At 64.6% G+C, this 228,995-nt stretch carries 206 protein-coding genes, 1 tRNA gene and 6 pseudogenes (2 of these 213 running past the window's edge); 95 read left to right on the forward strand and 118 right to left on the reverse strand.

All coding sequences use genetic code 11. The annotated features are described in order from the left end of the window. On the forward strand, nt 1-1,369 hold the 3' portion of the coding sequence (locus ACVMDN_RS27730) for a YcjX family GTP-binding protein (protein ID WP_076830732.1). 95 nt of this gene lie to the left of the window's left edge; 1,369 of the gene's 1,464 nt are visible here — the last part of the coding sequence; its start codon lies beyond the left edge, outside the window; it ends in the stop codon at nt 1,367-1,369. Next, a complete protein-coding gene (locus ACVMDN_RS27735; RefSeq protein WP_057019271.1) occupies nt 1,366-2,397 on the forward strand; it encodes a YcjF family protein in 1,032 nt (343 codons plus the stop codon). Before ACVMDN_RS27730 ends, ACVMDN_RS27735 begins: the two co-directional genes overlap by 4 nt. Nucleotides 2,398-2,512: 115 nt before the next feature. Here ACVMDN_RS27735 and ACVMDN_RS27740 read toward each other — a convergent pair whose 3' ends face one another. Continuing rightward, entirely contained in the window at nt 2,513-4,054 is a 1,542-nt protein-coding gene (locus ACVMDN_RS27740; RefSeq protein WP_076830730.1) for a glycosyltransferase family 39 protein, read from the reverse strand. Between the two features lie 220 nt (nt 4,055-4,274). Here ACVMDN_RS27740 and ACVMDN_RS27745 point away from each other — a divergent pair, with 220 nt between their 5' ends. The 5 genes from ACVMDN_RS27745 to ACVMDN_RS27765 all read left to right on the forward strand — a co-directional run bounded on the left by ACVMDN_RS27745 (nt 4,275) and on the right by ACVMDN_RS27765 (nt 8,625). After that, nucleotides 4,275-6,020, forward strand: coding sequence for an adenylate/guanylate cyclase domain-containing protein (locus tag ACVMDN_RS27745; RefSeq protein WP_371852162.1), 1,746 nt, complete (start codon nt 4,275-4,277; stop codon nt 6,018-6,020). A 162-nt stretch (nt 6,021-6,182) separates the two neighbouring features. Beyond that, nucleotides 6,183-6,410: a hypothetical protein gene (locus ACVMDN_RS27750; RefSeq protein WP_028342505.1), complete on the forward strand. Its 228-nt coding sequence runs from the start codon at nt 6,183-6,185 to the stop codon at nt 6,408-6,410. Nucleotides 6,411-6,618: 208 nt separating this feature from the next. After that, entirely contained in the window at nt 6,619-7,818 is a 1,200-nt protein-coding gene (gene sorA, locus ACVMDN_RS27755; protein ID WP_076830794.1) for a SorA family sulfite dehydrogenase catalytic subunit, read from the forward strand. Nucleotides 7,819-7,829: 11 nt separating this feature from the next. Further along, nucleotides 7,830-8,141 carry a SorB family sulfite dehydrogenase c-type cytochrome subunit gene (gene sorB, locus ACVMDN_RS27760; RefSeq protein WP_076830727.1) on the forward strand — a complete coding sequence of 104 codons (312 nt, stop codon included), beginning with the start codon at nt 7,830-7,832 and terminating at the stop codon, nt 8,139-8,141. A gap of 283 nt (nt 8,142-8,424) precedes the next feature. Beyond that, nucleotides 8,425-8,625 (forward strand): cold-shock protein, encoded by a 201-nt coding sequence (locus ACVMDN_RS27765; protein WP_057019268.1) that lies wholly within the window; start codon nt 8,425-8,427, stop codon nt 8,623-8,625. A 213-nt stretch (nt 8,626-8,838) separates the two neighbouring features. On the opposite strand, the gene ACVMDN_RS27770 is transcribed toward ACVMDN_RS27765, so the two are convergent. From ACVMDN_RS27770 to ACVMDN_RS27780, 3 genes are all read right to left on the reverse strand, one after another. Next, nucleotides 8,839-10,911, reverse strand: a complete 2,073-nt coding sequence (locus tag ACVMDN_RS27770; protein ID WP_456834828.1) for a tetratricopeptide repeat protein — start codon at nt 10,909-10,911, stop codon at nt 8,839-8,841. 209 nt (nt 10,912-11,120) lie between these two features. After that, a complete protein-coding gene (locus tag ACVMDN_RS27775) occupies nt 11,121-11,744 on the reverse strand; it encodes a hypothetical protein (protein WP_057019267.1) in 624 nt (207 codons plus the stop codon). A 104-nt stretch (nt 11,745-11,848) separates the two neighbouring features. Beyond that, the gene (locus ACVMDN_RS27780) at nt 11,849-12,310 is read right to left on the reverse strand and encodes an Lrp/AsnC ligand binding domain-containing protein (protein ID WP_038386239.1); all 462 of its coding nucleotides are present in this window, start codon (nt 12,308-12,310) and stop codon (nt 11,849-11,851) included. 114 nt (nt 12,311-12,424) lie between these two features. Between ACVMDN_RS27780 and putA the strand changes: the two genes are divergently transcribed. Both putA and ACVMDN_RS27790 read left to right on the forward strand, forming a co-directional pair. Then, complete coding sequence (gene putA / locus ACVMDN_RS27785) at nt 12,425-15,433, forward strand: bifunctional proline dehydrogenase/L-glutamate gamma-semialdehyde dehydrogenase PutA (protein ID WP_076830721.1); 3,009 nt, start codon at nt 12,425-12,427, stop codon at nt 15,431-15,433. Between the two features lie 171 nt (nt 15,434-15,604). Then, nucleotides 15,605-16,810: a CaiB/BaiF CoA transferase family protein gene (locus tag ACVMDN_RS27790; RefSeq protein ID WP_057019265.1), complete on the forward strand. Its 1,206-nt coding sequence runs from the start codon at nt 15,605-15,607 to the stop codon at nt 16,808-16,810. A gap of 360 nt (nt 16,811-17,170) precedes the next feature. Here ACVMDN_RS27790 and ACVMDN_RS27795 read toward each other — a convergent pair whose 3' ends face one another. From ACVMDN_RS27795 to ACVMDN_RS27810, 4 genes are all read right to left on the reverse strand, one after another. Continuing rightward, nucleotides 17,171-18,199: an IS110 family RNA-guided transposase gene (locus ACVMDN_RS27795; protein ID WP_057016162.1), complete on the reverse strand. Its 1,029-nt coding sequence runs from the start codon at nt 18,197-18,199 to the stop codon at nt 17,171-17,173. Nucleotides 18,200-18,397: 198 nt separating this feature from the next. After that, complete coding sequence (locus ACVMDN_RS27800; protein ID WP_168855758.1) at nt 18,398-18,562, reverse strand: hypothetical protein; 165 nt, start codon at nt 18,560-18,562, stop codon at nt 18,398-18,400. Nucleotides 18,563-18,661: 99 nt separating this feature from the next. Further along, nucleotides 18,662-20,209: a hypothetical protein gene (locus ACVMDN_RS27805; RefSeq protein WP_076830718.1), complete on the reverse strand. Its 1,548-nt coding sequence runs from the start codon at nt 20,207-20,209 to the stop codon at nt 18,662-18,664. A 92-nt stretch (nt 20,210-20,301) separates the two neighbouring features. Next, on the reverse strand, nt 20,302-21,378 hold the full coding sequence (locus ACVMDN_RS27810) for a hypothetical protein (protein ID WP_076830716.1): 1,077 nt from the start codon (nt 21,376-21,378) through the stop codon (nt 20,302-20,304). A 204-nt stretch (nt 21,379-21,582) separates the two neighbouring features. Here ACVMDN_RS27810 and ACVMDN_RS27815 point away from each other — a divergent pair, with 204 nt between their 5' ends. The 3 genes from ACVMDN_RS27815 (at nt 21,583) to ACVMDN_RS27825 (ending at nt 23,517) form a co-directional block, all read left to right on the forward strand. Further along, the gene (locus ACVMDN_RS27815; protein ID WP_018273297.1) at nt 21,583-21,957 is read left to right on the forward strand and encodes a Crp/Fnr family transcriptional regulator; all 375 of its coding nucleotides are present in this window, start codon (nt 21,583-21,585) and stop codon (nt 21,955-21,957) included. Next, complete coding sequence (locus ACVMDN_RS27820; RefSeq protein WP_057019263.1) at nt 21,954-22,763, forward strand: MBL fold metallo-hydrolase; 810 nt, start codon at nt 21,954-21,956, stop codon at nt 22,761-22,763. Before ACVMDN_RS27815 ends, ACVMDN_RS27820 begins: the two co-directional genes overlap by 4 nt. Nucleotides 22,764-22,902: 139 nt before the next feature. Further along, on the forward strand, nt 22,903-23,517 hold the full coding sequence (locus tag ACVMDN_RS27825; protein ID WP_076830713.1) for a glutathione S-transferase family protein: 615 nt from the start codon (nt 22,903-22,905) through the stop codon (nt 23,515-23,517). A 198-nt stretch (nt 23,518-23,715) separates the two neighbouring features. Here ACVMDN_RS27825 and ACVMDN_RS27830 read toward each other — a convergent pair whose 3' ends face one another. The 3 genes from ACVMDN_RS27830 to ACVMDN_RS27840 are packed head-to-tail and all read right to left on the reverse strand — an operon-like array spanning nt 23,716 to nt 25,736. Further along, nucleotides 23,716-24,210 (reverse strand): TPM domain-containing protein, encoded by a 495-nt coding sequence (locus ACVMDN_RS27830; RefSeq protein ID WP_057019261.1) that lies wholly within the window; start codon nt 24,208-24,210, stop codon nt 23,716-23,718. Between the two features lie 2 nt (nt 24,211-24,212). Next, nucleotides 24,213-25,097 (reverse strand): TPM domain-containing protein, encoded by an 885-nt coding sequence (locus tag ACVMDN_RS27835; protein WP_076830712.1) that lies wholly within the window; start codon nt 25,095-25,097, stop codon nt 24,213-24,215. 21 nt (nt 25,098-25,118) lie between these two features. Then, complete coding sequence (locus ACVMDN_RS27840; RefSeq protein ID WP_028334935.1) at nt 25,119-25,736, reverse strand: LemA family protein; 618 nt, start codon at nt 25,734-25,736, stop codon at nt 25,119-25,121. Between the two features lie 160 nt (nt 25,737-25,896). Here ACVMDN_RS27840 and ACVMDN_RS27845 point away from each other — a divergent pair, with 160 nt between their 5' ends. The 3 genes from ACVMDN_RS27845 to ACVMDN_RS27855 are packed head-to-tail and all read left to right on the forward strand — an operon-like array spanning nt 25,897 to nt 29,115. Then, complete coding sequence (locus ACVMDN_RS27845) at nt 25,897-26,751, forward strand: enoyl-CoA hydratase (protein WP_038386235.1); 855 nt, start codon at nt 25,897-25,899, stop codon at nt 26,749-26,751. An 8-nt stretch (nt 26,752-26,759) separates the two neighbouring features. Further along, nucleotides 26,760-27,905: an acyl-CoA dehydrogenase family protein gene (locus ACVMDN_RS27850; RefSeq protein WP_076830709.1), complete on the forward strand. Its 1,146-nt coding sequence runs from the start codon at nt 26,760-26,762 to the stop codon at nt 27,903-27,905. Between the two features lie 13 nt (nt 27,906-27,918). Next, nucleotides 27,919-29,115: an acyl-CoA dehydrogenase family protein gene (locus ACVMDN_RS27855; protein WP_141342655.1), complete on the forward strand. Its 1,197-nt coding sequence runs from the start codon at nt 27,919-27,921 to the stop codon at nt 29,113-29,115. 140 nt (nt 29,116-29,255) lie between these two features. Here ACVMDN_RS27855 and ACVMDN_RS27860 read toward each other — a convergent pair whose 3' ends face one another. The 7 genes from ACVMDN_RS27860 to ACVMDN_RS27890 form a co-directional block, all read right to left on the reverse strand. After that, complete coding sequence (locus ACVMDN_RS27860) at nt 29,256-31,583, reverse strand: xanthine dehydrogenase family protein molybdopterin-binding subunit (RefSeq protein WP_076830703.1); 2,328 nt, start codon at nt 31,581-31,583, stop codon at nt 29,256-29,258. Nucleotides 31,584-31,743: 160 nt separating this feature from the next. Next, a complete protein-coding gene (locus tag ACVMDN_RS27865) occupies nt 31,744-32,832 on the reverse strand; it encodes a S1C family serine protease (protein ID WP_076830790.1) in 1,089 nt (362 codons plus the stop codon). Nucleotides 32,833-32,929: 97 nt separating this feature from the next. Beyond that, nucleotides 32,930-33,805, reverse strand: coding sequence for a dihydrodipicolinate synthase family protein (locus tag ACVMDN_RS27870; RefSeq protein WP_057019254.1), 876 nt, complete (start codon nt 33,803-33,805; stop codon nt 32,930-32,932). After that, nucleotides 33,798-34,754, reverse strand: a complete 957-nt coding sequence (locus ACVMDN_RS27875) for an NAD-dependent epimerase/dehydratase family protein (RefSeq protein ID WP_076830700.1) — start codon at nt 34,752-34,754, stop codon at nt 33,798-33,800. The genes ACVMDN_RS27870 and ACVMDN_RS27875 overlap by 8 nt, the downstream gene beginning before the upstream one ends. A 23-nt stretch (nt 34,755-34,777) precedes the next feature. After that, a complete protein-coding gene (gene pgm, locus ACVMDN_RS27880) occupies nt 34,778-36,418 on the reverse strand; it encodes a phosphoglucomutase (alpha-D-glucose-1,6-bisphosphate-dependent) (protein ID WP_076830698.1) in 1,641 nt (546 codons plus the stop codon). A 230-nt stretch (nt 36,419-36,648) separates the two neighbouring features. Further along, nucleotides 36,649-38,301 (reverse strand): acetolactate synthase large subunit, encoded by a 1,653-nt coding sequence (locus ACVMDN_RS27885; RefSeq protein WP_076830695.1) that lies wholly within the window; start codon nt 38,299-38,301, stop codon nt 36,649-36,651. 78 nt (nt 38,302-38,379) lie between these two features. Next, nucleotides 38,380-41,046: a M1 family metallopeptidase gene (locus tag ACVMDN_RS27890; RefSeq protein WP_076830691.1), complete on the reverse strand. Its 2,667-nt coding sequence runs from the start codon at nt 41,044-41,046 to the stop codon at nt 38,380-38,382. 250 nt (nt 41,047-41,296) lie between these two features. Here ACVMDN_RS27890 and ACVMDN_RS27895 point away from each other — a divergent pair, with 250 nt between their 5' ends. Next, nucleotides 41,297-42,751: a GH1 family beta-glucosidase gene (locus ACVMDN_RS27895; RefSeq protein ID WP_456834827.1), complete on the forward strand. Its 1,455-nt coding sequence runs from the start codon at nt 41,297-41,299 to the stop codon at nt 42,749-42,751. A gap of 1 nt (nt 42,752) precedes the next feature. Here the strand turns inward: ACVMDN_RS27895 and ACVMDN_RS27900 are convergent, their stop codons facing one another. Further along, nucleotides 42,753-43,820 (reverse strand): maleylacetate reductase, encoded by a 1,068-nt coding sequence (locus ACVMDN_RS27900; protein ID WP_076830686.1) that lies wholly within the window; start codon nt 43,818-43,820, stop codon nt 42,753-42,755. 20 nt (nt 43,821-43,840) lie between these two features. Next, nucleotides 43,841-44,821, reverse strand: a complete 981-nt coding sequence (locus ACVMDN_RS27905; RefSeq protein WP_076830683.1) for a helix-turn-helix domain-containing protein — start codon at nt 44,819-44,821, stop codon at nt 43,841-43,843. A 152-nt stretch (nt 44,822-44,973) separates the two neighbouring features. On the opposite strand from ACVMDN_RS27905, the gene ACVMDN_RS27910 reads away from it, so the two are divergent. Continuing rightward, nucleotides 44,974-45,699 carry an alpha/beta hydrolase gene (locus ACVMDN_RS27910; protein ID WP_076830681.1) on the forward strand — a complete coding sequence of 242 codons (726 nt, stop codon included), beginning with the start codon at nt 44,974-44,976 and terminating at the stop codon, nt 45,697-45,699. A gap of 197 nt (nt 45,700-45,896) precedes the next feature. Here ACVMDN_RS27910 and ACVMDN_RS27915 read toward each other — a convergent pair whose 3' ends face one another. Then, on the reverse strand, nt 45,897-47,390 hold the full coding sequence (locus ACVMDN_RS27915; protein WP_076830680.1) for a flavin-containing monooxygenase: 1,494 nt from the start codon (nt 47,388-47,390) through the stop codon (nt 45,897-45,899). Nucleotides 47,391-47,614: 224 nt separating this feature from the next. On the opposite strand from ACVMDN_RS27915, the gene ACVMDN_RS27920 reads away from it, so the two are divergent. Further along, nucleotides 47,615-48,557, forward strand: a protein-coding gene (locus ACVMDN_RS27920; protein WP_141343507.1) for an IS630 family transposase whose coding sequence is annotated in 2 segments (ribosomal slippage) — nt 47,615-47,953 and nt 47,955-48,557 — 942 coding nt in all. Because the reading frame shifts where the segments join, the coding sequence is not laid out codon by codon here. A 22-nt stretch (nt 48,558-48,579) separates the two neighbouring features. On the opposite strand, the gene ACVMDN_RS27925 is transcribed toward ACVMDN_RS27920, so the two are convergent. Then, entirely contained in the window at nt 48,580-49,029 is a 450-nt protein-coding gene (locus ACVMDN_RS27925) for a cupin domain-containing protein (protein ID WP_057019245.1), read from the reverse strand. Between the two features lie 263 nt (nt 49,030-49,292). Between ACVMDN_RS27925 and ACVMDN_RS27930 the strand changes: the two genes are divergently transcribed. The 4 genes from ACVMDN_RS27930 to ACVMDN_RS27945 all read left to right on the forward strand — a co-directional run bounded on the left by ACVMDN_RS27930 (nt 49,293) and on the right by ACVMDN_RS27945 (nt 52,263). Then, a complete protein-coding gene (locus ACVMDN_RS27930; RefSeq protein ID WP_076830671.1) occupies nt 49,293-50,321 on the forward strand; it encodes an AraC family transcriptional regulator in 1,029 nt (342 codons plus the stop codon). Between the two features lie 97 nt (nt 50,322-50,418). Beyond that, complete coding sequence (locus ACVMDN_RS27935) at nt 50,419-51,285, forward strand: S1C family serine protease (protein WP_076830668.1); 867 nt, start codon at nt 50,419-50,421, stop codon at nt 51,283-51,285. Continuing rightward, nucleotides 51,282-51,653: a response regulator transcription factor gene (locus ACVMDN_RS27940; protein WP_057019243.1), complete on the forward strand. Its 372-nt coding sequence runs from the start codon at nt 51,282-51,284 to the stop codon at nt 51,651-51,653. Before ACVMDN_RS27935 ends, ACVMDN_RS27940 begins: the two co-directional genes overlap by 4 nt. Before the next feature lie 397 nt (nt 51,654-52,050). After that, nucleotides 52,051-52,263: a hypothetical protein gene (locus ACVMDN_RS27945; protein ID WP_057019242.1), complete on the forward strand. Its 213-nt coding sequence runs from the start codon at nt 52,051-52,053 to the stop codon at nt 52,261-52,263. Nucleotides 52,264-52,402: 139 nt separating this feature from the next. Here ACVMDN_RS27945 and ACVMDN_RS27950 read toward each other — a convergent pair whose 3' ends face one another. Then, nucleotides 52,403-52,753 carry a hypothetical protein gene (locus ACVMDN_RS27950; protein ID WP_057019241.1) on the reverse strand — a complete coding sequence of 117 codons (351 nt, stop codon included), beginning with the start codon at nt 52,751-52,753 and terminating at the stop codon, nt 52,403-52,405. Between the two features lie 331 nt (nt 52,754-53,084). Between ACVMDN_RS27950 and ACVMDN_RS27955 the strand changes: the two genes are divergently transcribed. The 7 genes from ACVMDN_RS27955 (at nt 53,085) to ACVMDN_RS27985 (ending at nt 62,093) form a co-directional block, all read left to right on the forward strand. Beyond that, on the forward strand, nt 53,085-54,194 hold the full coding sequence (locus ACVMDN_RS27955; protein WP_141340048.1) for a mandelate racemase/muconate lactonizing enzyme family protein: 1,110 nt from the start codon (nt 53,085-53,087) through the stop codon (nt 54,192-54,194). Between the two features lie 219 nt (nt 54,195-54,413). Continuing rightward, entirely contained in the window at nt 54,414-55,832 is a 1,419-nt protein-coding gene (locus ACVMDN_RS27960) for a M20 family metallopeptidase (RefSeq protein WP_141340047.1), read from the forward strand. Between the two features lie 407 nt (nt 55,833-56,239). Next, complete coding sequence (locus tag ACVMDN_RS27965) at nt 56,240-58,030, forward strand: peptide ABC transporter substrate-binding protein (protein ID WP_057019238.1); 1,791 nt, start codon at nt 56,240-56,242, stop codon at nt 58,028-58,030. A 281-nt stretch (nt 58,031-58,311) separates the two neighbouring features. Further along, complete coding sequence (locus ACVMDN_RS27970; protein WP_076830660.1) at nt 58,312-59,268, forward strand: ABC transporter permease; 957 nt, start codon at nt 58,312-58,314, stop codon at nt 59,266-59,268. Beyond that, nucleotides 59,234-60,151 carry an ABC transporter permease gene (locus ACVMDN_RS27975; protein ID WP_028334911.1) on the forward strand — a complete coding sequence of 306 codons (918 nt, stop codon included), beginning with the start codon at nt 59,234-59,236 and terminating at the stop codon, nt 60,149-60,151. Before ACVMDN_RS27970 ends, ACVMDN_RS27975 begins: the two co-directional genes overlap by 35 nt. Further along, nucleotides 60,148-61,128 (forward strand): ABC transporter ATP-binding protein, encoded by a 981-nt coding sequence (locus ACVMDN_RS27980; RefSeq protein WP_141340051.1) that lies wholly within the window; start codon nt 60,148-60,150, stop codon nt 61,126-61,128. The genes ACVMDN_RS27975 and ACVMDN_RS27980 overlap by 4 nt, the downstream gene beginning before the upstream one ends. Then, nucleotides 61,125-62,093 carry an ABC transporter ATP-binding protein gene (locus ACVMDN_RS27985; RefSeq protein ID WP_076830657.1) on the forward strand — a complete coding sequence of 323 codons (969 nt, stop codon included), beginning with the start codon at nt 61,125-61,127 and terminating at the stop codon, nt 62,091-62,093. Before ACVMDN_RS27980 ends, ACVMDN_RS27985 begins: the two co-directional genes overlap by 4 nt. Before the next feature lie 187 nt (nt 62,094-62,280). Here ACVMDN_RS27985 and ACVMDN_RS27990 read toward each other — a convergent pair whose 3' ends face one another. Then, nucleotides 62,281-63,243, reverse strand: coding sequence for a LysR family transcriptional regulator (locus ACVMDN_RS27990; protein ID WP_076830654.1), 963 nt, complete (start codon nt 63,241-63,243; stop codon nt 62,281-62,283). Between the two features lie 100 nt (nt 63,244-63,343). Here ACVMDN_RS27990 and bla point away from each other — a divergent pair, with 100 nt between their 5' ends. Next, nucleotides 63,344-64,243, forward strand: coding sequence for a class A beta-lactamase (gene bla, locus ACVMDN_RS27995; RefSeq protein WP_076830651.1), 900 nt, complete (start codon nt 63,344-63,346; stop codon nt 64,241-64,243). 34 nt (nt 64,244-64,277) lie between these two features. On the opposite strand, the gene ACVMDN_RS28000 is transcribed toward bla, so the two are convergent. After that, on the reverse strand, nt 64,278-65,699 hold the full coding sequence (locus ACVMDN_RS28000; RefSeq protein ID WP_456834826.1) for an amidase: 1,422 nt from the start codon (nt 65,697-65,699) through the stop codon (nt 64,278-64,280). A gap of 268 nt (nt 65,700-65,967) precedes the next feature. Between ACVMDN_RS28000 and ACVMDN_RS28005 the strand changes: the two genes are divergently transcribed. Further along, entirely contained in the window at nt 65,968-66,837 is an 870-nt protein-coding gene (locus ACVMDN_RS28005) for an ankyrin repeat domain-containing protein (RefSeq protein WP_456843661.1), read from the forward strand. 115 nt (nt 66,838-66,952) lie between these two features. On the opposite strand, the gene ACVMDN_RS28010 is transcribed toward ACVMDN_RS28005, so the two are convergent. From ACVMDN_RS28010 to ACVMDN_RS28060, 11 genes are all read right to left on the reverse strand, one after another. Beyond that, nucleotides 66,953-67,519: a c-type cytochrome gene (locus ACVMDN_RS28010; protein ID WP_244558909.1), complete on the reverse strand. Its 567-nt coding sequence runs from the start codon at nt 67,517-67,519 to the stop codon at nt 66,953-66,955. A gap of 247 nt (nt 67,520-67,766) precedes the next feature. After that, nucleotides 67,767-69,476 (reverse strand): pyrroloquinoline quinone-dependent dehydrogenase, encoded by a 1,710-nt coding sequence (locus ACVMDN_RS28015; protein ID WP_076830639.1) that lies wholly within the window; start codon nt 69,474-69,476, stop codon nt 67,767-67,769. 406 nt (nt 69,477-69,882) lie between these two features. Then, nucleotides 69,883-70,821, reverse strand: coding sequence for a carbohydrate kinase family protein (locus ACVMDN_RS28020; protein ID WP_076830636.1), 939 nt, complete (start codon nt 70,819-70,821; stop codon nt 69,883-69,885). Nucleotides 70,822-70,831: 10 nt separating this feature from the next. After that, nucleotides 70,832-72,484: an FGGY-family carbohydrate kinase gene (locus ACVMDN_RS28025; RefSeq protein WP_076830633.1), complete on the reverse strand. Its 1,653-nt coding sequence runs from the start codon at nt 72,482-72,484 to the stop codon at nt 70,832-70,834. Between the two features lie 42 nt (nt 72,485-72,526). Continuing rightward, entirely contained in the window at nt 72,527-73,300 is a 774-nt protein-coding gene (locus ACVMDN_RS28030; RefSeq protein WP_057019317.1) for an SDR family NAD(P)-dependent oxidoreductase, read from the reverse strand. Between the two features lie 94 nt (nt 73,301-73,394). Further along, the gene (locus ACVMDN_RS28035; RefSeq protein WP_076830629.1) at nt 73,395-74,402 is read right to left on the reverse strand and encodes an ABC transporter ATP-binding protein; all 1,008 of its coding nucleotides are present in this window, start codon (nt 74,400-74,402) and stop codon (nt 73,395-73,397) included. Between the two features lie 16 nt (nt 74,403-74,418). Beyond that, the gene (locus ACVMDN_RS28040) at nt 74,419-75,249 is read right to left on the reverse strand and encodes a carbohydrate ABC transporter permease (protein ID WP_028334898.1); all 831 of its coding nucleotides are present in this window, start codon (nt 75,247-75,249) and stop codon (nt 74,419-74,421) included. A gap of 4 nt (nt 75,250-75,253) precedes the next feature. Then, nucleotides 75,254-76,126: a carbohydrate ABC transporter permease gene (locus ACVMDN_RS28045; protein ID WP_024583852.1), complete on the reverse strand. Its 873-nt coding sequence runs from the start codon at nt 76,124-76,126 to the stop codon at nt 75,254-75,256. Nucleotides 76,127-76,263: 137 nt separating this feature from the next. After that, nucleotides 76,264-77,577: an ABC transporter substrate-binding protein gene (locus ACVMDN_RS28050; RefSeq protein WP_076830626.1), complete on the reverse strand. Its 1,314-nt coding sequence runs from the start codon at nt 77,575-77,577 to the stop codon at nt 76,264-76,266. A gap of 366 nt (nt 77,578-77,943) precedes the next feature. Further along, entirely contained in the window at nt 77,944-78,897 is a 954-nt protein-coding gene (locus ACVMDN_RS28055) for a sugar-binding transcriptional regulator (protein WP_076830623.1), read from the reverse strand. A gap of 9 nt (nt 78,898-78,906) precedes the next feature. Further along, a complete protein-coding gene (locus tag ACVMDN_RS28060) occupies nt 78,907-79,572 on the reverse strand; it encodes an HAD family hydrolase (RefSeq protein WP_076830620.1) in 666 nt (221 codons plus the stop codon). A gap of 114 nt (nt 79,573-79,686) precedes the next feature. On the opposite strand from ACVMDN_RS28060, the gene ybaL reads away from it, so the two are divergent. Together ybaL and ACVMDN_RS28070 are read left to right on the forward strand one after the other, a co-directional pair. After that, nucleotides 79,687-81,408, forward strand: coding sequence for a YbaL family putative K(+) efflux transporter (gene ybaL, locus ACVMDN_RS28065; RefSeq protein ID WP_076830617.1), 1,722 nt, complete (start codon nt 79,687-79,689; stop codon nt 81,406-81,408). A gap of 61 nt (nt 81,409-81,469) precedes the next feature. Next, nucleotides 81,470-81,703, forward strand: coding sequence for a hypothetical protein (locus tag ACVMDN_RS28070; protein ID WP_028343292.1), 234 nt, complete (start codon nt 81,470-81,472; stop codon nt 81,701-81,703). Between the two features lie 260 nt (nt 81,704-81,963). On the opposite strand, the gene ACVMDN_RS28075 is transcribed toward ACVMDN_RS28070, so the two are convergent. The 6 genes from ACVMDN_RS28075 to ACVMDN_RS28100 form a co-directional block, all read right to left on the reverse strand. After that, on the reverse strand, nt 81,964-82,188 hold the full coding sequence (locus ACVMDN_RS28075) for a hypothetical protein (protein ID WP_076830615.1): 225 nt from the start codon (nt 82,186-82,188) through the stop codon (nt 81,964-81,966). 64 nt (nt 82,189-82,252) lie between these two features. Next, on the reverse strand, nt 82,253-82,528 hold the full coding sequence (locus tag ACVMDN_RS28080; protein ID WP_057019224.1) for a chaperone modulator CbpM: 276 nt from the start codon (nt 82,526-82,528) through the stop codon (nt 82,253-82,255). Further along, the gene (locus ACVMDN_RS28085; protein ID WP_456834825.1) at nt 82,525-83,427 is read right to left on the reverse strand and encodes a DnaJ C-terminal domain-containing protein; all 903 of its coding nucleotides are present in this window, start codon (nt 83,425-83,427) and stop codon (nt 82,525-82,527) included. Before ACVMDN_RS28085 ends, ACVMDN_RS28080 begins: the two co-directional genes overlap by 4 nt. A gap of 125 nt (nt 83,428-83,552) precedes the next feature. Beyond that, on the reverse strand, nt 83,553-83,735 hold the full coding sequence (locus ACVMDN_RS28090; RefSeq protein WP_057019222.1) for a hypothetical protein: 183 nt from the start codon (nt 83,733-83,735) through the stop codon (nt 83,553-83,555). A gap of 83 nt (nt 83,736-83,818) precedes the next feature. Beyond that, entirely contained in the window at nt 83,819-85,231 is a 1,413-nt protein-coding gene (locus tag ACVMDN_RS28095) for a YXWGXW repeat-containing protein (protein WP_076830612.1), read from the reverse strand. A 96-nt stretch (nt 85,232-85,327) separates the two neighbouring features. After that, nucleotides 85,328-85,552, reverse strand: a complete 225-nt coding sequence (locus ACVMDN_RS28100) for a hypothetical protein (RefSeq protein ID WP_141340045.1) — start codon at nt 85,550-85,552, stop codon at nt 85,328-85,330. A gap of 350 nt (nt 85,553-85,902) precedes the next feature. On the opposite strand from ACVMDN_RS28100, the gene clpB reads away from it, so the two are divergent. The 5 genes and pseudogenes from clpB to ACVMDN_RS28125 all read left to right on the forward strand — a co-directional run bounded on the left by clpB (nt 85,903) and on the right by ACVMDN_RS28125 (nt 91,162). Continuing rightward, nucleotides 85,903-88,515 carry an ATP-dependent chaperone ClpB gene (gene clpB / locus ACVMDN_RS28105; RefSeq protein WP_057019220.1) on the forward strand — a complete coding sequence of 871 codons (2,613 nt, stop codon included), beginning with the start codon at nt 85,903-85,905 and terminating at the stop codon, nt 88,513-88,515. A 100-nt stretch (nt 88,516-88,615) separates the two neighbouring features. After that, nucleotides 88,616-88,870, forward strand: coding sequence for a DUF2171 domain-containing protein (locus ACVMDN_RS28110; RefSeq protein ID WP_057019219.1), 255 nt, complete (start codon nt 88,616-88,618; stop codon nt 88,868-88,870). A 147-nt stretch (nt 88,871-89,017) separates the two neighbouring features. Further along, complete coding sequence (locus ACVMDN_RS28115; protein WP_076830609.1) at nt 89,018-90,079, forward strand: Dyp-type peroxidase; 1,062 nt, start codon at nt 89,018-89,020, stop codon at nt 90,077-90,079. Then, nucleotides 90,072-90,888: pseudogene (locus tag ACVMDN_RS28120) on the forward strand (family 1 encapsulin nanocompartment shell protein). Before ACVMDN_RS28115 ends, ACVMDN_RS28120 begins: the two are co-directional and overlap by 8 nt. Before the next feature lie 82 nt (nt 90,889-90,970). Further along, the gene (locus tag ACVMDN_RS28125) at nt 90,971-91,162 is read left to right on the forward strand and encodes a hypothetical protein (RefSeq protein WP_057019217.1); all 192 of its coding nucleotides are present in this window, start codon (nt 90,971-90,973) and stop codon (nt 91,160-91,162) included. A gap of 9 nt (nt 91,163-91,171) precedes the next feature. Here the strand turns inward: ACVMDN_RS28125 and ACVMDN_RS28130 are convergent, their stop codons facing one another. Beyond that, the gene (locus tag ACVMDN_RS28130) at nt 91,172-92,461 is read right to left on the reverse strand and encodes an MFS transporter (RefSeq protein WP_076830603.1); all 1,290 of its coding nucleotides are present in this window, start codon (nt 92,459-92,461) and stop codon (nt 91,172-91,174) included. Between the two features lie 118 nt (nt 92,462-92,579). Between ACVMDN_RS28130 and ACVMDN_RS28135 the strand changes: the two genes are divergently transcribed. Further along, on the forward strand, nt 92,580-93,791 hold the full coding sequence (locus tag ACVMDN_RS28135; protein WP_076830600.1) for an amidohydrolase family protein: 1,212 nt from the start codon (nt 92,580-92,582) through the stop codon (nt 93,789-93,791). A 27-nt stretch (nt 93,792-93,818) separates the two neighbouring features. Here the strand turns inward: ACVMDN_RS28135 and ACVMDN_RS28140 are convergent, their stop codons facing one another. From ACVMDN_RS28140 to ACVMDN_RS28150, 3 genes are all read right to left on the reverse strand, one after another. Further along, complete coding sequence (locus tag ACVMDN_RS28140; RefSeq protein ID WP_456834824.1) at nt 93,819-94,844, reverse strand: glycoside hydrolase family 5 protein; 1,026 nt, start codon at nt 94,842-94,844, stop codon at nt 93,819-93,821. Next, nucleotides 94,841-96,130, reverse strand: coding sequence for an O-antigen ligase family protein (locus ACVMDN_RS28145; RefSeq protein ID WP_057019214.1), 1,290 nt, complete (start codon nt 96,128-96,130; stop codon nt 94,841-94,843). The genes ACVMDN_RS28140 and ACVMDN_RS28145 overlap by 4 nt, the downstream gene beginning before the upstream one ends. Before the next feature lie 75 nt (nt 96,131-96,205). Beyond that, nucleotides 96,206-97,060: a WecB/TagA/CpsF family glycosyltransferase gene (locus ACVMDN_RS28150; protein WP_057019213.1), complete on the reverse strand. Its 855-nt coding sequence runs from the start codon at nt 97,058-97,060 to the stop codon at nt 96,206-96,208. A gap of 461 nt (nt 97,061-97,521) precedes the next feature. Between ACVMDN_RS28150 and ACVMDN_RS28155 the strand changes: the two genes are divergently transcribed. After that, nucleotides 97,522-98,652 carry a GNAT family N-acetyltransferase gene (locus tag ACVMDN_RS28155; protein WP_076830595.1) on the forward strand — a complete coding sequence of 377 codons (1,131 nt, stop codon included), beginning with the start codon at nt 97,522-97,524 and terminating at the stop codon, nt 98,650-98,652. Between the two features lie 24 nt (nt 98,653-98,676). On the opposite strand, the pseudogene ACVMDN_RS28160 reads toward ACVMDN_RS28155, so the two are convergent. After that, nucleotides 98,677-99,898 (reverse strand): annotated as a pseudogene (locus ACVMDN_RS28160) (FAD-dependent oxidoreductase). Between the two features lie 617 nt (nt 99,899-100,515). Here ACVMDN_RS28160 and ACVMDN_RS28165 point away from each other — a divergent pair. Further along, the gene (locus ACVMDN_RS28165) at nt 100,516-101,841 is read left to right on the forward strand and encodes a lipopolysaccharide biosynthesis protein (RefSeq protein WP_301322461.1); all 1,326 of its coding nucleotides are present in this window, start codon (nt 100,516-100,518) and stop codon (nt 101,839-101,841) included. Nucleotides 101,842-101,962: 121 nt separating this feature from the next. Here ACVMDN_RS28165 and ACVMDN_RS28170 read toward each other — a convergent pair whose 3' ends face one another. Continuing rightward, a complete protein-coding gene (locus ACVMDN_RS28170; protein ID WP_076830585.1) occupies nt 101,963-104,071 on the reverse strand; it encodes a GumC family protein in 2,109 nt (702 codons plus the stop codon). Nucleotides 104,072-104,350: 279 nt separating this feature from the next. On the opposite strand from ACVMDN_RS28170, the gene ACVMDN_RS28175 reads away from it, so the two are divergent. Beyond that, complete coding sequence (locus ACVMDN_RS28175; RefSeq protein ID WP_076830674.1) at nt 104,351-105,541, forward strand: glycosyltransferase family 4 protein; 1,191 nt, start codon at nt 104,351-104,353, stop codon at nt 105,539-105,541. A gap of 15 nt (nt 105,542-105,556) precedes the next feature. Then, nucleotides 105,557-107,113 carry a glucosamine inositolphosphorylceramide transferase family protein gene (locus ACVMDN_RS28180; protein ID WP_076830582.1) on the forward strand — a complete coding sequence of 519 codons (1,557 nt, stop codon included), beginning with the start codon at nt 105,557-105,559 and terminating at the stop codon, nt 107,111-107,113. A gap of 16 nt (nt 107,114-107,129) precedes the next feature. Here ACVMDN_RS28180 and ACVMDN_RS28185 read toward each other — a convergent pair whose 3' ends face one another. The 12 genes from ACVMDN_RS28185 to ACVMDN_RS28240 are packed head-to-tail and all read right to left on the reverse strand — an operon-like array spanning nt 107,130 to nt 119,557. After that, a complete protein-coding gene (locus tag ACVMDN_RS28185; RefSeq protein ID WP_076830579.1) occupies nt 107,130-108,332 on the reverse strand; it encodes an ABC transporter substrate-binding protein in 1,203 nt (400 codons plus the stop codon). A gap of 55 nt (nt 108,333-108,387) precedes the next feature. Continuing rightward, nucleotides 108,388-109,089: an SDR family NAD(P)-dependent oxidoreductase gene (locus ACVMDN_RS28190; RefSeq protein WP_456834823.1), complete on the reverse strand. Its 702-nt coding sequence runs from the start codon at nt 109,087-109,089 to the stop codon at nt 108,388-108,390. A 39-nt stretch (nt 109,090-109,128) separates the two neighbouring features. Continuing rightward, the gene (locus ACVMDN_RS28195) at nt 109,129-109,935 is read right to left on the reverse strand and encodes a glutathione S-transferase family protein (RefSeq protein ID WP_076830576.1); all 807 of its coding nucleotides are present in this window, start codon (nt 109,933-109,935) and stop codon (nt 109,129-109,131) included. Between the two features lie 24 nt (nt 109,936-109,959). Next, nucleotides 109,960-111,120 carry an iron-containing alcohol dehydrogenase gene (locus tag ACVMDN_RS28200; RefSeq protein ID WP_076830574.1) on the reverse strand — a complete coding sequence of 387 codons (1,161 nt, stop codon included), beginning with the start codon at nt 111,118-111,120 and terminating at the stop codon, nt 109,960-109,962. A 40-nt stretch (nt 111,121-111,160) separates the two neighbouring features. Beyond that, nucleotides 111,161-111,934, reverse strand: coding sequence for an enoyl-CoA hydratase-related protein (locus tag ACVMDN_RS28205; RefSeq protein ID WP_076830571.1), 774 nt, complete (start codon nt 111,932-111,934; stop codon nt 111,161-111,163). 12 nt (nt 111,935-111,946) lie between these two features. After that, nucleotides 111,947-112,957, reverse strand: coding sequence for an NAD(P)H-dependent flavin oxidoreductase (locus tag ACVMDN_RS28210; RefSeq protein ID WP_057019203.1), 1,011 nt, complete (start codon nt 112,955-112,957; stop codon nt 111,947-111,949). Between the two features lie 21 nt (nt 112,958-112,978). After that, nucleotides 112,979-114,166, reverse strand: coding sequence for an acetyl-CoA C-acyltransferase (locus ACVMDN_RS28215; protein WP_076830568.1), 1,188 nt, complete (start codon nt 114,164-114,166; stop codon nt 112,979-112,981). A 14-nt stretch (nt 114,167-114,180) separates the two neighbouring features. Further along, the gene (locus ACVMDN_RS28220) at nt 114,181-115,311 is read right to left on the reverse strand and encodes an acyl-CoA dehydrogenase family protein (RefSeq protein WP_076830565.1); all 1,131 of its coding nucleotides are present in this window, start codon (nt 115,309-115,311) and stop codon (nt 114,181-114,183) included. 20 nt (nt 115,312-115,331) lie between these two features. Further along, complete coding sequence (locus ACVMDN_RS28225; RefSeq protein ID WP_076830562.1) at nt 115,332-116,513, reverse strand: acyl-CoA dehydrogenase family protein; 1,182 nt, start codon at nt 116,511-116,513, stop codon at nt 115,332-115,334. 12 nt (nt 116,514-116,525) lie between these two features. Continuing rightward, on the reverse strand, nt 116,526-117,263 hold the full coding sequence (locus ACVMDN_RS28230; protein ID WP_076830559.1) for an SDR family oxidoreductase: 738 nt from the start codon (nt 117,261-117,263) through the stop codon (nt 116,526-116,528). A 51-nt stretch (nt 117,264-117,314) separates the two neighbouring features. Then, nucleotides 117,315-118,859, reverse strand: a complete 1,545-nt coding sequence (locus tag ACVMDN_RS28235) for a class I adenylate-forming enzyme family protein (RefSeq protein WP_229189138.1) — start codon at nt 118,857-118,859, stop codon at nt 117,315-117,317. A gap of 59 nt (nt 118,860-118,918) precedes the next feature. Further along, nucleotides 118,919-119,557, reverse strand: coding sequence for a 2-hydroxychromene-2-carboxylate isomerase (locus ACVMDN_RS28240; protein ID WP_076830551.1), 639 nt, complete (start codon nt 119,555-119,557; stop codon nt 118,919-118,921). 205 nt (nt 119,558-119,762) lie between these two features. Here ACVMDN_RS28240 and ACVMDN_RS28245 point away from each other — a divergent pair, with 205 nt between their 5' ends. After that, entirely contained in the window at nt 119,763-120,269 is a 507-nt protein-coding gene (locus ACVMDN_RS28245) for a winged helix-turn-helix transcriptional regulator (RefSeq protein WP_026193238.1), read from the forward strand. A gap of 49 nt (nt 120,270-120,318) precedes the next feature. Here the strand turns inward: ACVMDN_RS28245 and ACVMDN_RS28250 are convergent, their stop codons facing one another. From ACVMDN_RS28250 to ACVMDN_RS28260, 3 genes are all read right to left on the reverse strand, one after another. Next, entirely contained in the window at nt 120,319-121,194 is an 876-nt protein-coding gene (locus ACVMDN_RS28250; RefSeq protein WP_076830548.1) for a PhzF family phenazine biosynthesis protein, read from the reverse strand. Nucleotides 121,195-121,220: 26 nt separating this feature from the next. After that, a complete protein-coding gene (locus ACVMDN_RS28255; protein WP_076830545.1) occupies nt 121,221-122,264 on the reverse strand; it encodes an alpha/beta fold hydrolase in 1,044 nt (347 codons plus the stop codon). A gap of 103 nt (nt 122,265-122,367) precedes the next feature. Continuing rightward, nucleotides 122,368-124,689, reverse strand: a complete 2,322-nt coding sequence (locus tag ACVMDN_RS28260) for a molybdopterin guanine dinucleotide-containing S/N-oxide reductase (RefSeq protein WP_076830542.1) — start codon at nt 124,687-124,689, stop codon at nt 122,368-122,370. 433 nt (nt 124,690-125,122) lie between these two features. Here ACVMDN_RS28260 and ACVMDN_RS28265 point away from each other — a divergent pair, with 433 nt between their 5' ends. Together ACVMDN_RS28265 and ACVMDN_RS28270 are read left to right on the forward strand one after the other, a co-directional pair. Then, on the forward strand, nt 125,123-125,782 hold the full coding sequence (locus ACVMDN_RS28265; protein WP_076830540.1) for a hypothetical protein: 660 nt from the start codon (nt 125,123-125,125) through the stop codon (nt 125,780-125,782). After that, nucleotides 125,779-126,045 carry an HGGxSTG domain-containing protein gene (locus ACVMDN_RS28270; RefSeq protein WP_076830537.1) on the forward strand — a complete coding sequence of 89 codons (267 nt, stop codon included), beginning with the start codon at nt 125,779-125,781 and terminating at the stop codon, nt 126,043-126,045. The genes ACVMDN_RS28265 and ACVMDN_RS28270 overlap by 4 nt, the downstream gene beginning before the upstream one ends. A 949-nt stretch (nt 126,046-126,994) precedes the next feature. Here the strand turns inward: ACVMDN_RS28270 and ligD are convergent. Next, a complete protein-coding gene (ligD, locus tag ACVMDN_RS28275; protein WP_076830458.1) occupies nt 126,995-127,918 on the reverse strand; it encodes a non-homologous end-joining DNA ligase in 924 nt (307 codons plus the stop codon). Nucleotides 127,919-128,040: 122 nt separating this feature from the next. Between ligD and ACVMDN_RS28280 the strand changes: the two genes are divergently transcribed. Further along, entirely contained in the window at nt 128,041-128,271 is a 231-nt protein-coding gene (locus ACVMDN_RS28280) for a DUF3606 domain-containing protein (RefSeq protein ID WP_076830497.1), read from the forward strand. Nucleotides 128,272-128,585: 314 nt separating this feature from the next. Here ACVMDN_RS28280 and ACVMDN_RS28285 read toward each other — a convergent pair whose 3' ends face one another. From ACVMDN_RS28285 to ACVMDN_RS28295, 3 genes are all read right to left on the reverse strand, one after another. Next, nucleotides 128,586-128,765 carry a hypothetical protein gene (locus ACVMDN_RS28285; RefSeq protein WP_141340039.1) on the reverse strand — a complete coding sequence of 60 codons (180 nt, stop codon included), beginning with the start codon at nt 128,763-128,765 and terminating at the stop codon, nt 128,586-128,588. Nucleotides 128,766-128,868: 103 nt separating this feature from the next. Further along, nucleotides 128,869-129,060, reverse strand: a complete 192-nt coding sequence (locus ACVMDN_RS28290; RefSeq protein ID WP_057019190.1) for a hypothetical protein — start codon at nt 129,058-129,060, stop codon at nt 128,869-128,871. A gap of 25 nt (nt 129,061-129,085) precedes the next feature. Further along, a complete protein-coding gene (locus tag ACVMDN_RS28295) occupies nt 129,086-129,328 on the reverse strand; it encodes a hypothetical protein (RefSeq protein ID WP_141340038.1) in 243 nt (80 codons plus the stop codon). A 1,812-nt stretch (nt 129,329-131,140) separates the two neighbouring features. On the opposite strand from ACVMDN_RS28295, the gene ACVMDN_RS28300 reads away from it, so the two are divergent. Continuing rightward, a complete protein-coding gene (locus ACVMDN_RS28300) occupies nt 131,141-131,299 on the forward strand; it encodes a sigma factor-like helix-turn-helix DNA-binding protein (RefSeq protein WP_200844582.1) in 159 nt (52 codons plus the stop codon). Nucleotides 131,300-131,639: 340 nt separating this feature from the next. On the opposite strand, the gene ACVMDN_RS28305 is transcribed toward ACVMDN_RS28300, so the two are convergent. The 3 genes from ACVMDN_RS28305 to ACVMDN_RS28315 all read right to left on the reverse strand — a co-directional run bounded on the left by ACVMDN_RS28305 (nt 131,640) and on the right by ACVMDN_RS28315 (nt 132,742). Next, complete coding sequence (locus tag ACVMDN_RS28305; RefSeq protein ID WP_057019187.1) at nt 131,640-131,846, reverse strand: hypothetical protein; 207 nt, start codon at nt 131,844-131,846, stop codon at nt 131,640-131,642. Nucleotides 131,847-132,020: 174 nt separating this feature from the next. Beyond that, nucleotides 132,021-132,230: a hypothetical protein gene (locus ACVMDN_RS28310; protein WP_141340037.1), complete on the reverse strand. Its 210-nt coding sequence runs from the start codon at nt 132,228-132,230 to the stop codon at nt 132,021-132,023. Between the two features lie 98 nt (nt 132,231-132,328). After that, nucleotides 132,329-132,742 carry a hypothetical protein gene (locus ACVMDN_RS28315; protein WP_076830452.1) on the reverse strand — a complete coding sequence of 138 codons (414 nt, stop codon included), beginning with the start codon at nt 132,740-132,742 and terminating at the stop codon, nt 132,329-132,331. Between the two features lie 364 nt (nt 132,743-133,106). Here ACVMDN_RS28315 and ACVMDN_RS28320 point away from each other — a divergent pair, with 364 nt between their 5' ends. The 3 genes from ACVMDN_RS28320 to fabF all read left to right on the forward strand — a co-directional run bounded on the left by ACVMDN_RS28320 (nt 133,107) and on the right by fabF (nt 138,290). Then, a complete protein-coding gene (locus ACVMDN_RS28320; RefSeq protein ID WP_076830449.1) occupies nt 133,107-134,225 on the forward strand; it encodes a glycoside hydrolase family protein in 1,119 nt (372 codons plus the stop codon). Between the two features lie 321 nt (nt 134,226-134,546). Next, entirely contained in the window at nt 134,547-136,856 is a 2,310-nt protein-coding gene (locus ACVMDN_RS28325; RefSeq protein WP_076830443.1) for a tetratricopeptide repeat protein, read from the forward strand. A 171-nt stretch (nt 136,857-137,027) separates the two neighbouring features. Continuing rightward, nucleotides 137,028-138,290, forward strand: coding sequence for a beta-ketoacyl-ACP synthase II (fabF, locus tag ACVMDN_RS28330; RefSeq protein ID WP_076830440.1), 1,263 nt, complete (start codon nt 137,028-137,030; stop codon nt 138,288-138,290). An 18-nt stretch (nt 138,291-138,308) separates the two neighbouring features. On the opposite strand, the gene ACVMDN_RS28335 is transcribed toward fabF, so the two are convergent. From ACVMDN_RS28335 to ACVMDN_RS28360, 6 genes are all read right to left on the reverse strand, one after another. After that, on the reverse strand, nt 138,309-139,472 hold the full coding sequence (locus ACVMDN_RS28335; protein ID WP_076830437.1) for a radical SAM protein: 1,164 nt from the start codon (nt 139,470-139,472) through the stop codon (nt 138,309-138,311). Between the two features lie 128 nt (nt 139,473-139,600). Further along, the gene (locus ACVMDN_RS28340; protein ID WP_076830494.1) at nt 139,601-139,996 is read right to left on the reverse strand and encodes a hypothetical protein; all 396 of its coding nucleotides are present in this window, start codon (nt 139,994-139,996) and stop codon (nt 139,601-139,603) included. A 533-nt stretch (nt 139,997-140,529) separates the two neighbouring features. Further along, nucleotides 140,530-143,313, reverse strand: a complete 2,784-nt coding sequence (locus ACVMDN_RS28345) for a UPF0182 family membrane protein (RefSeq protein WP_076830434.1) — start codon at nt 143,311-143,313, stop codon at nt 140,530-140,532. A 960-nt stretch (nt 143,314-144,273) separates the two neighbouring features. Next, entirely contained in the window at nt 144,274-145,053 is a 780-nt protein-coding gene (locus ACVMDN_RS28350) for an HD domain-containing protein (RefSeq protein WP_456834822.1), read from the reverse strand. Nucleotides 145,054-145,262: 209 nt separating this feature from the next. Continuing rightward, nucleotides 145,263-147,107, reverse strand: coding sequence for a 5'-methylthioadenosine/S-adenosylhomocysteine nucleosidase family protein (locus ACVMDN_RS28355; RefSeq protein ID WP_456834821.1), 1,845 nt, complete (start codon nt 147,105-147,107; stop codon nt 145,263-145,265). After that, nucleotides 147,100-147,624, reverse strand: a complete 525-nt coding sequence (locus ACVMDN_RS28360) for a hypothetical protein (protein ID WP_456834820.1) — start codon at nt 147,622-147,624, stop codon at nt 147,100-147,102. Before ACVMDN_RS28360 ends, ACVMDN_RS28355 begins: the two co-directional genes overlap by 8 nt. Here ACVMDN_RS28360 and ACVMDN_RS28365 point away from each other — a divergent pair. From ACVMDN_RS28365 to ACVMDN_RS28380, 4 genes are all read left to right on the forward strand, one after another. After that, nucleotides 147,623-148,036: a hypothetical protein gene (locus ACVMDN_RS28365; protein ID WP_456834819.1), complete on the forward strand. Its 414-nt coding sequence runs from the start codon at nt 147,623-147,625 to the stop codon at nt 148,034-148,036. The genes ACVMDN_RS28360 and ACVMDN_RS28365 overlap by 2 nt on opposite strands. A 308-nt stretch (nt 148,037-148,344) precedes the next feature. Then, the gene (locus ACVMDN_RS28370) at nt 148,345-148,569 is read left to right on the forward strand and encodes a hypothetical protein (RefSeq protein ID WP_456834818.1); all 225 of its coding nucleotides are present in this window, start codon (nt 148,345-148,347) and stop codon (nt 148,567-148,569) included. 128 nt (nt 148,570-148,697) lie between these two features. After that, the gene (locus ACVMDN_RS28375) at nt 148,698-149,333 is read left to right on the forward strand and encodes a hypothetical protein (protein WP_456834817.1); all 636 of its coding nucleotides are present in this window, start codon (nt 148,698-148,700) and stop codon (nt 149,331-149,333) included. 316 nt (nt 149,334-149,649) lie between these two features. Continuing rightward, a complete protein-coding gene (locus ACVMDN_RS28380) occupies nt 149,650-150,942 on the forward strand; it encodes a toll/interleukin-1 receptor domain-containing protein (RefSeq protein ID WP_456834816.1) in 1,293 nt (430 codons plus the stop codon). Nucleotides 150,943-150,952: 10 nt separating this feature from the next. On the opposite strand, the gene ACVMDN_RS28385 is transcribed toward ACVMDN_RS28380, so the two are convergent. Continuing rightward, nucleotides 150,953-151,741: an HNH endonuclease signature motif containing protein gene (locus ACVMDN_RS28385; RefSeq protein WP_456843662.1), complete on the reverse strand. Its 789-nt coding sequence runs from the start codon at nt 151,739-151,741 to the stop codon at nt 150,953-150,955. Between the two features lie 361 nt (nt 151,742-152,102). On the opposite strand from ACVMDN_RS28385, the gene ACVMDN_RS28390 reads away from it, so the two are divergent. Next, complete coding sequence (locus tag ACVMDN_RS28390; RefSeq protein ID WP_456834814.1) at nt 152,103-152,342, forward strand: hypothetical protein; 240 nt, start codon at nt 152,103-152,105, stop codon at nt 152,340-152,342. A gap of 329 nt (nt 152,343-152,671) precedes the next feature. On the opposite strand, the gene ACVMDN_RS28395 is transcribed toward ACVMDN_RS28390, so the two are convergent. From ACVMDN_RS28395 to ACVMDN_RS28405, 3 genes are all read right to left on the reverse strand, one after another. Beyond that, nucleotides 152,672-156,736 (reverse strand): nSTAND3 domain-containing NTPase, encoded by a 4,065-nt coding sequence (locus tag ACVMDN_RS28395; RefSeq protein WP_456834813.1) that lies wholly within the window; start codon nt 156,734-156,736, stop codon nt 152,672-152,674. A 161-nt stretch (nt 156,737-156,897) separates the two neighbouring features. Next, nucleotides 156,898-157,146, reverse strand: a complete 249-nt coding sequence (locus ACVMDN_RS28400) for a hypothetical protein (RefSeq protein ID WP_456834812.1) — start codon at nt 157,144-157,146, stop codon at nt 156,898-156,900. Between the two features lie 1,413 nt (nt 157,147-158,559). Then, nucleotides 158,560-158,859 (reverse strand): hypothetical protein, encoded by a 300-nt coding sequence (locus tag ACVMDN_RS28405; protein ID WP_456834811.1) that lies wholly within the window; start codon nt 158,857-158,859, stop codon nt 158,560-158,562. A gap of 177 nt (nt 158,860-159,036) precedes the next feature. On the opposite strand from ACVMDN_RS28405, the pseudogene ACVMDN_RS28410 reads away from it, so the two are divergent. Beyond that, nucleotides 159,037-159,435, forward strand: a pseudogene (locus ACVMDN_RS28410) (tyrosine-type recombinase/integrase); the annotation flags it as partial. 168 nt (nt 159,436-159,603) lie between these two features. On the opposite strand, the gene ACVMDN_RS28415 reads toward ACVMDN_RS28410, so the two are convergent. Then, nucleotides 159,604-159,680: transfer RNA gene (locus ACVMDN_RS28415), tRNA-Pro, on the reverse strand. 78 nt (nt 159,681-159,758) lie between these two features. Between ACVMDN_RS28415 and ACVMDN_RS28420 the strand changes: the two genes are divergently transcribed. From ACVMDN_RS28420 to ACVMDN_RS28440, 5 genes are all read left to right on the forward strand, one after another. Continuing rightward, a complete protein-coding gene (locus ACVMDN_RS28420) occupies nt 159,759-160,745 on the forward strand; it encodes an L-threonylcarbamoyladenylate synthase (protein WP_158074217.1) in 987 nt (328 codons plus the stop codon). Nucleotides 160,746-160,841: 96 nt separating this feature from the next. Beyond that, nucleotides 160,842-162,269, forward strand: a complete 1,428-nt coding sequence (locus ACVMDN_RS28425) for an FAD-binding oxidoreductase (protein WP_076830390.1) — start codon at nt 160,842-160,844, stop codon at nt 162,267-162,269. A gap of 14 nt (nt 162,270-162,283) precedes the next feature. Beyond that, on the forward strand, nt 162,284-162,733 hold the full coding sequence (locus ACVMDN_RS28430) for a GNAT family acetyltransferase (protein WP_035632483.1): 450 nt from the start codon (nt 162,284-162,286) through the stop codon (nt 162,731-162,733). 19 nt (nt 162,734-162,752) lie between these two features. Further along, nucleotides 162,753-163,334 carry an NUDIX hydrolase gene (locus ACVMDN_RS28435; protein WP_057019145.1) on the forward strand — a complete coding sequence of 194 codons (582 nt, stop codon included), beginning with the start codon at nt 162,753-162,755 and terminating at the stop codon, nt 163,332-163,334. A gap of 280 nt (nt 163,335-163,614) precedes the next feature. Beyond that, on the forward strand, nt 163,615-164,451 hold the full coding sequence (locus ACVMDN_RS28440; RefSeq protein WP_456834810.1) for an IS5 family transposase: 837 nt from the start codon (nt 163,615-163,617) through the stop codon (nt 164,449-164,451). Nucleotides 164,452-164,500: 49 nt separating this feature from the next. On the opposite strand, the gene ACVMDN_RS28445 is transcribed toward ACVMDN_RS28440, so the two are convergent. Next, entirely contained in the window at nt 164,501-164,941 is a 441-nt protein-coding gene (locus tag ACVMDN_RS28445; protein ID WP_076830386.1) for a hypothetical protein, read from the reverse strand. A 274-nt stretch (nt 164,942-165,215) separates the two neighbouring features. Between ACVMDN_RS28445 and ACVMDN_RS28450 the strand changes: the two genes are divergently transcribed. Then, nucleotides 165,216-165,470 (forward strand): hypothetical protein, encoded by a 255-nt coding sequence (locus tag ACVMDN_RS28450; RefSeq protein WP_057019143.1) that lies wholly within the window; start codon nt 165,216-165,218, stop codon nt 165,468-165,470. 88 nt (nt 165,471-165,558) lie between these two features. On the opposite strand, the gene ACVMDN_RS28455 is transcribed toward ACVMDN_RS28450, so the two are convergent. Next, a complete protein-coding gene (locus ACVMDN_RS28455; RefSeq protein WP_057019142.1) occupies nt 165,559-166,032 on the reverse strand; it encodes a hypothetical protein in 474 nt (157 codons plus the stop codon). Between the two features lie 127 nt (nt 166,033-166,159). Between ACVMDN_RS28455 and ACVMDN_RS28460 the strand changes: the two genes are divergently transcribed. Both ACVMDN_RS28460 and ACVMDN_RS28465 read left to right on the forward strand, forming a co-directional pair. Further along, complete coding sequence (locus ACVMDN_RS28460; protein WP_057019141.1) at nt 166,160-166,927, forward strand: SDR family NAD(P)-dependent oxidoreductase; 768 nt, start codon at nt 166,160-166,162, stop codon at nt 166,925-166,927. 169 nt (nt 166,928-167,096) lie between these two features. After that, nucleotides 167,097-167,357, forward strand: a complete 261-nt coding sequence (locus tag ACVMDN_RS28465) for a helix-turn-helix domain-containing protein (RefSeq protein ID WP_016840962.1) — start codon at nt 167,097-167,099, stop codon at nt 167,355-167,357. 112 nt (nt 167,358-167,469) lie between these two features. Here the strand turns inward: ACVMDN_RS28465 and ACVMDN_RS28470 are convergent, their stop codons facing one another. After that, nucleotides 167,470-168,465, reverse strand: a complete 996-nt coding sequence (locus tag ACVMDN_RS28470; RefSeq protein ID WP_076830380.1) for a hypothetical protein — start codon at nt 168,463-168,465, stop codon at nt 167,470-167,472. Nucleotides 168,466-168,595: 130 nt separating this feature from the next. Between ACVMDN_RS28470 and ACVMDN_RS28475 the strand changes: the two genes are divergently transcribed. Further along, the gene (locus tag ACVMDN_RS28475; RefSeq protein ID WP_057019139.1) at nt 168,596-169,123 is read left to right on the forward strand and encodes a collagen-like domain-containing protein; all 528 of its coding nucleotides are present in this window, start codon (nt 168,596-168,598) and stop codon (nt 169,121-169,123) included. Between the two features lie 56 nt (nt 169,124-169,179). Here ACVMDN_RS28475 and ACVMDN_RS28480 read toward each other — a convergent pair whose 3' ends face one another. After that, complete coding sequence (locus ACVMDN_RS28480; protein WP_076830377.1) at nt 169,180-169,404, reverse strand: hypothetical protein; 225 nt, start codon at nt 169,402-169,404, stop codon at nt 169,180-169,182. 85 nt (nt 169,405-169,489) lie between these two features. Continuing rightward, nucleotides 169,490-169,756: a DUF2277 domain-containing protein gene (locus ACVMDN_RS28485; RefSeq protein ID WP_057019313.1), complete on the reverse strand. Its 267-nt coding sequence runs from the start codon at nt 169,754-169,756 to the stop codon at nt 169,490-169,492. 119 nt (nt 169,757-169,875) lie between these two features. Here ACVMDN_RS28485 and ACVMDN_RS28490 point away from each other — a divergent pair, with 119 nt between their 5' ends. Beyond that, complete coding sequence (locus ACVMDN_RS28490) at nt 169,876-170,121, forward strand: DUF2188 domain-containing protein (RefSeq protein WP_016840968.1); 246 nt, start codon at nt 169,876-169,878, stop codon at nt 170,119-170,121. A gap of 15 nt (nt 170,122-170,136) precedes the next feature. Here ACVMDN_RS28490 and ACVMDN_RS28495 read toward each other — a convergent pair whose 3' ends face one another. Then, entirely contained in the window at nt 170,137-170,637 is a 501-nt protein-coding gene (locus ACVMDN_RS28495; protein WP_083715117.1) for a hypothetical protein, read from the reverse strand. A 21-nt stretch (nt 170,638-170,658) separates the two neighbouring features. Continuing rightward, nucleotides 170,659-170,826: an ArsR/SmtB family transcription factor gene (locus tag ACVMDN_RS28500; RefSeq protein ID WP_143271061.1), complete on the reverse strand. Its 168-nt coding sequence runs from the start codon at nt 170,824-170,826 to the stop codon at nt 170,659-170,661. 139 nt (nt 170,827-170,965) lie between these two features. Between ACVMDN_RS28500 and ACVMDN_RS28505 the strand changes: the two genes are divergently transcribed. From ACVMDN_RS28505 to ACVMDN_RS28525, 5 genes are all read left to right on the forward strand, one after another. Continuing rightward, nucleotides 170,966-171,367: a nuclear transport factor 2 family protein gene (locus ACVMDN_RS28505; protein WP_233475355.1), complete on the forward strand. Its 402-nt coding sequence runs from the start codon at nt 170,966-170,968 to the stop codon at nt 171,365-171,367. Between the two features lie 111 nt (nt 171,368-171,478). Next, nucleotides 171,479-172,543, forward strand: coding sequence for an alpha/beta fold hydrolase (locus tag ACVMDN_RS28510; protein WP_456834809.1), 1,065 nt, complete (start codon nt 171,479-171,481; stop codon nt 172,541-172,543). A gap of 17 nt (nt 172,544-172,560) precedes the next feature. Then, on the forward strand, nt 172,561-172,908 hold the full coding sequence (locus tag ACVMDN_RS28515) for an MmcQ/YjbR family DNA-binding protein (protein ID WP_076830368.1): 348 nt from the start codon (nt 172,561-172,563) through the stop codon (nt 172,906-172,908). A 154-nt stretch (nt 172,909-173,062) separates the two neighbouring features. Next, nucleotides 173,063-173,416 carry a hypothetical protein gene (locus tag ACVMDN_RS28520; RefSeq protein WP_076830365.1) on the forward strand — a complete coding sequence of 118 codons (354 nt, stop codon included), beginning with the start codon at nt 173,063-173,065 and terminating at the stop codon, nt 173,414-173,416. Nucleotides 173,417-173,603: 187 nt separating this feature from the next. After that, the gene (locus tag ACVMDN_RS28525; protein WP_076830363.1) at nt 173,604-174,014 is read left to right on the forward strand and encodes a hypothetical protein; all 411 of its coding nucleotides are present in this window, start codon (nt 173,604-173,606) and stop codon (nt 174,012-174,014) included. A gap of 90 nt (nt 174,015-174,104) precedes the next feature. On the opposite strand, the gene bfr is transcribed toward ACVMDN_RS28525, so the two are convergent. Both bfr and ACVMDN_RS28535 read right to left on the reverse strand, forming a co-directional pair. Then, on the reverse strand, nt 174,105-174,593 hold the full coding sequence (gene bfr, locus ACVMDN_RS28530) for a bacterioferritin (RefSeq protein ID WP_076830360.1): 489 nt from the start codon (nt 174,591-174,593) through the stop codon (nt 174,105-174,107). A 189-nt stretch (nt 174,594-174,782) separates the two neighbouring features. Then, entirely contained in the window at nt 174,783-175,055 is a 273-nt protein-coding gene (locus ACVMDN_RS28535) for a (2Fe-2S)-binding protein (protein ID WP_016843730.1), read from the reverse strand. 391 nt (nt 175,056-175,446) lie between these two features. Between ACVMDN_RS28535 and ACVMDN_RS28540 the strand changes: the two genes are divergently transcribed. Together ACVMDN_RS28540 and ACVMDN_RS28545 are read left to right on the forward strand one after the other, a co-directional pair. Then, nucleotides 175,447-175,752: a hypothetical protein gene (locus tag ACVMDN_RS28540; RefSeq protein ID WP_016843729.1), complete on the forward strand. Its 306-nt coding sequence runs from the start codon at nt 175,447-175,449 to the stop codon at nt 175,750-175,752. Nucleotides 175,753-175,989: 237 nt separating this feature from the next. Beyond that, nucleotides 175,990-176,274 (forward strand): hypothetical protein, encoded by a 285-nt coding sequence (locus ACVMDN_RS28545; protein WP_016843728.1) that lies wholly within the window; start codon nt 175,990-175,992, stop codon nt 176,272-176,274. A 92-nt stretch (nt 176,275-176,366) separates the two neighbouring features. On the opposite strand, the gene ACVMDN_RS28550 is transcribed toward ACVMDN_RS28545, so the two are convergent. From ACVMDN_RS28550 to ettA, 3 genes are all read right to left on the reverse strand, one after another. Further along, entirely contained in the window at nt 176,367-177,611 is a 1,245-nt protein-coding gene (locus ACVMDN_RS28550; RefSeq protein WP_371852160.1) for a lytic murein transglycosylase, read from the reverse strand. A 99-nt stretch (nt 177,612-177,710) separates the two neighbouring features. Continuing rightward, nucleotides 177,711-178,292, reverse strand: coding sequence for a TIGR00645 family protein (locus tag ACVMDN_RS28555; protein WP_057019130.1), 582 nt, complete (start codon nt 178,290-178,292; stop codon nt 177,711-177,713). 165 nt (nt 178,293-178,457) lie between these two features. Continuing rightward, a complete protein-coding gene (gene ettA, locus ACVMDN_RS28560; protein ID WP_057019129.1) occupies nt 178,458-180,107 on the reverse strand; it encodes an energy-dependent translational throttle protein EttA in 1,650 nt (549 codons plus the stop codon). A 273-nt stretch (nt 180,108-180,380) separates the two neighbouring features. On the opposite strand from ettA, the gene ACVMDN_RS28565 reads away from it, so the two are divergent. Together ACVMDN_RS28565 and ACVMDN_RS28570 are read left to right on the forward strand one after the other, a co-directional pair. Next, nucleotides 180,381-180,626: a hypothetical protein gene (locus ACVMDN_RS28565; RefSeq protein WP_057019128.1), complete on the forward strand. Its 246-nt coding sequence runs from the start codon at nt 180,381-180,383 to the stop codon at nt 180,624-180,626. Between the two features lie 117 nt (nt 180,627-180,743). Continuing rightward, complete coding sequence (locus tag ACVMDN_RS28570; protein ID WP_141342585.1) at nt 180,744-181,706, forward strand: D-2-hydroxyacid dehydrogenase family protein; 963 nt, start codon at nt 180,744-180,746, stop codon at nt 181,704-181,706. Between the two features lie 18 nt (nt 181,707-181,724). Here the strand turns inward: ACVMDN_RS28570 and ACVMDN_RS28575 are convergent, their stop codons facing one another. The 3 genes from ACVMDN_RS28575 to ACVMDN_RS28585 form a co-directional block, all read right to left on the reverse strand. Beyond that, nucleotides 181,725-181,847: a hypothetical protein gene (locus ACVMDN_RS28575; RefSeq protein WP_349629136.1), complete on the reverse strand. Its 123-nt coding sequence runs from the start codon at nt 181,845-181,847 to the stop codon at nt 181,725-181,727. Continuing rightward, nucleotides 181,844-182,467, reverse strand: a complete 624-nt coding sequence (locus tag ACVMDN_RS28580; RefSeq protein ID WP_349629137.1) for a DUF4336 domain-containing protein — start codon at nt 182,465-182,467, stop codon at nt 181,844-181,846. The genes ACVMDN_RS28575 and ACVMDN_RS28580 overlap by 4 nt, the downstream gene beginning before the upstream one ends. Nucleotides 182,468-182,569: 102 nt before the next feature. After that, on the reverse strand, nt 182,570-183,814 hold the full coding sequence (locus tag ACVMDN_RS28585) for a L,D-transpeptidase family protein (protein ID WP_076830343.1): 1,245 nt from the start codon (nt 183,812-183,814) through the stop codon (nt 182,570-182,572). 329 nt (nt 183,815-184,143) lie between these two features. On the opposite strand from ACVMDN_RS28585, the gene ACVMDN_RS28590 reads away from it, so the two are divergent. After that, entirely contained in the window at nt 184,144-184,989 is an 846-nt protein-coding gene (locus tag ACVMDN_RS28590; RefSeq protein WP_141342586.1) for a hypothetical protein, read from the forward strand. 17 nt (nt 184,990-185,006) lie between these two features. Here the strand turns inward: ACVMDN_RS28590 and sseA are convergent, their stop codons facing one another. The 3 genes from sseA to ACVMDN_RS28605 form a co-directional block, all read right to left on the reverse strand. After that, nucleotides 185,007-185,864 (reverse strand): 3-mercaptopyruvate sulfurtransferase, encoded by an 858-nt coding sequence (gene sseA, locus ACVMDN_RS28595; protein WP_141342587.1) that lies wholly within the window; start codon nt 185,862-185,864, stop codon nt 185,007-185,009. Nucleotides 185,865-185,963: 99 nt separating this feature from the next. After that, entirely contained in the window at nt 185,964-186,377 is a 414-nt protein-coding gene (locus ACVMDN_RS28600; RefSeq protein ID WP_016847778.1) for a rhodanese-like domain-containing protein, read from the reverse strand. 132 nt (nt 186,378-186,509) lie between these two features. After that, a complete protein-coding gene (locus ACVMDN_RS28605; protein ID WP_016847779.1) occupies nt 186,510-187,685 on the reverse strand; it encodes a vWA domain-containing protein in 1,176 nt (391 codons plus the stop codon). A 365-nt stretch (nt 187,686-188,050) separates the two neighbouring features. Between ACVMDN_RS28605 and ACVMDN_RS28610 the strand changes: the two genes are divergently transcribed. Together ACVMDN_RS28610 and ACVMDN_RS28615 are read left to right on the forward strand one after the other, a co-directional pair. Further along, the gene (locus ACVMDN_RS28610) at nt 188,051-188,893 is read left to right on the forward strand and encodes an AAA family ATPase (RefSeq protein ID WP_016847781.1); all 843 of its coding nucleotides are present in this window, start codon (nt 188,051-188,053) and stop codon (nt 188,891-188,893) included. A gap of 90 nt (nt 188,894-188,983) precedes the next feature. Continuing rightward, complete coding sequence (locus tag ACVMDN_RS28615; RefSeq protein ID WP_057019124.1) at nt 188,984-190,486, forward strand: flavin-containing monooxygenase; 1,503 nt, start codon at nt 188,984-188,986, stop codon at nt 190,484-190,486. A gap of 171 nt (nt 190,487-190,657) precedes the next feature. Here ACVMDN_RS28615 and ACVMDN_RS28620 read toward each other — a convergent pair. The 6 genes and pseudogenes from ACVMDN_RS28620 to ACVMDN_RS28645 form a co-directional block, all read right to left on the reverse strand. After that, nucleotides 190,658-192,302 (reverse strand): annotated as a pseudogene (locus tag ACVMDN_RS28620) (GMC family oxidoreductase). Between the two features lie 28 nt (nt 192,303-192,330). After that, nucleotides 192,331-192,924 (reverse strand): GNAT family N-acetyltransferase, encoded by a 594-nt coding sequence (locus tag ACVMDN_RS28625; protein ID WP_456834808.1) that lies wholly within the window; start codon nt 192,922-192,924, stop codon nt 192,331-192,333. A gap of 146 nt (nt 192,925-193,070) precedes the next feature. Next, complete coding sequence (locus ACVMDN_RS28630; RefSeq protein ID WP_057019121.1) at nt 193,071-193,997, reverse strand: SMP-30/gluconolactonase/LRE family protein; 927 nt, start codon at nt 193,995-193,997, stop codon at nt 193,071-193,073. Nucleotides 193,998-194,443: 446 nt separating this feature from the next. Further along, entirely contained in the window at nt 194,444-195,331 is an 888-nt protein-coding gene (locus tag ACVMDN_RS28635; protein ID WP_057019120.1) for a 4-(cytidine 5'-diphospho)-2-C-methyl-D-erythritol kinase, read from the reverse strand. 317 nt (nt 195,332-195,648) lie between these two features. Next, nucleotides 195,649-197,433 (reverse strand): tetratricopeptide repeat protein, encoded by a 1,785-nt coding sequence (locus ACVMDN_RS28640; RefSeq protein WP_076830325.1) that lies wholly within the window; start codon nt 197,431-197,433, stop codon nt 195,649-195,651. A gap of 434 nt (nt 197,434-197,867) precedes the next feature. Beyond that, nucleotides 197,868-199,526, reverse strand: a complete 1,659-nt coding sequence (locus ACVMDN_RS28645) for an electron transfer flavoprotein-ubiquinone oxidoreductase (RefSeq protein ID WP_141342589.1) — start codon at nt 199,524-199,526, stop codon at nt 197,868-197,870. A 185-nt stretch (nt 199,527-199,711) separates the two neighbouring features. Here ACVMDN_RS28645 and ACVMDN_RS28650 point away from each other — a divergent pair, with 185 nt between their 5' ends. Then, nucleotides 199,712-200,542, forward strand: coding sequence for a uracil-DNA glycosylase family protein (locus ACVMDN_RS28650; RefSeq protein WP_375162581.1), 831 nt, complete (start codon nt 199,712-199,714; stop codon nt 200,540-200,542). Between the two features lie 378 nt (nt 200,543-200,920). On the opposite strand, the gene ACVMDN_RS28655 is transcribed toward ACVMDN_RS28650, so the two are convergent. The 5 genes from ACVMDN_RS28655 to ACVMDN_RS28675 all read right to left on the reverse strand — a co-directional run bounded on the left by ACVMDN_RS28655 (nt 200,921) and on the right by ACVMDN_RS28675 (nt 206,554). Further along, complete coding sequence (locus ACVMDN_RS28655; RefSeq protein ID WP_057016162.1) at nt 200,921-201,949, reverse strand: IS110 family RNA-guided transposase; 1,029 nt, start codon at nt 201,947-201,949, stop codon at nt 200,921-200,923. Nucleotides 201,950-202,122: 173 nt separating this feature from the next. After that, nucleotides 202,123-203,631 carry a glycosyltransferase family 39 protein gene (locus ACVMDN_RS28660; RefSeq protein WP_141343451.1) on the reverse strand — a complete coding sequence of 503 codons (1,509 nt, stop codon included), beginning with the start codon at nt 203,629-203,631 and terminating at the stop codon, nt 202,123-202,125. A gap of 321 nt (nt 203,632-203,952) precedes the next feature. Next, nucleotides 203,953-204,729, reverse strand: a complete 777-nt coding sequence (locus ACVMDN_RS28665) for a ribonuclease HII (protein WP_076830319.1) — start codon at nt 204,727-204,729, stop codon at nt 203,953-203,955. Between the two features lie 94 nt (nt 204,730-204,823). After that, nucleotides 204,824-205,270, reverse strand: a complete 447-nt coding sequence (locus ACVMDN_RS28670) for a VOC family protein (protein ID WP_057017003.1) — start codon at nt 205,268-205,270, stop codon at nt 204,824-204,826. 117 nt (nt 205,271-205,387) lie between these two features. After that, nucleotides 205,388-206,554, reverse strand: a complete 1,167-nt coding sequence (locus ACVMDN_RS28675) for a PA0069 family radical SAM protein (protein WP_141342983.1) — start codon at nt 206,552-206,554, stop codon at nt 205,388-205,390. 164 nt (nt 206,555-206,718) lie between these two features. Between ACVMDN_RS28675 and ACVMDN_RS28680 the strand changes: the two genes are divergently transcribed. Next, on the forward strand, nt 206,719-207,288 hold the full coding sequence (locus ACVMDN_RS28680; RefSeq protein ID WP_141342982.1) for a glycosyltransferase family protein: 570 nt from the start codon (nt 206,719-206,721) through the stop codon (nt 207,286-207,288). Nucleotides 207,289-207,333: 45 nt separating this feature from the next. Further along, nucleotides 207,334-208,275: a bifunctional helix-turn-helix transcriptional regulator/GNAT family N-acetyltransferase gene (locus tag ACVMDN_RS28685; protein ID WP_076830312.1), complete on the forward strand. Its 942-nt coding sequence runs from the start codon at nt 207,334-207,336 to the stop codon at nt 208,273-208,275. A gap of 114 nt (nt 208,276-208,389) precedes the next feature. Here ACVMDN_RS28685 and moaB read toward each other — a convergent pair whose 3' ends face one another. The 3 genes from moaB to ACVMDN_RS28700 form a co-directional block, all read right to left on the reverse strand. Further along, nucleotides 208,390-208,953 carry a molybdenum cofactor biosynthesis protein B gene (gene moaB / locus ACVMDN_RS28690; RefSeq protein ID WP_076830310.1) on the reverse strand — a complete coding sequence of 188 codons (564 nt, stop codon included), beginning with the start codon at nt 208,951-208,953 and terminating at the stop codon, nt 208,390-208,392. Between the two features lie 184 nt (nt 208,954-209,137). After that, complete coding sequence (gene ypfJ, locus ACVMDN_RS28695; RefSeq protein ID WP_057016999.1) at nt 209,138-210,076, reverse strand: KPN_02809 family neutral zinc metallopeptidase; 939 nt, start codon at nt 210,074-210,076, stop codon at nt 209,138-209,140. A gap of 70 nt (nt 210,077-210,146) precedes the next feature. Continuing rightward, nucleotides 210,147-210,350, reverse strand: coding sequence for a hypothetical protein (locus ACVMDN_RS28700; RefSeq protein ID WP_156436184.1), 204 nt, complete (start codon nt 210,348-210,350; stop codon nt 210,147-210,149). Nucleotides 210,351-210,458: 108 nt separating this feature from the next. Here ACVMDN_RS28700 and ACVMDN_RS28705 point away from each other — a divergent pair, with 108 nt between their 5' ends. The 3 genes from ACVMDN_RS28705 to ACVMDN_RS28715 all read left to right on the forward strand — a co-directional run bounded on the left by ACVMDN_RS28705 (nt 210,459) and on the right by ACVMDN_RS28715 (nt 212,928). Next, nucleotides 210,459-211,592, forward strand: a complete 1,134-nt coding sequence (locus ACVMDN_RS28705) for a site-specific DNA-methyltransferase (RefSeq protein WP_057016998.1) — start codon at nt 210,459-210,461, stop codon at nt 211,590-211,592. A gap of 187 nt (nt 211,593-211,779) precedes the next feature. After that, on the forward strand, nt 211,780-212,106 hold the full coding sequence (locus ACVMDN_RS28710; RefSeq protein WP_141342981.1) for a hypothetical protein: 327 nt from the start codon (nt 211,780-211,782) through the stop codon (nt 212,104-212,106). A gap of 135 nt (nt 212,107-212,241) precedes the next feature. Next, the gene (locus ACVMDN_RS28715; protein WP_141342980.1) at nt 212,242-212,928 is read left to right on the forward strand and encodes a glutathione S-transferase family protein; all 687 of its coding nucleotides are present in this window, start codon (nt 212,242-212,244) and stop codon (nt 212,926-212,928) included. 78 nt (nt 212,929-213,006) lie between these two features. Here ACVMDN_RS28715 and ACVMDN_RS28720 read toward each other — a convergent pair whose 3' ends face one another. After that, complete coding sequence (locus ACVMDN_RS28720; RefSeq protein WP_057016996.1) at nt 213,007-213,429, reverse strand: nuclear transport factor 2 family protein; 423 nt, start codon at nt 213,427-213,429, stop codon at nt 213,007-213,009. 151 nt (nt 213,430-213,580) lie between these two features. On the opposite strand from ACVMDN_RS28720, the gene ACVMDN_RS28725 reads away from it, so the two are divergent. Beyond that, a complete protein-coding gene (locus ACVMDN_RS28725; RefSeq protein ID WP_141342979.1) occupies nt 213,581-214,495 on the forward strand; it encodes a LysR family transcriptional regulator in 915 nt (304 codons plus the stop codon). Nucleotides 214,496-214,660: 165 nt separating this feature from the next. Here ACVMDN_RS28725 and ACVMDN_RS28730 read toward each other — a convergent pair whose 3' ends face one another. After that, nucleotides 214,661-215,278 carry a glutathione S-transferase family protein gene (locus ACVMDN_RS28730; protein ID WP_141342978.1) on the reverse strand — a complete coding sequence of 206 codons (618 nt, stop codon included), beginning with the start codon at nt 215,276-215,278 and terminating at the stop codon, nt 214,661-214,663. A gap of 170 nt (nt 215,279-215,448) precedes the next feature. Between ACVMDN_RS28730 and ACVMDN_RS28735 the strand changes: the two genes are divergently transcribed. After that, nucleotides 215,449-216,714: a flavin-dependent oxidoreductase gene (locus ACVMDN_RS28735; RefSeq protein ID WP_141342977.1), complete on the forward strand. Its 1,266-nt coding sequence runs from the start codon at nt 215,449-215,451 to the stop codon at nt 216,712-216,714. 54 nt (nt 216,715-216,768) lie between these two features. Here the strand turns inward: ACVMDN_RS28735 and ACVMDN_RS28740 are convergent. The 3 genes and pseudogenes from ACVMDN_RS28740 to mutY form a co-directional block, all read right to left on the reverse strand. Then, nucleotides 216,769-217,585 (reverse strand): annotated as a pseudogene (locus ACVMDN_RS28740) (IS5 family transposase). A 196-nt stretch (nt 217,586-217,781) separates the two neighbouring features. Next, nucleotides 217,782-218,201 carry a PaaI family thioesterase gene (locus ACVMDN_RS28745; RefSeq protein WP_141342976.1) on the reverse strand — a complete coding sequence of 140 codons (420 nt, stop codon included), beginning with the start codon at nt 218,199-218,201 and terminating at the stop codon, nt 217,782-217,784. A 147-nt stretch (nt 218,202-218,348) separates the two neighbouring features. Further along, nucleotides 218,349-219,440 (reverse strand): A/G-specific adenine glycosylase, encoded by a 1,092-nt coding sequence (gene mutY, locus ACVMDN_RS28750; protein WP_076830294.1) that lies wholly within the window; start codon nt 219,438-219,440, stop codon nt 218,349-218,351. Nucleotides 219,441-219,582: 142 nt separating this feature from the next. Between mutY and ACVMDN_RS28755 the strand changes: the two genes are divergently transcribed. From ACVMDN_RS28755 to ACVMDN_RS28790, 8 genes and pseudogenes are all read left to right on the forward strand, one after another. Next, complete coding sequence (locus tag ACVMDN_RS28755) at nt 219,583-220,062, forward strand: DUF721 domain-containing protein (protein WP_028334785.1); 480 nt, start codon at nt 219,583-219,585, stop codon at nt 220,060-220,062. 121 nt (nt 220,063-220,183) lie between these two features. Continuing rightward, the gene (locus tag ACVMDN_RS28760; protein ID WP_076830481.1) at nt 220,184-220,840 is read left to right on the forward strand and encodes a DsbA family protein; all 657 of its coding nucleotides are present in this window, start codon (nt 220,184-220,186) and stop codon (nt 220,838-220,840) included. A gap of 334 nt (nt 220,841-221,174) precedes the next feature. Then, complete coding sequence (smc, locus tag ACVMDN_RS28765; protein WP_253638817.1) at nt 221,175-224,639, forward strand: chromosome segregation protein SMC; 3,465 nt, start codon at nt 221,175-221,177, stop codon at nt 224,637-224,639. A gap of 152 nt (nt 224,640-224,791) precedes the next feature. Then, the gene (locus ACVMDN_RS28770; RefSeq protein ID WP_141343457.1) at nt 224,792-225,787 is read left to right on the forward strand and encodes a small ribosomal subunit Rsm22 family protein; all 996 of its coding nucleotides are present in this window, start codon (nt 224,792-224,794) and stop codon (nt 225,785-225,787) included. 215 nt (nt 225,788-226,002) lie between these two features. After that, complete coding sequence (locus ACVMDN_RS28775; RefSeq protein WP_016839704.1) at nt 226,003-226,563, forward strand: LemA family protein; 561 nt, start codon at nt 226,003-226,005, stop codon at nt 226,561-226,563. Between the two features lie 167 nt (nt 226,564-226,730). Next, nucleotides 226,731-227,947: pseudogene (locus tag ACVMDN_RS28780) on the forward strand (M48 family metallopeptidase). Between the two features lie 163 nt (nt 227,948-228,110). Continuing rightward, nucleotides 228,111-228,854: a P-loop NTPase family protein gene (locus ACVMDN_RS28785; RefSeq protein ID WP_016839706.1), complete on the forward strand. Its 744-nt coding sequence runs from the start codon at nt 228,111-228,113 to the stop codon at nt 228,852-228,854. 60 nt (nt 228,855-228,914) lie between these two features. After that, nucleotides 228,915-228,995 carry the beginning of a P-loop NTPase family protein gene (locus tag ACVMDN_RS28790; protein ID WP_057016987.1) on the forward strand. Its footprint extends 588 nt past the window's final position, so only the first 81 of its 669 coding nucleotides appear in the window; it begins with the start codon at nt 228,915-228,917; its stop codon lies off the right edge, out of view.

Below are 228,995 nucleotides of genomic sequence, written 5' to 3' on the forward strand. Positions count from 1 at the left end.
GCTCGGCGTCACCGGCCTGTCGCGCGCCGGCAAGACCGTGTTCATCACCGCGCTGGTGCACGGCCTGACCCGCGGCGGCCGCTTCCCGGTGTTCGAGGCCTATGCCTCGGGGCGGATCGCGCGCGCCTATCTCGCCCCGCAGCCCGACGATGCGGTGCCGCGCTTCGCCTATGAGAACCATGTCCGGACATTGGTCGAGGAGCGACGCTGGCCGAGCTCGACCACCGACATCTCCGAGCTCCGTCTCGTGATCGAGTATCAGCGGCAAAATGGCGCGGACCGCACGCTGACCCTCGATATCGTCGACTATCCCGGCGAGTGGCTGCTCGACCTGCCGCTGCTCAACAAGAGCTACGAGCAATGGTCGGCGGAGAGCCTTGCGCTGTCGCGCGAGCCGCTGCGCGCAAAACTCGCGGCGTCCTGGCACGCGCATCTCGCGACGCTGAAGCCCGAAGCCAAAGAGGACGAGCAGGCCGCGCTCACCGAAGCACGCCTGTTCACCGACTATCTGCGCGCCTGCCGCGACGAGCGCTTCGCGATGAGCCTGTTGCCGCCCGGCCGCTTCCTGATGCCCGGCAATCTCGCCGACACGCCGGCACTCACCTTTGCGCCGCTCGACGTGCCCGCAGGCGGCCGCGCGGGTGACGGCTCGCTATGGGCGATGATGCGGCGGCGCTTTGAAGCCTACAAGGACGTCGTGGTGCGGCCGTTCTTCCGCGACCATTTCGCGCGGCTCGACCGCCAGATCGTGCTGGCCGATGCGCTCGCCGCATTCAATGCCGGCCCCGAGGCGCTGCACGATCTCGAGGCCGCACTCGCCGGCATTCTCGACTGCTTCCGGATCGGCCGCAGCACGATCCTGAGCGCGCTGTTCCGGCCGCGCATCGACCGCATCCTGTTCGCGGCCACCAAGGCCGACCATCTGCACCACCAGAGCCACGACCGGCTGGAGGCCGTGCTGCGGCGGATCGTGGCCAAGGCCGCCGAGCGCGCCGAATATGCCGGCGCCGATATCGACGTCGTCGCGCTCGCCGCGGTGCGCGCCACGCGCGAGGCGCAGGTCCAGCGCGGGCGCGACCGGCTGCCGTCGATCCTCGGCACGCCGGCGCCGGGCGAGGTCGCCAATGGCGAGCGGCTCGACGGCGAGACGGAAGTTGCGACCTTTCCGGGCGACCTGCCCGATAATCCGGAGGAGCTGTTCAACGGCGGTTTCCGCGGCCTCTCAAGCTCGGACACCGAGGCCGTAGACTACCGCTTCCTGCGCTTCCGTCCGCCAAAGCTGGAACGAAACGGCGATGCAGAGCCGGTGCTGCCTCACATCCGCCTTGACCGCGCCCTCCAGTTCCTGATCGGAGACAAACTGCAATGAACGAGAAGACGCCCCCGCGGCGGCCGGCGACGTTCAAGCTCGACGATCCCGGCGTGGTCGTGATGGATCCGGATGACGGCAGCCGCCTCACCCGCGGCACGATCCAGATCGTGCCCGAGGCCGAGCCCGCGCAGCTCCCGGTCCCGGTCGATACGCCGCTGGTGCCGGCGCGCCGCGGCTTCCGCTGGGGCACGCTGTTCTGGAGCGCGGTCGCGGGCCTCGTGGTGCTCGGCACCGGGCTTGGCGTCCTCAACCTGGTCGAGGACCTGTTCGCACGCAATGAAGGCCTCGGCGTCCTCGGGCTGGGACTCGCCGTCATCGCCGCGGTTGCGCTCGCCGTCGTGACCACGCGCGAGCTCGTCGGCCTGGCAAGGCTTGCGACGATCGAGAAGCTGCATCTGCGCGCCGCCGAGGTGCTGATCAGCGACGACCGGGCAGCGAGCCGCGCGATCGTTGCCGATTTGCTCAAGCTCGCGCACCAGACCCCGCAGCTCGCTCGCGCCCGCAGCGCGCTGCAGAGCCACACCGACGACATCATCGACGGCGCCGACATGATCCGCCTCGCCGAGCGCGAGCTGATGACACCGCTCGATGAGGAAGCGCGACGGCTCGTATCGACCGCCGCGCAGCGCGTCTCGGTCGTCACCGCGGTCAGCCCGCGCGCGCTGTTCGACGTGCTGTTCGTGTTCGTGGCGAGCTTGCGGATGATCCGGCAGCTGGCGCGGCTCTATGGCGGCCGGCCCGGCGCGCTCGGCATGATCCGCCTGCTGCGCCACGTCATCGCGCATCTCGCGATCACCGGCGGCATGGCGGCCAGCGACAGCCTGATCCAGCAGATGCTCGGTCACGGCATCGCTGCAAAACTGTCACAACGCCTCGGCGAAGGCATGCTCAACGGCCTGTTGACCGCCCGGCTCGGCCTCGCCGCGATCGATGTCACCCGCCCGCTTCCCTTCAACGCCCTGCCGCGCCCGGCGCTGACCGATCTCGCGAAAGACCTGATCCGCAAGCGCGAGGAAGAGGAATGAGGTGCTTGCCTCGCCCCGCTTGCGGGGAGAGGCCGGAATTTTCGCGAAGCGCAAATTTCGGGTGAGGGGGAGTCTCCGCGAGACCAACTCTCGCCGTCCCCGTGGAGACTCCCCCTCATCCCGACCTTCGCAGAGCGAGCTCTGATCGTCTCGTCCCCGCAAGCGGGGAGAAGGAGGAGGCCAGCACGCGCCAGCGGAAGAAGGTGGTGTCCGGCGGCGGCGACAGATCGGGGGTCCAGCCGCTGATCTTCTCCAGCGCATAGGTGTCCATCACCATGCCGCGCCAGCTGCGCGTCACGCGCTCCAGCGGCTGGCGCACCGCTGATGTCTCGCTCCACAGCGGCAGATTGTTCTCGGGCTCGCGCCCGACATAAATGCCGGCGTGATCGCGGATCTTGCTCATGCCGGGATCGGCAAAGCCCTGGAAGCGGCCGCGTTCGTTGATTTCGATGACCGTCACCTTCCCGCGCAGCAACCAGCGCAGCATCGCATAGGTGCGATAATCCGTGGTCGCGACCCAGGTCGCGCCGGTCGCCTCAACCTGCGCCAGCGTGCGCGCAGCCACCACATCGTAGCCCGCCTCGGTGCCGATCGGATCGGTGCGGCCGATCAGATTCCACGGCGCGAACATGTAGTAGAGGAAGACGCAGACGACGAACACGATGCCTGATGTGATCGCGGTCCGCGCCCAATACACCGTCGATTTGACGAGCCCGACCGACCAGCCCTCGAACGGCATCCGCGTGACGTTGATCGCGACCGCCGCAAATCCGGCTGGCCACAAAAACATCGGCCAGGTGTCGCCGACCCGCAGCGTCAAGGACTTCCAGAGGAAGTAGATGGACGGCGCCAAGACCGCGGTCGCCAGCAGGATCGCAACCGGCTCGCGCTTGCGATAGCCGCGCCATGCCGTCAGCGCGGTGCCGAACAGCGTCACCGGCAGCAGCACGAAGCCGACCAGGCCGAACTGCATGCCGACGAATTCGCCGACGGTGCGCAGCGTGAAGGCGCGCTCGGCGGTGGCGCGCACCGCCTGGAAGCGGAACGAGGCCCAGTCGTGCTCGGCATTCCAGATCAGCACCGGCGAGAACACAACGATCGCGATCAGCGCGGCAAGATACGGATACGGGCTGCGCAGCCAGCGCCAGCGCCAATCCGGCACCAGCGCAAAGGCGAGCACCGCCGGCGCGAACATGATCGCGGTGAATTTCGACAGCAGCGCCAGCCCGGCAAACAGCCCCGCGGCGAGCCACCAGCGCCCGTCACCGCTTTGCGCAAGCCGCACCAGCGACCACAGCATCGCCACCGAAAACGGGATCAGCGCCGTATCCGGCGCGACCTTTGCCATCAAGAGGCCGTAATACAGCGCCGCCTCCGGCAGCAGCAGCGCCAGCATCACGGCGCGGACGTTGTTGGCCGTCACGCGGCGGACGATGTCGGCGAGCAGGAGCTGGGTGGCCGGCATCGCGACGATGCCGCCGAGGCGGACGCCGAGATTGGTGTCGCCGAGGATCGCGGTGCCGAAGCGGATGAACCAGGCGACCATCGGGGGATGGTCGAGGAACGACAGCACGTTTTCCTTCGACCAGGTCCAGTAATAGGCCTCGTCGGTGCGCAGATCGAGCGCATGGGCGTAGACCAACCGCATCGCGGTCATGGCAACGATCACGGCGATGACGCCCCGCCAGTCCGGCGCGCGCGAACGGGCCGGCTTAACGCTGTTGTTATCGGCTCCAGGTTCGGCTTGGGCTATCGTCACGGCGCGCTTTTTGTTCGACTCTTAACGGAGTGTCAACGTGCCGCGCGGCCCGCTCTCACGGCTGGTCCGGACCCGCGGTGGTGTTCAGCGCGGGAATTAACCACTAGACTTGCCGATCATGAATCACATGGCCTCCCCCTCGCGCGAGCACTTGCAGGACATGGCCCGCGGTATCGGCCTGCGGCAGGTCCGCATCGTCACGGGGGCGATCATGTTCGCCTACCTGACCAGCCATTTCCTCAACCACGCGCTCGGCAATATCTCGACGCAGGCGCTGGCGATCGGGGTCTACTACCACACCGAGTTCTGGCAGTTCCTGCCGGTCGCGATCGTGTTCTACAGCGCCTGCCTGGTGCATACCGGGCTCGGCATCTGGGCACTCTATCAGCGCCGCGAGTTCCACTGGAAGGCGATCGAGCCGCTGCAGCTGACGCTCGGCCTCAGCATCCCGATGCTGATCGTCGCCCACGTCGTCGGCGTACGGCTCGGCCAGACCCTGTACGGGCACGAGAAGCTCTACCCCCAGGAGCTGTACACCTTCTTCATCGCCTCGCCGAACCGGCTGTGGCAGATGCTGGCGGTGCTGGTGATCGCCTGGGTGCATGGCTGCATCGGCCTGTATTTCTGGCTGCGGCTGCGTCCGTTCTTCAAGCGCGCCGCGCCGTTCCTGCTCGCCGGAGCCGTGCTGATCCCGACCCTGGCGATGCTCGGCATCTACCAGGGCGGCCGCGCCACGGTCGCGGATTATCAAGACCCCGACTGGCGGCGCGAGGAGCTCTCGGTGCAGAAGCTCGGCACGGCGGCGCAGGGGAGCACGCTCGAGAAGATCACCGACGGCCTGACCATCGGCTATCTCGGCCTGCTCGGCCTCGTGCTGCTGGCGCGCGGCGCGCGGGCCCTGCTGGAGCGCCGCGGCGGCATGATCGCGCTGTCCTACGGCAACGGCCGCACGCTGCGGGTACCGAAGGGATTGAGCGTGCTGGAAGCAAGCCTGCGCTACAACGTGCCGCATGCGAGCGTCTGCGGCGGCCGCGCACGCTGCTCGACCTGCCGCATCCGTATCATCGGCGACCACGCCGGATTGCCCGAGCCCTCGCCGCGCGAAGCCTTCGTGCTGCACCGGGTCGGCAATGACGATCCGTCGATCCGGCTGGCCTGCCAGTTGCGGCCGACCGCCGACCTGAATTTCTTCCAGCTGTTCCTGCCGAGCACGACATCGGCCAACGCGCACGCCGCCAATCCGGCACGGGTCGGCCAGGAGCGCTATCTGGTCAGCATGTTCGTCGACATGCGCGGCTCGACGCAGCTTGCCGAGAAGCGGCTGCCGTTCGACACCGTGTTCATCGTCAACCGCTTCCTCGGCGCGGTGTCGCAGGCGGTGCTGGAGGCCGGCGGGCGGCCCAACCAGTTCATCGGCGACGGCATGCTGGCGCTGTTCGGGCTTGCCACCGACCGGCAGGTGGCCTGCCGCCAGGCGTTGCGCGCGGCGGCGCTGATCGCAACCCATATCGACGAGCTGAATCAATTCCTGAGCCACGATCTGCGCGAGCCGATCCGCTTCGGCATCGGCATCCATGGCGGCGAGGTGATCGTCGGCGATATCGGCTATCGCGACCACATGGTGTTCACGGCGCTCGGCGATGCCGTCAACGTCGCGGCACGGCTGCAGGACATGACCAAGGCGCTGGCCTGCGAGGCGATCATCTCGGACGAGGTGCGCATCACCGCCGGGCTGGCCGACGATGCCCTGCCGGCGCAGGAGGTCGCGATCCGCGGCCGCAACGAGCCGATGACCGTGCGCACGGTCGAAAAGACGCAGCTCCTGTCGACGCTGGTCGACGACCGGCGTGCCGTCGCGGCCTGACCGGTTCATCTCCGCTTCAGCCCAATGTGACCTGCCGCACACCCGCCGGTGCGTTCAGCAGAGATGCTCGAACGTGCCCGGTGCCGGATGCGACTGACTGGCGATGGGTAACACTGCAACCGCGCCGCGACAGAGCTCAACGCGCACCTGAAGGAGAAGACCATGTTTCGCAAAGTCACGCTCGCTCTCGCCACTGCCGCAACCCTCGGCGCCGCCGCGCTGGCGCCGACCGCAGCTTCCGCCAAGCCGTTCTTCTGGCATCCGCATCACCATCACTTCTGGGGTGGCCCGGGCATTGCCGTCGGCTTCGTCGACTCCGGCTGCTACGCCACCCGCCTGGTGCTGACGCCCTATGGCTATCGCTATCGCACCGTGAACGTCTGCTACTGATCGAACGTTCTACTTGGATGGAAACGCCCCGTTCGTCCACGCGACCGGGGCTTTTCGTTGTTGCGACGCAACGCTGCGAAAGCTCAATTGACTTGCCGTTCCCCGGTGCGACATTTGGACAGCGCGCATTCCGCGATGCGAAGGCGCGCAAGGCAATCTGGGCCTGGTGATGACCGGCTCACGACAGAACGGCTTCGGAGGAAGCGGAATGCTCGATCGACGAGACTTGATGAAGCGCGCCGGATTGGCCGCTTTGGTGACGGGGCTGGGATCAAGGGGTGCATTCGCCCTCGACACCGTGACGCTGCCCTTTGGCAATGGCGAGCGCCCGCTGGTGCGCTACCCGCAAAAGCGCCCGATGATCGGCCTGACCGCCCGCCCGCCGCAGCTGGAAACGCCGTTTGCGGTCTTCAACGACGGCCCGATCACGCCGAACAATGCGTTCTTCGTGCGCTATCATCTGGCAGACCTCCCCTACAATCTCGATCCGGACAAGTTCACGCTGGAGGTCAAGGGCAAGGTCGACAAGCCGCTGAAGCTGTCGCTGAAGGACATCAGGAAGCTGAAGGCGACCGATATCGTTGCCGTCAACCAGTGCTCCGGCAACAGCCGCGGCTTCTTCAGTCCGCGCGTCGCCGGCGGCCAGCTCGGCAACGGCGCGATGGGCTGCGCGCGCTGGCACGGCGTGCCGCTGAAGACCGTGCTCGACATGGCCGGCGCGCAGGCCGGAGCCAAGCAGGTCACCTTCAACGGCATGGATGGTCCGGTCAGCGACAAGACGCCGGATTTCGTCAAGGCACTCGACATCGACCACGCACGCGACGGCGAGGTGATGCTGGCCTGGGGCATGAACGGCGAGGACCTGCCCTTCCTCAACGGCTTCCCGCTCCGCCTCGTGGTGCCCGGCTATTACGGCACCTATTGGGTGAAGCACCTCAACGAGATCACCGTGATCGACAACGTGTTCGAGGGCTTCTGGATGAAGTCCGCCTACCGGATACCGGATACGCCGAACAATGCGGTCGAGCCCGGCACCGCACCGAAGGCGACGATCCCGATCAATCGCTTCACGGTGCGCTCGTTCATCACCAGCGTTGCCGACGGCGCCAAGCTGAAGGCCGGCCGCACCATGCTGCGCGGCATTGCCTTCGACGGCGGTAAAGGCATCAAGGAGGTGATGGTCTCGACCGACGGCGGCAAGAGCTGGACGCCGGCCAAGCTCGGCAAGGACCTCGGCAAATACGCCTTCCGCGAATGGAAGTTGCCGGTGAAGCTCGCGGCCGGTCCCGCAGAGCTGAAGGTGCGCGCCACCAACAATGCCGGCGACACCCAGCCGATGGATCCGTTGTGGAATCCGGCCGGCTATCTGCGCAACGTCGTCGAAACCGTGCGCGTCACCGCAGCGTGAGGAGAAGCATCATGACCAGCAAGCTGCTTCCATCCCTCGCCGCGATCGCCGCGCTGTCGATCGGCGCCGCCATCGCCGCGCCCGTGAACTACACGGTCCCCGAGGAAACCGCGGCCTTCAAGCCAGGTCCCAACCTCGAGGTGGTGCAAAACAACTGCACCGCCTGCCACTCGGCCGACTACATCAAGAACCAACCGCAGGGCGAGAAGTTCAAGAAGGATTTTTGGCAAGCCGAGGTGACCAAGATGATCAAGGTCTACGGTGCGCCGATCGACGAAGCCGACGTCGGCAAGATCGTCGAATACCTCTCCGCGACCTATTGAGACGCCGCCGGTCGATCCCCGCGCGCCGGCCGAAAAGGCAGCGCGCGGGACGATCGATCCAGTTCGGTACACCGGAACCGATCCGTTTTTGCAGCGCATCAATTGACCACGAAACGGGCAATCCGGCGTAAAACCCCCGCAAAGCGGGTTGTTTCCGGTCAAAAACACACCGTCGTTTGATCTACCCAGCTTTTTTCAAACTGCTATCCTGTCGTTGCGGACAAGCCGGTTTTTGCGGGGACCGACTGGTCTGTTTTCGATTGATTCCGCGGAGACGACTGGAATGCCCAAAGGTACAGTGAAGTGGTTCAACCCGACCAAGGGTTATGGATTCATCCAGCCCGCATCGGGCGGCAAGGACATTTTCGTTCATATTTCAGCAGTTCAGAAGGCTGGCCTTCAGACCCTCAACGAAGGTCAGTCGGTTGAATACGAAGAGATTGCAAATCGCGGCAAGACGTCAGCCGAAAATCTCAAGGTCTAGCGTCACAGCGCCAGATCCGGCGGCGCACTCTCGGACGCCATCCGGGAGTGGGGGCCGATCCACACACCAGACAACGTGACGTTCGGCGGGGCGGGCACGATGCCCGCGCGCCATGGCGTTGAACTATATGGCGTTGAACTATTTCGGCGGCCACCGCTCGCGCGCCGACGACTGCCTTTTGCGCCGGGAAGCGCGCGGCTGCGCATTGCAGCATCACAGGCACGTGCCGCTCTGGCCGTTGCCGCACGGCACCCGCTTCGACAGCTGCTGAACCTTGCGCTTCGACTCGGCCTGCGCCAGCACGTCGAACACGCTTGACGGGGTGAGCTGCGTGGCCTTGCGGAAGTCCTCGGTCGCCTTGTCGACATGGTTGAGCGCCTCATGCGCCTTGGCGCGGGCGAACAGGCCCTCAACCGTCTCCTTCTGCGCGATCGCCCGGTCGAGATCCTCGACCGCCTTGTCGTAGTTGCGCAACGCCGACCAGGTGATGCCGCGCAATGTCAGCGCCGGCTGATAATCGGGCCGCGCAGAGAGGATGAAGTTGAGATCCTTCATCGCGTTGTCCGGCTTCTTCAGCCCGAGATAGGCCCGGGCGCGCAGCACATGCGGGAAGGCATCGTTGGGCGCCCGCGTGATGATCTGGTCGAAGGCGGCGATGGCGCGGTCGTACTGGGAGGAAGTCAGCATCGCGAGCCCGCGGCCGAGCTGTGCCGTCGGATTGTTCGGGCTTCGCTCCAGCACAGCGTCGATATCGACCAGTCCCTCATCTGCGCGGCCCTTGAGCATCAACGCGAGGCCGCGCCACGATTTGGCGATCAGATTGGTCGGCACCAGCGCCAGGGCCTGATCGAAATCCAGCAGCGCCTTGTCGAGCTGATTGAGGCCGATATGGGCGAGCCCACGTTCGGTGAAAGCGAGCGTCTCCTTGGGATTGAGCGAGATCGAATGATCGTAGTCGGCGAGCGCGTCCTGCACCTTGCCGGTGCCGGCCTTGACGAGGCCACGCGCCAGATAAGCCAACGAATTGTTCTGATCGAGCGTGATGTCACGGCCGGCGTCGGCCATCGCTTGATCGAACTGCCGCGTGCCGGCGGCATTGAGCGCGCGGGCCGCCAGCAGCTGCGGATCGTCCGGCTTGACCTTGAGCAGGGCATTTAGATCGTTGCGCGCGTCCGCCGACCGGCCGAGCTTTGAATAGGCCAGTGCACGCAGGCGCAGCGCAGCCTCGTTGCGGGGATCGCCGCCCAGCACCTGGGTGAGATTGGCAACGGCGCCCGCGTAGTTGCCCTGTGCGACGAGCTGCTTGGCCTGCTCGACCTGCTGGTTACCCGCCGCCGGCCCGGCTGGCCGCGCCGGCGGCGCGCCTGGAGCCGGTGCGGCCTGCGGCGGCGCGGCGCCGCCTGCTGCCTTGGCGAGTTCGGCCTGCATCGTGACCGCCTGCTGGCGCTGCTGCTGTATCTCCTTGTTGTCGGGAAGCACCGCCAACAACCGGTCGAAGTCGGCAATCGCGCGGGCATAGTCACCCTTGGCGCTGTAGAGCTGGGCACGGGCGAAATAGGCGTTGCGCTCGGCCTGCGGCGCCTGCGCGATCGCACGCGAGAAATCCTCGATCGCTTTATCCATGTCGCCCTTGCGGCGATGGGCCTGACCCCGCCAGTAGAATGCATTCGGCGTGCCGGCGTTGACGGCAATCGCGGTGTTGGCGTCGGCCACCGCCGCATCGGGCTGTCCGGTTTCGACATAGGCCCGCGCGCGCCCGACACGGGCAGCGGGAAGATCCTGCCGCAACGTGATCGCCTGGTCGTAATCCGAGATCGCATCGCTCCAGGCGTGCTGGTCGGCGCGCAGATTGCCGCGCGCCAGGAAGCCGAACGGGTTCTTCGGCTCGAGCTCGATCGCGCGATCGAAATCGGCGCGGGCCTGATCCAAGCTGCCCTTGCGTTGCTGGACATAGCCGCGCGCGATCAGCGCCGGCACGAATTGTCCATTCAGCTGCACCGCTGCATCGGCATCGCTGAGGGCCTGATCGATCTTGCCGCGCGCGATGCCAAATCGCGAGCGGCCGGTGAAGGCCTTGGTGCGGTCCTCCGTGGAGCGTGCGGTATCGTTGATGATGCCCGAGCACGCCGCCTCGGCCTTGTCCGTCGGCGGCCCGCTGCAATCCTCGACATCGCCCGCGCGGGCCGGACCGGCGAGCACGGGCCAAAGTAGCAGCGCAAGCGCCAGCAGCTGTGGGAAACGAACGCCGCGGGTGGCGGCATCAATGCAGATCGAACGTGAACGCATATGGTAGCCTCGGGTTGACCGAATGCTGCCGGTGTTAACGCGTCACTTGGTTCTTATGGTGATCGGCCCTGAACGTATTTTTTGGAACCATATCGTGCGAAGCTATTGTTCGAATCCTGGCATTCGGTTCCCAGCGTCGCGCGGAACGCTATCCCTGCGATCAATGAGGATGGAACAGCGCGGAACGCGCAGCTGCGACGCTCAGCCGTTCAATCTTCCGTCACCCATTTGGCGACGGTCATGACATCAGGCGGTTGCAGATAGCCGCGGGGCCAGAGATCGACCGCCCATTCCACCTTGGTCGCGCGCTCGACGAGAACGGCGGTGTTGTGCGGCGTTTGCACCAACGAAAATCCGCGGTAGTGGGGATCCCCAACGTCATGAAACCTGAACAGGTTCCACGCCTGCATCACCAGCATCAGGCTGGTCGTGTTCCGCGTCGTGTCCCAGCAATCATAATTGTGTTTGTCGTCGTTGGCGCGGAAATCCGCTTTCGCCACGCGCTTGTCGGTGCCGAGGATCGGCCCCATGCGCCGGTCGAACCAGATCACGGCCTTTTGCACGGCCGCGCGTTCGGCGGCGGCATTGGCGCGGCCCGTGGCCATGATCTTGGCCAGAGCCGCCCGGTCGGCTGCGCTGAAGTCGAGCATCTCGCGACGCCGGCAGACGAAGCCGTAACAGACGGTCATCCCCGTCGCCGACGGCGGATAGATCGAGACCGAGGTGTAGAGCTGCAGGATGCCGGAGCTGAGCTCGGCCGCGCGGGCCGGCATGGCCGACGGCAACGACAGCATGAGCACAGCAAGCGCGCCGGCAAATCCGGCCCGCTTCATTCGTATCGGCTGATCAGCGTCTTTCATGAACCACCGCCCCAACTCGACCAAAGGATTATCGCGGGCGTGTCGCGATGCCAAGACATCCGGCGCATGGCTGTGGATCAGACCGGCAGCGGCGCGTCGCGCTTGACTTCCTCCATCACCGCGTAGGTTCGCGTTTCCCGCACGCCCGGCAGCGCCAGCAGGGTCTCGCCGAGAAACCTGCGATAGGCGGTCATGTTGGCGACCCGCGCCTTGACCAGATAGTCGAAGCCGCCGGCCACCATGTGACACTCGAGCACTTCCGGCGCGGTCTGGACCGCCCTGGCGAACTTCTCGAATACATCGGGCGTGGTCTTGTCGAGCAGCACCTCGACAAACACCAGCAGGCCAAGCCCGAGCCGGTGCGGATTGAGCCGGGCGCCATAGCCCTCGACGAAGCCGTCGCGCTGCAGCCGCTTCAACCGTTCGCCGACCGAGGTCGGCGACAGGCCGATCCTTTCCGCCAACTCCACATTGGCAATCCGGCCATCCCCTTGCAGGATCGAGAGGATTTTGCGGTCAGTCTTGTCGATTTCTGTCATATCTATGGTAATTCTCGAATTGATCCTGATTTTCTAAGGCAAATCTGCTAATTTGTCTATCGAACTACGGTTCGCTAGCGCGTACGTGTTCCCACACAATCTCAAGGAACCGCCATGCCAGACCCGTTGCCGCTCCCGCCCCCGTTCAGCGCGCCGTATGCGCCAGACGACAGCGCCATCGCCGCCCGCCTGCGCCAGGACGCGACGCTCGGCGCGGAGGCGGAGGCACGGATCGACCGCACCGCGACGCGCCTGATCGAGGCGATCCGGGCCAATGACGATCCGCTCGGCGGGGTCGAGGACATGTTGCGGGAGTTCGCGCTGTCGACCAAGGAAGGGCTGGCGCTGATGGTGCTGGCGGAGGCGCTGCTGCGGGTGCCGGACGCGCGTACCGCCGACCAGTTCATCGAGGACAAGCTCGGTCAGGGCGACTTCGTCAACCACGAGACCAGATCGAGCGCGTTCCTGGTCAACGCCTCGGCCTGGGCGCTCGGCATGTCGGCGCGCGTGATCCAGCCCGGCGAGACGCCGCAGGGCACGATCGGGCGGCTGACGAAGCGACTCGGTGCGCCGGCGGTGCGCGCCGCGACACGGCAGGCGATGCGGCTGATGGGCAGCCATTTCGTGCTCGGCGAGACCATCGAGGCGGCGCTGTCGCGCGCGCAATCGCACACGGCGCGCGGCTCGCGCTATTCGTTCGACATGCTCGGCGAGGGTGCGCGCACCGCCGACGATGCCCATCGCTATTTCGAATCCTACGCCCGCGCGATCGAGGCGATCGGCAAGGCGGCCGGCGATCAGCCCCTGCCCGACCGGCCCGGCATCTCGGTGAAACTCTCCGCGCTGCATCCACGCTTCGAGGCGGTGAGCCACGCGCGGGTGATGACCGAGCTGGTGCCGCAACTGGTCGATCTCGCGCGCCGCGCCAAGGCGTTCGACCTCAACTTCACCGTCGATGCCGAGGAGGCCGACCGGCTGGAGCTGTCGCTCGACGTCATCGCCGCCGCATTCGCCGACCCTTCGCTCGCCGGCTGGAGCGGCTTTGGCCTCGCGATCCAGGCCTATCAGAAGCGCGCCGCCGACGTCATCGACTATGTCGATGCGCTGACGCGCGCGCTGGATCGCAGGATGATGGTGCGCCTGGTCAAGGGCGCCTATTGGGACACCGAGATCAAGCGCGCGCAGGAGCGCGGGCTCGATGGCTATCCGGTGTTCACCCGCAAGGCGATGACCGACCTGAACTACGTCGCCTGCGCGCGCAAGCTGCTGGCGCTGCGGCCTCGGCTGTTTCCGCAATTCGCCACCCACAACGCGCTGACGGTCGCAACCATCCTCGAACTCGCCGACGATCCCTCAAGCTTCGAATTCCAGCGGCTGCACGGCATGGGCGAAGCGCTCTACGCCCAGCTCGGCGAGGACAGGCCCGAGATCGCCCACCGCACCTATGCGCCGGTCGGCAGCCACCGCGACCTGCTCGCCTATCTGGTGCGGCGGCTGCTCGAGAACGGCGCCAACTCGTCCTTCGTGGCGCTGGCCGCCGACAATCGCGTGTCCATCGTGGACCTGCTGCGCCGCCCGGCCGAGATCGTCGGCACCGACGACAAGGCGTCGCACTCCGCGATTCCGTTGCCGGCCGAGCTTTATTGGCCGCAGCGCGAGAACTCGCACGGCATCGAATTCGGCGAACGCAAGGCGCTCGGCGCGCTGACGTCGGCGATCGCGGCCGAACGGAAGGCTTCGCCTTCCGTCACGCCATCAACCACCGAGCAGGCGAATGCCGCCGTTGCCGCGGCGCGCCGCGGCTTCAAGGCCTGGAACGCCACGCCGGCCATAAAGCGTGCGGCGATCCTGGACAAGGCCGCGGAGCTGCTCGAGCAGCGCCGCGCCCACTTCCTCGCTCTGCTGCAAAGCGAGGGCGGCAAGACGCTCGATGATGCGGTATCGGAAGTGCGCGAGGCGATCGACTTCTGCCGCTACTATGCCGCGCTGGGGCAAAAGCTGTTCGGCGAAGGCGAGACGATGCCGGGCCCGACCGGCGAAAGCAATGTGCTGGAGCTGTACGGCCGCGGCGCGTTCGTCGCGATCTCGCCGTGGAATTTCCCGCTCGCGATCTTCCTCGGCCAGGTGACGGCGGCATTGATGGCGGGCAATGCGGTGATCGCAAAGCCGGCCGAGCAGACGCCGCGCATCGCAGCCGAAGCCGTTGCCATGCTGCATCAGGCCGGCGTGCCGCCATCGGCGCTGCATCTGATCCAGGGCGACGGCGCGGTCGGCGCCGCGCTGGTGGCGCATCCCACCATCGCCGGGGTCGTCTTCACCGGCTCGACGGAGGTCGCGCGGTCGATCAACCGCACGCTCGCCGCCAAGGACGGCCCGATCGTGCCGCTGATCGCCGAAACCGGCGGCATCAATGCCATGATCGTCGACGCCACCGCGCTGCCCGAGCAGGTCGCGGATGACGTCGTGACCTCGGCGTTCCGCTCCGCCGGCCAGCGCTGCTCGGCGCTGCGGCTGCTGTTCGTGCAGGACGACGTCGCCGACCGCATGATCGAGATGATCGCGGGCGCCGCGCGCGAATTGAAGATCGGCGATCCCTCCGAACCGTCGACGCATATCGGACCGGTGATCGATGCCGACGCCAAGCAGCGGCTCGATGCGCATATCGCGCAAATGAAGCAGGAGGCGCGCGTGCATCTCGCCGGCGAGGCGCCATCAGGCAATTTCGTCGCGCCGCACATCTTCGAACTGTCGGCGGCCGGGCAATTGAAGGAAGAGGTGTTCGGCCCGATCCTGCATGTGGTGCGCTACCGCGCCGACAAGCTCGGCGAGGTGCTGAGTGCGATCGAGGCGACCGGGTTCGGGCTGACGCTCGGCATCCATTCCCGCATCGACGACACGATCGAGCACGTGATCGACCGCCTCCAGGTCGGCAATATCTATGTCAACCGCAACATGATCGGCGCGGTGGTCGGCGTGCAGCCGTTCGGCGGCAGCGGCCTGTCCGGCACCGGCCCCAAGGCCGGCGGCCCGCATTACCTCGCGCGCTTCGCCACCGAGCAGACGATCACCATCAACACCGCCGCCGCGGGCGGCAATGCGGCGCTGATGGCGGGGGTGGAGTAATACTCATCACCGACATGTCATTCCGGCATGGTGCATGGGCGCCAGGTCCGGAATGACTTGGTTGCATCGTGCCCCCCAGATGGGTCAAATGGCGGTCCGATCGGGATCATTGCTTGCGATAATTCCAGCTACCGGAAAAACACCAACAAGCGCCACGGGAGCGACGGCACGATGGAAAAAGGCATTTTTGACGGGCTCAAGGTCCTGGACTGCGCGAGCTTCATCGCGGCACCCGCGGCCGCCACCGTGCTGTCCGACTTCGGCGCCGACGTCATCAAGATCGAGCCGCCCGGCGCCGGCGATCCCTATCGCAATCTGCCCAATCTGCCCGGCTATCCATCGAGCGAGCACAATTTCGCGTGGATGCTGGAGGCCCGCAACAAGAAGAGCCTCGCGCTCGACCTCACCAAGCCTGACGCGCAGCAGGTGCTGTACAAGCTCGTCGCCGAGGCCGACGTGTTCATCACCAACATGCCGCCGCAGGTGCGCGCAAAGCTCGGCATCACCTACGACCATCTTGCCCATCTCAACGACCGGCTGATCTACGCGTCCTTCACCGGCTATGGCGAGAAGGGCGAAGAGGCCAACAAGCCCGGCTTCGACTCCAACGCCTATTGGGCCCGCTCCGGCCTAATGGATCTCGTGCGCGCCGACGAGGAGACCACGCCGGCCCGTTCCGTCGCCGGCATGGGCGATCACCCCTGCGCGATGGCGTTCTACGGCGCGATCGTCACCGCGCTGTTCCAGCGCGAGAAGACCGGCAAGGGCTCGCACGTCTCGACCAATCTGATGGCCAACGGCGTCTGGGCCAATGGCGTGCTGGCGCAGGCCAAGCTCGCCGGCGCCAAGTTCAAGAAGCGCAAGCCGCGCGAGGAGGCGCTGAACGCGGTCACCAACCACTATAAGTGCAAGGACGGCCGCTGGCTGATCCTGTCGCTGCTCAACGAAGACCGGCAATGGCCAACGCTGGCGCGCTGCATGGGCCGCGAGGATCTCGTCGCCGATCCGCGCTTCGCCACCAAGGCGGACCGCCATGCGCGCTCGGTCGAGCTGATCAAGATCTTCGACGAGGTGTTCGCCGGCAAGGACCTCGCCGAATGGCGCAAGATCCTCGACGGCAACGGTCTCGTGTTCGGCGTCGTCGGCATCCTCGACGACATCCCGAACGACAAGCAGATGATCGAGAACGAGGTGCTGGTGCGCTTCGAGAACGACACCATGCTGACCGTCAACAGCCCGATCTTCATCGACGGCGCGAGGAAGGTGCAGCCGCGCAAACCGCCCGAGGTCGGCGAGCATTCCGACGAGATCCTGCGCCAGGCCGGCTACGACGAGGCCACGATCCAGAAGCTGCGCGCGTCGGGCGCGGTGGCGTAGCGAACTAACCACCTTCGTGAGTAGCCCGGATGGAGCGAAGCGAAATCCGGGACAAGTCTCGCAATCGGATCACGCAATCCCGGATTTCGCTTCGCTCCATCCGGGCTTCTGTAACGGGCCTTGGTTAGTCAATCCCTTTTCGCGTCATCCACTCGCCGGGCACTTGCTTCTGTACGGGATCGGCGCGAAGGCCGTCGCCTGATGGGGTGCATTGAGGAGCCGGCCGGCCAATCTACGGATTGCGTGGTCGTGAGCCACTTCCCGGATGGCGGCCTGACCGGATCCATCGTCCCAGCGGAGGGACTTCGCTCGGGGAGAGCCTGGTGTCGTGGCCCGCCCGGAACCGATTGCTGCTCCTGGCTAGATGGCCTTGGTCATCGGGTTGAACGGTTTGGTGTCGGCGAGCATGCGATGCAGGATCACGGCGAGCTTGCGAGCCAGCGCTACCTTGGCCTTGCGCATGCCTGCGCGCCGGGCGATCCGCATCGCCCAGCTCTTCAATGCCGAGCAATTCTTGACCGGCTTGGTCAGCATGACGTGAGCTGCCTGGTAGAGTGCCTCGCGCACGGAGGCATCCCCGATCTTGCTGATGCGGCCGGTGTAGTCGGTCTCACCGGACTGGTACTTCTTCGGGGTGAGCCCAAAGTGGGCTCCCGTGGCCTTCGAGGAGCGGAAGCGCTTCGGGTCGTCGATCGCCGCGGCATAGGTGAGCGCCACGATCGGACCAACGGACGGCGTTGTCATCAGGAGCTTGGCGGATGGATGCGTCCTGGCGAGCTTCTGGGTGTGCTTGTCCAGGCTCTTGAACTCCCGCAGCAGCACCGCATGGGCTTGGAGCAGCGCCGCCGCGACCAACTCCAGTCCGGGATGGCCGGTCACGAGCTCGCGGATGCGTCCGGCGAACGTGCGCTCGGTGGTCGCACCGACCTTCAGGCCAAAACCGCGAAGTATGCCGCGCAGGCTGTTCTCGACATCGCGAAGCTTGGATTGCAGCAGCTTGCGCGCCGTCAGGATGGCGCGGGTCTCCTGCGCCGCGACCGACTTGCAGTGCACCGGCCGGAACCAGCCGAGCCGCATCAACTGCGCGATCCGGCGGGCATCGTTGCGGTCCGTCTTCACCGGCATCGACTTGAAGGCTTCGCGAACGTGCCGCGTTTCCAGCAGCTCGACCGCAAGCCCTGCGTCTCGCAGACCCGCATACAGCCATTGCGACAAGGGGCCTGCCTCCAGCCCGATCCGTTCCAGTACCAGACCCAGCGACCGGAACCAGGCGATCAGCGCCGCCGGCTCGCTCGCAACCTTCGTCTCGCGCAAAATCTTGCCTGTCCCATCGACAAGGCAAACGCTCGAGCATTCCAAAGACACGTCAATTCCTGCATAGTGGTACATGGTCGTCCCTTAATGATGCTTGGAGCGGGCTTGCCCGACTCCGTTGAACACCATCAGTTTGAGGGACGACCGCCTTCCAACCAACAGGCCGCTCGCGAGCGCGCTTCCAAATTGCGCCGTAGCGAGCGGGCGGCCGGCCCGTTACCCCATCTACTAGGTCAGCGAGCATTCCATCGCAGGCATCCAACGCCTAGAAAGCTATCTTTTCATCCAGGCCCAGACCAGGACCACAACGATGATGCCGAGGATGACCGCGAGCCCGATCGCCCAGCTGCTGACGCGGACGGCGCTGACCGCCTGACGCTCGGCCTCGTTGGCCGCGATCTCGCGGTCGCGCTGCTTGTCGTCCTCGGGAGCACTCATCGGCCGGTCTCCGCTCAAGGCTGGGCTGTTCGGGGCATGGTCGCAACGTGGAATGTAGCATCGAATAATGACGCGCAGCGGCTTCGGTTCCGGCGGAAATCACCGGCCCTTCACGAAGCACATGCCGATGCGCGAGGCCTTCCCGGCAACCTGGCAGGCAAGGCCGTCGGCGCAGGTCCAGCCGCGGAAGCTGCGGTCGGTCTCGGCGGGCCTCGCGCCCGGCAGATAGCAATGCGCGCCCCAGCCGTCGCTGTATTCGGTGCCGGCAAGTTCCGCGCTGCCGCGCTGCTGCGGCCGGTTGGAGAAGCCGCGCGAAAAGTCCGGCGCCTTGCCGTCGCGGAAGCTTGCGAGGATATCGCGGCGGCGAGGCTGGTCGCCGAAGAAATGCGGCGAGGCCGGCACCACGGTGGAGTTCGACGGCTTTGCCGCCATCCAGTCGACGCCGGGGAAATGGAAGCCGCCGATGCCGCGGGTCTGGTGACAGCCCGCGCAGGTGACATCGTTGAGGCGCCGCTCGAAGCCGGCCAGCGACTGGATGTTTTGCAGCTTCGTTCCGTCGGCCGCAGCCTTCTGCAGGGCGCCGACGACGTCACCATCGGAGAACACCGCATTGCCGGCCGTGCCCTCACCCTGCACCATGCCGAATTCGGGCTCCAGCTCGCTGACATCGAAACCAGTCGGCGTCGGCGCGACCGCTACGGTCGCGAGGAAGCGATCGGGGATCAGCAAGGTGCCGCGATCGAGCTCGGCAAGATGTTTGGGATCGAGCAACCACGCCTTGAAGTCGCGCCTCAGTGCCCCGTCCGCCAGAATACGGTCGCGATCGATCTGGTTCTCCAGCGGCGCTTCGGCAAACCGTTTTGCCACGCCGTCATAATCGAACACTTTGAGCAGATAGTCGGTGCGGAAATCGCGCACCGCGGATTTCGGCGCGTGCGCGATCTGCAGATTGGTCTCGATACGATCGATATTGCGCGCATCGATCAGGTCGAGCGGACCATCCTTGCCGAGCAACTTCTCCATCGCCGGCGGCGCGCTGCCGGTCGCGAGCCAGCGCCGCGCGATTTCGCGGCAGCCGAGCGATGCGTCGTTGCCGTCGCCTTTCGCCTTCAGCACGAGGTTCAGCGTCATCGGCAGCCGCTGCGACACCGCCTTCTCGCCGATCGGCGACACATCGGTACGGGTCAGCCGGTAGATCAACCGGATCTCGCCGCAATCTTTCGGCGCCACATAGGCGCGGTCCATGCGGTTGACGATGCCTGACAGCACGAAGCGGACGTCGGAGGATTCAAGTAGCGCGCGATCGAACAGCTGAAACGCGAAGCCGTCGCCGATGCCGATGCTCTCATTCGGCAGGCTTGCTTTATGCTTTGCGACATAGCGATCGAACTCGCGATCCAGCGCCTCGCGCACCGGAACCATCGCGGCGAGCCCGAACAGATCACGGCTGGACAGCGGCGTGTCGGCGGAACGCTTCGGCGCGAGCATCCGGCCGAGGTTGAAGCGGCCGTGATCGAGCTCGCGCAGAATGGCGGGATCGATAACCGCCGCGCCGCGCTCGAGCGCGCGATCCTCGGCGGCACGTCCAGGCGCGGCGCCGCAGAGCAGAACGGACATCACCAGAAGGCATTTCAGCGCGCGGCTCATGCCCCCACTAACACCGCGCGGCAAACCCTATTCAAGAAAAAAAGGCGCTTCACATCGTGGTGAAGCGCCTTGGTGTTGTCGGGTTGCGGAGATCAGCGCGAAACGATCAGGCCCTTGCTGGTGACGACCACCCAACGGCCGTCCTGCTTGCGGATGGCATCGACGCGGCCGAGACCGGGGACGGGGTCGCCCGCGTAAACCTCGTAGATGCCGCCGCGGCCTTCGATCAGCGCGCCGCCATTGCCGACGTCGCGCAGCGACCAGCCGTCGACCACCGGCAGGCGGCCGACCTCTGGCCTGGGGGCGGCCGGCGCCGCCGCGGCAGTCGCCGGGGTGATCGAGCCCGTGACCTCGCGGGCGGGCGTCGCCGCGGCGACGGTGGTCTGCGGCGCGGCGCGGAGCTTGTCGACCGCCTCGCTGAGCTTGTTGAGCTTGGCCATCGGGTCGGCCTGGGCCTTCTCGACCTTCTCGATCCGGTCATTGGTCTTGCTGAACTGGGCCTGGCCGGCCTTGGCGGTCTGCTCGACGCTGGCCTTCAGCGCGGCGACCTCGGATTCGATCCGGGCGAGCGCGGCATCGGCCGCCTCCTTGTTGGCGGCGGCGTCCTTGGCAGCCACATCCCTGACGGAGGCAGCAGCGGGGGCGGCGAGATGGCCGAGCCCCGCGGTCGCGAGCGCACCGCCGATGGCGCCGGCCACGGTCGCCAGCGCGATCACCGCGGCCATCGCGCCGATCCGGCGCGTGCCGGCCGGCTTGCCTGCCGCCTTGGCCGCCTGTTCGGCGCCTGGCCTGGATGCGGTCGCCTCATGGTCCCAGGTGCGGTCACCCGGCGCCATGATCATCAGCTTGCCCGGAAAATGCGGCTCTTCCCGCTTGCCGGTCGCGACCCTGGGCACGTCCATATTGGTCGGCTCGACCTTGGCCTCGACCTTCGGCTCGATCATGGACTCGATCTTGGGCGGTTCAACCTTTGAGGGTTCAACCTTCGAGGGTTCAACCTTGGGCGCGTCCATCCGGGGCGCGTCCGCCTTTGGCGACGTCTCTTCCTGCTCGGGCGCAAGCCGGGGAGCTTCGACACCGGTCGCGGCCATCACGGGCTCGCTTTTCGCCGCCATTTCGGCGCCGGTTTGACCGCTGACCGGCTCGCTCTGCTGCTCACTCACGTTCAAAGTCTCCAGACTAGGTTGACAATTCGGTAACTTTTATTGCTTGCGAAATGGTTACCCCGCTCCGCCATTACCTAAATTTTAGGGAGTTTTCCGGGCCGGATTTAGGCGATGCTGCCCTGCGGCAATCTGCGCCGCTTCCGTTTGCGCGCGGCGCTTTCCCGATTAACATACCGTCATCTTCCAGCCAGAAGGCAGGAGAGCGCCATGACGATCGAGAAATGCATCAAGGAATTTGGTGTCGATGACGTCATCTTTGAGGAAGGCTCGACCGGCCGCGAGCTGTTTGTCGTGCTCGACGGCAAGGTCGACATCGCCAAGATCGATCGCGGAAACAAGACTGTTATCGTCAGCCTCGGCAAGGGCGAGTTCTTCGGCGAGATGGCCGTGATCGACGGCTCGGCGCGCTCGGCGACCGCCATCGCCTCCGCGCCCGCAACGCGGGTGATGCGGATCAACCACGCCCGCTTCGTCTATCTGGTCAGCCAGCAGCCGGCGTTCGCGCTGATGGTGATGGATGCGCTCTCGAAGCGCCTGCGCGCATCCAACGCGGTCACTTACCGGACGGCGGCAACCCCATGAGCGACCGCAAGCCAAGCCCGTTCAAGACGCTGTTCGACGCCGAGGTCGCAACGCTGATCCAGGCCGCCGACGACGTCTATCAGATCCGCTTCAAGAACCGTGCGGCGAACGCCTATCTGGTGCGCGGCAGCAAACGGACCATCATGATCGACGTCGGACTGTCGAGCAATTATCCGTCGCTCGTCGCCTGTCTCAACCATCTCGGGGTGACGCCCGAGATGGTCGACATGGTGGTGCTGAGCCATGAGCATCTCGACCACATCGGCGCGGCGTACCATTTCCACGGCAGCGCCTACGTCGCCGCGCACCGGCTCGCCGCCAACAAGATCATGCTGCGCGACGATTTCTCGATGCTGCGCAAGATGTTCAACGAGCCGAACGTGCCGATCGATATCGACATCTGGCTCGAGGAAGGCAACCTGATCGACCTCGGCAATTTCCGCCTCAACGTGATGTACACGCCCGGCCACACCTCGGCCTGCATCACGCTGTTCGACCAGGACAAGGGCCTGCTGTTCGCCGCCGACACGCTGATGCCCGGCGGCGTGATGGGCGGCGTGTTCGGCTCCGGCTCGATCGCCGACTATATCCAGTCGCTGGAGCGGCTGAAGGGCCTCAACTCGAAGATCCTGCTGTCGGGACATGGCCGGCTGTCCGACACGCCACAGGACGATGTGCGGATCGCGCTGCAGCGCTCGCACGGCCTGCTCGAGGACACCGCGCAACTGTTCGATGCACTCGATGCGCGCTCGAATTTCGAGCCGATCATGCAGTCGGTGCGCGACCTCAACAAGCTCGACGATTGAGCTCAGTGACTCCCCGTCGTTGCGAGCCAACGGGTCGCAATGACGTTCGGGCGACCGAGCGCCTTCACATTTGACAAATCCGCGCCCGGCCTGTTCAACAGCGGCAACAACAACGTTGAAGAAACAGGGAGCGAGGATCATGAAGCTTTACGACTCGATCGGACCCAATCCGCGCATCGTGCGCATGTTCATGGCGGAGAAGGGCATCGAGATACCCAAACAGGCCGTCGACCTGCGCAAGGGCGAGAACCGCGAGACGGAACACCTGAAACGCAATCCGCACGGCCAGATGCCGGCGCTCGAGCTCGACTGCGGCAACTACCTCTCCGAGATCACGGCGATCTGCGAATATCTCGAGGAGAAGCACCCCTCGCCCGCGATGATCGGCACCACGCCGGAAGAGCGCGCGGAATGCCGGATGTGGACGCGCCGCGTCGATCTCAACATCGCCGAGCCGCTCGCCAACGGCTACCGCTTCGGCGAAGCGCTGAAATTCTTCGAGAAGCGCATTCCCGTTGCGCCCGAAGCCTCGCCCGGCCTGAAGATGATCGCCGCCAACCGCATCAAATGGCTTGACGACCAGATGGCCGACGGCCGCGACTACATCTGCGGCAAGCGCTTCACGCTCGCCGACATGCTGCTCTATTGCTGGCTCGATTTCGGCAACCAGGTCGGCCAGCCGCTGGACCAGTCGAACGCCAACATCGTCGCCTGGTTCAACCGCGTCGGCGCGCGGGCATCGGTGAAGGCGTAAAAGGCGGTCGTCTTATCCTCCCCTCGAGGGGGAGGATCGGTTCGCATGAAGCGTAGCGCAATGCGAACCGAGGTGGGGTGATCTCTCCCCTCGGGTAGCGTTCACGCGGAGAGACCTTCACCCCACCTCGCCGCTCATTGCATTCGCGTCGATCCTCCCCCTCCAGGGGAGGATGAAGAGCACCCGACCACTCAGTCCCTAAATCACCACCGGCTTGTCCGGCAGCTCGTTCGGGCCGGCCGGTGGCGGGAAATGCTTTGCCAGCTCGCGCGACACCGCCTCGATCCCCTTGATCACGCCCTGCTCGAACCGGCCGGCCCGGAAATCCGTTTCCATCGTGCGGCAGATCGCCTCCCAGCCGGCATGGCCGACCTTCGCGTCGATGCCGCGGTCGGCGACGATCTCGACGTCGCGGTCGGCGAGCAACAGATAGATCAGGACGCCATTGTTGTGATCGGTGTCCCAGATCCGCAAATGCGAGAACACGTCGAGCGCGCGCTCCCGCGCAGGCTGATTGCGGAACAGCGGCACGCCGTCGAGCGCGCCCTCGACGACGAAACGGATCTGGCCGGAATGAGTGGCCTCACCGGCCTTGATCGCCCGCTCGATGGCGTCGAGCACGCGCGGCGGAAAATCACGCCGCACCCGCCAGCGGTGCTCGAGCAGATGCTTGCCGATGCGCTTGATGCCCATGCCTACCAGCTCCCCGAGGCGCCGCCGCCGCCGAAGCTGCCGCCTCCGCCGCTGAAGCCGCCGCTATCGCTCGAGCTCGAGCCGCTGCTCCAGCCCCCGCCGCCGGAATAACCGCCGCCGCGCCGGTACGGTCCCGAGCCTGCCGTCGGACCGCCGAAGTTCAATCCGCCGAAGATCAGCGCCGCGACGGCGGCGAACAGGCCGACCACCAGCGCCGTGGCGAGCGAGCCGGCTACCATCCAGGTGAAGACGCCGACGACACCGCCGGTCGCGACCGAGCCCAACAACCGCCCCAGTATCCCGCGCAACACGCCGGCCACGATGATGACGATAAAGATCGTCACCGGATTGGCGAAGTCGACCAGGTTCGGCCCTTGCCAATGCTCGGGCTCCGGCGCCGGCAATTGCTCGCCATTGATCAGGCGGATCATCCGGTCGACGCCGGCCGAGATGCCGCCAGCGAAATCGCCGGCCTTGAATTTCGGCGTGATGTCTTCGTCGATGATGCGATGGGTGACGGCATCGCTCAGCACGCCTTCGAGGCCATAGCCGACCTCGATGCGCAAGTGCCGGTCGTTCTTGGCGACGACTAGGAGCGCACCGTCGTCGACCTTCTTGCGCCCGATCTTCCAGGCCTCGGCCACGCGGATCGAGAACTGCTCGATGGTTTCCTCGCCCGTGCTCGGCACGATCAAGACCGCGATCTGGCTGCCCTTGCGGGCTTCCAGATCCTTCAGCCGGTCGGTGAGCGAGGCGACATCGCTCGCCGACAGCGTCCCGGTCTGGTCGACGACGCGGCCGGTGAGCGGAGGCACTGCGACCTCGGCCCATGCCGGGCACACGAAGCCCAGCAGGAAGGCGAGCAGGATGACGCGTGCGGCGGTCATCGCGATGCGCGCGCGCCGGCGCTATTTCGACGGCGCGGGAGCCGGTGACGGATTATTGAAATCGACCTTCGGCGCGGTCGATATTTCCTTTTCATTGTCGACCGTGAAGTTGGGCTTCTCCTTGTAGCCGAACGCCATCGCTGTCAGATTGTTCGGGAAGGTGCGGATGCCGACGTTGTAGTCCTGCACTGCCTTGATGTAGCGATTGCGCGCCACCGTGATGCGGTTCTCGGTGCCCTCGAGCTGCGCCATCAGGTCGCGGAACAGCGCGTCCGATTTCAGCTGCGGATAGTTTTCGGTGACGACCAGCAGCCGCGACAGCGCGCTGGTCAGTTCGCCCTGCGCCTGCGTGAACTTCTGGAACGCGGCCGGGTCGTTGAGCACCTCCGGCGTTGCCTGGATGCTGCCGACCTTGGCGCGCGCGTTGGTGACGCCGAGCAGCACGTCCTTCTCCTGCTGCGCAAAGCCCTTCACGGAGTTGACCAGGTTGGGCACGAGATCGGCGCGCCGCTGGTACTGGTTCACCACCTCCGACCAGCTCGACTTGACCTGCTCGTCACTGGTCTGGATCGCGTTGTAGCCGCAGTTGGTCAGGCTCAATGTCGCCAGCGCTGCGAGCACGGTCCAAAGCTTGCGCATGAAGATGGTCCTCCCCGGGTGGATTCTGCGTCAGCGTAACAGATTTTCGCCGGATAATCCCGTGCGGCGGATTTCGCGGCTTCTTTTGCGGATGATGACGCTTGCCTATCCTTGCCCGCGCCGTTCATCATGGCGAAAAAATCGATCGCGGGAGGATCCATTGGCGTCTGAACAATTCGAGACGATTGTTGTCGAACGGCCCGAGCCCGCGATTGCGCGGATCGTGATGAACCGCCCCGAGGCCCGCAACGCCCAGAACCTGCAAATGACCTACGACCTCAACGCCGCCTTCGACCGAGCGGTGCAGGACGACGCGGTCAAGGTCATCATCCTCGCCGGCAACGGCCCGCATTTCTCGGCCGGTCACGATCTCAGGCCAGGGGCCAAGAACCAGGCCGGGGTCGATTTCCCGCCAGTCGGAAATTGGGGCGGCTTCGCCGAGCCGAACGCCCATGGCCGCTTCGCGCGCGAGCAGGAGATCTACCTGCAGATCACAAGGCGCTGGCGCAATCTGGCAAAGCCGACGATCGCCGAGGTGCACGGCAAGTGCATCGCCGGCGGACTGATGCTGGCCTGGGCCTGCGACCTGATCGTTGCCAGCAACGATGCCGAGTTCTGCGACCCCGTCGTGACGATGGGCGTCTGCGGCGTCGAGTGGTTCGTGCATCCCTGGGAGCTCGGCGCGCGCAAGGCCAAGGAGATGCTGTTCACCGCCGATGTCTGGAGTGCCGACGAGGCGCATCGCCTCGGCATGGTCAATCACGTGGTGCCGCGCGGCGATCTCTCGTCGTTCACGCTGGCGCTGGCACGGCGGATCGCCGCCAAGCCCGCCTTTGCGCTGAAGCTTTCCAAGGAGGCGGTGAACCGCTCGATCGACATCATGGGGCAGCCTGCCGCGATCGATCAGGCCTTCGCGCTGCATCAGCTCTGCCACGCCCACAACCTTCAGGAATTCGGCATGGTGGTGGACCCCGCGGGTCTGCATCCCTCCGTCAAGAAAACCGCCAACGTGTAGCAAGCCAGATGGACCTCACCCTCAGCGACGAGCAGCGCCTGCTGCGCGAAAGTGCCGACCGCTTCGTGGCGGAAACTTTTACCCCGGATCATCGCAAGAAAGCGGCGAACGATCCGCTGGGCTATTCGCCCGCGATCTGGAAACAGTTCGCCGAGCTCGGCTGGCTGGCGCTGCCGATCAGCGAAGCCCATGGCGGGCTCGGCGGCGGCGCGATCGAGGTCGGACTGTTGATGGAAGCGTTCGGCCGCGGGCTGGTGTCCGAGCCCTTCCTCTCCACGGTCGTGATCGGCGCCGCGCTGGTTGCCGAATGCGGCACCGAGACGCAGAAGCAGGCGATCCTGCCTGATGTTGCCGAGGGCAAGCTTACGCTCACCTTCGCGCATTCCGAGCGCGCCGCGCGCTTCGATCTCGCTCATGTCGACACCACGGCCAGCAAGACCGCCGACGGGTGGCGCCTGAACGGCAGCAAGATCGCCGTACTCGACGGCGCTTCAGCCGACCAGATCATCGTCTCGGCCCGTATCGCCAACGCCAATGGTGCATCCGGCAAGCTTGGCCTGTTCCTGGTGCCGGCGAAAACGCCCGGGCTCACGCTGCGCGACTACGCGCGGCTCGGCGGCGGGCGCGGCTGCAATCTCGATCTCAGGGATGTGCAATTGCCCGCCGATGCGCTGCTCGGCGACGGCAGCGATGCGCTACCCGCGATCGAAACCGTGGTCGACCGCGCGATGGCCGCGCTCGGCGCCGAGGCGGTCGGCATCATGCAGACGCTGCTCGACACCACGCTCGAATATACCAAGATCCGCAAGCAGTTCGGCCGGCCGCTATCGGCCAACCAGGTGATCCGCCATCGCCTCGCCGACGTGGCGATGCAGGTCGACGAGGCGCGCTCGATGGCGTTGCGCGCCGCGCTGATGGCCAATGCCGAGCCCGTGGCCCGCAGCCGTGCGGCGTCCGGCGCCAAAGCGAAGATCGGCAAATGCGCGCGCTTCGTCGCCGAACAGGCGGTGCAGCTGCACGGCGCGATGGGCGTCACCGAGGAGCTCGACATCGGCGCCTATTTCAAGCGGCTGCTCGCCTTCGATACGCTGTTCGGCAACAGCGCCCATCATTATCGCCGCCACGCCGCGCTCAGCGGCCGCGCCCACGCCTAACGGAGAGCGCACCATGGATCTCACCTTCAGTGCCGAGGAACGCGCTTTCGAGCAGGAAGTCCGCGATTTCATTGCCGGCAGCCTGACGCCGGAGATGAAGCGCGCCACCGCGCTGACGCCGTCGGTGTTCTCCGATCCCGACATCGGCATGGCCTGGCAGCGCGCGCTTCACAAGAAGGGCTGGGGTGCGCCGGGCTGGCCGGTGGAGCATGGCGGACCGGACTGGACACCGGCACAGCGCTGGATCTTCGAGGCCGAATGCGCGCGCGCCGGCGTGCCCAATGTCAACGTGATGGGCGTGAAGATGGTCGGCCCCGTCATCATCGGGTTCGGCTCGCCCGAGCAGCAGAACTTTTACCTCCCGCGAATTCTCTCCGGCGAGGATTACTGGTGCCAGGGCTATTCCGAGCCGGGCTCGGGCTCCGACCTCGCCTCGCTGAAGACCCGCGCGGTGCGCGACGGCGACGACTACATCATCAACGGCACCAAGATCTGGACCACGCATGCGCATCACGCCAACCGCATGTTCGCGCTGGTGCGCACCAATGACGGCGAGCGGCAGCAGGACGGCATCAGCTTCATCCTGATCGACATGAAGACGCCGGGCATCACCACGCGCCCGATCCTGACCATCGGCGGCGACCACGAGGTCAACCAGGTGTTCTTCGACGACGTCCGCGTGCCCGTCGCCAACCGCGTCGGCGAGGAAGGCAAGGGCTGGACCTACGGCAAGTATCTGCTCGAATTCGAGCGCGGCTCCGGCATCGCGTCGGCCAAGCTGCGCGAGGCGCTGAAGACGATCACCGATCTCGCTGACTCCGAGGTCACCGGCCGCGCCATCGAGGATCCCGATATTGCGATCCGGATGTCGGAGGTCGAGGTCGATATCGACGCGCTCGAGATGACCGAGCTCAGGGTGCTGTCGGCGCTGCAGACCGGGCAGAATCCGGGCGCGGTGTCGTCGCTGATCAAGCTCAGGGTCAGCGAGATCCGCCAGGCGGTGACGCGGCTCGGCGTCGACGTGATCGGCCAGGACGGGCTTGCCGTCGAGCCGGCGCGTCCGTTCTACCGGCTCAACCACGAGCCGGCGATCCCCGAAGAACTGCTGCCGGTGGTGCCGGAATATCTCAACGGCCGCGCCTATACGATCTTCGGCGGATCATCCGAGATCCAGCGCGACATCATCGCGAAGATGGTGTTGGGGTTATAGGGCACCGTCGTTCCGGGGCATCGCAGAGCGATGAACCTCAGGTGCGCAATTGCGCACCGGGGAACCTCGATGTTGTAGCGCGAGATTCCGGGTTCGCGCCAACGCGCGCCCCGGAATGACGGTGGAGGAGAAAGCGCGGCCTATGCCGCCCCCACCTTCGCGTCGCGGATCGCCTGCCAGATCTTCGACGGCGTCAGCGGCGTGTTCAGCTGGGTGATCCCGACCTCGCTCAGCGCATCCATCACGCCGTTGGTGATGCAGGGCGGCCCGCCGATCGCGCCGGACTCGCCGCAGCCCTTGGCGCCTAGCGGGTTGGTCTTGCACGGCGCGGAGCCATCGAGCGTCACCGTGATCGGCGGAATGTCGTCCGCGCGCGGGATGCAATAGTCCTGATAGCTCGCGGTCAGCAGCTGGCCTTCCTCGCTATAGGCCACGCCCTCGTAGAGTGCTTGGCCAATGCCCTGGACAACGCCGCCATGCACCTGCCCCGTCACCAGCATCGGATTGACGGCGACGCCGACGTCGTCGACCGTGGTGTAGCGCACCACCCGCGTGACGCCGGTCTCCGGATCGATCTCGACCTCGCAGATATGCGTGCCGTTCGGCCAGCTCGGCCCGTCGACATTGCCCTCGCTCTCGACCGAGAGCTTTGCGCCGTTTTCCTTCGCCGCGATCTCGAACAGGCTGATGCGCCTGTCGGTGCCGACCACGGTGAGGAAGCCGTCGCGATACTCGATGTCCTCAACGGAGGCTTCCAGCAAATTGGAGGCCTTGTCGCGCGCCTTGCTGATCATGTCGTTGGTGGAGACCGCAACCGCGGTGCCGCCGACGAACAGCGAACGCGAGCCGACGCTGCCGAAGCCCGTGGCGAGGTCCGTGTCGCCCTGGATCACGTCGATCTTGTCCATCGCGATGCCGAGCGTATCAGCGATCATCTGGGTGTAGGTGGTGGCGAGGCCCTGCCCCATCGCCATCGTGCCGGAGTGCAGGATGACGCGGCCTTCGGCGGTCGCGTGCAGCGAGACGTTCTCGGTGTGGGCGCGGCCGCCGGTCCATTCGATGTAGCTGGTGAGACCGCGGCCGTAGAGCAGGCCCTTCTTCTTCGCCGCCTTCTTGCGTGCGGCAAAGCCGTTCCAGTCGGCCAAATCAGACGCGCGCTCCAGCATGTGCGCGAAGGCACCGGAATCGTACACCTGCCCGACTGCATTGGTGTAGGGCAGCTGCGCCGGCTTGATGTAGTTGACCTTACGGATGGTGCGCGGGTCCATGCCGATCTGGCGCGCGGCGGCGTCGAACAGCCGCTCGACGATGAACACCGCCTCGGGCCTGCCGGCGCCGCGATAGGCGCCGACCGGCGCGGTGTGGGTCATCACCGACTTCACCTCGAAATGCACCAGCGGCAGGTCGTAGACGCCGGTCTGCACGAACGGGCCGAGCACCAGCGGAATGATGTTGGCGGTGCCCGACGAATAGGCCCCGGTGCCGCCGATCGAGCGCACCCGGTAGGCCAGCACGCGGCCCTTGGCATCGAGCGCGAACTCGCCGGTCGAGGTCAGGTCTCGGCCATGGGTGCCGCCGACGAACTCGTCGGTGCGGTCGCCGCGCCAGCGGATCTTCTCGTTCAGCTTGGTCGCGGCGTAGGCGACGATGCCGTCTTCCGGATACAGGCTGGTCTTCTGGCCGAAGCCGCCGCCGATGTCGCCGACCAGCACGCGCACGCTGTCCTTCGGCCGCTTCAGGATCGATTCCGCCAAGAGGTCGCGGGTCGAACCCGGAGTCTGCGACTGCACGTGCAGAATCAGCCGGCCGGTCTTCTTCTCGATCTCGGCAATGGTCGAGCGCGGCTCCATCGCCGACGGCACCAGGCGCTGGCTGACCAGGTCGAGCGACACCTTGTGCGCGGCGTTGGCGAAGGCTTCCTCGACCTTGGCGGCATCGCCATAGCTCATCGCGGCCACGATGTTGTCGGGCGCCTCCGGCCAGACCGCCGGCGCACCGGGCTTGATCGCCTCGACCGGATCAACCACCGAGGGCAGCACCTCGTAATCGATCTCGATCGCCTCGGCCGCGGTCTGCGCCAGCACCCGCGAGGTCGCGACCACAGCCGCGACGCCCTCGCCCGCGTAACGCACCACATCATGCGCCAGCAGGCGCCGTGGCGGCACGGTCATCGGCGAGCCGTCGGGCCGCTTGAAGATCGCAAGCGTCGGCAGCGTGCCGATATCGTCCTTGACGAGGTCGGCGCCGGTATAGACGGCCTTGACGCCCGGCATCTCCAGCGCCGCCCTGGCGTCGATCGCCTTGATGTTGGCGTGGGCGTGCGGCGAGCGCAGCACGTGCAGCCAGAGCGCGCCGTCCTGCGGCTTGTCGTCGATGAAATGCCCCTTCCCGGTGACCAGCCGCTGGTCTTCCAGACGCTTGACTGGCTGGCCCGCACCAAAACGCATATTGCCGGGAAGAATGTTCATCAGAGGGTCCTTCGAGCTTCCAAGAATTTCCAGAGAATTTGGCGGCGGTTTTAGCGGATTTTGGCGGCCTGACAACCACAGCGCCGGCCAGAGGACAGGCGTGTCGTCGCGCGGCGCGCGGAAGCACAATCCGGTGGCACGCGTCAGGCCAGTGACGACATCATTGCGCCCGGCCGATATCGACGATGGCGACCTCGACATCGCGCGCCGAGCCGTCGCGGTTCACGCTGAGCCGCACTTTCTTGCCGACCCCGATCTGCTCGAGCTGGTCGGCCAGATCGGAGAGCCGGTGCACCGGCTTGCCGTCGACCGCGGTGATCACGTCGCCGAGCTCACCGGTCGACATGTCGACCCCGCGTATCCCGGCGCGCTCGGCCGGCGACCCCGGTGTCGTGCGCACCACGATCAATCCTTCGGCACCGATACGCGTGGCGACCGCCTCATTCGCGGTCACGATGCCGATCCCCGGCGTCGGCACGCGGCCGTTGCGGATCAGCTCGGGCACCACGCGATTGACGATGTCGACCGGGATCGCAAAGCCGATGCCGGCATTCGAGCCCGACGGCGACAGGATCGCCGTGGTCACGCCGATCAGCCGGCCGGCGGAATCGAGCAACGGGCCGCCCGAATTGCCCGGATTGATCGCGGTGTCGGTCTGGATCACATTGGAGATCTCGCGCCCGCTCGAGGTCGGCAGCCGGCGCTTGAGCGCGCTGATGATGCCGCTGGACATCGATTGATCGAGCCCGAACGGGTTGCCGATCGCATAGGCAAACTGGCCGACCTTGAGATCGGCCGAGCTGCCGAGCGCCAGTGACGGCGGCAGCTTGCGCGCGCTGCGGATGCGCAGCACCGCCAGGTCGTAGTTCGGCGCCGTGCCGACGATTTCGGCGCGCACCGCTTCGCCGGAGGCAAAGCGGATCGCGACCTGGCTTGCGTTCTGCACCACGTGATTGTTGGTGACGACGTGGCCGTCATTGTCCCAAACAATGCCGGTGCCCGACGCCGCGCCGCCCTCCTGCTCCTCGCTCAGCGGATTGGCGGCGGTTTGCGTCACCACCTGCACGACCGACGGCGAGACCTTCTCGAAGATCTCGACATTGGCCTTTTCGGCATCCGACAGCGCGCCGCGCTCGGCGACCGCGCGGGCAGCCGGGCCGCTCCACGGCGCCTGACGGATGCTGCCGGCCGCGAATATCAGCAGAATGGCCGCGATCACGGCCAGTACAAGGACGGTACGCCGATTCATTGCTGTGCTCCACGCAACAAACGCGCTGACCAAGCGGAGGTTTCCGGCATGGCCAAGGCGGATTGCCCGGCATTTTGCCGCGCAGTCCCCGACGGCTTCAGGCCAGATCGCGCAACGCCGCCTCGACCACCTTGCGCTGCTCGGCCGTGAGCGGCGCCTGCGGCGGCACGGGATCGCCGACGTCGTAGCCCTGGCTCGCGAGCCCGGCCTTGATGCAGGCGGCGAGGTTGAAGCGGGCAAACGCCTCGTTGATGCGCCACAGCTTGCGCTGCAGGGCCATCGCCTCATCCCAGCGGGTGCGGCGGCACAGATTGTAGAGCTCGACGCTTTGCCGCGGGATGATGCAGGCCGGGCCCGCCATCCAGCCATGGCCGCCGATCAGCATCACCGCGGCCGGAATATGGGCGGAGGCCGAGAACACTTTCAGGCTGTCGCCGCAACGGTTCATGATCGACAGCAGCCGCCCGGTGTTGGTCGACGCGTCCTTGATGTAACCGATGCGCGGATGCCCGGCGAGCCGCGCGATGACGTCAAGCGTGAGGTCGGAGCGCTGGAAATTCGGATTGGTATAGATCACGACCGGAATGTCGACGGCGTCGGCGATGGCGCGGAAATAGGCTTCCACCTGCGCATCACCGACCGGAAAATACGCCTCCATGATCGCGAGAATGCCGGTCGCGCCGCGCTTCTGGTAGGCCTTGGCCTGCGCCACCGCATCCGCCGTCGAGGTCGAGGCGACGCCGGCGACCACCGGCACGCGGCCCTGCGCGGCCTCGATCGTGGTCGCCACCACCTGCATGCGCTGCGCATTGTTGAGGTAGGCGAATTCGCCGGTCGAGCCGAGCGGCGTCAGGCCGTGGACGCCGGCCTTGACCAGATCGTCGCAGAGCCGGCCCAGCACCTCGGTGCGGACATGGCCGGCAGGGTCGACCGGGGACACCAGGTACGGAAAGACGCCGTGGAAATCAGCCATTTGCGAGCCTCGTTGACGGCGAGACATAATCGGGATCGTGCGCAAAGGGAAGCGGCGCGCCGCTGCGCAAGGCGCCGAGCACCGCTGCGAAATCCGTGCCGGCGCGGAAGCCGAGCAGCCGTTCGGCCTTGCCGGCATCGTAGATCCGGCCGATCGATTTCGGCAGGCGCCAGCCACGCCGCGCGAACAGCGCCGGCGCATCGGGGAATGTGCGCGCGATGACCCCGGCCGCGTCCGTCTTCAGGTCGGCGACATCGCCACGCTTGAACGGCGTCGGCGCGCTGATCACAAAGACCTCGAAGCCGCGGATCTTGTCGAGCGCCACGACATGGGCATCGGCGGCGTCCTCGACCGTGAGGCGGCGGTACAGCAGCTCGGTCGCCTTCATGTTCTCGCCATGGATGTCACGGATGGTGTCGTCATCCTCCGGGAAGAAGCGGCTGGTGCGCAGCACCGCGCAGTTCAGCCCGTGCTCGCGGCTATACAGGCGGCACAGCCCTTCAGCGGCGAGTTTTGTCACGCCGTAGATGTTGCGCGGCTCAAGCGGTCCTGTCGTCTCGTCGAGCCACACCGCAGCATGGCCTTCCTCGTCGCGGATCGCCTGCGAAATCATCAGCGAGGTCGTCGAGGTGAAGACGAAACGGTCGTGGCCGGCAGCCACTGCTGCCTGCAGCAAATTGAGCGTGCCTGTGACGTTGACGTCGACAAAGGCCTGCGGCGCGAACCGCGCGATGTCGGGCTTGTGCAGCGCGCCGCCATGGATCACGGCCTCGATGCCGTAATCCGCGAACACACGCTCGACCACCGATCGTTCGGCTACCGAGCCTGTGACATCGGTCGCCTCGCCCGGGACGACGTCGAGACCGACCACATCATGGCCGGCCTGTCGAAGCCGCGGCGCGAGGAAACGGCCGAGCCAGCCGGAGGAGCCGGTCAACAATATTCGCATGAATTCTGCCCGGCCCGCGCCTTTCAGAACACCTTGGCGATCGCGGCCTGCGCATCGCCCTGGATCTGCTTCAGATGATCCGGCCCGCGGAAGCTCTCGGCGTAGATCTTGTAGACATCCTCGGTGCCGGAGGGACGCGCGGCGAACCAGCCCGCCTCGCTCTCGACCTTGATGCCGCCGAACGGCTGGTCGTTGCCCGGCGCCTTGGTCCTGACCGCGCGCACGGCATCGCCGGCGAGCTGCGTCATGTTGAGCTGCTCGGGCCCGAGCGCCTTCAGCGCGTTCTTCTGCTTCGGCGTCGCCGCCACATCGATGCGCTCGTAATAGGGAACGCCGAGTTCGGCGGTCAGCTCGCCGAACAATTCGCTCGGATCGCGGCCGGTCCTGGCGATGATCTCGGCTGCCAAGAGGCCGAGGATGATGCCGTCCTTGTCGGTGGTCCACACCGAGCCGTCGCGCTTCAGGAACGAAGCGCCCGCGCTCTCCTCGCCGGCAAAGCCGAAGCCGCCGCTGCCGAGCCCGTCGACGAACCATTTGAAGCCGACCGGCGTCTCGACCAGCTTGCGGCCCAGCTTCTTCGCCACGCGATCGATGATCGAGCTCGACACGATGGTCTTGCCGATCGCGGCGTCCTTGCTCCATTGCGGCCGGTGCGCGAACAGATAGGCGATCGCGGTGGCAAGGAAGTGGTTCGGGTTCATCAGCCCGTTCGAGCGGGTCACGATGCCGTGGCGGTCGGCGTCGGTGTCGTTGGCGAAAGCGACGTCGAAACGGTCGCGCATCCCGATCAGGCTCGCCATCGCATAAGGCGACGAGCAGTCCATCCGGATCTTGCCGTCCCAGTCCGCGGTCATGAAGCGGAAGGTCGGATCGACCGCCTCGTTGACGACTGACGCGTTGATGCCATAGCGCGCGATGATCGGCTGCCAGTAGTGCACCGCCGCGCCGCCGAGCGGGTCGATGCCGATCTTGACGCCGGCAGACTTGATCAGCGCGAGATCGACGGTGTTGCCGAGATCGGCGACATAGGGCGTGATATAATCGTGCAGATGCGTGGTCGCCGCCTTGCGCGCGCGATCATAGGACAGCCGCGCGACGCCCTTGAGGCCGGCCTCGATGTAGCGGTTGGCGTTCTTCTCGACCACGGCGGTGACGTCGGTGTCGGCCGGACCACCATGCGGTGGATTGTACTTGTAGCCGCCGTCCTCCGGCGGGTTGTGTGACGGCGTGATGACGACGCCGTCGGCGAGGCCCGCGCTACGGCCCTTGTTGTAGCTCAGAATCGCATGCGAGATCACCGGCGTCGGGGTGTAGCCGCCCTGCGCGTCGATCATGATCTCGACGCCGTTGGCCGCGAACACCTCGACCGCGCTGGCCAGCGCCGGCTCAGCCAGCGCATGGGTGTCGATGCCGATGAACAGCGGCCCGGTGAGACCCTTCTCGCGCCGGTAATCGCAGATCGCCTGCGTGGTGGCGAGGATATGGTCCTCGTTGAAGGAATTCTTCAGCGACGAGCCGCGATGGCCCGAGGTGCCGAACGCAACCCGCTGGGCGGGATCGCCGGCGTCGGGCTTGCCGGCAAAATAGGCCGTGACCAGCCGCGGCACATTGGCGAGCGCGGCGGGATCGATGGGTTTGCCGGCGGCAGGATTTGGTGCAGTCACGTGACCTCTCAGATCTGGTATCGCCGACCATCTGCGCAATGGTGATGCAGTGGCGTGCTACCATGGCGGCTTACGTTCAATCAAGCCGAGGGCTTTTCGTTCCTTGCCCACCGCAGCAATGCTTCAGCGTCTTGTTTGAGCATGATCTCCGCGCAAACGCTTTGCGTTTGTCGCGAGGAAAGCCGCTTCGCACTTTGCGCTAACGCGGCCCTTCGGGTCCGGATCATGCTCTACGACACATCGATCTGCTGCACCTTCTCGCGCAATTCGTCGACCAGCACCCGCTTGTTCTCGGTATAGTCGATCGGCACCACGACAAGATGCACGCCGCCGCCGGAAAACGCCCGTTCCAGGGTCGGAACGATCGCATCCGTGCTCGCGATCCGCGAACCCTTGGCGCCGTAGCTTTCGGCGTATTTGACGAAATCCGGGTTGCCGAAGGTCAGGCCGAAATCCGGGAAATTGTCGACCGCCTGCTTCCAACGGATCATGCCGTAGGCGGAATCCTCCAGGATCAGGATCACCAGATTGAGCTTGAGGCGGACGGCGGTCTCGAGCTCCTGCGAGTTCATCATGAAGCCGCCATCGCCACAGACCGAGAGCACGCGGTTGTTCGGATACAGCATCGCCGCCATCATCGCCGACGGCAGGCCGGCGCCCATGGTCGCGAGCGCGTTGTCGAGCAGCAGCGAGTTCGCGAGCAGCGTGCGGTAATTGCGCGCGAACCAGATCTTGTACATGCCGTTGTCGAGCGCGACGATGCCGTCCTCGGGAATGACCTGCCGCACATCGTGCACGATGCGCTGCGGCGTCGGCGGCCAGCGGCCCTCGGTGGCGCGATCGGTGATTTTGGCCAGAATGCTTTGGCGCAGGCTGAGCAGCGCGCTGGCATGCGGCAGCTTCCCCTCGACCCGATCGGCCAGCAATTCGAGGCTCGGACCGACATCGCCGATCACCTCGCATTGCGGGAAATAGACCTGCTCGACCGTTGCCGGCATGTAGCTGACATGGATCACCTGCGGTCCCTTCGGGCCCATGATGAAGGGCGGCTTCTCGACCGTGTCGTGACCGATCGCGATGATGAGGTCAGCGCGGTCGATCGCCTCGTGCACGTAGTCGCGCTCGCTCAGCGCGGCGGTCCCCATATACTGATTGGTGCCGCCGGACACGGTGCCCTTGCCCATCTGCGTGGTAATGAACGGGATTTTCGTGCGCCGCACGAAATCGCCGATCCCGGCAGTCGAACGCGGACGCGATGCCGCAGCACCAAGCATGATCAGCGGGCGCTGCGCCTTCAGGATCATGTCGGCGGCGCGATCGAGCGCAGCCGCGTGCGCGATCGGAATCTCGATCGGATGCGGCGGTATCATTTCGACCGGCGCAGTCTCCTCGCCTGCGATATCTTCCGGCAGTTCGAGCAGCACCGGCCCCGGCCGTTCCTGCGTCGCAATTCGGAAGGCGTCGCGAACCAGCGTCGGAATGGTCGCGCCGCTGACGATCTGCAGCGACAGCTTGGTCAGCGGACGGAACGTGTTGACGATGTCGACGATCTGGAACTTGGCCTGCCGGCTGCTCAGGATGCCCTTCTGGCCGGTCAGCATCACCATCGGCATCGCGCCGAGCAGCGCATAGGCGGCGCCTGTCGTGAGGTTGAGCGCGCCGGGGCCAAGCGTCGTCATGCAGACGCCGGGCCTTCCGGTCAGCCGGCCATAGGTCGCCGCCATGAACGCCGCGGCCTGCTCGTGGCGGGTCACGATCAGTTTGATCGAGGATTTGCGCAGGCTCTCGACCACGTCGAGGTTCTCCTCGCCGGGGACGCCGAATACCCGCTCCACGCCCTCATTCTCGAGGGCCGCGACCAGCAAATCGGAACCTTTGACCATCTCAGCCTCGCATCGTTGATTGCATGCCGCGCACGGAGCATAGCCGCATCGCGCGCCGCCGGAAACTGCTTCGCGATCTCACGGTTTGCGCGCCCTGATCCAGCCGTCGGCGGCGGGCAGCACGCGCGCGGCGAGATCGGCCGAGATCGCGATCGCCTGCACGGATCGCGCCACCATCACCCGTCCGCCGGTGGTCGATTGCGACGGAGCAAACGCGGCCAGTTCCGCCGCATGGTCCTCATCGGTAAAATTGGTCATGAAGTTCGGCACGAACTGGTCGCGGAAGTTCGGCCCCTGCCTTGCCAGCAACGTATCGAAATTAGTCCGGACGAAGTCCCAGGCGAGCTGCGGCTGCTCGCCTGAAGACGCAACCGCGTTGATCATCCCCGTCACGATCGTGTCGGGCAATTCGTTGGTCAGCGTCAACGCCAGCGTCGCCCGCGCCAATTCGGCATCGCGGGCGCTTGCCGCCGCGAGATAATAGCGCAGCCGTTCATTGGTCGCCGTGCTGTTGCGCGCTAGCGCCAGCAGCTGGCCGTAGGTCGCCCGATCGGCGGTCACACCGACAACATGCGTGACGGCATCGCGCAATGCGGTCGGAAGCGAATTGGGATCATCGACGAATCCCGCAAAGCGCCGCTTCGCTTCCGCCACAATAGCTGCATCCCCGAGATCGCCAAGCGTCGAGATCAGGCTTGCACGCAACAACGCAGTGTCATCGTCGCCTGAACCGGCGCCGTCCCATCCGACCCGATCGAACACCGGGCGCAGCTTGGCGCGGGCATAGGCCTGGATCACCGGCCGCTCGGTGCGGCCGCGCGACAGCCGGTTCAGCGCCGCGAATGTCGAGATCACCTGGTCCCACACCGCGCGTTGGTCACCGGCATCGAGCGCATCGAGCAGCGCGAGATAGGACGGCGCCTCCGCGCGGCCCGCCTGCACCAGCGCCCAGCTGTCGGTGACGACATTGAGACGGTCCGTGACCTGCATTTGCGGGAATGCGTTCAGCAACGCCGCACGGTTCTTCGGGCCGTACTCGACTCTGAAGTAGCCGACGTCGCCGAGGTTGACCTTGATCGCATCGCCGCAGGCGCCGGCCGTGATATTGGTGCTCCCCTTCAACAATATCTCGTCGAACGGTTTGCCATGCGCCGGTCCGACCGCAACGGGGATCTGCCAGTTGCGGGCCGGCAGCGGCGGATTGTTGGCCGGCGCGATCACGAAGCGATCCTGCCGCAGGGTCAGACGTTGCGCCATGCCATCGCAGGCCGCCTCGGCCACGACCAGCGGCACGCCGTCCTGCTCGGTGAACGAGGCGGCGATACCGGTGATGGTCTTGCCGCCGCTACTCTCGAGCGCCTGCCAGAGATCAGCTGTTGTCGCGTTGCTGTAGGCATGCGCAGCCATGTATTTGCGGATGCCGTCGCGGAACGCCGGTTCGCCGAGATAGGTCTCGAGCATGCGGATCAACGCCTGCCCCTTGCCGTAGGTGATGGCGTCGAACGCCGTCACCGCTTCGCTGTGATCGGCAATCGGCTGCTGCACGGGATGCGAGGTGCGCCGCGCATCGAGCGCCATGGCGAACTGCTTCGCGCCGTAGCCGTTCAGCCAGCCCTGCCACTCTGGATAGAACTGCTCCGACGCCTTGGTTGCCATCCAGCTGGCAAAGCCCTCGTTGAGCCAGAGATTGTCCCACCACGCCATGGTGACGAGATCGCCGAACCACATATGCGCCATCTCGTGCGCGATGATGGCGAAGATGCCACGCCGCGCGGTCTCGGCGGACGTCGCGGGATCGAACAGCAGCCGGCTCTCGAAGAAGGTGATGCCGCCCCAATTCTCCATCGCGCCGCCGAACCCGCCCGGAACTGCGATCAGGTCCAGCTTCGGCAGCGGATATTTGACGCCGAAATAGTCGTTGTAATAGGCGAGCAGCTTCACCGCGCTGTCGAGCGCGAACCGGCCCTGCCCGCCCTTGCCCTCCGTCGTCACCACGCCGACCGTGACGCCGCCGGCATCCGCTGTGACGCGCTCGAGCTCGCCAACCGTGAGCACGAACAGATAGCTCGACATCTTCGGCGTCGGCGCGAACGCAACCTTTTTGAGATCGCCGGCGACCGGCTCTTCGCTGGTCACGGGCATGTTGCCGACCGCGAGCAGATTGCGCGGAATGACGACGGTCAGCGCGAAGCTCGGCTTGAACGACGGCTCGTCCCAGCACGGGAAGATCCGCCTCGCATCGGCCGGCTCCAGCTTGCTGGAGATCATCCGCTTGATCCCGGTCCTGGTCGGGTAGTCGACCGAGAACAGGCCGGTGCCGAATTTGTTGATCTGCGCCGTGAAGGCGATACGCAGCTTGTGGCGGCCGGCCGCAAGCGGCCTGGCGAAGGTCAGCGTTGCGGTCTGCGCGGCGGCGTCGGTCGCGACCTCCGCGTGCTGCGCGCCGTCATCGATCGTGACCTCTGCGAATGTCGTGTTGACCGCGTTCAGCGTCAGCTGCGCGGTCGCCTCGCGTACCTCGATGTCGACGGTCTCGACGCCCGGCAGAGCGAGGCCCGTGATATCAGGCGTCAGCTCGATCGCGTAATGCAACGGGACGACCGTCTTCGGCAGCTTTCCGGGCGTGCGGTCGAACGAAAATGTCTGCTCGGCATGCGCGCTTGCGGCCATCGCCAAAGCCAAGCCGATCGCAGTGGCAAGACAACGCAGCAGCGCCGTTCGGACATGGGTTGCAGGCTTGTTCATCGCGCGCAGCTCACGGGAATCTCGGGGATATTCGGATGTCATTGCGGAATGACGTAGCAGGCAATCTAGTAGAGAAAATGTCGCCACAAAACTGACAACTCCGCGACATTGACATCACAATGGTTCGCATTGATTGGTGCGCCGTTCGCCACGGCGCTTTGGCCCACCGACCCTTGTTGCTCAACGGCGGGATGGAAGGTTAACCTACGGCCCGCATTCCAGCCGCAACGTTCGGCGACGGGAGACAGCAATGTTCGGAAAGTTCTCGCGCCGGCAGTTTGCGGGCCTTGCAGGCCTCTCGGCGCTCGGTTTGACCGGCCCTGCCGAGGCTGCAAACCGCGCGTCGCGGCCGGACGGCACGAACTTTCCCACGGGCTTCGTCTGGGGCACCGCAACCTCGTCCTACCAGGTCGAGGGCGCGGTCAATGAGGACGGCCGCGGCCCATCGATCTGGGACACTTTCACCCACACATCGGGCAAGATCGAGGACGGCTCGACCGGCGACCGCGCCAACGACCACTATCACCGCTACAAGGAGGACGTTCGCCTCATCAAGGATCTCGGCGCCAAGGCGTATCGGTTTTCGATCGCCTGGCCTCGGGTATTTCCCGACGGCACCGGCACGCCGAACCCGAAGGGCCTCGACTTCTACAACCGTCTGGTCGACGAGCTGCTGGCGAACGGCATCGAGCCCTACGCCACGCTCTATCACTGGGACCTGCCGCAGGCGTTGCAGGACCGCGTCGGCGGCTGGCGCTCCCGCGACACCTCGAAGGCGTTCGGCGACTATGCCGGCTATGTGGCGCAGCGACTGACCGACCGCGTGAAGAACGTCTTCACCCTCAACGAGGTCGGACGTTTTCTCCCCTTCGGCTATGCGCTCGGCGTCGACGCCCCGGGGCTGAAGCTGCCGGCGGGCGAGGTGAACCAGGCGCGCCATCATGTGGCGCTTGCGCATGGCCTTGCAGTGCAGGCGATCCGCGCCAAAGGCCGTGCCGGCACGCGGGTCGGGCCGGCCGAGAACATCACCGCCTGCGTGCCCGCCTTCAACACGCCGGAGAACATCCGCGCCACCGAGACCGCGACCCGCGTGCTCAATGCAGGTTTTCTCGGTGTCGTCCTCGAAGGCAGGTACACCGAGGGATTCCTGCAATATGCCGGCGCGGACGCGCCCAAATTCACCGCGGATGAGCTGAAGATCATCTCGCAGCCCAATGATTTCGTCGGGCTGAACATCTACGCGCCGCAATGCTACATCCTTGCCACCGAGCATGCCCCCGGCTGGAAGCCGCTGCCGATGCCGGCTTCCTTCCCGCACATGAGCTCGGAATGGCTGCGGATCGCGCCGGAGACGATCTATTGGGCGCCGCGGATCGCCGCCAAGCTGTGGAACATCAAGAGCATCTATATCAGCGAGAACGGCACGTCCGGTGAGGACAAGGTGCATCCGGACGGGCAGATCTACGATCTCGACCGCATCATGTTCCTGCGCAACTATCTCGCCCAATTGCAGCGCGCGACCGCCGACGGGGTCCCGGTCCACGGCTATTTCCTGTGGAGCCTGATGGACAATTTCGAATGGATCTTCGGCTACGAGAAGCGCTTTGGCCTCTACCGGGTGGATTTCGAGACCCAGGCCCGGGTGCCGAAATTGAGCGCGGCGTTCTATCGCGACGTGATCGCGCGCAACGCGATCGGCGTCTGATCTATCCGGCCTGCGGGCGCGCGCCGGACCACGCGCGCTTCAGCAGGTCGCGGATGCCGCTCTCCTCGATCGGCCGCGGATTCCAGTAAGGATTTTTGGTGGCGAGCGCGGCCGCCTTTGCGATGCCGTCCTCGGGCATGCCGATCTCGGCGAGCGAGCGCGGCGCGCCGAGCCTTGCCGACAGATCGAACAGGCCATCGGCGGCGCTGGCCGCCCCAAGCGCGTTCGCGGCACGGCCGATCGCCTCGCGTGCGGCCGGCGTGTTGTAGGCGATGGTATGCGGCAGCAGCACCGCATGGGTCTCGGCATGCGGCAGGTCGAACAGCGCGCCGACGGTGTGGCAGAGCTTGTGATGCAGCGCCATGCCGACGGTGCCGAGACAGACGGCGGACAGCCAGGCACCATAGAGCGCGTCCGCGCGTGCCTCGAGATCGCGCGGACGCGCAATCACGTTGGGCAGCGACGAGGCAAGCTTCGCAATCGCCTCTTCCGCCATCAGCCAGGTGATCGGGTTGCCGTCCCGCGCGTACAGCGCCTCGGCCGCGTGCGCGATCGCGTTGAGGCCGGAGATCGCGGAGAATTTTGCCGGCATCGAGATCGTCAGGTTGACGTCGTAGATCACGGTCTCGGGCAGGATCTTGGGCGATGATTGCGTGGTCTTGACGCCGTCGACGGTCTCGCCGAGCACCGGCGTCATCTCGGAGCCGGCATAACTGGTCGGCACGATCAGTTGCGGCAGGTCAGTGCGCAGCGCAATCGCCTTGCTGAGGCCGGTCGCGGCACCGGCGCCGATCGCAACCACGCCGTCCGGCTTGAGCTCGCGGACGATCTCCATCGCATGTTCGGTCACCGCGACCGGCGTGTGCACCACTGCACCGTCGAACAATCCGGCCACACGGCCGCCGGTCAGGTCAGCAAGATCGCCGAGCTCGGCCTGCTGCCGCCGGCTCGCCAGCACCAGCGCGCGATTGATGCCGAGCCGGTCGAGCTCGTCCGCCAGCTGCGCGACGGTGCCGACCCCAAACACGACCCGCATCGGGCTGACCTGGTAGGTGAACGGCTGCGTCATGGCGATTTCCGAAGCGTTGGTCAGCCGCGGCGCCAGTCGCGCGGCGTGCAGCCGAAGCGGTGCCTGAAGCGCCGCGTGAAATGCGACAGGTCGGAGAAGCCCCAGTCGAACGCGATGTCGCCGATCGCGCGCCCGGCGAGCGCGGGATCCCTCAGATCGCGCGCGGCGCCGTCGAGACGGCGGTCCATCACATGGCTGGCGAATGTCGTGCCGGCGCGCTCGAACAGTTTGTGGACATAGCGCTCGCTGATGCCGATCGCAGCCGCAATGGCGGCAACGCCGAGGCCGGGCTCGCGCAGCCTGCGGTCCACGGCACGGCGCAGCGCAAGCCAGGTCGCATCGGCAAGGCTTGCGCTCTCCCCGACGCCTGCGCGACCACTGCGCGACAGGCTGAGCGCGACCAGATCGAGCAGCACGCCAAACAGCCGCGCGTTGTCCGCATCCGAAGCACGGAGGGCGGATGTGTTCAGAACCTGCGCCGTCTCGGCGATGAGATGGCCGACGAAGGGATCATCCGAAACCCGCGCCGGCGCGACCTCGGGCGCCGACGGCAGCCGTTCATCGAGCGCCTCGGCCGGCACCCAGAACGAGGCGACCTGCAGCGCCGGGCCGCGGTCGTGCAGCAGCGCGAAGCGCTGGCCGCTGTCGAAGATTCCGACCTGCCCCGGCGACAGGCTGATCTCGCGTCCCGCCTGCTGGATGCGGCAGCGGCCGGCAAGCTTCAGATTGAGGTAGTAGCAGCGCCGGCTGGACGCGGCGATGTCGGCAGCGGAGCGCCGCACGACATGCTCCGGGAAGCTGACCCGGTTGACCGCGCCATCCCCGAGCCCAACGGTCTCGACGCGGGCGAGGAAGCCCGGCGTCGCCGGCGGCTCCGGCGTCAGGTTCATGAAGGCCTGGCAGATCGCCTCGCGGTAATACGCGAACTGCTCGCCGGGCCTCGTGTCCGCGGTATTCCAGCTCAGCCTGCGCGAGCGATCCGCGGCGGCGATTTGCTGCATCAGTTCACTCCGAGCCCAGTCCGGTTCGCTCACAGCCAAGCGCGTTCCGCGGGTCCAGGTCAATATCCAGGTCAATATCCATCAGGAAGCGGATGAAACCTGCGCGTATCCCGGGCCGTCCGGACGCGGCAATCCAGACAGGGAGGTACAACATGTCGACCTATGTTCTCGTCCATGGCGCCTGGCATACCGGCGCCGAGTTTGAGCCGGTTGCGGCCGCCATCCGCAAGGCCGGCCATGCCGTCCACACCCCGACCATCAGGGGCAACCGTCCCGGCGACCGGAAGGACTCCGGCCTCGCCGAGGCGATCCAGTCGATCGTGGATTATCTCGCCGAGCATGACCTCAAGGACATCGTCCTGGTCGGCCACAGCTATGGCGGCATGGTCATCACCGGCGTTGCCGACGCCGCCGCTAACCGCATCCGCCGCCTCGTCTACTGGAACGCCTTTGTCCCGAACAATGGCGAATGCCTCAACGACATGGTGCCGCCGCACTATCGCGGCCTGTTCGACGCCATTCATGCCGAGCGGGGCGACGGCTCGGTGGTGCTGCCGTTCCCGATCTGGCGCGAGGCCTTCATCAACGACGCCGATCTCGAGACGGCGCAGCGCGCCTATGACAAGCTCAACCCGCACCCGTTGAAGACCTTCCAGGACAAGATCGCGCTGCGCAGCAATCCCGCCGAGATGCCAATCGCGAAATCCTACGTGAATTGCACGGAGGACACCGCGATGCCGCACAGCCTGCCCTGGCATCCGCGATTGTCGGAGAAGCTCGGGCTGTTCCGCCTGGTCCAGGTGCCGGGCAGCCACGAGCTGTGCTTCTCCAACCCCGAGCGGCTGGCGCAGGCCTTCCTCGACGCCGGCCGCGATTAGCGGCCTCCGTTTCACCTCGCCCCGCGTGCGGGGAGAGGTCGGAACGCATCATTAGATGCGTTCCGGGTGAGGGGGAGTCTCCACAAACGCAGCCATCACCGCAGATGCGGGGACGGCCCCTCACCCCAACCCTCTCCCCGTAAGAACGGGGAGAGGGAGCGCAGCGCCCTTGCTGCTCGCCCCCATCCCGTGATGCTCTACGCCACCGCTCTGTATGCTGGCGCAGTCGCGAGGAAGCGGGCATAGGCGTCGGCGTCCGGCGGCGTGAACTTTTCGACGAGCGGGTTGCGGCGCGACGCCTTGGTGCCGATGTCCGCCAGCAGCTCGTCGAAATGCTTGAAGTGGTACGGCGCGACGCACAATCCGCCATAGACGCCCGCTGCCGGACGCTCAACGCGCTTGAAGTTCAGCATCATCGCGATGTTGTCGTGCATCTCGGCCGCGCTCGGCTGCCGCGCCAGCTGGCCGTCGGCGTAGCGCACCAGCCAGTTCGCAGCGAGATCGGCGCACAGCACGGTGCAGAAGCTCGAATTGAAGCCGACGAAGCCCATGTCGGGCAGATCGGGATTGGCGATCAGCCGGTAGAGCCGGTACTGCCCGTCGGGCTCGACCAGCTTGCTCTGATACTCCTCGGGCAGGAACGGCACGCCGAGCTTGTAGCCGATCGCGAGCACCGCGACGTCGGCCGCGACGCGCTGGCCGCCGCTCATCACGATGGTCTTGCCGTCGTAATGGTCGAAGGTACCGCGCACCGCCTTGATCCGGCCGTCGGCGACCATCGGATAGAAGCCGGGGGTTGCGATCGGCACCGAGCAGTTGACGCCGTCCTCGATCCGCTCCTTCGGCACCATGCCGCATTGCTTCAGCTTGAGCTGCATCTTCAGCATGCTCTCGAGCCCGCGCCAGTTCGCCCACACGAACGGCTTTGCCACGACATGCGCGAGGCGCGCCATCGGCCCGATGCCCCAGCTGGCAAACATCTCCTCCTGGGCGCGGATGTAGAGGATGCGCTTGAAGTTGACGAGGCCGCCGACGAAATAGGGAATCCGCCAGACCGGCTCGCGAAACACGATGGTGACTTCGCTGGCGCCGGAATTGACCGCATTCACCGCGATGTCGGTCGCCGATTTGGAGCCGCCGAGCACCACCACCTTGCGGCCCTTGGCAAGCGTTGGATCGCCGTATTGCGATGAATGCAGGATCTGCCCGCCCTGCGCCTTGAAGCCGTCCTCGCCGGCCAGCGGCAGGGCCTGCGGCTCGTTGAATTGCCCGGTGCAGACCGCGACGAAGTCGAAATCCTCGTGGCCGGTGGCGCCGTCGGTCGAGCGCAGCGCCAGCGTCCAGCCCGGCCTGCCGTCAGTGCGACGCGTCATGGTCTCGACCTTGGTGTCGAACCGCATCGCGCCGTCGAGCCCGTGGCTGCGGGCATAGTCGCGCAAGTAGGCATGAACCTGCGGACCCTTCGGCCATTCCGGATAGGACTCCGGCATCGCCTTGTCGGTGTAGCGATAGAGCTCCTTCGGGCTCTGGGTCTGCACGTCGGGATAGGAGCGCGCCGGCTCCCAAACGCCGCCGAGATCGCCGCTGCGCTCGATGATGGTCACCTTGTGGCCGCGACCGGCAAAGGCCTTGCCGGCGGCGAGCCCGGAAATGCCGGCGCCGATGACGCACACATGCTTCTGCTTGACCATGAAACCGCTCCGAATTGAATGAACAGGTCCAATTTCGTTAAGCGCACGCGTCCCCGTCATCGCCTGAGTCCAGCTCCGGCGATTGCCGCCTCGTGTGCGTATTGTCTGTTTGACCGCCGGGCTAGAGCGGTTTCCAGTTGAGGTGAATCGGAACAGTCAAAGGGGATTCCCACGGGCACGCAAATCAGATTCGGTGTTGCCCGCGACAACATGCGGGGCATGCGATGGCGAAGGGATACTCCAAGGACCTCAGGGTGCGTGCGGTTGAGCTTGTTGAGTCCGGCGAAAGCGCACGTGAGGCTGCGCGCATTCTCAATCTCGGCGCTTCGACTACGATCCGATGGATGGATCGTTGGAGGAAGACCGGAAACGTTGAGGCCAAGCCCGGCACCGGGCACAGCCGCTCGCCGTTGGAGCAGCACAAGCAGTGGCTGATCGAGCTGATCGCCGCGGAGCCGGACCTGACGCTCGAGGAGATCCGCGCGCGTCTGCGCTCTCAGAGAAAGCAAAAGGCCGGCATCGGTTCGATCTGGCGTTTCTTCGACCGTCACAGCATCACCTTCAAAAAAAACACTGCACGCCGCCGAGCAGGATCGACCTGACGTCGCTGCCGAGCGTGCCGCGCTGAAAGCCGAGCAGCCCAAGCTGCGTGCACCGCGCCTCATCTTTATCGACGAGACTGCGGTCACGACGAAGATGGTCCGGCACTATGGGCGCTCTCCTCGCGGTGAGCGCCTCGTCTCTGGCGTGCCCCATGGTCACTGGAAGACGCTGACGCTTGTCGCCGCGCTGCGCATCGATGGCCTCACGGCGCCCTATGTCATCGACGGTGCAATGGATGGGCCCTCGTTCCTGGCTTATGTCGAGCAAGTCCTGGCGCCGACCTTGCGCAAGGGCGACATCGTCTTCATGGACAACTTGCGCACTCACAAGATCGCCGGTGTCCGCGAGGCGATCGAGGCTGTCGGCGCCCGCGTGCGTTATCTGCCGGCCTACTCGCCCGACCTCAATCCGATCGAACAGGCCTTCTCCCGGTTGAAAGCTGCGCTGCGCAAAGGCGCCACCCGCACGGTCCAAGCCCTGCTCAAACTCATCGGCAAACTCGTCAAGTCGTTTGCGCCGCAGATGTGTGCCAACTACTTTAGGCATGCTGGATACACCAGATGATCCACATCATGTGGAAAATGCTCTAGTCGTTGGCTTCCGGCGGCAGGAAGTCCACCTCGTGCTCGGCGGAGATACGCACCACCTCGGCGGGGTCCTGCAGATTGTGCAGCTTCTCGAACAGCGCCTCGAGCTTCTGCATCGGCGACACCCAGAACAGCGCCCGCGCCGGCTTGTCCGACTTGTTGAAATAGCCGTGCGGGATGCCGCGCGGCATGCGCACGAGGTCGCCGGCCTTGGCCTGCACCCAGACGCCGTCGAGCTTGAGGTCGAGCACGCCTTCCTGCACCAGGATGAACTCGTCCTGGGTCGGGTGGATGTGCACCGGCACGAACTGGCCGGGATCGCTGTTGGTTTCGAACGCGAAGGTCGAGTCGGTGACCGCCTTCGGATAGTAGATTTGGCCCAGGATATTCCAGGTCTTGCCGCCGTAGCCGGTGCCGGTTCGGGTAATGCCTTTTTCGAGCGTGCCCATGTCAGCCTCTCCAGTTTTGATGCGCAGTGCCGGCACGGAGCCTGTCGCCGGCCGGTGAGGCTGTCTAGCCGATAAACGAATCCACACCCGGCACCTTCATGCTGCAATGCGGGAGCATTGCGCCGGCCAGCTGCTGCCCAATGCCGTCGCATCGTCCTGACCGCCGATCAGGCAGATTGCACGACGAAACGGCGTTCCCCTTTGCCGCGGGATGCTCTAGGCTGCCTGATGTTTTAGACCTCAAACAACTCCGGACGGCCGGCGTGACTGCTGTTGGCAACGAGGTTTCGGCAAGCGCAAATCCGGCAAGCGCAAGGCTCAAGGATTTCGCACGCGTCGCGACGGCGCGCGTCGACGACGCGGCGGAAGCGATCGGCCGCATCTTCTGTCCGCACGATCTGACGCCGGTCGATCATTCCGCGAGCGATTTCTCCGCGCATCACAATTGCGCCGACTTCGACGGCTTCTCCGTCAACTATGTCGCCTATGGCGGATCGGTCGCGATCAATCCCGGCTGCCTCGACCGCTTCTTCCTGCTGCAGATGCCGCTGTCCGGCTCGGCCGCGGTGCGGACCGCCGCGCGCGAGCTCACCACCGGACCACGGCACACGGCCTCGCTGCTGTCGCCGACCATTCCGACCGAGATGACCTGGCGCGGCGACTGCGCTCAGCTGATCTTGCTGCTCGACCGCAAGCTGGTCGAGCATCGCGCCGCGGCGCTTGGCGGCGTGGCGGTGAGGCCGGTCGAGTTCGATCCGGCCGTCGCGCTGAGCGGGCCACTCGGGCAGACGCTCTCGGCCAAGATCGAGCAGCTTGTCACGGCCGCCGAGCAGCTCGGGCCGCGCAAGGCTTTGTCGGCGGTCGCGGCGGCCGATTGGCGCGAGTCGTTTCTCAATGTGCTGCTCAACGAGCAGCGGCACAGCCTGAGTTCGGCGATCGATGTCTTCAACGGCCGCACCGAGGCCCAGCCGGCCGCCTTGAAACGCGTGCGCGCCTATCTGGAGAGCCGCGCGACCGAGCCGATGGACCTCGCCGAGCTCGCGGAGATCGCGGGCACCGGCATCCGCGCGCTGCAACTCGGCTTCCGCCGTCACTTCGGCACCACCGTGTCCGAGATGCTGCTCGACATCCGCCTCGCCCATCTCAACGCCCGCCTCAAGACGGCGCGGCCGGGCGAGCGCATCGTCGATATTGCATTCGACCTCGGCTTTACCCATCTGAGCCGGATGGCGAGCGCCTACCGCGCCAAGTTCGGCGAGAGCCCGAAGGCGACCCTGCAGCGGCTGAGCTGAGCGGCAGTTCCGGGCGGCCCGGCCACGCCCTGCCCATCCGGCCAGTATCGCCGTCAGCCGCGACATCCCAGATTGAGGGAAGCCAACGGAGTTTCCCATGACCGAACCGAATATCCTGTCATCGCTGTCATCCGCCCTTGCAGAGACCATTGCACGCGCTGCGCCCGCTATCGTCTCCGTGCATTCGCATCGCGCGCGCGCCTCCGGCTTTGTCTGGAAGGCGGGCTTGATCGTCACCGCCGACGAAGCGCTGGCCGACGAGGGCGAGATCGAAATCCAGTTCGCCGACGGCAGCCGCAGGCCAGCGACCGTCGTCGGACGCGACCACACCACCGACGTCGCGCTGCTGCACGTCGAAGGCGATGTCGCCCCCGTCAAGCTCTCGACCGAGAACCCCGCGCTGGGATCGCTCGCGGTGATCGTCGCCGCCGACCGCGGCGCGCCGACCGCGCGGCTCGGCATGGTCGCACTGTCCGGCCCGGCCTGGCGCAGCCTGCGCGGCGGCGAAATCGATGCACGGATCGAGCTCGACGTCCGGCTGCGGCACAGCCAGCAGGGTGGCCTCGCGCTGAACGCCGCGGGCGAGCCGTTCGGCATGGCCGTGCTCGGCCCGCGCCGCGTGCTGACGATCCCGGCGACGACCATCGAGCGGGTCGCAGGCCAGCTCGAGAAGAGCGGCCGCATCGCACGCGGATATCTTGGCGTCGGATTGCAGCCGGTCCGTCTCGACGACGGCCTCGGCGCGATGGTGATGAACGTCGACAAGGCCGGCCCCTCGGCCGCCGCCGGCATCCGGCAAGGCGACGTGATTATTGCCGTGAATGGCGAGAAGCTGTACGGCGTGCGCGCGCTGTCGCGCGGCCTCGGACCGCAGAGCGTCGGCACGGTGGTCGAGCTCACCGTGCATCGCGGCGGCGAGCCGCTGAACTTCAAGGTGACAGTCGGCGAGAGGCCCGAGACGTGAGCGGTGAGCCGGCCAACGACATCGTCATCGCGCTCGAGGTCGACGACGCCGTCCTCGCCGACCGGCTGGCGACCCTGCTCGGCAGCGTCGCCGGCCTGCGGCTCGCCGCGCCGGGCGAACAGGCCACGGCTGCGGTCGTCGCACGCAACCGCGAGGCCGCGGGCGGCGACTTCGAGCTGACGCCGCGCGAGCTCGACGTGCTGGCGCTGCTGGCGGAAGGCGCGTCCAACAAGATGATCGCACAGCGGCTCGGGATTTCCGTCCACACCGCCAAGTTTCATGTCGGCTCGCTGCTCGACAAGCTCGACGCCACCGGCCGCACCGACGCCGTCGCCCATGCCGCGCGGCGCGGGGTGATAAATTTGTGAGGGCTGGGATGACTGTTGTAGTGACGCTGAGCTGAGATTTCTCCACCCGTCGTTCCTGCGAAAGCAGGGACCCGTACGCTGCGGCGGATGTTGCAGGCAGGACTCGTCATTGTCGTCCTGGCGAAAGCCAGGACCATAACCACCGCATTTGACAGTGAACGAGATCGTGGCCCTAGCGTCGCGCAACATTGCGCACTTGGGGTAATGGGTCCTGGCCTTCGCCAGGACGACTGCGAATCTTCGTGCGCACTCGTCAGTTGCACGCAGCCACTGCACAGCGACCCCAAATCAGTGATTTGGAAAATTCCGCCCTGCGGACACCCGACTCAGTATTCGACCGGATACAGACGCCTTCACGATCTGGCTATGCAATCTTCAGCCAACAAGAAGAAACGGCATGAAGAAGCTGATCGGTCGTCATCGGGACATTCAATACACACTCACCAACATCGAACCCGACCTCTGGGCCTGGTCGTTCGACATCAACGGCAAGACCAGGCAAGGCACCACGCGCGCGCGGCTCGACCTGCTGGCGCGGCGGCGCGTCTGCACGCTGATCGATCGCGAATTGAAACGCGCGGAACGTACCAGGCCCAACGAGCCTGACTGATCGCTCTCCCCGGTGAGGGTCCATTGGACGGGCCGCGCCTATCAGAAATGAAAACTCCCGCAGCGCCGGCTGCGGGAGTTGTTGGCATCGGTGGCCGCGGGGAGGTCCAACCACCGATACCGACATTCGCTGACCCTGGTCAGGCTGTTTTGGCGAACATCGTCAGCACGCCATCGGCAATGTTGATAGCGACGACCTGCGACGAAGTCAGGCCCTTGGCCTTGAGCGCGGAGACCGCCTGCGGTGTCGCGTCAATCGACTTCCGAAGCGACTGGATGTCGTCTTCCTTGGTCTTTGCCATCGCATCCTCGATCTTCGATCGCATCTCGGGCTTGAGGTCCTTGATGTCGACGACCTGTATGCTCCGGATGACGGTGGACTGATCAGATGACTGCGGCGGCGCATTGGGTTGCGTGCCTTGCGCTTGCACCAAGGCGGGCGTTCCGAGGACGAGCGCGGCAACAGTGACGAATGCTGTGAGATTGCGCATGGTCGATTCCTTTTCGAGGTCAGCAAGCGATAAAACCTACGCGCGAAGTTTGGCTGACGTCTGATTTTTCCATGGCCATTCATTGGAGCCAATGCGACCGCAATGCGGGCGTCGAAGCCCGCTCAGCCGCAGCGTCGACGTCCAGCACGCGGCATCGCTCGTCGCCACGACACCCGCACGGTCCCAGTCCGTTATGACCGCCGATCTGCATGGCGGTCATATGCTTTGCATCTCCGAAGGCACGCCGATCGCTCAAGGCAGACATTCGCAGGCGCAAGGTTGCAGGCAGCCGGGGCTTTTGAGATCGTGTGTCACGCATTGCATTCGTCCCATGACAAGGAGTTCCGGCGTGGCCATCCTCAAGGACCTCAGCATCGGATTCTACAAGATCCCGCTCCCGGTGGTGCTGAGCGACAGCACGCATGGCGAGATCAAGGCGTTCGAGCTCGTCACGATCCGCGCCCGCGATGCCGACGGCGCGGAAGGCACCGGCTACACCTACACGGTCGGCCGCAATGGCGGCGCCATCGCCGATATCCTGGGCCGCGAAATCACCGAGATCGCGCGCGGGATGGAGGCCGACGACACCGAGCAGCTTTGGCACAAGGTGTGGTGGGCGCTGCATTATGGCGGCCGCGGCGGGCCGGCGGTGCTGGCGCTGTCCGCGCTCGACATCGCGTTGTGGGACCTCAAGGCGCGGCGGGCATCGCTGCCGCTGTGGCGGCTGCTCGGCGGCTTCGACCGTCGCGTGCCCTGCTATGCGGGCGGCATCGACCTCGATCTGCCGCTCGATGGCCTGCTCAAGCAGACCGACGACAATCTTGCCAAGGGCTTTCGCGCCATCAAGATGAAGGTCGGCCGGCCGAGCCTTGCGTCCGACGTGGCGCGCGTGAAGGCGATGCGCGGCCATCTCGGCGACGAGTTTCCGCTGATGGCCGACGCCAACATGAAATGGACCGTCGAAGAAGCGATCCGCGCCGCGCGCGCCCTGCAACCCTTCGACCTGACCTGGATCGAGGAGCCGACGATTCCGGACGACGTCGCGGGACACGCTCGCATCGTGCAGGCCGGCGGCGTGCCGATCGCGGCCGGCGAGAACCTGCGCAGCCTGTGGGAGTTCAAGCCGTATATCGCCGGCGGCGCGCTGTCCTATGCCGAGCCCGACGTCACCAATTGCGGCGGCGTGACCAGCTTCATGAAGATCGCCCGGCTCGCCGAGGCCTTCAATATTCCCGTCACCAGCCATGGCGCGCATGACATCACCGTGCATCTGCTGGCGGCGTGCCCGAACCGGTCGTATCTCGAGGCGCACGGCTTCGGCCTCGACCGCTATATCGAGCACCCGCTGGTTCTGGAGCAGGGCATGGCGATCGCGCCGGATCGCCCGGGGCACGGCATCGCCTTCGACTGGAAAGGCCTGGAGCGGCTCAGCGCCGCCTGACGCAGAAACATTTCTGCACACCAAGACGTGACATTCGGAAAAGCAGGTCTTCCGGCGCGCGCTAGGCGGCGTCGCGACAAGCTGCTAGCGTTTCGCGCTTCAGATTGCCCAAAGAGCGATGAGATCATCGCGCTTTGGCTCATTGTCTGAGCATGATCTTTTCGGAAAACCGCTTCACACTTTTCCGGATCATGCTCTAGCGTTAAGGGATCGGAGCAAATGGACAACCGTAGTGATGTTTGGCGCGGCGTCGACGCGATCAAGCCGCGTTTCATCGAATTGAGCGACCGGGTCTGGGCGATGCCCGAGGTCTGCTACACCGAGGCGCGCTCATCCGCCGAACATCTGGCCGAACTGCGCCATCAGGGTTTTCGCATCACCGAGAATGTCGCCGACATCCCGACCGCGGTGATGGGCGAATGGGGCGAAGGCGGCCCGGTGATCGCCTTCCTCGGCGAGTATGACGCCCTGCCCGGTCTCAGCCAGGAGGCCGGAATCGCCGAGCATCGCCCGGTCGAGAGCGGCGGCCACGGCCATGGCTGCGGACATAATCTGCTCGGCTCCTCCGCGCTGCTCGCCGCGACCGCGGTGAAGGACTGGCTTGCGGCCAACAAGGTGCCGGGCCGCGTGCGCTATTACGGATGTCCTGCCGAGGAAGGCGGCGCGGCAAAGGCCTTCATGGTGCGCTGTGGCGCGTTCGAGGACGCCGACATCGCCATCACCTGGCATCCGCACAGCTTCTGGGAGGTGGCGGTGACGCCGTCGCTCGCCAACACCCGCGCCGATTTCATCTTCACCGGGCGCACCTCGCATGCGGCAGCCTCGCCTCATCTTGGCCGCAGCGCGCTCGATGCGGTGGAATTGATGAATGTCGGCGTCAACTACATGCGCGAGCACATGCCGAGCGACGCGCGGGTGCACTACGCGCTGCTCGACACCGGTGGCATCGCGCCCAACGTGGTGCAGGCCCATGCCCGGGTGCGCTATTCGATCCGCGCCCGCGACCTGCCCGGCATGAACGAGCTGGTCGAGCGCGTGCACAAGATCGCGCAGGGCGCGGCGCTGATGACCGAGACCAAGGTGGAGATGAAGATCATCTCCGCGGTCTCCAACATCCTGCCCAACACGCCGCTGGAACAGACGCTGCACCGGATCATGGAAGAGCTCGGCCCGCCGCATTTCGACGATGCCGACAAGGATTTCGCCGGCAGGATCCGCGCAACCCTGACCGACAAGGACATCGCCTCGGTCTATTACGCGATCGGCATGGAGCCGACCGACCGGCCGCTCGCCGACTTCCTGGTGCCGATCGACGCCAAGCGCAATCCGCTGATCGGCTCGACCGACGTCGGCGACGTCAGCTGGGTGGTGCCGACCGTGCAGGTCCATGCACCGACGGTTGCAATCGGCACGCCGTTCCACACCTGGCAGGTTGTGGCGCAGGGCAAGACGCCGGCCGCGCACAAGGCGATGGTGCAGGCCGCCAAGGCGATGGCCGGCCTCGGCGTCAAGGCGCTGATGGAGCCGGAGCTGATCGCGGCCGCCAAGGCCGACCTCAAGAAGCGGACCACAAGAACGCCCTATGTCAGTCCGCTGCCGGCGAATGTTGCGCCGCCGTTGAACATGTCGATCGCCTGAGAGCAGCGTGTGCGGGCCGGACCTGTTCTTGGCAACGAGGTCCGGCTAGGGCCCGCTCCGATTGGACCGGAACGGGGCTCTGGATTTTTGTTTGACGCGCTTTCTTCACGCGAACCGGCAGCCAGTTCGCGCGAATACGCTGCTGCGTGGCAAAAAAGCATCTCGGAACAAAGGATAACGAACAAATTTTCCGCACTGCGAGGCGCGCAAGGGCGTGCTTTGGCGCCGATCTGCTGAACCGGTGTGCGGCAAGGGGAGGTTCTGCACAAGCGATAGCCAAAAGACCTAGGCGCTGAAGGGCGGGAGGCGTTGACCTTCGCGGTCATTCGGTGTGCCATCCTGCCGCCAACACGGCGGCCGGTTCCACGGCCAGCCGCAATAACCAATTGAGCCGGACCGAGGGGACAATGTTCGACAGGAATCTGCGTGGCATGATCGACGACGTGAAGGACGGGCGGATGGATCGCCGCGCCTTCGTCAAGCGAATGATTGCCGTCGGCCTCACCGCGCCGATGGCCAACCAGATCCTTGCGATCGGCGGCGTCGCGATGGCGCAGAGCCCGAATCCCTACAAGCCGACCAAGCGCGGCGGCGGCGGTCCGCTGAAGCTGTTGTGGTGGCAGGGCCCCACCCTGCTCAATCCGCACTTCGCCACCGGCACCAAGGACCAGGACGGCTCGCGGCTGTTCTACGAACCGCTGGCAAGCTGGGACGTCGACGGCCATCTCAACCCGATCCTCGCCGCCGAAATCCCCTCGATCCAGAACGGCGGGCTTTCCAAAGACGCCAAGTCGGTGGTCTGGAAACTCAAGCCCGGCGTCAAATGGCATGACGGCAAACCCTTCACCGCCGACGACGTCGTGTTCAACTGGGAATATGCCACCGACCCCGCGACCGCAGCCGTCTCGAGCGGGACCTATTCCGGCATGACCGTGGAGAAGGTCGACGACCTCACGGTCCGCATCAAGTTCAAGGATCCGACGCCGTTCTGGGCCAATGCGTTCGTCGGCGCCTATGGCTGCATCATCCCAAAACATCTCTTCGCGGAGTACAAGGGCAGCAAGTCGCGCGAGGCGCCGAACAATCTGAAGCCGGTCGGCACCAGCCCCTACAAGTTCGTCGAGTTCAAGCCGGGCGATCTGGTGCGCGGCGAAATTAATCCCGATTACCACATGCCGAACCGGCCCTATTTCGACACGATCGAAATGAAGGGCGGCGGCGATGCGGTGTCGGCGGCGCGCGCGGTGATCCAGACCGGCGAATATGATTTCGCCTGGAACATCCAGGTCGAGGACGAGGTGCTGCTGCGGCTGGAAAAGGGCGGCAAGGGCAAGACGCTCTATGCCGTCGGCGGCGACATCGAATTCATCGCCATCAACTTCACCGACCCGAACACCGAGGTCGACGGCGAACGCTCGTCGATCAAGACCAAGCATCCGATCCTGTCGGATCCGGCGGTGCGCAAGGCGCTGGCGCTGCTGGTCGACCGCGACTCCGTCAAGAAGGTGATCTACGGCCGCGCCGGCCGCGCCACCGCCAATTATCTCAACGGCCCCGAGGAGTTCGTTTCCAAGAACACCAGATGGGAGTTCTCGGTCGAGAAGGCGAGCGCGCTGCTCGAACAGGCCGGCTGGAAGGTCGGCTCCGACGGCATCCGCGAGAAGGACGGCAAGAAGCTGAAGCTGCTGTACCAGACCTCGATCAACGGCCCGCGGCAGAAGACCCAGGCGATCGTCAAGCAGGCCTGCCAGAAGGCCGGCATCGACGTCGAGCTGAAGTCGGTGGTGGCCTCGGTGTTCTTCTCCTCCGACGTCGCCAACCCCGACACCTATTCCAAGTTCTACGCCGACATCGAGATGTTCCAGATCCCGATGACACAACCCGACCCGGGCCTGCACATGCGCCGCTATCTGTCGCGCAATGTCGCGACCAAGGAGAACAAGTGGCAAGGGCAGAACTTCCCGCGCTGGGTCAACAAGGATTTCGACGCCGCGATCGAGGCGGCCGATACCGAGACCGATCCGATCAAGCGGGCCGAGCTCTACATCAAGTGCAACGATCTGATGTGGCAGGACACGGTGGTGATCCCGGTGATGCACCGCCTCGCGGTGGAAGCCTGCTCCAACACGGTGCGGCCCGCGCTCTCCGGCTGGGCCAACCAGACCGACAATCTGCAAGACTGGTATCGTGAAACCTGAGACACGGGGACAGGTTCGGAGTTTGAGTAGGTGCATCTTCTCCCTCTCCCCGTTCTTACGGGGTCGAGACGAGCGGGAGCTCGCTCTTGGAGGGTTGGGGTGAGGGGCTTTCGCAGCAAACACCGTGAAAGATGAGTTCGTGGAGACTCCCCCTCACCCGGAATTCAAGCCGTGCTTGAATTCCGACCTCTCCCCGCACGCGGGGCGAGGTGAAGCTCGCCTTTCGACTGGAAGCAAGATCAACGTGCTCAAGGTGCGAGCGTCAGTTAGATGATCTCTCGATGAGTCAATATATCCTGCGTCGCCTGATGATCGCGATCCCGAGCCTGCTCGGGATCTCGCTCGTGCTGTTCGTCGTGCTGGCGCTCGCGCCGGGCGATCCGTTCAGCGAGCTCGCGACCAATCCGAACGTGCCGCCCGAGGTACAGGCCGCGTTGCGCGCCAAGTTCGGCCTCGACGACCCAATCTATCTTCGCTACCTGCACTGGCTCGCGGCGATGGCGCAGGGCGACTGGGGCTTCTCCTTTGTCAGCCGGATCAATGTCGACACGCTGATCCTGCAGCGGCTGCCGACCACGCTCTACGTGATCGGCTCGGCGCAGCTGCTGGCGCTGTTGATCGCGATCCCGGTCGGCGTCTATGCCGCCACCCGGCCGTATTCGATCTTCGACCAGCTCGCCAACACCTTCGCCTTCATCGGCTTCTCGCTGCCGACCTTCTTCACCGGCATCCTGTTCATCCTGGTGCTCTCGGTGAAGCTGGACTGGCTGCCCTTCGTCTACACCGACGTGCCGGGCAGCGGCATTCCCTGGCTGCTGGAGATGATCCGGCAGGCGATCATGCCGGTGATGGTGCTCGGCCTGTTCCAGGCGGCGTCGATGACCCGCTTCGTGCGCTCGGCAATGCTCGACGTGATCCGGCTCGACTATGTCACCACCGCCCGCGCCAAGGGACTCGGACAGGCCAAGGTGATCGTCAAGCACGTGATGCGCAACGCGATGATCCCGGTCGTCACGCTCATTGCGCTGCAAATGCCTGCCGTGTTCGGCGGCGCCATCGTCACCGAGCAGATCTTCCGGATTCCCGGCATCGGCTCGCTGCTGATTTCCTCCATCCTCGCCAATGACACGCCGGTCGTGATGGCCGTGACCTTCGTCTTCGCGTGTCTCGTGGTGCTGTTCAACCTGATCGCAGATGTCCTCTATGGCTGGCTTGACCCTCGCATCTCCTTCCGCTGAGCGGCGCGGCTATTCGCCCTGGCGCGAAACCTGGCGGCGCTACCGCCGGCACCGGCCGGCCGTGGTCAGCGCCGTGCTGCTGCTGCTGCTGATCGCGGCCGTCGTGATCGGCCCGTTCGTCTGGCGCGTCTCGATCAGCGACATGGACGTCGTGGCTGGCCTGCAGGGCCCCTCGCTGGCGCACCCGTTCGGCACCGACGATCTCGGCCAGGACCTGCTCGCCCGCATGATCTATGGCGGGCGCATCTCGCTCGCGGTCGGTCTCGCCGCGATGCTGGTCTCGGTGTTCGTCGGCACGCTGATCGGCGCGCTCGCCGGCATGTCGCGCGGCGCGCTCGGCTACGCGCTGATGTGGCTGACCGACTTGTTCCTGTCGCTGCCGCAATTGCCGCTGCTGTTGATGCTGATCTATCTGTTCCGCGACGGGCTAAAGGCGATGTTCGGCCCGGAGGGCGGCATCTTCATCCTGATCGTGCTGGTGATCGGCGGCTTGCGCTGGATGCCGGTCGCGCGCCTGGTGCGCGCCCAGTTCCTGTCGCTGCGCGAGAAGGAATTCGTCGAGGCGGCGCGCGCGCTCGGCGCGAGTCCGGTGCGCCAGGTGGTGCGCCACATCCTGCCCAACGCGCTGGGACCCGTGATCATCGCCGGCACGATCGACGTCGCCGCCGCCATCATCGCCGAATCGACGCTGTCGTTCCTCGGCCTCGGCTTCCCGCCGGATACGCCGACCTGGGGCCGCATCCTCTATGACGCCAAGGACTTTCTCGACATCGGCCCGCATTGGGCGCTGTTTCCGGGCGGCGCGATCTTCATCGCGGTGGTCGCCATCAACTTCATCGGCGACGGGCTGCGCGACGCGCTCGACGCGCGCAAGGTGATCTGATGGCGCTGCTCGACATCAAGGGCCTGAAAACCCATTTCACCACCGACGACGGCATCCTGCAGGCGGTCGACGGCGTCGACATCAGCATCAACCGCGGCGAGACGCTGTGCGTGGTCGGCGAATCCGGCTGCGGCAAGACCGTCACCGCGATGTCGATCCTGAAGCTGATCGCCATGCCGCCGGGCAAGATCGTCGAAGGCGAGATCATCTTCGAGGGCCGCGACCTGGTGCCGCTGACCAGCCACCAGCTCGATGACATCAGGGCCAAGGAGATCGGCTTCATCTTCCAGGAGCCGATGACCTCGCTCAATCCGGTGCTGACCATCGGCGAGCAGATCGCCGAGAGCCTGCGCCGCCACGAGGCGGTGACCAAGAAGCAGGCGCTCGAGCGCACCATCGAGATGCTGAAGCTGGTGCAGATCCCCAACGCCGCGGGCCGCGTGCATCATTATCCGCACCAGTTCTCCGGCGGCATGCGCCAGCGCGTGATGATCGCGATGGCGCTGGCGTGCCGTCCCAAGCTCGTGATCGCGGACGAGCCGACCACCGCGCTCGACGTCACCATCCAGGCGCAGATCCTCGACTTGTTGCAGGACATGAAGGAACGCTTCGGCATGGCGGTGATGCTGATCACGCACGCGATGGGCGTCGTCGCCGAGACCGCGCAGCGCGTCGTCGTGATGTACGCCGGCAAGGTGGTGGAGGAGGCGCCGGTCGACGAACTGTTCGGCAATCCCGGCCATCCCTACACTCAGGGCCTGATCCGCTCGATCCCGCGCATCGATCTCGACGCCGCGCACAAGACGCGGCTGGAGGCGATCGGCGGCTCGGTGCCGATCCTGATCAATCCGCCGCCCGGCTGCCGCTTTGCCGCCCGCTGCAAATACGCCATGAGCATCTGCACCGAAAAGGAGCCGCGGCTGCGCGAGATCGCGCCCGGCCACCGCATGGCCTGCCACCTCGGAGACGCGTCATGACCGAGCCGCTGCTGCGCGTTTCCAATCTGAAGAAGCATTTTCCGGTGCTGGGCGGCCTGCTCTCGCGCGAGGTCGGCCAGGTCTATGCGGTCGACGGCGTGTCGTTCTCGGTCAACCGCGGCGAGACGCTCGGCCTCGTCGGCGAATCCGGCTGCGGCAAGTCGACCACCGGCCGCTGCGTGCTGCGCCTGATCGAGCCGACCTCGGGCGAGGTCGTGTTCGACGGCCGGAGCGTCACCGGCCTCGGCGGCGGCGACCTGCGCGCCATGCGGCGCAACATGCAGCTGGTGTTCCAGGACCCGTTCGCCTCGCTCAATCCGCGCATGACGGTCGGCGCGATCCTCGGCGAGCCCTTCATCATCCATAACCTCGTGAGCTCGGCCAGCGAGCGCGAGGACCGCGTCGCGAGCCTCCTGGTCAAGGTCGGGCTGAAGGCCGAGCACATGCGCCGCTACCCGCACGAATTCTCCGGCGGCCAGCGCCAGCGCATCGCGATCGCCCGCGCGCTGACGCTGGAGCCGAAGCTGATCGTGTGCGACGAGCCGGTCTCCGCGCTCGACGTCTCGATCCAGGCCCAGGTCATCAACCTGCTCGAGGATCTGCAGGCCGAGCTGAACCTCACCTATCTGTTCGTCGCCCACGATCTCTCGGTCGTGGAGCACATCTCCGACCGGGTCGCGGTGATGTATCTCGGCCGCATCGTCGAGCTCGCCAAGGCCAGCGATCTCTACTGCAACCCGCAGCACCCATACACTAAGGCACTGCTCTCGGCGGTGCCGGTGCCGGATCCCAAGGCGAAGCGCGACCGCATCCGCCTGAAGGGCGACGTGCCGAGCCCGATGAATCCGCCCAAGGGCTGCCACTTCCACACGAGATGTCCAATCGCCGAGGAGCGCTGCCGGCAGAGCGCGCCGGAGTTGCTGGAAGGCAGGAACGGGCATTCCGTGGCGTGCCATCTGGCGTAGGTCGCGCGCCAGATGCGATAGCCAGCCGGCGCGGGAGCGCACCGCCTAAAATATCGAAAACAACCCCATGCAAAGTAGCCGGCGGCTGCGGGCGTCCGACACGGCACTTGACATGTCGGGCAAATCAGCGGCATCATTCGATAATTCCGAAATAATGGCGACGATAGTTGAATCACGTCGTCAGACGTTAACGCCGCTTGGTCTTGGTCCGCGGCTTCGGTCCGGCCTTTGTCTTGATCTTCCGCCGCGGTGCAGGCGCGACGGCGTCCTCCACCTCATTCACCTCCGTCCGCAGCGTCTCGAGCAGCCAGTCGCGAAACGCGCGCATGCCCGGCGTCACCTCGCGCGACTTCAGCCAGGTCAGCCAATAGGATCCCGCCGGGACCTCGGCCGCGAACGGACGCTTGAGCCGGCCGGTCGCCAGCTCATTTTCGAACATCGCGATCGGCACCAGCCCGACGCCGACGCCGCGCGCGGCGGCCTCGGCCATCGCGACCGAACTGTCGAAGATCGGCCCCTGGATTTTCGGACACGGCGCGCCGGCGACCGCAAACCATAGCGGCCATTCCTCGGCGCGGTAGGACCGCAGCAGGAATTCCTGCGCGAGATCGGACGGCTTGCGCAGCCGGTCCGCCGCGTCGGGGCAGCACACCGGCGAGAGCGGTGCGGACAACAGATGGATCGCCTCGGTGCCGTGCCACGAGCCGTCGCCGAAGCGCAGCGCGAGATCGAGCCCGTCGCCTGCGATGTCGACGCGGTTGTTGTTGGTGAGCAGACGCAAATCGATATAGGGATGCGCGCGCTTGAAGCGGTCGACCCTTTGCAAGAGCCATCCGGTCGCGAACGTCGTGACGCAGCCGACGGTCACGACCTCGCGCGTGCCCTTGGCCTCGATGCGGTCGATCGCGGCGCCGATCCGGTCGAGCGCGTCTGACAGCACCGGCAGCAGCACCAGCCCCTCGTCGGTGAGCACCAGCCCGCGCGGCAGCCGGCGGAACAGGCTCGTGCCCAGGAGATCCTCGAGCTGCTTGACCTGATGGCTGATCGCAGTCTGCGTCACGCGCAGCTCCAGCCCGGCGCGGGTGAAGCTGAGCAGCCGCGCGGAGGCCTCGAAGGCGCGCAGCGCGTTCAGCGGGAGATGCCGGCGCACGGCGTCATGACCAAGTTTTCCTCATGTCTCGCTGTATAAATGATTGTTTGTGCGCCGTCACGCCGCCCGGCAGGTTCGCGCCGCCAACGGGAGATTCGACATGCTGACGAGACGGACATTTGGATTGCGCGCGCTGGGCCTTGCGGTGTCCTGCACTTTGCCGCGGCAAGGCGCAGCGGCAGGACCAGGCGAGCCGGCGCAGCGGCTGCAGCAGGAGTTTGCGCGCATCGAGCTGGCAACCAGCGGCCGGCTCGGCGTCGCCGCGCTCGACATGGAGACGGGATTGCGCGCGAGCCGGCGCGGCGACGAGCGGTTCCCGATGTGCAGCACCTTCAAGGCGTTGGCCTCGGCCGCGGTGCTGCACCGGATCGACCGCGGCGAATCCAGCCTCGATCAGCAAATCCGGTTCGAGGCCAAGGATATCTTGGCCAACTCGCCCGTCACCAAGGAGCACGTCGCCTCGGGCATGACGCTTGCCGAGCTTTGCGAGGCCGCCATCACAAGGAGCGACAACACTGCGGGCAACATGATCCTCCGCGAGATCGGCGGGCCAGCCGGCCTGACCGGCTTCTTCCGCACCATCGGCGACAATGTGAGCCGGCTCGATCGCTGGGAGCTGGCGCTGAACGAGGCGGTATCAGGCGATCCGCGCGACACCACGAGCCCGGTGGCGATGCTGAAGGACTTGCAGCGCGTCGTGCTCGGCGATGTCCTGTCCGCGGCCTCGCGCCAGAAACTGATCGATTGGATGGTCGCAAACAAAACCGGCGACGCAAGGCTGCGTGCCGGCGTGCCCCGCGACTGGCGGGTTGCCGACAAGACCGGCACCGGCGAGCGCGGGACCTACAACGACATCGGCGTGTTCTGGCCGCCCGGCCGCAAGCCGATCGTGGTGACGGCTTACCTGACCGGGGCAAGTGCTCCCATCGAGAAGTGCAACGAGGTGATCGCCAATGTCGCGCGCGCCGTCGCCAATGCGAGCACCGGGCAGACCGGCTAAACCGGCGACGCCGCGACCGGCGGCGCCGACAACATCAGGCCGGCCAGCGACCAAGCAAGTCGCTCGCCGCCTCGAACAACGCTGCAACGCGCAATAGTTCGGCATCGGCCCGGAAGCGGCCGACCAGGTGCAGTCCGATCGGCAGGCCGTCGCGGCCGAAACCTGCGGGGATGCTGACGGCGGGATGCCCGGTCATGTTGAACAGCATGGTCCAGGGAAACCAGTGCGGCCGCACGCTGTCGAAACTCCGGCCGTCGATCTCGATCGTGCCGAACAGGTCCTGGTCGATCGGCAGCGCCGACCGGGTCAAGGTCGGCATCGCCAGGAGATCGCCGCGCGCGAACAGCGACTGCACCCGGCGGAAGAGCGCGGTGCGCTCGAACATCGCCCGCTGGTAGTCGACACCGCTGACCTGGGCCGCCAGCGCGAGCTGCTTCAGGAAGGTTGCGCTGAGATCATCCGGATGATCGGCCGCGAGCTTCTCGAAGCGGGTGCGCCAGACGGTGTGATTGATCGCACGCCAGATCGGCTCGATGTCAAAGCCGTCGCCGGAAAACTCTTCGAGCTCGGCGCCGAGGCTCGCCAGACGGTCGAGGCTTGCCTTGAACGCGTCAGCCACATCGGACGTGACCGGACGCCGCGGCGGCGACACGCAGAACAGCACCCGCCGGCCCTTGAGGTCGCCGCGCGGGGCGGCAAGCCCGAGATAGTCAGGCACCGGCACCCCGATCGACCAGGGGTCCGACGGATCCTCTCCCGCCATCGCCTGCATCATCAGCGCCGTATCCGCAACGGTGCGCGTGGTCGGCGTGACATAGGTCTGGTTGCCGAAAGCGTCCTGCACCTGGCTATGCGGGATCACCCCGTTGCTCTGCTTGATTCCGACCACACCGTTGCAGGCGGCGGGAATCCGGGTGGAGCCGCCGCCATCGGTCGCAACCGCCAGCGGCGCGATGCCGCTCGCGACGGCCACCGCCGCGCCGCCGCTGGAGCCGCCACTGGACCGCTCGGTACTCCATGCATTGCGGGTCCGCCCGAACAGCGGCGAGTCGGTCAGGCACTTGCTGCCGAACTCCGGCGTCGTGGTCTTGCCGATCAATATGCCGCCCTGGGCACGGAGGCGGGCCACCGCGACGGCGTCATTGTCGGGCACGTTGTCCCGGTACGGCACCGCGCCGAAGGTCGTCCGGACGTCTTTGGTGTTGACGATGTCCTTCACGGTGAAGGGGATGCCGTGGAGCAGACCGGCCGGCTCGCCAGCCGTGATTTGCCGCTCGGCAGCTTTCGCCTGCGCCATCGCCGCGTCACCGCACAGCGTGATGAAGCAGTTCAATTCGGGTTGCAGCCGCTCGGCACGGGCGAGCACCGCGCGCGTAACCTCGACAGGCGAAACCTCCTTGCGGGCGATGCGCCCACGAAGCTCAACGGCAGACAGCAGACACAGATCGTCGCTCAATTGGGCAAGGACTCGCGTCAGATAGGGTCGACGCCCGCATCGTGCCGCGCTGCAAGCGGCAAGTCCATCGGCTCGGACGCATGGCGAAAGGCCACGGAGCCGCGACGGCGCATGGCCTGCCGGCGCGGCGGGCCCTTCCCGGCCGCGCGGCTTGGCAGCGACGGAGGATCATGCGACGCTCGACCGAATGGCGCTGCTGTCAGCATGACGGAGGACCACGCCTTGTATCGCCGCATCCCCCTCGCCCGCGCTGATCGTTGCCGGCAGCGTGCACGGCAGCCTCGCGGCGCTCGATCCGGCGCGATGCCGCGAGCTGATCCGCAAATACGAAACCGACAAGGCCCAGCTCAGCGCGATCGAGATCTCGCTGTCGCTATTTGCGGCCGCCAATGCCGATTGCATCAACCTTGCCACCGAGCTGCTCGATCACGGCGCCTCGGTCGACGCGCGGGACCGGCTGGGCGCAAGGCCGCTGAGCCACGCCGCTCGCTCCGGCCATCTTGCCATGGTCGACCTGCTGCTGGCACGCGGCGCGCCGCTCGATGCACGCAACCTCGCGGGATCGACCGCGCTGTATTTTGCCGCCGAGCGCGGCCATGTCGCGATCGTGCAGCGCCTGATCGACCGCGGCGCCGACGTCAATCTCACCGGACGCAGCGGCGCCTCCCCGGTCGCGGCCGCCGCCTATGCCGGCAGGGACATGGTGGTGCGCATGCTGCTGGCGCACGGCGCCGACGGCCGCAAGGCAGACGACACCGGCAAGCCGCCGGTCGTCTACGCCGCGGCGGGCGGCCAGCTCGGCATCGTCAAGCAGCTGCTCGCGCACGAGATCGACATCAACGCGCGCTACGCCAACGATCTGACGCTCCTGATGTGGGCCGCCGGCCCTGACGAGACCGTGCCGGAGGCGCAAGCACTGGAGGTCGTCTCGTACCTGCTGGAAGGCGGCGCCAAGGTCGACGACCGCGATGCGCGCGGCCGCACCGCGCTGATGATCGCCGCCGAAGGCAATCATCCGGCGATTGCCAGGACACTGCTGGCGCACGGCGCCGACCCTGCGCTGGCCGACAAGGCCGGCAAGCACGCCGCCGATCTCACCATCCTCTCAGTGCTGCGCGAAGAGCTGACGCCGCGTTGAGGCGACTTGCTCGGACGTCATGGCCGGGCTTGTCCCGGCCATCCACGTCTTCTTTTGCCTGGATACCAAGACGCGGATGCCCGGGACAAGCCTGGGCATGACGAGTGCCCGCCGCTCACAGCCCCGCCAGATAGTCCACCAATGCGGCAAGGTCGTCGCGCGACGTTGCCAGCATCAGGTCGGACATGCCGGGATTGTTGCCGCGCGCACGGGTGCGGAAATCGGCGATGGTCTTGGCGAGATAATCCCGTCCCATGCCGGCAAGCCGCGGCACCGTGCCGTCGCCCTGGAAGCGATCGAGATGGCAAGCCGGGCAACCGACCGAGCGGCTGGCGCTGACCGCCTTCTCCGCCACGTCCTTGGGCGCGCGCGGCTGGCCGAGGTCAGGCCACGGCTTCTGCGAAAAATATTCCGCGATCGCCAGCATATCGTCGCGCTCGAACTGCGCCGCGATCGGCTGCATGATCTCGTTCTTGCGATCACCGCGCTTGAAATCGCGCAGCTGGATGTAGAGATAACCGGCCTGCTGGCCCCAGATCGTCGGAATGGTCTTGTCGACGGGCTTGCCGTTCTCGCCATGGCAGCCGGCGCAGACCTGTACTTTTTCCTCAATCGTCTCTGCGCGCGCCTGCGCTGCCATCAGCAACAGCGCGACGCCGCAAATCATCAATTTACCGAACATTGGCTCATCCTGAGGCGCAGTATCGGTCCACCTCCGTCATTGCGAGGAGCTCGCGACAAAATTGCAAAGCAATTTTGCGCTGGAGCGACGAAGCAATCCATGCTTCCACAAACGCGGCACAATGGATTGCTTCGCTTCGCTCGCAATGACGTGGCTGGACCTTTTATCCGACCAAAACAGAGGCGGGACCGAACCGGTCCCGCCTCGCCGTCAATGTTTGCACGCGTGATGATGCATCAGGCCCGGCTCAGTCGAGCGTGAAGGCGATGATGTTGTTGCCACGCTTGTAGTCGAGCTGGGTGTTACCGCCCGCGCCGACCACGATATATTGCTTGCCGCCGACCATGTAGCTCGACGGCGGCGCGTTGACGCCGGCGCCGGCGCGGAAGCTCCACAGCTCCTTGCCGTTCGACGAATTGTAGGCCGCGAACTTGCCGTTGCCCTCGCCGGTGAAGACCAGGCCGCCGGCGGTGGCGAGGATGCCGCCGATCATCGGCTCGGGCGTGTTGACCTGCCATTTGATCTTGCCGTTGTTGTAGTTCACCGCGGTGATGTTGCCTGCCTGCTTCTCGCCCGGGATCACCTTGAAGGCGCCGCCCAGCCAAAGCTTGCCGTTCGGATAGGCCGAGCTTTCGACGTGGTAGGTCATCGGCTGGTGCAGATTGATCGCGTAGGCCAGCTCCTGTCCCGGATCGGTTGCGATCGGCGACCATTCGACGCCGCCATTGGCGCCGGGCAGCATGCGCGCGCCTTCCTTGGTCGGCAGCACCCACATGTTCTCCTGCGGCACCATCGCCTCGGAGAAGCGGATCAGGCTGCAATCCTTGCGATCGTGCACATAGATGTGCCCGGTCTTGCCGGCATGGATGACGCCGGGAATCGTCTTGCCGCTCTTGTCCTTGACGTTGACCAGCACCGTCGGGCTGACCGCGTCGAGGTCCCAGACGTCATGGGCGATGTACTGGAAGTGGCAGACATACTTGCCGGTGTCGAGATCGAGCGAGACCAGCGAATTGGTGTAGAGGTTGTCGCCGGGCCGGTTCGACCCGTCGAGGTCGGGCGACGGGTTGCCGACGACGAAGTAGATCCGGTTGGTCGCGAGATCGACCGACGGGTTCTGCCACACGCCGCCACCGAGCTTGGCATAGGGATCGCCGATCTTGGCGAGCATGTCCTTCTCGGCCTGGATATTGCGATGCATGTCACGGCCGGTGGCATCCTTGGTCGCCCAGACACCGACGGAGTTCTCCGGAATGGTGTGGAAATTCCAGAGCTGCTTGCCGGTCTTGGCGTCATAGGCGCGCACGAAGCCGCGGATGCCGTACTCGCCGCCATTGGTTCCGATCAGCACCTTGTCCTTGACCACGGTCGGCGCCATCGTCTCGCTGTAGCCGAGCTCGGGATCGGCGATGTTGGTGGTCCAGACCACCTCGCCGGTCTTGGCGTTCAGCGCCATCAGCTTGGAATCGAGCGTCGCCAGATAGACCCGGTCGCCGAGCACCTGGACGCCGCGATTGTTGGGACCGCAGCAATAAACCGTGATCGGGCCCATCTTGTGGGCGTAGTGCCAGAGCTGCTGACCGGTCTTGGCGTCGAGCGCATAGACATGGCTGAACGACGTCGTGACAAACATCACGCCATCGACGACGATCGGAGACGTCTCAAGCGATTCCTTGACGTCGGTCTGGAAGATCCATGCGACGTGCAGGTCCTTCACATTGTCCCGGCTGATCTGCTTGCCCGGATAGAATCGCGTCTGGGCATAGTTGCCGTTGGTGAGCAGGAAGTCCCTGGTGTTCTTGTCGGCGGCGTTGAGCTGCTCCTGGGTCACCGGAGAAACATTGGCGTTGCCGAGGACCGACTGCTTCTCCTGCTTGACTTCCTGCGCGATGGCGGCGCCCGACAACAGGCCAACGCCGAGCGCGGCGGCGAATGCCGCAATCCCTCTCACATACATATCTTCCCCCGTTGTTTCTTGGTTGCAATATTAGGGATGCGTGTCTGCTACTTCCCTTCGAGGCCCGGTCGCCCTGGCGAGCCCGCAACCCGTTGCGTGGCCTGGTTGCGCTGCAATAGACGATCAAAAAAGGACGAAGACAGGTATCGATGGATGGATTCCATGTTAGCGCGGTCTTTCACAAAGACAACCGATGCGCTCAATGCGAAGCCGAAGCAGCATGACTTCGCACGATCGAAATGCAGCGATCGCGGGTTGGCATCAAATCCGAGCGATATCGGGTGCTTCGGACGCTTTCACGCATCGCCGGGCAGATTTGCCTTCGCAGGCGCAGCACGCAAAATGAGACTAAGCGTCAAGCGACGGCATCGCGCGGGAGGCCGCGCCGGCTGAGGCCCTGCATGGCTTACCAATAGTCGGCCGGCAACTCCCGGCTGCGCGGCGGATCGGCGCCGGGCCGCGTGCAGGTGAAAGCGGCGCATTTGCAGGCAAAGGACAACGCACGGGTCAGCTCGGCTGCGGAGACGTCGCGCAACTGCGGCTGCGCGATCCGGTCCAACCGATGCAACGCGGCGAGCAGCGCCGCCTGAAAGCTGTCGCCGGCGCCGATCGTATCGACGACGTTGACCACCGGCGCTTCGGCCGCGATCGGTCCTGCCTTGCGATGCCAGGCGCAAGCGCCATCATTGCCGCGCGTAATGACGACGAGCGATGCGCCGCCCGACAGCAGCGTCTCGGCCCGCGCAGCATGGGCCTCGTCACCGAACAGATAGGCGAAGTCGACGTCGGACATCTTTACGATGTCGGCATTGCCGCAGAACGCCAGCATGCGCGCGCGATAGGCGTCCTTGTCCTTGACGAGGTTCGGTCGGCAGTTCGGATCGAGCGAGATCGTCACGTTCGGCCGCGCATCCTCGATCAAGGCCAGCGTCTCCGCCGCACCCTTGTCATGGACCAGCGTGGTCGAGCCGGTGTGCACGCAGGTGACGCCGTCAAGCGCGACCGCATCGCGCCGATAGGTCCAGTTCCGCGACGCAGTGTCGGCGTCATAGAAGGCGTATTGCGTCTCGGTGCCGGTGACGCGCGCAAAGGCCAGCGTGGCCTGGCGATTGCTCCGCGTGGCGCGACGAAGATCGACGCCGGACGCCGCGGCATGATCGGCGATCATCCTGCCGAAGGTGTCGGTCGAGATGCCGCCGACAAAGCCGGTGGGAACATCGAGCCGGGCGCTGCCGATCGCGATGTTGAGGCAGGAGCCGCCGACGGCGGGCGTCAAGGCCTCACGTCCGTCCGCCGTCTTCGACGGCAGGAAATCGATCAGCGCATCTCCGCAACTCAGCAGCATGGGGCAAACCTTACGTCGGCGCTTCGCCGGGCACCCGCCTCATCGCCTCGCGGCTGTCGCGGTCAAGCTCTCGCAGCAGCTTGTGCACGCCGCGCTTCTTGCGGTGGAACTCGGCGAGCTCCGGCCTGGTCGGCTCGCTCAACCGTCCAAGCGCCGACATGCCGGCCATCGCCGCATTGATCGAGTTGTGCGCGCCGCTGGCGACCGCGCCCAGCATCGCGGCGCCGAGCAAGACGGGTTCTTGGGTCTGCGGCAGTGCCACCGTGTAGCCTGTCGTGTCGGCCATGATCTGGCGCACCAGGGGGCTGCGACTCGCGCCGCCGCCGATCACGATGGTCTTGCCGTTGACGCCATGCGCCTGCAAGGCGTCGATGACGTCGGCAAGGCCATAGGCCAGCCCGCACAGGCCGGCGATGAACAGCCGCTCCAGCGCCGCCACGTCGGTGTCGAGATCGAGCCCCGCGATCACGGCACGCGAGCCGGGATCGGCATAGGGCGAACGGTTGCCGAGGAATTCCGGCAGAACGTGAACGTTGCGCGCGAGCAGCGCCGCAGCACCGGCATTGCCGCTGCGCGCCAGGATGCGCTTCTCGAGATATTCGATGACGTCGACGCCGTCGGTCTTCGCCGCGAGCGCAACCTCGGCATGCGCCGGATGCGACTTGAGCAGGTGATCGATCGCGGCGCCCGCCGCCGATTGGCCGCCCTCGTTCAGCCAGAAGCCCGGCACCATGCCTTCGAAATACGGGCCCCAGACGCCGGGCACGAAGCAGGGATCGACCGTCGTCGCCATGATGCAGGCCGACGTTCCCATGATGTAGGCGAGCCGTTGGCAGACATCGACCTCGGCGCCGGAGCCATCGCGGCCGCCGATCGCGCCGACGCCGCCGGCATGGGCATCGATCAGGGGGGCACCGACCGCGGTTCCCGGCAGCAGGCCGAGATCGCGCGCGGCATCCTCGGACAGCCCGCGACCGAGCGGCGAGCCGGGCGGCACGATCTCGCTGCCGATCCGCCCAAAACGGTCGGCCGCGAGCGCCTCGAGCCCGACCCGCTTGAAAAAGGATTCACTCCAGCCGCCCTCGCCGGCGACATAGGTCCATTTGCAGGTGACCGTGCAGGTCGAGCGCGCCAGCGAGCCGGACGCGCGGAATGAGAGATAGTCGGCAAGATCGAAGAAATGCCCGGCGGCCTCGAAGGTCGCGGGCAGATGCCGCTTCAGCCAGAGGATCTTCGGGATCTCCATCTCCGGCGAGATGGCGCCGCCGACATAGCGCAGCACCTTGTCGCCGGTCGCGTTGACGAATTCGGTTTCGTCCATCGCGCGGTGGTCCATCCAGACCACGACATTGCGTACGGGATCGCCCGACGGGCTGACGGTGAGCGGCCGGCCTTCCCCATCCAGCACAACCAGCGAACAGGTCGCGTCGAAGCCGATGCCTTTGACGTGTTCGGCGGCAACCGCAGCCTCCCGCATCGCACCGCGCACGGAGGCGACGCAGGCCGCCCAGATGTCATCGGACGATTGCTCCACGATATCGCCGGGCTCGTGCCAGACCCGGATCGGATGCCGGGCCGACCCGAGCAGCTTCCCCGACTCGTCGAACACGCCCGCCCGGGCGCTGGTGCTGCCGACGTCCACCCCGATATAGGCTTGCCGCATGACCGCTCTATCTTCCGTTGAGCACGATCCCCGGGCGCAAGCCTACCAGCAAGTGTAGCCGCCATCGACCAGAACGATGCTTCCGGTCATCAGGCTCGCCGCCTCGGACGCCAGGAACAGCACCACGGAGGCGATCTCGTCAACCTGCCCCATCCGCGCCATCGGGGTTCCACCGATCCAGGCGTCGTACATTCTGGGGCTGTTCTTCACGAAGGCGTTCAGCGGCGTCTCGATATAGGTCGGCGCCACGGCGTTGACGCGAACCCCGCGCGCGCCCCATTCGGCGGCGAGCGATTTCGTCAGGTGATGCACCGCGGCCTTGGAGGCGTTGTAGAAGCACTGTTCCTGCGGCTTGTTGACGATGAAGCCGGACATCGAGCCGACATTGACGATGGTGCCGGATTTCGCCTTCAGCATGTGATTGCCGAAGGCGCGACAGCACCAGAAGGTGCCGTTCAAGTTGACGTCGATGACGTTGAGCCAGTGCTCGTCGGTTACGGTCTCGGCCGGCGTCTCGCTGCGGGCGATGCCCGCATTGTTGACGAGAATGTCGACCTTACCGTACTTGCCGACCAGTTCGTCGGCGACCGCGGCGACGCGACCGGAATCCGTCACGTCCATCAGCGCGATGTCGGCGTCAAAGCCCTTGGCCTTCAGCGCCGCCTGCGCGTCATTGGCAACCTTGGCGTCGCGATCGCCGATGATGACCTTGGCGCCGGCTTCGGCGAGCGCCTCGGCGCAGGCGAGCCCGATGCCCTGACCCGCGCCGGTGATGATGGCGGTCTTGCCGCCGAGCCTGAATTTTTCGAGATACATTTTCTTCTTCCTTAGCTTCTCTTTGAGCATGATCTGTTCGGAACGCCGCTTCACGCTTTGCGCTAACGCGGCCCCTCCGGGTCCGGATCACGCTCTACGCGTGAATCGATTTTCCGCTGTCGTCGAAACGGTGGATGCGCGCCGGATCCGGGATCAGCGACACTCGGTCGCCGGGATGCAAGTCGAGCTCGCCGACATAGCGCGCGGTCAGCATTCCCAGCGGTCCGGCGTCGACATAGAGGAAGGTGTCGCTGCCGAGATGCTCGGCGACCGAGACGGTGCCGTGCCAGCCGCCCTGCCCGTCGCGCTCGACCTTCAGATGCTCGGGCCGCACCCCGATGGTCGCGCCGCCCTGCTGCTTGGCGATCTCACCGGTGACGAAATTCATCTTCGGCGAGCCGATGAAGCCGGCGACGAACAGATTGGCCGGCTTTTCGTAGAGCTCGAGCGGCGATCCGTATTGCTCGATCTTGCCGCCGTTCAGCACCACGATCTTGTCCGCCATGGTCATGGCCTCGACCTGGTCGTGGGTGACGTAGATCGCCGTGGTGCCGAGCTGCTTCTGCAACCGCGTCACCTCGAGCCGCATCTGCACGCGCAGCGCGGCATCGAGATTGGACAGCGGCTCGTCGAACAGGAACGCCTTCGGCTCGCGCACGATGGCGCGCCCGATCGCGACGCGCTGGCGCTGGCCGCCGGAGAGCTCGCGCGGCTTGCGGTCGAGATAGGGCGTCAGATTGAGCGTCGCCGCGGCCGCCTCGACCTTGCGGTTGATCTCGCCCTTGGCGATCCCGGCCATCTTCAGGCCGAACGCGATGTTGCCGCGCACGCTCATATGCGGATAGAGCGCGTAGGACTGGAACACCATCGACAGCCCGCGCTTGGCCGGCGGCACGTCGACCACATTGCGTCCGTCGATCAGGATGGCGCCGCCGGTGACATCCTCGAGCCCTGCGATCAGCCGCAGCAGCGTGGTCTTGCCGCAGCCGGACGGACCGACGAACACGACGAAGGAGCCGTCGGCGATGTCGAGATCGGCGCCCTTGATGATGTGGACCGGCCCGAACGATTTTTGCACACCCTGCAGCGTAATCTGACCCATGGCAAAAGCCTTTCTGCTACTTGACCGCGCCGAAGGTCAGTCCGCGGACTAGCTGCCGCTGACTGAACCAGCCGAGCACGAGAATGGGCGCGATCGCGAGCGTCGACGCCGCCGACAATTTCGCCCAGAACAATCCTTCCGGGCTGGAATAGGACGCGATGAAGACGGTGAGCGGCGCCGCCTCGAGCGTCGACAGATTGAGGGTCCAGAACGCCTCGTTCCACGCCAGGATCAGATTGAGCAGCAACGTCGAGGCCAGCCCCGGCACCGCCATCGGCGTCAGCACATAGATCAGCTCGCGCCCGATCGTGGCGCCGTCCATCCGCGCCGCCTCGAGGATGTCCTTGGGGATCTCCTTGAAATAGGTGAACAGCATCCAGATCACGATCGGCAGATTGCCGAGGCACAGGATGAAGATCAGGCCAGAGCGGGTGTCGAGCAGACCGAAGGTGCGGTAGATCAGATAGATCGGCACCAGCACGCCGACCGGCGGCATCATCTTGGTAGACAGCATCCAGAGCAGCACGTCCTTGGTCCGCTTGGTCGGCGAGAACGCCATCGACCACGCCGCCGGGATCGCGATCAGCATCGCGATCAAGGTCGAGCCGCCGGCAATGATGATCGAGTTGAGCGCGTGGTGGAAATAGTCGCTGCGCTCCTGCACCGTGGCATAGTTCTCGGTGGTCCAGTGAAAGAACAGGAACGAGGGTGGGATCGCGAACGCCTCGAGCTCGGTCTTGAAGCTCGCCAGCACCATCCAGAGGATCGGGAAGAAGATCAGGAAGCCGACCAGCCAGGCCGCCGCCGTCGAGATCACCTTGCGCCGTGTCGTGACCATCCGCGCCATGACGTTACGCCTCCAGATTCCGGCCGACGATACGAACGAGGAAGAAGGCGACGATGTTGGCGAGGACCACCGCGACCAGGCCACCCGCCGAGGCGCTGCCGACATCGTACTGGATCAGCGCCTGCGAATAGATCAGGAAGGCGATGTTGGTGGTCTGCAGGCCGGGGCCGCCGCCGGTGGTGACGAAGATCTCCGCGAACACCGTGAGCAGGAAGATGGTTTCGATCAGGATCACCACGGTGATCGGGCGCGCCAAATGCGGCAGCGTGATGTAGATGAAGGTCGAGATCGCGCTGGCGCCGTCCATCTCGGCCGCCTCCTTCTGCTCCTCGTCGAGCGATTGCAGCGCGGTGAGCAGGATCAGGGTTGCGAACGGCAGCCATTGCCAGGAGATGATCAGGATCACCGAGAACAGCGGCGCGTCGTTGAACCAGTCGATCGCCGGCAGCCCGAACAGATGCGCGATCCAGGCGAACAGGCCCGACACCGGATGCATCAACAGGTTCTTCCAGACCAGCGCGCTCACCGTCGGCATCACGAAGAACGGCGCGATCACCATCAGGCGGACGATCGAGAGCCCGACCACCTGCTGGTCGAGCAGCAGCGCCAGCGGCACGCCGAGGATGATCGTGATCGCGAGCACCGAGCCGACCAGCACCAGGGTGTTCTGCAACGAGGCGAGGAAGGCCGGATCGGTCAGGAAGTAGCGGAAATTCTCCAGCCCAACGAATGATTCAGAGCCGGGATCGAGCAGATTGTAATGCAGGGTCGCGAAATAGATCGTGAGCGCCAGCGGCACGATCATCCAGATGAACAGCAGCGCCACGGCGGGCGTGAGCAGCGTGCGTGCAAGCAGTTGGGTCTGCTGGGTCGCCATCCCCGCCTCCTTCTCAAGGAAAGGAGCGACCATCCCGCTGCGGGACAGGATGGTCGCAAGTGGCCCAGCTCGGGAGGTCTAAGCTGGTCGGGCGGCCAAGGCGCTCGTCACGCCCTGGCTATCGGGTCGCGGTGAGTTTATTTGATGTATCCCGCACGCTTCATTTCGCGCTCGGTCGCGGACTGCGCAGCGGTGAGCGCCGCATCGACGGTGGTCGAACCTGAGAGCGCCGCGGAGAACTGCTGGCCCACCTGGGTGCCGATACCCTGGAATTCAGGGATCGCCGCATACTGCACGCCGACGTAAGGCACCGGCTTCACCGTCGGCTTGTTTGGATCGGCGGCATCGATCGAGGCCAAGGTCAGCTTGGCGAAGGGCGCGACCTTCAGATAGTCGGGGTTGTTGTACAGCGAGGTGCGCGTGCCCGGCGGCACGTTGGCCCAGCCTTCCTTCGCGGCGACGAGCTTGGTGTAGTCCTTGCTGGTCGCCCAGGCGATGAACTTCTCGGCCGCCTCGACCTTCTTCGAGCCGGCGGGGACCGCGAGACTCCACGCCCACAGCCAGTTGGCGTTCTTGCCGAGCCCGGTGTTCGGCGCCAGCGCAAAGCCGACCTTGTCGGCGACCGTGGATTCCTTCGGATTGCTGACGAACGACGCCGCCACGGTGGCATCGATCCACATCGCGCATTTGCCGGCGTTGAACAGTGCGAGGTTCTCGTTGAAGCCGTTGGAAGAGGCGCCGGGAGGGCCGGCCTGCTTCATCAGATCGACATAGGTCGTCAGCGTCTTCTTCCATTCCGGCGAGGTGAATTGCGGCTCCCACTTCTCGTCGAACCAGCGCGCACCGTAGGAATTGGCCATCGCGGTCAGGAACGCCATGTTCTCGCCCCAGCCGGCCTTGCCGCGCAGGCAGATGCCATAGACGCCGGCGGACTTGTCGGTCAGCTTCTTGGCGGCGTCGACCACGAAGTCCCAGGTCGGGCTCTCCGGCATCTTCAGGCCGGCCTTGTCGAACAGGTCGGTGCGATACATCACCATCGAGCTTTCGCCGTAGAACGGCGCGGCATAGAGCTTGCCGTCGACCGAGACCGCATCCTTGATCTTGGGCAGGAGGTCGCCGACGTCGTAATCGGCGCCGAGCTTGTCGAGCGGCACCAGCCAGTTCTTCTTGGCCCAGATCGGCACCTCATAGGTGCCGATGGTGAGCACGTCGAACTGGCCGCCCTTGGTGGCGATGTCGGTGGTCACGCGCTGGCGCAGCACGTTCTCCTCGAGCGTCACCCATTTGACGGTGATGTCGGGATTCTTCGCGGTGAATTCGCTGGTGAGCCCCTGCATGCGGATCATGTCGCCATTGTTGACGGTCGCCACCGTCAGCGTGGTCTGGGCGATCGAGGGGGCAGAGATCAAAACAGCAGCCGCGCCCGCAACGGCGCAAAGGACGTTTTTCAAGGTGACCTCCCTTTGTCACGTTGAGCATATGCCCACGTGTTGAGCGTATGTTCACTCCGTCGCCAAACTTTGTCAAGCACGCGGGAGCGCCGTCCCGCGCGTTCGCGGGTTCCACTGCACGCTGGAATGGAGGTGTCTGCGGAGATGAAGAAGGGCGCTGAGACCCAGACGGCAACTCGATTTGCGGCCACAGCGGGACAGCGCTCCCTCGCCCCGTTCTTACGGGGAGAGGGTTGGGGTGAGGGGCTCTTTCCGCGCATACGAAGCGGACGAATGCGCGGAGATTCCCCCTCACCCGGATCGCATCTCCGATGCGATCCGACCTCTCCCCGCAAGCGGGGCGAGGTGAAGTACGACTCGTGGCGCCTAACGATCCAGCACCGCGCGCGCGGTGGCCTCATCGGTGATGAGGCCGTTGATCACCCGGCCCGCCAATGCGGCCTTGATCGAGGGCACCTTGGCGGCGCCGACCGCCGCGGCGATCGTGGTCGCTTCCGCTGGGATCTGCGGCGGAATGCTGGTCAGCCGCTTGTTGGTGCCGCCCTTGATCAGACGGCCCTTGGCGTCATAGGCCCAGCCGGTCACCTCGCCGACCGCGCCGAGCCGCATCATCTCCAGCAGTTCCTCGCGGGTGACGAAGCCGTCGACATGGACCTGGGCCTTCTGGTCCATCTGGCCGATGCCGATCAGCCGCAGATCGGCCTTGGCGGCGACCGCCCTCACCCGCGCGATCGGGTCGATGCGCACCATGCGGTTGCGCTCGTCCTCGCTCGACATCAGGAACGGCAGCGGCATCGGGTAATGGCGCGCGCCGGTGCGGTCGGCGAGCCGTCCCACCGTGTCGTAGAAGCTCGCCGAGCCGTCGGCGGAGATGTTGCCGACCAGCGAGACGATCTGGTGATCGGGCCGCTCGATCGGCGAGACCCGCTCGACCGCGGCGCGCACCGCGCGGCCGGTGCCGAGCGCCACGATCACAGGCGTCTCCGAGCGCAGCGTCGTCTCCAGCAGATTGGCGCTGCGCTCGGCGATCCCTGCATTGGACAGCGGCGCCGCCGGATCGGTCGGCACGACGTCGCAATGCACCAGATCGAACCGCGCCTTCAGCCGGGAGGCCAGCTCCATGCAGGCCGCGATGGGGTGTTCGAGGCGAAACGTGATCAGCCGCTCCGCGAGGCACAGCGACACCAGACGCTGCGCCGAGGCGCGCGACACCTGCAGCATTTTCGCAATCTCATCCTGGGTGTGGCCCGCGATGAAATACAGCCAGCCGGCGCGCGCCGCATCGTCGAGGCGAGACTTTTCGTTGTCGGGCGCAGCCATCGTCTTGCGTCAGCCTTCCATCCAGAAATCCGTCATCGCGGCGAAGATTCGATCCGCCCCCGCTTGCCGCAGCAGAGCACTGCCATCCGCCAACCGATAGTGGGCGCCGCCGACAAATCCCCACACTTTCATGCCCGCCGCCTTCGCGGCCATCACGCCGCTGACGCTGTCTTCGATCACGAGCGTGCGGCGCGGCGCGGCGCTCATGGCGCTTGCCGCATGCAAGAACAGATCCGGGGCCGGCTTGCCGCGCTTGACCATCTGCGCGGTGTAGAGCCGCGGCCCGAAGCTGGCGGCGAGGCCGGTCAGCTCCAGCGAGAACTTCACCCGCTCGAGATCGCTCGATGAGGCGACACAATATGGCAGCCGCAATTCCTCGAGCACCGCCGCGATGCCGGCGATCGGCTTCAGCCGGGAGCGGAAGGTCTCACGGACCTGCAGCGCGAGGTCAGGCAGAAACGTCTCGGGCAACGGCTTTCCCACGCCCCGGCAGTAGTCGACCAGGGCCGCGGTGCTGCGGCCGAGGAAGAGCTCGAGCGCCCGCTCGGTGCTCATCCCGATGCCGGCCCGAACCATCGCCTCGGCAAGGCAGCGGCAGCTCAATTCCTCGCTGTCGACGAGCACGCCGTCGCAGTCAAAGATGACGAGATCGGTCTCGGGAAGCCGCTGATCCATCCCGGCATGAGATCATATGCTCACACCATGAGCAATAGATCACGATTTCCGCGCGGAATGCCGCGCCTCAAATGGTCGCGGTGCACCGCCAGGGATGCTGTGCGACAAGGCGAAATGCCGCATGACACACCTCTGATCGCGACCGTCGTCGCGGGCCTCGGCCTCGCTTTTGTCTTCGGAACCATCGCCCAGCGCTTTCGGGTTCCGCCACTGGTCGGTTATCTGCTCGCGGGCGTGGCCGTCGGTCCCTTCACGCCCGGCTTCGTTGCCGATCAGGCGCTGGCAACCGAGCTGGCGGAGCTCGGTATCATTCTCCTGATGTTCGGCGTCGGCCTGCATTTCTCGCTGAACGATCTGTTGTCGGTGCGCGCGATCGCGGTGCCCGGCGCGATAGCGCAGATTGCGGTCGCCACATTGATGGGCCTCGGCCTCGCGCTATTGATGGGCTGGACCGTCGGCGCGGGTCTGGTGTTCGGCCTCGCGCTGTCGGTCGCAAGTACCGTCGTGCTGTTGCGCGCGCTGCAGGAGCGCCGCCTGATGGACACCGAACGCGGCAAGATCGCGGTCGGCTGGCTGATCGTCGAAGACCTCGCCATGGTGCTGGCGCTGGTGCTGTTCCCGGCGGTGGCGAGCTTGCAGGGCGGCGATGGCGCGGCGCTCACCTCCGACCCGCTCGCCGCCCGTTTCGGTCTCGGGCTCACCGGCGTGCTGGTGCTGACGCTGATCAAGATCGCCGTGTTCATCGCGCTGATGCTGGTGGTCGGACGCCGGCTGATCCCGTGGGTCCTGCACTACATCGCGCATACCGGCTCGCGCGAGCTGTTCCGGCTGACCGTGCTCGCGATCGCGCTCTGCATCGCGTTCGGCGCGACCAAGCTGTTCGGCGTCTCGCTGGCGCTCGGCGCCTTCTTCGCCGGAATGATGCTGCGGGAATCGCCGCTCAGCCAGCGCGCGGCCCAGGAGACCCTGCCGCTGCGCGATGCGTTCGCGGTGCTGTTCTTCGTCTCCGTCGGCATGCTGTTCGACCCGATGAGCGTGGTCCGCGAGCCCTGGCCATTCGTCGCGACGCTGTTCGTCATCGTGGTCGGCAAGTCGATCGCAGCCCTTCTGATCGTCGTGCTGTTCCGTCATCCGATGGCAACTGCCCTGATGATCTCGGCGAGCCTCGCCCAGATCGGCGAATTCTCCTTCATCCTGGCCGAAATCGGCGTTGCGCTCAATCTGCTGCCAAAGGCCGGCCGCGACCTGATCCTGGCGGGCGCGATCTTCTCGATCATGCTCAACCCGCTGGTGTTCGCGGTCGTCGACTGGCTGACGTCGCGGCTCGATAAGCCGCAGACCTCCTCGCCAACTGCCGCAGCTTCTGAACCAATCCCGGTCACTGAATTGCAGGATCACACCATCCTGGTCGGCTACGGCCGGGTCGGCAGCATCGTCGGCGATGCGCTGCATCAACGCAGCGCGCCGTTTCTCGCGGTCGAGGCATCCGACGACATGGTCGCCAAGCTCAAGGAGCGCGGCATCGAAGCGCTGATGGGCAACGCCGCGCGCGCCAGCGTGCTGCGCGCGACCAATCCGGCCGGCGCGCGATCGCTGGTCATCGCCATTCCCGAAGCCTTCGAGGCCGGCCAGATCGTCGAACAGGCGCGCGCCGCGAATGCCGATATCCAGATCATCGCCCGTGCACATTCCGACGCCGAGGTCGATCATCTCAAAGCACTTGGCGCCGACATCGTGATCATGGGCGAGCGCGAGATCGCCCGCGGCATGATCGAGGAGCTCGACAGGGCGCGTCCGGCTGCTATGCGAACGGCCGAGCAGGATTCGGCAGCTTGAGATAGACTGCACCCACCGTACAGATGCGCGCCGCGCGTCACGCGATGAAGGAGATCGAGCGATGGCCTTCAAGAGCCCGCACGTATCGCTGGTGTCGTTCTCGGTCGAGATCGGCGCCGCGGACACGACAAACGTCATGCAGATCGAGACCGACTTGCATCTGAACACCCGTCATCCGAGCTATGACGCGGCCGCCGTGGAGCGGCTGGTGCGTGACGCACAAGCCTATCTCGCCGGCAATGCCGGCCAGGTCACCCGGATCCGACTGGTCTCCACCCGCGGCGGCCAGACCTAAAGCCTCATTATTTGAGCTCTTTGTTTGAGCGTGATCACCGTGCAAACGCTTTGCGTCTGTCGCGAGGGAAAACCGGCTTCCACTTTTCCGGATCATGCGCTAGTGTGCTGAATGCGAAGTTCGTGCAACTTCGCGGCAGCCACTTTCACGAACTTCGCATTCATAAAGCACACTAGAATCACAAGTTCGCTAGTGTCCTTATCGAATCCGAAGTTCGCCCCGAAGGTGCGGCAAATGATGCGAACTTCGGATTCGGGACACTAGCTGCCAAGGAATGCCGGCGCCAGATCCTCCTGCACGATGACGTTGGCGGCTTCCGTCGTCAGTTCGCTGCCGACCAGGTCAAGATTCTTGGCGGCCTCGAACAGCATCGACCGGACGTCGTCCGGCGTCAACACGCCTTTCGCGATCAGCTTGCGCACCAGCGCCTGCAGGATAAGAACGTCGATCTCGCCATGCGCCAGCGGCGTCGGCTTGTCCGTCATGATCGCCTCCCAGGTTGATCCCAAGGCTGAGTCCCAAGGCTGAGGTTCATCGCAAGTGAGGCGCCTAGCGCGGTGGTGACGCCATGTCCTTGTGCAATTGTTCGAACGCGCGGCGCAGGCCGTGCAGCTGATCGACCAGATGAAGGATGACGTCGATGCCCTCGTCGTTGACGCCGAAGTCGCCCTTCAGGTCGCGGATCAGATGCGCGCGCGCCACGTCGGTGTCGGAGAAGCTGATCTCGCTGGCGGTCTCGTCCGGCACGAGCCATTGCTGCTCGATCCAGAACTCCAGGGTCTGCACCTCCAGACCCGCATCGATGAGGAACTGCTGCTTATTCATGATGCACCATCCTCGCGCGGATCGAATGCCTTTCGATCCCAGTTCGACACAAACGCCTCGAGCTCGGGATCGGGTCCCTTGGGCAGGACCACCTTGAGCTTGACGAGCTCGTCGCCATGGCCTCCGCCGACGCGGGGCGCACCCTTGCCGCGCAACCGCATGGTCGTGCCGGTGTTCGATCCCTTCGGAACCGTCATGGTCACGGCACCGGTCGGCGTCGGAACGCGGACTTTTCCGCCGAGCACCGCCTCGGACAGCGAGATCGGCAGTTCCAGCGTAATGTCGTCACCCTCGCGGGTGAAGCGCGGGTCGGGGCGAACTTCCACCTCGATCAGCGCATCGCCGGGACCGCCCTTGCCGCTGCCGGGCATGCCCTTGCCGCGCAGACGAATGATCTGGCCATCGACGAGCCCCGGTGGGATCGTCACATCGAGCGTACCGCCGTCGGGAAGCGTCAGCCGCTTGCTCGCACCGGTGATCGATTCCGCGAAGTCGATCGCGAGAGCGTAATGCAAATCGCAGCCGCGCCGGTTGGCGCGCGCCTGCTCGCTGCGCCGGAGCAATTCGGCGAAGGCGTCGTCCTGGTCCATGTAGTCGGCATAGCCGGAACTGTCGGCATAGGGATGCCCCGCATCCGCGGTGGCGAAATCCCTGTAGTAGCGATGCTGCGGCCGCTCGACGCCATCAGCATCGATCTCGCCGGCATCGAAGCGCTTGCGCTTCTCGGCATCCGAGAGCAGATCGTTCGCAGCAGCGACTTCCTTGAATTTGTCTTCGGCCGCCTTGTCACCCGGATTGAGGTCCGGGTGCAGCTTCTTCGCCAGCTTGCGATAGGCCTTCTGGATATCGGCCGCAGACGCCGTCGGGGCAACGCCAAGAACCTCGTACGGATTTCTCACAACCTGCTCCGCAACACCGTGAGTGCACCTGTAATCATGAGGGCGCAAAAGCAGGCGATTTGCAAGTGCGCAGGCGCGCCGCCCGGAAGCGGCCGACGCAGCATGCGCTCACGTGACATGACAAGTTAGGATGTATGTCCGGGGTCCAGATAAGTGGGCATGTTCTTTTGCTGCTGCGGCGTCATCTTGGCGGTATCCGCCTTGCCTGGCACGCCCCGCGGACCGAGCAGGGCGCGCTGCATATCGTCCTCGCTCAAACGCGGCTTGCCATCGTCGAGCTGTCCATCGCCACCGTGACTCTGTGCCATGACCAACCTCCCGTGATGATCGCTTGCACAGGCGGAACAATACCGCGCTCCGCCGGAACGAGCCAGCGGAGCGCGGACGTGCCTTAGTGTTGCTCCTGCCGCTTCTCCTCTGCGGGATGACCTGCCGCAGGCGCAGCATGCGGAGCGGCATGCGGAGCGGCGTGCGGCTCCGGCCGTGCCGCCGGCTGGGGATGGGCGGCCTGCGGCTGCGGATGCGGCTCAGGGCGCGCCATCGTCTCCGGGTGCGCTTGCGGCTTCGCTGCTGGCTCCGGTCGCGCTTCGGGCCTCGCTGGCTCGGGCCGCGCGACGGGCTTCGCGGCAGGCTCGGGACGCGGCTCTTCCTTGCGCACCTCTTCGGGCCGCTTCTCCTGCACGGCAGGCCGCGTCGCTTCTGCAGGATGCGGCTCAAGCTTCGGCTCGGCGGCAGGCGCCGCGCGCTTCTCTTCGACCGCGGGCCTGTTCGCTTCGGCGGACGGATGCGCCGCAACGCCCTTCTCGGGAACCGGAAGCGCGTGGGCAGGTGCCGGCGCAGCAGGGTGCGGCTCGGCCTTGGTCTCGGGAGCAGGTGCTCCGCGCTTCTCCTCGGCCGCGGGCTTGTTCGCCTCGGCGGGCGGATGCGCCGCCGGAAGCTCCTTTCCCGGGACTGGGAGCGCATGGGAATCAGCCGGTGCGGGTGCAGGTGCAGCTCCCGGGTGCCCCGGCTCCCCGGCCGCCGGCCGTGCGGCGTTGGCCGGCACCGCTTCGCCGGCCGGCCGCGCGCGAACCACGCCCGGTCCCTTCAATTCGCCGGGACGCGCCGTTGCGGCGACTGCGGGCACGCCATTGTTGGTCCGCTTGAACAGGCTCGGATCCTGGCTTGCGGTCTCGACCTGCTTGCGTTGCAACGGCGTCGCCGCGAAGTGCTGCTCCTTGGCGACCGCGCGCTCGGCCGGCGTCGGCCGCACCTCGATGCCGCCGCGGCCGCCATTGTAGCTGACGTTGTTGACGGTGGTCTGATTGATCGTGACATTCTTCTCGTAGACGTTGGTGATCCGCGCACCCTGCAGATTGTTCACGGTCCGATTGTAGAAGAAGTTGCCGTGATCCCAGCGGCCGCCTTCATAGCCCGACCCGCCGTAGCCGAAGCCGTAATTGATGCCACCGTAGAAGCCGACGCGATCACCCCAGTAGCCCTGATGGAAGATGAAGCCGCCGCCGAACGCGCCCCAATAACCAGGTGTCCACAGCAGCCCGACCCGCGGCGGCTGCACCCAGGTGCCCGGCACCCAGTAGTAATCGCCGCGATCCTCGTCCCACGACCAGTTGCCCGGCGACCACATATAGCCGGGACCAGGCACCGGCGGCTGATCGTAGGTCGGCAACGGCGGCGGCGCGGTCTCGACGGCAGAGACCGGCGCGCATGCCGCATCCTGCGCGATTGCGGGCACCGCGGTCGCATAGAACAGCGCCGTGGCAATCGCTGCACACGACGCGGTCGAAAGGAGACGAGTTGTCATTGGGAGCCTCTTCGATGAGCACGTTCAACGTGAGACGGAACAAAGGTTCCGTGCATCGGCAATGCACCGACACACTTCATCGCTAGCGCCTTGACCTTACACCAGGCTGAAACGCATCGACGCAAACGGAAACGCGCTCATCCGGCTATTCATGGTCGGTTCAGAGCGCGCCGTGATGCAACGTTGCGCGATGCAGTGGAACATCGCGCGTTGCTTCTCTGCATCATCGGGCGAGCTACGCGAAACGCGACGTGATCGATTCCGATAGCGTGTCCCGATCATGCCTTTGGCCTTTGTACGATCACGGCGATCCATGCTCATCCAGCACTCGCTTCGCGAGCCCGGCGATCCATCGAACCGCAATCAGCGCGACGCGTGCACCCGGCTTGCCCGCGCGGCCGTAGCAGTGCCCCCGGATGAGTGCCAGCGACGAACATCAGCCCTCACAACGGCTTAACCGAAGCATCCCAGCGAGCGCGCTGCGCGATTGACACTCCCCTGAAAGGACCACACGATGCGAGATGCGGCAGCCTTTGGCCCGCGGTTTTCCGCCGGCGCAATTGCACGGGGCTGTTGCATGATGGATGTCATCGTTCCGCCATCTGTCGCCGACGGAACTGCGTGGCATAATGGATCTCGACGAGCCTGCGTTGCCTTGAGGTGGTGCCACGATGAACATAGAAAAATATACCGATCGCGTTCGCGGTTTCATTCAGTCGGCGCAATCGCTCGCGATGCGCGAGGGGCATCAGCAGTTCTCGACGCTACACATCCTGAAGGTGCTGCTCGACGACAATGAGGGCCTCGCGGCCGGCCTGATCGACCGCGCCGGCGGCAATTCGCGCGCGATCCTCAAGGCGACCGAAGACGCGCTGGCGAAGATACCGAAGGTCAGCGGCGCCGGCTCCGGACAGATCTATCTGGCGCCCGAGACCGCGCGCGCCTTCGCGGCGGCGGAACAGGCCGCCGACAAGGCCGGCGACAGTTTCGTCTCCGTCGAGCGCCTGCTGCAGGCGCTCGCAGCCGACAAGGACAGCGAGGCCGGCAAACTGCTCGCCAAGGGCGGTGTCAATCCGCAGAACCTGAATGCGGCCATCAACGCGCTGCGCAAGGGCCGCACCGCCGACAGCGCATCGGCCGAGAACGCCTATGACGCGCTGAAGAAATACGCCCGCGACCTCACCCAGGCCGCGCGCGACGGCAAGCTCGACCCGGTGATCGGCCGCGACGAGGAGATCCGCCGCACCATCCAGGTGCTGTCGCGGCGGACCAAGAACAATCCTGTGCTGATCGGCGAGCCCGGTGTCGGCAAGACCGCGATCGTCGAGGGCCTCGCGCTGCGCATCGTCAACGGCGACGTGCCGGAAAGCCTGCAGGACAAGGCGCTGCTCGCGCTCGATCTCGGCGCGCTGATCGCCGGCGCAAAGTATCGCGGCGAGTTCGAGGAACGGCTCAAGGCAGTGCTGCAGGAAGTGACCTCGGCCGAGGGCGGCATCATCCTGTTCATCGACGAGATGCACACGCTGATCGGCGCCGGCAAGGGCGACGGCGCGATGGACGCATCCAACCTGTTGAAGCCCGCGCTCGCTCGCGGCGAGCTGCATTGCATCGGCGCCACCACGCTCGACGAATACCGCAAGCATGTCGAGAAGGATGCAGCGCTGGCGCGGCGCTTCCAGCCGGTGTTCGTCTCCGAGCCGACGGTCGAGGACACCATCTCGATCCTGCGCGGCTTGAAGGACAAATACGAGCAACATCACGGCGTGCGCATCGCGGATTCGGCGCTGGTTGCAGCCGCGACGCTGTCGAACCGCTACATCACCGACCGCTTCCTGCCCGACAAGGCCATCGACCTGATGGACGAAGCGGCCGCCCGGCTGAAGATGCAGGTCGATTCCAAGCCGGAAGAACTCGACTCGCTCGACCGCGAGATCATCCGGCTGAAGATCGAGCAGGAGGCGCTGAAGAAGGAGACCGATCTCGGCTCCAAGAGCCGCCTGCAGACGCTCGAGAAGGATCTCACCGACCTGGAAAAGAAATCGGCGGATATGACTTCGAAATGGCGGTCGGAAAAGAGCAAGCTCTCCGATGCGCAGAAGATGAAGGGCGAACTCGAGCAGTTGCGTACCGAGCTTGCCAATGCGCAGCGCAAGGGAGAATTCCAGAAGGCCGGTGAGCTGGCCTATGGCCGGATTCCCGAGCTCGAGAAGAAGCTCGCGGCGGTCGAAGCCAGCGAGACCTCGTCCGCCAGCGAGACCGTGACCGCCGACAACATCGCGCAGGTGGTGTCGCGCTGGACCGGCGTGCCGGTCGACAAGATGCTGGAAGGCGAGAAGGACAAGCTGCTGCGCATGGAGGAGATGCTCGGCAAGCGCGTCGTCGGCCAGGCCGAGGCGGTCCGCGCGGTGTCGACCGCGGTGCGCCGCGCCCGCGCCGGCCTGCAGGACCCCAACCGGCCGATCGGCTCGTTCATGTTCTTAGGTCCCACCGGCGTCGGCAAGACCGAGCTTGCGAAAGCGCTTGCCGAATATCTGTTCGATGACGAGACCGCGATGATCCGCCTCGACATGTCCGAATACATGGAAAAGCATTCGGTCTCGCGGCTGATCGGCGCGCCTCCCGGTTATGTCGGCTATGATGAGGGCGGTGCCCTGACCGAAGCGGTGCGGCGGCGGCCTTATCAGGTGGTGCTGTTCGACGAGATCGAGAAGGCGCATCCCGACGTCTTCAACGTACTGCTGCAGGTGCTCGACGACGGCCGTCTCACCGACGGCCAGGGCCGCACCGTCGATTTCCGCAACACGCTGATCATCATGACCTCGAACATCGGCGCCGAGTATCTGGTCAACCAGCCGGAAGGCCAGAGCACGAGCGCGGTGCGCGAGCAGGTGATGAACATGGTACGGGCGCACTTCCGGCCCGAATTCCTCAACCGGATCGACGAGATCATCCTGTTTCACCGGCTGCAGAAGAGCGACATGGGCCGCATCGTCGAGATCCAGTTCTCGCGGCTGCGCAAGCTGCTCGAGGATCGCAAGATCGAGCTGGAGCTCGACCCGAAGGCGCGGGACTGGCTCGCCGAGAAGGGTTGGGATCCGGCTTACGGCGCCCGCCCGCTGAAGCGGGTGATCCAGCGCAGCGTGCAGGATCCGCTGGCGGAGATGATCCTTTCCGGCGATGTGCGCGACGGCTCAGAGGTAAAACTCTCGGCCACCAAGGCCGGCCTCACCTTCAACGGCAAGAAGCCGGAGAACGCGGCGGCGGACGAATTCGAACCGGTGTGAGACAGGCCGGATCGCCAACGACGCGCTGTCATCGCCGCGTCGTCTGCCGGCATCATATGCAAGCCGAATATACAAGCTGACCTGCAACCAGGAGAGCGCCATGACGCAGCACAAGATCAAGGACAACATGGAGGTCATCGGCGCCGATGGCGTGCATGTCGGCACCGTCGATCACGTCGAGGGCAACCGCATCAAGCTCAAGAAGAGCGAGAGCGACGGCTTCCACAAGGGCCATCACCACTTCATCGAGCTCGGCTTCGTGGCGGGTGTCGAAGGCTCCAAGGTTCGGCTCTCGGCCAACGCCGCGATCGCGGTGACCCTCGAGGAAGAGAAGTCCGGCAAGCCCGTCGATTGAGGCAGGCACCTCTGCAAGAGCGTGAGCCATTCGAGCCCTTGTAAAGGTTCCAGTGGCATGCTCCTCTGCCCCTGTCTGGACGCCGATCCGGCGTCCAGCGCCTGCCTTTTGTCCTCGTGGAAGTGCCGTTTAGTCAAGGAGACATGCGTGCCATCAGCCGTTCCGCAACCGGTCGCTGCGAAGCTGACGCGCGCGGCCATCTTCCTTGCGGTCACGATCAAGCCCAATCCGGAATATGACGCGGTGGTGCGGTCGCTGTGCGCCGATCTGGGCGCGCTGCTGCGTGCGGTGGGCTTCCGCGATCTCGAGGGCCGGCTGTCATGCGTCATGGGCATCGGCTCCGACGCATGGGACCGGCTGTTCGGTGCGCCGAAGCCGAAAGGCCTGCATCCGTTCCGCGAGATCAACGGCGTCCACCACGCCGTCGCAACGCCGGGTGACCTGCTGTTTCACATCCGCGCCGTGCCGATGGATCTGTGCTTCGAGCTGGCGACCCAGATCGTGACGCGGCTCGGCGATGCGGTTGCGACCTCCGACGAGGTGCACGGCTTCAAATATTTCGACGAACGCGACCTGCTCGGCTTCGTCGACGGCACGGAGAATCCGGAGGACCAGGCGGCCGCCGACGCCACCATCATCGGCGACGAGGACGCGGCGTTCGCCGGCGGCAGCTATGTGATCGTGCAAAAATACCTGCACGATCTGAAGAAGTGGAACGAGCTGCCGGTCGAGATGCAGGAAAAGATCATCGGCCGAACCAAGCTGTCCGACATCGAGCTCGACGATGCGCTGAAGCCGAGCTACGCGCATAACGCGCTGACCACGATCGTCGAGAATGGCGAGGAGCTCGATATCGTCCGCGACAACATGCCGTTCGGCAATATCAGCAGGGGCGAGTTCGGCACCTATTTCATCGGCTATGCCAAGTCCCCGCAGCGGATCGAGCAGATGCTCGAGAACATGTTCGTCGGCAAGCCGCCGGGCAATTACGACCGCCTGCTCGACTTCAGCCGCGCCGTCACCGGCATGCTGTTCTTCGTCCCGTCGGCGACCTTCCTGGAGGATGTCGCGAGCGAGGCGCCGGCACCTTCGCCCGCCGAGCCGTCTCCGGATGACGCCGGGGCTCGCGACACACCTGCACCAGGAATACCGCTGTCCGACGGCTCGCTCGGGATCGGCTCACTGAAAGGAGAGGCTGGACATGAATAATCTTCATCGGGCACTCGCCCCTATCTCGGACGCGGCATGGGCCCAGATCGAAGAGGAGGCCTCGCGCACGTTGAAGCGCCATCTGGCGGCGCGCCGTGTCGTCGACGTCGACGGTCCGAAGGGAACGGATTTCTCCGCGGTCGGCACCGGTCATCTCAAGAAGATTGCGGCGCCCGGCGACGGGGTCGAGGCGACGCAACGCGACGTTCGCGCGCTGGTCGAACTGCGCGTGCCGTTCGAGCTCTCGCGCCAGGCGATCGACGATGTCGAGCGCGGCGCGAATGATTCCGACTGGGATCCGCTCAAGGAAGCGGCGCGCAAGATTGCCTTCGCCGAGGATCGCACGGTGTTCGACGGCTACGCGGGCCGCCGGCATCGAAGGTATCCGTCAGGGCACCAGCAACCCGGTGCTGACGCTGCCGCCGAGCGTCAAGAACTATCCCGCCGTGGTCGCGCAGGCGGTCAGCCAGTTGCGGCTTGCCGGCGTCAACGGTCCCTATACGCTGCTGCTCGGCACCGAGCCCTATACCGCGATCGGCGGGGCGACCGACGACGGCTATCCGGTGCTGCAGCACATCCAGCGCCTGATCGACGGCAAGATCATCTGGGCGCCCGCGATCGAGGGTGGCGTCCTGGTGACCACCCGCGGCGGCGATTTCCAGCTCTCGATCGGCCAGGATCTTTCGATCGGCTATCTCAGCCACTCGGCGAAATCGGTTCAGCTGTATTTCCAGGAGACCATCACCTTCCTGATGCTGACGAGCGAAGCGTCGGTGGTGCTTGCGCCGGAGGCGAAGAAACCCGCCTAGTCTTGCCGGCGTTGACCTATCCAGGAAGTCTCCGGCCGTTGCCGGAGCTTCCGCCAAACGTGAAACGGAGAGGAGGCGCGCAATGGACTACGATCTCTACATCAATCCGAAGAAGGCATCGGTCGGTCTCTACGTCCGCAAGGGCGCCGGCCTTCCCGACCTTGCCGACGCCAAGGACTGGGTGTTCGACGGCACCTCGGCGCAGGCCAATCTGCCGCCGCAGCTCGTGAAGGAAATCGAAGCCAACGGCCACGCCTTTCGCGACATGGATTGAGCGCGGCGGTTACTTCTCGCCGACCTTCACCGGGGCGGTCTCGGGCATCAGGCTCATGGCCACGATGCCGACCGCCGCCGCGAGCAGAAGATACCAGGACGGCGCCAGCGGATCGCCTGACACGTGCAGCAGCCACGTGACCACGAGTTGCGCGGTGCCGCCGAACGTCGCGATGGCGACCGCGTAGATCGTGGCGAACACGCCGCCGCGAATGCTCTGGGGCAGCGCTTCGGTGAAGGCGGCATAGAACGCGGTGAACGGCAGCGATCCGATGAACGACAGGATGCCGAAGCCGAACAGCAGCGACCACGCGCCGGGGTCCTGGACGATCCACAGGAAGGCCGGATAGGTCAGCACCAGCACGACCAGCTGCGGCCAGATCATGATCGGCTTGCGTCCGAGCCGGTCGGCAAGCCAGCCGCCCAGCACCGCGCCGATGATCTGCAGTCCGTTGCTGACCAGCGATACCGTGAACGCCAGAGACGGCGACACATGCAGCGTATTCTTGGCGTAGGTCGTCATGTATTGCGTCACATAGGTCGAGATCGTGCCGCTGGCCAGGATCATCACCGCCAGCACGATGACGCGAAGATGCCGCCGCGCCAGCGCCACATGGCTCGAGCGTTCGATCTGCCCGGCGACGTGCTCGCCATGCGAGACGGTTTCCGGCAGCGTGCGGCGCATCCAGATGCCGAACGGCAGGCAGACGGCGCCGAGCAGGAACGCGATGCGCCATCCATAGGCCTGCAGCATGTCGGGCGCCATCGCGCTGCTCAGGATGACACCGACAAGCGCGCCCACCGTCGCCGCGATCTCCTGGCTGGCAGGCTGCCAGGCGACCACGAGGCCGCGGTTCCTCGGTGCAGCGATCTCGATCAGATAGGCCGTGGTCGGCCCGACCTCGCCGCCCAGCGCAAATCCTTGCACCATCCGCGCCAGGATCACGATGATCGGCGCCACAATGCCGATCGCGGCATAGGATGGCGTCAGCGCGATGGTCAGGATTGCGCCGCCCATCAGCGCAAAACTCAGCAGCATCGCCGGCCGCCGGCCGACCCGGTCGGAGAAGATGCCGAGCACGATGCCGCCGATCGGCCGCGTCAGGAAACCGGCGCCGAAGGTCGCAAGCGACAGCATGAGGCTGCCGTATTCGCTGTGCGCGGGGAAGAAGGTGCGGCCGATCTCGGTCGCAAAGAAGCTGTACGTGATGAAGTCGTAGAACTCCAGCATGTTGCCGATGGTCGCGGCAAAGGCTGCGCGCTTGACATCGAACTGTTCCCCGCTTGCAATCTCCGGCAACGCTCTCGGTTCCTTGTCTGCTTGTGCGAGCGGAGTATTATTCCTCTGACCATGTTAGGCAAGGCATGGAGAGCCGCGCGATCTGCATGCGACGCAAGCGAGAAGAGGAACAGATCCGATGCCAGCCGACAAACTCTTCATCAATGCCAGGTTCGGTGACGGCGCCAGCCGCGATATGCTGGTTCGTGGCGGCCGCATCGTTGCGATTGAGGCGAAGGGCGAACGCCCCAGCGGGGTCGAGATCGTCGATCTCGGCAATGCGCTGGTCGTGCCCGGCTTCGTCGAAGGCCACATCCATCTCGACACCAGTTTTTACGGCGATACCTGGCGGCCACACCGTCCCTGCACCGACGGATTCGACGTCCATGAGCGGGTGGCGTTTCAGGCCAAGAACCTTGCCGCCGCCGCGCCGATGGATGTGCGCGCGCGGAACCAGCTCGACCTCTGCATCGGCCATGGCACGACGCAGATGCGCAGCCACGTCATGGTCGACGGCTCGGTGGGGCTGAAGTCGCTGGAGACCATCCTCGGGGTTCGCGAGGAATACAGCGACTTGATCGATATCCAGCTCGTGGCGTTTCCGCAGAACGGCATCCTCACCAGCCCGGGCACGCCGCAGCTGCTCGACGAGGCGATCAAGCTCGGGGCCAATGCCGTCGGCGGGCTCGATCCCGCTAGCTTCGACCGGGATGTCGAGGGCCATCTCGATGTCGTGTTCGGCGTTGCGCAAAAGCACGGCGTCGATGTCGATATCCATCTTCATGACGGCGGCATGCTCGGTGCCTTCGAGGTCGAGCAGATCGCGGCGCGAACCCGCGCGCTCGGCATGGCGGGCCGCGTCACCGTCAGCCACGCTTACGGGCTCGGCGACATTCCTGCCGATGCGCTGAAGAAGACCGCCGACAGTCTGGCGCGTTCGGGCGTGGCGATCATGACGAATGCCCCGGGCAGCCGGCCGTTCCCGCCGGTCGCGCTGTTGCGGAAAGCCGGCGTCACGGTGTTCAGCGGCAACGACAACATCCGCGACTCCTGGTGGCCCTATGGCGACGGCGACATGCTGGGCCGTGCCATGATGATCGGATACCGCTCGGGCTTCTACACCGATGAGGAGCTCGCGATCGCGTTCGACATGATCACCGCGGCCGGCGCCAAGGCGCTCAGGCTCGAGGACTACGGCCTGCATGTGGGGGCCAAGGCCGATTTCGTGACCTTGAACGCCGTGCATATCCAGGAGGCCGTGGTGGCGCGGCCGTCCGGGCGTTCAGTCTACAAGGGTGGCGTGCTCGTTGCGCGGGACAATCGCGTCGTCAAGGCCGCTGGCCAATCCTGAATCGAACGCTGCGTCCAATCGAACGGCTTAGCGGACCGGAGGGATGATCGCGCGGAGGATGTCCGCCTTCCAGCGTTGCCGGACGCCGTCGAAGGCCGCAAAATCGTGGTCGAACTGCCAGTAAGCCCACGCCCAGCCATTGCGTTCCGCGCGTCTCGCCATGAACGACAGATACGTCGCGCGGCTCTCCGCGGGCGCGCGTTCATAGACACCGAACTCGCCAAGATAGATCGCGCGCTGCTCCTTCTCGGACCAGGAGCGGATCTTGTCGAAATCGGCCGAGGCCGTGGCCAAGTCTTCCGCAGAGCCCCAGCGCAACGGACCGATCTTCGAGAAGGTCGGCGACCACGGCGCGCCCTGATGGGTGAATTGCAGCGGCAGGTAATAGTGGAATGTGACGATGAGGTTTCGGTCGCCGGCCGGCAGCACCAGCTGATCGATCGGCAGCTCCTCGGTGTTCAGGATCGCGACCACGACATTGCGCTTCGGGTTGGTATCCCGGATGATGGCAAGACAATCGCCGAGCAGCGCATTCCATTCGGCCGAGGTCATGTTGCCGCCGGGCTCGTTCAGGATCTCGAACACCAGCGCCGGGTATTTCCCCGCATAGCGCGATGCGATCTGGCGCCAGAATGCCTTGAGCTTCACGCCGCATTCGGCCACGTCGCGTTGGCAGAGATCGGTGTCGTGCTCATCGAGGATCGGAACGAGCCTATTCTCCAGCACCTGCTCGATCACGGCATCGAGGCGCTGCAGGACGGCATCATCGAGGATGTTGCCGGACTCCATATGCCTGAAGCCGAAGAAGTTGATCCGGACATGGGAAAATCCGGCCCTGCGAATCGCGGCGAGGTTTTCCAGCCGGAACGGCGCGTTCCGGTAGCCTTCCCAGATGCCGTCATAGCCGAGGATATTGATGCCGCGCCCCAATGGCGCGGCGTCCGGCGATGCCCCCTGCCCCGCAGCGTTCGCCGGCGCGATCAGCGGGAGAGCAAGTGCCGCCGCCGCCAGCATGACGAAGGCTCTTTGCAGAAGCAATCGGAACGCGGTCATGGCTGCTCCAACTCGCGCGGCTCTACGCGCGATGACGGCACCGGCCGGCAAATGGCGAGGAAGAAGGCGATCAGCAGCACCGACGTGAACATCGTCGAACGAAGGAAGACCGTCTCGGTGAAATTGGTCTGGCAGTTGAGGAAGACGAACCCGATGATCAACGCGCAGTGCAGACGGTCGATCGCTCGCCCTGCGATCAGGCAGAGCACCTTGTAGGAAAACAGGAAGACGCTCGCCGTGAACAGGAAATAGCCCAGGAATCCGGTCTCGACGAGAATGGCGATATAGCCGTTGTGATAATTGTCGAGCACCCAGCCGTGGTTCTGGTTGAAATAGTCGTAGATCGCCGGATTGGTCCAGAAACCGTTGATGCCGAATCCGAACAGCGGCGCGTCATCGAAATGGCTGATGGCGTACTGCCAGATGAAGGTTCGCTCGGTGAAGTCGATCGTCGTGTCGAAGGCATGAATCGAATCGTATCCGGTCGTGTAGAAATACAGGATCAATAGCGCTGCCGCGACGCACATGACACATGGCAGGATCGCGTAGACCTGCATGCACCGGACCGACCACAGGGAGGTGAGCAGCAGCGCGCAGGCAACCAACGACAGGGCGCCGGCGCCGCGCGACTCCGAAAGCATGACGCAGGTCGAGGCCAGCACGAACGTCACGAGGAACGGCAGCCATCCTTGTCCCGCTATCTTTCGATAGCAGGCGAAGAACATGAGATAGGCGCCGGCGAAGCCGAGGGTTTGCTTCGACTCGAAGACACCCTGCCACTGCCCCTTGTGCATCCAGGTCTGATCGATCCCGATGTCCGGCAGGATCACAGCACAGAGCGCAGAGGCCGCGATCAGCACCAACAGGCCGCGGGTGGCCGATGTCACGATGTCGTCGATATCGACGCGAGTGATCATGCAGAACGCGCCAAGCGTCGTGATTGCGAGCGCCGCGGCCTTCATCAGGGCCGCCACGCCGAGGTTGGTCCACAGCACGGAAACAGTGGCGAACGCATAGAACGCGACGATCACGAGCGCGTCGAGATTGAGGGCCAGCCGCAGGCAGGGACGGATGAACAGGCTTGCGTAGATCAGGACGCCCCACATCAACAGGGCGACGGCTTGCTGCACCAGGGTCAACTCGGTCGGAAGCAGCGCGGCGTGGAAGGTCCCCATCGACATGATCACATTGATGGTGATCGACCAACCGATGACGGTCTTGGCGAAATTTTCCGCCCCGACGCCGGGTGCCTGCCAGACCGAACTGTCGATCGCACGTCCGTCCATTCGGTTGTACTCCGCTCATGGAATGAGCTTGCTGCTCCGGTGGATCGGAGCAGCACATTGCACTCGTGAGAGGCGTCAGTCTTTCGTTGACGAAGATCGGGTCCGGTTGAACAGCAGATAGAGCGCGTGCGGGTTGGTCGTCAGGTAACGCCAGAACAGCCGCCGCGGCTCGAGCCACAGGCGCCAGGCCCATTCGAGGCCGACGATCTGCATCCATCTCGGCGCACGCGGCCGCGAGCCGGACAGGAAGTTGAACAGCCCGCCCGAGGTCTTGATGACGCCGACATTGCCGAGTCGAGGCATGAATTCGTCGACGAAAGCCTGCTCATAGGGCACGCCGAGCGCGACCCAGAGAAAATCCGGCGCCAGGGCGTTGATCTCGTCGACCTTGGCCCGCAGCGCGTCGCCGCGCAGATAGCCGTGCGAATGGCCGACGATCTTGAGCGCCGGATAGGCCCGGCGGACATTGGCGATGGCAGCCTTGTTCTCGGCCTCGTTGGCGCCGAACAGATAGAAAGTCAGCCCGAGTTCTTCCGCCTTGCGCGCGACGTCGTGAAACAGGTCCGTGGTCGCGACGCGCTCGGGAAGCGGATTCGGCGACCGAAGCTTGGACACCATGACCAGCGGTTGCCCGTCGGCGTTGATCAGGTCGGCGGTACGGAACAGCCGATCCGTCATCGGCTCGGTCGAGCAGCGCGACAGCACCTCGCCGTTGGCGGAGGTCAGATACAGCGGACGATTGACACGCCGGTTCGGATGCACCGCCTCGACCATGAACTCGGCGGTCTGCTCGCGATCGAGCACGGCGAGCCGCAGTCCACCGATGGTCGCCCGGGGAACACCGGCAGTCGCAGCCCTGCCGACAGGATTGATACGCCGCTCCGGCGCACCGTGTGGCAATGATCCGATCTGCGCCGACGCCAGGGACATCTGCTCGGCCCGCGACGTGTCGCAAATCCGGACAGGCGGAGCAGCGATGTCCGAATTGAGACGCCGAGGCGGCTTGCGGTCGGCCTGCGGGAACGAAATTGCGTAGGAAGCGCGGTTTTTTTGGCTGTGACTCAGCATTTCGGCGGGACTCCAGGACTTGCGAGCCCTTAACTGCAATATCCGGTCCAGACCGGGTGCGATATCTCACCACGGCGCGATTGAACGCATCCTTAAGGGATTGTTAACGATGCTGATCCCCGGACGCGGCCAACTGAGATGACAGCCGATCGCAGTCGATGCGATGAAGGCAATGGCTCGCCCCAGCAACAATGTGCAAAGGTCGAGGCATTACATTAATACAAATCGTGTTCTGCCGCTGCCCGAGCCGATCGACCTTTGCTATAAGGGCGGCGTGCCGGATTCAGTCGGCGCTTTGAAACTGTCGTTTTGTTTGGTCTCACATGAACAAGAATGATGACGCGTTCGATGTCTGCATCGACGACGCATTCGACTTCCTGTCTGAAGAGTACGTGAAGTTATTTGAAGGCTCGGACGCGACCGCCTTCCAGCATCCGCTATGGCTGGACAGCCTTTATCGCAAGCTCGCTCCCGCTGCGTCGGCCAAGCCGCTGGTCGTCGCCGTCCGCCATCGTGCGAACAGGTCGCTTGCGGCCGTGCTGCCGATGCTGCGCGTGCGGCGCGGCCCGATGCGCACCATCGAATTCGCCGATCTCCGCGTGTCCGACTATTTGTCGCCGGTGTGCAGCATCGCGACCTTCACCAACCTGCTGCAAGACCAGCGTGCCTGCGAACGGCTTCGACAGGTGCTGCGGCCGTTCGACCTGCTGCGCATACCCAAGCTGCTCGATGCGAGGATGCCGATCGAGAATCTGCTCGGAGCGCCCCATCGCAGCCTGATGGATACCAATGCCTACGCGACGGTCCTGGTTGCGCCGTTCGAGCAGTGGCAGATCAACGCAATGGGAAAGTCGTACCAGAAGGAGCTGGCAAAGAAATGGCGCCAGATCCACAAGAAGGGCACGCTCACCTTCTCATGCTGCGCCGATAGCGCTTCCGTCGGCGAAGCCATGGAGACGATGAGAAAGTTTCGCGGTCCGCGGTTTCACGAACAGGGTGATGGCGACCTGTTGCAGCGACCGGAGTATTTCGATTTCTACTCGAGCGTGGCGCTTCGCGGCATGGGCTCGTTTACCCGGCTCTACGCCATGAAGATGGACGGCAAAGTCATCGCGGCAGCCCTTGGGCTGGTTCACCGTGACAGCCTCCTTGTCGTCATGACGGCGTTCGATGTCGAGGGATACAAGAGCCAATCGATCGGCGCGCTGACATTCGAGAGCGTCGCCAAGGATTGCATCGAGCGCGGCGGTCGGGTGCTGGACTTCACCATCGGTGACGAACCCTACAAGACGTACTTCGGCGGTCAGCCGACGCCGATGTCGGCCGTGACGCAGGCCGGGAGCGCGGCCGGCTCGCTCGCGCTGTTTGCCTTGAAGCAGGCGCCCTGGATCAAGCAGGCCGCCAAGCGTGTGACCGATTTCAGGCCGGTCCGCACCTCGACCGGCACGCGCTAGCGCCGCCCGGCGCTGGCAACCCGATCAGCGGAGCGCGCCGCGCACGCGCATCACCCATCCCGGATGAATCCGGTCCACCCGGTGTGTGATCGTGCGGCGCAGGAAGTGCAGCTTCCGCCGCAAGTTCCAGCGCACACCGGTGTTCAACGTCAAGGCCTGGCGGAAGCTCGCCAGGTGCAGCGAGTGCTGATCCGCGGCGAGCTTGTCCTGATCGGAATAGAACTGCGCAATCTTGTCCGCGCCCATACCGGCGGTCTTCAGCCAGCGCGGCACATAGTCCGTGCAAAGACGTTTCGACGTCCACCAGCAGTCGGCCAACGCCGGTTCCGGCTGCGGGACAATTGGTCTGAAACGCATCGCCGATCAACACGACGCCGGGCTGCAGATGGCCCTCGGTCACGGTCAGATCCATGACCCAGTTCTGCACCTGGCCGACCACCTCGAAATCCCCGAGATAGGGCTGCAATCCCGGCATCAGGCGAAGCAGCGTCCGTCTGGTGTCGCGGCGCAGCTCACGCATGATCGGATCGGTCGGATCGCGGAACATGAACAGGTTCGCCCGCATGCCGCCCGACATCGGAAACAGGCTGAGATAGTCGACGCCATCAGCCGCCTGCTCGCCATAGCAGGTCAGCGCATCGAAATCGAACGGCGCGTTGTCCGGCCGTGCGATCGTGAAGCCGAACGAGACCGAGTGGCGCGCAGCAAGCATCTGCCGGCGCATTCCGAGACTGTGGCCGAGCACGTTCGCCATGCCGGTCGCCAGAACGACCAGACGCGAGACGACGCGTTTTCCCGAGGCCAGCGTCAACTGCTGACGTTCCTCGCTGCAACTGACATTGGTCACCTGGTCGAGCAGCAAGCTCGACGCATCGGGCGTCAGGCCGCGTGCCATGTTGACGAGGTTGGCATAGGAAATCCCGTAGGACCGGCCGACGCCGATATCGACCAGTTTGCCGCCCCTGATGTTGATCACCCGGTCATAGGGCGCGGCAATGGCCTCGATGTCGTCGATGAAGCCGAGGCGGCGGAGGATATCGATCTGCCGTCCGGCGATTTTTTCGACCCGGAATTCGTCCGGCGGGATCGATCGCTTGTCGATCAGGACGACGCGGTATCCGGCTCGGGCGAGCACAGCCCTTGCAAGCGAGCCTGCCAGACCGGCTCCGACAATTGCGACGTCCGCTTCGATGACCTCGGTCTCGCAGGCCACGATCGGCTTGGTCGCACTTTTCTCGGCAATCATGTTCGTCCGCTCCGACGGCTAGAGCGTTTTCGAGCGAAGTGGATACCGGTTCGCGTGAAGAAAACGCGTCAAAACAAGAATCTAGAGCGCCGTTCCGATTCCATCGGAACGGAAAAGCTCTGGTTGGCCGCGGAACTGCAATTTCCTTGCCTGCGGTGTCGCCTTGCCGATCGAGCACGACGAGTTCCAGAATCGATGTTAATGACAACGTCCGGACCACGATCTGCGGTCTCTCGGCACATGGCTTGCACGACGGTCGGCCATGAAACTGAACCTTTGCAGGCTCCGCAGCGGGATGGCGAGGCAATTGCCAGGCCATCGAGCAGCGACAAATGGCGTTGACGCGCAAGCGCGGTCTGTTCCGGCAAGGTCCGCGCCACTGGACCGGACGCTGGAGGCAAATCCAACCTGCTCCGTTTGGAGACAGGGCAGACGGCGCCGTTCCAGAATGGAGCAACGCGACCTGGCCCTGTTCACAACTGCGTTGGGCCCGGCAGCCGTTCGAAAGGAACGGAATCTTAGCAAGAGAACATTAACACTCCAGGCTTCACCGATTGCTGCGGTCAACAGCCCGACTGGATATTGAGACGTCTCTGGTGATTGCCTCCGTGCTCCAACTGTTACGGCGCGACGTTACGCGCGGCGTTGCCGGGACCATCCTGCTCAAGGTTGGTAGCGGCGGGCTCGCATTCGCGTTGTTCTCGCTCGCCGCGCGGGCGATGACGCCGGACGCGTTTGGAAACTTCGCAACCCTGCTCTCCGTCGCCCAGATCGCCTCGGTGGTGGGCCTGGTCGGCCAGGAGCTGCTCCTGGTTCGATTTCTCAACGAGTATGAGGTGCGCGGCCAGGCCGAGTTCACCAAGGGTGTGCTGCTGTCGAGCCTGAAGAACTCCGCGATCGGGATGCTGATTTCGATCGCCGCGATCGCCGCGGCGGCAAGCATTCGCGGCGAGTGGTGGCTCTTGATCCTGTCGGTCTCGGCGTTCACCGCGATCAATGCAGGGCTGATGCTCGGCAGCCAGATCGCGCGATCGCTGGTCAGCATCCTGATGGGCGAAGGCAATCGGGAGTTCTTCTGGCGCGTCGCCGTCGTCCTGTTCCTGATCGCGGTGCTGTTCGGCCACCGGCAGCTCACCCCCGCCGAGCTGTTCAGCGCGATGTCGGCCGCCATGGCCCTCGGGCTCGTCGTGCAGATCGTATCGATCGTACGGGTGCTGCCGAACCTGCGGTCGGTCACGGCGCGCTTCGAGACCTCGCGCTGGAACAAGAGCGCATTCCGGTTCTGGCTCGCCTCCATTCTCGAAGCGGCAAACCAGTATTTCGACGTCATTCTGGTCTACTGGATGCTGGATCCGGCCACCGCCGGCGTCTATTTCGCCGCCTCGCGGCTGGCGAACATCTTCGCGATGCTGTCGGCTGCGCTCTACACGTTCGGGGCGCGTCGGCTGCCCTCGCTGTATTTCAGCAAGAACCACGGCGAGCTCGAACATACGTTAAAGCTGATGGCCGAGGTGACCGCACTCTGCGTGCTCAGCGGGCTCGTCATTGTCTGGGTGGGCGCCCCCTATCTGCTCGGCCTGTTCGGGCCGCACTTTGCCGCGCAGCAGTGGGTGTTGATCGTGCTCGCGATCGGAACGGCCTTCCAGGCGGCAGGCGGCCCCTCTGCCGCTGTTCTGCAGCTGACAGGTCATGAGCGTGATTATGTTCCCGTCGTCGCAGCCAACGTGGCACTACGGCTGCTGGGATTTGTCGTGCTGATCCCCTGGCTCGGCGTGCTCGGCGCCGCGATCTCGGCGACGGTCTCGCTGGTCCTCGCCACCGTCGCGCTCAATGTACTGTGCCGGCGGCGGACCGGCGTCGACCCATCCATTCTGGTGCTGTCGCATCTGTGGCCGTCGAAAGGTCACGCCTACGCGGTCCGCGTTGCGGACAGCAACGACTAGAGCGTTTTTCGAGGGAAGTAGATTACCGGTTCGCGTGACGAAAACGCGTCAAAACAAGAATCCGGAGCCGCGTTCCGATACTCTGGGAACGGAAACGGCTCTAGCTTCAGCCGAACCGCCTTCAGCTCGCCAGGCCCAGCGCCTCTCCCTCAGGATCGCGAACGGCGGCATTGACCGCCACGCGGTTGACGACCAGCACGGTCGGGACCGAACCATACCCGGATAGATCGGCCCGCGCCTTGCCGATCGCAGCCGAGTTGGCAGCCCCTTCGCGAACCACGAGGATCACGAGGTCGGCATGGGCAGCCAGCGCCACCGCGGCAGGCTGCAGCGCAAACGACGATGCGTCGACGATGATCAGGCCGAAATCGGCGCGAATATCGTCCGGCGGATAGGGCGGCGCCTTGCTGCTGGCGCCCAGCAGTTCGACGACGGACGGCAGATCGGCCTTGATGATCCCCGAGCCTTGCGGCGGCGCGGCCTCGGCGCGCCTGGATTCCATCTCGATCAAGACGCTGAGCATGCCGTTCTTGACGGCGGATCGGTTGAGCGACCGCGCAACGGTGCTGCCGCCCGCACCGCCCTCGACCGAAAGCAACAGCGCCACCTTGCCGTGCTCTCCCGAAAGCTGCTCGATGTTCTCGATCAGCAGCTGAAGATGCGGCGCGAGATCGGGCTCGGCCGTCGACGGGATCGGGGTCTGCCAGACGCTCCTGACGGTATCCGGCGACGCGATGTTGGGAATGCGGGCCAGCACCGGCAATTCCGGCGGCAGCGCAGGTTGCGGCGCGGCCGGCGCCGGCGGTGCGGGCGCCTCGGCCCGACGAAGCGGCGGAATGGCCTTGATCGGGAGCTGCTTCAGATTCAGGCCGGGAACGGCGACGATCGCCGTCGACGTCAGCAGCGAGACGATCGCGAGCGCGACCAGCAACAGCGGAAGCGGCGGCAGCGTCGAGCGCACCGGCGGCGTCGCGGGCGATGCGACCTTGGTCTGCGAGCTCTGCAGCAGCCGCTGCTCGTCGGTGGTCTTGTAGCGCGAGAGGAACTGCTCGTAGATATTCTTGTTGGCATCTGCATCGCGCTGCAATTCCTGCAGCTTGACGAGAGCCTGACCGTCGACCAGGATTTGCTGTTCGACCGCCTTCTGCTGATCCTCGAGCGCCTTCTGCTGATCGCGCTGGGCCTCATATTCCGACTTCGCGGTCTCGATGTTCTTCTTCCGCTCGATCTCGATCTGGCGGTTGAGATCGCTGAGCTGGCTGAGGGCCATCACGAGGTCCGGATGACGATCGCCCAGCACCCCGCGCTTCTGTGCGATCTGATCGTTGAGCGCCGAGCGCTGGGCGCGCAGCGCGCTCAGCAGGTCCTGCTTGACGGGCCCGTCGACATTGGCCTTCAGGTCGCGCTGCAGCTGCTCATAGCGGACCTTGGCCTCCTCGGTTCGGGCGCGCGCGGCGGCGACCTGCTGGGTCAGATCGGTGACGCGCAATTGCTGCGTCGTCGATTCCTTGCCGGCGTTGACGATCCGGTGCTCGAGCTTGAACTTCGCAACGGCATCTTCCGAAGACCGCAAGCGGTCGTTCAACGTCTTGAGCCGGCTCTTCAGCCAGTCGGCGGCTTCGTCGGTCGCCAGGCTGCGCGTGCCGCGCTGGCTGGCGACGAACGCCTCAGCCACCGCATTGGCGTAATACGCCGCGCGCTGCGGGTTGTTGGACGTGAACTTGATGGCGATGACATAGGTCAATCCGCGCCGGGAGATGTCGAGCCGGTTGCGAAACCGGTCGAGCAGGCGCGTCGGGTCGGTTCTGCCGCCGGAGATGTCGCTGTCCTCGGCGACCTTGAGCTGCTCGATCAGCGGCCCGAGAAATCCGTCGGATTTGGCGATCTCGACATAGCTCTGCAGTGCCGCGGCATCCTGACCGATCCCCGGCAGGACGTCCTGATCGGTGGTCACGCGCTGCTCGCGCGGGTCGACCACGACGAGCGCGGTCGCGGCATAGCGCGCCGGAATCAACATCAGCAGAATGACGCCGACCGCGAAGATCACCGCGGCGAGCATGAGAATGCGTTGACCGTTCTCGCGGAAAAAAGCCACCACGCCGGAAATGCTAAGCACGCCTTTGGTGGTTTCCGCAGAGGATCGGCTGGTCGGCACGCCGGCAGTTTCCCACGACGCGGCGGGTTCCGTGGCTTCGGAACGTCTCGGGCCTACGCGGCTACCGAACTTCATGGGGCTGTTACTCGAATTCAACTGACAGTGCTGCTCCAACGTAAATATCTATGGTTAATCCACGGTTACCCCCTCCTCATGCGGACGTAACCAATTAGTTAACGAGCCGGCTGTACCCTGTGTGTGAAACAATGGCTCTCGATTGCTGGCAATGTCTGATCGCACTAAATGAGCAGTAACCTCAACACGCGCTACTCGATCTACGAGCGCGCTTCGCGTGATAAGTACGCGCGCAATAGCGAGGGAGACGATTTCACTCCTTCGACGGGTGAGGAAGCCGTGCTTCATTACAGGCCAAGCACAGAATTGCGCGAGGCATCGACCGCATCACGCGATCGACCGAACGAGAGCAAGCCAAAGCTGCGTGTCGTCCTGGTACAGACCCAGGCCGAGAACGCCGGCGCGCAGGAGATATCGCGGCTGCTCGGCGCGGGCCTCTCCGCGCGCGGCTATGACGTCGCCAACCTGTTCTTCTTCCGCAAATCGGATTCCTTCGACGAGCCGCCCAATACTTTCTATTGCGCGCAGACCCGCCCGGGAAATCCCCTGGCCCTGCTGCGGATGCTGTGGACGCTCGCCGGTCATCTCAGGACCATCAGGCCCGATGTCGTGCTGACCTTCCAGCACTTCGGCAATGTGATCGGCGGAGGCGTGTCGCGGCTCGTCTGCCGCGCTCCGGTGATCGCCAATCAGGTGTCCTCGGCGATGTCGATGAGCATGCCGGTGCGCGCCGCCGACATCTTCATGGGCTCGACCGGCTTCTTCCAGTGCATCACGCTGAATTCGCGGGACATGGAGCGTGAATACGCCCGCTACCCCGCGACCTATCGCGCGCGCATGACGCACGTCCCGCACGGCTTCGATGACAAGTCGCACAGCCTGCCGAAGAACGTAGCGCGGCAGCAGTTCAGGCTGCCGCCGGATCGCACGCTGCTTGGCTGCGCGGCAAGACTGCATCCGCACAAGCGGCTCGATGCGGCAATTCGCCTGCTGGCCGCCGACCAATCCTGGCATCTTGCCCTTGCCGGACAAGGAGCGGACGAGGAACGGCTGCGAGCCCTGGCGAGCGAGCTGAAAGTCGCGGATCGACTGCACTTCATCGGCGAGATCCCACCGCGCCAGATGGCCGAATTCCTGGCGTGCCTCGACGTCTTTGTATTTCCGACGCAGGCCGAAACCTTCGGCCTTGCCGCTGTTGAAGCCGCGAGCGCCGGCATTCCCTGCGTCGTCAACGATCTTCCCGTGCTGCGCGAGGTGCTGTCCTACCAGGGACAGCCCGCGGCGGTCTTCGTTGACGCGGCTAACGAGGCCGAGTTTTCGGCCGCCGTGTCGAAAGTCCTGACCGATCGTTTGTTGAGCGATCAGCTGCGGCAAAGTGCCGTGGGCCTGAAGTCGCGTTATTCGTTGGATGCCATGATAGAGGAATACGTCCGCATTCTCGGCAATGCCGTGGGAGTGGACGCGCACTAGGAAATTGGGCTGGACATGATTATCGAGTTTCGCTGCGATCGCGCGCAGGCGCGACTCTGGATGCGTCGCGAGACGCTGCGCGTCAGCGATCAGGATATTCCCGTTCAGATCGCCTGGACGACGACGCCGGGGCCGGGGCCCGCCGGCCTCGACATGCTGTTCGAGCTCGAACGCATCGTGCTGCGCAAGGGCAAGGCGGGTGATGTCGACAGGCTGAAGACGATTGCGGAACGGCCGCGCATGGGCAACCCCGATGTGGTGGTCGACTTCACCACTGCCGAGCGGGACCCGAACTGCTCCGCCAGGCTCTACCTCCGTCCACACTTCAACGGACAGGCGGGCGAAGCCGCCGCACTGGCCGCCATTCTCGCCGGCGACCTGCCGGTGATTGAAATCGTCAACGAGCTCGACGGCACGGTCATGGACCGCGGCCATCCCTCGGCGGAAATCGCCACCGGCCTGAGCGGCGGGCTCGAAACGGTGATGGCGCGCACCCTGTCCATGCTGCCGCCGATCCTGTCGGGGGCTCCGCGGCTGGTGCCGCAACTCGCTGTGCCGGCGACCGGCAGCGCGCCGGGAAATCCCGCGCCCTTTGTCCTGCGCGGCGTCGCGACCTCGATCGCGAAGGAGATCTATCGTCTTTGCTGCTACGCGCCGCATTGGCATGTCGGCTGGCGCTACGCCGACGACGCGGATATCTGGCGGACCGGTGACCTGTCGGGACCTGCCTGGAACGTGCTCGGCGATCCCGGCAATCACTTCTATGCCGATCCCGTCCCGGTGAAATGGCAGGGCAGGACGTTCGTGTTCTTCGAGGACCTCGACCACCGAACCGGCAAGGGCATCATCTCCGCGATCGAATTCGACGGCAACGGTCCGGTCGGCACGGTGCTGCCGGTGCTCGAAGAGCCGTGGCACCTGTCCTACCCGTTCCTGATCGAGAACAATTGCGAGCTGTGGATGATCCCGGAAAGCACCGCGCATCGCGATGTCCCGATCTACAAATGCGTTCGCTTTCCCGACAAGTGGGAACGGCAGGGCACGCTGCTGTCCGGGCTCGAACTCGCCGACGCGACCATCACGCAGCATGACGGCCTCTACTACATGTTCGGAGCCTGGCGCGACGGCACCGGCGGATATTCCGACACGCTGGCGATCTATTACGCCGAGCAATTGTTCGGCCCCTGGCGGCCGCATGCAAGCAATCCGATCCTGATGGATCGCGCGACGACCCGACCCGCCGGCAATTTCGTGACCATCAACGGCAAGCTGTGGCGGCCGGTGCAGGACTGCACCAACGGATACGGCGCGGCGCTCGGACTTGCGGAAGTGCTCGAACTGTCGCCGACGATCTACCGGCAGGCCGTGCGCCATCTGCTCAAACCCGGGCCGCTGTGGACCGGACGCAAGCTGCACACGCTCAACCGCTGCGGCCGGCTCGAGGTGATCGACGGCTCGCGGGTCCAGCCGAAGACCACCGCCTTGCTGAACAGCCTGCGGTCAAGCGACCGACCAGCCCAGCGGGAGTGGCAAGGCACGCTGGCGAAGCCGATCGCGCGACGGCTCCACTAGCCTCGGTCGACCCGGTTCAGTTCAGGTCGGCACTCAGCACGCCGCCGAACTGCTCCCATGAGCTTCCGGTCCAGCGTTGCAGCTGAAGCTGCGTATAGGCCATGCTGTTGTCGGGGCCTGTGTTGATGGCGATGCCCGGCATCAGCGTCGGCAGCACGAGCCCTCTGATGTTGCGCGCCTGCTTCACGATGTTCTCGCGCGACAGGTCGTCACCGCACTGCTTCAGCACCTGCTCCAGGATCTGGCCCTGCTGGGTGCCGAACAGATAGTTGTTGTCGCCGATATCGGCGCCTGGGAGATATTTCTCGAAATGGGCGCGATACCATTTCATGCCGGGATCGTCGGCCCACTTCTTGTCGTTCGGATCCTTGGTGATGGTCGCCACGACAACGCCCACCGCCTTGTCCGCGCCCGCCGGCACGATGGTCGCGGACACCGAGCTCGACACATAGTTGACGATGGTCAGCGGCGACCAGCCGATCTCGTTCGCCTTCTTGATCGCCTGGGCCACGAATTTCGGTGTGCCGGCGATCAGGAACGCCTGCGCACCCGACGCCTTCAACGTCACCACGCGGGATTCGATGGTCGGCTCGGTGACCTCATAGGGAGACGTCACCACCTTCTTGTCGAAATCGGCCTTCAACACCTCCTTGAACGCGGCGACGAAATCGCGGCCGAGATCGTCGTTCTGGTAGAGGATCGCGATCTTCGCATCGGGCGCCGTCTGCGTAATGTATTTTGCGTAGATCTTGCCTTCGGTGTTGTAGCTCGGCAGTCCCGTGGTGGTCAGCGGAAATTCCGCGAAATTCGTAAACTTGGTCGCGCCGCTGACGACGAACAGATGCGGCACCTTCTTCGCGGTGACGTATTTGATGGTCGCGCCGATGCCGGGCGTGCCGAGCGGGCTGAACAGGAACGCCACCTCGTCGCTCTCGATCAGCTTGCGGGTCTGCTCCACGGCCTTGGGCGGCGTGTAGGCATCGTCATAGGTGATGAGGTTGATCTTGCGGCCGTTGATGCCGCCGCGGTCATTGACGGAATGGACGTAGGCGATCAGGCCCTTGCCGGTGTTGCTGAGCGGCGACGCCGGCCCGCTGAACGGGAACGTCGCCCCGACCTTGATCTCTGATTCCGATACCCCCGGCGTTTCGGCGCGGACTGGAGCCGCGGCAAGCGCCGCGAGCATCGCAACGGACACGGCAAGCGTCTTCAACAACATGAAATTCCTCCTGAGCTTTTATGAATTGACCAACTCTTGCGATCGGCGCGCGGCGCTACCAGGCTTCGCCGAACGGCCTGATCTCGACATTGAACGACCACGCGCTGCGATCCTGATGGGCGACGTGCCAGACCTCGTCGGCGATCGCTTTCGGCTTGATGAAGAAGTCGTCCGGCCGATCCGGCCAGCGCTTGCGCGTCCACTCCAGATCGATCACGGCATCGATCACGAGATAGGCGACGTGAACACCTCGCGGCCCCAGATCGCGGGCCATCGCCTCGGCGAGAATCCGCTGTGCCGCCTTGGTCGGCGCGAACCCCGCGAAGCCGGCCTTGCCGCGCAACGCCGACGTATTGCCGGTCGCGACGATGGCGCCCTTGCCGGCAGCGATCATCGCCGGGGCAAATCGCCGTGCCAGGTACAGCAATCCCATCGTGTTGACCTGGAAGTTGCGATTGAGAATCTCCGGATCGATCTCGCGGAAGGTGCCGAACGCCCCGCCGACGGCGTTATGAATGACCACGGCGGGATTGCCGAGATCGCGCTCCACGGCGGAGGCCACCGCCTCGACCTGCGCGGGATCGGACACGTCGCACCGATAGGCCTTTGCGCCCGGCAGCTGCTTTTCGAGCGCGGCGAGGCGCGCCTCGTTCCTGGCGAGAAGCGCGACGCGATAGCCGCCCTCAGTGAATCTCCTGGCGAGCGCCGAACCGGTGCCGGGCCCAACGCCGGATATCAGAGAGACAGGTGCGGTCATGCGATCAACCCTCCGCGTTGCGGCTCATGGCCTTCATGGTCAGGCGGCCGCCTTCGACAGCAGCTTCTCGACGTAAGGCTTGAGGTCCGGCCCGACATGCTCATGCGCGATCAGGCGGCCAAAGTGCGCGAACATCAGCGGATACTCATCCTGCACGCCCGAATGCAGGATTTTCGCCAATCCTTGCTTTTTCAGCTGCTCGGTCCGCGCATGTTCATTCATGAACAGCGCGAGTTCGGCGGCAAAGCAGATGTCGGCAATCGAGATACCGTTCCCGACCAGCGCCTCCTGCCGCGGCGACAGCGCCTGCTCGATGCCGGACGCATAGATCGCGAACGCATCCTTGGCGCGCGCATGAATGGCCGCATCGACGGTGCCGCCCGAGAGCGCCAGCAGATAGATTTGCGAGTCCCGCGCGAACACCAGGCTTACATCGAGAAAACTGTCGATCCGCGACGCCTCAAAGGCGTCGCGCCCGTAGAGCGGGAACTTCGCCTCGCCGAGCCGCGCCACCGTGCGCATGATGCTGTTCGATTCGAAGATTCCGACCTTGCCGTCGGCGCCGAACGCGGCCGGCACATTGCCGAACGGCTGCGCCGCCATGAACGCATCGGTCTTGAACAGTTGCGCCCCGGTCAGTCCGACCCGCCCGGTCCGTGCCAGCGACGACAGCGAGGCGCGCTCATGCTCCGCCAGCGGGCGGGCATCATAGTCCCACAACCAGTCCCGCAACTCCTTGCCGGACGCGCCCCTGACCTCGACGTCGACGCCGCAGAACCGCGCCGCGATGGTCGCCTTCCAGACCCGTGGGTTCGGCAGATAGGAGAAGATGCGCAAGGCGGCCATGGCGGCTGCTCCGGTGCTGATGCCTCAGGCGGCCAGCTTCAGGATCTTGACGACGTCGCCGGGCTCGCGGATCGGCTGCGGGTTGGCCCGGGTGAAGATCGACAGCATGGCGTTCCGGCCGATCAGCTCAAACCGATCTTCGCCGACGCCGACATCGGCAAGCCGCCGCGGCAAGCCGAGCTCCGCGATGAACGCCGCAAACGCCTCGCCGGCATCGCGCCCCGGCGCGCCGAGCGCAGCGGCGATCGATCGCTGGGCGGCTTCCGTCGCCGGGCGGTTATAGCGGAGCACGCTCGGCATCATCACCGCCGTGCAGAAATAATGCGGCACGTCGCAGGTGCCGCCGAGCACATGGCCGATGGCGTGGCTGGCGCCCATCGGCACTCGCGACTGCAATCCGAACGCCGACAGCCAGGAGCCGAGCTGGCAGCTCAGCCGCGCCGGCTCGTCGTCGGGGTGGGCCTTGGTGCGCAGCAGACCGTCGTGCAGATAGCGCAGCCCCTGCTGGCACACCGCGTCGACCAGCACGTTGGGACGGCTGGAGCAGATCGCCTCGATGCCGTGATCCATCGCCCGCGTCCCGGAACCGAGCCAGAGCTTCTCCGGTGTATATTTCGTGATCGCGGGATCGAGGATGATGCTGCGCGGCATCATCATCGGGTGGTTGAAGATCTGCTTCAGCTTGCGGCTGGTATCGGTGACCAGCGCGCCGGAATTGTATTCGCCGCCGGAGAGCGTGCTGGGGATCGCGATCATGCGCACTTTCGGCGTGCGGAACGGCCCGAAGCGGCGGTCCGGCGTGGTCTCGAAGCCGTCGAGGCCATCAGGCTCGAAGATCTCGTGCTCCATGCACATCAGCACGATCTTCGCCGCATCGACCACCGAGCCGCCGCCGATCGCGACGACGAGGTCCGCCTTGGCCTCGCCGGCTTGCCGCGCGATCTGCGTCACCACGTCCCGCGTCGTGTGCTGCGGCACGCCGTCGAAGGTCGCGGCGTGGCGGTCGCCGAGGGCTTGACGGATTTTCCCGATCTCGTCGGTCGTGGTGTTCAACGTCCGGCTGGCGATCAGATAGACGCGCCTGGCATCCAGCCGCTCGGCCTCCTCGCGCAGCGCTTCGGCCGCCGGCTTGCCGTAGATCACGGATTCCATGGTCGGGTATTGATGGCTGCCGGTGACGCGCATGCTTTCACTCCCTCGATGTGTCCGTGAGTTCCGCTGTCGGTCAGGCCGACAGCTTGGTGAAATCAGGCTGACGCCGTTCGGCGAAGGCGGCAAAGGCTTCGCGCGCCTCGGGCGTCGTCAGCCGCTCCTTGAACAGCACGCCTTCCTCGGCGATCTGCGCCGCGATCTTCTGCTGCTCGCGCATCAGCTTCTTGGTCATGCTGAGCGACCCCGCCGGCCGCCTGGTCAGTGCGACAGCCGCGTCATGCGCCCTCTTGCGCAGATCGGCCTGCGGCACCACGGCGTTGGCGAGACCAGATGCCAGCGCACCCTGCGCATCCATCGGCTCGCCGAGCGCGAACATCGCATAGGCCCGCGCGTGTCCGATCCTCAAGGGGAGCAGCCAGCTCGACGCCGCTTCCGGAACCAGAGCGAGGTTGACGAACGGCGTGATCAGCCGCGCATTCTCGGCAAGATAGACCAGGTCGCAATGCAGCAGCATGGTGGTGCCGACGCCGACCGCATTGCCCTGCACGGCGGCGACCAGCGGCTTGCCGACCTTGCTGATGGTCTCGATGAAGCGATGCGCGGGGCTATCGACTGCGCTTTCGCCGCGTGCCTGGCTCGCGAAGTCGGCGAGGTCGTTGCCCGCGGTGAAGCTGTCGCCGTCGCCCTGGAACAGGATGACGCGGACGGCCGGATCGGTCTCGGCCTCTTTCAGAGCATGCGACATCGCGTCATACATGGCGCCGGTCAGCGCATTCTTCTTCTCGGGCCGCTGCAAGGTCAGCGTCATGACGCCGGCGGCGATCTCAACCTTGACGTGCTCGGTCATGGCACTCTCCCGTCAGGCGACCGCGCGGGCCGGCATGGTTTCGAACTTACCGTCGAGGAAGCCGGTCAACCGCTGCCGGATGATCGCTTCGGCTTCGGCCATGATGCGGTCGATCAGCTCCTTGACGGTCGGGATGTCATTGATAAGGCCGACCACCATGCCGCAGCTCCAGGCGCCGGCATCCATCTCGCCGTCGATCATCACCTTCGGATAGACGCCGGCGACTTGCTCGTGGATATCCTCGATCTTCAGCCTGGCGCCCTTCTCGCGCTCGATCTCGAGCAGCTCATCGACGCCCTTGTTCTTCAGCACCCGCTCGGTGTTGCGTAGCGCGCGCATCACGAGGCGGGTGTCGAGCTCGTCGGCGTCGAGCAGCGCCTGCTTCACATTGGGATGAACCGGCGCTTCCTTCGTCGCGATGAAGCGCGTGCCCATGTTCATCCCGGCAGCGCCCATCGACAGCGCCGCGACAAGGCTGCGCGCATCCGCCATGCCGCCCGAAGCGACGAACGGGATCTTCAACTCGTCCGCCGCGCGCGGCAGCAGGATCATGTTCGGGATGTCGTCCTCGCCGGGGTGACCGCCGCACTCGAAGCCGTCGACGCTGACCGCGTCGCAGCCGATCTTCTCGGCCTTCAGCGAATGCCGCACCGAGGTGCATTTGTGAATGACCTTGATGCCGGCCGCCTTCAGCGCCGGCATGTACTGCTCCGGGCTGCGGCCCGCGGTTTCCACCGCCTTGACGCCGCCCTCGCGGATCGCCGCGATGTATTCGGGATAGGGCGGCGCGGTGAAGCTCGGCAGGAAGGTGAGGTTCACGCCGATCGGCTTGTCCGTCATGTCGCGGCAGCGCGCGATCTCCTTCGCCAGCAGCTCCGGTGTCTTCTGGGTCAGGCCGGTGATGATGCCGAGACCGCCGGCATTGGACACCGCGGCCGCCATCTCGGCGAAGCCGACAAAATGCATGCCGCCCTGGATGATCGGATGCTGGATGCCGAACAGTTCAGTGATTGCTGTCTTCACAAGTCTCTCCCGCGTTTCCGCTCAGTGGACGATTTCGAACAGGCCCGCCGCGCCCATGCCGCCGCCGATGCACATGGTCACCACGCCGTATTTCGCCTTGCGCCGCCGGCCCTCGATCAAGAGGTGACCGGTGAGCCGCGCCCCGGTCATGCCGTAGGGATGGCCGATCGCGATCGAGCCGCCATTGACGTTCAGCTTGTCCGGATCGATGCCGAGCTTGTCGCGGCAATAGATCACCTGCACCGCATAGGCCTCGTTGAGCTCCCAGAGATCGATGTCGTCGATCTTGAGGTTGTGCCGCTTGAGGAGCCGCGGGATCGCGGCAACCGGGCCGACGCCCATCTCGTCCGGCTCGACGCCGGCGGCGACGAAGCCGCGGAAGATGCCGAGCGGCTTCAGGCCCTTCTGCGCGGCAACCTTGTCGCTCATGATCACGCAGGCCGAGGCGCCGTCCGAGAGCTGGCTCGCATTGCCGGCGCTGATGGTCCTGCCCTCGAACACCGGCTTGATCTTGGCGAGCCCATCCGCCGTGGTATCCGGCCGCGGCCCCTCATCCTTGGCCAGCGTCACCTGCTGATAGCTGACCTCCTTGGTGTCCTTGTTGGCCACGGCCATTTTGGTCGTGATCGGCACGATCTCGTCGTTGAAGCGGCCGCCCTGCAACGCGGCGCCGACGCGGCGCTGGCACTCGAGGCTGTACTCGTCCTGCTTGTCGCGGCCGATCCCGTAGCGCTCGGCGACGACCTCGGCGGTCTCCAGCATCGACATGTACATCTCGGGCTTCATTGCCATCAGCTCGTCGTCGACGGCGTGGAACCTGTTCATGTGCTCGTTCTGCACCAGGCTGATCGACTCGATGCCACCGCCGATCGCGATCTCGACGCCGTCGAGCATGACAGAGCGGGCGGCGACCGCGATCGCCTGCAGGCCGGAGGCGCATTGCCGATCGATGGTGGTGCCGGCGACCGTCACCGGCAGCCCGGCGCGGATGGCACCCTTGCGCGCGACGTTCATCACCATGGTACCCTGCTGCATCGCGCAGCCCATCACCACGTCCTCGACCTCGCCGGGCGCGATGCCGGCACGCTTCACCGCTTCGGCCATCACATGGCCGGCCAAAGTCGGGCCGTCGGTGTTGTTCAGCGCGCCGCGATAGGCCTTGCCGACGCCGGTGCGCGCGGTGGAAACGATGACTGCATCCTGTGACATGTTGCCTCTCTGGCTTAGGCGACCGCGTCGAGCTGCGCATAACGCAGCACGTGATAGGCGGGATCGCCGAACTGGATGTTGATGGAGGAAATCCGCTTGAAGTAATGGCCGACATTGAGCTCGTCGGTCATGCCCATGCCGCCATGCAGCTGCACCGCCTGGTCGGCGACGAACTTGCCGGCATATCCGATCTTCGACTTGGCGCCGGAGGCGAGCCGAGACACGCCGGCCTCATCGTCGCTGAGACTGAGGCTCAGATGCTGCATCAGCGACAACGCCTCCTGATGCGCGATGAACATGTCGACCATCCGGTGCTGCAGCACCTGGAAGCTGCCGATCGTGACGCCGAACTGCTTTCGCGTCTTGGAATAGTCCAGCGTCGCGGCGTTCAGTTCGCCGATCGCGCCGACCGCCTCGGCGCAGAGCGCGCCGATCGCGCGGTTACGGCAGGCTTCCAGCGCGGCGACGCCCCCGCCTTCGCTGCCCAGCAATTCCGCGCGCACGCCGCGCAGGCTGATCTCGGCCGCCGTTCGGCCATCGATCGTCCTGAAGCTTTGCAGATCGAGATTGGCGGCGCGGCGATCGACGACGAACAGGCTGACGCCGCCGCGATCGTGACGATGACCCGCGGTGCGCGCGGAGACGATCAGATAATCCGCCCACGGCGCGGCCAGCACCGCCGTCTTCTCCCCGGTGAGCACGTAATCGTTGCCCTCGCGGCGCGCCGTGGTGGTGACGGTGGCGAGATCGAAGCGCGAACCCTTCTCGGTCCAGGCCAGCGCCCAGAGTTTCGTGCCAGCGATGATGTCGGCGATGAACGCCTGCCTCTGCGCGTCGGAACCTGCCTGCTCGATCAAGCCACCCGCGACGACGACCGTCTCGACAAAGGGCTCCACGACAAGATGGCGGCCGAACTCCTGCATGATGATCATGGTCGACAACGGCCCGCCGCCGAGCCCTCCGACCGCTTCCGAGAACGGCGCGGCGAGCAGGCCGAGCTCGGCGAATTCAGCCCATTGCTTGCGGCCAAAACCCTCCTCGCTCGCGACGATCTTGCGGCGGGCGTCAAAGTCATACTGGTCGCGCAGCAGCCGCTGGACGCTGGACCGCAACAATTCCTGCTCTTCCGTGAACTGGATATCCATCCGATCCTCGTTGCTTGTGGCTAGAGTCCAAGCACCGCCTTGGCGATGATGTTGCGCTGGATCTCGTTCGACCCGCCGTAGATCGAGAGCTTGCGCGAGTTGAGGAATTTCTCCGACGCGGTGTGGCCGTAGTCGGGGCCCGGCATGAAGTGATTGGCGCTGACCGGATGCTCGCGGATCGCAAGCCCGTAATTGCCGATCGCCCGATGCGTCAGCTCAGTGATGTTCTGGAAGATTTCGGTGCCCCGGATCTTGAACAACGAGGCGGCCGGTCCCGGGTCGATGCCGCGCGCCATCTGGCCGACGACGCGAAGCTCGGTCGCCTCCAGCGCCAGCACGTCGAGCTCGACGCGGGCGATGTCCCGGATGAATTCCAGATGCGCCGGATCGTCTTCGGGGATCTCCGCCTTCACGATCTTCTTCAGCCGCGCGATGTAGCGCGTCGAGCGGCCGATGCCGGCCATGCTGGTGCGCTCATTGCCGAGCAGGAATTTGGCGTAGGTCCAGCCCTTGTTTTCCTCGCCGATCAAGTTCTCGGCGGGAACGCGCACGTTCTCCAGGAAGACGTCGTTGACCTCGTGCGAGCCGTCGATGGTGATGATCGGGCGCACGGTGACGCCGGGCGACTTCATGTCGATCAAGAGGAACGAGATGCCGGACTGCGGCTTGGCCGTGGGATCGGTGCGCACCAGGCAGAAGATCCAGTCGGCGTGCTGCGCCAGTGTGGTCCAGGTCTTGTGGCCGTTGACGATGTAGTGGTCGCCGTCACGCACCGCCTTGGTGCGGACGGTCGCGAGGTCGGAGCCGGAGCCCGGCTCCGAATAGCCCTGGCACCACCAATCCTCGCCGGACAAGATGCGCGGCAGGAATTTCTTCTTCTGCACATCGTTGCCGAAGGTGTAGATGACGGGCCCGACCATGGTGACGCTGAACGCCAGCGGCGGCATCGTGCCAGCGCGCGTCGTCTCCTGCTCGAAGATGAAGCGGCGGGTGATCGACCAGCCGGGCCCGCCATATTCCTTCGGCCAGAGCGGCGCGATCCAGCCCTTCTTGTGCAGGATGCGATGCCACAGCAGCATCTGCTCCTTGGAGAGATCGGTCTCCGGATTGGCGACGCGCATCTCCGCCGGGTAGTTGTCCTTGATGAAGGCGCGAACCTCATCGCGGAACGCCGCATCTTCAGGGGATAGCGCGAGCTCCATCTGACCGGCTCCCTACCACTTCTCGCCGAAGGGCCGGATTTCCAACTCGAAGGTCCAGGCGCTCTTCGGCTGCTGATAGAGCTGCCAATAGGCGCCCGCGACCGATGCCGGCGGCATCAAGAGATCGGGATCGTCGAGCGCGTTCGGGCCGAGCGCCTCGATGCGGCGCTGCCGCACCCATTCAGTATCGACGCCGGAATCGATGATCAGATGCGCGACATGGATGTTCTTCGGTCCCAGCTCGCGCGCCATCGCCTGCGCCACGGCGCGCAAGCCGAACTTGGCGCTGGCAAAGGCGGCATAGCCGCTGCCGCCGCGGAGTGACGCGGTGGCGCCGGTGAAGAAAATGTTGCCCTCGCCGCGCGGCATCATCAGCCGCGCCGCCTCGCGCCCGGCCAGGAAGCCGGAGTAGCAGGCCATCTCCCAGACCTTGCGGAACACGCGCTCGGTGGTCTCGAGAATCGGGAAATTGACGTTGGCCCCGATATTGAAGATGCAGACCTCCAGCGGCGCATGCTTGTCGGCGTCGTTGAGGAAGGCCGTGATCTCCTCTTCCTTGCGCGCATCGAGCGAGCGCGCATGGATCTCGCCGCCGGCGGCCTCGATCTCCTTGACCAGCGGCGCCAGCTTGTCGCCGTTGCGGCGGCCAGCGAAAATCGTAAAGCCTTCGGAGGCGAACTTCTTGGCGATCTCGCCGCCGATGAAATCACCGGCACCAATGACGGCCACCGTCCTGTTTCTCTTCTGCATGGTGTACTCCGGTCTTGTTTGAGTGAACTGGCTCGCGGCGATGGCTCAGCCTCAGCCGCGCAGCGACTCCGCGAGCTTGTGCTTCAGCAGCTTGCCCGTCGATGTCGCGGGCAGCGCGTCCATCAGGATAATCTCCGACGGCCGCTTGTACGAGGTGAGTTGCGGGGCAATATGGGCCATCAGGTCCTGTACCGTGGCGGTCGAACCCTTGATCAGTTGCACAAAGGCAACCACCTCTTCGTTGCCCTCGACCGGCCGGCCGACCACGGCGCATTGCACCACGGCGTCGTGCGTGCTCAGCACCGCCTCGATCTCGGCCGGATAGACGTTGAACCCGGAGCGGATGATCATCTCCTTGGTCCGCCCGACGATATAGAGCGCATCATTCTCGAAGCGGGCCAGATCGCCGGTGTTGAACCAGCCGTCGGGGTCGATCGCCTTCGCCGTCAGGTCGGGCGCGCGGTAATAGCCGCGCATCACGTTGGGGCCGCGAACATGCAGCTCGCCGACTTCGCCTGACGCAACCGGCTTGAGGTCGCGGCCGATCAGCTTGGCCTCGAGGCCGGGCATGACGGTGCCGACCGCATGGTCAGCCCGCGGATTGTCGGGCCGGACGCCGGAGATGCCCGGCGAGCATTCGGTGATGCCGTAACCGTTGAGCAGCGGCAGCCCGAGCTCCTGCTCGACCCGTGATTTGAGATCGAGGTCGAGCGGCGCGCCGGCCACCGAGATCACCCGCAACCGGCCGCGATCGAGCTTCGGCAGGCCGGCATTGCGCCGGTATTCGAGCAGACGCTGATAGGTCGCGGGCACGCCGTTCAGGATCGTGATGCCCTCTTCAGTCATCGCCTTGACCAGCGCGGCCGGATCGTATTTCGCCACCAGACGCACGGTGGCGCCGATCATCAGGGTCATGGTCAGCAACGAGATGCCGACGATATGCGAGATCGGCAGCACGCAATACTGCACGTCGTCGGCCGCCATCTTTCGGAAGCTTGCCGTCGCCCGGGCGCTGAACAAGAGATTGCGATGGGTCAGCATCACGCCCTTTGGCGTGCCCGTGGTGCCGGAGGTGTAGATGAGAACCGCGACCTGGTTGGCGCCGTCGGCCTCGACCGGCTCAGCCACGGTTGCCAGGTTCAAACCGGTGACGGCGATGCCGCGGAGCGGACCGACATCCTGCACGGCGGCCTCGTAACGCGCGGCATGCGTAGCCGCCTCCTGCGAGACCTCGGCGGTCAGCAGCACGCGGCGGGCGCCGCTGTGATCCCTGATCTGGTCGAGCTCACGCGGCGACAGCCGGGGATTGACCACGATGGACCAAGCATCGAGCCGGCTCGCCGCCAGCAGCAGGCAGGCGAGCGGGATCGAATTCTCGCTCACGATCATCATGCGGTCGCCGGCGCGGATGCCGAGCGCCCGCAGCGCCTCGGCGACGCGACTGACCGCCCGATCGAGCTCGCGGTAGGTCAGCCGCATCTTGTCGTCGATCAGCGCCGGATGATCCGGCGTCGCCCCGACGTGGTGATCGATCACCTCGTGGATGCGGTTCGGCAAGCCTTCCACACTTCCTTCAAACTGGGTCGACGCCTGCACTGAAACCTCCCTGTGACAGCCCTTTGGGCCTGATTTGTTGTCTTGAGGAATTTTCCCGCTCAGGCGGTCTTGCGCCGCCCCGCGGCCAGCTGCGCGACGATCTCGTCCTCGACCTCGCGCAGCTTGTCCTTGCCGAAGAAGATCTCGTCGCCGACGAAGAAGGTCGGTGAGCCGAACGAGCCGCGCGCCACCGCGTTGCTGGTGTTGTCGATCAGCTTCTTCTTCACCTCGTCCTGCTGGGCGCGGGCGATGATGCGGTCGATATCGAGGCCGGAGGACAGGAACGCTTCGCGGAACACCTGCGGATCGTCCATCTTCTTGGGCTCGGACCACATGTGGTGATAGGCGGCGCGAAAGTACGGTTCGAACAGCCCTTCGAAATCGGCAGCGACGACGCCGCGCATCAGCATCAGCGTGTTGACCGGAAAGAACGGGTTGGTCTTGAACGTCGTGATGTTGTAGCGGCGCAGGAAGCGCTCGGTCTCGAGCGCGTTGTATTCCGGCTTGTTCTTGATGCCGCGCAGCGACTCGCCGGGCGACATGTTGCCGGTCGCCTTGTAGACGCCGCCGAGCAGCACCGGGATGTAGTCGAACTTCACGCCGGTACGCTTCTCGATTTCGGGCAGCGCCTGCTCCGCCAGATAGGCGTTCGGACTTCCAAAATCGAAATGGAATTCGACCTTGAGCGGAGCAACCATGGAACGCCCTTCCCTTTGAGTGCCAGCAGCCCTCAGCCGCCGCGTTGATCGAGCCGGGACCTTAAGTTCTATTTTAGAACTGTCAATATGATATTTGTCATCCAATGACTAAGTCGCGGCTGCAGGCGAGGCATCCTATTGAAATTGCGTTAGTTCTGTTTTAGAATTTAAAAGGCGATGTCGACGCAGACCGCAGGAGATGCTGATGAAATGGGATGCCCTCGAGGAGGAGCCGTGCTCGGTGGCCCGCACGGTGGCTGTCATCGGCGACCGCTGGAGCCTGCTGGTCCTGCGCGAATGTTTCCTGCGCATCCGCAGGTTCGATGACTTCCAGGCCTCGCTCGGGATCACGCGGCATCTGCTCGCCGACCGGCTGAAGAAGCTGGTGCGGTTCGGCGTGCTGCGCAAGATCCCCTATCAGGAGGCGCCGAAGCGCTACGAATACATCCTGACGCAGAAGGGGCTCGACCTCTATCCGATCATCATGTCGATCGTGCACTGGGGCAACGTCCACATGGTCGATTCGCGCGGCCGGCCGATGCTGCACGAACACAAGACCTGCAAGAAGATGTTCGATCCCGTCATGGTCTGTTCGGAATGCGGCGAACCGCTGAGCGCGAAGGCGGTCCACGTGCATCCCGGCCCCGGTGCGCGGAAATCATCACCGGTGCACGCCAAGGCGCAGGAGCGGGCCAGGCGTGCCGCTGATTAGACCAGGATGTACTGTTTACGAAGCCGGCTCGCCTTGCGCTGGCGGCTGCTCAGTGTGACGGCGCAGCCATCAGCGCAACATTGCCGCCAAGCAGGCAGCCGACGGCACGGCCGCCGGCGAAGCCGATGCGGACCCGAATCTCGGACAGCCGCCCCATCGCCCTGCCCTGCAAGATTCGAATCTCGTCGTCATCAGGAGCGACCAGGCGGTAGTCGAGCAGGCCGAACGCAAGCGCCGCGGCCGCAATGCCGGTCGCGGCATCCTCCCGATAACCTGAGGAGCGCGGGAATTGCCGCGCCTCGAACAGGCGAGCCTTTCGGTCGATCACGGCGAATGGATAGAGCCCGGTCGATCCGATCCGGCCGCAGACCGCCTCGACTTGCTCGGCCGCGGGATCGAGCGCATTCAGCGCGTCGGGAGAGCGCATCGGAACGAGGGTCTTGATCCGCGATGTGACGGCATTGCACGGTGCCACCGCATCGATCGCTTCCGGCCCGACCGCGAGCGCCCGCAGCACGTCGTCGCGTTGCCCCGTGGTCAGCGGAACGGTCTTCCCGGCCGGCTGGGTGATCTCGACACGCGGCTCGCCGTGACGACCACGGCTGATGAAGCCGGTGACCGGACCGCTGCGCGTCGAGATCCGCATCGTGTCGCCCGGCAACTTTCCATGGCGCGCAAGCAACCAGAGCGCACCGATGGTCGCGTGGCCGCACATTTCCATCTCGTGATTCGGAACGAAGAAGCGGAACGTGGCGTCGAAATCGTCGCTCTGCGCCGGCAGCACGAAGCCGGATTCGCGACCATGGCGGCGCGCAATATCCTGCATCTCGGAGGCGCTCATGCCGCTTGCATCCACGACAATCGGACAGGGATTGCCGCCCTGCCCATCGACCGTGAACACGCTGACCAGTTCGGCTGTCGTCATGATGTCGCCCGCCTGTCTCGCCGTCCCTACTTGACCAGCGTCGCGCCGGTCTCCGGATGCTGCAGCCAGCCGAGCAGCGCCTCGTGGAAGCGCGCCGGCGCCTGGATTTGCGGCGAATGGCCGAGGTCGGGGAATTCGATCAGCTGCGCATGCGGGATCCGCTTCACGGCCTCCTTGCCCAGCACCGGATAATTGCCGAGCGTCTTGCGGATCTCCGGCGGCGCGGTGTCCTTGCCGATCGCGGTGGTGTCCTTGTCGCCGACAAACAGCAGCGTCGGCGGCTTGATCTGCTCGAACTCGTAGAACACCGGCTGGGTCGCGATCATGTCGTAGAGCCGCGCCGAGCTCGACGCCACGGCGGCGCGGCCCTCTCCGCGATACATGCCGGCCAGCATCTGCACCCACGTCTCGTAGGACGCATCCCACGTGTCGGCGTAATAGGTGGCGCGCTCATAGGCGCGGATGCTGTCCGCGGTGACGCGCGTCTCGCGCTGCATCCAACCGTCGAGGCTGAGCCACGGCACGCCCTTGGCCTTCCAGTCCTCCAGCCCGATCGGATCGACCAGCACCAGGTGGTCGGTCGCCTCCGGATACATCAGCGCGTAGCGCATCGCCAGCATGCCGCCGGTCGAATGGCCGACCATGATCGAATGCGCGATCCCGAGCGAGGCGAGCAGCGCGCGGCTGTTGCCGGCGAGCTGCTGAAAGGTGAACTGATAGCGCTCCGGCTTGCTGGACTTGCAGAATCCGATCTGGTCGATCGCGATCACGCGATAGCCGGCGCCGCTGAGTGCCTTGATGGTGCCGTCCCAGGTCGCGGCACAAAAATTCTTGCCGTGCAGCAGCACCGCGGTCTGGCCGTTCGGCGTCGCCGGCTTGACGTCGAGATAGGCCATGTCGAGCTCCTGCCCCTGCGAGCTGAAGCGATAATGCTCCACCGGATAGGGATAGTCGAAGCCCTGCAGCTCTGGTCCATAGGCCGGCTCGGCGGCCGATTGCGCCAATGCGCTGGACGAACTGAGCGCGACGGTCGCGGCGACGGCGATGTGAAACAGGGTTTTCAGGTGCATCTCGGCAAATCCAGAACTCAGGGGCGATCTCGTGATGCCGTAGCCGAACGCGTGGGCGCCATCCAGCGCCCAGCGATGATTTGTTCGTGATCTCCGCGCAAAATTACGCCGGATCGAACGCGCGGATCGGCGGCAGATTGCCGTTGAACCGCTCGACCTCGACGCTGGTGAGCTGGCCGGTGCAGCCCTGCGCGAAGGATGACGTGCCGATGTCGCGAGTCAGCACGTTCGGATTGCCGTGCACGCAGAGCGGCGCATCCTCCTCGGGGTCCATCGGATCGTACCAGGCGCCGGTCGGCAGCTGCACCACGCCGGGCGCGATGCCGTCGGTGACATGCACCGCGGCAAGGCAGGCGCCGCGCGCGTTGAAGATGCGGATGATGTCGCCGTCGGCGATCCCGCGCGGCTCGGCGTCGCGCGGGTTCATGCGCGCGACCTCGCGGCCGCGATACTTGGCGTCAAGCGAATGGCCGCCGAAATCGAGCTGGCTGTGCAGGCGCGTCACCGGCTGGTTGGCGACGAGGAAGAACGGCGCGCCCGGCGTCGGCGTGTCTGATTTCTCGAGCCAGACCGGATGGCCCGGACAGTCCGCATCGCCGTGGCTAGCGATCTTCTGCGAGAAGATCTCGATGCGGCCGCTCGGCGTCGGCAGCGGGCGCGCGAGGGGGTCCTCGCGAAAACGGCGCAGCGAGCCGCCGTCGTCGAGATGCTGCGGCACCACCTGGCTGCCGCGCTCCCAGAATTCGTCGAAGCTCGGCGCCTCGAGCCCGCGCGCGGCGAGCGCCTTGCGGGTCGGCTCAAAGAGATGTTCCAGCCACTCTCGCGACGTGCGTCCCTCGGTGAAGGGCTCGCGGGCCCCTAACCGCTCGGCGAGATCGGCGAAGATCTCGTAGTCGTCGCGCGCAAGGCCGAACGGCTCGGCGATCCGGTGCATCGCGACCATCAAGGGATCGTTGCTGGAATAGCCGATGTCCTCGCGCTCCAGCGTCATGGTCGAGGGCAGCACGATGTCGGCGTGGCGGGCGGTGGCGGTCCAGGCCAGCTCATGCACCACCAGCGTGTCGAGCCGCGCAAACGCCTTGCGCAGGCGGTTGAGGTCCTGGTGATGGTGGAACGGATTGCCGCCGGCCCAATAGACGAGGCGGATATCCGGATAGGTCCGCGTCTCGCCATTGTAGCGATAGCTGGTGCCGGGATTGAGCAGCATGTCGGCGATGCGCGCCACCGGAATGAAGTCGGCGACGCCGTTGCGGCCCTGCCCGAGCGTCGGTCCCGGCACCGCATTGACGCGGCGGCCGTAATAGCCGATCGCGCCGAGCGAATAGGCGTAGCCGCCACCGGGCAGGCCGATCTGGCCGAGCGCCGCCGCCAGCACCATGCCCATCCACACCGGCTGCTCGCCATGCTCGGCGCGCTGCAACGAATGCGACACGGTGATCAGCGCTCTGCGGCCGGCAAGCCGGCGCGCGAGCGTCTTGATGGTGCCGGCATCGATGCCGCAGATCGCCGCGGCCCATTCGGCACTCTTGGGCTGACCGTCGCTCTCGCCGGTCAGATAGCGCAAAAACACTGGCCAGCCCTCGGTGTAGCGATCGAGGAAGGCCTGATCGTGCAGACCCTCGCCGACGAGCGTATGGACGATGCCGAGCATCAGCGCGGTGTCGGTGCCGGGCGTGGCCGTCAGCCATTCGGCGCCGGCCTCGACGGGGAGATCGTCGCGCAGCGGGCTGACCAGGACGAACTGGCAGCCGCGCCGCTGCGCGGCTGCCATCGCGCCGCGCTCGACATGCTTGCTGATCGACCCGCCGGCCACCATCGAGTTCTTCAGCGCCATGCCGCCGAACGCCAGCACGATGTCGGTCTCGGCCGCGATCTGCTCCCAGGTGACGTTGCGCTTGGTGATGTCCTCGTAGCCGGTCAGGATCTGCGGCAGCAGCACCGATGACGCGCCCGAGGAATAGGTGTTCACCGAGCGGACATAGCCGCCCATGGCGATGTTGAGGAAGCGGTGCACCTGGCTCTGCGCGTGATGGAAACGGCCCGCGCTCGACCAGCCGTAGGAGCCACCGAATACCGCGCTGGGGCCGATCGTGTCGCGGATCCGCGTCAGCTCGCCGCCGAGCAGATCGAGCGCCTGCTCCCAGCTCACCGAGACGAAGTCATCGCGGCCGCGCCGATCGTCTGGGCCCGGCCCGCGCTCGAGCCAGCCGCGGCGGATCGCAGGCTGCGCGATGCGCGCCTGGTGGCGCAGCGCGCCGGGGAAATTGTTGATGATGCGGTTCGGATCGGGATCGGCGGCATAGGGCCTGACTTCGAGACCCGCCTTGCCGAGCCGCGCCGAGAACACGCCCCAATGCGAGGTGTGCGGCTTGAAACCGTCGGACAAATCGAGGCCGGGATCGGGGTGGCCAATGGTCTCGCTCATCGATGCTCCTTCATCCCAGGCCGGTTCATCCGAGGCCGGCACCTCGCCGCGCCGTCGCAACGTCCCCGCCAGTATAATGATCCAATCGGCGCACGGTACCCGCTAACACGGATCGCACCGTGCCTTGCCGGCATGACTGCGGGCGACGGCGGCGGAACTTCCCACTGGGGCCGTGCCGCCAAAATATCGAAAACAACCCCATGCAAAGGGCGCCGGGCGGCCGCCGGCGCCCGACAACGCCACTTGACGCGTCGGGCAAATCAGGGATACATTTCCAATATTCCGAAATCGTGCAAGTGCCCCGTCGCCCGCAACAGCAGGCGCGACGGATGCACGTGAGACCGAAACCCCTCCCCACAATCGACATCGCACCGGCTGCCGCAGCGAGCGATCGTCTGCGCGCTTGCCACGCGCATTCCAGGGACTACCCGACATGGATACTGCACCCGACATCACCGTGCCGACGATGCCCGCCGCACCCGGCCCGACCCAGGCTGCCGCAGCCCCGCGGATCAAATTCTCCTCGCATGGCTTCCGCATCGACCATCCTGATCCGGAGCTCGGCGCACGGCTGATGGCGAACGCACTTGGAGTCGCCGACCGCGACGCGATGGACGGCATCCTGCGGCAATTGGTCAAGGCCAGCGTGAGCGGCGGCAAGCCCTGCGAGGTCAACCTCGCCTTCATGATCTCGATGGTGAGAAGCATCGGTCCGCGGGATTCCGTCGAGGCCATGCTGGTGGCGCAGATGGTGTCGGTTCATGTGATGGCAATGCGATGCGCCCATCACCTCGCGCATGCCAAGGACCTCGCCCAGCACGACAGCGCCGCGCGCGCATTGGGCCGGCTCGCCCGCACCTTTCCCGCCCAGATCGAGGCGCTGAACCGCCACCGCAGCCATGGCGAGCCCGCCATCACCGTACAGAACGTCAAGGTCGAGGACGGCGGCAACGCCATCGTCGGCACCGTCACGCAGCATGCGAGCGTGATCGTGTCCGAGAACAGCCCGGCATCCGCGGCGCGGGCACTGAGGCCCGCGGGCGCGAGGCGACGGCGGAATTCCACCGATGCGGCGCGGGACGCACAGGCATGAGCGGCCACATCCAAACGACCGGCCCGATGCTGGCCAGCCGGCGTTGCGGCGCCAGGACTCGCTGCGGCAGTTCTTGCCGCGCGCCGGCGGTGCGCGGCAAGACGCGCTGCCGCATGCACGGCGGCGCAAAGGGTTCCGGCGCGCCTCGGGCGAACCGGAATGCGCGCAAGCATGGCCTGTTCACTCGGCAAGCGATCGCCGAGCGAAGGCAGATCCGGGCGTTGTTGGGAGACGTGCGGAGGATGCTGGAGGGGATGAAGTGATTGCGTTCCGCAAATGGCCGCACGCCTCAACGACCAACGGGCCGCCGGGCGCGAAATCCCGCTGGCCCATTCCCGCTAAAGCATGATCCGGAAAAGTGCGAGGCGGTTTTCCCTGCGACAAACGCGAAGCGTTTGCGCGGAGATCATGCTCAAACAAAGAGCTAAAGCGCGATGACGATTCAACCTAATCTCATCGCGCTTTAATGGATCATGAGGGCTGCGGCGATGCCGAACGCCGTGAGCGTTGCAACGGCCAAACTCATCAGGGTTATCGCTACAGGCCTCGGCATACGTTTAAACCCGCTGACGCAGTAAAAGCTTGCCGGTTGCCGGACATTGCGCGTTCCGCGAAGACAACGCACCCCGTAGCGGCCCCGCGAGCAAAGATCCGGATTCCCGGCGATCAGTGCACGAAAGCCAGCATCAGCGCAAAGGTGACCAGCGCGTAAGTGCTGGTGACGGTGATGCCCAAATACAGACGCTCCATTGCGGCCTCCTGCCCTCAAGGCGCCGCCCCCGCACGATCAACTTAGCGCCCGCTCCGGCCCCGGGCAGCTGGAATTCCGGGTCATGGTAAATCTACGGGACCGTCCATCCGGGCTAGCCCCTGCAAGCTGCCGGCGCCAACCCTGTGGGCTCCTTGCATCCGACTGAGGAAGTAACCCTCTCTTTCCAATTGCCGGCCTGTCGGGCTTATCACCGTCCAGAAGGTTAAGGTGGAGGACGGCGGCAACGCCATCGTCGGCAACGTCACAGCCAAGCCTCGCTTATTCGTCTGGTTGGAAGCCCTCCGGCATTCGAGGGGGACCGTCATCATTCGGCCGATTGCAGGCCGGACAGGGCGCACCGGCGCCTCCGCAAGCGCAGGCGTGCGGACCGGTCCAGGGCTGGTCCTGATGGTTCTCACACACCCATCTTGTGTCGTCGCAAAAAATACAGCGAGGCTTGCTCATAGATCTTCTCGCACCCCACGAAAGAACGGATGCCGCACCTTGCCCTCGGCAGATTTGGCGCGATACTCGATCTCGGCCAGTACCTTCGGCTCAACCCATACGCCCTTGTGCTTGATGCGCTTGGTGTAGGGCTGCGTCTTGCGGATCAGCGGCGTCAGGCGTTTGCGGAGATCGGCGGCCGAGGCCTTGTCGAAGCCGTGGTCGACCTTGCCGGCGTAGATCAGCTCATTGCCCTTGCGCCGGCCGACGTAAATTCCGTCCCATTCGTTGTCGTCCAGTGCAAAGCCGGCGATGGTCAACGTCTCGCGCTGGGCGCAGGTTTTCTTGACCCAGTCGCGGCTGCGGGTGCCGGTCGGATAGGCGCTATCCGCCACCTTCGACACCACGCCTTCATAGCCGAGCCTACAGGCATGCGCGAACATCTTGGGGCCGTCCACCTCGAAGCTTTCGCTGAACTGGACCTCGGTGCCAGCGACGAGCTTCTTCAGCAGCGCTTTGCGCTCCTTCAGCGGCAGCTTCCGGAGATCGCGGCCATTGAGATAGAGCAGGTCGAAGGCCACCATCACGATCCTGGTCGACTTACCGCGCAGCTCGTTCTGCAGCACGGAGAAGTCGGTCGTGCCGTCTGGTGAGGGAACGACGATCTCGCCGTCGATGATGGCTGATGATGCGGAAATGTGCCAGGCGTCTTGGACCACCTTCTTGAAGCGCCTGGTCCAGTCGTTGCCGCGCCGGGTGTAGATCTTCACGTCTTCATTAGCGATGTGAGTCTGAACCCGGTAGCCGTCGAACTTGATCTCGTGAATCCAGCGTGTGCCGCTCGGCACCTTCTCGATCGGCGATGCCAGGGCCGGCGCGATGAAGCCGGGAAAGAGCGCCTTGGTCCCGATCGCCTCGGGCTTCCTACGCTGAAACGCCACAACGCAACTCCACAAACAATAAGCTGATTCAAACTGGCGCAATCGCAATCGTTCCGACGCGGGTCCGCAAATGGAACGGTCGATCATAAACCGAGTTGGCCCTCATCGACAGGGAGGCCGGAATGGCAAAGAAAGCGAAGAAGCAGACCGCGCGCGGTCGCAAGCAGGACCGAGCGCGCGTCGCCGGCGGGCAGGATTACGAAGTGCGCTATGAGGCGAAGAAGACCGGCAAGTCGGCCGCATCGGTGAAGAAGACCGTCAAGAAGGTCGGCACCAGCCGCAAGCGAGTTGAGCGTCGGCTCGGGTCGGCGATGAAAAGGTCGTTAGGAACGGCACCTTCGAAGCGACGTTAGCAATGTGCTGCTCGCGGCAGAGCGGCATCATGGATGAAAGTGCCCCGGCTCTTGCCCCCGAAGACCGGGGCACATTCTCGATCAGTTTGAGCGGCCCCGGCTGGCACCTCGCTGGGGCACCGAATCGGCCTCGGCATGTCCTCTCGCTGGGGCCGTTTCGCTTCGGGGAACAAGCAGGAGTCCAGAGGCCGTTTCGCGAGAGTAAACAGCCCGCTCCTTTGTCTCGGTGGCCGTCAGCCGCAAGCGCGTCGATCGTTGGCCGAGTTGCGGTGCCGGTCGGAGTTAGGGCCTGGTCGGCAGCAATCAACCGGTGCTCATTCGATCCCGAAAGCGCGCTCGTTCGGAAGCGGAATCGGCTCATGGTGACTTCGTCCCAGAAACGTGTCGGGCTTGGGCAACCCCAGCGCAGCGTTGGCTCGGGCGAGGAGATCGTCCGCTGACCTGCGCAGCCGTTCGAGTTCAATCTGCAAATTCGTTGGGCGGTAAACAAGCATTGCCGGCTCCGAATAACTGGACTGCTCGTACAGGATTGAGCGTAGGCCTGAATATTTCTCGGAGCAAGGGCTTAGATGACCGGCCTCGCCGCTCGGCTCGGATCTAATGGGTCGTGGGCGCGGATATAGTCCCAATGATTTGCATGTCTTCTTTCCGCACGGTTACGCGGCGTCCCGTCTCGGCAGCGATCTTTCGGGCGGCTCGCATCGCGGAATCCTCGTCCGTCAGTTCGAGCAGGATGATGCTGCCTGTTCCCGAGAACGCGTCAGGGTTCAAGAGTTCGATGATGAACAATGGTCCCCCCTCCGGACGATCATTTTCACCGCGCGTTTATAGCGGCCTTGACGCACCGCGATTGCGCAGGATCATCCGATCTCGCACGAATCTGGTTCGTCAGCGCCTGCGCTATGATCTCGGCTTTTTCCTTGGTCAGCTTCTCGGCAAAGGGGCCATTTTTCTTTATCTGTGCCGGTCCTTTGAGTTCGCTGTCGTAGACCATCCAGCCAATGCTTCCTTGCCGAACGAGGAAACGGCCTCGCATCGGGCGTTCAATAAATTCCATTGCAACCATCCACCTGTGAAACGCAAGTTCACCGATTAGCTTGCAGGATGGTGTGCTCCGCATTGAACTATGTGAATCGTTGCGATCAACTTTGGACAAGCACCGCTCGCGCTTTCCGCGGCGAACTGAAAACGGCCCCAACGAGGGGGCCGCCAACCCGAGCGATACGGGTTTTCTTCCAGGCAGTCGGGGGGCACCTTGGCTGACCAGAAGCGCCAATTAGACGCTCTTGTCCTCTCGATGGTTCCTTGCCTACTGCGCATATTTTGGGAGAAACTGGCGGTCGCACAGGAGCGTGCTAGCAATAGCTCCGTCGGGTCGCGCCCCGGCAATATCGGACGACTGGGCCTCAGCAACGGCGTTTCGGCGTGCTGGGGCCTTTTTGCGATTACCTAAAGGGGGCGCCATCGAATTGCTAGGAAGTCGCCATCTCGCCAGACGAGCTGACACGAACTTCGGCTAGCTAAGGGCTTCAAGAGATTAACACATGCAAGTGCCGGAACTTTCGTCGCCAGCATGATCCGGTGAACCTGCCTCCAACAACACAGACCGGAATCAGGTAGCGGCTCCAGCACCGGCCTCCCGGCCCCCAGAGGTGCTGGGGCCGTTTTTACAATTAAGGGGTAATCCAAGGTGCCGTCGGCGTTTGTCGCATTCCCCGGTAATATGCAGTGCGCTCTCGGACATGAGCGCGCGTGGGGACGGCTCTGGCGCGCACGCTAGCCCCGCAAAGCGCCGGAGCCGTCTCACGGCGGCGACGGGTGCTATCCTACATGAGATGGATCACCGGCTCATAGCGGTCCAGATGCGCGGACCGAGGCTGGGGCTAATAACCGGCTCGTGGTGATCGCCAACAGAGCCAGACGGCCGAGCGCCGTCAGCCAAGCGCGGGCCATCGCCCTCGCTGAGGGCATTTTCTTGGGCCAAGAAAAAAGCCCGGCGCGAGCGTGGTCGGCTTTCTCTTGGGCGGATGCGAAAATGAAAGAGGCCGCCAACGGAGGCGGCCGTAGCCCAAATTGGGTCATTCCGTCATTTGGTCGCTCCAGATGCGTTCGCCGCATTTGCATTCCATGAGCCGCACGGTTTTCCCGCCGACAGGATCGAGGAAGGCACGGACGAGTTCGGGGATGTCAGAGCATCTGGGGCACTGCTGCCAGTTCATGGCTTTGTGCGGCGTCGTTCGCTGATCTAGAGTGGGCTGGTTCACTTCAGTTCTCGATGCGCTCTTAGTGGACTCCTTAAGTTACAAAGTGAACAGTTGTTCCTGGGTTGCGCCGCGAATCCTAAAAAGGCATGGAACACCTTGGAGCATGCTGTTCCAGCCAAAGGCCTTTGTTTGCCTCGAAAAGCGCTAGCTCTAACCGGAACGACCGAAGGCCGGCCTCGGCGAGATGGCGTCGCCTCTGTTCACGCACCAGGATCGCATATCAATGGCTCGCTGAGCGCGATCCAATAACGCTATCGTCTCTTCGCTGAATGGCTGGCTCATGGCGCAGCTCCTCCTTGCAGGCGGGAGCGCGCTCGGTCTTCAGCCACCGACGCCTACGGACAAAGCCTTCGCCGGTGATCGCGGGACAATGAGCCAGTGCAGCAAGCCTGGCAAGTTGATTTACTGTCCACCCGCGCCGGTCATCCCTTTCGGGACGACCGACGGCGAGCTTTGGGCCGGGCATCCCGTGCTAAGGGAGATACTGTCCTAATTAGGACACTCGACCGAACAAACGAGAAGGACCGGCAAATCCCGGGAAGATGAGATGACCAGGATGTGCAATTGGTACTGGCATTTCAGGACGAAACAATTCGGAGAACATCTTGCCAGCTTGGGCCGAAGAGGAAGAGCAGCGCCTGCTACAGATGATCCGCGAGACCGAGCTGACCCAGCGCGAGATCGCCCAGAAACTCGGCCGCACAGAGGCCGCAGTCAGCGCCCGACTGACGATAATGAGGAAGCGTCTCGCGGCGGGGAGCTAGGCTCGCTCAACAGCTTCTTCCCGCGAAGAATCTTCACTTAAGATAAGGCCGGAACCTAGATGGGACACGGCTCCTGACACGCCTAAGTAAATGCGAACACCAAGGCCGCGGCGCAAGCTCTCCATATGTTCAGGTTCAGTCACGGCGACGGCGTCGAGTACAGCCTCATGGCGTTGGTGGCGATATCGTTCGTAGCGCTCATCGTAGGCGTCGGCGCCCTGTTTATGTGATGAGCCTGCCATCTCATGGATGATCCAACCGTCTTGGCCTCAGCGTGTACCCCCTCGCTGGAGCCATTCTTTGGGGCGCCAGCCTAACGGTGCTATCCCGCCGCCGAAAATCAAACCGGCAGCTCGATACCTCGCAGCTTGAGCAGGTCCTCGATCTCAATGGCCCGCCGGGCTTCGCGCGCTTTTTTCAGCAAATGCTCGCGCTCTGCTCCGGGGGGAAGACCTGCCGCTTTCGCCCTCGATTCCTGAGCAAGCCGGTCAAGCCGAGCGGTGAGCGACAACGTTTGTATCGTCCGTTTGCGCCGTTTCTTTACCATGACAGTTCGCCTGACATTCCAACTAGCGACCGTCAGAACACCAGCCGCACGGGCTCGCATTGTCCTGGGATAATCTAGGCGCTCGAAATTTTTTCATCCGTTAGGAACTGACGCGCCGGTGCTTTTTGAGCGAACAGGTCTCAGCTTGAATTTCGCAGCGGGTGGTCAGCCACTTTAAGACCGGGCCAGATTGGCAGGTCGCCTGCCTTCGGGATGCTTGTCGATTGTCCGCTTCGCTGCAGCGATCGCTTCTTGAGTACGTTGGTAGGTCATTGTTCTGATGGTTTGGCCGCCGGCGATCGGCGTGACTTCGACCAAGAACCCACCGCCGGGTTGCTCGATAATCACCAATCGGTGCGCTAGATATTCAAATTCGTCAGTCACGTTAGTGAACTCGTTCTGGATTTCGGAACAAGCGGGTAAGGCCTGGAATGTTCCAATAGTGAGGTGGGACTTTGGGCGCAGCATGCTCTGCGACGGTGTCAGCGCTCTCCCGGCCACCAGGTTGAGGGCGGGTTCATGGCGGAGATCTTAGTCGTCCGCAGTACCACAAGATGGCTGCGCTTGAACGGGTAGCCGGAGCGTCGCGAGCACAGCTTGCAGCGCATATAGCGCTCCAGCTCGTGGATCGGCGTCCACTTCGGCCGCCTCACGATATCGAGCGCGACCGTCTGATGCGTCTCGCAGCCGAGGCATTTCACTTCGAGGTAGCGGAAACCGGCGTTGAGTGCATCGCCGAGCGCGGGCGACGGCTGGGCGGGCCCCTGAAAAGCGAGCATGCGGGCGTTCCATGCCCGGCAGGCCGCACCATCCGCCTCGAGCCGAGCCTCCTTGGCGCGCTCGGCCAGATGCCTGACCGTCGCTCCGAACAAGTACTCCCGAGATTTAGAGCCCATGCTGGTCACAAAAGCCGGATTCTCCTGTCGTTGCAAATTCCCAAGATATGGTCGCGCGGAACCGGTCCTGAGTACAGAAATCAGGCCGGTCAGTCGTTGTACTGGTTGCAGTCGGCGGCAGCGAGTCGATCGTTGTGCAATACGATCTGATCTCCGCCGTGGCAGCGATTTCAAGAAGACTCTGCAGCGGCCGCAACCTCGACTGCGAGCACCGCCGGTAACTGATCCGCCGACGCATCCTGCGCGTTTCAATCCGAGGCCCGCGTCATTTTCAGAAACAAATCTCCGGGCGAAACGAGCGCCCGAGTGTGTCATCACAACGGAATTGTTTGCTCGATAGACGGCACGACCCAGGATAAATTTCATGATTGTGCGGGGACTTGTTTTCGTCATCCTCACGCTTTTCCCGGCAGGCGCAATTGCCAGAAGCTGGTTTCTCAATGGCGTCGGGAGCAGCGGCATTTATCACATCTGGGAGTTCGGCGACGACGGCCTGGTGTCGAGCCTGACGCCGGCGCTGTCGCCGCCCGATGGCGTTCTTCATTTGGCGTGGCCATCCGCGATCGCGCCGGATGCGCATACAAGGCGTCTTTATGCGTCAGCCTATACGACGGGCTGGTTTCAGCTGCGGCTCTGGACGTCGACGAACGAAGGAGCCTGGATTCCGCAGGGAATCGCCCTTCAGTCGGACGCGTCCGAGCCCGGCGGGATCGGCCCGGCGCAGGTGGTGTATGAGCCTGGAGCAGCCGAGCCGTACATGATCTATTACCTCGACCGCGCGGCGAAGCAGATCAAGCTTGCGACCAGCGTTGACGGCATGACGTTCACGCGCCACGGCGCCGTGATCACGCCCTCACTGCCCGAGGAAGCGTCCGGGCTGTCGATCAGCTATGCCTGTCGGCGCGCGAACGGCGAATATGTCATCTTCTATCACGGCTACTACAACAACACGCAGAACGCCGTCGCGCTGGTTGCCACGGCAGATGGCCCGCACGGCCCGTTCACGAAGAAGACCGTCATTGCGCGGCCGGATGGTTTTGCGTCGACGCTTTCCGCCCACCGTCTCAATGCAACCGCCACCGCTGATGTCGCGGTGCCGCTGGGGATTCCCCTGCTGGTCGGTGGCGGCACGGCACGACAGGAGGCCAACGTCGCAATCAAGCAGGATGAGACCACGATCTGGTTCGAGCGGCCATTCGTGTTCGATCACGCTTCGGATCGTCTGGTTTCGGTCTCGCGAAACAAGGTGGAGCTGTCCTACGCCCAGGAGCAGCCGGACGGCAGCTGGCGCGGCGTCTTCTCGCTCTACAATCCAGATCCTGGCGTCGCTTCAGAATATACGACGGAGGGCAGCGCCCGATCCCTGACCGCGCCATGGTCGTATGCGAGAACCGGGTTTCGCTTCAAGCCATGGTATCGCGGCGGGGAAAATTCGACCGAGAACCCGACGCCGCTGCTCAGCAACGACGCGTGTTCGAGCTAGAATGGCAGGCGCATCGTGAACGCCGGCCTTAATGCTCCGGACGATGCCCCCGCTTCCGGCGACACGGTTCGGCTGCGGCCGACGAGACAGCCGCCGGGCTGACCGAGGACCATCCGCTTCAGCCCGACTATTGGTGGAGCTGTTCCTGGAGCTGTTCCTGGAGCTGTTCCTGGAGCTGTTCCTGGAGGCCGTTGCGCAATCGAGGACGATCTGCCAGTTTTCAACCTTTGATCAACGGGCGATCCCTATCGCGGGCACAGGATGCGACAGGTCTGCCAGCGTGAGGCCAGGATCCGGACACGGAGCGCGTGAAGACGTCTGATGCCCGAAACAGGTGAATTTCAAGAATCCAGTTCGGCCGCCTTGCAGCGCGCCTTCGCGCAGGCCGTCGCGCTGCATCAGCGAGGGCAGCTCGCGGCAGCAGAGAAGATCTATGAAGACATGCTCCGACAGCAGCCGGACAACTTCGATGCGCTGCATCTGCTGGGCCTGATTTCGGCGCAGACCGGCCGCAGCGAGCGCGGCGTCGACCTGATCCGGCGCGCGATCAGGCTCAACGGCAACGTCGCGGACGCGCACAGCAACCTCGGCAACGCGCTGCGCGCGTTGCGCCGCTTCGACGAAGCGCTCGCGAGCTTCGATGTGGCGGTCGCGCTCAGGCAAAACCTTGCGCCGGCGCTCTATAATCGCGGAATCACGCTTGCGGACCTCGGGCGCCACGAGGAGGCGCTCGCAAGCTACGATCGCGTGCTCGCGCTCGTGCCCGACCATGCGGATGCCCATCGAAACAGGGGCGCCGCGCTGAGAAAGCTGCAGCGGCCCGAGGAGGCGCTGGCGAGCCTGGACAGGGCGATTGCGCTCAAGCCCAACGACGCCGGTGCACACAACGATCGCGGCAACGTGCTCAACGACCTCAAACGGTTCGATGATGCGCTCGCGAGCTACGACCGGGCGCCGGGAATTCCCGGCGCGTGCTACAATCGCGGCAACGTGCTGGTCGAACTGGATCGTCTCGAAGAGGCAGTTGCAAGTTACGACAAGGCGATCGCCCTGCGGCCCGACTATGCCGAAGCCTACAACAACCGCGGCTCGGCGCTGTTCAGGCTCAGGCATCATGAGGCGGCGCTCGCCAGCATCGACAAGTCGATCCGGCACAAGGGCGACGATGCGGCTGCTTACGCCAACCGCGGCAAGGTTCTATCCGTTCTGGCGCGCTACCCCGAGGCACTCGCCGCCTATGACAAGGCCGTCGCGCTCAAACCGGACCAGGCCGACATCGAAGGCTATCGTCTGCACGCCAAATCCCACATTTGCGACTGGGCCGGCTTTGACGCCGAGTGCGACCGACTTGTCGAGTTGATCAGGACCCGGAACGCGACGACGCCGCCATTTCTGTTTTGTAGCGTTCCTTCATCGACCGCCGACCAACTGCTGTGCGCCACGCGATGGACCGCGAAGAATCATCCGCCGTCCATAAGCCAGCGCTGGCGGGGCGAGCGCTACCATCACGATCGAATTCGCATCGGCTATTTCTCGTCGGATTTCTGCAACCACGCGACATCGCTCTTGATGGCAGGGATGTTCGAGTGCCACGACCGGTCGAAATTCGAGACGGTGGCAATCTCATGGTCGCCCAACGCCCCCTCGGAGATGCGTCAACGGCTGGAGGCGTCGTTCGATCGATTTGTCGAGGTCCGGGACATCAACGACGATGAGGTCGCCGACCTGATCAGACAATTGGAAATCGACATCCTGGTCGATCTGAAAGGCTTTACCGGGGGATCCCGCACCAGAGTCCTCGGCCGCCGACCCGCCCCCATCCAGGTCAATTATCTGGGCTATCCGGGAACGCTCGGTGCCCCGTTCATCGATTACATCATCGCCGACCGTACGGTGATTCCGGATCACCATCGCGAATTCTACAGCGAAAAGGTGGTCGCCCTGCCCGACAGCTATCAGGCCAACGACGACAAGCGCGTCATTGCCGATCGCGTGTTCACGCGCGGCGACGTGGGGCTGGCGCCGACGGGCTTCGTGTTCTGCTGCTTCAACAACAACTACAAGATCACGCCTGACATGTTCGATCGGTGGATGAGGATTCTCGGCCGCGTCGAGGGCAGCATGTTGTGGCTCCTCGAAGCCAACGCCGACTCTGCCGCAAATTTGCGAAAGGAGGCGGTCGCGCGTGGCGTCGCTGCGGAGCGCCTTGTGTTCGCACCGCGTATGTCGTCACCCGACCATCTCGCACGCCATCGCCTCGCCGGCCTGTTCCTCGACAGCACGCCCTACAACGCCCACACCACCGCCAGCGATGCGCTATGGGCCGGCCTGCCGGTGCTGACCATTCTCGGCGACACGTTTGCGAGCCGGGTCGCGGCGAGCTTGCTCCATGCGGTCGGCCTGCCCGAGCTCATTGCGGAATCTCCGGAGGCTTATGAGCGCATGGCGGTCGATCTTGCGACCGATCCTTCGAGGCTCGCGGCGCTCAGCACCAGGCTGGCGGCCAACCGGCTGACGGCGCCGTTGTTCGATACCAAACGTTTCACCCGGCATATCGAGGCCGCCTACACCACGATGTATGCGCGTCACCGGGCGGGCATTGCGCCGGACCATATCGTCGTCCCGGCGTGATCGTTGCTGCCTGACGGCAGTCGCTCGTCAGCGGAGCGCTGAGAGCGAAGTCAATCCCTTGACGGCCGGCCGGTCGAGACAATAGATGACAATCATCATATAACGACCCGACGCCCGGGCAGGTTCGAATCCCGGCCATGCCGGTTCGCACCAGGGCGCGACAGGAGAGCCATGCGTCGAATTGTTGTGACGGGCCTGGGGACGGTGTCGCCGCTGGGCTGTGGCACCGAACTGGTGTGGTCGAGGCTGCTGGCGGGGCATTCCGGGCTAACGGCATTGCCGGAATGGGCGGCGGCGCTGCCGTCGCGCGTCGCAGGACAGGTTCCTGACAAGGCCGGGGATGCCGAGGGCGGCTTCGATCCTGACCTGGCGGCCCCGCGCAAGGACCAGAAGAAGATGGACCGGTTCATCCTGTTCGCGCTGCTCGCAGCGGCTGAAGCCGTGGCGCAAGCCGGCTGGATGCCGGCCGACGCGCAGGCGCAGCAGCGCACCGCCACCGTGATCGCATCCGGGATCGGCGGGTTTCCCGCGATCGCGGACGCCGTGCGCACGGCGGAGAAGAGCGGCCTGCGCCGGCTGTCGCCGTTCACCATTCCATCCTTCCTGGCCAATCTCGCGGCCGGGCACATCAGCATCCGCTACGGCTACAAGGGGCCGATCGGCGCGCCGGTGACCGCCTGCGCCGCCAGCGTTCAGGCGATCGGCGACGGCGCGCGCCTGATCAGATCGGGCGAAGCCGACATTGCGATCTGCGGCGGCGCGGAGGCCTGCATCGATCCGGTGAGCCTCGGCGGCTTTGCGGCGGCGCGGGCGCTCTCGACGTCGTTCAACGACACGCCGGCGCGGGCGTCGCGGCCGTTCGACCGCGACCGCGACGGCTTCGTGATCGGCGAAGGCGCGGGCGTCCTCGTCATCGAGGGGCTCGAACACGCGCTTCGGCGCGGCGCGAAACCGATCGCCGAGCTCATCGGCTACGGCACGACGGCGGACGCCTATCACATCACCGCTGGTCCCGAAGACGGCGACGGCGCCCGGCGCGCGATGGAGGCGGCGCTGCAGCAGGCCGGGCTGCGGCCCGGCGAGGTCCAGCATCTCAACGCGCACTCGACATCGACGCCGGTCGGCGATCTCTCCGAGCTGGAAGCGATCAAGCGCGTGTTCGGGCGCGCGGGAGGAATTGCCGTCAGCGCCACCAAGTCGGCGACCGGACATCTACTCGGCGCCGCCGGTGGCATCGAGGCGACCTTCACGATCCTGGCGCTGCGCGACCAGGTCGCGCCGCCGACGCTCAATCTGGAGAACGCCGATTCCGCTGCACAGGGCATTGACCTCGTCGCGAACGTCGCGCGGCCGATGGCCATCGAACACGCGATCTCGAACGGCTTTGGATTTGGCGGCGTCAACGCCAGCCTGGTTTTTCGACGGTGGTCTTAAGGCGGTCGGGCGTTGCGCTCAGCGCACTCCAATCCGTTCCCCGTCCTGCTTGCGGACGTAGAGATGACGTTCCAGCACGGATTGCATGTTCTCGAACATCGAATAGAGATCGTCGCAATAGACCGACGGATTGTCGAAACCGTTCTTCGTGGAGAAGCGGTGCGGAAGGTAGCCTCCGCCGCAGGCGTTCATGAACTTGCATTGCCGGCACTTCTCGCAAAGATTGACTGAAGCATCGCGTGCGGCTTTCCAGCGCGGCTCGGTCCTGACGTCGTCGATCGCGTGATCGAAGATGTTGAACCGCGTGTTGGTGAAACCGTCACCCGCAATGCGCAACACGTCGTGGGCCTCCACCGTGCCGTCGGTCATGACCGTGCAAAGCTCGACCGGCTTGTGGCCGACACCTTCGGTCGGCGCGTTGTTGCCGATCAGGGCCGCGACCATGTCGGAAATGATGCGGACATTCGATGTCGGCGTCGTGCGATTGGCTTCCAGCCACAAGTCGAAAAGGCCGTTATAGAACGGGGCAATGGACGACGGCTTCTCGTCCACCGTCGCGTCGGGAATCATGATGTCGTAGTTGGCGATGCCGCACGCCGCGAAAAAATCCGCGTACTCCTGCGGCGCGTAGGCCGGGTTGCAAACCGCGAGGGCGATCACGCCGATGTCGCGCGATACCAGCATGCGGGCGGCGCGTTCCACGGCGGCATGGGTGCCGGTCCCTTGAAACGTCTTGCGGTGAGCGTCGTGAATATGTGCCGGCCCATCGATGCTGATCGCCACCGAAATATTGCGGGCCTCGAAGCAGTCGAGCCATTCATCGTCAATCAGGATGCCGTTGGTCGTCACCGCGATCGGGATCTCGCAGCCGGTCCGGGATGAAATGCCCTCGCAGCCCTCCGCAAAACGGTGAAAATTATCGACACCCCAAAGCAGCGGCTCACCGCCGTGCAGGATCACGGGAAAGTCGACGAGGGAGTATCTGGCGACGTGCTGTTCGAGGCGCAGCAACAGCTGTTGCAGCACCTCGGCACTCATCAGCTTGGGCTTGTCATAGACGGCCGCATCGCGAAACCAGTAGCAATAGGAGCAATCGATGTTGCACCTCGCCGCTACCTTGACCAGCAACTGCGTGATCGGCTGCTCCTGGAACGCGACGGAATTTGAAGCGTCAACCGACATGCGGATTACCGGCAAGCTGCGATCGGCCTAGATCATGATGCGTTTCCACGGAACCGCATCATGATCTCGTCTGTTTGTTTGAGCATGATCATTTTGGAAAACCGGTTTCCACTTTTCCGGATCATGCTCTAGTAGCCTCTGACGAAGCCACCTCGTCGGAACGCGCCTGCTCCGGGATAATATCCGCCGGCCCTGCGAAATGCGCCGGCTCCCGGATAGTAGCCGCCGCCCCTGCGAAAGCCGCCCGCATAGGGCCCCCTGGCAAAGGCCCCGCGCCTGAAATAAACCTGAGTTGCCTGAGGCTGTTCGGAAATCAACCCCAGCTGGAAGCCCTGTACGTCTTGAGGGCTCTGTTCTTGCAAGCTCTGTTCTTGAGGGCTCTGTTCCTGAGCGCCCTGTTCCTGAAGGCTCTGCTCGCGCACACCACTCAGCAATGCGTCGATACCCTGATGATCGCTTTCGATTGTCGCACCCGGCCCGTGCAGTTGCAGCAGGCTCGCCAAGACCGTCAGCGTGATCGCCATCGTTGAGCTCCTTTTCGCGATATCGCAATCAAACGAAATGTCGGCGCGTGCCTTACGCCGGTCGAGCAACTGAAAGTATAGCAGCGGATTTGCAGCGGAGTCTAGGTATCGCGTCTGATGCTGCGCCGATCAGTTCGCGATGGGCGAACGACCAGGGCACGCTCTCGCGCGAGCCCGTTCCGAAAGACCTGCGCAATCGTTCACGAATGTGATCGCGGCCAACGGCACCGCAATCTGAATCGGGAGCCGCAGCCATGCGCTCGAAATGGCCGCTTTTGCGTGCCGAAGCGGGTCAGTTCCGGGTTTGCGGATGAGGGCTCAATGGCGCGCCAATCGGAACGAAACTGCGAACTCTTATGTGATTGAAACTGCAATGCGACCTTTAACAATACCCGATTGAGGCGTGCGTCCGCACTCACAATTCCCGAGCCCATTGGAGCGCGATGACTTTTCTTCGAATCGTCATCCCGCTCTGGCCCTTTGATTTGACACGATCTTTTCGGACACCGCTACACGCTTTTCCGGATCATGCTCTAGTGACCGGCGGAGCGTCGGTTCATTTCCTCAAGGGGCTCGCGCAGGGCATCGAACTGGGTACCGAAACCTTTCCAGTCTCCCGCCTTCAATCGCTCCATCGCCTGATTGTAGTGATCGAGCGCCTGCTGCGCCGGGCTCGCCGTCCCGCCCGCAGGGGACACCGTTTCCGTTGCGTTTGAAACCGCCGGCACCGCACCGGGCTCCGCGAACAACGCGGCCAGGGCGTCAGCGAGCGTCTCCTTCATCACGACGTGCTCACCGTAGGCCGCGATCACGCGTTTCAGCTCCGGCAGGTGTCCAAGCTCGGCGCGCAAATAGAGCGGCGAGACATAAAGGATCGAGTTCTCGATCGGGATCACCAGCAGGTTCGCACCGCGTATCACCCGCGAGCCCATCTGATTCCACAGCGTGAGTTGTTGCGAGATCTCGGTATTCTGATTGATCCGTGCCTCGATCTGAAACGGCCCGTAGACAAGCTTGTCCTTGGGGAACTCGTAGACAATCAGCTTGCCGTAGTCGGGGGCGTCGCAACGCGCCGCGAGCCACGCGATCATATTGTCGCGACGGCTCGGTACCATGGGAAGCATCAGGAAGAACTCGGCCTGCGGCTCGCCGGGCAGCCGCATGATGATGTAATAGGGGGTCATCACCGAAGTGCCGTCGCCGCCCGGCTGTCGCGGAAACTGCCAGAAGTCCTCGCGGTTGTAGAATATTTCGGCCTGCTCCATGTGGTAGGTCTGATACAGCCGCGCCTGGATCAGGAACAGATTCTCCGGATAGCGGATATGCTTCTGCAAATCCGCCGGCATGGCCATGAACGGCTTGAACAGGTCCGGGAAGATGCGCTGGTAGGTCGCTGCAATGGTGTCGCTTGGGTCGATCAGGTAAAAATCGACCGTCCCGTTATAGGCATCGACGACAATTTTCACCGAATTCCTGATGTAGTTGAGATCGAGCTCCGGCACGGGCTGCGCTGAGGGGAAATAGGAGCTCGTGGTGTAGGCATCCTGCATCCAGAACAGCCGACCGTTGCTGACGACCAGATAGGGATCATGATCGAGCCTGAGGAATGGGGCGATCGTGCGCACCCGTTCCGTAATGTTGCGCCGGATCATGATCCGGCTGTCGGCCGTGATATAGCTTGAGAGGACCAGATTCGCGTCGTTGAAGTAGTAGGCGAACAGCGTTCTCCATCCCAATGCTCCGATCGGCACACCGCCGCTGCCGTCATAGGCCGCATAGACGTTGTCCTTCCCCTTCGGATAATCGAACTCCGGGATGCTGGCCTTGACGATGACGTAGTCGTCGCTCTCTTCGCCGAAATAGATGCGCGGTTCGTCGATCCTGGGGCCACCGTCGGCAACGGGCGGAATATCGCGCAAATAGAAGAACGGCAGTCCTTCCGTGCTCTTGCGGGTGACCGGGCTCATCACTGCGCCGTTGCCGTGCGTAAACAGCACGTGGCGGTTGACCCAGGTCTGGGCGTTCGCCGGCAGCAGGGAGGCCCGGAGTTCGCGGGCCGAGAGCATCACGCTCTGGTAGGAGCCGTCGAGCCAATAGCGATCGACGTCAAGATCGTGGAATTTGTAATAGGTACGGATCTCCTGCAGCTGCGCGTAGGTATTCGACAGCGGCAGCCAGTCCCACAGCCGGATGTTGTCGATGGTCGCCTTGTTCGCTTCCAGCGTCTTGAAGGTCAGCCTCTGTTCAGCGGCAAACGGCTTGGTTGCGATCCGGTCGAGATTGTAGGCCTGCCTGGTGAGCGCAATGTTGCGTTCGATGTAGGGCTTCTCCAGTTCCAACTCCGTCGGCTTGACGACGAAGTGCCGGAAAAGCGAAGGGACGAGGCTCGACAGCATGACAGAGCTGACGCCGACGAGGATGAACGCGGCGGCAAGAAGCCGGTAGGTGCACGCCCGCAAATTGGCCCATGCGATGAGCGCCGCGATGATCGAAAGCCCGATCATCAACCACAGAGCCGGCAGCCCCAGATGGACATCGGTGTAGCTCGCCCCGACCACGACACCATTGTCGCCGTAGAGCAGCAGATAGCGGTCGAGCCCATAGGACCAGGCTTTCACCGCGAACAGAAGGCCAATCAGCGCCGAGCCATGCGCGATCACGGTCGGCGAAATTGAACGGTTGTGAACATCGTATTCGATGTCGCCGCGCACCCAGTAGATCGCTCCGGCAAACAGCGCGCCCAGGATAATTGTCAGCAGCATCCAGTTCTTGATCGCGATATAGGCGGGTAGCGAAAAGAGATAGAACCCGATGTCCTTGTTGTAGAGCGGATCCTGCGCACCGTAGGGCACGTGGTAGAGAAACTGCAGGAAGATGTTCCAATTGCCGACTTCGCCTGCGGCAACCAGCACGGCGAGCACACCCGCACCGAGCGCGACAAACCGCGGCCGGGCTAATTGGTCGCGCAGTTCTACGAACGGATCGGGCGGCGCCGTAAAACCGGCGACCTTCCCCGGGGCAACTCGGTTCTGTAGCGGCTGCTGCATGGCAAACAGCACCGCCAGGACTCCGTTCAGCGAGAGGACGACGGTGGTCACCGCGAAGACGGAGAGAAAGACGATTGCCTTGGCGCCGATCGCCGTCAGGAAAACCTGTAGGTAGCCGATCGATGAAAACCACAGCCAATCGACCAGGAAGTCGCTCGCGAACGAGAGCAGGATCAGGCAAATCGTGATGACGATGGCCGCAACGATCAGCCTGACCACGCCACTTTGCCGTGGTCCTTTCCGGCCGGGTCCGGTAATCCCGATCGTCATGGCTTCATCATAGCGGAAACGAGGGACGCCCGCCGCTTGTTTCGTGGTGGGGATTGCCCGCCAAGGCGCGATGAGGGCTCGAAGCTGCGTCACCGGGACGCAAATGAGCACAAGGCGGCAACTGCTCAGGCGGCCGGCGTGATCAATCAGTCGTCGAGCAGGAAAGCTCCCGGCGAATGGAGCCGTATCGTAAAATGTCGTGGAATAGCGAACATTTGGCGCTCCCTAGGGAACTGAAATAAGAAAGCGAATTCAATACCTTATGGAATCGTTTGGGTAAGACACGCCTCATTGTATTTCAAGGCGTTTCAAAATGACCACCCAAACGTGAGAGTCATAATATCCCAGCCTACTTTTCCATGACTGTCGAATGAGTGAACTTCAAATGGGAGCGACACTCGAGCAGGTGGCCTTCCGATCGACAGCGGATTGGACAGTCAGCATGAATACAGGAAGATTAATACCCTCTTCCGACAAGCTGCCTCCTATGTTCCGATGGTGTTTGCTCCAAAATCTGCCCTGATCGGAACAAACGGTCGGTGGGCCCTATCTTCGGGATCGGTCGGGACCGCTCCCCAAAGATCCGTTCTCACAATCTTTCGAGCCCGACCGGCCGCATGATCATTTGCATGGTCGGCCTAGGCGCCCGGGAGAACATCGACTGGCATGCGTTTTCCTACGACAAGTCGTTCACGCCGGCGGCGCGCGCAACGCGAACTCTGCTCAGCACGAATGCCAGCGATGTGTCGAAGGCAACGAATCTAACCGCCAACTAGCGGATCGAGGTCAGCGATTGAGTCCGTCGGGGTCGTGCCCGTCGGTCAGATCCGCCCGAGGCCGACGCTCGCGAAACCCTTCGCGCAATAACTCTTTGCTGTCCGATGAGCCCATCGAAGCCGATCTCGAAGAGTATCGATAAATGTCTTGCGGGCTCAACGAGGCGACCAGCTCAATTATTGGCTATTGCCAGAATGAAAGCTGGCTGCTGAACAGTTGGATTCTAAGCTCGGTGACGGTGGTACGCCGGTAGGCCGCGACCTGATCCAGTATCCGATTCTGCAGATTCCGGAAATGATCCTCCAGCGGAGGAAAGTACGAAATACCCTTCTCGGAATAGCTGATCGTGAATCGAAGATGCTTATCTTCCATGTCGCCCCGCTTCTTGAGCAGGACGAAGACAAGCGTTTGAAGCTTGTCGATGCTCTTTACGAACTTGGCTTCCTGGCTCAGTGCGTCGCGATACTCGTTGAGCAGGGTTCGCTGCTCCTCGACGGCGTCCGCAGGGAGTCGATCCAGGTACTTGGCGAGAGCCAGTTCTTCGGCCGCGGCTCGTTGTCGAGCGACTTCCTGGTTGAAGGCATGGGTCGTCCGTCCGGTCCCGTCGCGCCCAATCGGGCTATCGTCTCCTGAAATGATCTCCAAAATATCGTGGAGGGCGGCGATTCGTAGGATCTTCGTCTGATCGAGATCCGGGTGGCGCGGAGCCAGAAGCGTGCAAATGTATGCGAGGTGCCAGCTATGCTCGGCGACGCTCTCAAGGCGAGGAAATGGCTCTATGCGCGCCGCGTACTCGGAAGCCCGGGTCTCTTCTTCCCAGAAACGCTGGTGGAAATAGCGCCGAACGTTGTGCAAACCCATCGCCCACACGATCGCCTGGACGTCGCGATCGACGTATTTCGAAACGTCGTCCGTCCTCTGGCTCTCAGCAACAGTGTAATATCTACGGACCATGGCGGTCATCGGACAACTTTCTGCCTCTGCCTCTGCGTCGCGGAGCGGTCTGGGTCATTTGGCCAAAACCGTCCGATCAAGCGCAGTGACTACAATCCGAGGCGCCAACCACTCTACCGATAGGAGTCGAACACGACCGGCGCCCAGCTTGTTCCAACCGACCTTGTCCCCATTATCCACGATTCTAACCGGGCAGAATCGGATTGCAAGAGTCCCCCTTATTTCGCTGGATTTTCGAGCATTTTCGCAAGATCGATGAACTGAATGAGGCTGATGATCGTCTCCATCGCGCGTCTCCGCCATTCATTGTCGGCCTTCGTGGGATCGGCCTTGTCGGAAACAGCCCTGATCACGGCCACGTCGACACCGAATTTGGCGGCTGCGGCGAACACACCGCCGGCCTCCATTTCCACGCCGGCGAGCTTGGGGAAGGCGCTCCTCAGATCCTTGGCATGATCGAGGCTGCTGACGACTTCGTCGACGGATGTCAGCGGCTCGTAACGGATGTTTGGTCTGCGATCCTTGGGCCAGTTCGCGGCCTTGTGCGCCATTGCGACCCAGTCGTCTTCCTTGAATAGGTTGGATTCGAGGTATCGCTTCAGCCGCGGATCGGACCTATAGGCCTCGAGGCGGAATTCCGGAATTTCGCTATCCTTGATCTTGCGGAGCGCCAAGTCGAACACCTGCTCCGGGACCATGACCGCCCCTTCGGACACCTTCGCGTCCGCGAACCCCCCGGCCAGGCCCGTGACAAGCAGCAGGTCCGGTTTGGGGTTCGCTTGTTGAAGGTATTCCATGGTCGCGACCGCTGCGGCGACCCTGCCCATCGCATGCGCGCAATAGACCTCGAGCCTGATGCCGTCCTTCTCGCCAACGAGATGGTGATCGTGTTCGTCCCTGCTCAGCTTGAGATCGCTGCGCCCGAGAACCTGCCGTTCTTCGTCGAGCGCGACGAAGATCGCGATTCGCTTCAGTTGCATTCCGATGTCCTCTATTTCTTGGTGCCGGGCTGCGGGTGATTGAGATATCAGGGTTTGCCCGGGCATGCGCTCGGCGGCCTTGGCCAAGATCTCGTCCATTTCGTCCAGCTCGCCTGATGTCAAGATCCAGTCTCGCCTGGGCTTGGCCCGCGACTTTACCGCCGCGGCCAGTGCTGCGCCTCGCGCACCGAGCTTCCTGCCGTAATCGGCCGCAGAGTGCTTCAGAGCCTCCCGGTCGCCCGCCAGAAGGCGGTACTTCGCCGTGAAGCCGAGATAGCCCTGGCGAGCCCTCAACGAGATCATCGATTCCGCGGCCAACATCTCGACCAGCTCGCGAATGCCGAGTGGCTCTAGCGATGTCTCGAAATTGCGGTAGCTCAGAGCTGGGTCGCCGCCACACGCGGCACGGCGGAGATCGCGCCAGCCATGTCGCAAATCGTGCAGGGTCTCAGTGCGATACTCTTCGCAATAGCTCTCCACGAAATCGCTCTGCAAAATACGTTGGAGGGGATCTTCGACCTCGCGGTCGCCATCCGTCAGTCGGTTTTGGATGCCCTGCCAGATGATGCCAGCATCATTCCGACGAATGAGCTCGGGGATTTTCGCGATGCGCCGGACTGCACGCAAGCCGAGCCGCTCCACCGGACGCCACAACCGCGAGCCATCCGGGCCGGCCGACCACCTGTCGACCAAGGAATCGGCCGACTGGCTCCGCCGATCCTTGAATGCTCCCGCGAACTTCATTACAAATTTGGCGGTCTCGTCCTGGTACAGGTCGGCATGGTCGCCGGCATAGGGGCCATATGTCTCGCGACGCCGGACGAGGAATTCGTCGAAGGACCCCCGCAGCGGCAACTCTATCAGACCTGCCTTCAGCAGCTCCGCCTTGCTATCCAGAGCCCGGCGGAGGAGGTCGCACTCCAGGGTGAACCCGATCGGTACAAGACAGAAATCACTCGCCAGCCACACCGCAACGTTGATCCATCGCCGCAGCACCTCGAAGTGCTGGGCCCGGGGCAAGTCGAACAGGCCGTAATACCGACGGATTTGCCGGCTGGTGAAGTCGAGGAACAGGTCAGGCAATGGGTTTTCTGCCGACGATTGCGTCTAGCTGCTTGTAAAGGTCTTCAGGATCGTCGGAATCGTTCTGGATGACGTGATCGAACGGCTCCCCCTCGAGCTCCGTTTCGCCCGCGTGCTTGCCGTCGGTCTCGATATCGAATGCTTGATTGCGCTCCGCCAATCTGCGCAGCCTCGTGGCTTGATCGGCCTCAATCTTGATGAGCTGAAACGAGCGCCCGCGGCAAAACTCGAGGTTGGACTTGAACCGGATCCCATCTATCAACACGCCGTCTTCCCGGTTGACGGCCTCCATCCCGAGCCGGAGCCAGATATTGGGCTCGATGCCTCTGAGCGCATCGTTTACCTTGTTGAGCGTGGCCTTGGACTGCTCGTGGAAAAGACGTTCGGTGATCTCCCGGCACACTTCCCCAGGTTGACAAGCCTGATACCCATGTCGATCTACTAGATATTTGGCTGCGAAGCTTTTGCCGGCCCCGCTGCGCGCCCACAGGGCGAGATTTGGAAGTCTGTTTTTCATGATCTCAAAGAGCGATCGAATTAACGAATTGCTGCAGGCGTTGGCGGCGGCGGAGCCGGCCGATAATGGATTACTTGCGTATCGGCTGATTAGCACGACCTTGAACGAGATTGAAGATCGGCATCTTGGCGAGACCACCTGGTCTCCACCCCGCAGGTTCGGGGATGGCATGGTCAGCGATAGACTATACCCCAGCTATCCGGACAGCATGCACCCGGTCGAGGGATGGCCCGGCGTCACAATGATCGTGCACCACAAGCAGTTGCTCTTCATCGAAATGCGAGGCGCCTTCCAGATCCAGGACCGCATCGACAGCGACGTGCCATTCAATCGCCGGCGCGATGCCGTTCTGCTGGACAAGCCGGACCGCTGGGGACTCGGTGTCTGGGACCGCGACCCGACAGAAACCTAGACCATTCGGCGTAGCCTACAGCGTGTCGGGTTGGTTTGACCCATGCCGGTGGTCCCGCCCCACTATCACCGGTCAACCGGCGCCTGTGTACCGAGCGGCATTCACTATCACCAACGGACAAGTTCTTCGGCGCCGCCTTGCCGACGCGACCACCACCTCGATTTGATACTGGTGCGTAGCCGACATGAGGTCCGCCACCTGCGCGCGGGGGAGTCTTCTTTTCCGAGACGCCGAGAACATGCTGACGATGAAGGAAGTGAGTCGGCTCGCCGCTGGAACTATTGGCACTTGGACATCAGGAGTTAGCCGTGAAGAAGGGTGATGCTCAAACGGCCATGCTCGCGTTAATCGGGAAGTGGGCACAGGAAGTTGGAGAGCCTTGGCCGCCTGATGGCCGCCAACACTATGGTTTTGGTTCGTTCTGGACCTGGCTGCAAAACGGTCTCCACTATTCCTACACACAATTTCGTGCCGTGCCTGACGCTCGCTACGTGGCGGAGATGTGGCTCGATAAAGTCACGCGGCAGACGTGACGCAACTAAGACTCAGCGACACACCCGTCCCAGAAGCCCGGCACAGTCGGTGCTGGGGTGCGATCAGGAGGTCCCGCGCCGGATTTGTTCAGCTACCGTTTGGCAAAGGAATATGTTGAGGAGAAGAAATGGACGAGAATAGACGTTTCGTCGACGAGTACGCCAACCCCCATTCCTGGCTGCTCACCGCCGAAAATCTGCACGACCAGGCTACGGAAATGTACAGCCGACGCGAACAATCCAGCATCCTTACGAGACTGAATGCAAAACAGGAAGTGATCCACCAGATGCGCGGGGTGGACAAACCAGTTTTCCTACTCGGGGGCTTTGCGCTTGAGAATGCGATCAAAGCGTTTCTCGTCTACGAAAACCCTCATTGGATCTCTAACGGAAGACTGTCCCGCGAACTCAAGTCGCACAAACTCACCGTGCTGCGAGAACAATCGAATCTCGTTCCGTACAAGAGGTCCTATACGCACGTGTTGGAGGCCTTCGAGTCAGGGTTGGATTCGTGGTTCAGATATCCCTGCGCGCTCACCATCGAGGACTCCAGGGAGGGACAGCATTTGTACGAACACTTGTGGCAAGGCTACATCAAGCTCATGAGTGCATTTGGCAAGAAGCTGGTGACCCTGCTCGACAAGGAATGGAAAGGACCTCATGGGAGCCGGGGGCAATGGAAGGTGCGAGGGGAGACTCTCGGATGGCGCGGCAAGGCGCTGCCACCCCGGTATCGCCGCTCAAGAGAGCCGAGACCCGACTAGGGCATCAACCGAGATACCTAAGTTGGGATCATCGTAACGGCGCTGGCTGAAGCCGTCTCGAATATCTGCCTGGATTCCGGTGGTACCGTAAGGTCGTATAAAGAAACGTACCTTCGCCTTGCGTCGTTCATCGACCTCCCAGTCCCAATTACGTAATGTGTTATTCTGCCAGCACCGCGTGCTATCGAGCGGCCGCACTGTTCGATTTGTCTTCAAGCTAGTCGATGCAGGCACGTCTCGACTTTGCCTGCGACGCCGCTTTTTGCGGGAATCAGGGTACGGCATTACAATCGGCGGCTCAAGAAGGAGATGATTAGTGGCGGCTAAGGACCACCATATCGCATTGAGATCTGACACGCTGGCCCAGGCCAATGCCGGCCAGATCGATATCAGGCTCGTCAAACTCCAGTGGGGAAAAGAGGATTTCGCGTTCACAGTCCACGTGACCTCAGTTGGCGGGGCACACATGACGGACTGGCTCAAAATGCTGGGGTTCATGGCCAACGAGCAGTGTCAGTTTTCGACAAATCGCCGGTGCTTCAGCAAGGAAGTCCCCGAGGGGTTCGATATTCAGCAGTCTGCGACGGCTTTCAATGAGGGGTTCGGTGCGCTTCAGAAGGCCGAGGCCGCACTGCAAGCTTGCGGGTTCTGGCCGCCTTGGGGGCGCCGGATGTCGGACCGGGCACTGCCCTATCATCGGAGGCTGGCAGGTGATGGACACAACGCGATAAGCTCCAAGGTGATGAATAGCACCGAGGACGGCACGTTCGCCTACAAGTTCACGTTTATCGACACCGGGCGCGAAAAAGGCTTCGTGACGCACTACCGCCCTCTCCATCCGCCCCTTTCTTCGGAGGTGCAGAGCGTCTTCAAGTATCTTGGTCTGCAGGAATTCGAAGACTGTCCGGAGTTTGACTTCGACCCATGCTACTATCGCACACTGCGGCTCTACGAGAACGACAACCCTTTTGACGGGAACGTGGATTTCGCGCATCAGTCGTTCAATGCGCATGCTACCCGCTTCGCGCCGGCGATCGAGGCGCTGCTGGCAGCCAATAGTGCGGCAGAGCGCGTCAATCTCTCAGTGCTACCGATCGCACGGCCAGCGGAACGTCTGAAGACCGATATCATCCAACAGATCCGGAAGCCGACCAATCCGAAGCCCAAATTGGCGCGGACATCAAACATGGACGCCGTCCTACCTGCGCATTTCGACGTCGCCATCTCCTTCGCGGGTACCGAACGCGAGTTAGCAGAGAAGCTTGCCGAGATCGTCAGGGCGGCCGGGTTCAGCGTTTTCTACGACAACTTCTATCCCGAGCAGCTGTGGGGCAAAAACCTTACCGCATTCCTGGACGAGATCTACAGAAAGAGGGCGAAATTTTGCGTCGTGCTGGTCTCCGCCGATTACGCCGAGCGCAAGTGGACGAACCACGAGCTCAGAAGCGCGCAAGCCAAAGCTCTTGAGCAGAAGGGGGATGAGTACATCTTGCCAATCAAGGTAGACAATACGGAGTTGGATGGCTTGCCCCCGAACATTGGCTATCTCGACCTCTCGCTGGGCGTTGACGAGATTGCTGAGTTGCTTGTCAAAAAGCTGCAGGCGTGAGCGCGCGCTATTAGCCGATGAACTTGGGTTTATTCCACCGCTTCCTCCAGGCTGCAGCGTCGAAATCCTGCAGGTAGGAAACTCCGAGCGCTATGGCCGTCCTCTCGATCACATCCTGCATGTCGACGAGGGTGCGGTCCAGTGTCTCGAACGTTCCGGATCGCGCGCGATGGCCGTAGGAGGCCGGCTCGACGAGCATCCTGTTCCAAACGTTGCGGCCTGCCACATATTCATTGACGAACGCGAGCGGCGACTTTCCGCCGAAATGATACGGATCTATCCATGCCGACAATTCAACCCAGCTTGTCGAGAGGACATCGACAATAAGACGCATTCCGGGTACAGTGCCTTCGTGGTCGTCCAACCAAAGGCGCTCGCCTTCGGCAATCGCAAGCTTGAAAACGTCGGGTAGCGCGTTGAGCCGGATAGAGAGAAGCTCTTTTGCCGGCGGCTCCCATTCCGAACTTGCATCTACGTTCAGCAGCGCGCCAAGCGCTCGGCGCTCTATCACCAGCTTGTCGGCCTGCGCACGTCTATCCCGCACGCGCCCTACCCAATCATCCCGATAACGGATAACTTCCGCCGCCAGCAGCTTTCGTCCGAAGCCACCCCGCACTTGCGTATCGTTGTGGTGCTCGAGGCAGAGGACCGCCAGGTTCTCGTAGGCGAAGTTCGTATTGTCGTCGTCGATATGATGGATCTGCACGTGCTTGCCGGGTTCGTTGCAAAAGCAGCATGTATGATCGTGTTCGAATAGCACTCTCGATGAAATGTCTTCCGGTATGGGGACGCGACTCATCTGGTTGGCTCGTATATGGAATGCTGCAACCTTGCCTCGGGAGTTCACAGGCGTTCGGCCAAATGCCGTGCACTTTACTCGGCGGGCGGCGTGGCTCGCTTGTCTATAATCTTTAGTTCTCCACAGGATGTGCCTGTGAATAGCCGGGATAATCCCGCCGACTAACCCTTGCCGCGAAGCAGGGCGTGATCAACTGAGAGTTGACGATTCGGGGAGGACCGCCAGCTTGCGACTGGCGGCCCCGAATTGCCCGCGCAATCCAGCCGGACTGCGGGCCAATTGCTGATGTGCACAGCGCCAGCATTACATTCGGTCACACCCGACAGGTCAAGTCCGGCTTCATTCAGGCAAGAGAAGTCGAATGGCTATCTATAAGTACGGGAACTATCTCCAAGAATCGAACGACGACGCGTTTGATAAAGATCATGGTCCAGGCGCGGCGGCGCCTCATGCCGGAATCTACCGATGCATGGGTTGTCATCGCGAGATCGGCATTGCCGCAGGCCACGTTTTGCCTCCGCAAGCTCACCATACGCATACGGCAGCGCAAGGGTCGATCCGTTGGCGTCTCATCGTCTACGCCGATCACAATCCGAAGTGAGTATCGAGAAACGGAGTCCGACGAAAGTCGGGCTCCTCACTCGCGGCGAGCCTTACGGCCCACCTGCGCCACGCTTCTGGGACAGTAGTCGCGCAGCACCCGAAGTCGCCGCGAGCAGGCTTCTCGCAAAGGGCGAGGAGTAGTTCGACGCAGCGACCACCAATTCGCAGGCTTCGATTTGGCGCGGTTCTCGCATTCCGCGCAGATATCGAACGTCACCAGATTGACCGCCTATTCCCGATATACGGGGACAAATCCCCCCAGAAACTTCGGGCAGCGCTTGACATGCGCGATGTTGATATTGAAAGCGATAAGCCGTCTCGGCCACATCAGCGCTTTTTGGACTCTCGAGTCATGAAGAAGTGCACTTGCTCGACGCTGATCGGATCGCCCAGATCGTCCAGCGCGGCATCACTCAGCTTCCCGATACCGCCAGCGAGCGCCCACTTTGCGGCGACATGATTCGTAGGCAACATGTTTGCTATCCGCTCGGCTGTGGCGAAGTCCCTTTCACGGACCGCCCAGATCGCGAGCAACAACAGCACGCGCCGTTTTTCGTGCGTGGCGAGCGACTCGGCGCATCTCAGGAGACGGTCGATGTCACCGCGGAACGCCAACAAGAGCAAGAGCCGGGAAGCGACAACTTCGATCTTTGTCGTGACAAGTTGGGAAGTTATCGCTTCCAGAAGCTTCGGGACCACGAATTCTGAAGCAACCAGCAAGGCGTCCGCCGCTCTGATCCTCACATCGCGCGTACCTGGATTGATGGCGAGCTCGAAGAGCCGGTCCTGAAATTGCTCACCGGCCGAGCGCGCCAGCAGGAAAAAGATCTCATAACGAAGATCGAAATCGCGTGTGTCGATGGCCACGCGGTAGAGTTCGCCCGCTGGGTCGTCGTCGATCTTCCCGAGCTTCGCCATGGCTCTTACCGCCTTTAGTGCGATCGGGTAGTCGGCCTCCTCGCCGTAATAGTTCGCTCTCGGAGACCAGTCGTCCTTGGCGAGATGAAGGAGCGCAGGCATGTGAGACGGATGGGGCCGCGCGTCGAGCAGATCGACCAGAGCAAGGCGCACTGGGCTTCCCTTGGCTTCGACCATGGCGAGGATATCCGGTGGCAAGGGTAGCGCCCGCGGCAAGACTTTCAGCGCTCCAGCGACGACGTCGGCGAAGCGATGCGACAACGCGGCCATGATATCCGCCTCCATGCCGTGCCGGATAGCGAAATCCAAGCCTTCGACCGCGTGGCTGGATTCGTCGGAGTTGGCGAGCAGCCAGCGGGCATCGTCGGAGAGCGGCAATGGCACGTGACGATCCACCATGACCCGGAACAGGCGCACGTCCTCGTCGACGTCCGGAACACCAAGCAGGTATTCGCGCGCTTCGACGGAGAGCGTTGGAATTGCCTTATCGAGTGCAAAGGCTGCCTCCGCGATCTCCCGCAGTACGGGCGGCAGATTCTGGGAGGCCTGCTCGGCGGCTTCCGTGTGGCGCGTTCCATCCGGCCGGGCATGGCGATGTCGAAGTTCACCGATTTCGATGGCGAGTTGGATCAGTCGGCGGTGGTTTTCCGCCTTGGACAATGTCTCCACGACGTCCCCAAGCCGTTGAGGGACCCGTTCTACCAACGCGATCAAGGCAGCCGTTCTGATGCTGCTTTCCTGATGGCCGGCAAGCATCCGCTGAATCAGCGGTCTCTCGAAAGTCGAATTCCATGCCTTGGTCAGGACATGCCAAAGATCGTCCTCGAACTTCGTCTCGTACCCGGCCGCGAATGCTCCCGCGACCTCATCGGCGGCAGGCTCCTTCTGTTTGAGCAGCACCCGGAACCAATAGGAAAGCAGATGGGCGCGATGAGGATGCTGTGCGATACGAGCCCACCCCGTCGTCGCTCGTACCCGATCGACATAGGCCTCGAGGAACTCACGTGCGGTGTACCCGGTCTCGTCGTCGGCCAGATGCTCGGCGTAGTCCTCGCTGTATTCACCGTTGATGATCGCCAGGTGGATTTCTGCATATCGTTGCCGCTCCGCCTCGCTCGGCGTAAGCACCCCGATTGCACGTTCGACGATCGCCTCGAAGCCGGCGAGGTCGTTGAGAGCACCGTCGGCAACCGCATCGCTAGTGTGAGTGACGCCGTGGTTGACCGCTGCGGCGGCCGCGGCCAGAAACGCGGGCGTCAGCCCGCCCGCAAGGCGCTCGATCGCGGCCGCAAATCCGCTCGGGTAGTCATCTCGGGATTCAGGCAGCACGTCGCGAACGAAACGCTCGACCAGGCTTTTGACGGCCGCATCGCCCCTCATTCGGGCATACCATTCCTCTGTGTGCTCGGGAGCGCCCCATCGCATGAACCCCGGGAAGCTGCGCTCGGGACGGTGTAGCAGGTACCGTGCGGCTTCCGAAAGATTGCTCGCCGGCGACCCGACCGCGGCCGCAAGCCCCAGATTGGATTCGAATCCTTTGCCGGCCTTGGCCAACTCCTGATCGAGCCAGGCATCGATCCTCGCTTGTGAAGAAGCCGACGGCTCGGCCCTGAGCCCGGAGGTCCGATCGGTGGCAAAAAGCAGACGGGCGGAGGCTGCCGATCCCCATTCAGCGTCCAGGGAGACCAGGACATCGATGAGCTCGCGCAAGGTGAGGCGGGCGACGATTTCGGCCCGCTTCAGTGCCTGCTCGATCCCCGCTTCGACCCAAGGATGGTAGTAGGTGACTGCGGTCTCGACCTGCCGGAGGTTCCGGGCGGCGACGAAGAAGCTGACGAGTGGCGACACGCCCCGTTGGAACGCCTCCCCTCGCCCGGCGAGCTGCTCCTCGAGTTGCCGCAGCAGCGGCAGCGAAAGTCTGTCGGCTGCCTTCAGCATTCCCCAGATGACCGCGGCCGCACGCAGGTCGTCGCGCGCTTCGATCTGATCGACCACGGTCCGCTCGATCGAGTTTCGATGGGCACGACGGATGGCCTCGGAAACGATCTGATGCGGATTGCGAAACTCCTCCTCGTCCACCGTAGGGAGGGCGTCGAAGAACTTCTGGATTTCGAGCGGAGTCGCCAATTCCGAAAGGACGTCCGCTTCGCTTTCCCTGGCAGGCTTCTGAAGCTTCCGGGGTAAGGCCTCAATACGGGTCTCGTAAAGGCGCCGGCGCTCCCTCCTGCCGTAGTGTTCCGCTTCCAGGCTGACGAGCCACGGTTTCACCGTATCCAAGGCGCCGGAGGTCGTGGCGACGTCGAGGCGCGAAGTCGCCACGATCAACCGGTCGTGTCGCGCTTCGGCGAAGGAGTGGGATAGGAGATCGTTCCACGGTCGGCTGGTCGGGTCGAAATCGTACCTGCCCCAGGGGTCTTCGATGTCGTAAAGGACTGGTCCTACCGTCTGGTCGTCGCGCAGCTGCTCCGGACCTTGTGAGATCGGCACCCGGGTCAACCCAGGAACGGACGCCTTCAGCTCGTCGTAGATCTTCCGAGTGGCCATCGTCTTGCCGGTCCCCGACTGTCCGATGAGCAGGACTGCATGCCGTTTCCGGAGGGTTCCCAGAATATCGTCCCAGTTCGTCGGCTTGACGTAATTGTCCAATTCCGGGGAGCTGGCGATGTATCCCTCGTGCTTACGGACAAGCCGCTCCAGCTCCTCTCGGGTCCAGCGACCACCACCAGCGCCGGCGATCCGCGCCCGGGCCGCCTCGCGCAGGGCCTTCCGACATTCCTCGAGCCGGGCATTCGGGACCCGGAATCCTTCCCGCAACGACCGCTTTATGTCCGTCTCGAGCCGTTCCGGATCTTCGTTGCCGATGATCGCCACTCTCCCGGCCGCATCCGAGGGAAGAACACGTGCGATCGTCGAAGGCATGGACTCGGCCTTCCGCCAGATACCGGCATGGCGCACGCGAAGGTTAGCGGCTCCTCCGTTCAACCCGGCGCTCGTCACCAGCAGGTAGCGGGCACGGGGGTCCTTGAGCCGCTCGGCCGCGGACACTCGAACCTCGCCATGCTCAAGGAGACGCTTCACTCCGGCGACGGTCCATGCGTCCCCGGTCCGCAGCTTGGCTTGGACAATCAACCGGTAGCCATCGAGGGTCGCAGCCGTCGTGATACGGCCCGATTCGAACTCCTCGAGATCAGCCTCGATGTCCTCCTCGCTGGCCGGCTCGAGGATGAGATGCTGAGTGAGCCGGTTTGCCAACACCAGGTCGAGCGCCAGCCAAACCGAAACGTCGATCTGGTACTCGTACCCGGCGATCGAATAGCCACCGGAGCCTCCATCGACCACGGGCTTCTTCGCGACCTTGGCGGCTTCCTTTTTTCTGTTCTTGGGAGCCGGCTTCTGCTTTGATTTTTGGGTAGCCTTCTGGCTCGATCGGCGACCAGACTTCGATCCCATTTTTTGCTTTCGCTTGTCGGCCACGTTCTCGAATTCCAGCCCAAAGAGGCTTATGAAGGGTGCGTTGCTTTACTGTTTTTTGCTTTACACTTTTTCCGGCGATTCAAGAAAGGTCGATTCCGCGGTCACATTCTGCTTTGCTGCTTGAAAGACCACTAAAGATGTAGGGCTCACTTTCCGAAAACCTAAAGCAAGCGGATATCGGGAAGCCGGCAGGTAACACCGCCGGCTTCCTCCTTTTCGGCAAGGGTTTTCGTAGGTACGGGGAAAACCTGACGCACCTCGTGGACATCGTGGACGACACGAGCGATGGATGGCCGATGCAAAAACGAGTCACCATGAAGCCCGTCGGGATTTTGCTCCCATGGACAGCGGAATTGATCCCGCGCACCTGCAGAAATGTTCGTCCGGTCCATGTCTACGAGACCGTTCATGCCGAGATCCGGCCCCCCCGAGCCCGACCAGGCGCGGGTCGCCTTTCGGCTCTCCACCTTTCACTCTCGCAGGGAGGGCATCCTCCCCGACGGCAAGATGGATGTCGTCTATTGCGACGGCGCGCTGTGGTGGCCTGTAAGCCCCCTCACGGAGGACGTGCGCTCTCCGTACTATCGACCGAGGCTGAGGCTCAAACCGCTACATTGACGGCGAACCGCTGCTCCGCTGCCTCGCCGACGGTTCGTACGGCCTGTTGGCCCTGCGCAGCTGCCAGAAGATCGACCCGTTCGAGGACCTCGTTCCTTTTGACGATCTGCCGCTGGTGCGGATCTGGAAGACAACAAGGAGCCGACGGTCACGCTCGCGCAGCGCCGGGCGTCGGAGAATGTGATGGTCTGGAAAGGTGGCGCCTGCGTGCGCGGCGGCGAACCCGTCTACTGCCAGCATCCTTTCGGGGACGGCCATTCCGACGACTCCATGGCCAACGTCGGCGCGAACCGGCGCGCGGACTATTGTCACGATTGGTTGGCGACGGTCTCCCGCGCGGTCGAAACGAACGTCGGGACCGCATCAGGCTTGCATGTGGCGATGCACACACAGGCCAAGGGCTACGAGATAATATGCGATGAGGGCATTCTCGATTTGGACCATTTCAAAACTCGTCTCAGTGTTCCGATTTGCACTCGGAAGCCGCCGATTGTCCTACGAGCGAGCACGCTCCGCTTTCACAGCAGAAGCCTTCGCTTATACTAATAGCAGCCCGGAATGGACGAGATTATGACGCTCGAAGCGACGCATTGATCGCGTAAGGGAGGAGCGCGTCTCGCTCAATGGAGCGATGACGACGCGATTCTTGCAAAGGTCCGTATACTTCTCCACGGTTAACTTCGCCATCGCCGCGCAAAGCTTCGACTGCTCGAATTTTGAGGTCGTAACGTCACCAGAAAAATTGGCTGCCCTCAGACCATCGGAAGGCTCGCGTGGACTTGGACCATCGACAAATGCATGCCACTCGGATTTAGACGACTTGGTCTTAGCATGGCCAGAGCGCATCTCTCCCCAAGTCTGGTTTCGCGTGATATGCCTATCCGCCTGTCTGCTGCCGCATCGTTGGCTTTTCCAGACGGATCGATGACTGCTTCTGGCCTGCGACGAGAAGCACGGCGCGGCCGGCTCGAAATAGAAAGAATTGCCGGCAGAGATTATACTACGCTCGAAAACATCGAGAAGATGAGGGAACTGTGCCGCGTCAAAGTAAGGGAGCCCGTCTCTATAAGCGAAAGGCACGATATCGCGGCGGAAAGCTCGTCGCCCGAGCCGTCTGGATCATCAAAGACGGCGAGCGCCATATCGCCACAGGCTGCCTTGCGAGCCCGTCTGAAACAAAGCCGCCTCGAGAAGCAGAGCAAGCGCTAGCAGAGTACATCGCGCGAAAATACCAACCTGAGCGCAATCGGCGCGACATCGACGATATCGATTGCGCCGATGTGCTGTCGATCTATCTGACCGATATCGGCGAGCCAGGTGATCAGTTTGAAATCGAAGCGAGGATCGACCGGCTCAACGATTTTTGGGGTGGCAAGAAGCTGTCGGCAGTCAACGCGCAAACCTGTGCCCGTTACGTCAAACATCGCGGCAGCCGGGGCGGCGCGCGTCGCGACCTCGAGACTTTCCGCGCTGCGATCAACCATCATGCAAAAGAGGGCTTTCACCGGGGCACGGTCCGCGTATCGCTCCCGCCGAAAGGTGAGGCACGCGACCGGTGGCTGACACGCCCTGAGGCGGCAGCCCTGGTTTGGCAATGTTGGCGCTATCGCGAAAAGCAGACCATCCACGCCGGCGGCTCAAAGGGCGACCCGGTATGGACAGACCGCCGACCGCTGCGACACGTGGCCAGATTTATCCTGATCGGCCTCTACACCGGCACGCGGGCGGGCGCGATCGCGGCGGCATCGCCTTACCCCGAGCTTGGGCACTCGTACGTCGATCTCGAGCGTGGTATCTTCTACCGCAGGTTGATCGGGAAGCGAGCCACCAAGAAGCGTCAGACACCAGCTCCGCTCCCACCCCGGCTATTGGCTCATTTGCGTCGTTGGAAAGACCGGAAGCTGATCAACACCTGCTTCGTCGAGTTCAATGGCAAGCCGGTCGCTTCCGTGAAGAAGGGCTTCAAATCTGCTGTGGATCTGGCCAAGCTGCCCGGGAAAGTCACTCCGCACACGTTGCGCCACACGGCGGCGACCTGGTTGATGCAGCGCGGCGTGCCGATTTGGGAGGCGGCTGGATTCCTCGGCATGTCGCCGGAGGTCCTGCAGGATACCTATGGCCATCACCATCCCGATCATTTGCACGGGGCGGCAGCAGCCATTGGTCAGAAAGCGCGATATGTTTCGGTGGTCAAATCGGTGGTTGACTCGGGAACGGCCACCGATGAGAACAAAAAACCTAAGGAAATCTGGTCGGAGTGGCAGGATTCGAACCTGCGACCCCTGCGTCCCGAACGCAGTGCTCTACCGGGCTGAGCCACACTCCGACTGAGGGCCGGCTTATAGCGTCGGGTTTCGGGGACCGCAAGGGACCACGAGCCACCCAATTGAGGAATCTAGTCACAGTGGATACAGGTCTGAAAACGCACGTTTTGTCCGCCGGCGCCGCCGCGACGGCGACCGCCGCCGGGGTCCTGGCCGAGGGTGGCCTGGTGGCGTTTCCGACCGAGACGGTTTACGGCCTCGGCGCCGATGCCGGCAACGCCTCAGCGATCGCCCGGCTTTACGAGGCCAAGGGCCGGCCGGCCTTCAATCCCCTGATTGCCCATGTCGCCGATCTGGGCGCCGCCCGCCGGATTGCCCTATTCAATGGGCAGGCCCTGCGATTGGCGGACGCGTTCTGGCCGGGTCCCCTGACCCTGGTGCTGCCGAAGGCGCTGTCCTGCCCGGTTGCGGAACTCGCGACCGCCGGGCTCGACACGGTCGCCATACGCATCCCGGCCCACAAGGTGGCGCGCGACATCATCAAGGCTTTCGGCGGTGCCGTGGTAGCGCCGTCGGCCAATCTCTCCGGCCACGTCTCGCCGACCACCGCCGAGCATGTGAACGGCGATCTGGCGGGCCGCATCGACCTGATCGTCGACGGCGGGCCGGTCGAGGTCGGCGTCGAATCCACCATCGTCGGCTGCTTCTCCGATCCGGTGCTGCTGCGACCGGGCGGGCTGAGGCGCGCAGAGATCGAGCGCGTGCTCGGCCAGCCCTTGCAGTCGCCGCCGCAAGACGCGGAAAGCGACGCCCAGCCGGTTGCCCCCGGCATGCTCGCCTCGCACTACGCACCGCGGACACCGGTCCGGCTCAATGCCAGCGACGTCCATGTCGGCGAAGCATTGCTGTCGTTCGGGCCGGCGAAGGTCGCGCGGCGCGAATGCGCCTCCGTGGAGATGAACCTGTCCGAGCGCGGCGATCTTGCCGAGGCCGCCGCCAATCTGTTCGGCTACCTTCGCACCCTCGACAAGAGAAACGCGGATGCGATCGCGGTGACGCCGATTCCCGAGGACGGATTGGGCGAAGCCATCAATGACCGGCTGCGCCGCGCAGCCGTTGGGCGGTAACAAGCATGACCCGGACCGGAACGGCCGCGTTGGCGCCAAGCGGTCGAAGGGCATGCTTAGGCAAAGATCCCCGACTGAGTGAAAGACCAAGAAAAAATGAACATCGTCCAATCAGCGGTGCCGCCGCTTCCGCCCGAATTGCTTGAAAAATTCCGCGCCATCGTCGGCGCGAAATATGCGATGACCGACGCTGCCGACATCGAGCCTTATGTCACCGAGGAGCGTGACCTGTTCCACGGCCGCTCGCCGCTGGTGCTGCGCCCCGGTTCGACCGCCGAAGTCGCTGCGATCTGCAAGCTCGCGACCGAGCACAGGATCGCGCTGGTGCCGCAGGGCGGCAATACCGGCCTGGTCGGCGGCCAGACGCCGCACAATGGCGAGGTCGTGGTCTCGCTGCGGCGTCTCGACAAGATCCGCGATATCGATGTCGAATCCAACACCATGACCTGCGAGGCCGGCGTGGTGCTGCAGGTCGCGCAGCAGAAGGCAGTCGAGGTCGACCGGCTGTTTCCGCTGTCGCTCGGCGCAGAAGGCAGCTGCACGATCGGCGGCAACCTCTCGACCAATGCCGGCGGCACCGGAGCCCTTGCCTATGGCGTGGCGCGCGAAATGGCGCTCGGGGTCGAAGTCGTGCTGGCTGACGGCCGTGTGCTGAACGCGCTGTCGAAGCTGAAAAAGGACAACACCGGCTACGATTTGCGCAACCTCTTCATCGGCGCCGAAGGCACGCTCGGCATCATTACCGCGGCCACGCTAAAGCTGTTTCCGCGGCCGCGTGCGGTCGAGACCGCCTATGTCGGCTTGGCTTCACCGGCGGCCGCACTCAAGCTGCTGTCGATCTCGCGCGATCAAGCGGCCGGTGCGTTGACGAGCTTCGAGCTGCTCGCCGACGTCGCGGTCGACTTCTCGATCCGCCACGGCATCGATATCCGCGATCCGCTTGAGAGCAAGCACCCTTGGTACGTGCTGATGGAATTGTCGTCGTCGCGCGACGATGCACGCGACACGCTGGAGGCTATCCTGGCCCAGGGCATGGAGGACGGCATCGTCGATGACGCTGTCATCGCCGCCAATCTGAGCCAGCGCCAGGCGTTCTGGAAGCTGCGCGACGAGATGTCGGCGGCGCAAAAGCCGGAAGGCGGCTCGATCAAGCACGACATCTCGGTGCCCGTCGCAGCCGTGCCCGCCTTCATCGAGGAAGCCAATGCTGCCGTGGTGAAGCTGATCCCCGGTTCGCGGCCGGTGCCGTTCGGCCATCTCGGCGACGGCAACATCCACTACAATGTCAGCCAGCCGGTCGGCGCCAATGCGGCCGACTTCCTGGCGCGCTGGCACGACGTGAATGCCGTCGTGTTCGAGATCGTGCTGCGGATGGGCGGCTCGATCTCGGCCGAGCACGGCATCGGCGTGCTCAAGCGCGACGAATTGCCTGACGTCAAGGATAAGGTCGCGATCGAGCTGATGCGGCAGGTCAAGGCGATGCTCGATCCGCTCGGCATCATGAACCCGGGCAAGGTGCTGTGACCGCGCAGGCGACGATGCCCTCCTCCTCTGCCTCCCTCGCCATTGCAGAGATCACCGATAACGACATCGCCGATGTCGTCGCGCTGTGGCAGGCCTGCGGCCTGACGCGGCCATGGAACGATCCTGCTGCCGACATCGCGCTGGCGCGGCGCGGACCGAATTCAGCCGTGCTGGTCGGCCGCGACGCCAATGCGATCGTGGCGACCGCGATGGTCGGCCACGACGGTCATCGCGGCTGGGTCTATTACGTCGCGGTCGATCCCAACCGCCAGGGCAAGGGGCTTGGCCGCACCATCATGGCGGCGGCCGAGGACTGGCTGCGCGCCGCCGGCGTGCCGAAGCTGCAACTGCTGGTGCGGCGGGAGAACGCCAAGGCCGGCGCGTTCTACCAATCGCTCGGCTATGACGAGTCGACCTCGGTGATGCTGGCCAAATGGCTCGACGGGCGCGAAGCGACGCCGTGAGAGGGCTGAGGACCGACGCATGAGCATCGCCGACCGCGTTCGCGTCAAGCACGTCGAGCTGCTTTCGAAGCGCCGCTACGAGCTGAAGAGCGCGACGTTCGACTACCGGCGCGCCAACGGCGAATGGCAGACCCAGGTGCGCGAGGTCTACGATCGCGGCAACGGCGCGGCGCTGTTGCCCTACAATCTGACGACCCGCTGCGTCGTGCTGGTGCGCCAGTTCCGCTTCCCCGCTTTCGCCAACGGTTATGACGATCTGCTGATCGAGGTTGCCGCCGGCATGCTCGACGATGCCGAGCCGGAAGCACGCATCCGCGCCGAAGCGGAGGAAGAGATCGGCTACCGGCTCGCGCATGTGCGCAAGGTGTTCGAGGCTTTCACGTCTCCGGGCGCCGTGACCGAGAAGCTGCATTGCTTCGTCGCCGAATACGACGCCGCGATGCGCATCGGTGACGGCGGCGGGCTCGCCGACGAGGGCGAGGACATCGAGGTGCTCGAGCTTGCGATCGACGACGCGCTCGCCATGATCAGCGACGGCCGCATCGTCGACGCCAAGACCATCATGCTGCTGCAATACGCCGCGCTGCATCTGTTCAGGTGAACGCGGCTTCGCCCCGGCCGGTGCCGGCACGGCCTTGCGGCTTCGCGCACTCAACGCTTTAGACTAGCTGTCCCCGTCCTCCCTGCGCAATGGCTATGCCATTGTCGCTGGAGGTGCGAGCCACTTCGGCGAGCCTCGAAGGATGAATCGGCCACCAGCCGGGCCGTGCATCCTTCGAGACGCGCGAAGACGCGCTCCTCAGAGCCTGACTGAAAAATGGGTGAGTGATCTCAGTGGGGTGTGATTCCATCGGATTTGCAAAGATTCGAGGGAGAGCACGATGCCCTGGACCAAGATCACTCGGGAGCAATATCGGCGGGACGATCTGCGTTATGCAAGCGATATGACCGATGCGGAGTGGGCGGTGATCAGACGCCTGTTGCCGCGAGCGAACCGGCGCGGCCGGCCGCGTAAGACGGAGCTGCGTCGTGTGATCGAAGCGATCCTCTATATCGTTTCGACCGGCTGCCAGTGGCGGGCGTTGCCGCAGGAGTTCCCGCCCTATTCGACGGTGCAGGGCTATTTTTATAAATGGCGGGATACAGGCCGGTGGCAGAGGATTGTCAGCGTGCTTGTCCGACGGGCGCGAAAAAAGCTTGGACGGACACCGAAGCCGACGGCAGCCGTGATCGACAGTCAAAGTGCGCCAACCACGCAAGCTGGCGGACCGCGCGGCTACGATGCAGGCAAGCGCATCTACGGCCGCAAGCGGCATATCGTGACGGATACCAATGGCCTCCTCCTTGGGGTTCATGTTCATCCGGCCAACGTTCAGGACTGCCATGGCGCCGTACCGCTGCTGAAGAACGTGCGGATGAACTTCCCCCGGCTGCGCCACGTCTTTGCCGACCGGATCTACCGCGGAAATCAACTCCTCGACGCGCTCTCAGACTGCGGTCCATGGACTGTCGAGATCGTCGAGCGGCCTCAAGGCGTCAAAGGCTTCCAGCTTCTGCCGAGGCGGTGGGTGGTTGAACGCACATTCGCTTGGTTCGGCAGATGCCGCCGCCTCGCCAAGGACTTCGAGGCGACGGCGGCAACCGAAGCTGCCTGGCTGCTGATTGCACACATCAGGCTCCTGACCCGCAGACTCGCGGCTGCAGCTAAGGTTGGGTGATTTATGAGTCAGACTCTCAGGATGACGGGGATAAACCGAACGAAATGCTCTACCGCATCGTGATCGCAAGCCCGCTCAGATCGGCGTTGGCCATCAGGCCGACCTGGTGGCCGGTCAACTCCAACACCGCGCCCTTCTGATTGGTCAGCACGATCGCACGCGCGCCGCGTCCGACGGCAAGCCCCGCGCCGGCCGCACCGTAGACGCCGGCAACGTCGGACGGACGGTTGATGTTGCTGACCCGGCCGCGTAGCACGGTCTTGGAGCCGCCGAACACCAGTCCGTAGTCGAGGCCGCCGGTGGAGAGCCGGTAGGAGCGGCCGCGGAAGGTCAACACGCCGCTGCCGCCGGAGCCACCGATGATCCATCCGGCCTTGTAGATCGTGAGCGTCAAGAAGCCGCTGTCGGCGCGGGCCGCGGAAGAGAACGCAAGGCCGGTGAACGCCAGCAGCGCGACAAGCGCGGCACGCAGGGTGGATGAAGGTTTCATGTGTGGTCTCCCCAGGATTTACTCACGTCGATTTGCTCTCGTCGATTTGCTCGCGTCGTGACACGGCTGCGAATCGCGATGCTCCGACTGTAGCAAGCGCGTAAACAGGCGCAATTTGGCACAGCGATGGCCGATTTGTTGACGGGTGCTTTCGCACGACCGGTGTTGAACCTGTTCCCGGGGTTGCAATACTCACTGCATGTCCGGGGGCGATCGGCCCCTGAGCTCCAGGATTGCCCCGCGGAGCATTCATTTTTCAAACCGGAGATTTCCCATGCGTCGTCTTGCGATTGCCTGTGCCGCCATTGCCGCCACCGTGTCCTTGCTTGCCGCGGCAAGCCCGGCCAGCGCCACGCCCTATCATCTGATCCGCTGGCAGGACACCGGCTTCTGCCAGATCTGGGACCAGAGCATCCCGACCACGCCGTGGCCGGCGAACTTCTCCATCGTCAGCGAGGAGCTGCCGACCTTCGACGCCGCGTTCAGCTACAAGACCGGCCTCCTGAACAACGGCACCTGCGCGTTCTGAGCGAACGCCATTCGATCACGCACAGGGCGGACACGCGGCAACAGCGCGGCGTCCGTCCTTGTGCTGTCAGATATGACGCCATCCAGCGTCAGTGATGCTTGATCAGGGCGTCGCGCGCGGCGGCGAGTTCGAGGAATGCCGCGCCGTTGCCGCCGCCGTCGGGATGCACCGTCTTGGCGGCGCGCTTGAAAGCCTGCTGGACTTCGGTCGCTGCGAGCCGGCGGCCGAACGGCAGGCCGAGCAATTGCCGGTACTGCTCCTCCTGCGTCAGCGCCTTCGGCGCCAGGCCGCGCTGGCCAAACCGCGGTGCCGACAGCATGTGCAGTGCGTCGTTGACGATGCCGAGACGGCGCAGCGCCATCGCTTTGGTGCGGCGGTCGGCCGATTTCATCGCCGCCTGGCGCAGGATCGGCAGCACCTGTGCGGCCGCATGCCGCAGCGTCTCGTCGATGTCGGTCGCGGCGATCTCCGCGACCATTTTGGCCATCTCGCGGTAGTCGGGATCCGGCGCCGCGCAAAAGCGCTCGATCGCAACTTTCCAGTGTCTGATATGCGGGTCCATGTCCGCGGTCCGTAACTGTCATCCGAATCCGGATAACAGCAACGCGCAAACGCGGCTTGGCGTTTCGGTTGGCGCAGTTTTGAATAGTGTTGTCGACAACGCTCACAAATCAGAACGAGGAAACGCCATGGCCCTTCTCGACAATCACATCGCCGTCATCACCGGTGCGGGCTCGGGCATCGGGCGCGCCATCGCACTGGGCTACGGCCGCGAGGGCGCGCGCGTGGTGCTGCTCGACATGAACGGCGATGCGGCGGCGGAAGCGGCCAGGGAGATCCGCAATGCCGGCGGCAAGGCGGAGAGCTTTGCGCTCGACGTGACCAATCGCGACGCCTGCGTCGCGATGGCAAAGCAGGTGGCCGACAAGGCCGGGCCGGTCTCGATCCTGGTCAACAATGCCGGCATCGCGCGCCGCAACGGCATGCTCGGCACCGACGAGGCCGTGATCAAGGATTGGGAAGACATCATCTCGATCAATCTCACCGGCGTGTTCAACGTGACGCATTCGTTCCTCGCGCCACTGCGCAAGAACAAGGGACGCATCGTCAACATCGGCTCGATCCAGTCCTTCGTGCATCTGCGCACGCCGAGTTCGCCGGCCTATACCGCCTCCAAGCACGGCGTGCTCGGCTTCACCAAGGCGCTGGCCGCCGAACTCGGCAAGGATGGTGTGCGCGTCAATGCAATCGGGCCGGGCTTCATCGAGACGCCGTTGAACGAGAAGGTGCGCGCCACCAATCCCGACCTCGTCAAGGTCTTCATGGACCACACCCCGCTCGGCCGCGCCGGCAAGCCGGAGGACATCGTCGGCCCCGCCATCTTCCTCGCCTCGGACCTGTCGGCCTATGTCTCGGGATCGATCGTGATGGTCGATGGCGGCTACCGCACATTGTGACGGATGGAACCGCAATCGTGGCAATTTCTGGGTATTTTGCTTACAGAGCAGGGAGTTAGGGGCGCGTTAAGGGCTTGTTAACCAAACCGGCACACCGTTGATCTACGGGGTAGTTGGTTCTCGATGTCTTCGCTTCACCGACGAAGCGGGCGTTGATCGGGAGGAGTTCATGTCTTACGCGTCCACCGTACCGTCGCCGGAAGCTCTGCTGCCGTCGCTGGCTCCAAATGAAATCGTCCCACTGCTGATCGGCGCGACCGTCGATGAAGTCGAGCGCGAGCTCGTGCTGCAAACGCTTGCGCGCTGCGACGGCAACCGCACCCGCGCCGCGCGCGTGCTCGGGCTGTCGGTTCGGACATTGCGGAACAAGATCCGCGAATATTCGGCCGACGGGATCGACGTGCCGCTGAGCGAGCACGCCGCAGCCTAGAGCAAGATCCGGAAACGCGCGAAGCGGCTTTCCGGGAAGATCGTGCTTGGACAACGAGCTAAGCGTGATGACGATTCAACCGGATCTCATCACGCTTTGCGGCACGTCGACGCTAGATCGGCAGATCGATCGAAAGCCGCCGCCAGCGCGACAACAGCTCGCTGCCGCCGGCATCGAGGCAGCGAGCGAGACGCACCTCGGTCGTCGCGGCCTGTTGCAGCGTCTGCGCGACCAGCGCCGTCGCATAGTCCCAATAGTCGCGCCGCCCCTTCGGATCGTCGTCGACCAGCGATTTTGCGAGGATCTCGACATAGATCGCAGCGACGGCTCTTTGCCAGAGCTCACCCGCGCGCTCGCCCTCCGCCGAGGGCGCGCCGGTCCGCGACTGCCAGGCCAACCAATAATTTTCCTCCGCGCCGCCCCAAGCGGATGGCAATAGCGATGGATCGAGGCATGGCGAGCGACACTCAAGCGGCTGCATGCCGCGCGCGTCGCAGAAGAAGCAATAGCCAAGCTTGTCGTACCAGTTGACGCGCAGCAATCTGCGAATCTCGGTCTGTTGATCCGCTGCGAGCCGCCTCACGCCGGTCCGTTCGAGATCGCCGATGATCGCCGCCAAGCGATCGCGATCATACGGCTCGACCTCGAGCACCACGCCGATATTGCGCGGAAACAAGGCGTCGAGCATCTCGATCATCTCGCGATAGAACCGGCCCGCCAGGCCGCCGCCGCGCCACGCCTTCGCGACGCCGACATAGTTGCAGTAGATCAGCTCGCTTGCGTGATCGTAGGTGAAGAAGCCGAGGCCGATCGCGCGCCCTTCCGCGCGCAGGATGAAGCAGCGCGAGTCGAGGCAATATGACAGCTGCTGATCACCGACGCTGAACTCTCGTCGCTCGCCGACATCATCTGACAACACCCAACGCACAATGTCGTCGGGGGCGTCGCGCTCGTTCGGAGGAAACAGCTCGGCATACAGATCGAGGACGCCAGTGTTGCGAAACGCCGCTTCGTCGCGCAGATCGTGCCGCGTCACCACGATGTCGAACGTCAGCGTCCCTGTTGCGTCGCCTGCAACTGCCCCGCGCCTGTCGTTCAGAATCCGCAACGCGTCCTCCCGTCACGATCTTCGCATCGAATTATGATTGTTGATCGCTTGCATCAGCCGCGCCCGGCAGAATTGAAGCCGTCATCCAACCTCTGTTACAAGCGGCTTGAAATCGCGACGGAGCATATCAGTGGCTGACGAGACAATCTCCCGCCAGGGGTCACGAGGGGCGCAGGGGCCGCAGGGCCGTCAGGGCGAGCCGGGTCGGCCCGGTCCGCAAGGACATCCGGGGCGGCCGGGGCCGGAAGGTGCGCGCGGCAAGCCGGGTCCGCAGGGCAAGCCCGGACTGGTCGGGAAGGCGGGGCCCCAGGGCAAGCCGGGAGCGCAAGGCAAGGCGGGCGTGCAGGGTCCGCGCGGCGAAGCTGGCCCACAGGGACCGCAGGGACCGGCCGGCCCGCGCGGTGAAGCCGGCCCGCCCGGACAATTGCCGTCGATCGAACAGGTGATGCCGTGGCTGCACATGATCTTCGACGCCTGGGAAGACTACAAGCGCACCAAGGAGCGTGAAGCCGCCGAGTTCGCCGAGCGCGATGCCGCCGAGCGCGCGGCAGCGGAGGCGATCGCGCTTGACGTCGACGCCATCGACTTTGCGGAAGATGACGACGAGGACGACGATCACAAGAAAAAGAAGAAGCACCGCAAGAAGGACAAGAAGTAATCCTTCCTGTCCTCGCGCGGCGACACGGCCAGCTCTGTCCGTGCCGCGCCCTATGCCTACCGCTCCGCGCCCGGATTGGCCGGAGGATCTGAGGGGCGAGCGAGGTGCATGAGCTGGAAGACCCAGCGCATGGCGTAATACCAGGCAACGCCCGCGAGCGCCCCGCAGGCCGACAGGATGATGACGTTGGCAAGGTCGATCGTCCCGCTCGACCACAGCATGCCGCAGGTCCAGAGCACGGCGAACGCAATCGAACAGGACGTGAGCAGGGCAGGCTTCATGGCGTCGCTCCGGGATCGGGTGAACGACACCGATGCCCGGACGCGCGGCGCCGCACCGTGACCTGCGTCACGGTACGCCCCGCCCTCAGCCAAACCGCAGGCGCGAACGCTCCCTCGCCTTCTCCGCCTCCACCTCGCGATCGCGCGCCGGTGCCGTGGTCTGCAACGAGATCAGGAGCCTGCGCGCGGCATTCGAGACCTCGGTCACGGCGAGGTTGAAGGCGGCCTCATTGGACTGCGACGGCTTGTTGAAGCCGGACAGTTTGCGCACGAACTGCAGCGCCGAGGCGTGAATCTCGTCCTCGGTGGCGGGCGGCTCGAAGTTGAACAGCGTCTTGATATTACGGCACATGTCGGTCTCCCTCGCCCGCGGCAACGGGGCGGGTCTCTCAAGGACGATCGGCTGCTGCAAAATACGACATCGTGGTCTATTCTGGCAGTGTCATCGTCCACGGTGGAGCGAGGTTCCGGATGAGCCACGTGATCTACAAGGTCGTCCAGCACGACGGCGGCTGGGCCTATACCGTCAACGGGGTGTTCTCGGAACCATTTCCTACCCACGCCGCGGCACTCGCCGCTGCCCGACGCGCCGCCAACGAGCAGCGCGTCCCCGGCCGTACCGAGGCGATCCAGTACGAGACGTCGGACGGCAAATGGTTGACCGAAACCGCCTCCGGCAATGACCGCCCGGAGACCGAGGTCGAGGACGGCCGCTAGTTCACCTCGTCGCTTTCAGAACGGAACCTGGACGCCAAGCCGGTCGAAGAACGCCCGCCCCCGATCGGTGATCCGCAATGCGCGCGGAATCCGATGCGGCGCAACGCCGCGCATCTCGACCAGCCGCGCCAGAACGGCATTGGCAAACGGACCGGCGAGATGCGGCACGCGCTCGGTCCAGTCGTTGCAGAGCCGCAGATGCGGCTGCCGCGCCGAATCGAAATCGATTGCCTCGGCCCGGCACCAGGCTAACCCCTGCTCGGTCACGCGACCATCGCGGCCGTCGATCACGACGAGGCGGCGGCGGATCAGCGCATTCGACAACAGCACGCCGAGCTGACCCGCAAGGTGGTGGTAGCAGGTCCGCGATCGCCTGAGCTGCTCGGCCGGCATCGCACGCCGCCGCCCGACGGTGGCCTTGGCCGCAAGATCGACGAGGTTCTCGATCAGCGCCGCGACGTCGTCGTCCCTGATCCGGTAATATCTGAACCTGCCCTGTGCCCACACCGACAGCACGCGGGCGTCGACCAGCTTCTGCTAATGCGCGCTGGCGCCCTGCGGCGAAATGCCGGCGACCGCAGCAAGCTCGCCCGCCGGCAGCGCCTTGCCGTCGGCCAGCGCACTGACCATGGCCTCGCGGACCGGATCGCCCAAGGCCTCGGCGATCCGCGAAAATCCTGTCTGCAAGCCCTGGGATGATCCCACCGCATCGTCCTCCAGATCGCGCCGAAACGTCCTACCCGCATGCGCCGTGCCACGCAGCTCATTTCAGATTTTCCTGAAACGTTGCGGCGGCCTGTTCCGTTCAAATGGGCGGCAGTCGACCAAACACAAGGGAACGATCATGACAGCTGGCACCAACGACGCGGAACGTATCTACAGGCTCTGGGATGATGCGCTCGGTAACAAGGACCTCGAGGCGGCGCTCGCGCTCTACGCAGCCGACGCCTCGATCGAGAGCCCGCTGGTCCAGCATTTGATGCAGACCAAAGACGGGATCGTCCGCGGCCGCGACGCGCTGTGCGAGTTCATCACGCGCGTGTTCCGCACCAACCCGCCGCAACGGCGGCGCTTCAAGCAGGGCTTCTTCAGCGACGACCGCCTTCTCACCTGGGAGTATCCACGGCAGTCTCCGGACGGCGATCAGATGGATCTGGTCGAGGTCATGGAGATCGATGACGGCCTGATCCAGCGTCACCGCGTCTATTGGGGATGGTATGCGCTGAACGTGCTGAAGGCGAGTTAACCGGACACTTCTGCGTCAGGGGCGCGGCGCCGCTATCGGACGACGCCTTCCGTCATGCTAGGCTTGCACGCAAGCGGCTGGACAAATGCGCCGCGCGTGGGAAGAAGCATAATGATCCGTTGGTGCGCGGCCTTTGTGGCCGCTGTTGTTGTCTCGATGTCGGTACCGGCCATGGCTGCAGACTATCCCACGCCGCAGGATGGCGAATGGATCGCAAAGGACTTCAAGTTTCACAGCGGCGAGGTGATGCCGGAACTGCGGCTGCACTACACCACGGTCGGCGCGCCCACCGGACAGCCGGTGCTGGTGCTGCACGGCTCCGGCGGCTCGGCGGCCAGCATGCTGACGCCGAGCTTTGCCGGCCAGCTGTTCGGCCCCGGCCAGCCGCTCGATGCGGCGAAATACTACATCATCATCCCCGACGGCATCGGGCACGGCAAATCGTCGAAGCCGTCGGACGCGATGCGGACGAGCTTTCCGAAATACGACTACAACGACATGGTCGACGCGCAGTATAGGCTGGTCACCGAAGGGCTCGGTATCAGGCATCTGCGGCTCGTGATCGGTAACTCGATGGGCGGCATGCACACCTGGATCTGGGGCGTGCGCTATCCGCGGATGATGGACGTGCTGGTGCCGATGGCCTCGCAGCCGACCGCTATGGCGGCACGCAACTGGATGCTGCGGCGGACGATGCTGGAAACGATCCGCAACGATCCCGACTACAATGGCGGCAACTACACCAGACAGCCGCGGATGATGAAATACGCCATCGCCGCCTATCGCTTCGCCAGCGCCGGCGGCACGCTCGCCTACCAGATGCTGGCGCCAACCGCGACGCAGGCCGACAAGCTCGTCGACGACCAGCTGGCCCTGCCGGTCACATCAGATGCCAACGACTACATCTATCAATGGGAGGCCTCGCACGATTACGATCCGTCGGCGGGACTGGAGAAGATCGAGGCCACCCTGCTTGCGATCAATGCGGCCGACGATGAGCGCAATCCGCCGGAGACCGGCGTCACCGAAGCTGCAGTGAAGCGGATCAAGAACGGCAGGATTGATCTGATCCCGGCAAGCAGCGAGACACGCGGCCATCTCACCACCGGCGACGCGCGGTTCTATGCCAGGCAATTGCAGGAACTGTTGCAGACGGCGCCGCAACGCACGATGTAGCGATCGAGGCCAAGGCGATGTCCGCTGATCGCTTCCGCCGCATTGCGCTGAGCCTGCCCGAGGTCGTTGAAGGCGCGCATCACGGCACCGCCGACTTCCGCGTCGGCAAGCGCATCTTCGCGACGCTCGGCTATCCCGACCAGGATTGGGGCATGGTGAAGCTGACACCTGAGCAGCAGGCGATGGTGGTCGAGGCCGAGCCGGAGATCTTCCGGCCGGTGCCGGGCGGCTGGGGCAAGAGCGGCAGCACCAATGTCCGCCTCGCGAAAGCGGATCAGATCACGCTGCGCAGCGTGCTCGAAATGGCGCGGGACAATATCGCGGTGAAAGCCGCGAAGAAGGCGCGCACGAAGCAACCAACCTGAGCGCAACCATCCCGCACTGCATCACGCCTGACTGCGCGGTTTCGCCGATTCTTTGAGCATGCATCCCGCGCGCGGTTCGTGCCTAATCGCGCAAACACCGGATTCGCGTGACGCTACGCGCGGGTCACGTAGAAGTTTTCGCCGGAGGAAGGCAATGCGAAAGCTCACGCATGTCGCGGTGCTTGCGTGGCTCGCCATGATGGCGGGCGCTGCACTGGCGTTCGACAACGGCCAATATGACAACGTGCCGCCCGATATCCGCGCCTGGTTCAAGAGCGTGATCGCGCCGAATGGCGTGCCGTGCTGCGACATCTCCGACGGCCATCGCACCAGCTACGACGTTCGGGGCGGCGCCTATTGGGTGCCGATCGAGGGCGAGTGGATGATGGTGCCGGAGCGCGCCGTGATCCGCGATCGCGGCAACCCGGTCGGCGAGGCCGTGGTGTGGTACGTGCACCACCGCGGCAGCATCATCATCAGCTGCTTCGTTCCGGCGGATGCGGTCTGAGCGGCGCCCGCCGCCTGCGCGGGAAGCCTGCGCGCGAGGTCGCGTCAATTTGAAACAGTTACTCCCTGTTAACCTTACTTTTTAACCAATAATTAAGGATGAGTTTGCGGGCGCCATGAGGCGCGGCCTAGCGTCTGCAGAAATGCTCCGTAACCGCGAGTTGGTGCGTGCCATGGCTCTTCGAAGAATGGCGTATCGAACAACTGGGGCGCTGATGGCGTCCCTTGGCATTGCAGCGCTGCTGCTTGCTTCCCCGACCGAGACCTATGCGAGATCCGGATCCGCAGCGCGCGGCACGTTCTCCTCGCATCATCCAGCTTTCCGCCATCATGTGCGGGTGCCCGGCATCGTGTTGCCGGACGCGGGCGGATATTATGATGGCGCGGCGAGCGTTCCTTTCGCCGCCGAGGTCCCGGCGCCGGTCTCGAGCGACGTCCGCTACACCTACACCCAGGACGTGCCGTGGGATTGGGCGCACCGCTATCCGCCGGCCGTGGTGCCGTCGGATCGGCCCTATGTGTCGAGCTGCCCCACCGAGAGCGTCACGGTGCCCGGCCGCGGCGGCGACCGCACCATCAACATCACGCGGTGCTACTGACGAATAGCTCGTTCACAAAAACAAAAGAGGCCGCCCGCAAGGCCGGCCTCTCGTATTTTGGCAGACGCTCGGCGCGCGGCTGACAGCCGGTCAGGAATCCTCGCCCTTCAGATGACCGACGTGCTTCTGGGTGTAGAGCTCAAGGCCGATGCGCTTGATCAGGTCGAGCTGGGTCTCGAGGAAGTCGATGTGCTCTTCCTCGTCCTTCATCAGCTGCTCGAACAGGTCGCGGCTGACATAGTCCTTGACGCCATGGCAGTAGGTCGCCGCCTCCTGGTAGAGCGTGCGCGCGCCGATCTCGGCGGCGAGGTCACACTCGATGATCTCCTTGACGTCCTGGCCGATCTTCAGGGGATCGAGCACCTGCAGGTTCGGGAAGCCGTCGAGGAACAGGATGCGATCGACGAATTTGTCGGCGTGCTCCATCTCCTCGATGGACTCCTTGCGCCAGACCTTGGCCATCTCCAGGAGGCCCCAATTGTTGAGCATCCGGTAGTGCAGCCAGTACTGATTGATGGCGGTCAGTTCGCTGCGCAGCCCCTTGTTCAGATAATCGATGACCTTCGGGTCGCCTTGCATGATCCACTCCACCTGTCGCGGCCAACCTTGGCCGGCGATAAACTTAGAACGCTTCTAAATCAGATTATCGGCAAGAGCAACTCTTCGCAGAAGCAGCGCGTGGATAACCGGATTCGAAGGATTAGCGCAGCGTCTTCCAGCGAAACGGAAGCCGGTTCGCCGTCAGGAAGCGCGTCGAAACGAGAAGCGTTAGCAGGCCGCGAGCGCGAATTCGGCCGGCTCGGCGTCCTCGTTGGCGGCGTGCGGATGGCCGCTGTGGGGGCAGCCGGAGCAGCAGGCCTTGGCGCAGGGACCGAGCGCCTCGTCGATGATCGCCTTGATGGTGCGCGCGCAGCGGCCGCATTCGGCACTGCAGCCGAGGCAGCCGTACACCTGCTTGGCATTTCGAGTCACGGACCCACCGCCATTGACGGCATTGCGGACATCGTGGTCGCTAAGGACGTTACAGGAACAGACAATCATCGGAGAAAGGCGGGGTCCAACGGTGATGCTTGGCAATATGGATATTGTCGGCTCCCGCGGGATGCAAAAGGAAAAAGCGGTTTTTGTAGCAATTCCAAACTGATGCGGGATTCATATTGGAATGAGTCTAAATCGGTCGGAGGTCAGGAATCCGACACCCGCCGGGTGGCTGACGGGCCAATAACCGCTGCCTTCGCCACCGGCCCCCATGAGTAGGCGCCTCGCCGCGGCGCTATCGGGCTTGTGCGTTGCAAGATATTGCAAAAACTGCAAGCATTTGGTCGCGAATGCGGCAGCGTCGTTCATTGATCATTCAAGCTGAATATGGAACCCTCCGGCGAGACAGATCGCCAATGCACGCTGTCCCTGCTGCCGCGAGAAAGGTGAGGCCATGAAGAAGACATTGCTGGCGCTTTGCGCCGTTGCCGCTGTGGCGGCTTCGACTGTGGCGGTGCCCGCCCCCGCCCAGGCACAACGCGGTGTCGCCGCCGGCGTCGCTGCGGGATTGATCGGTGGCGCCATTGTCGGTGGCGCGATCGCATCGCAGAACCGCTATTACGGTCCCGGATACGGCTACTATGCGCCCGGTCCGGCCTATGTCGCCGAGCCCGGCTATGGTCCCGATTGCTTCTGGCAGCGCCAGCGGTTCTGGGACGGCTACACCTGGCGCGTTCGCAGCGTCCGCGTTTGCGATTGATCGCCGTTCATCTCGATTAAATCGAACCAAATGTCCCGGAAAAACCGACTGTTTCTCCGGGACATCTGCTGCAGATGGCCAGAAAAAACCGCTTTTCTGCGCGATCAGCCTGCGGACGTTTACTTTCGGTTGACTGTTCTGCGCTGTTTAGCAAGACAGCAGTTCGAGATCAGCGTGTGAGTCACCTCAACCCGGCGCCGAACCACGACGCCACCACCTTCCAGGAGAGCCAAAGACATGAAGAAGACTTTAGCTGCCCTTGTCGCCGTCACCACGATTGCCGGTTCGCTGGCCGTTGCTCCGGCTGCCAAGGCTGGTGACGGCGGCGCCGTCGCGGCCGGCGTTGCCGGCGGCCTGATCGGCGGCGCCCTGCTGGGCGGCGCTATCGCAGGCGCTCGCCCCGCCCCGGTCTATGTCGCACCGGCGCCGGTTTACGTCGAAGAGGCCCCGTGCCGCATGGTTCGTGAGCGCTTCTGGGACGGCTACGGCTGGCGCTTCCGTCGCATCCAGGTTTGCGACTGATCGACCGACACGTTTTCAGCATCACATTCGAAAACCCGGCCTCTCGGCCGGGTTTTTGCTTTCGCCACAGGCGGCCCTGCGAGCCGGCCCGATCAGCGCTGCCCGTTCATCGCGCGCAGCACCGCCTCGCTCGGCCAGCAATCGACCTTCAGCCCGGCCTGCTTCTGATAGGCGCCGAGCGCCGCGCGGGTCTGCATCCCGGCCTTGCCGTCGAGCTTGTCCTTGTAGAGACCGATCTTCGTCAGCTGCTGCTGCATCGCCTCGACATCGGCGGAGCGCAGCTGCTTCGACGCCGACCATGGCGTCGCGAATGGCTGCGGGCTCGTCATGCGGTCGGCGAGGTGGCCGACGAACAGCACGTAGAGATCGGAGAAATTGTATTCCTTGATCACGAAGTAGTTCGGCGTGGTCAGGAAGGCCGGACCGTAGCTGCCTTCCGGCTGCAGCAGCGACGCCGATTGCGCCTGCTCGGCGGCGCTGAGCTTCTGCCCGCGCACCGGCACGAAGCCGGCGCGCAGCCACTGGCTGATCGGCTTCGTCACTTCAGGCACGCCCATCGTGCAGTCGGCATTGGCCGGCGCCTGCACCTCATAGGCCCAGCGCACGCCGGGCTGCCAACCCTTGTTGACCAGCTGCTGCGCGGCGGAGGCGAGCGCGTCCGGCACCGAATGCCAGATGTCGACGCGGCCGTCGCCGTCGAGATCGACGCCGTGCTTGTAATATTCCGACGGCAGAAACTGGGTGTAGCCGGTCGCTCCCGCCCACGATGAGCGCATCTCCTTGCGCGTCACCGCGCCCTCGCCGAGGATCTTCAGCGCCAGGATGAACTCGGTGCGGTACTGATCCTTGCGACGGCCGACATAGGCCTGCGTCGCCACCACGCGCAGCGTGTCGTAGGGCAGCGAATAGCGCCCGTAATCGGTCTCGCGGCCCCAGATCGCCAGCACGACGGTGGCCGGGACGCCGAACCGCTTCTCGATCGCATCAAGCGAGGAGCGATACTTCTGCAACAGCCGCTGCCCCTCGGCGGCGAGCCGCGCGATCGAGGCTTCCCTGATGTAATCGGCCGGCACCTGCACGAACTCGGCCTGCGCCGGTGCGCCGGTCTTCGGACGTCCGGGCAGGATCAGGTCGGGCAGCTTGTAGTCGGGCTCGAGCGAGCGCGTCTCGCGATCGAAGGTCTCGCGCGACACGCCGGCGGCCTTGGCCTCCGGCCACAGCGAGGCGATGAACTGGGTGAACGCAGCATCGGCGGCGCGCGCGGGTGAGACGACGGATGCGAGCAGGAGCCCGAGGGCAAGCGCGCGGAGGAATGTCAAATCCAACAACCTGTTCACGCAGCGGTCCAATGGGCGCGGCATCAGGCCAACGCCCGCGATATCAGTGTCGTGAGCCTTACCACGACACCGGATTGCTGTGAACCTTGGCGGCCGCGCTCAATGCGCGGCCTGCTTGGCGCCTTCGATCGAGTCGTTCGACAGCTTGTCGACGATGGCGATGCCGATCGCCGACAGGATGAAGACGCAGTGGATGATGGTCTGCCACATCACGCCGGTCTCGGTGTAGTTGCCCTTGCCTGACGACAGCGCGCCGGCCTCGATGAAGGTGCGCAGCAAATGGATCGAGGAGATGCCGATGATGGCCATCGCCAGCTTGATCTTCAGCACGCTGGCATTGACGTGGCTCAGCCATTCCGGCTCGTCCGGATGGCCCTGCAGATTGAGGCGCGAGACGAAGGTCTCGTAGCCGCCAACGATCACCATCACCAACAGGTTCGAGATCATGACGACGTCGATCAGGCCGAGAACGGCCAGCATGATCTGCTGCTCGCTGAAATCGAAGGCATGGGCGAACAGGTGCCATAGTTCCTTGAGGAACAGCACGACATAGACGCCCTGGGCGATGATCAGGCCGACATAGAGTGGCAATTGCAGCCAGCGCGATCCGAAGATCAGCATGGGAACGGGACGCAGCGACCGGCCCTTCGCGGGGGCGCGCGCCTCAGAAAGTGCGGACATGGTGGAGTGCTCGCAGGATTGAAAATTGCGGAGCGCTCTATCTACGCAATCCCGCGCGCTTGAAAAGCGACAACTGGCCGCACATTGCGCCGCGATGCCGTCACGATCCTGCCAACGAAGAACGGTCGAGCGCGGCGAGATGCCGCGTTCGACCGTTCATACTGGTCAGCGCGTCAGCTTCTTGTACTTCACGCGATGCGGAATGATGCTGTCCTGGCCGAGCCGGCGCATTTTGTCCTTTTCGTAATCCTGGAAGTTGCCCTCGAACCATTCGACATGGCTGTCGCCCTCGAAGGCCAGGATGTGGGTCGCGATGCGGTCGAGGAACCAGCGGTCATGGCTGATGATGACGGCGCAACCGGCGAAATCCTCGAGCGCCTCTTCCAGCGCGCGCAGCGTGTCGACGTCGAGGTCGTTGGTCGGTTCGTCGAGCAGCAGCACGTTGGCGCCCGACTTCAGCATCTTGGCGAGATGCACGCGATTGCGCTCACCGCCTGACAACGCGCCGACCTTCTTCTGTTGGTCAGCGCCCTTGAAGTTGAACGCCGAGCAGTAGCCGCGCGAATTGACTTCCTTCTTTCCGAGCAGGATCAGCTCGTTGCCCCCGGAGATCTCCTCCCACACCGTCTTGTTGCCCTCGAGCGCGTCGCGCGACTGGTCGACATAGCCGAGATGCACGGTCTCGCCGACCGTGATGGTGCCCTTGTCCGGCGTCTCCTGCTCGGTGATCATCTTGAACAGCGTGGTCTTGCCGGCGCCGTTGGCACCGATCACGCCGACGATGCCGCCGGGCGGCAGCTTGAAGGTGAGATCGTCGATCAGCAGGCGATCGCCAAATCCCTTGCTGAGACCTTCGAAGTCGACGACGTTGGCGCCGAGCCGCTCGGCGACCGGAATGATGATCTGCGCGGTCTGGGTCTGCTTCTCGCTCGCCTTCTTGAGCAGATCCTCATAGCGCTGGTAGCGGGCCTTCGACTTGGCCTGGCGCGCCTTCGGCGAGGACGCCACCCATTCCTGCTCGCGGGCCAGCGTCTTCTGATGCGCGGCATCCTCGCGGCCTTCCTGCTCGAGTCGCTTCTGCTTCTGCACCAGCCAGGACGAGTAATTGCCCTCGTACGGGATGCCGCGGCCGCGGTCGAGCTCGAGGATCCAGCCCGTGACGTTGTCGAGGAAGTAGCGGTCGTGGGTCACGATCAGGATCGCGCCGGGATAGTTGCGCAGATGACCTTCCAGCCACGACACCGATTCGGCGTCGAGATGGTTGGTCGGCTCGTCCAGCAGCAGCAATTCCGGCTGGTCGAGCAGCAGGCGGCACAGCGCCACGCGGCGGCGTTCACCGCCGGACAGTTTTGTGACATCGGCATCGTCGGGCGGGCAGCGCAGCGCGTCCATCGCCTGGTCGACCTTGCTGTCGAGATCCCACAGGCCCTGGGCCTCGATCTCGTCCTGCAGCTTGGTCATCTCGTCGGCGGTCTCGTCCGAATAGTTGACCGCAAGCTCGTTGTAGCGGTCGAGGATCGCCTTCTGCTTGGCGACGCCCTGCATGACGTTCTCACGAACGTTGAGTGCCGGATCGAGGTGCGGCTCCTGCTCGAGATAGCCGACGCGGGCGCCCTCGGCGACCCAGGCCTCGCCGTTATACTCCTTGTCGAGGCCGGCCATGATCTTGAGCAGCGTCGACTTGCCCGAGCCGTTGACGCCGAGCACGCCGATCTTGGCGTCCGGGTAGAAGCTCAGATGGATGTTATCGAGCACCTTGCGGGTCGGGTACGCCTTGGTCAGACCCTGCATGAAATAGATGAACTGGCGAGCCATCCGCTGTCCCTGGAATTGATCCGATTTGTGGAAATTTTGCTGCCGCCGATGTAACGGCCGGCCCCCGAAAGCGCAACCGCGGGACCTCTGTTTTCCGTCCGTTCACCACGTTTCGCGGCTTCACCACGGATGATTACGGGTTCGACGTCATGTGTGCGCCGAATCACGACAATTGAAACCATCTTTTAATAAATCAGGCCAAAACTCGTTCTCAACGTCGAAAAACGGCGATTTTCGCGGCAGAACCGCGGCCAAAACAGTTGAGGCCACGTCATGGCTACCATCATTTCAGCACCCCTTCCGCGCCCGACGACCAAAGGCGAGGCGACGCTGTTCGCCGAATTCCGCGCCTTTTGGCGCGCCTTCGTCGCCAAGGCTTTCAATCCCTACCGGCCGGAACTGCACTATATGCGCGGCCCGGGTCCGGCCTGCCGTGCCAAGCAGATGGCGCTGTCGCCGGCGGTCCGCTCGATGCTCGCCGATATCCGCGCCACGAAGAAGCCGTCGCCGCGCGTGTGACAATCGCCGCTTTTTGAAACCGCGGCCGCTTGCGCGCCTGCCGATTGCGCGCGACCATGACGGGTATCCCGACGGTTGATCTCCCGCCGTCGTCCTCACCCTGAATGGACCTCCCCGATGACGCGGCTCCGCTGTGCAATCCTCGACGACTATTTTGACATCGCGCTTTCGGTGGCCGACTGGCCGAAGGTCAAGGACCGGGTCGACGTCACCGTGTTCGACAAGCCGTTCGCGAGCGAGGCGGAAGCGGCGACGAAGCTGAAGGATTTCGAGATCATCTGCGCGATGCGCGAGCGCACCCCGTTCCCGAAGAGCCTGCTCGACGCGCTGCCCAGGCTGCAGTTCCTGATCACGTCAGGCATGCGCAACGCGGCGATCGACATGGAGGCCGCCAAGAACCGCAAGGTGGTGTTGTGCGGCACCCAATATAGCCGCGATCCCACCGCGCCGCTGACCATGGGCCTGATCCTGGAACTGACGCGCGGCATCGGCCGCGAGAATGCGCGCATGCACGCCGGCGAGGCCTGGCAGACCTTTGCCGGTACCGAGATCGAGGGCAAGACGCTCGGCATCATCGGCCTCGGCAAGCTCGGCAGCAAGGTCGCCGGCATGGCCAAAGTGTTCGGCATGAACGTCATCGCCTGGAGTCCCAATCTGACGCCGGAGAAGTGCAAGGAGGCCGGCGTCGGCTATGCCAGCAAGGACGAGCTGTTCGCGACATCAGACATCATCACCATCCATGTCGTGCTGAGCCCGCGCTCGCGCGGACTGGTCGGCGCCGCCGATCTCGCCCGCATGAAGCCGTCGGCCTATCTCGTCAACACCGCGCGCGGGCCGATCGTCGATGAGGACGCCCTGTTCGCGGCGCTGCGCGACAAGACGATCGCCGGCGCCGGCATCGACGTGTTCTCGGTCGAGCCGCTGCCGTCGGATCACCCGCTGCGCAAGCTCGACAACGTCGTGATCACGCCGCATCTCGGCTACGCGACGCGCGAGAGCCTGCAGGCGCATTATCAGCAGATGGTCCAGTGCATCGATGCTTTCACCAAGGGCAACGAGCCGCCGCGGCGCCTGGCCTGACAGCGGCATTCACTGCGGCTAGCCGAGCCAGCGGAACGCGCGTTCGAGCTCGGCGCGGCCGTCCCGGTCGTACCAGCGCCCGTGGGCGAGAATGATCCGTTCCGGATCCCATTCGATCATGCGGGCGACGGCGGCCTTCATCGCGTCCCTGTCCTGCAGGAAGGTCGAGCGCAGATCGGTTGGCGTGCTGCCGTCGGGATCGCGCACCCGCCGAGCCAGATCAGGAACCGCATCAACGGCGAGCGGACTCGTCCGGCCTCAAAATTCTCGATCAGGTCCGTCAGCAGCAATGTCCGCGACGGCAGATGGAAGAACACGACCTCCGTCATGTAGCTGCCTGCCACCAACAGCGTCGCGATCCACTCATCCCAGGGATAGCCGGATGATCGTTCCATTGGCTCGCCTTCGAAGGTCAGCCGATTGTCCGCCTGTTGCTTGATCCCGGGCGCAAGGAAGATGCGCGCGTCGGGATAGGCAGCATTCCATTGCGGAATCCACCAGTAATGCAGACGGTTCGGACCGATGATCCAGCGCGGTACGCCCAGCTCAACGATTGCGGCCTTGAGCTCGGCCAGCAATGGTGTCGGCGAGTGAATGAACAGCCGCCCACCCGGCAGACGAACGATCGTCGCGCGCATTGGAAACGGCATCTTGAACCAGCGCGGACCGAACCGGATGATCGGACCATCGATCATCCATACGTCATCGGCGACAGGCTTTGGCGCATTCAGCGGCGGATAGGTCTCGCAGACGTCCTGCATCGCATTGCTTCCCAAGCTGCAACGTCGAAATGCGCGGCTTGTTGCAACAAAAAAAGGCGCGCTGTTCGCGCGCCTTTTTCAATGATGAACTTGCCGGTTGGCCTAGCGCACCGTCACCGGTGCGGGCAGCGGCTGCACCGTGGTCGGCTGCGTGCCGGGCAGCGGCGCGGCCGCCTGAGCCTGGGCCGCAGAGGGAGCCATCGGGTTCGCGGGCGCGGCAGAAGCCGTCGCCGTTCCCGGCGGCGGACCACCGGGCAGCACAACCACGCGGGTGCCGACCTTGGCACGCTCGAACAGGTCGGAGACGTCCTCGTTCAGCATGCCGATGCAGCCCGACGAGACGAACTTGCCGATGGTCGACGGCTGGTTGGTGCCGTGAATACGGTACACGGTCGAGCCGAGATACATCGCGCGGGCGCCGAGCGGGTTGCCGGGTCCGCCGGCCATGAAGCGCGGCAGATAGGGCTGACGCTCGATCATCTCGGTCGGCGGATGCCAATCCGGCCACTCGGCCTTACGGGTGATCTTCTGCACGCCGGTCCAGGTGAAGCCGTCGCGGCCGACACGGACGCCGTAACGGATCGCCCGGCCGTTGCCCAGGATGTAATAGAGGTAGGTGTTCGACGTATCGACAACGATCGTGCCTGCCGGCTCCTTGGTCGCGAACGACACTTCCTGGCGACGCAGATTCGGCGGCAGTTGCGCCGGGGCGTCTTCTGGCTGCTCGTCCGGCGGCAGCGCCGCGATCTGCACCGGCTTGCCGTTGGCATCGACCGGCGCCTGCTGCTGCGGCACGGCTCCGGTAACGCCCTCGGGCGGACGCATGCCGCCGCGGTCGTCGCCGTAGGAAACACCGGCGGCCGGAACGCCATTGTCGCGATTGGCTTGTTGCGCACCCGGACGATCGCCGTAGATCACCGGCGGCGGCCCCATCGGACGGCCATAGCGGGGATCATCGGGCGACATCACCGGCCCAGTCGGCGCGCCACGGTCGGAATAGACCGGAGGAGCATTCATCGGGCGGCCATAGCGCGGATCGTCCGGCGACATCACTGGGCCGGTCGGCGCGCCACGATCGGAATAGGCGGGCGCATTCGCCGGACGGCCATAGCGCGGGTCGTTCGGCGACAGCACCGGGCCGGGCGGCGGCAATGCAGCCGAATCCTGCCCGTCATCGTCATTGAGTGCGTCGAAATCCGGCATGCTGCCCTGGGGGTAGGGCTGGGGCGCCGTCGAATAGGCGGTGCCTTGGGGCGCCGGATAACCCTGCTGCGCATGCGCAAGCGAGGTTCCTGCCACGCCGAGAGCCGCGGCAGCGCAAATCGTCAGAATGCGGTTGATCATCATTGCTCTGTTATAGTCCCCAAGCCACACCGGACTGTTAACGGCCCAATGCAGGAAGATAGCGGCGCATTCAAGACAAATCCGCGAAACCCGGGCTATTCCGGGCCTTTTGTGATTTCGCGTCAACGCTGCGGCAAAGATGTCTCACGGGTCGGGAATGTTTGTCCACGTGGCCAAAGTCATCAATCACCCGCATTTTGTAACAAACAGTCCCGGGACGTTGCGATATCTTCGAATCGGCCTGATTCGCGCTCGCGACGCCGGCTTTCTTGTGTGGTCACCGCGTTCCCTCGACATCGAAGACCCTCCCGCAGAAGGGGGAACCCGCGCCCATGCTCCCCGGCCTTCGTTTTCTGTTCGCCGCGATCGTGCTGGCGACTTCGCTTCTGGTGTTCGGGTTAGGGGCAGCCGCGCTGTTTCGCGCGGCGCATGAAGAGTTCGCCAGCATTCCGGCCCGCCGGGCGCCGCCGCCCGAGCCGCAATTCGCGCAGCAGCCCGAGACCCCGCCGGTGCTTGCCATGGTGCGGGTCGATCCGCCCGCCGCCGACAAGGTGACGACCGATACGCCGGCAGCCCCGTCCGAGCCGGCCGCGTCCGAACAACCGGCCGCTCCCGCTGAGATCGCCGCCCCTGCAGCCGAGCCGGAGAAGGTCGCCGCCGTGACGGCGGATGATCCGGTCCCACCCGCTCCGCCGAAGCCGGAGGCCCAAGCCACGGAGACCCCGGCGCCGGCCCAATCCGCCGACACTGCGGCTCAGACTCCGACCGCAGATCCCTCGGCGGCATCGGAGCCGACGCCCGCTGCCGCCGAAGCCGCACCGGCAGCTACGGAGGCCAAGGTCGCCGCCGTCGCCGATCCGCCTGCCCCCAGCGAGCCCGCGCTTCCGCCGCCGGCACCCGCAATGGCAGCGCCGGAGCCCGCCCCGCCGCCATCACCCGAGGCGATCGCGGCCGCGACCAAGATCGCAACGCTGGGTGGGCCCGAAGTTGTTGTCGAAGTGCCGGTAGCGCCGAAGGCCGCTGAGGCGAAGAAGCCGGAGCGCAGCGCGGTCAGCAAGCCGGCACATCGCAAGGAGCGGCGGCGGATTGTCCGCGCGCCGCCGGTTCGGCAGGTCGTTCAGCAGCAGCAGCTCGATCCGTTCGGCCAGCCGACCCTGGTGCCGCTCACCCGGCGCTAGCAAGCAGGAACGACCTGTCAGGCCGGTCCCGTCGCGATCGGCGGGCCGCTCGCCTGCCCCCATTCCGACCACGAGCCGTCATAGAGCGCGCTCTCGGTGACGCCGAGCCGGTAGAGCGCAAGCGTCAGCACGCCGGCCGAGACGCCGGAGCCGCAGCTCGTGACGATGGGCGCATCGAGCTTCACGCCGGCGCCCGCGAACGACTTGCGCAGGTCATCGAGCGGCTTCATCTCGCCGGTCGCGGCATCGAACAATTGGTTGTAGGGCACGTTGCGGGCGCCTGGGATGTGGCCGGCGCGGATGCCCGGACGCGGCTCCGGCGCGCGGCCTTCGAAGCGGTCGGCGGCGCGCGCATCGATCACCTGCTCGGCACGGCTTTCGACATTGGCGATCATCTGCTCGATGCTGCGCACGCGCTGCGGATCGTAGCTCGCCTTGAAGGTCGCAGGCTTCGGCTTCACCTCGCCGCTCTCGACCGCCCTGCCCTCGGCGCGCCACTTCTTCAGGCCGCCGTTGAGAATGCGCACGTTGCGATGGCCATAGGACAGGAACATCCACCAGGCGCGCGGCGCCGCGACCCAGCCGCCGGAATCGTAGATCACCACGGTGTCGGCATTGCCGATGCCAAGCACGCCGATGTCGCGGCCGAACTGCTCGGCGCTCGGAAACATGTGCGGCAGCGGATTGGCATGGTCGGACACCGCGTCGACATCGAAGAACACAGCACCCGGCAGATGCGCGGCGAGATAATCGTCCTTCGGCAATGGCAGCACGCCGGGCAGCTTGAAGGTCGCGTCGAGCACCTTGACGTTGGCATCGCCGAGATGCGCAGCCAGCCATTCGGTCGAAACGAGCGGATCGTCGGTCATCGTCATCTTGCGTGTTTCTCCATCGTCATTGCCGGACTTGATCCGGCAATCCATCTTGCCTTGAAGCGATGGACACGCGGGTCAAGCCCGCGTGTGACATCCTGCCTAGCCCTTTTTCTTCGGCTCCCACGCCTCGATCGGCCCGCCGGCCTCGCGCCAGGCGGCAAAGCCGCCGCCCATATGCGCGACCGGCTTCAGGCCCATGTCCTTTGCGGTCTTGGCGGCGAGCGCCGAGCGCAGGCCGCCGGCGCAGTGGAAGATGAACTTCTTGTCTTCCTGGAAGATCGGCTTGGCATAGGGGCTGTTCGGATCGATCCAGAACTCCAGCATGCCGCGGGTGCAGGAGAACGCGCCGGGGATCTTGCCGTCGCGCTCGATCTCGCGGGGATCGCGGATGTCGACGATGACGACGTCGTTCTTGCCGATCAGCGTGATCGCGTCGGCCGCGCTGATGGTCTCGATCTCGGCATTGGCCTCGTCGATCATCACCTTGATGCCGCGGTGGATGTTCTGGGGCATGGGGCTCTCCCTGGCTTTTCTTGATCGTCATTCTGGGGCGATGCGGCAGCATCGAACCCGGAATGACGATCGAATTTCATCAACTCGAGATTCCGGATCGATCCCATGGACCGTCCGGAATGACGGGATTGGTTACCGCACCAACTCCCGCATCGCGTTCTCCAGACCTTCGATCGTGATCGGATACATGCGTTCGGAGAACAGGCGGCGGATGATGGTGGTCGATTCCGAATAGTCCCAGTGCTTCTGCGCCACCGGATTGAGCCACACCGCGTGCGGATAGGTGCGGATGATGCGATCGAGCCAGACCGAGCCGGCCTCTTCATTGACATGCTCGACCGAGCCGCCGGGAACCATGATCTCGTAAGGCGACATCGAGGCGTCGCCCACGAACACCACCTTGTAGTCGTGCGGATATTTGTGCAGCACGTCCCAGGTCGGCGTGCGATCGGTGAAGCGCCGCTTGTTCTGCTTCCAGACGCCTTCATAGAGGCAGTTGTGGAAGTAGAAATACTCCATGTGCTTGAATTCGCTCTTGGCGGCCGAGAACAGTTCCTCGACCTGCTCGATATGCGAATCCATCGAGCCGCCGATATCGAAGAACACCAGCACCTTGACCGCGTTGCGCCGCTCGGGGCGCATGTGCACGTCGAGATAGCCGTGGTTGGCGGTCTCCTTGATCGTGGTGTCGAGGTCGAGCTCATCTGGCGCGCCGGTACGCGCGAACTTGCGCAGCCGCCGCAGCGCCACCTTGATGTTGCGGATGCCGAGCTCGACATTACCGTCGAGATCCTTGAACTCGCGCTTGTCCCATACCTTCACGGCGCGGTTGTTGCGGTTCTTCTCCTGCCCAATGCGGACGCCCTCGGGATTATAGCCATGGGCGCCGAACGGCGAGGTGCCGGCGGTGCCGATCCACTTGCTGCCGCCCTGGTGGCGGCCCTTCTGTTCCTCGAGCCGCTTCTTCAGGGTCTCCATGAGCTTGTCCCAGCCCATGGCCTCGATCTGCTTCTTCTCTTCCTCGGTGAGATATTTCTCGGCGAGCTTCTTCAGCCACTCCTCGGGGATCTCCGCCTTGCCCATGGCGTCGAGCAGGCTCTCGAGCCCCTTGAACACGGTGCCGAACACGCGGTCGAACTTGTCGAGATTGCGCTCGTCCTTCACCAGCGCGGCGCGCGACAAATAGTAGAAGTTCTCGACCGTCTGCTCGGCGAGATCGGCGTCAAGCGCTTCCATCAAGGTCAGATATTCCCGTAGCGTCACGGGGACCTGGGCGTCGCGCAGCGATGTGAAAAACTGCAGGAACATACCCACCTAGATCGCCCGCTGGGCCGGTGGCGTCAAGGGCCCCCGGCCGTGCTTCATCCCGAGATCAGCCATCCACTTTCACCGGGTTACCTCCGCCGCCGTCGGTCCGTGGCGGCGCCCGCGCCATCGCGGCAAGGTCGCGCCACGCCGGCGATCATTCCGCAGAGCGGAAAGATGATGCATGACATTCCATGCGGAAGCCCACATCGGTACCGCTGCGCTGCGGAATCCGCGCTAGACCGCCCGGCTTTTTCAATTAGAATTGTACCGGACAAGATATCGGAGAGGACATGCGACCGCTGCGAGAGCGGTCGTTTCGTGTGGGGGCCCGGGCCGCCGACGAACGAAGCAAGGCAAACAGATAGATGAAATTCACGGGTACCAAGGACTACGTCGCCACCGATGACCTCAAGGTCGCTGTCAATGCCGCCATCGTGCTCGAGCGCCCGCTGCTGGTGAAGGGCGAGCCCGGCACCGGCAAGACCGTACTGGCCGAGGAAGTCGCCAAGGCGATCGACGCGCCGCTTTTGACCTGGCACATCAAGTCGACCACCAAGGCGCAGCAGGGCCTCTACGAATACGATGCCGTCTCGCGACTGCGCGACAGCCAGCTCGGCGACGCCCGCGTGTCCGACATCAAGAACTACATCAAGCGCGGCAAGCTGTGGGAGGCCTTCACCAACGAGAAGCGCCCGGTGCTGCTGATCGACGAGATCGACAAGGCCGACATCGAATTCCCCAACGATCTGCTGCTCGAACTCGACCGCATGGAATTCCACGTCTACGAGACCGGCGAGACCATCAAGGCGAAGCTGCGCCCGATCGTGATGATCACGTCGAACAACGAGAAGGAACTGCCGGACGCCTTCCTGCGCCGCTGCTTCTTCCACTACATCAAGTTCCCCGACAACGAGACGATGGGCAAGATCGTCGACGTGCATTTCCCCGGTATCAAGAAGCGCCTGGTGGAAGAGGCGCTGCGGATCTTCTTCGAAGTCCGCGAGGTGCCGGGCCTGAAGAAGAAGCCCTCGACCTCGGAACTGCTCGACTGGCTCAAGCTGCTGTTGAACGAGGACATCACCCCCGAGATGCTGCGCGAGCGCGATCCGCGCAAGCTGATCCCGCCGCTGCATGGCGCGCTGCTCAAGAACGAGCAGGACGTGCACCTGTTCGAGCGGCTGGCTTTCCTCAGCCGCCGCGAAGTCTAGTTCCGATATCGGCAAACGCCGGGGCGATGGCTCCGGCGTTTTGCTTCTGCAGCTCAACAAACAAGCCAACAAGCAAGAAGACCAGGGAAGATGAACGTCCAAACCCAGATCCGGGCCGCCGAGCCCGTCACGACAGAGCACTTCGACGTCCTGATCGCAGGCGCCGGCATCTCCGGCGTCGGCGCCGCCTACCACCTCACCACGCAATGCCCCGGCACCAGCTTCGTGGTGCTGGAGACGCAGAAGACTTTTGGCGGTACCTGGTCCACCCACCGCTATCCCGGCATCCGCTCCGACAGCGACCTGCACACCTTCGGCTATCGCTTCAAGCCGTGGACCAGCGCGCCGATCGCGACCGCGGCCGAGATCCTGAAGTACATGGGCGAGGTGATCGAGGAGAACGACATCGCCCGTCACATCCGCTATCGCCACACCATCACCGCGGCGAAGTGGTCGAACGAAACCAATCTCTGGACCATCGATGCGACGCGCATCGACACCGGCGAGCGGCTGCGCTTCACCACCAACTTCTTCTGGATGTGCCAGGGTTATTATCGCCACGACGCGGGCTATACGCCCGAATGGACCGACATGGCGAAGTTCAAGGGCACCGTCGTGCATCCGCAGACCTGGCCCGACGACCTCGACTACAAGGGCAAGCGCGTGGTCGTGATCGGCTCCGGCGCCACCGCCGCGACCCTGATCCCGGCGATGGCCAAGGATGCCGGCCATGTCACCATGCTGCAGCGTTCGCCGACCTATTTCCGCACCGGCCGCAACGCCATCGAGATCGCCGAGGAGCTGCGCAGGCTGCAGGTCGACGAGCACTGGATCCACGAGATCACCCGCCGCAAGATACTGTTCGAGCAGGACGCCTTCACCAGGCGGACCTTCGCCGAGCCCGAGGGCGCCAAGAAGGACCTGCTGGCGGCGGTCGAAGCCGTCCTCGGCAAGGACTACGACATTGCCACCCACTTCACGCCGAGCTACCGGCCGTGGCGGCAGCGCATCGCCTTCGTGCCGGATGCCGACCTGTTCCACGCCATCAAGGGCGGCAAGGCGTCGGTCGTCACCGACGAGATCGACCGCTTCACCGAGACGGGCATCCTGCTCAAGTCCGGCAAGCAGCTCGAGGCCGACATCATTATCACCGCGACCGGCTTCCACCTCTCCGCCAACGGCGGCATCGACTTCGAGATCGACGGCAAGCCGCTCGACTTCGCCGATACCGTGACCTATCGCGGCATGATGTTCACCGGCGTGCCGAACCTCGTCTGGGTGTTCGGCTATTTCCGCGCCAGCTGGACCTTGCGCGTCGATCTGGTCGGCGACTTCGTCTGCCGCCTGCTGCAGCACATGAAGGCGACCGGCGCGAACAAGGTGACGCCGGAACTGCGCCCCGAAGACCACAACATGCCGCTGCTGCCGTGGATCGATCCGGAGAACTTCAACCCCGGCTACATGATGCGCGGCATGCACCTCTTGCCGAAGCGCGGCGACAAGCCGGAGTGGCAGCACAACCAGGATTACTGGGCCGAGAAGGACGAATTCCCGGCGATCGACCTCAAGGACAAGGCGTTCGTCTACGGCTGAGCTCCTGATATTAGTCCCGTCATCCTGAGGAGCGCGTAGCGCGTCTCGAAGGATGCACGGCCCCACTCGGGCCGTCGTGCTTCGAGACGGCCGCTTCGCGGCCTCCTCAGCATGACGGTGTTAGACACAGCGCGCTGATCAAAAAGCAACATCGCGTACGCCTCTATTCCGTCACGCATACTCCGGCAGCTTCGCAGCCGCCTCGGGTGCCTTGCCGCGGATCATGTCGGAGGCCTTGTCGGCGATCATCAAGGTCGAGGCGTTGAGATTGGCTGAGATCATCCGCGGCATGATCGAGGCGTCGATCACGCGCAGGCCCTCCATGCCATGGACCCGAAGCTGGTCGTCGACCACCGCCCACGGCGCGTCCGCCGGTCCCATCCGGCAGGTGCAGCCGGGATGGAAGGTGGTGGTGCCGCGCTCGGTCGCGGCCGCGAGCAGTTCGTCGTCGCTCGTGGACCTTCGGGCCCGGAAAGTCCTCATAGGCGTAATACGGACTGAGCGGCTCGGAGGCGAGCAGCCGGCGCGCCAGCTTCATGCCGGCGACGACGACGCGGCGGTCGATCTCCTCGGCGAGGTAGTTGGTCTGGATGATCGGCGGCGCGAACGGATCGGCGGAGCGGATCCGGACATAGCCGCGGCTCTCCGGCCGCTGCTGCCATGACGCCACCGTCATGCCGGGCTCGTCCTCGAGCTGGCCCTGCACGCCTTCCTTGTAGCTCGCCGGCGTGAAGGTGAGCTGCAGATCGGAGCTCTCGGTGGTCTCGCCGGAATGCCAGAAACAGTAGACCATGGTAGGCGACAGCGACAGCAGGCCGCGCCGCGTCGTCGCCCATTTGATCGCCTCGCCCCACAGGCTGAAGCCGCGGCGAAGCTCGTTGATGGTCCTGATGTTCTTGACCCGCGCCACCGAGCGCGGCGCGTAATGATCCTGCAAACCTTCGCCGACGCCCGGCAGCGCGTGGCGCACCTCGATGCCGTGCGCCTGCAACAGCTCAGGCGCGCCGACGCCGGAGAGCTGCAACAGCTGCGGCGAGTTGTAGGCGCCGCCGGAGAGGATGACCTCCTTGGTGACGCGGATCTCCAGGGGATCGCCGTGCTTGCCGCCGCGGTTGTAGCGCACGCCGACCGCGCGCTTGCCCTCGAAGATGATGCCGGTGACATGCGCATGCGTGCGCACATCGACATTGGGCCGCCGCCGCGCCGGATGCAGGAACGCGGTCGCGGCGCTGACCCGGCGGCCGTTTCGGATGGTGCGCTGGCAGTACGACACGCCTTCCTGTATCTGGCCGTTGTAATCAGGATTGCGCGGAATGCCGAGGCTGACCGCGCCTGCCATGAAGGCCTCGCAGAGTGGATCCTGCCAGTCCATGGTGGTGACGGTGAGGTTGCCGTCGCGGCCGCGATAGGTGTCGTCGCCCTCGCCGATCCGCCTCTCCATGCGCCGGAAATAGGGCAGCACGTCAGGATAGCCCCAGCCGCGATTGCCGAGCTGCGCCCAGGTGTCGAAATCCTGGCGCTGGCCGCGATTATAAATGTGGCCGTTGATCGAGGACGAGCCGCCGAGCGTCTTGCCGCGCGGCGCATAGATGCTGCGCCCGCCGGTGTAGGGACCCACCTCCTGCTGATAGGCCCAGTTCACGCTCTTCATATGGAAGGTCTTGATGAAGCCGGCCGGCAGATGGATGTAGGGATGCCAGTCGCTCGGCCCCGCCTCGAGCACGCACACCTTGGTGCCTGCGTCTTCACTCAAGCGGTTGGTCAGCACGCTCCCGGCGGAGCCTGCGCCGATGATCACATAATCGAACGTTTCCATCGTCTCGTTTCTGGCGCCGACTATCGTGTCAGCGCGGCTTTTCGTTGAGTTGATAGGTCAGATGCGCCTTCACCGTCGGCCATTCGCTGGCGATGATGCTGTAAACCACGGTGTCGCGCAACGTGCCGTTGGGCGCGATCTGATGGCTGCGCAGAATGCCGTCCTGCTTCGCACCCAGCCGCTCGATGCCACGCCGGCTCTGGTGATTGAAGAAATGCGTGCGGAACTCGACCGCGATGCAATCAAGCTTCTCGAAGGCATGGATCAGCAGTAGCAGTTTGCACTGCGTATTGACCGCGCTGCGCTGCACACGCTTGGCGTACCAGGTCGAGCCGATCTCAACGCGACGGTTCGACGTGTCGACGTTCATGTAGGTCGTCATGCCGGAAATGTTGCCGTCGGCGTCGAACACCGTGAACGGCAGCATCGATCCGGCCTTTTGCAGGCCGAGCCGGCGGTCGATCTCCTTGGCCATGTTCTCCGGCTGCGGGATCGCGGTGTACCAGAGCTTTGACAGCTCGCCGTCCTTCACCGCCTCGACCAGCCCGTCGCGATGATCGTGGGACAACGGCTCCAGCCGCGCATGCGCGCCGCGAAGGGTGACCGGTTCAAGCCAGGGCATTCGAGATCTCTCCATCTTTGTCATTCCGGGGCGATGCGCAGCATCGAACCTCAGATGCGCAATTGCGCATCGGGGAATCTCGAGATTCCGGGTCTGGCGCTTCGCACCATCCCGGAATGACGATTGCGCTTCGCGAACCGCAATCGTCATCTATTCAGAAAATTCAGCGGCAATCCCGGCCGCGGCCAGTCCATCGCGATCAGCTCGCCCTTGCCCGACAGCGTGATGTAGGCGGTCTTCAGCTCGGGGCCGCCGAAGGCGATGTTGGTGGTGACGCGGTCGCCGGTCGGCACCTGCTCGACCACGGTGCCGTCGGGCGCGATCACCGAGATGCAGCCCGACACCAGCGTCGCGACGCAGACATTGCCCGATGCCTCGACCGCGAGCGAGTCGAACATCTGGTAGCCGCCGAGGCCGGCGATCGGCTTGCCGCGCTCGCCGCGATAGATCACGTCGCGCGGCTTGACGGTGCCGGGCTCGGAAACTTCATACGCCCACAGCCGCGCGGTCGGCGTCTCCGCGATGTAGACGGTCTTCTCGTCCGGCGACAGGCCGATGCCGTTGGCTGGCAGGATGCCGTGCACGGCCTCGACGATCTCGTTCATGCCGGGCTTCAGATAATAGAACGCGCCGACATCCATGTCGCGGGCGCGGCGCTTGCCGAGGTCGGAGAACCACAGGCCACCCTGCCTGTCGAACACCAGGTCATTCGGCCCGCGCAGCGCGTGCTCGCCGCATTTCGTCACCACGGTCTCGACCTTGCCGGATTGCAGATCGACGCGCTGGATCGAGCCGCCGAGATAATCCTCGGGCTGCGGCCCCGGCATGATCATGTTGCGGGTCGGAATCCAGGAGAAGCCGCCATTGTTGCAGATGTACATCTTGCCGTCGGGACCGAGCGCCGCGCCGTTCGGGCCGCCCGGCACCTTGGCGACGATCTCCTTGCGCCCGTCGGGATAGACCCGCGTCAGCCGCTGGCCGCGGATTTCGACCAGCACGACCGAACCGTCGGGCATGACGACGGGACCTTCGGGAAACTCCAGATCGGTGGCGAGAACTCGGATATTGGCCATGGCATCCTCCCGGCTCTTTGGCTGCAGGCGGATTCCGAACGGCCCCGCACGCGCAACGTTGTTGTTTCATCCTGTTATGGCAAACGGGGTTTGGCTTGCCAAGCAATGGCCCCGCAAGGCTGCCCGGCGTTGGGGCGGGATGGGCGCGCCGCAAATGCCCCTGTCGTCCCTGCCTAGTGCGCAATTGCGCACTAGGCAGGGACGACACCGAATAGGTGGCACGGTCAGTGAGTCAAATTTCCGCGTTCTCGCGACACTGTCCGAGCTTCGCGATTCGGATGAAGCGAAATATTTTCGCGCGCGAGGATTGACAGGTTTTGCTGAGTTGCCCGTCGGGTTGTTTTGTCGCACCCCTCTCCGTCGTCATTCCCCAGTGCGCAATTGCGCGCCTGAGGGCGCGCCTCCTGGCGCGAGCCTCGGAATGACGGAGAGAGAATGGGCGCGCACTAGCTCAGCGTGCCCGCATGCACCCACCAGCCGGGGTGACCGGCGCGGAGTTGTTCGCCGGCCGCCTCGGCGTCGGCGTCGGTTCCGAACACTGCAAAGCAGGTCGCGCCCGAGCCCGACATGCGCACCAGACGAACGCCCCGGGTCTCACGCAGCGCGGACAGCACGTCACTGATGACGGGCTGGATGCGCGCCGCGGGGGCTTCGAGATCGTTGGTGCCGCGCTCCAGCGCCGCGATCCAATCGTCGATCGCGCGCCCGGCTTCCGGCCATGACGGCGCCTGCATCACGACGTCGGTGGCGCCGATCAGGAGCTCGCCATTGCGCAGGCCGAGCGCATTGAAGACGTCCCTGGTCGCAACCGGCACGCGCGGATTGACCAGCACGCACGGCATTTTCGGCAGGTCGAGCGGCAGCAGGCCTTCGCCGACGCCGGTCATGTCGCAGGCCCGCGAGGCGACGCACACCGGCACGTCGGCGCCGGTCTGCAGCGCGACCTCCATGATCCGGCTATCGTCGAGCGAGAGCTCATTGAGCCGCGCCAACAGCCGCAGCGCCGCCGCGGCATCCGCCGAGCCGCCGCCGATGCCGGCCGCAACCGGCAGCACCTTCTCCAGCGTGAAGTGGCCGACCTCGAGGTCCGCGACGCGCTCGCCGAGCAGCCGCGCGGCCTTCAGCACCAGATTGTCAGAGGTGTCGCCGCAGGCATCGGCCAGCGGCCCCGCCATCGAAAGCGACAGCTCGGGTCCCGGCTCGAGCATCAGGCGATCGGCGCAATCGGCAAATGCGACGACGCTCTCCAAGTCGTGAAACCCGTCGACGCGCCGCCCGACAACCTTCAGCGTCAGGTTGACCTTGGCACGCCCTTCTTCAATCAGCGCCGGCACGGCGATAAACCCCTAAAAAACAAACATCGTGATGCGATTAGCGTAAATCGCCGTACGATCCTATCCCTTTGTTTGGATGGAAATTCCGCCATGACTCGTCATGCCCGGGCATAGCCGTCTGAAGGACGGCGTCGCTTCCGCTCGCCTATGACCCGGGCATCTATCAACCAAGAACGAATTTCTCGAAGGGATGGATGGCCGGGTCAAGCCCGGCCATGACGGGCAAACGTCAATGCCCGGGACATCTTGCGCGAAGACGCGCTTCGCGCGCCCGGGCATCACGGTATTTTATGAAGATGCAGCGCGACGACCGCCGCTCAGCCACCCTTGCCGTCGTCGTCCTTCTTCTTCTCGGCAGCGGCGGCGTTGGAGGTGTCGTCCGGCAGGCCGTTGTCGATCTTGGCCTGGATCTTCGGCAGCTCTTCCGGCTCGGGCTTGAGGTCGCGGGCATGCGCCCACTGGAACTTGGCTTCCAGGGTGCGGCCGACGCGCCAGTAGGCGTCGCCGAGATGGTCGTTGATGGTCGGATCTTCCGGCTTCAGATCGATCGCGCGCTCGAGGTTCTTGACCGCCTCCTCGTAATTGCCGATCCGGTAATAGGCCCAACCGAGCGAGTCCACGATGTAGCCGTCGTCAGGGCGCTGATCGACGGCGCGCTTGATCATCTTCATGCCTTCGTCGAGGTTGATGCCCTGGTCGATCCAGGAATAGCCGAGATAGTTCAGCACATGCGGCTGCTCGGGCTGCAGCTCGAGCGCCTTGCGCATGTCGGCCTCGGCCTTGTTCCACTGCTTGGAGCGCTCCTCGCAGATGCCGCGATAGTAATAGGTGACCCAGGCGTTCTTGTCGCCGCCGGCCGGCAGCGCGTCGATCGCCTGCGAATAGGTGGTGGCGCAGTCGGCGAACTTCTTGCGGCCGCGCTCGATATTGCCGAGCGCCAGGATCGCCTCGATGTCCTTCGGCTGATCCGATGTGACTTCCTTGAGGATCTTGATCGCCTCGTCGCTGCGGTCGGCGGCATCGAGATTGGTCGCGAGCTGGATCTGCGCGTTGCGCTTCAGCGGCGAGGACGCCGGCATCCGCTCATAGACCTTGATCGCCATCTGCGGCTTCTTCACCGATTCATAGAGATCGGCGAGCGACAGCAGCGCCAGCGGATGGTTGGGCTGCAGATAGAGCGCGAGCTGCAGATAGACCAGCGCGAGGTCCTCGCCGCCGCGGCGGGTCAGCGTCGCGCCGATGCCGTAGAGCGCCTCGGCCGCGCCGGCCTGCGGCGACTCGACCAGCGGCGGCAGCTTCTTGCCGGCCTTGGTCTCCTTGATGCCTTCCAGCACCAGCGGGTGACGCGGCAGCTTCTTGTCGAAGGCCTCGTACATCGCGGTCGCGGCGGCCGCGTCCTTGTTGCGCGAGGTCCAGCGCGCATATTCGTCGACCGTGCGCAGCATCGAATCGTCGAGCTTGTAGACGCGCTCGAAGCGGGCGCCGGCATCCTTCTCCTTGCCGGACAGCTCATAGATCATGCCGGCATGCAGGTCCTTGAAGATCGGGTACCACTCGGGGCCGGTCAGCTTGTCGATCGAGGCGACCGCGGCCTTGCTGTCGCCGGCGCCATAGGCGGCCCAGGCCGACAGCAGCGTCGCGACGAGATCGGTGATCGGGCCGCGCACCGACTGGTTGATGTTGGACTGCGCGGCGGCATATTTCTTCAGCTTGAGATCGCGCACGCCGACGACGAGGCGCGCGACGCGGTTGGCCTTGTCCTGGGTGAGGATGCGGTCGGCGAGCTTGACCGCCTCCTCGATGTCGCCGTCGGCGAGCGAGGAGATGAAGGCGCGGTCGAGCAGCTCGGAATTCTTCGGGTCGGTGCGCAGCGCCGAGCGGTAGAACGTCGCGGCCGAGGTCGCATCGCGCTCGACGCTGGCGTGGCGGGCGGCGAGATAGCTGCCGGCGGTGGTCAGCGACTTCAGGTCGTTCTTGGACGGGAATTGCGCGGCATTGTCGGTCGGATGGTCCGGCGTTTGCGCTGCAAGCTGCGCAGGCACGGCAAGCGCCGCGGCAGCGAGAACGGCAATCGTCAGGCGGTGGAATCGGGTGGACAGCATCACGGTCGCCTTGCTCCAGGGATTTACGCCAAGATGGATTTTATGGCCAAGATCTTGCGATCAGTCTCAAAATGCGAACCCAAGCGGCGGCATCACGGCGGGGGACAATGCCGCTTTTGGCGCTCATCCGCAAGGATCGCCCAAAGGCAACCCATGACGAATCAATTGGCAGATTAGGCCTTTAGGCCCGCCGATCCAGCCAGCCCCCGCAAGACGCTTCCACTATGGCGGTATCGTGACCGGGCCGGGCATATTCGCGCGCGGACGCAAAAAGGCGCGAGATAAGGGTGCCACGGCACCCCTTTTCGCGCCTTCTGTTGTAACCGGGGGTGCAATCCGGCCGCTCCACGCGCGGAGAGGCCAAGCGGAGGTTGCGGCAACTCGCGCAGCCGCCTCACGCAAATGTGGTCGGCCGCCTCGAGCTCACCCTGGCCTCACATTGCCTCGTAGTTCGGACCGCCGCCGCCCTCCGGCGGAACCCAGGTGATGTTGCCGTTGGGGTCCTTCACGTCGCAGGTTTTGCAGTGGACGCAGTTCTGGGCGTTGATCTGGAAGCGCGGACCCGTCGATTCCTCGACCCATTCATAAACGCCGGCCGGGCAATAGCGGTTGGACGGACCGGCGAACACGTCGTGTTCCGAGGTCTTCTGCAGATTGAGGTCGGCGACCTTGAGATGGACCGGCTGGTCCTCCTCATGGTTGGTGTTGGACAGGAACACCGACGACAGCTTGTCGAACGAGATCTTGCCGTCCGGCTTCGGATAGGCGATCGGCTGGTGCTGCTTGGACGGATCGAGCGTCTTGCGGTCCGGCTTGGCGTGCGACTGGGTGCCGAACAGCGAGAAGCCGAGCGTGTTGCACCACATGTCGAAGCCGGAGAGCACCGTTCCGAGCATGTTGCCGAACTTCGACAGCAACGGCTTGGCATTGCGGACCTTGAACAGGTCCTTGCCGATCGCCGACGAGCGCCAGGCGTTCTCGTACTCGACGAGCTCGTCATTGGCGCGTCCGGCGCCGAGCGCGGCCGCGACATGCTCGGCGGCGAGCATGCCGGAGCCCATCGCGTTGTGGACGCCCTTGATGCGCGGCACGTTGACGAAGCCCGCCGCGCAGCCAATCAACGCGCCGCCCGGGAACGAGAGCCGGGGCACCGACTGGTAGCCGCCCTCGGTGATGGCGCGCGCGCCATAGGCGAGCCGCTTGCCGCCCTCGAACAGCTCGCGGACATCGGGATGGGTCTTGAAGCGCTGGAATTCGTCGAACGGCGACAGATAGGGATCGTTGTAGTTCAGATGCACGACGAAGCCGACCGCGACGCGGTTGTCGTCGTAATGATAGAGGAACGAGCCGCCGCCGGTCCTGTCGTTCAGCGGCCAGCCGAGCGTGTGCTGCACCCGACCCTTCTTGTGCTTCGCCGGGTCGATCTGCCAGACCTCCTTGAGGCCGATGCCGAACTTCGGCGGCTCGGAGTTGGCATCGAGATTGAACTTCGCGATCAGCTGCTTGGACAGCGAGCCGCGTGCGCCTTCGGCGAACAGCGTATATTTGCCGAGCAGCTCCATGCCGCGGGTGTAGGAATCCTTGTGGCTGCCGTCCCTGGCAATGCCCATGTCGCCGGTGGCGATGCCGCGCACCGCGCCCTTGTCGTCATAAAGCACTTCGGCCGCGGCAAAGCCCGGATAGATCTCGACGCCGAGCGCTTCCGCCTTCGGTGCCAGCCAGCGGCAGACATTGCCGAGCGAGCCGATGTAGCAGTGATGATTGTTCATCAGCGGCGGCATGATGAAGTTCGGCAGGCGGAACCAGCCTTGCGACGTCGTCCAGTAGAAGCGGTCGTCCTTGACCTGCGTCTTCAGCGGACAATCGGCGTCGTCGCGCCAGTCGGGCACGAGCTTGTCGAGCCCGGCCGGATCGATCACCGCACCCGAGAGGATGTGCGCGCCGACCTCGGAGCCCTTCTCCACCACGACGATCGAGAGCTCCGGATTGAGCTGCTTCAGCCGGATCGCGGCCGACAGGCCCGACGGGCCGGCGCCGACGATGACGACGTCGAATTCCATAGACTCGCGCGGAGGAAGGTCTTCAGCACTCATGATCTTTGATCTCAGCCCATTGAGAACGCTTCTAAGCTTTTCACGGGTCGTTGTTTCCGATTTTTGGCGGAAGGACAACCATGGAATTGCGCTTCCATGGGTTTGCACGGCCCGGGTACCGCAAGAGAATAATCTTTTCCGAAAACCGCCCTCCACTTTTCTGGTCGATGCTCTAGATTGCGCCCATGATGGCCCTGCCGCCCGAGCCCACCCCTACACTGCAGCAATTGCTGGCCTTTTACCTCGAGGCCGGGGTCGATTGCGCGCTTGGCGATGCGCCGATCAACCGGCTCGAGGAGCCGGAGCCAGTTCCCGCCCCAGCCGCGCCGCGCCCATCAGTTGCACTCAATCCGCTGCGTCCGCCGCCGATGCCGTCAGTTCCGCGCAGCGAAATCACCGTGGCGCCGGATGCCGCGATCGCTTCCGCGCGCGAGGCTGCGCGGACTGCGCCGACGCTTGCAGCCCTGCGCACGCTGATGGAGAATTTCGACGGCTGCGCGTTGAAGCACACCGCAACCAGGCTGGTGTTCGCCGACGGCAATCCGCAGGCGCGCGTGATGTTCGTCGGCGAGGCGCCGGGCCGCGACGAGGACATCGAGGGCCTGCCGTTCGTGGGCCGTTCCGGCAAGCTGCTCGACCGCATGATCGCGGCGATCGGGCTCGACCGCAGCAAGGCCTATATCGCCAACGTGATCCCGTGGCGGCCGCCCGGCAACCGTACGCCGACGCCGCAGGAGACGCAGGTGTGCCTGCCCTTCATCCAGCGCCATGTCGAACTCGTGAATCCCGACGTGCTGGTGACGCTCGGCAATCCCTCGACGCAGGCGCTGCTCGGAACGCGCGAGGGCATCATGCGCACGCGCGGCAAATGGATCGACTACGACACCGGCACCCGCACGATCCGCGCCGTCGCCACCTTCCATCCCGCCTATCTGCTGCGCTCGCCGTCGTACAAGCGGCTGTCCTGGCAGGATCTGCGCGCGATCGCGAAGGTGTTGCAGGTGGCGAGCGCGTAGCTTCGTAGCCCGGATGGAGCCAACGGGTCGCGCGGACGCGCGCCCGATGACAGGCTCCGCGCAATCCGGGTGGATCAGGTGGCGTAAAAGAGCGGCCCCGGATTTCGCTGCGCTTCATCCGGGCTTCTGTAACGGGCCTTGGTTAGTCAATCCCTTTTCGCGTCATCCACTCGCCGGGCACTTGCTTCTGTACGGGATCGGCGCGAAGGCCGTCGCCTGATGGGGTGCATTGAGGAGCCGGCCGGCCAATCTACGGATTGCGTGGTCGTGAGCCACTTCCCGGATGGCGGCCTGACCGGATCCATCGTCCCAGCGGAGGGACTTCGCTCGGGGAGAGCCTGGTGTCGTGGCCCGCCCGGAACCGATTGCTGCTCCTGGCTAGATGGCCTTGGTCATCGGGTTGAACGGTTTGGTGTCGGCGAGCATGCGATGCAGGATCACGGCGAGCTTGCGAGCCAGCGCTACCTTGGCCTTGCGCATGCCTGCGCGCCGGGCGATCCGCATCGCCCAGCTCTTCAATGCCGAGCAATTCTTGACCGGCTTGGTCAGCATGACGTGAGCTGCCTGGTAGAGTGCCTCGCGCACGGAGGCATCCCCGATCTTGCTGATGCGGCCGGTGTAGTCGGTCTCACCGGACTGGTACTTCTTCGGGGTGAGCCCAAAGTGGGCTCCCGTGGCCTTCGAGGAGCGGAAGCGCTTCGGGTCGTCGATCGCCGCGGCATAGGTGAGCGCCACGATCGGACCAACGGACGGCGTTGTCATCAGGAGCTTGGCGGATGGATGCGTCCTGGCGAGCTTCTGGGTGTGCTTGTCCAGGCTCTTGAACTCCCGCAGCAGCACCGCATGGGCTTGGAGCAGCGCCGCCGCGACCAACTCCAGTCCGGGATGGCCGGTCACGAGCTCGCGGATGCGTCCGGCGAACGTGCGCTCGGTGGTCGCACCGACCTTCAGGCCAAAACCGCGAAGTATGCCGCGCAGGCTGTTCTCGACATCGCGAAGCTTGGATTGCAGCAGCTTGCGCGCCGTCAGGATGGCGCGGGTCTCCTGCGCCGCGACCGACTTGCAGTGCACCGGCCGGAACCAGCCGAGCCGCATCAACTGCGCGATCCGGCGGGCATCGTTGCGGTCCGTCTTCACCGGCATCGACTTGAAGGCTTCGCGAACGTGCCGCGTTTCCAGCAGCTCGACCGCAAGCCCTGCGTCTCGCAGACCCGCATACAGCCATTGCGACAAGGGGCCTGCCTCCAGCCCGATCCGTTCCAGTACCAGACCCAGCGACCGGAACCAGGCGATCAGCGCCGCCGGCTCGCTCGCAACCTTCGTCTCGCGCAAAATCTTGCCTGTCCCATCGACAAGGCAAACGCTCGAGCATTCCAAAGACACGTCAATTCCTGCATAGTGGTACATGGTCGTCCCTTAATGATGCTTGGAGCGGGCTTGCCCGACTCCGTTGAACACCATCAGTTTGAGGGACGACCGCCTTCCAACCAACAGGCCGCTCGCGAGCGCGCTTCCAAATTGCGCCGTAGCGAGCGGGCGGCCGGCCCGTTACCCCATCTACGGCTCCACGTCACGTCAAATCACGTCCCTTTCGGCCGCACGATCGCCCAGCCGATCCGCAGCACCGGCTGCCGTCCGTTGACCAGCCGGTCGAACGAACGCGGCACTTCCGGCACGAGGCCGGGGAAGCGCTGCGCGATGTCGGGCGGCGGCGTGCCGGCGGTGTCCTGTGCGCGCCACACCACGACGCCGCCGGTTTCGTTGAATTTTGCGACCGACAGCCACGGCGTCCGCTGCGGCGTGGCGTCGAGCAAAAGATGCGGGCGGCGGCGGTTCATCGCAATCAGGCTGGCAAGTTCGGGATCGCCGGCCACCGCGCGCAGGCGCTGGTTGGTGCGGCGCTCATAGCTGTCATCGAAGAAGCGGCCCATCGCGGCTGCCGGCAGCGAGGTGGACGCCTCCGTGGTGCTGGTCCAGGGCAGGAACAGCGCCGCCGCCAGCGCGAGCGCTGCAGGCGCCGCGACCGCCAAGGCCCAGACCGAACGCAGCAGCCGCTGCCGCCTGAGCGGGATCAGTTCGCCGGTCGCGACCACGACGGCAAGCCCGGACATCAACAGCGCCACTCCGGCGCCGCCGAAGGCGCGATCGAGATTGAACAGCGCGGAGACGAAGCTGCTCGCGATCGCCGGCGCGAACGCGAAGAAATACACGAATTGCCGCGCCAGCGGACTGACCGGCGGGCGGTTGATGATCGGGGCATCCTCGGTCTTGCCGGCGAACCAGCGCGAATTGAGGATCGCCAGCAGCGCGATCGCGGCGGTCGCCACGATCAGCCCGCCGAGCACCACGCCCCAGCGCAGCGCGCGCGCCTTGAGATCGGCGAGTGCCGGCAAGGCCGGCAGCGCCAGGACGTCGGCGCGGAGCATCCAGATCAGGTAGGGCAGCGCCAGCACGATGATGACGAGCAGCGCGTAGATCGGATCGACCGACTTGAGCATGCGCCGCCCGCGCTCGGTTGCGAGCGCAAAGCCTGTCACGAGCAGGATCATGCCGATCGCCGCCGGCGTCGTCAGCAGCAGGAGCCCGCAATCGATCGACCAGGCGAACCAGGCGTTGCGCCGGTTCTGCCCGATCAGTTGCCAGGAATGCAGCAACAGCAGCGCCCAGAGCGGGCGCGCCAGGATCAGCGGGCCGAACTCGACGCTTGGCGAGGAGAACACCACGACCGTCATCGACAGCAGCACTGCCAGCACGCCCTGCGGGCCACCGACGATGGCGCGCGCCAAGGCGTAGAAGGCGATGAAGGTGACGATCTCGCAGACCTGCGCCAGGAGATAGACGCCGAACACGTGATTGCCGACGGCGCGGAAGGCGATGTCGGCGAGCCAGAACGCGAGCGGCGGCCCCATGTCGGTGCCGACCTGATATTCGCGGCCGAAGGCGAGGATGGTGGCGAGGTTGCCGGGCGGACTGCCGTAGAAGATGGCCGGCAGGAACAGCCAGATCGCGGCCTGCGCCAGCACCACGATCCAGACCACGAGGCGCGGCCGGGCGCGGATCAGTTCGACAACCAGGGAGGTAAACCGCATGAAACGCCTGAAATGCCCCAGCCACCCGTATCAAGCGGCGCCATCTGATCCCGAGGTTTTTTGATAAACGGCGGCGGCGATGGAGGCAACCGGGCTGGATGTGTCCACGGTGCAAAGTCAAACATCGCTGTCATGCCCCGCGAAGGCGGGCATCCAGTACGCCGCGGCGGCCAGGCTTGAGCACAACGGTCTCTGGAATACTGGATCGCCCGGTCCCGTCTTCGCCAAGGCTTCGACGAGGCCAGGGCCCCCTGGCGCGCCGAAGCTTTAGCGGAGGCGGCGAGCCGGGCGATGCCACCGAGAGTGCGGCGCCGCCGCGCTTTACGCCGCTTCGGATGCCGCGGCTTCGCTTTCGGCGTCCACCGTGAACAGGTCGGGCTCCGCCGGGACCGGGAAATGCTTCAGCCGCGCCGCGACGACGGGAGCGAAGAAACTGCGGTGATGGCTGCTGGGGCCGAGCCGGTCGAGCGCCTCGAGGTGCTCGGGGACGGCATAGCCCTTGTGCTGCTCGAAGCCGTAGCCGGGGCAATCCAGCGCCAGCGCGCACATCAGGCGGTCGCGCGTCACCTTGGCGATGATCGAGGCCGCCGCGATCGAGGCCACGATGCCGTCGCCGCCGATCACGGCGTCGCAGTCGCAGGGCGTGGCGAGCTTGTCGCGGCCGTCGACGAAGACATGCTTCGGCATTTCCGGCAGCGCATGCACCGCGCGCGCCAGCGCCCACAGCGAGGCGCGCAGGATGTTGTCGCGGTCGATCCGCGCCCGTGACGCCACCGCGACCGAGAACGCTGCTGTCGCGCAGATTTCCTCGAACAGTTCCTCGCGGCGCTCGACGGTCAGCCGCTTCGAATCATCGAGGCCCTTGGGTATCCGATTTGGGTCCAGCACCACGGCGGCGGCGACCACCGGGCCCGCCAGCGGCCCGCGCCCGGCCTCGTCGCAGCCGGCGACCGGCCAGACGCCGCGCTTGATCAGCGCGCGCTCGCGCCGAAAGCTCGGCCGCGTCACCACGATGACGCGCTTGTCCGGCTTGGCCGGCTCGGCCGGCTTCTTCTTCGACGCGGTCTTTGACGTGCGATTGGACTTGTCCCGAATCATGCGGGGATCGTGGTCAAGCCCGGCCCGCGGCGCAACCGGGAACCTGGCGCCCTTCCCCGTTATTCAATCCGCCACCCTAATCGGGATCGGCGCTCTAATCGGGGATTGACACCCGGCGGTCGTCGCGAACCTCAAAGCCCGGCGCGCGCACCACTTCCCAGGCGTGGCCGTCGGGATCGCCGAAATAACCGCAATAGCCGCCATAGCTGGTCGGCTGCGCGGGTTTCAGCAGCCTGGCGCCTTTCGACAGCGCGAACGCCATCACACGATCGACCTCGGCGTCGTCGTTGCAGTTCCAAGCGATCGCGACGCCGCGGAACGCTGAAGGCCGTGGCTGATCCGGCAGCCCGGCATCGGCAGCGAGCAGATGCCACGGGAACAGGCCGAGCACGGTGCCGCCGGTCTCGAAGAAGGCGACCTCCTCGCCGGTCGCGCGCATCTTCCTGGAGAAGCCGAGCGATTCATAAAAGCCGATGCTGGCGCGCATGTCGCTGACGCCCAGCGTGAGGACGGTGAAGCGTGCGGTCGGGGCGTTACTCATGTTTACCTTTCCCGTCGTTGCGAGCGAAGCGACGCAATCCATTGTTCCACATATTCGGATGCATGGATTGCTTCGTCGCTTCGCTCCTCGCAATGACGATCATCACTTTGCTGGCACCTAAAACAAGCTCAGCTGCTGCCCGCTGCGCTTCGGCTTGGCGAAGTGATCGGTGGTCAGCTTGGTCCGCCGCTTGTTGAGGCCGAGCTTTTCGCAGGCGATCTCGAAGCGGCGGCCGATCATCCAGGCCATCGGGCCGGTGCCCTTCATCCGCGTGCCCCATTGCGAGTCGTAGTCGCGGCCACCGCGCATGTCGCGGATCAGCGTGAAGACGTGACGGTAGCGATCGGGATAGTTGGCCATCAGCCATTCGCGGAACAGATCGCGCACCTCGAGCGGCAGCCGCAGCAGCACATAGCTCGCCTCCCTGGCGCCGGCATGTGCGGCGGCATCGAGGATGCGCTCGATCTCGGAATCGTTCAGCGCCGGGATCACGGGTGCGACCATCACCGTGGTCGGGATGCCGGCATCCGTGAGCCGCTTGATCGCCTCGAGCCGCTTCGGCGGGGTCGAGGCGCGCGGCTCCATGGTGCGGGCGAGTTTCGGGTCGAGCGTCGTCACCGAGAGCGCGACCTTGGCGAGATTGCGCTTGGCCATACGTACCAGGATGTCGATGTCGCGGGTGACCAGCGCCGACTTGGTGACGATGCCGACCGGATGGCCGGCGCGCTCCAGCACCTCGAGGATGCCGCGCATGATCTTCCGGTCGCGCTCGATCGGCTGATAGGGATCGGTGTTGGTGCCGATCGCGATCATCCGCGCCTCGTAGTCCGGTGCCGCCAGCTCCTTCTCGAGCAGCGCGGGTGCGTCCGGCTTGGCGAACAGCTTCGATTCGAAGTCCAGCCCCGGCGACAGGCCGAGATAGGCGTGGGTCGGCCGCGCGAAGCAATAGACGCAGCCGTGCTCACAGCCGCGATACGGATTGATCGAGCGGTCGAAGCCGATGTCGGGCGAGTCGTTGCGGGTGATCACCTTGCGCGAGGTGTCGAGCGCCACGCTGGTCGCAAATGGCGGCAGGTCCTCGAGGCTCTGCCAGCCGTCGTCGAAGGCAACGCGCGCCTCGGCCTCGTAGCGGCCGCTGGCGTTGGACTGCGCGCCGCGGCCGCGCCGCCGCTCGCGCTCGATCGCGACCGCAAGCTCGGGAAAAGGGGAAGGTGCACCCGCCGGGTTATCGGAGGGCGCCGTTACCGGCGGGTGCTTGAGGGCATGAGAGGATGCTCGGCTCATGCTTTGAAGCTAACACGGCACGAGAACAAATCAAGAACATGAACGGAGAAATTCCACAAAACCTTGCTACAAAATTCTGCAGGCGAACAGGCTGCTTTGAATATGACAAGGTGATAACACGGCCGGAGTTTCTCCACCGTTTGAGCCATCGAAGCCTCAAAATCATGCTGAGCGTGATCATTCCAACCGACGGCGTCGAGCGCACCGCGGTCGCAACATTGGCGGCGCTGGTGCCGGGCGCGGCCGCCGGCGTCATCCGCGAAGTGCTGCTGGTCGACCGCAGCAACAGCGATGTGATGGAGCGCGTCGCCGACGTTGCCGGCTGCCGTTTCATGCGCTTCGAGGGCACGCGCGCCGCGGCGCTTGCGGCAGGCGCGCGGCAGGCGCGGTCGCCCTGGCTGATGTTCCTGCATCCGGGCGCAGTGCTCGATGCCGGCTGGATCGAGGAAACCACCCAGTTCATCCAGATGGTGGCGGCCAGCGGCAAGGACCGCGCCGGCATCTTCCGCTACGCCCGCGCACCCTACACCGACCCGGGCCTGCGCGACGGCCTCAAATTCGTTGCCCGGATGATCACCGGGCCCTCGGCCGAACAGGGCCTTTTGATCGCGCGCGAGCATTACGAGCGGATCGGCGGCTACCGGCCCGATGCCCGCCGCTCCGAGGCGCGCCTGCTGCGCCGGCTCGGCCGTTCCTCCCGCACCATGCTGCGGAGCCGGATCATGGTGGCCTGAACAAAGCGCTTGCGGATTATTTGATTCCGTCAAATAATATGCTTGATGAAATCAAACTTCCATGACACCACGCTCGAGAGCCAGGTCGCCGCGGTCCGCGGCTTCAGCCGGTTCTATACCCGCAAGCTCGGCATCATCGAGCCGAAGCTGTTGCACTCACCATTCACGCTGCAGGAAGCGCGGATCATCTACGAGCTCGCGCACCGCGAAAATTGCACCGCAACCGATCTGGTGCGCGATCTCGACCTCGATGCCGGCTTCGTCAGCCGCACGCTGGCGGCGCTGCAAAGGCGCCAGATCGTGACGCGGAAGCCATCGAAGGCCGACAAGCGCGTCAACGAGGTGGCCCTCACCGCCAAGGGCCGCACTGCTGCCGCCGATCTCGACTGCCGCTCGCGCAGCGAGGTCGGGACGCTATTGAAGCAGATGGACGGCGACCGTCGCGCCGCGGTGGTGCGCGCCATGGGCACGATCGAGCAATCGCTGGAGCCGCCGGCCGAGAAACCGGTCGGCTTCCTGCTGCGCAGCCATCGCGTCGGCGACATGGGTTGGGTCGTCTCGCGGCAGGGACAAGCCTACGCGGAGGAGTATGGCTGGGACATTAGCTACGAGGCGTTGGTGGCCGAGATCTGCGCGCAGTTTCTGCGATCGTTCGATCCGGCGCGCGAGCATTGCTGGATCGCGGAGGTCGACGGCGAGCCGGTCGGCTCGGTCTTCCTGGTCGACGGCGGCGACGGGGTCGCCAAGCTGCGCCTGCTGCTGGTGGAAGAAAAGGCGCGCGGGCTCGGCGTCGGCCGCGCACTGGTCGAGCAATGCATCCGCGCCGCGCGCGAGAAGGGTTACAAGAAGATGACGCTGTGGACCCAGAGCATCCTGGTCGCCGCGCGCGGCATCTACGCCCGTGCCGGCTTCGAGCGGGTCAAGGAAGAAAAGCACCACAGCTTTGGCGTCGACCTAGTCGGCGAGACCTGGGAGCTGGAGTTGTAGGGCTCTTTACCCTCCGGCGTCATTCCGGGGCGATGCGCAGCATCGAACCCGGCATCTCGCGCCACAATCTCTGGATTCCGGGTTCGCGCTTCGCACGCCCCGGAATGAGGGAGGCTAAGCGCTCGCGCCTTTCGCCTTCGGGCGGCGCAGATGTTCATCCAGCCGCGGCATGATCTCGACGAAATTGCAGGGGCGCGTGCGGTAGTCGAGTTGCGCCGCCAAAATGCCGTCCCAGCCGTCGCGGCAGGCGCCGGGCGAGCCGGGCAGGCAGAAGATGAAGGTCGCGCCCGCAACGCCAGCGGTGGCGCGGCTCTGGACAGTCGACGCCCCGATCTTGGCGTGGCTCAGCATGTGGAAGGCGATCGAAAAGCCGTCCATCCGCTTCTCGAACAATGGCTCGACCGCCTCCGGCGTCACGTCGCGGCCGGTGAAGCCGGTGCCGCCGGTGGTGATGACGGCATCGACAGCGGGATCGGCGATCCAGCGCCGGATCACGGCTCTGATCGCCTCGACATCGTCGGTGACGATCTCGCGCGCCGCGAGCTTGTGGCCGGCCGCGGTGAGACGGTCGGCCAGCGTGGTGCCCGACTTGTCATCCGCCAGCGAGCGGGTGTCGGAAATCGTCAGTACCGCGATATTGAGCGGGATGAATGATTTGGATTCGTCGAGTGAGGACATTTGCACCTCTTTCCATCCCGCTGACGACATCCTGAGGTGCTCGCCTCGCGGTGCACTTGCATCACTGGGCGAGCACCTCAGGATGGGCCACGGGCTCCGTCATCCTTCGAGGCTCGCCAACAGGCGAACATATCCCGAGTGAGCGCGTTCGCGCTCATCCGGGGATGACGCTACCGGCACACGGCTACAAGCTACCGCCGAACGTGTTGCAGGCCTGCACGGTGCCCTGCTGGTAGCCCCTCATGAACCACTCCTTGCGCTGCGCGGCGGAGCCGTGGGTGAAGGAATCAGGCACCACCCTGCCCGTCGCCTGCCGCTGCAGCGTGTCGTCGCCGATCGCGTTCGCGGTGGTCAGCGCGGCGTCGATGTCGCCGGCCTCGAGGAAGCCCGGCCGCTTCTTCTCCTCGCGGTTGACCCAGACGCCGGAAAGGCAATCGGCCTGCAGCTCGACCTTGACCTGCAGCGCGTTGGCCTCGGCCTTGCTGCCGGCCTGCTGCTGCAGCCGATTCACGCGCGGAATGATGCCGAGCAGGTTCTGGATGTGATGGCCGGCCTCATGCGCGATGATATAGGCCGCGGTGAACTTGCAGGCGTTGCCCGAGCAGCCGCGGAAGCGCGTCTCGACCTCGCGGAAGAAGCCGGTGTCGAGGAAGATGGTCTTGTCCGGCGGGCAGTAGAACGGTCCCATCGCCGACTGCGCCATGCCGCAGCGGCCGCCATTCGTGGCATTGCGGAACAGCACGATCTTCGGACCGGTGTAGGTCTGCCCGCTGGCCTTGAAGATCTCGCTCCAGCGATCGTCGATCTCACCCAGGATGCCGGCGATCATGCTGCCCATCTCGTCGGTCGGGGCGCCGCGCTTGGCCTGGCCGCCTGACGACTGCCGGTCGGTCTGGTAGGTCGGCGCCTGGCCGCCGCCGGTGAGAATCTCGGCGCCGCCGATCAGGATGCGCGGGTCGATGCCGAAGGCATAGCCGAGCAAGCCGAGCACGATGATGGTGCCGATGCCGAGCCCGCCACCACCCATCGGAACGCCGAAGCCGCCACCGCCCCCTCCGCCCATCCCGCCTTCATCGCGACGATCTTCGATGTCGTCGCTGCGGCGGAAATCATCATAGCGCATGGTGGTTTCCCTTCATTCCAGTCGGCGACCCGACGCGGGACACTCCAACTTAAAATTTCCATTCTGTTAATCAATATCCTGCCCGGCAATAATTGCCTAGTCCGGAAGAGGCGCATCCCTTGCGGTGCAAACGGTTGCCAATGAGCGCAAATTTACCGCGCGAATCGTGCCGGTTTGATGATCCGCAAATTTTTTCGCCGAACGCGCTGATGTTGCAGCACAACGCCGGTGGCATCGCGACGTGCCGCGCAAAAGATGCTGCAATCTTTTGCATGAAGATTTCCAATTAAGTCGATTTTTACTTTGCCGGGTCAATGTGACGCCAGTCGGTTGTTTAGTCCCGCGTCGCCGACAGCGTCGCCTGAGTCAGAGTTCTTGAGTCATGGTAGTGTCGCGTCGCGGGGCGTCTGCAAGGGCGCCCCGCACTAAATTTGAGAGTGCCCCATCGAGCCACATCGTCATTGGCGATTGCGTGGCCGAATTGTCGAAGCTTCAGGCCGGCTCGGTCGACCTGGTCTTCGCGGATCCTCCCTACAATCTGCAGCTCAAGGGCGACCTCAAGCGCCCCGATGAGTCGCATGTCGATGCCGTCAACGACGACTGGGACAAGTTCTCGTCGTTCGCTGCCTACGACGATTTCACCCGGGCCTGGCTGCTGGCCTGCCGCCGCGTGATGAAGCCGTCGGCAACGCTGTGGGTGATCGGCTCCTATCACAACATCTTCCGCGTCGGCGCGATCATGCAGGACCTCGGCTTCTGGCTCCTGAACGACATCGTGTGGCGCAAGTCCAATCCGATGCCGAACTTCCGCGGCCGCCGCTTCACCAATGCGCACGAGACCATGATCTGGGCCGCGCGCGACGAGAAGGCCAAGGGCTACACCTTCAATTACGAAGCGCTGAAGGCGTCCAATGAGGACGTGCAGGCACGCTCCGACTGGCTGATCCCGCTGTGCACCGGCGAGGAGCGCCTCAAGGACGGCGACGGCAAGAAGGTGCATCCGACGCAGAAGCCCGAGCAGCTGCTCGCCCGCGTGTTGCTGTCGTCCTCGAAGCCCGGCGATCTCGTGATCGATCCGTTCAACGGCACCGGCACCACCGGCGCCGTCGCCAAGCGCCTCGGCCGCAGCTATATCGGCTTCGAGCGCGACAAGGCCTATGCCGCCGCCGCCGAGGCGCGCATCGCCGCGATCGAGCCGCTGCCGGAAGCAACGCTGGCGCCGTTCATGACCGCGCGCGAGGCACCGCGGGTGGCGTTCTCCGAACTGATCGAACGCGGCATGATCGTGCCGGGCGCCAGGCTGGTCGACGCCAAGAAGCGCCACGGCGCCCTGGTGCGCGCCGACGGCGCCATCATGCTCGGCGACAAGGTCGGCTCGATCCACCGCATCGGCGCGGTCGCGCAGGGCTCCGGCGCCTGCAACGGCTGGACCTTCTGGCACGTCGAGACCAAGAGCGGCCTGCGGCTGATCGACGAGCTGCGCGCCGAGATCCGCTCCGAGATGGCGGCGGGCTGAGGCAAGCCGACTAATCTTCCTCGTCATTCCGGGCTCGCCGCTTCCCGGCGCCCTCAGATGCGCAATTGCGCACCGGGGAATGACACGTTGGGAAAGATGACGCCGTCTTGAATGCGGCCCGCCTTGTTGCGCCGCGACGGCGGGACTAGATTCGGTCCCACCACTTGCCCGTTTCGATTGGTCGCCGATGCGAAGACAATCCGAGAACTTGCTGCTGGTGCCGCTGCTGCCGGTCTTCCTGCTCGGCATGTTTCCGATGCTGCTGATCGGCCTGCTCGGATTCTTCGGCCTGATCATTTTCGGCATCCTGCTGATCTGCGTCGGCCTGACGCTCGCCCTCGAGGCGCATGGCGAGTTCAATGAAGAGATCATCGTCCATGGCTACGCACGGGGATCAGAACGCGCGGCGCAGGTCTCCCATTTGCGTGCTGCGACCCGCTCCGCTGCCGCGCTGGACGTCGCGGGCATCGTGCTGGTCGTCGCGGGTATCCTGGGCTTCTTCTGGGCCGGCTGACCAGCGCGCCACGCGACCCTGATTCACAAACTCGTCGCTTGCGCTGCGGCGTGAAATTTGCGCAAGAGAGCCGGTCTGCGGCCTTCCCCGCCGCGTCCCGATCTCGCCGGTTACAAGAACCAAGGGAGTCCCTTCATGATCAAATTCTATTTCAACGGTGCGCCGAACCCGAACAAGGTCGCGCTGTTCCTCGAAGAGTCCGGCCTGCCGTTCGAGGCGATCCCGGTCGACACCCGCAAAGGCGAGCAGTTCGCGCCGGAATTCCTGAAGGTCAACCCGAACGGCAAGGTGCCGGCGATCGACGATGACGGCGTGCTGGTGTTCGATTCGAACGCGATCCTGCTCTACCTCGCCGAGGAGCACGGCAAGTTCCTGCCCGCCAATACGCCGGCCAACCGCGCCGCCACGCTGTCCTGGCTGATGTTCATCGCGACCGGCCTCGGCCCCTATTCCGGCCAGGCCGTGCACTTCAAGCACTTCGCGCCGAAGGATCTCGACTACGCCAACAACCGCTACCAGTACGAGGCGCACCGCCATTACAAGATCCTCGACGATCACCTGGCGAAACAGCGCTACATGGTCGGCGACAGCTACACGATCGTCGACATGGCGTTCTGGGGCTGGGCGCGGATGGCGGCGTTCATCTTCGGCGAGGAAGGCTACGCCAAATATCCGAACGTCAAGCGGCTGGTCGACGAGATCTCGGCGCGGCCGGCGGCGGCGCGCGCGATCGCGCTGAAGGACAAGCACACCTTCAAGGCCGAGATGGACGACGCGGCGCGCGACATCATGTTCGGCCACCTCAAGTCCAAGGTGGCGTAAGCCAATCCACACGACGGCAAGACGACGGCGCCCGGATGGGCGCCGTCTTCGTTTGTGCCGCCCGTTAGCGGCGGACCGCTACGCCGGAAACGCGCCGAGCGCCTTCTCGGTCAGGACCGAGTCGCAATATTCCCGCACCTCCTTGATCCGACCACCGTCGAAACGGAACACCAGGCAATAGTCGTTGTCGTAGCGCTGACCTTGCTTGGTGAGGTTGTCGCCCTTGGCCTCGATCACGACGATGTCGCCGTCGGCGATGATGCGATGGGCGACGGTGCGGCCGCGCTCGACCAGTTTCGAGCGGACATGGCCGTGCAGATCGTTGATGATCGACTGCTTGCCGGTGAACGTACGCGACCAGGAATATTGCCCGGTCACGGTCCAGATCGCGTCGTCGGCAAGCGTTGCCATGAACAGCGAGTTCTCGCGCACCGCAGGATCGGGACTGCCTGCGATCACGAACATCTCCTGCACCAGTTTCTTGTTGTCGGCTGCGCTCATGGCGCGTCTCCTTGCGATTGATAGACCCTGATTTCAGGCGTTTCCTCACGCGATGCGGTCTTCGGCTCTCGTGAAAAACGCCTTGCCCGCAATCCTGCGGCGCCTGCGCGCATTCTTCCAATCGATAGGTAGTATGATATATATTCACTCGATGAATTTGAATTCGCTTGACCTCAATCTGCTGGTCGCGCTCGACGCCCTGCTGCGCGAAGCCAATGTCAGCCGCGCGGCGATGCGGCTCAATCTGTCGCAACCGGCGACCAGCCACGCGCTGCAGCGGCTGCGCGACCTGATCGGCGATCCGCTTTTGGTGCGCACCGGCGCGCGGATGGAGCTGACGCCGCGGGCGCAGGCGTTGCGCTCGCCGCTGGCCCATGCGCTCGACCAGGTGCGCGCGCTGTTCGTCTCCGACGATTTCGACGCCGCGCGCAGCGACCGGCACTTTCGCCTGATGATGCCCGACCTCGCGGTCGAGCTCCTGATGCCGCCGCTGATGGAGAAGGTGACGCAGATCGCGCCGAACGTCACCATCGACGTGGTGCCGTGGCGGGGACCTGCGATCTTCACGCCCGAATTCGCCCGCACCATCGATCTCGTGATCTCGATCGGCGACTCCTTCAAGGGCTTTCACCGCCAGCGGCTCTACACCGACAGCGACGCGCTCGCGGTGCGGCGCGGCCACGGCGTCGGCACGAAGCTGAAGAAGCGCGAGGCGTTCCTCGCAGCGCGCCATGTCGCCGTGGTCATCCGCGGCCAGGACGAGGACCTGATCGACAGCTGGCTGCGCGCCAAGGGCATCGAGCGGCGGATCGCGCTGGTGGTGCCGGGTTATATCGAGGCGCTGCACGTCACCGCGCGCACCGACCTCGTCGCCTTTGTGCCGCGCCGGCTGATCTCGGCGCTGTCGAAGCAATTGTCGCTGATGACGGTGACGCCGCCGCTCGATCCAGGGATCGACGAGCAGCACATGTTCTATCCGACCCGTGCCCAGTTGGACCCGGGCTCGCTGTGGCTGCGCAAGCTGATGCTGGAGACCGGACGCGAGCTGGAGACGGGGAAGGTGTAGCCCAGCTCTCTCCACACGTCGTCCCGGCGAAGGCCGGGACCCATAACCACAGGGTTGCGTTGTGAGAGCGGGCTGCGGCCCCAACGTCGCGTAACAACGATCCTTGGTGGTTATGGGTCCCGGGTCGCGCTGCGCTTGCCCGGGACGACACCGAATTTTTGGGCCCTACGCCCTCTGCTCCGCCAGCACCTTCTGCACCGCCGGGCGGCTCTCCATCGCCGCGCGATGCGCCTTCACCTTGGGCAGCGTTGCGATGTCGACGCCGTCGCCGTCGAGCCACAGGGTCAGCGTGTAGAGATAGGCGTCACTGACGGTGTAATTCTCGCCCATCACCCACGGGCCCTTCAGCATGTCGCGCTCGATCAGGTTGAAGCAGGCGCCCATGGTCTTCGGCACCATCGCCTTCATGTCGGCGAACGACGTCTCCTGTGTCGCCCAGCGCGGACCGCGCATCTTGTGGGCGTGGCAGATGTGCACCGTCGAGCACAGATAGGAGTTGAAGGCCTGCAGCCTGGCGAATTCGAAGGCGTCGTCGGGCGCGAGCTTCGCCTGCGGAAAGGTCTGCGCGATGTAGGCCAGCATCGCCGGCGTCTCGGTCAGCACGCCGCGATCGGTCACCAAAGTAGGCACGCGGCCCTTCGGATTGATCTTCAGGTATTCCGGGCTGTTCTGCTGGTTGGTCTTGAAGTCGATCTTCTCGGTCGTGTAGGGCGTGCCGGCCTCGGCCAGCGCGATGTGGGACGCGAGCGCGCAGGTGCCGGGAGCAAAATAGAGCTTGAGCATGTTGCTGTCCTCTCCGAGCCTTGTCGGTTCGTTGCGAACGCGGCTCTGGTTCTTGTTCTGACGGCGCGGAGGTTAGCGGTAGCCCCCTTTGCCGTCCACCCCGCGCGCGGCGGACCTTGCCCGCGGCGGTGCCGTCGTGCGATGACCATGGCCAATCGAGGGGATTTTTCATGACTGTGCTCATTGCAGGTGGCGGAATTGGCGGGCTGACGCTGGCGCTCAGCCTGCACCAGATCGGCGTGCCGGCCCGCGTCTTCGAGAGCGTGCCCGAGCTGCGGCCGCTCGGCGTCGGCATCAACGTGCTGCCGCATGCGGTGCGCGAACTGATCGAGCTCGGCCTGCACGATGTGCTCGACGCTTCTGCGGTGCGCACCCGCGAGCTCGCCTATTTCTCAAAGCACGGCAAGCCGATCTGGAGCGAGCCGCGCGGGCTCGAGGCCGGCTACAAATGGCCGCAATTCTCGATCCATCGCGGCCGGCTGCAACAGCTGCTGCTCGATGCCGCGACCGAACGGCTGGGGGCTGCGAACATTCTCACCAGCCATCACCTCACCGGCTGGACCGAGACCGCCGACGGCGTCCGCGCCGATTTCATCGATCGCGCCACCGGCAAGCCCGCCGGCAGCTATGACGGCGTGGTGCTGATCGCCGCCGACGGCATCCATTCGTCGGTGCGCGAGAAGCTCTATCCGCAGGAGGGGCCGCCGATCTGGAACGGCCGCATCCTGTGGCGCGGCATCACCCGCGGCGATGCCTTCCTGACCGGCCGCACCATGATCATGGCCGGCCACGAGATCCTAAAATTCGTCTGCTACCCGATCTCGAAGGAGGCAGGCCCCGACGGCAAGTTCGACATCAACTGGGTCGCCGAGCGACACATGTCGCCGACCTATCAATGGCGCCGCGAGGACTACAACCGGACCGCAAAGCTCGACGAGTTCCTGCCGTGGTTCGAGAGCTGGAATTTCGACTGGCTCGATGTCCCCGGCCTGATCCGGAACTGTCCGCATGCCTACGAATATCCGCTGGTCGATCGCGATCCGATCCCGCAATGGACCTTTGGCCGCGTCACGCTGATGGGCGATGCCGCGCATCCGATGTATCCGATCGGCTCCAACGGCGCCTCGCAGGCGATCCTGGATGCGCGCGTGCTGACGCGCGAGATTCTGGCGCATGGCCCGACGCAGGCGGCACTCGCGGCCTATGAGGCCGAGCGGCGGCCTGCGACCACGGACCTCGTGATGCTGAATCGCCGCAACGGCCCGGAGCAGGTGATGCAGCTGGTCGAGGAGCGCGCGCCTGACGGCTTCAAGGTCGTCACCGACGTGCTGTCGCAGCAGGAGCTGGAAGACATCGCCGCCAACTACAAGCGCGTCGCCGGTTTCCAGGTCGAGGGACTGAACGCCAAGCCGCCGATCGTGCAGCGGGCAGGCTGAGTTGTAGCGCGGCGCACTATGTATCACCGTCACCCTGAGAGTCTGACTCATAAATCACCCAACCTTAGCTGCAGCCGCGAGTCTGCGGGTCAGGAGCCTGATGTGTGCAATCAGCAGCCAGGCAGCTTCGGTCCTTGGCGAGGCGGCGGCATCTGCCGAACCAAGCGAATGTGCGTTCAACCACCCACCGCCTCGGCAGAAGCTGGAAGCCTTTGACGCCTTGAGGCCGCTCGACGATCTCGACAGTCCATGGACCGCAGTCTGAGAGCGCGTCGAGGAGTTGATTTCCGCGGTAGATCCGGTCGGCAAAGACGTGGCGCAGCCGGGGGAAGTTCATCCGCACGTTCTTCAGCAGCGGTACGGCGCCATGGCAGTCCTGAACGTTGGCCGGATGAACATGAACCCCAAGGAGGAGGCCATTGGTATCCGTCACGATATGCCGCTTGCGGCCGTAGATGCGCTTGCCTGCATCGTAGCCGCGCGGTCCGCCAGCTTGCGTGGTTGGCGCACTTTGACTGTCGATCACGGCTGCCGTCGGCTTCGGTGTCCGTCCAAGCTTTTTTCGCGCCCGTCGGACAAGCACGCTGACAATCCTCTGCCACCGGCCTGTATCCCGCCATTTATAAAAATAGCCCTGCACCGTCGAATAGGGCGGGAACTCCTGCGGCAACGCCCGCCACTGGCAGCCGGTCGAAACGATATAGAGGATCGCTTCGATCACACGACGCAGCTCCGTCTTACGCGGCCGGCCGCGCCGGTTCGCTCGCGGCAACAGGCGTCTGATCACCGCCCACTCCGCATCGGTCATATCGCTTGCATAACGCAGATCGTCCCGCCGATATTGCTCCCGAGTGATCTTGGTCCAGGGCATCGTGCTCTCCCTCGAATCTTTGCAAATCCGATGGAATCACACCCCACTGAGATCACTCACCCATTTTTCAGTCAGGCTCTGAGGAGCCGCGAAGCGGCGTCTCGAAGGGTGCACGGCCCGGCCGGTGGCCGTGCATGCTTCGAGACTCGCTCCGCTCGCACCTCAGCATGACGGACTTACCAATGCAGGCGCGGCTTCATCGCAGCGCGCGCGCCGCCTCCACCAGGCGGATGCTGCTGCTCGCGGTCGCGAGCAGTGCGCCGTCGGCGGCGCTCAGCTTTCCCTCGACGAAGGCGATGGTCTTGCCGAGTTGCGTCACCGTCGCCTCGCCGGTGATCGGCCCGGGTTTTGCCGGCGCCAGGAAATTCACGGTCATCGTGATGGTCGTGGTGAAGAGCCGGCCCTCGGTCATCACGAACACCGCCGGCCCCATCGTATCGTCGAGCATCGCCGAGAGCATGCCGCCCTGGATAAAGCCGGCCGGATTGCAAAACTCCGGCTTGCCGTCGAACACGATCCTGATCCAGCCCTCCTGCGGACGGGCGTCGACCACGTGCCAACCCAGTAGCTTTGCGACGGGCGGCATCGGAATGCGGTCGAGTGCGGTTACGATCATGGCGGCCTCCGGTTTCCGGAGGTGATAGCGAAGCCCTGCTGCCAGCATGGTGTCAGCAGGTCAGAGCATGATCCGGAAAAGTGGGAACCGGTTTTCCGAAAAAATCATGCTCAAAAAAATGAGCCGATGATGTGATTCATCGCATCGTCAGAGATCGAGCCCATGCGCGATGACCTTGCGCATCACGTTCGGAAACGCCTCGCCGTCCAGCGTCGCCACCGGCACCCAGCGCATGCCATCCGGCGCGCGGCTCCGCGGCGGCACGCTGGCAGTGTAGACGACGAGCTCCAGCGGGAAGTGCGTGAACACGTGGGTGACAACGCCCGCCTTGCGGTGCCAGCGCGTGACGCCCTTCAGGTCCGGCGCCTGCGCCAGCGCCGCCGCGTCCTCCTGCTCGGCCAGCCATTGCGATCCCGGCACCTCGGTCATGCCGCCGAGCAGGCCTTTCTCCGCGCGCGAGCGCACCAGAAGCTCGCCGCCGCGCGTCACCACGAAGGCCGCGCCGCGGCGCAAGATGCCGCTCTTCTTCGGTGCCTTGCGCGGGAACGTTTCCTGATCGCCGCGCGTGCGCGCCGCGCAGTCGTCATTCAGCGGACACAATGCGCAGGCCGGCTTCTTCGGCGTGCAGATCGTCGCGCCCAAATCCATCAGCGCCTGAGCACTGTCGCCGGCGCGGGACGGGCCGAGCAATGTCGCCGCCATCTCCTTGATCAGCGGCTTGGCCTGCGGCAGCGCCTCCTCGATGGCGTAGAGCCGACTGACCACGCGCTCGATGTTGCCGTCCACCGGCATGGTGCGGCGGTCGAAGGCGATGGCGGCGATCGCGGCCGCGGTGTACGGCCCGATGCCGGGCAGCGCGCGCAGGCCCTCCTCGGTGTCCGGAAACACCCCGCCGTGATCGCCCATCACCGCGACCGCGCAGGCGTGCAAATTGCGCGCCCGCGAATAATAGCCGAGCCCGGCCCACATCCTCAGGACGTCGTCGAGCGAGGCACGCCCAAGCGCGGTCACGTCGGGCCAGCGCGACACGAACTTCTCGAAATAGGGCCCGACCGCCCGTACCGTGGTCTGCTGCAGCATGATCTCCGACAGCCAGACGCGATACGGATCGGCCCGCTCCCCCGCCACCGCGCGCCACGGCAACGTCCGGCGATGCCGGTCATACCAGGCGAGCAGACGCGCCGGGCGGTCGGCCTGCTGATCGGTCGATTTGATTTTGGCGGCAGCGCGAGAACTCATGAACGCATCTTAAGCCACATCTCGCCATGTCATGCCCGCGCTTGACCCGGGCATCCACGTCTTTCTTCGCCCGGCACGGAAAACGCCGCCACAATGATGAACACGGTTTCAGCCACATCACCACCACTGCTATAACCCTCCCATGTCCAGACCCGGCCCGATCAGCGCCAAGCCCCTGTCGATCCTGCTCAGCGATGTCTTCACCGACGCCTATGCCAAGCAGGGCTTTGCCGCGCGCGAATTGGTGACGCGCTGGACCGAGATCGCGGGCGAGCGGATCGCGGCCTATTGCGAGCCGCTGAAGATGCAGTGGCCGCGGCCGGTGGAGGGACAGCCGCAGGAGCCGGCGACGCTGGTGCTGCGGGTCGAAGGGCCGATGGCGCTGGAGATCCAGCACTCCTCCGACGTCATCCTGGAACGGGTGAACCGCTTCTTCGGCTGGCATGCGGTCGGCCGCCTGACCATCCGACAGGCGCCGCTCTCGCGCCGCAGCCGCCCGGTACGGCCGCGCCCGCCGGACGCCAAAACCGTGGCCCGGGAGGCGGCCAACCTTGCGGCCGTCGAGGACGACGATCTGCGCGCGGCGCTGGCCCGTTTGGGTGCCTCGATCAAGCGAAATTGACGCTTTTCGGCGGGCCAGCCGCGAGACCGCGGCATTGCCACAATGGCCGTTTCAAGCTAGCGAAGGCTTCTTTTCGGGACCCCTTCATTGTGGCGTGAATGCGCCAATCCGGGAGCTGACCTTGATCATCACGCGCCGCGCTTTCACCACCGCTCTCTCGCTGACCGGGCTCGCCGCCCTCGCCGGCCTGTCGCCGCTGCGCCTGATCACCGACGCGTTCGCGCAGACCGCCGCCGAGGTCGCCAAGCCGCAGTCGCTGCCGGACATGGGGCTCGGCCCGCAGGACGCCAAGGTAACCATCATCGAATACGCCTCGATGACCTGCCCGCACTGCGCCAATTTCAACGAGACCGTGTTCCCGAAGATCAAGTCGACCTACATCGACCCCGGCAAGGTCCGCTACGTGTTCCGCGAATTCCCGCTCGACATCAAGGCCGCCGCCGGCTCGATGCTGGCGCGCTGTATCGCCAAGGACGACGCGCCGAAGTATTTTGCCGTGATCGACCTGTTGTTCCGCCAGCAGAACGACTGGGTGGTGAAGAACACCACCGAGACACTGACCCGGATCGGCAAGCAGGCCGGCCTCACCCAGCAGCAGGTCGAGGACTGCCTGAAGGATCAGAAGCTGCTCGACAAGATCGCGGCCGACCAGAAATACGCCAACGAGGTGCTGAAGGTGAACTCGACGCCGACCTTCTTCGTCAACGGCGAGATGCTAAAGGGCGAGACCTCGTTCGAGGAATTCAGCAAGCACATCGATCCGCTGCTGAAGAGCTGATCGGGAGCCCGCGAACCTGACGTCTTCGTGGCTCGCTTTCGAGTCGAGGCACGATAATTGTGGATGATTTGCGATCACGGCACGCAGCCGTCGCATCATTTGGTTGTTGAAAACCTGATTCGCGCGATGCGAATCATCGAGGACATGCAAGGGCCATAAAACCCTGCAAATCCCTTGGGAAAAGCTTGCTCAAGCGGTTGCCCTGACGCGCTCGCATCGCCATTGTCGCCGCTCATGAGAGCTGCACGCAGCAACTCACCCACACACCGACATTGCCTTCCATGGTATTGTCACGGCAGGGAGATTCGCGCCCGGCCAAACGAGATTTGTGTACATGAAGCTCACGCGCCTCCGCCTGCACGGTTTCAAGTCGTTCGTTGAACCCACCGATTTCATGATCGAGCCGGGCCTGACCGGCGTCGTCGGACCGAACGGCTGCGGCAAATCCAATCTCGTCGAAGCGCTGCGCTGGGCGATGGGCGAGACCTCGCACAAGTCGCTGCGCGCCGCCGACATGGACGCGGTGATCTTCGCCGGTTCCGGCAACCGTCCGGCACGCAATCACGCCGAAGTCGTGATGACGATCGACAATTCCGATCGCTCGGCGCCGGCCGCGGTGAACGACAGCCAGCTCTTGGAAATCTCCCGCCGCATCGAGCGCGAAGCCGGCTCAGTCTACCGCATCAACGGCCGCGATGTCCGTGCAAGAGATGTGCAGATCCTGTTCGCCGACGCCGCCACCGGCGCGCGCTCGCCGGCGCTGGTCCACCAGGGCAAGATCGGCGAGATCATCCAGGCCAAGCCCGAGCAGCGCCGTCGCGTGCTGGAAGACGCCGCTGGCGTTGCGGGTCTGCATGCCCGCCGCCACGAGGCGGAACTGCGGCTGAAGGCGGCCGAAACCAACCTCACCCGCGTCGAGGACGTGATCGGCCAGCTCACCGGTCAGATGGAAGGCCTGAAGAAGCAGGCGCGCCAGGCGATCCGCTACCGCGAGGTCGCGGCCAAGGTGCGCAAGTCCGAGGCGATGCTGTTCCATCTGCGCTGGATCGAGGCCAATGCCGACGTCAACGACGCCGCGCAGACCCATGATATCTCCGTGCGCGAGATGGCCGAGCGCACCCGCGAGCAGGCCGAATCCGCCCGCATCCAGGCGATCCGCGCCGCCGAATTGCCGGCGCTGCGCGATGCCGAAGCGCGCGCCGCCGCCGGCCTGCAGCGCCTGACCAACACGCGCGAGATGCTCGACCGCGAGGAGCAGCGCGCCAAGGAGCGCGTCGGCGAGCTCGATCGCCGTCTCACCCAATTCGCCCAGGACATCGCGCGCGAGCAGCAGCAGACCTCCGATGCCGACATCGCGCTGCAGCGGCTCGACACCGAAGACGCAGAGCTGAAGGAAGAGATCAAGTCGCGCGTCGAGAAGCGCTCCGGCGTCGACGAGCGCGTCGCTGAGGCCGAGGAGATCCTGGCCGCGACCGAGCGCCAGTTCTCCGAGCTGACCACGCAGCTCGCCGATCTCACCGCCAAGCGCAATCAGCTCGAAGCCGGCGTGCGCACGCATCGCGACCGCTTGGCGCGGCTCGATCAGGAGATCGCCAACGTCCAGGCCGAGGAATCCAGGCTCGCGCAGGAGACCGGCAATCTCGGCGACATCGACGCGCTGGCCGCCGCCATGGAGATGGCGCAGCAGACCCTTGCCGAGTCCGAGGCCGCCGTGCAGACCAGCGAGGCGCATCACGCCGCCGCGCGGCAGACGCTGGAAGCCTCGCGCAATCCGCTCACCGAAGCCGAGAAGCGCGTGCAGCGGCTCGAGACGGAAGCCCGCACCATCTCCAAGCTCGTCACCAGCGAGACCAAGAATCTGTGGCCGCCGATCATCGACGGCATCACCGTCGCCAAGGGCTATGAAAAGGCGATCGGCGCCGTGCTTGGCGACGACCTCGATGCGCCGGTGGATTCCTCGGCGCCGATGCGCTGGACCAATATAGGCGTGGCCGGCGAAGATCCGGCGCTGCCGGATGGCGTCGAGCGGCTGGCCGACCATGTCCAGGCGCCGCCGGAACTGGCGCGCCGCCTGGCCCAGATCGGCGTCGTCGCCAAGGAACGCGGCGCGGCGCTGGTGTCGCAGCTGAAGACCGGCCAGCGGCTGGTGTCGCTCGAAGGCGACGTCTGGCGCTGGGACGGCTTCGTCGCCGACGCGCATGCCCCGACCGGCGCCGCCCGCCGTCTTGCCGAGCGCGCCCGTCTTGTCGACATCGAGCACGAGCTGGAACAGGCCCGCATCGATGCCTCCACCAAGCGCCAGGCGCTGGAGACGGCTGAAGAGGAATTGCGCTCGGCGTCCGCCGCCGAGGGTGCCTCGCGCGAAGCCGTCCGCGCCGCCCGCCGCGAGGCCGACGCCGCGCGCGAACGTCATGCCGCCACCGAGCGCGAGATCAACCGCCACGCCGCACGCAAATCGGCGCTGACCGAGGCGCACAGCCGCGTCGCCGCCGACCGCGCCGAGGCCGAAGCCGCATATGAGAGCGCGGCTGCCGCGCTCGCCGAACTGCCGCCGGGTGTCGAGACCGAGGCCCAGCTCGCCGCGGTTCGCGCCGAGATCGACAACCAGCGCCGGGCCGCGGCACAAGTCCGCGCCGAGGCGCAGGCGCTGGCCCGCGAGGCCGAGCTCGCCGACCGCCGCGTGCAGGCGATCGTTGCCGAGCGCAACGAGTGGCAGAACCGCAAGACCAGCGCCGCTTCGCAGGTCGAGACCGTCGAGGCGCGCATCGCCGAAGTGTCGGCCGAGCGCGAGGAGCTCGCCAATGCGCCCGAAATCTTCGCCGAGAAGCGCAGCGCGCTGATCACGGAGATCGAGCACGCCGAGGGCGATCGCCGCATCGCCGCTGACGCGCTGGCGACCGCGGAAGCCGCGATGGCGGAAACCGATCGCCTCGCCAAGGCCTCGCTCGAAGCGCTGTCCTCATCCCGCGAAGCTACCGCGCGCGCCGAGGAGCGTATGGAAGGCACCCGCCGCCGCCTCGCCGACATCGAGCGCGAGATCCACGACATGCTCGAGGTCGAGCCCAGCGCGGTCGTCGGCATGGCCGAGATCGAACCCGGCCAGGAGCTGCCGCCGGTCACGCAGGTCGAGGAAGAGCTCGAAAAGCTGCGCCGCGACCGCGAGCGGCTCGGCGCCGTCAATTTGCGTGCCGAGGAAGAGCTCAAGGAAGTCGAGACCCAGCACACCGCGCTGACCACCGAACGCGACGATCTGGTCGAAGCGATCAAGCGGCTGCGGCAGGGCATCCAGAGCCTCAACCGCGAGGCGCGCGAGCGCCTGCTGACCTCGTTCGAGACCGTTAACAACCACTTCAAGCGGCTGTTCACCGAGCTGTTCGGCGGCGGCGAAGCCGCGCTGCATCTGATCGAGAGCGACGATCCGCTCGAGGCCGGCCTCGAGATCATCGCCAAGCCGCCCGGCAAGAAGCCGCAGACGCTCTCGCTGCTCTCGGGCGGTGAGCAGGCGCTGACGGCGCTCGCGCTGATCTTCGCGGTGTTTCTGACCAACCCGTCGCCGATCTGCGTGCTGGACGAGGTCGACGCGCCGCTCGACGACCACAACGTCGAACGGTTCTGCACCCTGCTGAACGAGATGACCGGCTCGACCGAGACACGCTTCATCATCATCACGCACAATCCGATCACGATGGCGCGGATGAACCGGCTGTTCGGTGTCACCATGGCCGAGCGCGGCGTGTCGCAGCTGGTGTCGGTCGACCTGCAGGGCGCGGTGGACATCCTCGACCAGAACGTGGCTTAGGCGTAGCACCTACGCGTCGACGTCATTTTCTGGATACCCGCGCCTCCGCATCGTCATTGCGAGGAGCGATAGCGACGAAGCAATCCATGCCTCAGCACGCGGCGCTATGGATTGCTTCACTCCGCTCGCAATGACGTGGGATAGTCCGTCACATGACCTCACCCGATCTCCCCGCCGAACTGCGCGCAGCCCTCAACGCCGGGCTCGAAGGCCTGTCGCGCAGCGACGCCGCCGGCCGCGCGGCGGTGATCTCGCAGACCTATCGCGAGGGCGGCGGCTCCTCGACGATCAGGACCGAGACCGATGCGCTGGCCTATGCGCTGGCGCGGATGCCGGCGACCTATGCCGCCGTCGCAGCGAGCCTCAACGCCCTGACGGAGATCAGGCCGGACTTCGCGCCGGCGCGCCTGCTCGATGTCGGTGCCGGTCCGGGGACCGTGACCTGGGCCGCCGCGGAAGCGTTCACGTCGCTGCGGGACTTCACCCTACTTGATGCCAACGGCGCGTTGCGGACGCTCGCCGAGGAGCTGTTTCACGGCAGCATTCGCCTGCACGACGCCAGCTATCAACTCGGCGAGGCGCGCGCCCTGCTCGACAAGGCCGAGCCCGCCGACCTCGTCGTCGCCAGCTACATGATCGGCGAACTCGGCGATGCCGAGCGCGGGGCGCTGGCCGATGCGCTGTGGTCGAAGACCAGCGATACGCTACTGGTCGTCGAGCCCGGTACGCCCGCCGGCTACGCGCGGATCATCGCACTCCGCGCGCGATTGATCGCTGCCGGCGCGCATGTCGTGGCCCCCTGCCCGCATGACGGCGGCTGTCCGCTGGTCGCGCCCGATTGGTGCCACTTCTCGCAGCGCCTGCAGCGCTCCCGCGCGCACAAGCAGCTCAAGGGCGCCGACGTCCCGTTCGAGGACGAGCGCTTCGCCTATGTCGCGCTGAGCCGCGCGCGCGTTGAGAACAGGCCATCGCGCGTGCTGGCGCAGCCGGACGTCGGCAAGGTCGAGATCGCGGCGAAACTGTGCACGCCCGAGGGCGTATCGGTTGCGCGGATCCCGCGCCGCGCCAGAGCCGAATACGCAAGCGCCCGGCGCTGGCGCTGGGGCGATGCGGTATCTCGTCGTCCCGGCCTTCGCCGGGACCCATAACCACCGAAGTTTGTTGTGAGTGAAGCCGTCGCCGCTTGTGCCCCTACCGCGGGCCGCGGCGCATGGGTCCCGGCCTTCGCCGGGACGACGGAATATGTTGAACCGATGTCGGCCAACCTTCGACTAACGCTTGCCCACCTTTCCGCGGCGGGCTGCCCTGCGCCCCGATCTTGGGCTACGGTGCCGCCGTCTCGTCCATCAGGAGCTGCCCCGTCATGTCGACCAGCTGGATCGTTATCGGCGTCATCGTGCTTCTCGTGCTGTTTGCATTCGGCGCCTACAACCGCCTCGTGGCGCTCAGCCAGCGGGTCGGACAGGCCTTTGCCGACATCGACGTGCAGCTCAAGCAGCGTCACGACCTGATCCCGAACCTGGTCGAGACGGTGAAGGGTTATGCCGCACATGAGCGCGGCACGCTCGACGACGTCATCAAGGCGCGCAATTCGGCGATGTCGGCGCAGGGCCCGGCCCAGGTCTCGGCGGCGGAAAACCAGCTCTCCGGCGCGCTCGGCCGGCTGATCGCGCTGTCGGAGGCCTATCCGGACCTCAAGGCCAACGCCAATTTCCAGCAGCTCGCCTCCGAGCTCTCCGATCTCGAGAACAAGATCGCCGCCAGCCGCCGCTTCTTCAACAACGCGGTCCAGGAATACAACACCGGCATCCAGCAGATGCCGGCCGCGCTGTTCGCCGGCATGTTCGGCTTCACCCGCAAGGATTTCTTCGACCTCGGCGCCAGCCGCACGGAGGTCGAGGCGGCGCCGAGCGTGAAGTTCTGATTACTTCCTTCGAGATGACGCCCCTTCGGTCATTCCGGGGCGATGCAACGCATCGAACCCGGAATCTCATCTCACTCACTAATCTCGAGATTCCACAAAGCGCAATTGCGCATTGGGGTTCGCGCGTGCCGCGCGCCCCGGAATGACGGTGAGAGCGGACGCGCACCATGGCCGCCTATGGTCTCTACACGCATATCGCATCGAACAAGTTTCGTTCGATGCTGCTGCTTGCCGGCCTGTTCCTGCTGATCTACGTGCTGGTCTATGCCGGCGCGCTGGTCGCGGAGGTGATGATCGATAGCGGCCGCACCGTCGACTATTACCTGACGCGGGCCTCGCGCGACCTGATCTCGGCCTTCCCGTGGGCGACGATCGCGGCAGCGGCCTGGATCGTGATCGCCTATTTCTTCCACCAGAAGATGATCGACGCGTCACCGGCGGCGAGAGCGTGACGCGGCAGCAAGAGCCGCGGCTCTACAATCTCCTGGAAAATCTCTGCATCTCGCGCGGCATCCCGATGCCGAAGCTGAAGGTGATGGACAGCCCGGCGCTGAATGCCTTCGCGACCGGACTGAACCGGAGCCAATACGCCATCACCGTCACCACCGGCCTGTTGAAGGCGCTGAACGATAAGGAGATCGAGGCCGTGCTCGGCCACGAGCTCACCCATATCAAAAACGGCGACGTGCAGCTGATGGTGATCGCGGTGATCATCGCCGGCGTGGTCGGCTTCTTCGGCGAGCTGTTCTTCCGCCTGTTCACGAACCTGTCGTGGAACTCGAGCGGCGGCGGAGGCGGCTGGTCGTCTTCATCCTCTCGCTCCTCGTCATCCTCGTCGGACCGCGACAGCAAGGGCTCCGGCGGCGGCGCGATCATCGTGATCATCATCGCGGTCGCGCTGATCGTGCTGGCCTGGCTGCTGTCGCAAGTGGTCAAGCTCGCGCTGTCGCGCTCGCGCGAATTCCTCGCCGATGCCGGATCGGTGGAGCTGACCAAGAACCCCGATGCGATGATCTCGGCGCTGCGCAAGATCGAGAACCGCGGCGAGCTGCCGGATGCCACCTCGGCCGTGATGGAACTCTGCGTCGACAATCCGCGCGAGGGGTTTGCCGACCTGTTCGCCACCCATCCCTCGGTCAAGTCCCGGGTCGATGCCCTGGTGAAATATGCCGGTGGCCACGATCCCGGACCGCTGGCGCTGCCGGACGAGACGGAGCCGCAGGATGAGCCGTCCGCGGCGGGCGACCAGCCCCCGCCGGCGACCCACGGCCCATGGAGCGATGTGCCGCCGACACAGAAGAGCAATCCGCCGGCGCTGCCGGGCAACAACCCCACGCAGGGACCATTGGGTCCTCTCCAGGGCCCTTGGGGACGACACCGCTAATCGCGCCCTAGCCTACTCAGTCCATTAAGGAAATTCCCACCAAACCCATCGTGGCCGCCTTAAGGAATTGAATTCTCCCTCGTTTCTGCCATGTTCGCGCCCAAAGCAGTGTGGGGACTTGCCGATCGCCATCGCGATCGGGAGCGCGCTTTAAGGGACTTCCATGGCAAAGCCGGTTGTGATCGTGGTGGGCGCCGACAAGGGCGGGGTCGGCAAGACCACCGTCTCGCGGACGCTCCTGGACTATTTCAGTGCCAATAACGTGCAGACCCGGGCGTTCGACACCGAATCGCCGCGCGGCACGCTGAAGCGCTTCCATCCTGACATCACCGAGATCGTCGACATGACGACGACCGCGGACCAGATGAAGATCTTCGACACGCTGAACTCGGGGCCCTCGGTTACCGTGATCGACGTCCGCGCCGGCCTGTTGTCGCCCGCGCTGGCCTCGCTGCGCGATATCGGCTTCCTCGACGCGGCGCGTTCCGGCCAGATCACCTTCGCCGTGTTCCATATCCTCGGCCCGTCGATCGCTTCGCTGGACGAGATCGCCGAAACCGCCAACTTCATGAGCGGCGCGAAATATTTCCTGGTGAAGAACTTCATCAACGACACCCAGTTCTTCCAGTGGGACCAGGCGACCTACAATTCCTACTTCCACCGCATCAAGGATGCCGTGGACCTGACCATCCCGAAGCTCAACGAAATGGCCTATGAGCAGGTCGAGGTCTCCTCGGTTCCGTTCCTGAAATTCGTCGCCAACAAGGGCATCAACGACGACGCCGCCAACTACTCCTTCGTGCTGCGCGGCTACGTCCGGCACTGGCTCGCCAATGTCTGGAGCGAGTACGACCGGATCAAGCTGACCGATCTCGTCGGCGCCAAGTCGGCCAAAGGCGAAAAATAGTCGGACCTTCGACCTTGATGGGGCTGGATTAGGCGAAAATTTGGCCTGATATAGCGGGCGATGTCGTCCACGCCCGTTTACATCATCTGCTCGCCCCGCCCGCAGGTCGGCAAGACGCTGATCGCGCGGCTGCTCGGCGAA

The sequence above is a fragment of the Bradyrhizobium sp. USDA 4510 genome, assembly GCF_054059095.1.

Coding starts and splice junctions, on each gene's coding strand:
- sseA (WP_141342587.1), bottom strand. CDS start 185,864: ATGACGATGACCGACGATCCGCTCGTTTCGACCGAATGGCTGGCTGCG.
- ACVMDN_RS28680 (WP_141342982.1), top strand. CDS start 206,719: ATGCTGAGCGTGATCATTCCAACCGACGGCGTCGAGCGCACCGCGGTC.
- ACVMDN_RS28285 (WP_141340039.1), bottom strand. CDS start 128,765: ATGCTTGTTTACCGCCCAACGAATTTGCAGATTGAACTCGAACGGCTG.
- ACVMDN_RS28040 (WP_028334898.1), bottom strand. CDS start 75,249: ATGGCGCGGATGGTCACGACACGGCGCAAGGTGATCTCGACGGCGGCG.
- ACVMDN_RS28520 (WP_076830365.1), top strand. CDS start 173,063: ATGCGAAAGCTCACGCATGTCGCGGTGCTTGCGTGGCTCGCCATGATG.
- ACVMDN_RS27780 (WP_038386239.1), bottom strand. CDS start 12,310: ATGACAGAAATCGACAAGACTGACCGCAAAATCCTCTCGATCCTGCAA.
- ACVMDN_RS28225 (WP_076830562.1), bottom strand. CDS start 116,513: ATGGAGCTCGCGCTATCCCCTGAAGATGCGGCGTTCCGCGATGAGGTT.
- putA (WP_076830721.1), top strand. CDS start 12,425: ATGCCAGACCCGTTGCCGCTCCCGCCCCCGTTCAGCGCGCCGTATGCG.
- ACVMDN_RS28430 (WP_035632483.1), top strand. CDS start 162,284: ATGCCCTCCTCCTCTGCCTCCCTCGCCATTGCAGAGATCACCGATAAC.
- sorA (WP_076830794.1), top strand. CDS start 6,619: ATGCTCGATCGACGAGACTTGATGAAGCGCGCCGGATTGGCCGCTTTG.
- ACVMDN_RS27840 (WP_028334935.1), bottom strand. CDS start 25,736: ATGCGCAAGCTTTGGACCGTGCTCGCAGCGCTGGCGACATTGAGCCTG.
- ACVMDN_RS28055 (WP_076830623.1), bottom strand. CDS start 78,897: ATGGCTGCGCCCGACAACGAAAAGTCTCGCCTCGACGATGCGGCGCGC.
- ACVMDN_RS27960 (WP_141340047.1), top strand. CDS start 54,414: ATGGACAACCGTAGTGATGTTTGGCGCGGCGTCGACGCGATCAAGCCG.
- ACVMDN_RS28425 (WP_076830390.1), top strand. CDS start 160,842: ATGAACATCGTCCAATCAGCGGTGCCGCCGCTTCCGCCCGAATTGCTT.
- ACVMDN_RS27815 (WP_018273297.1), top strand. CDS start 21,583: ATGACGATCGAGAAATGCATCAAGGAATTTGGTGTCGATGACGTCATC.
- ACVMDN_RS27955 (WP_141340048.1), top strand. CDS start 53,085: ATGACAAGGAGTTCCGGCGTGGCCATCCTCAAGGACCTCAGCATCGGA.
- ACVMDN_RS28060 (WP_076830620.1), bottom strand. CDS start 79,572: ATGGATCAGCGGCTTCCCGAGACCGATCTCGTCATCTTTGACTGCGAC.
- ACVMDN_RS28720 (WP_057016996.1), bottom strand. CDS start 213,429: ATGAGCGCAGCCGACAACAAGAAACTGGTGCAGGAGATGTTCGTGATC.
- ACVMDN_RS28020 (WP_076830636.1), bottom strand. CDS start 70,821: ATGCTGCTGAGTTGCGGAGATGCGCTGATCGATTTCCTGCCGTCGAAG.
- ACVMDN_RS27900 (WP_076830686.1), bottom strand. CDS start 43,820: ATGACGCAGCCGTTCACCTACCAGGTCAGCCCGATGCGGGTCGTGTTT.
- ACVMDN_RS27745 (WP_371852162.1), top strand. CDS start 4,275: ATGAATCACATGGCCTCCCCCTCGCGCGAGCACTTGCAGGACATGGCC.
- ACVMDN_RS27935 (WP_076830668.1), top strand. CDS start 50,419: ATGACCGAACCGAATATCCTGTCATCGCTGTCATCCGCCCTTGCAGAG.
- ACVMDN_RS28075 (WP_076830615.1), bottom strand. CDS start 82,188: ATGACGGACAAGCCGACGCCGCTGGCGCATGGCGAGATCGACGTTCTT.
- bfr (WP_076830360.1), bottom strand. CDS start 174,593: ATGCAAGGCGACCCGAAGGTCATCGATTATCTGAACAAGGGGCTGCGC.
- ACVMDN_RS28545 (WP_016843728.1), top strand. CDS start 175,990: ATGAAGAAGACTTTAGCTGCCCTTGTCGCCGTCACCACGATTGCCGGT.
- ACVMDN_RS28715 (WP_141342980.1), top strand. CDS start 212,242: ATGATCAAATTCTATTTCAACGGTGCGCCGAACCCGAACAAGGTCGCG.
- ACVMDN_RS28045 (WP_024583852.1), bottom strand. CDS start 76,126: ATGGCGACCCAGCAGACCCAACTGCTTGCACGCACGCTGCTCACGCCC.
- ACVMDN_RS28150 (WP_057019213.1), bottom strand. CDS start 97,060: ATGTCCCTGGCGTCGGCGCAGATCGGATCATTGCCACACGGTGCGCCG.
- ACVMDN_RS28385 (WP_456843662.1), bottom strand. CDS start 151,741: ATGAGTCGCGTCCCCATACCGGAAGACATTTCATCGAGAGTGCTATTC.
- ACVMDN_RS28755 (WP_028334785.1), top strand. CDS start 219,583: ATGTCCAGACCCGGCCCGATCAGCGCCAAGCCCCTGTCGATCCTGCTC.
- ACVMDN_RS27750 (WP_028342505.1), top strand. CDS start 6,183: ATGTTTCGCAAAGTCACGCTCGCTCTCGCCACTGCCGCAACCCTCGGC.
- ACVMDN_RS27800 (WP_168855758.1), bottom strand. CDS start 18,562: ATGAGTGCTCCCGAGGACGACAAGCAGCGCGACCGCGAGATCGCGGCC.
- ACVMDN_RS28155 (WP_076830595.1), top strand. CDS start 97,522: ATGAACAAGAATGATGACGCGTTCGATGTCTGCATCGACGACGCATTC.
- ACVMDN_RS27970 (WP_076830660.1), top strand. CDS start 58,312: ATGAGTCAATATATCCTGCGTCGCCTGATGATCGCGATCCCGAGCCTG.
- ACVMDN_RS28340 (WP_076830494.1), bottom strand. CDS start 139,996: ATGGCGATCACGCTGACGGTCTTGGCGAGCCTGCTGCAACTGCACGGG.
- ACVMDN_RS28705 (WP_057016998.1), top strand. CDS start 210,459: ATGGTAGTGTCGCGTCGCGGGGCGTCTGCAAGGGCGCCCCGCACTAAA.
- ACVMDN_RS28025 (WP_076830633.1), bottom strand. CDS start 72,484: ATGCGGCAAGCCTATATCGGGGTGGACGTCGGCAGCACCAGCGCCCGG.
- ACVMDN_RS28480 (WP_076830377.1), bottom strand. CDS start 169,404: ATGAAGCCTGCCCTGCTCACGTCCTGTTCGATTGCGTTCGCCGTGCTC.
- ACVMDN_RS28080 (WP_057019224.1), bottom strand. CDS start 82,528: ATGAATAAGCAGCAGTTCCTCATCGATGCGGGTCTGGAGGTGCAGACC.
- moaB (WP_076830310.1), bottom strand. CDS start 208,953: ATGTCCTCACTCGACGAATCCAAATCATTCATCCCGCTCAATATCGCG.
- ACVMDN_RS28605 (WP_016847779.1), bottom strand. CDS start 187,685: ATGTTCCTGCAGTTTTTCACATCGCTGCGCGACGCCCAGGTCCCCGTG.
- ACVMDN_RS27775 (WP_057019267.1), bottom strand. CDS start 11,744: ATGAAGCGGGCCGGATTTGCCGGCGCGCTTGCTGTGCTCATGCTGTCG.
- ACVMDN_RS28655 (WP_057016162.1), bottom strand. CDS start 201,949: ATGTACCACTATGCAGGAATTGACGTGTCTTTGGAATGCTCGAGCGTT.
- ACVMDN_RS28335 (WP_076830437.1), bottom strand. CDS start 139,472: ATGTCGGTTGACGCTTCAAATTCCGTCGCGTTCCAGGAGCAGCCGATC.
- ACVMDN_RS28590 (WP_141342586.1), top strand. CDS start 184,144: ATGCTCCCCGGCCTTCGTTTTCTGTTCGCCGCGATCGTGCTGGCGACT.
- ACVMDN_RS28265 (WP_076830540.1), top strand. CDS start 125,123: ATGGATACTGCACCCGACATCACCGTGCCGACGATGCCCGCCGCACCC.
- ACVMDN_RS28570 (WP_141342585.1), top strand. CDS start 180,744: ATGACGCGGCTCCGCTGTGCAATCCTCGACGACTATTTTGACATCGCG.
- ACVMDN_RS28735 (WP_141342977.1), top strand. CDS start 215,449: ATGACTGTGCTCATTGCAGGTGGCGGAATTGGCGGGCTGACGCTGGCG.
- bla (WP_076830651.1), top strand. CDS start 63,344: ATGCTGACGAGACGGACATTTGGATTGCGCGCGCTGGGCCTTGCGGTG.
- ACVMDN_RS28015 (WP_076830639.1), bottom strand. CDS start 69,476: ATGTATGTGAGAGGGATTGCGGCATTCGCCGCCGCGCTCGGCGTTGGC.
- ACVMDN_RS28320 (WP_076830449.1), top strand. CDS start 133,107: ATGATTGTGCGGGGACTTGTTTTCGTCATCCTCACGCTTTTCCCGGCA.
- ACVMDN_RS28600 (WP_016847778.1), bottom strand. CDS start 186,377: ATGCCCCAGAACATCCACCGCGGCATCAAGGTGATGATCGACGAGGCC.
- ACVMDN_RS28325 (WP_076830443.1), top strand. CDS start 134,547: ATGCCCGAAACAGGTGAATTTCAAGAATCCAGTTCGGCCGCCTTGCAG.
- ACVMDN_RS28125 (WP_057019217.1), top strand. CDS start 90,971: ATGGACTACGATCTCTACATCAATCCGAAGAAGGCATCGGTCGGTCTC.
- ACVMDN_RS28785 (WP_016839706.1), top strand. CDS start 228,111: ATGGCAAAGCCGGTTGTGATCGTGGTGGGCGCCGACAAGGGCGGGGTC.
- ACVMDN_RS28675 (WP_141342983.1), bottom strand. CDS start 206,554: ATGAGCCGAGCATCCTCTCATGCCCTCAAGCACCCGCCGGTAACGGCG.
- ACVMDN_RS28440 (WP_456834810.1), top strand. CDS start 163,615: ATGCCCTGGACCAAGATCACTCGGGAGCAATATCGGCGGGACGATCTG.
- ettA (WP_057019129.1), bottom strand. CDS start 180,107: ATGGCTCGCCAGTTCATCTATTTCATGCAGGGTCTGACCAAGGCGTAC.
- ACVMDN_RS27945 (WP_057019242.1), top strand. CDS start 52,051: ATGAAGAAGCTGATCGGTCGTCATCGGGACATTCAATACACACTCACC.
- ACVMDN_RS28255 (WP_076830545.1), bottom strand. CDS start 122,264: ATGCACCTGAAAACCCTGTTTCACATCGCCGTCGCCGCGACCGTCGCG.
- ACVMDN_RS27875 (WP_076830700.1), bottom strand. CDS start 34,754: ATGCGAATATTGTTGACCGGCTCCTCCGGCTGGCTCGGCCGTTTCCTC.
- ACVMDN_RS28575 (WP_349629136.1), bottom strand. CDS start 181,847: ATGAAGGCCGCCGTCGCCCGCATGATCGAATGGGATCCGGAACGGATC.
- ACVMDN_RS28710 (WP_141342981.1), top strand. CDS start 211,780: ATGCGAAGACAATCCGAGAACTTGCTGCTGGTGCCGCTGCTGCCGGTC.
- ACVMDN_RS28205 (WP_076830571.1), bottom strand. CDS start 111,934: ATGACCGAGCACGTCAAGGTTGAGATCGCCGCCGGCGTCATGACGCTG.
- clpB (WP_057019220.1), top strand. CDS start 85,903: ATGAACATAGAAAAATATACCGATCGCGTTCGCGGTTTCATTCAGTCG.
- ACVMDN_RS28140 (WP_456834824.1), bottom strand. CDS start 94,844: ATGACCGCGTTCCGATTGCTTCTGCAAAGAGCCTTCGTCATGCTGGCG.
- ACVMDN_RS27985 (WP_076830657.1), top strand. CDS start 61,125: ATGACCGAGCCGCTGCTGCGCGTTTCCAATCTGAAGAAGCATTTTCCG.
- ACVMDN_RS28725 (WP_141342979.1), top strand. CDS start 213,581: ATGAATTTGAATTCGCTTGACCTCAATCTGCTGGTCGCGCTCGACGCC.
- ACVMDN_RS28090 (WP_057019222.1), bottom strand. CDS start 83,735: ATGGCACAGAGTCACGGTGGCGATGGACAGCTCGACGATGGCAAGCCG.
- ACVMDN_RS28345 (WP_076830434.1), bottom strand. CDS start 143,313: ATGACGATCGGGATTACCGGACCCGGCCGGAAAGGACCACGGCAAAGT.
- ACVMDN_RS28485 (WP_057019313.1), bottom strand. CDS start 169,756: ATGTGCCGTAATATCAAGACGCTGTTCAACTTCGAGCCGCCCGCCACC.
- ACVMDN_RS28230 (WP_076830559.1), bottom strand. CDS start 117,263: ATGCAGAAGAGAAACAGGACGGTGGCCGTCATTGGTGCCGGTGATTTC.
- ACVMDN_RS28245 (WP_026193238.1), top strand. CDS start 119,763: ATGAAATGGGATGCCCTCGAGGAGGAGCCGTGCTCGGTGGCCCGCACG.
- ACVMDN_RS28645 (WP_141342589.1), bottom strand. CDS start 199,526: ATGAGTGCTGAAGACCTTCCTCCGCGCGAGTCTATGGAATTCGACGTC.
- ACVMDN_RS28070 (WP_028343292.1), top strand. CDS start 81,470: ATGGCCTTCAAGAGCCCGCACGTATCGCTGGTGTCGTTCTCGGTCGAG.
- ACVMDN_RS28630 (WP_057019121.1), bottom strand. CDS start 193,997: ATGGCCAATATCCGAGTTCTCGCCACCGATCTGGAGTTTCCCGAAGGT.
- ACVMDN_RS28435 (WP_057019145.1), top strand. CDS start 162,753: ATGAGCATCGCCGACCGCGTTCGCGTCAAGCACGTCGAGCTGCTTTCG.
- ACVMDN_RS28280 (WP_076830497.1), top strand. CDS start 128,041: ATGGCAAAGAAAGCGAAGAAGCAGACCGCGCGCGGTCGCAAGCAGGAC.
- ACVMDN_RS28215 (WP_076830568.1), bottom strand. CDS start 114,166: ATGTCACAGGATGCAGTCATCGTTTCCACCGCGCGCACCGGCGTCGGC.
- ACVMDN_RS28625 (WP_456834808.1), bottom strand. CDS start 192,924: ATGCCCTGGCTTGAACCGGTCACCCTTCGCGGCGCGCATGCGCGGCTG.
- ACVMDN_RS28180 (WP_076830582.1), top strand. CDS start 105,557: ATGATTATCGAGTTTCGCTGCGATCGCGCGCAGGCGCGACTCTGGATG.
- ACVMDN_RS27770 (WP_456834828.1), bottom strand. CDS start 10,911: ATGCGTTCACGTTCGATCTGCATTGATGCCGCCACCCGCGGCGTTCGT.
- ACVMDN_RS27950 (WP_057019241.1), bottom strand. CDS start 52,753: ATGCGCAATCTCACAGCATTCGTCACTGTTGCCGCGCTCGTCCTCGGA.
- ACVMDN_RS28515 (WP_076830368.1), top strand. CDS start 172,561: ATGTCCGCTGATCGCTTCCGCCGCATTGCGCTGAGCCTGCCCGAGGTC.
- ACVMDN_RS27925 (WP_057019245.1), bottom strand. CDS start 49,029: ATGGGCACGCTCGAAAAAGGCATTACCCGAACCGGCACCGGCTACGGC.
- ACVMDN_RS28450 (WP_057019143.1), top strand. CDS start 165,216: ATGCGTCGTCTTGCGATTGCCTGTGCCGCCATTGCCGCCACCGTGTCC.
- ACVMDN_RS28465 (WP_016840962.1), top strand. CDS start 167,097: ATGTCTTACGCGTCCACCGTACCGTCGCCGGAAGCTCTGCTGCCGTCG.
- ACVMDN_RS28250 (WP_076830548.1), bottom strand. CDS start 121,194: ATGACGACAGCCGAACTGGTCAGCGTGTTCACGGTCGATGGGCAGGGC.
- ACVMDN_RS28540 (WP_016843729.1), top strand. CDS start 175,447: ATGAAGAAGACATTGCTGGCGCTTTGCGCCGTTGCCGCTGTGGCGGCT.
- ACVMDN_RS28185 (WP_076830579.1), bottom strand. CDS start 108,332: ATGTTGTTGAAGACGCTTGCCGTGTCCGTTGCGATGCTCGCGGCGCTT.
- ypfJ (WP_057016999.1), bottom strand. CDS start 210,076: ATGCGCTATGATGATTTCCGCCGCAGCGACGACATCGAAGATCGTCGC.
- ACVMDN_RS27740 (WP_076830730.1), bottom strand. CDS start 4,054: ATGACCGCGATGCGGTTGGTCTACGCCCATGCGCTCGATCTGCGCACC.
- ACVMDN_RS28095 (WP_076830612.1), bottom strand. CDS start 85,231: ATGACAACTCGTCTCCTTTCGACCGCGTCGTGTGCAGCGATTGCCACG.
- ACVMDN_RS28510 (WP_456834809.1), top strand. CDS start 171,479: ATGATCCGTTGGTGCGCGGCCTTTGTGGCCGCTGTTGTTGTCTCGATG.
- ACVMDN_RS28270 (WP_076830537.1), top strand. CDS start 125,779: ATGAGCGGCCACATCCAAACGACCGGCCCGATGCTGGCCAGCCGGCGT.
- ACVMDN_RS28490 (WP_016840968.1), top strand. CDS start 169,876: ATGAGCCACGTGATCTACAAGGTCGTCCAGCACGACGGCGGCTGGGCC.
- ACVMDN_RS28535 (WP_016843730.1), bottom strand. CDS start 175,055: ATGATTGTCTGTTCCTGTAACGTCCTTAGCGACCACGATGTCCGCAAT.
- ACVMDN_RS27790 (WP_057019265.1), top strand. CDS start 15,605: ATGGAAAAAGGCATTTTTGACGGGCTCAAGGTCCTGGACTGCGCGAGC.
- ACVMDN_RS28460 (WP_057019141.1), top strand. CDS start 166,160: ATGGCCCTTCTCGACAATCACATCGCCGTCATCACCGGTGCGGGCTCG.
- ACVMDN_RS28365 (WP_456834819.1), top strand. CDS start 147,623: ATGATCTCAAAGAGCGATCGAATTAACGAATTGCTGCAGGCGTTGGCG.
- ACVMDN_RS27890 (WP_076830691.1), bottom strand. CDS start 41,046: ATGAACAAGCCTGCAACCCATGTCCGAACGGCGCTGCTGCGTTGTCTT.
- ACVMDN_RS28305 (WP_057019187.1), bottom strand. CDS start 131,846: ATGGTAAAGAAACGGCGCAAACGGACGATACAAACGTTGTCGCTCACC.
- ACVMDN_RS27870 (WP_057019254.1), bottom strand. CDS start 33,805: ATGGCTGATTTCCACGGCGTCTTTCCGTACCTGGTGTCCCCGGTCGAC.
- ACVMDN_RS27915 (WP_076830680.1), bottom strand. CDS start 47,390: ATGGTCAAGCAGAAGCATGTGTGCGTCATCGGCGCCGGCATTTCCGGG.
- ACVMDN_RS28170 (WP_076830585.1), bottom strand. CDS start 104,071: ATGAAGTTCGGTAGCCGCGTAGGCCCGAGACGTTCCGAAGCCACGGAA.
- ACVMDN_RS28220 (WP_076830565.1), bottom strand. CDS start 115,311: ATGGATATCCAGTTCACGGAAGAGCAGGAATTGTTGCGGTCCAGCGTC.
- ACVMDN_RS28035 (WP_076830629.1), bottom strand. CDS start 74,402: ATGGGTCAGATTACGCTGCAGGGTGTGCAAAAATCGTTCGGGCCGGTC.
- ACVMDN_RS28730 (WP_141342978.1), bottom strand. CDS start 215,278: ATGCTCAAGCTCTATTTTGCTCCCGGCACCTGCGCGCTCGCGTCCCAC.
- ACVMDN_RS27855 (WP_141342655.1), top strand. CDS start 27,919: ATGGATCTCACCTTCAGTGCCGAGGAACGCGCTTTCGAGCAGGAAGTC.
- ACVMDN_RS28315 (WP_076830452.1), bottom strand. CDS start 132,742: ATGGGCTCTAAATCTCGGGAGTACTTGTTCGGAGCGACGGTCAGGCAT.
- ACVMDN_RS27905 (WP_076830683.1), bottom strand. CDS start 44,821: ATGCAGCAAATCGCCGCCGCGGATCGCTCGCGCAGGCTGAGCTGGAAT.
- smc (WP_253638817.1), top strand. CDS start 221,175: ATGAAGCTCACGCGCCTCCGCCTGCACGGTTTCAAGTCGTTCGTTGAA.
- ACVMDN_RS28615 (WP_057019124.1), top strand. CDS start 188,984: ATGAACGTCCAAACCCAGATCCGGGCCGCCGAGCCCGTCACGACAGAG.
- ACVMDN_RS28100 (WP_141340045.1), bottom strand. CDS start 85,552: ATGAGCATGGATCGCCGTGATCGTACAAAGGCCAAAGGCATGATCGGG.
- ACVMDN_RS28030 (WP_057019317.1), bottom strand. CDS start 73,300: ATGTATCTCGAAAAATTCAGGCTCGGCGGCAAGACCGCCATCATCACC.
- ACVMDN_RS27765 (WP_057019268.1), top strand. CDS start 8,425: ATGCCCAAAGGTACAGTGAAGTGGTTCAACCCGACCAAGGGTTATGGA.
- ybaL (WP_076830617.1), top strand. CDS start 79,687: ATGCCGCATGACACACCTCTGATCGCGACCGTCGTCGCGGGCCTCGGC.
- ACVMDN_RS27850 (WP_076830709.1), top strand. CDS start 26,760: ATGGACCTCACCCTCAGCGACGAGCAGCGCCTGCTGCGCGAAAGTGCC.
- ACVMDN_RS28195 (WP_076830576.1), bottom strand. CDS start 109,935: ATGGCCGCCTTGCGCATCTTCTCCTATCTGCCGAACCCACGGGTCTGG.
- ACVMDN_RS27860 (WP_076830703.1), bottom strand. CDS start 31,583: ATGAACATTCTTCCCGGCAATATGCGTTTTGGTGCGGGCCAGCCAGTC.
- ACVMDN_RS28640 (WP_076830325.1), bottom strand. CDS start 197,433: ATGCTGTCCACCCGATTCCACCGCCTGACGATTGCCGTTCTCGCTGCC.
- ACVMDN_RS28135 (WP_076830600.1), top strand. CDS start 92,580: ATGCCAGCCGACAAACTCTTCATCAATGCCAGGTTCGGTGACGGCGCC.
- ACVMDN_RS28390 (WP_456834814.1), top strand. CDS start 152,103: ATGGCTATCTATAAGTACGGGAACTATCTCCAAGAATCGAACGACGAC.
- ACVMDN_RS28350 (WP_456834822.1), bottom strand. CDS start 145,053: ATGACCGCCATGGTCCGTAGATATTACACTGTTGCTGAGAGCCAGAGG.
- ACVMDN_RS28610 (WP_016847781.1), top strand. CDS start 188,051: ATGAAATTCACGGGTACCAAGGACTACGTCGCCACCGATGACCTCAAG.
- ACVMDN_RS27795 (WP_057016162.1), bottom strand. CDS start 18,199: ATGTACCACTATGCAGGAATTGACGTGTCTTTGGAATGCTCGAGCGTT.
- ACVMDN_RS27895 (WP_456834827.1), top strand. CDS start 41,297: ATGTTCGGAAAGTTCTCGCGCCGGCAGTTTGCGGGCCTTGCAGGCCTC.
- ACVMDN_RS28400 (WP_456834812.1), bottom strand. CDS start 157,146: ATGAACGGTCTCGTAGACATGGACCGGACGAACATTTCTGCAGGTGCG.
- ACVMDN_RS28770 (WP_141343457.1), top strand. CDS start 224,792: ATGACCTCACCCGATCTCCCCGCCGAACTGCGCGCAGCCCTCAACGCC.
- ACVMDN_RS28565 (WP_057019128.1), top strand. CDS start 180,381: ATGGCTACCATCATTTCAGCACCCCTTCCGCGCCCGACGACCAAAGGC.
- ACVMDN_RS27805 (WP_076830718.1), bottom strand. CDS start 20,209: ATGAGCCGCGCGCTGAAATGCCTTCTGGTGATGTCCGTTCTGCTCTGC.
- ACVMDN_RS28360 (WP_456834820.1), bottom strand. CDS start 147,624: ATGAAAAACAGACTTCCAAATCTCGCCCTGTGGGCGCGCAGCGGGGCC.
- ACVMDN_RS28660 (WP_141343451.1), bottom strand. CDS start 203,631: ATGCGGTTTACCTCCCTGGTTGTCGAACTGATCCGCGCCCGGCCGCGC.
- mutY (WP_076830294.1), bottom strand. CDS start 219,440: ATGAGTTCTCGCGCTGCCGCCAAAATCAAATCGACCGATCAGCAGGCC.
- ACVMDN_RS28665 (WP_076830319.1), bottom strand. CDS start 204,729: ATGATTCGGGACAAGTCCAATCGCACGTCAAAGACCGCGTCGAAGAAG.
- ACVMDN_RS28375 (WP_456834817.1), top strand. CDS start 148,698: ATGGACGAGAATAGACGTTTCGTCGACGAGTACGCCAACCCCCATTCC.
- ACVMDN_RS27910 (WP_076830681.1), top strand. CDS start 44,974: ATGTCGACCTATGTTCTCGTCCATGGCGCCTGGCATACCGGCGCCGAG.
- ACVMDN_RS28585 (WP_076830343.1), bottom strand. CDS start 183,814: ATGATGATCAACCGCATTCTGACGATTTGCGCTGCCGCGGCTCTCGGC.
- ACVMDN_RS28240 (WP_076830551.1), bottom strand. CDS start 119,557: ATGGTTGCTCCGCTCAAGGTCGAATTCCATTTCGATTTTGGAAGTCCG.
- ACVMDN_RS28190 (WP_456834823.1), bottom strand. CDS start 109,089: ATGACCGCACCTGTCTCTCTGATATCCGGCGTTGGGCCCGGCACCGGT.
- ACVMDN_RS27825 (WP_076830713.1), top strand. CDS start 22,903: ATGAAGCTTTACGACTCGATCGGACCCAATCCGCGCATCGTGCGCATG.
- ACVMDN_RS28670 (WP_057017003.1), bottom strand. CDS start 205,270: ATGAGTAACGCCCCGACCGCACGCTTCACCGTCCTCACGCTGGGCGTC.
- ACVMDN_RS28295 (WP_141340038.1), bottom strand. CDS start 129,328: ATGGAATTTATTGAACGCCCGATGCGAGGCCGTTTCCTCGTTCGGCAA.
- ACVMDN_RS28445 (WP_076830386.1), bottom strand. CDS start 164,941: ATGAAACCTTCATCCACCCTGCGTGCCGCGCTTGTCGCGCTGCTGGCG.
- ACVMDN_RS28650 (WP_375162581.1), top strand. CDS start 199,712: ATGATGGCCCTGCCGCCCGAGCCCACCCCTACACTGCAGCAATTGCTG.
- sorB (WP_076830727.1), top strand. CDS start 7,830: ATGACCAGCAAGCTGCTTCCATCCCTCGCCGCGATCGCCGCGCTGTCG.
- ACVMDN_RS28200 (WP_076830574.1), bottom strand. CDS start 111,120: ATGCGCGTCACCGGCAGCCATCAATACCCGACCATGGAATCCGTGATC.
- ACVMDN_RS27965 (WP_057019238.1), top strand. CDS start 56,240: ATGTTCGACAGGAATCTGCGTGGCATGATCGACGACGTGAAGGACGGG.
- ACVMDN_RS28260 (WP_076830542.1), bottom strand. CDS start 124,689: ATGAGCGAGACCATTGGCCACCCCGATCCCGGCCTCGATTTGTCCGAC.
- ACVMDN_RS28455 (WP_057019142.1), bottom strand. CDS start 166,032: ATGGACCCGCATATCAGACACTGGAAAGTTGCGATCGAGCGCTTTTGC.
- ACVMDN_RS28555 (WP_057019130.1), bottom strand. CDS start 178,292: ATGTCCGCACTTTCTGAGGCGCGCGCCCCCGCGAAGGGCCGGTCGCTG.
- ACVMDN_RS28505 (WP_233475355.1), top strand. CDS start 170,966: ATGACAGCTGGCACCAACGACGCGGAACGTATCTACAGGCTCTGGGAT.
- ACVMDN_RS28775 (WP_016839704.1), top strand. CDS start 226,003: ATGTCGACCAGCTGGATCGTTATCGGCGTCATCGTGCTTCTCGTGCTG.
- ACVMDN_RS28700 (WP_156436184.1), bottom strand. CDS start 210,350: ATGCAAAAGATTGCAGCATCTTTTGCGCGGCACGTCGCGATGCCACCG.
- fabF (WP_076830440.1), top strand. CDS start 137,028: ATGCGTCGAATTGTTGTGACGGGCCTGGGGACGGTGTCGCCGCTGGGC.
- ACVMDN_RS28745 (WP_141342976.1), bottom strand. CDS start 218,201: ATGATCGTAACCGCACTCGACCGCATTCCGATGCCGCCCGTCGCAAAG.
- ACVMDN_RS27820 (WP_057019263.1), top strand. CDS start 21,954: ATGAGCGACCGCAAGCCAAGCCCGTTCAAGACGCTGTTCGACGCCGAG.
- ACVMDN_RS28525 (WP_076830363.1), top strand. CDS start 173,604: ATGGCGTATCGAACAACTGGGGCGCTGATGGCGTCCCTTGGCATTGCA.
- ACVMDN_RS28110 (WP_057019219.1), top strand. CDS start 88,616: ATGACGCAGCACAAGATCAAGGACAACATGGAGGTCATCGGCGCCGAT.
- ACVMDN_RS27865 (WP_076830790.1), bottom strand. CDS start 32,832: ATGAATCGGCGTACCGTCCTTGTACTGGCCGTGATCGCGGCCATTCTG.
- ACVMDN_RS28010 (WP_244558909.1), bottom strand. CDS start 67,519: ATGTTCGGTAAATTGATGATTTGCGGCGTCGCGCTGTTGCTGATGGCA.
- ACVMDN_RS27975 (WP_028334911.1), top strand. CDS start 59,234: ATGGCTGGCTTGACCCTCGCATCTCCTTCCGCTGAGCGGCGCGGCTAT.
- ACVMDN_RS27885 (WP_076830695.1), bottom strand. CDS start 38,301: ATGGTCAAAGGTTCCGATTTGCTGGTCGCGGCCCTCGAGAATGAGGGC.
- ACVMDN_RS28580 (WP_349629137.1), bottom strand. CDS start 182,467: ATGCAGGACGTCTGCGAGACCTATCCGCCGCTGAATGCGCCAAAGCCT.
- ACVMDN_RS28685 (WP_076830312.1), top strand. CDS start 207,334: ATGAAATCAAACTTCCATGACACCACGCTCGAGAGCCAGGTCGCCGCG.
- ACVMDN_RS28145 (WP_057019214.1), bottom strand. CDS start 96,130: ATGGACGGACGTGCGATCGACAGTTCGGTCTGGCAGGCACCCGGCGTC.
- ACVMDN_RS27735 (WP_057019271.1), top strand. CDS start 1,366: ATGAACGAGAAGACGCCCCCGCGGCGGCCGGCGACGTTCAAGCTCGAC.
- ACVMDN_RS27835 (WP_076830712.1), bottom strand. CDS start 25,097: ATGACCGCCGCACGCGTCATCCTGCTCGCCTTCCTGCTGGGCTTCGTG.
- ACVMDN_RS27830 (WP_057019261.1), bottom strand. CDS start 24,210: ATGGGCATCAAGCGCATCGGCAAGCATCTGCTCGAGCACCGCTGGCGG.